The organism is Streptomyces sp. NPDC045778, from assembly GCF_056431945.1.
In genome coordinates, this window is the sequence record NZ_JBWKJZ010000021.1 from 1 (window position 1) to 169577 (window position 169577).

The window sequence follows — 169577 nt, forward strand, 5'->3', positions numbered from 1 at the left end:
CCCCCCTCCTCCCCCTCCCCCCCCCCCCCCCCCCCCCCCCCCCCCCCCCCCCCCCCCCCCCCCCCCCCCCCCCCCCCCCCCCACGGCGACGACGGCCTGCGCCAAGGGCACGTCGCCGGGCCCGGCGAAGATGCGGTTCACGCACGCCGGGTAGTAGACGGCGGCGGCGCCGACGCGCGCGGTGCGGGGCAGCCGCCGGGCGGCCGCGCCCGGAAGGCCGGGCAGCCACTCGGGCACCAGGTCGGGGCGTACGGCCCTGCGGGCGGCGCGGGTCACGGCGGTCAGGAGCCGGTCGCCGGTCCGCTCGCCTGCCACCGCGCGGACCGTCGCCGCGGCGGCGAGCGCGAGCCGCGCGGAGGCCTCGACCTGCTTGAAGCGGCGCGCGGTGAACGCCGCGACGCGCTCCTCGCGCGGTGAGTGCCGGGCGTGGCGGAACGACTTCATCAGGGCCCCCGTGTCGATGCCGACGGGGCAGGCCAGCTTGCACGTCGAGTCGCCCGCGCAGGTGTCGACCGCGTCGTACCCGTACGCGGCGACGAGGGCGTCCTCGACGCCGGAGCCCGGGGCCTGGCGCAGCATCTCCCGGCGCAGCACGATCCGCTGGCGCGGCGTGGTCGTCAGGCCCCCGCTCGGGCAGGTCGGTTCGCAGAAGCCGCACTCGATGCACGGGTCGGCGATCGGCTCCACCGCGGGGATCGTCTTGAGGCCCCGCAGATGGGCCTTGGGGTCACGGTCCAGGACGACGCGCGGCGCGAGCACGCCGTCCGGGTCGATGACCTGCTTGGTGCGCCACATCAACTCCGTGGCCTTCGGGCCCCATTCGAGTTCCAGGAACGGCGCGATGTTGCGGCCCGTGGCGTGCTCGGCCTTCAGGGAGCCGTCGAAGCGCTCCACGGTGAGGCGGCAGAAGTCGTCCATGAACGCGGCGTACCGCTCCACGTCCGCGGGCTCGGCCGCGTCGAAGGCGAGCAGGAAGTGCAGATTGCCGTGCGCGGCGTGTCCGGCGACGGCCGCGTCGAAGCCGTGCCGCGTCTGGAGGGCGAGCAGCGCCTCGCAGGCCTCGGCGAGACGCGCGGGCGGCACCGCGAAGTCCTCGGTGATCAGCGTGGTCCCGGTGGGCCGTGAGCTGCCGACGGCCGTCACGAAGGCCTTGCGGGCCGTCCAGTAGCCGGCGATCATCCCCGGGTCCCGCGTGAAGGCGTTCGTCACCGACGCGACCGGGGCGACGAGTTCGAGCCCCGCGGTCACCGCGGCGGCCACCTCCTCGTACGCCTCCTGGCCCGCCTCGTCCGGCGCGCGGAACTCCACCAGAAGCGCCGCCGTCCTGCTGTCCAGGTCGGCCCAGTCCGCCGGGACTCCGGGCACGCGCACGGAGGCGCGCAGCGTGTTGCCGTCCATCAGCTCCACGGCCCGCGCCCCGGCGTCGGTGAACAGCGGCACGGCGGCGGCAGCGGCGGGCAGCGTGGGGAAGAACAGCAGCGCGCTCGACACGCACCAGTCGAGGGGCAGCGTCTCGAAGACGACCTCGGAGATGAACCCGAAGGTGCCCTCGGAGCCCACCATGAGGCCGCGCAGGATCCGCACGGGCGTCGCCCCGTCGAGGAACGCGTCCAGGCGGTAGCCGTTGGTGTTCTTGATCTCGTACTTGGCCCGGATGCGGGCCGTGAGCGCGGGGTCCGTCTCGATCTCGCGCTTGATGTCGAGCAGGCCCGCGCACAGGGCCGGTTCGGCGTGCGCGAGCAGCGTGTCGGCGTCCGGATCGGCCGTGTCGACGACCGTGCCGGACGGCAGCACGAAGGTCAGGGACGCCACCGTGCGGTACGAGTTGCGGGTGGTGCCCGCCGTCATGCCGGAGGCGTTGTTCGCCACCACGCCGCCGATGGTGCAGGCGATCGCGCTCGCCGGGTCCGGGCCGAGGACGCGCCCGTGGCGCGCGAGCGCGGCGTTCGCACGCATCACCGTCGTGCCGGGCGCGATCCGGGCCCGCGCCCCGCCGTCAAGGACCTCGACGCCCGCCCAGTGCTCGCGCACGTCGACGAGGATGTCCTCGCCCTGCGCCTGCCCGTTGAGCGAGGTGCCCGCCGCGCGGAAGACGACCTCGCGGCCCTTGCCGTGGGCGTACGACAGGACGGTGGACACGTCGTCGATGTCCTCGGCGACGACCACCACGCGCGGCAGGAAGCGGTAAGGGCTCGCGTCCGACGCGTACCGGACGAGGTCGGAGACGTGCGTGAGGACCTTGTCGGCGCCCAGGAGCGCGACGAGGTCGCCGCGCAGCGGCTCCGGGGTGCCGCTCGCCCGCTCCTGCGGGACCCGGTCGGGTGACGGCGCGCGGCCGTCCGGGGCGGGGCGCAGTGCTTCGGGATCAGGCTCCAGCAGGGGCACGGCCACTCCTCGGCGTCGTCGGCGGCGGCCCGCACCGGCCGTGGCCGGTCAGTGGCGGCGCACCGGCCCGGATGTCAGCAAGGGCTCTCCGGCGCCTCGAACAGCGCGTCGAGCAGCCCGCCCAGCTGGGTGCGCTGGGCGGCGTCCAGTGGAGCCAGGATGTCCTCGGCGGCGGCACGGCGCGCGCCGTGCAGCTCCCGCAGGGCCTCGTGCCCGCCGTCGGTCAGCTCGATGCGGATGACCCGGCGGTTGGTCGGGTCCGGGGCGCGGCGCACGCGTCCGCTCGCCTCCAGGGCGTCGACCAGGCTGGTGACGGCGCGCGGCACCACTTCGAGGCGTTGGGCGAGGTCGGCCATGCGCGGCGGCGTCTCGTAGTGCGCGAGGGTGCGCAGCAGGCGGGACTGCGCGGGCGTGATGCCGATGGGCTCCAGGTGGCGCTTCTGGATGCGGTGCAGCCGACGGGTCAGCCGCAGCAGCTGCTCGGCGAGGAGTCCGTCGCTGTCCGGTGTGCTCATGCCGAAACAGTACAGGACCTAGTGCATTGTGAGTATAGGTAACAGTGAGCTATGCTCCCAAGGTCGCCCTCGTCGGCGCGTCACCCGCGTCCGGCGGTCCCGCCGGGCGCCATCCGCGCCCGGCGTACTCGTCGACGCACCACCGGCGCCCCCGCCGCCGCGGCACGCCCTCGCTGGCGCGTACCGGCGTCCTGCCCCGCGGGGCGCGCCCCGTCCCGTCGGCGCACCGCCGCCGACGTCCCGCTACGTCCCGTAGGAGCCCATGCCTCACGAAGAGCCCTCCCGGACCCCTGGGTCCGGCGAGCCGGAAGAGCCCCACCAACTGCGCCGCATCCTGCGCCTCTTCCGCCCGTACCGCGCCCGCCTCGCCCTCGTCGGCCTGCTGGTGTGCGCCGCGTCCCTGGTCTCGGTGGTCGCCCCCTTCCTCCTCAAGGAGATCCTCGACACCGCGATCCCGCAGGGCCGCACCGGCCTGCTGAGCCTGCTCGCGCTCGGCATGATCCTCAGCGCGGTCGTCACCAGCGTCTTCGGCGTCCTCCAGACGCTGATCTCCACGACCGTCGGCCAACAGGTCATGCACGACCTGCGCACCGCCGTGTACGGCCGCCTCCAGCGCATGTCCCTGGCCTTCTTCACACGCACCCGCACCGGCGAGGTCCAGTCCCGCATCGCCAACGACATCGGCGGCATGCAGGCGACCGTCACCTCCACGGCGACCTCCCTCGTCTCCAACCTCACCAGCGTCATCGCGACGGTCGTCGCCATGCTCGCCCTCGACTGGCGCCTGACCCTCGTCTCCCTCCTGCTGCTCCCGCTGTTCGCGTGGATCAGCCGCCGCGTCGGCCGCGAGCGCAAGAAGATCGCCACCGAGCGGCAGAAGCAGATGGCCGCCATGGCCGCCACGGTCACCGAGTCCCTCTCGGTCAGCGGCATCCTGCTCGGGCGCACGATGGGCCGCGCCGACTCGCTCACCCGCTCCTTCGCCGACGAGTCCGCCGAACTGGTGAGCCTGGAGGTCCGCTCCAACATGGCCGGGCGCTGGCGCATGGCCGTGATCACGATCGTCATGGCCGCGATGCCCGCCGTCCTCTACTGGAGCGCGGGACTCGCCTTCCGGATGGGCGGGCCCACCGTCTCGATCGGCACGCTCGTCGCCTTCGTCTCGCTCCAGCAGGGCCTGTTCCGGCCGACGGTCAGCCTGCTGTCGACCGGCGTGCAGATCCAGACCTCGCTCGCGCTCTTCCAGCGCATCTTCGAGTACCTGGACCTGCCCGTCGACATCACCGAGCGCGACCACCCGGTGCGCCTGGACCGGGCCAAGGGCGAGGTCAGGTTCGAAGGCGTGGAGTTCCGCTACGACCCGCAGGGCGCGCCCGTCCTCGAAGGCATCGACATCACCGTGCCCGCGGGCGGCAGCCTCGCCGTCGTCGGCCCCACCGGCTCCGGCAAGTCCACGCTGAGCTACCTGGTGCCGCGCCTGTACGACGTGACCGGCGGCCGTGTCACGCTCGACGGCGTCGACGTGCGCGACCTGGACTTCGACACCCTCGCCCGCGCCATCGGCGTCGTCTCCCAGGAGACGTACCTCTTCCACGCCTCGGTCGCGGACAACCTCCGCTTCGCCAAGCCGGACGCCACCGACGAGGAACTGCACCAGGCGGCGCGGGCCGCCCAGATCCACGACCACATCGCCGCCCTGCCCGACGGGTACGACACGGTCGTCGGCGAGCGCGGCCACCGCTTCTCCGGCGGCGAGAAGCAGCGCCTCGCCATCGCCCGCACCATCCTGCGCGACCCGCCCGTGCTGATCCTGGACGAGGCCACCAGCGCCCTCGACACCCGTACGGAACACGCCGTGCAGCAGGCCATCGACGCCCTGTCGGCCAACAGGACGACCCTCACCATCGCCCACCGCCTGTCCACCGTGCGCGGCGCCGACCAGATCGTGGTGCTCGACGCCGGCCGGGCCGTGGAGCGCGGCACCCACGAGGAGCTGCTCGAACGGGACGGGCGTTACGCCGCCCTCGTCCGCAGGGACGCCCGGCTGGAGCCGGCGACGTAGAGATATGCCGGAAATATGACAAAAGGCGGGTTACCGTGCCCGCATGCACACCACCACCCCGCCACGGGGCACGAAACGAGGAGAGGTCCGGCTGACGCGCCGGGGCCGAATCGCCCTGATCACGACCGGAGCCGTCGCGGCGGCCACCGCCGTGGCGGTCCCGCTGCTCCTCCCTGACGACGACGAAGCAGCGCGGCCCAGGACCCTGACCATCCCCGAGGGCTGGCGCGCAGGCCAGGTGTACGAGGCCGTCGACGCGGCCCTGAAGGTCTCCAAGGGCACCACGAAGAAGGCCGTGGACCAGGCACGCCTCAAGCTGCCCGGCGACGCGGGCGGCAACCCCGAGGGCTATCTGTTCCCGGCCACGTACCCCATCAGCTCCCAGTCGACCCCGGCGTCCGTCCTGTCGTACATGGTGGACACGGCGAACAAGAAGTTCAGCGGCGGCCACGTCACCGCGGGCGCCGACCGGAACGCGGTGAACGTCTACCAGACCGTCACCATCGCGAGCATGATCGAGGCCGAGGCGGGCTCCAAGGAGGAGATGGGCAAGGTCGCCCGCGTCATCTACAACCGCCTCGACCGGGGCATGCCGCTCCAGATGGACTCCACGATCAACTACGCCCTCAACCGCTCCACACTCAAGACCACCACGCGCGACACCAAGCTCAAGAGCCCCTACAACACCTACGCCCGCATGGGCCTGCCGCCCACCCCGATCGGCAACCCCGGCGAGGCGGCGATGCGCGCCGCGACGAACCCGACGCCGGGGGACTGGCTGTACTTCGTGACCGTGAAGCCGGGGGACACGCGGTTCACCGCGAACTACGAGGAGCAACAGCGCAACGTGGCGGAGTTCAACAGGCAGCGATGACCGGCGGGGCAAGCGGGCTCCGGTAGGCCGGAAGTCGTCCGTGGAGCCCCGTGCCCCATTGATGGCTCGTCGCATCGTCGCTTCCATGGCTCTCCCGGCGGCCCCCACGCCGCCGGTCCGGCCGACGAGGCGGAGGGGCAGGATGCGACAGCGCGGCGCCCGCGTGGCGAGAGCCAGCAGATCCAGAGCACGGAGGGGTGGGTTATCCGGTGCGGCGGCGCTGATCAGCGCCGCCGCACTCGTCGTTTCGACGGCCCCCGCCGAGGCGGCGCCCGGCGGCAGGACACCGCCGCCGAGCCCCGGTGAGGTGCTTCCGGGCCAGGAGACGAAGACCCCGGCCCTGGTGGACGGCATCAGGGAGAAGGCGCCGAAGGCGGCAGGCGCGGCGGCCGCCGCCCGCGCGCACCTGGAGCAGAAGGAGAGCCGCTACCGGATCCCCGACCCCGACCGCGACCTGACGTCCGCGCGCACCACTACGGCGGCCGGCGGCCAGGAGACCGTACGACTCCAGCAGCGGCACCGCGGCGTGCCCGTCCTGGGCGGCCAGTACGTCGTACGCATGGAGCACAAGGGCGGCGAACGCGTCGTCACCGGCACCTCCGGCAAGTACTTCACCGCGCTGCGGACGCGCACCACCCCCGAGGTCAGCGCGGACGTCGCCGTCGAGCGCGCCGTCGACGGCGTCCTCACGGACCTGACCACGAAGAACTTCACCCGCGAGCCCGGGGCCGAGGACGAGGGCGACGGCGAGATACCCCTCACGGGCACCGCCCGCGGCCTCGTCGTGCTGCCGAAGGGGCAGGGCGTCCTCACCCATCACGTCACCGTACGCGGCACCGACCCCACGACCGGCGAACCCGTGCTGCGCGAGGTCTACGTCGACGCCCGCGCCGGGTACCCCGTCCTCCAGTACAGCAGTATCAAGACGTTCGCGGGCACGGCTCCGCGCGCTGCGGGCACGGCGCCCGCCGCCCGGCGGGGCGCACCCGCGGAGCCGCGCGAGAAGGGCTCCGGCGTCAAGCTGGACGGCAGGTCCGTCGCCCTGGACGTGGAGCGCGACCCCTGGCGCGAGCAGTACGTGCTGCGCGACACCACCCGCATCCCGGACGACGAGGGCTGGGGCCGCACCCTGTCCACCTGGGACGCGCGCGGCAAGTCCGTCGGCGAGGTGAGCGGCCAGTGGCCGCCCGGGATCCAGGAGTTCGGCTCGCCCACCCCGGCCTTCGGCGGCGAGGCGACCGAGGCGGGCGCGGTGGACGCGCACTGGGGCGGCGCGCAGGTCTTCGACTACTTCCGGAACAAGCACGGCCGCGTCAGCCTCGACGGGCACGGCATGACCGTCAACTCCCTGGTGGGCGTGACGAACGGCGGACAGCCGTACGTCAACGCCTTCTGGGACGGCACGAAGATGGTGTACGGCAACGGCGACGAGGAGTACCGGCCGCTGTCCGCGGGCCTCGACGTCGTCGGCCACGAGATGACCCACGGCGTCGTGGAGCACACCGCGGCCCTCGTCTACGCCGGCCAGTCCGGCGCCCTGAACGAGGCGATGGCCGACTACTTCGGCAACGCCATCGAGAACGAGGCCTACGGCGTCCCCACCGCCGACCCGGACTCGGGCCTGCTCGGCGACCGGCTGTGCCGCACCAAGTCCCCGCGCGAGTGCGCCTTCCGCGACCTGGGCGACGGCCGCAACACCGCCAAGCACTTCCTCGGCGTCGGCTTCGGCACCGACAACGGCGGCGTGCACCTGAACTCCACCCTCTTCGCCGGCGCGCTCTGGGACGCCCGCGAGGACCTCGGGGACGCCCTCGCCGACAAGATCGTGTATCGGGCGCTCACCCAGTACCTGACCCCGCTCGACGGCTTCACCGAGGGCCGGGCCGCGGTGCTCGCCGCCGCCAAGGACCTGCACACCGACCCGGGCCGGCTCAGGGCCCTGGAACGCGCCTTCAACGCCCACGGCATCGTGCCCGGCTGGGAGCTGGCCCTCGGCGTGGACTCCGACACGCTGCTCGACCGGGTCAACACCTATGACACCCGCCTCGGTTCGGGCGGCGGCTGGTGGGCCGCGTCCCGGTCCGACGAGGAGGGCTCGGAGCCCTACTCGGTGTGGGCCGGACGCACGGACGGCAGCGGCCCGGCCAAGCTGATGAGCCCCAACGACGGCCGCTACCACGTCAATCCCGCCACCGACGGCAAGACGGTGGTGTGGCAGGCGCACGGCCCCACCGGCGTGGAGATCCTCGCCCGGCCGCTCGCGGGCGGCCCGGTCAAGAAGCTCTGGAGCAACAGCCGGGGCGTCGCCGACGCCGTGGACGTCGACGGCGACGTCGTGACCTTCTCCTACTACAACCACGGCGGCCGCCAGGGCGTGAAGTACTTCAGCCTCAAGGACCCGCAGAACGGCGGCAGCATCGGCGGCGGCACCTACCACCGCGCCTCCTTCCCCTCCGTGAGCAACGGCAAGGTCACCTACCAGGAGCGCCGCCGGGTGCGCGCCGAGTACGCGTACACCACGCGGCTCATCGACGTCGCCACCGGCGAGAACAAGGTGGTCGAGCAGGTGCCGGGCAGCGTGGCCCTCGGCCCGACGGCCGTCACCGGCACGCACGTGTTCTGGCTGCGGGACGCCGTCCGGGGCGACGGGACGACCTCCCTGCGCCGCGCGGACATCGACGGCTCACACCCCGTCGACCTCAGCCCCGAGGCCGCCCCCGGCGCGCTGAACGCGTACGACCTGACGGCCTCCGGCGAGGCGGTGACGGTCGGCGCCCGGCTGCCCGACACGACGTGGCACAACGAGACGCTGGCCAAGCTCTGGCAGTTCGCCGCGAGCGGCGACCCGAAGGACCCGGCCACGCGCAAGGGACGCGTCTCCTGCAACCGCGGCGAGCAGCTGTCCGCCGCGGCCGGGCCCGGCAGCCAGGTGGTGTGGATCGACGCGACCACCGGCATCAGCGAGGTCGTGACCCGCACGCGGCCGACCGGTACGTGCTCCTGGCGTTGGCCCGCCGAGTTACCCGACCCGCTCCTCCCTGTCCCGCCCCCCCACTGAAAGGTTCAGGTGCACGACCATGAGGGGAACCACGCGCCGCCGTGCGGCGGCTGCCCTGTCAGCCCTGTCCGCCCTGACGCTCGCCGCCGGCCTCCAGACCGGCGCCGCGTCCGCCACCGTCCCGGGTGAGCTGCGGCTCGCCGGTCCCGGGGAGACCGCCGTGCCCGACGGCTGGATCGTGATCCTGAAGGACACGCGGGGAGGCGCCGTGCCCGGCATGGCGCGCGACCTCGTCGGGCGGGTCGGCGGCGCGCGGCTCGGGCACGTCTACCGGGCCGCCCTGCACGGCTTCTCCGCGACGATGAGCCGGGCCACGGCCGAGCGCGTGGCCGCCGACCCGAGGGTCGCGTACGTCCGCCAGGACACGCGCGTACGCCTCGACGCCACGGTCCTCGACGAGACCCAGCCCGACGCCCCCTGGGGCCTGGACCGGATCGACCAGCGCCGCCTTCCCCTGTCCGGCACGTACACCTACCGCACCACCGCTCCCGACGTCAGCGTGTACGTCATCGACACCGGCCTGCGCACCACGCACCAGGAGTTCGGCGGCCGGGCCTCGGTCGGCGTGGACACCGTGGGCGACGGCCAGAACGGCAACGACTGCCACGGCCACGGCACCCACGTCGGCGGCATCGCCGCCGGGCGGACCTACGGCGTCGCCAAGCAGGCACGGCTGGTGGCCGTGCGGGTCCTCAACTGCCAGGGCTCGGCCACCACCGCGGGCGTCGTCGCGGGCGTCGACTGGGTGACGGCCCGCAAGGCCAGGCCCGCCGTCGCGAACATGAGCCTCGGCGGCCAGGCCAGCGACGTCCTCGACACCGCCGTGCGCAACTCCGTCCGCTCCGGCGTCACCTACGCGGTGGCCGCGGGCAGCGCGGGCACCTCCAGCGGCGCCTGCTCCACCTCGCCCGCGCGGCTGCCCGAGGTGATCACCGTCGGCGCGAGCGACCGCGCGGACCGCCGTGCCTCCTCGTCCAACCACGGCCCGTGCGTGTCCCTGTTCGCGCCCGGCGTGCAGATCCCCTCGGCCTGGAAGGACGGCGACACCTCCACCAACACCATCAGCGGGACGTCCATGGCGACCGCCCACGTGGCGGGCGCGGCGGCCCTGCACCTCGCCTTCCGCCCCGCCGACACCCCGGCGCAGGTCAAGCGCGGCCTGGTCGACAACGCCACCACGGGCGTGCTCCAGGGCACCCCGCCGGTGGTGCCGAACAAGCTCCTGTACACCCTGTACCTGCCCGGCGACCCCCGACGCGCGTGAGGGGAACGTCAGCCGCCGGTAGCCGTGCGGAAGGCCGAGGTGATGGCGTCGATGGCGCTCTCGCCGGTGTGCGGGGTCTCCTGCATGTGCCGACTGGCCTCCACGATGCGGGTCGTCGCCGCGCGGCGCTCCGTCTCGTACGCGGCGAGGGCCGTGCGCGGGTCGTCGGCGCCGGCCAGCCGGTCGGCGAGGACACCGGCGTCGATGATGGCCTGCGTCGCGCCGTTGGCTCCCACGGGGTACATGGGGTGCGCCGCGTCCCCGAGCAGCGTCACCCTGCCCTCGCCCCAGTGCGGCAGCGGATCGCGGTCCACCATGGGGTAGCGCAGGATCACCTCGCTCCCGGTGATCAGATCGCGGACCTCACGGTCGCCGATCCGCCAGCCCTCGAAGTGGGGCAGGACGTCCTCGGGGCGGGCCGGGGCGTTCCAGTCGACCGCCGCCGGGTCCAGCGGCCCCGGCTCGGCCACGGTCACCAGGGCCACCCAGTTGAGCAGGGACCGGCCGCGGTCGTCGGCGGGGCGGGAGATCGGATACGCGAGGAACTGCGGGCCCTGACTCCCGTCGGGGCGCGGGTCGTCCGAGGCGATGACCGCCGAGCGGCCCGTGCCGAAGCGCTCGGTCTCCAGGACGCCCCGCCACAGCGACACCCCCGACCACAGCATCGGGCCCTGCTCCGGGTGGAGTTGGGCCCGCACCGTCGAGTGCAGCCCGTCCGCGCCGACCAGCAGCCCGGCGGTCAGGACCGAGGCGCCGCCCGTGGCGCGGTCGGTGACCCGGACGCGGACTTCGTCTTCGCTCTGGATAGAGCGTTCTACTCGGACGCCAGTTCGTACGGCGTCCGTGCCGAGCCGGTCGCGCACGGCGTGGAGCAGGGCCATCTGCAACGCGCCTCGATGCACGGAGTACTGCGGCCAGCGGTAGCCCCCCGCGAGCCCCCGCGGTTCCGTGAAGACCGACGCGCCCCGCCGATCGGCGTACCGGTGCTCGGCGGTCGGGATCCCGAGGGCCGCGAGGGCGTCCCCCAGGCCCAGTTCGGTGAGGACGCCCACGGCCTGCGGCTGGATGTTGAGGCCGACGCCGAGCGGCCGTATCTCGCGGACGCTGTCGACGACGGTGGCGTCGATCCCCGCGGCGTGCAGGGTCAGGGCGGCGGTGAGGCCGCCGATGCCCGCGCCCGCGATGAGGACATGGTTGTTCATGGGCTTGGCTCCCGTGAGGTGTGGTGCCGCTGACGCGTGTGCGGCTCAAGTCGTGTATCTCCACGGTCGACGGCGCCGGTCCAGAAGTCCAACAGCTGGATCTGATGCGAGCCAGCACTCCTGCTTATGGCGCGCTCGCCGTCCACGCCGCGGCTCGACGGCGCGGGCCAACCCAGGTTTAATGCAGGGGAGTTGCATTATCTTGCGCCTGTCGGGTATGCCATAGGCACCACCGCGCCGCCCGTGCACCCGGGGGCGCCAGCTCACCGCACAGACCGCACTCGATGTGGCTGGTCCTCGCTCCAGGCCGGTTCGTTCCGCATGACGGCCCGGAGGTCGAGGGGCACCACGCCCCGGATCCGCGCCCAAGGGCGCCACGAGGGGGAACGATGCACGACGACAGCCTTCCCTTCGGCCTCCGCTCCCATGTGCGGCGGGAGCGGCTGGTCATCGCGCTCTGGGGAGAGCTGGACATCCACGCGACCGAGCGGCTCACCGGCCCCCTCGCCGAGCTGACCCTCACCTGCCGCCAGGACGTGATCCTGGACCTGAGCGCCGTGACGTTCCTGGACTGCGGCGGCCTCTCGCTGCTCTGCCAGGCGCGGGCCGCGACGCGGCGCAGGGGGCTGCGGCTCACCGTCGTCCTGGAAGACCGCTTCCATCGCAAGGTGCTGCGCCTTGCGGGCGTGGCCGAATCGTTCGACGTGGCCCTGCGCCTGAGCGACGCCCTCGCCGTCCCGCCGGGCGACACGCACGGGCACCGGCCGCCGGCCCCCTCCCACGCCTGAGCGCGGCCCGGGCGTCAGGCCGGTACCGGCTCCTGCTCCAGCAGGCGCACGATGTCGCGCACCGCCGCGCGCCCCGCCCGGTTCGCCCCGATGGTGCTGGCCGACGGGCCGTACCCGACGAGGTGGACGCGCGGGTCGGCCACCGCCCGCGTGCCGTCCATGCGGATGCCGCCGCCGGGCTCCCGCAGCCTGAGCGGCGCCAGGTGGTCGACGGCCGCGCGAAAGCCCGTGGCCCACAGGATGACGTCGGCCTCCACGGTGCGCCCGTCGGCCCACTCCACGCCCGTGGGCGTGATCCGGTCGAACATCGGAAGGCGGTCGAGCACGCCGTTCGCGCGCGCCTCGCGGACCGCGTCGGTGACGGCGAGCCCGGTCACCGACACCACGCTCAGCGGCGGCAGGCCCTGCCGGACCCGCTCCTCGACCATGGCGACAGCGGCACGCCCGCGCCCCTCGTCGAAGGGGCCTTCGGCGAACACGGGCGGCCGCCGCGTCACCCACCAGGTGCGGGCGGCGTACGGGGCGATCTCCATCAGGTGCTGGGTGCCGGACGCGCCCCCGCCCACGACGACGACGCGCTTCCCGCGGAACGCCTCGGGCCCGGGGTAGACGGCCGTGTGCAGCTGCTGCCCGAGGAAGGTCTCCTGCCCGGGGTAGCGCGGCCAGAACGGCTTGTCCCAGGTGCCCGTGGCGTTGATGAGCGCGCGCGTCGACCAGGTCCCGGCCGAGGTCTCGACCAGGAGCCGGCCGCCCTCGCCCTCGCTGACGCGGCGCACGTCCACGGGGCGCCGCACCCGCAGGTCGAAGCGGTTCTCGTACGCGGTGAAGTACGCGCCGATGACCTCCGACGACGGGCGTGAGGGGTCCGCGCCGGTCAGCTCCATGCCCGGCAGCGCGTGCATCCCGTGCACCTTGCCGTACGTCAGCGAGGGCCACCGGAACTGCCAGGCGCCGCCCGGCCGGGGCGCGTGGTCGAGCACCACGAAGTCCCGCTCGGGCTCGAACCCCCGGTGCCGCAGGTGGTAGGCGCTGGACAGGCCCGCCTGGCCCGCGCCCACGACCACCACGTCGACCACGCCGTACGTCACCCTCGTGTCTTGCACCCCGATGTCGTTCACGCTTCTACTAACTCTGGTCGGGGCCCGGATCTTCCCGCGCCGCCGGGACGCCGGTCAGGGGCGAGGCGGGACGCGCGGGAGCAGGCCGCGGGCCGCCAGCTCGGGGATGACGCCCTCACCGAACCAGTACGCCTCCTCCAGATGCGGATAGCCGGACAACACGAAGTGTTCGACGCCGAGCGCGTGGTACTCCTCGACGCGGTCGGCGACCTCCGCGTGACTGCCCACGAGCGCGGTGCCCGCGCCGCCGCGCACCAGGCCGACGCCCGCCCACAGGTTGGGCGCGACCACCAGGTCGTCGCGGGAGCCGCCGTGCAGCGCGAGCATGCGCTGCTGGCCCACGGACTCGCTGCGGCCGAGCGCTTCCTGGGCGGCGGCGACGGTGTCCGCGTCGAGGTCGTCCAGGAGGCGGTGCGCGGTGGCCCACGCCTCCTTGGGCGAGTCGCGGGAGATGCTGTGAAGGCGGATGCCGAAGCGGACCGTGCGCCCCTGAGCCTCCGCGAGGTCACGGATCCAGTCGATCTTCTTCTTCACCTGCTCGGGCGGCTCGCCCCAGGTCAGATAGACATCGCTGTGGCGCGCCGCGACCGGGCCCGCCGCGGCCGACGAGCCGCCGAAGAAGATCTCCGGCAGCGGGTCGGGCGGCAGCGCGGTGAGCCCGCCCTCGACCTGGTAGTGCGTACCGTCGAAGTCGTACGGCTTGCCGCTCCACACCCCGCGCACCACCGTGAGGAACTCGTCGGTGCGGGCGTAGCGGCGGTCGTGGTCCAAGTGGTCGCCGAAGCGCCGCTGTTCGGTCGCGTCGCCGCCGGTCACCACGTTCAGGAGCAGCCGCCCGCGGGTGATGCGCTGGTACGTCGCCGCCATCTGCGCGGCGAGCACGGGGGAGAGGACCCCAGGCCGGAACGCCACCAGGAACTTCAGGCGCTCGGTGTCCTTGGCGAGCGCGATCGTCGTCAGCCAGGCGTCCTCGCACCAAGTGCCGGTCGGGGTGAGCACGGCCTCGAAGCCGAGCTGCTCGGCGGCCTTGGCGATCTGGGCCAGGTACTCGATGTCGGGGGCCCGCACGCCGCTCACCGGGGTGACGCGGGAGCGGGTGATGCCGCCGTCGGTGTAGGCGTGCCGGTCGACGAGGGTGCGGCCGTCGCCGCCGGTCGGCAGGAACCAGTGGAGGTGGACGGTCATGGTCAGGACTCCTTGTCCGTACGGGGTGCGGTGGCCGAGGGAGTCGGCGACGGCGGCGGCCTTCTTCGCCGAGGCGTTCCAGCGCGCAGCGGTGAACCGGGGGTCGGCGATGTCGCGCGGCCGGTCCAGGCCGATCGGCTGCTCGTGCGCGATGACGCCCTGGCCCATGACGAGGCGCTGGGCCGTGACCCGGGTCAGCGCGTCCAGGGCGCCGAACGGCCCGGGGCGGGGCGCGTCAGGGCGCGGCGGGGACGCGACACCCGGTCATGCGGTCGGACAGACGCGGCGACGGCGGACGGAGCGGGCGGTGAGGCGAGGTGAGAAGGCGTCAGCAGCCGCGGCGACACGCGGCGGAGGCCACCCGCAGCAGGTCGATGTGACCGCGCGAAGTGAGCAGAGCTGAACGAGCCATGCGGCTGAACGTAGCGATCTCGGCCGGACACGGTCAACGGCGTCTCGCGGACCGGACGTGCCGTATCACCTGACGGAGGTCCGTGTGGTGTCCGACGGGCCCCGGCCGGGTGCTGGTGCAGGATGGGAGACATGTCCGATGCCTTCACCACCCGCATCCTGCACGTCGCGACCGGCTCGGAGGAGACGGTCGTCGACCTCACCCACGAGTGCGCGGGCTTCCTGCGCGAGGCGGCCCGCGGCCGCGACGGCCTCCTGAATGTCTTCGTCCCGCACGCCACGGCTGGAATCGCCGTTCTGGAGACCGGGGCGGGCAGCGACCGGGACCTGCTCGCCGCGCTGCACACCCTGCTGCCGGCCGACGACCGCTGGCAGCACCGCCACGGCAGTCCGGGCCACGGCCGCGACCACGTCCTGCCCGCCCTGGTGGCCCCGCACGCCACGCTCCCCGTGATCGGCGGCAGCCTGGAGCTGGGCACCTGGCAGTCCGTGTGCCTGGTCGACACCAACAGGGACAACCCCGACCGGCAGGTGCGGCTGAGCTTCCTGGGGTAGCCGGCCGGCGGGGGCTCGCCCGGCCGCTCAGCGGCCCGGGGCCCCCGCGCGCAGGCCGTCCATGACGATGTCGAGGAGCTGGTCCGCACGCGCCTGCCAGTCGCTGTCCGGATCGAGGTGCCACACCCCCGCGATGGCGAGCAGGAAGTCGTCGGGGGTCAGGCCCGGACGGATCGTGCCCGCCGCGTCGTTGGCGTCGAGGAGCAGGGCGATGGCGGAGGTGAGCGGGCCGTGGCCGAGCGCGGCGAAGCTGCCGTAGGCGGTGGCCTTGCCCAGCGCCTGGGCCAGGCCCGCCTTCGTCATGGAGTACCGGGCGAGGCGGGTCATCCACTCCCGCAGGGCCTGGTCGGGAGGCCGGGTCTCGAGCAACTGGGCGGCGGTGGCGGCGACTTGCTCCACCTCGTAGCGGTACACCTCCAGGACGAGTGCCTCGCGGCTCGGGAAGTTGCGGTAGAAGGTGCCCTGGCCGACACCCGCCTTCTTCGCGATCGCGCTGAGCGGGGTGTCCGCCGCCCGGGTCAGCTCGGTGAGGGCCACCTCCAGGATGCGTGCGCGATTGCGCTGCGCGTCCGAGCGCAGTGGCGCGTTCTTCCTCTCGTGCACCCCTCGTCCTTCCGGGTTCGCGGCCGTCCGGCCTTGCTAAGCGGACAGCTGTCCGTTAGGTTCGGAGGCAGCGGACAGTTGTCCGCTTGTGCTCACCATAGCGGCAGAGTGGCTGAATGTATGCCCTCGCACCGCCCGCTGCCCGCGCCCGCCCTCCCGTTCCACCGGGCCGAGGACCGGCCCGGCGCCCACGCGCCACCCCTCCCGCAGGCTCCAGCCCACGTCACACAGGCCCCCTCAGCAGCTCACGTCACGCAGCCCCCGTCCGCTTCAGCACGTCCCGCAGGCCAGGGCAGGTCCCGGCCGCGAGCGCGCGCCACCACCGCGTACGCGAAAGAAGGCTTGACCATGGCTCCCCCGTCCTCGGCCTCCTCAGCACCCTCCGCGACGTCCAGCGTCATCACGCTCACCGTCAATGGCGAAAAGCACACGCTGCCCGTCGACCACCGCGCCACCCTGCTCGACGTCCTGCGCGAGCGCCTTGACCTGACCGGCACCAAGAAGGGCTGCGACCAGGGCCAGTGCGGTGCCTGCACCGTGCTTGTCGAGGGCCGCCGCACCGTCTCCTGTCTGCGGCTCGCGGTCGCCGCGGAAGGCCGCGAGATCACCACCATCGAAGGCGTGGCGCGGGACGGCCAACTGCACCCGGTGCAGCAGGCCTTCCTCGACCTCGACGGCTTCCAGTGCGGGTACTGCACGCCCGGGCAGATCTGTTCGGCCCTCGCGGTGCTCGACGAGCACGCGGCGGGCTGGCCGAGCGCCGCGACCGCCGACGTGCGCCCCGACGGCCCCGTGCCGCCGCTGACCCCGGAGGAGATCCGGGAGCGCATGAGTGGCAACCTCTGCCGGTGCGGCGCCTATGTGTCCATCGTGCGGGCCGTCGAGCGCGCCGCCGAGGCCACCGCCGCCCCCACCGGAACGGCCGAGACGGCCGAGGCTGACAAGGAGGCCGTGGCATGAGGGAGTTCGGCTATCTGCGCGCCCCGGACGTCCCGGGCGCCGTCGCCCTGCATGGCGCGGACACCGGCACGCGCTTCCTCGCGGGCGGCACCAACCTCGTCGACCTCATGAAGGCGGGCGTGGAGCGCCCCGAGCGCCTCGTCGACGTCACCGAACTGCCCCTGGGCGCCATCGAGGCGACCGCCGACGGCGGCCTGCGCATCGGCGCCACCGTCAGCAACAGCGACCTCGCCGCCCACCCCCAAGTGCGGCGCCAGTACCCGGCATTGAGCCAGGCCGTCCTCGCCGGCGCCTCCGGCCAGCTGCGGAACATGGCCACCGTCGGCGGCAACCTCCTCCAGCGCACCCGCTGCGCCTACTTCACCGACCTGGCGCAACCGTGCAACAAGCGGACGCCCGGCAGCGGCTGCCCCGCCGTCCGGGGCGAGCACCGCAATCACGCCATCCTCGGCGCCACCGAGCACTGCGTCGCGGTGCACCCCTCCGACATGGGCGTCGCCCTCGCGGCCTTCGGCGCCGTCGTCTCGTACGAAACCCTGGAAGGCCCCGGCGAGCTGCCGCTCACGGACTTCTACCTGCCGGTGGCGGACACGCCCCACGAGGAGACCGCCCTGCCGGCCGGTGCCCTGATCACCGGCGTCACGCTGCCGCCCGCCCCCGTCGCCGCGCGCTCCCGCTACCGCAAGGTGCGCGAACGCGCCTCGTACGCCTTCGCGATCGGCTCGCTGGCCGCCGCGCTCGACGTGCGGGACGGCCGCGTCCACGAGGCGCGGCTCGCCTTCGGCGCGGTCGCCTCCAGGCCCTGGCGGGCCCACGCCGCCGAGCGGGCCCTCACCGGCGGCCCGGCGAGCGCCGAGGCCTTCGCCGCCGCCGCGGACGCCGAACTCGCGGCCGCCGCGCCCCTGCCCCACAACGGATACAAGGTGACCTTGATGCGCAACCTCACCGTCGCCGTCCTGACCGAACTCGCCGAGGAGGCAGGTCGATGACCACCGCGACCCGCTCGACGGCCGCGCCGGGAGCCGTCGGTACCGGGCACACCCGCGTCGAGGGCCGCGACAAGGTCACCGGCGCCGCGCGCTACGCCGGTGAGCTGCCGTTCGACGAACTCGCCCACGGCTGGCTCGTGCTGGCGACCATCGCCCGGGGACGTGTCGTCGGCGTGGACGCCGAGCGGGCCCTGCGGCTGCCTGGCGTGCTCGCGGTCCTGCACCACGGCAACGCCCCGCGCGTCGACGCGGGCTACATGGGCACGCTCGGCCCGCCCGACCCCGTCGTCGGGCTCTTCCAGCACGACCGCGTGCCGTACGCGGGCTGGCCGGTCGCCCTGGTCGTCGCCGAGACCTCCGAGCAGGCGCGCGAGGCCGCGGAGACGCTTCAGGTGCGCTACGCCAAGGAGCCGCACGACATCGGCTTCCACGCGGAGCACGCGGGCGCCTACGCGCCGCAGAGCGTCCTCGGCGGGCCCAACGAGGCCGTCAAGGGCGACGTGGACGCCGAACTCGCCGCGTCCGCCGTGGTGGTGGACGAGCGGTACACCACCCCGGAAGAGCACCACAACCCGATGGAGCCGCACGCGGCGACCGCCCGCTGGGAGGGCGGCCGGCTGGAGGTCGTCGACTCCAACCAGGGCAGCCACTGGATCGCCGAGGAGCTGTCCCGCCTGTTCGCGCTCGACCCCGACTCCGTGCGGGTCCGGTCCGAGCACGTCGGGGGCGCCTTCGGCTGCAAGGGCCTGCGGCCGCACCAGGTGGCCGCAGCGATGGCGGCGACCACCCTCGACCGGCCCGTCCGCGTCGTCCTGACCCGGCGGCAGATGTTCTCGGTGGTCGGCTACCGCAGCGCTACGACCCAGCGCGTACGGCTCGGCGCCGACCCCGACGGACGGCTGCGGGCCCTCGGGCACGAGGGGCACAGTGCCACGTCGAAGCTGTTCGAGTTCGTCGAGTCCAGCGCCTCGTTCGGACGCACGATGTACGCGGCCGACGCCCACCACTCCGTCAACCGCGTGGTGCCCCTGGACGTGCCCACGCCCACGTTCATGCGCGCGCCCGGCGAGGCACCCGGCTCGTTCGCCCTGGAGTGCGCCCTCGACGAGCTGGCCGAGAGGTGCGGCGTCGACCCCATCGCGCTGCGCGAGCGCAACGAACCCGTCGTCGGCCCCGTCTCCGGCTTGCCCTTCGGCAGCCGCAACCTCGTCGCCTGCTTCCGCGAGGGCGCCCGGCGCTTCGGCTGGGCGGAGCGCGACCCGCGCCCGGGAATCCGCCGCGACGGCCGCTGGCTGATCGGCACCGGCACGGCCGCGGCCACGTTCTTCGCCGGGGCGTCCCCGTCCACGGCGGCCGTGACGGCGGAGGCCGACGGCAGCTTCACGGTGCGGATCACCGCGGCGGACGTGGGCACCGGCGCCCGGACCGCGCTGACCCAGATCGCCGCGGACGCCCTGGAGGTGCCCCTGGACCGGGTACGGGTGCGCATCGCGGACAGCGACTTCGGCCTGGCGTGGGTCGCGGGCGGCTCCATGGGCACGCGCTCCTGGAGCTGGGCCGTCTCCCTCGCGGCCCGCGAGCTGCGGGAACGCCTCGCCCTCGGCGGCGTCGTACCACCGGAGGGCATCACGGCCCGGTCCGACACCAGCGAGGCGCTCGCGGCCCTCGCCAAGAAGGAACGCCACTCCTACGGCGCCCAGTTCGCCGAGGTCGGCGTGGACGTCACCACCGGCGAGGTCCGCGTCCGCAGGATGCTCGGCATCTTCGCCGCGGGCCGGATCGTCAACCCGCTGACCGCGCGCAGCCAGCTGGTCGGCGGCATGACCTGGGGCCTGTCGATGGCGCTCCACGAGGAGGCCGCCCGGGACCTGGCGTCCGGCACCCACGTGGGCGCCGACCTGGCGGGCTACCACTACGCCGCGCACGCCGACGTACCGCCCATCGAGGCGGACTGGGTCGAGGACGTGGACGAGGACGACCCCGTCGACATCAAGGGCATCGGCGAGATCGGGATCGTGGGCGTGGCGGCGGCCGTCACCAACGCCGTCTGGCACGCGACCGGGGTGCGCCACCGGGACCTGCCGATCCGCCCGGACCGCGTCCTGCTCGCGGGAGCCGGGGCCGCGGGCGCCGCTCCCGGGAAGCCGGGACCCGCCGCCCCGGCGCCCGTGGCCGACGGGCACGGCCATGCTTGACATCGCCGGCGAGGTGCGGCGCCTGACCGACGAGGGCCGCGCCTTCGCCGTCGCCACCGTGGTGGCCGTCGGCGGCAGCGCCCCGCGCGGACCGGGCGCCGCCCTCGCCGTCGACAGCGAGGGCACCGCCGTCGGCTCGGTCTCCGGCGGCTGCGTCGAGGGCGCGGTGTACGACCTGTGCCTGCGCGCGCTCCAAGACGGCGCGCCGGTGGTGGAGGAGTTCGGCTACAGCGACGAGGACGCTTTCGCCGTCGGCCTCACCTGCGGCGGCACCCTCCAGATCCTGGTCACGCCGTACGCCGTGGAGTGGCCGGAGCGCGCGGTGGTCGCGGAGGCGCTCACCCGGGTCCGCGACGGCGAGCCGACGGCACTGGTCCGGGTGGCCCGGGGCCCTGCGGAGCTGCTCGGCGGTGCCCTGCTCGTCCGCGCCGACGGCACCTCCGCGGGCGGCCTCGGCGGCGCGGCGGCCCTCGACCGCACGGCGGTGGCGGAGGCGCGCGCCCTGCTCGACGCCGGGCGCACCGGCACCGTCGAGGTGTCCGACGACGGCTCGCGCTGCCCGGGCGGGGTGACGCTGCTCGTCGAGGTGAGCGTGCCGCCGCCCCGCATGATCGTGTTCGGCGCGGTGGACTTCGCCGCGGCCCTCGTCCGCACCGGCAAGCTGCTCGGCTACCGCGTGACGGTGTGCGACGCCCGGCCCGTCTTCGCCACCCCGGCGCGCTTCCCCGAGGCCGACGAGGTGGTCGTGGACTGGCCGCACCGCTATCTGCGGAGCACGGAGACGGACGCCCGCACGGTGGTGTGCGTGCTCACGCACGAGGCCAAGTTCGACGTGCCCGTCCTGGAGGTGGCCCTGCGCCTTCCCGTCGCGTTCGTGGGCGCGATGGGGTCGCGGCGCACCCACGAGGACCGCACGCGCCGGCTGCGCGCGGCGGGCGTCACGGAGGCCGAACTGGCGCTGCTCCACTCGCCGATCGGCCTCGACCTCGGCGCGCGCACGCCCGAGGAGACCGCCCTGTCCATCGCCGCCGAGATCGTGGCCACCCGGCGGGGCGGCACGGGCGTGTCGCTCACCGGCACGCGGACGCCGATCCACCGGGAGGGAGGGGACCGGCGGGTGCCGGCGGGCGCTTGAGAACGGCGCCGGCTTCAAGGTCGCGCGCCCGTGTCCTCGGGGGCCGGTGCCGCCTCCGGCGTTGCGGAGCGCCGCCCTCCGCCTCCTGGGCGCCGACGCTGCGCCGTCAGGAGCAGCGCCAGCGCGGCGACCGTCATCAGGCCGCCGACGAGGAACGTGCCCCGGACGCCGACGAGGGGCAGCAACAGGCTGCCCGCGAGGGCGCCCGCGGCCACCCCGGCGTTGAACGCGGCGCTGTTCGCCGCGACGGCCGTCTCGGTGCGCCCCGGCGCGACGTACATGACCTGGCTCTGCGTCGCCATGAAGATCGGGCCGAGCGACGCGCCGAGGAACACCATCATCGCGGTGGCGACCACCCGCGAGTCGCCCGCCGCGTACAGGCCGAGCAGCGCCACCGCCTGGGTGGCCACCGGCAGCGTGAGCGTCGCCCGCGGGAAGCGGTCCAGGAGCCGCCCGTACACCGCGACGCCGACGATCCCGGTGATGCCGAGGACGAGCAGCAGCGTGCTGACGGCGGACTCCGAGAACCCGCTCTCGTCCACGAGGAACTCGGAGATGTACGTGTACCCGGCGAACACCCCGGTGACCGTGAGGGCCGTGACGCCCAGGACGACCGCGAAGCGCCGCTTGTCGGGCGCCACGCCCCGGGCGGCGTGGCTCTCCTCGGGCTGCGTGGCCGGTAGGAGGACGGCGATGACAAGGAACGCGGGGACGGCGAGCGCGCCCACCACCAGGAACGGCGCCTGCCAGCCGGCGTGCTGCCCGAGCCAGGTCCCGCCGGGCACACCGAGCACCAGCGCGGCCGAACCGCCCACCGAGAGCACCCCGATGACGCGGCCCCGCACATGAGGCGGGAAGAGCCCCACTGCCACCGGCCCCATCACCGCCCAGAACAGCGCCTGCGCCACCGCCGTCACCAGGCGGCTGACCATCAGGACCCCGTACGAGGGGACAAGGGCGGCCACGACGCTCGCCAGGAGCAGCGCGGCGAGCAGGGCGCACAGGACCAGGCGGCGCGGCACGGAGCGGGTCACGTGGGCGATCGGCACCGAGACGAGGGCCACGGTCAGGCCGTACCCGGACACCAGCAGGCCGACGGAGGACAGCGACCGGTCCAGGTCGTCCGCCATCAGCTTGAGGACGCCGATGGGTAAGTTCTCGGTGGTGTTGAAGGCGAACGCGCCCAGCGCCAACGCGGCGACCACGGCCACGCCGCGCCGGTTCGTGGACTTCTCCGTCGTCATCCGTCCTCCACGGTCACGGGGCGCACAGTGCGTCGGGACACACCGAATTTGCGGGTGTGCACACGACAGTGCGGCCGGGCCGGGGATTTCTCAAGGGCGCAGTGCGACCGTGAAGCTGCGGCCGTACGCGTGCCGGGTGGTGACGTCGATCCTGGTGCCGCCCGGCACGGCACGCACGCGCACCCCGTCGTCGGCCTCGACGGCGCGCAGCGGGCGGCCGCGCAGCAGGACGCCGACGGTGTCCCTGCCCATGGTCGGGTCGGACACGGCGACGGCGGTGGACCCGGCGCCGGGCCCGCGCCGCACGAGGACCGAGGCGGGCCCGTCCACGCGCAGGCGCCCCACGTCGTGGCGGCCACCCGTGAACGAGTTGAGAGCCGTCAGGCCGAGCCCGGCGTGCGTGACCGCTTGCAGGCGCCGCGAGTTGGCGCGCACCTCGACCCCCTCGTACGACCGCAGCCGCGCCTCGGTCGCGTGCGGCAGCAACGCGTACGCGAGCCGCACGGGCGCCGCCCCGGCCTCCTGCTCGACCCGCACGGCGAACACGCGGCGGGTCACGGGCGTGTCCGGGTTCGCCGTCCTGACGACGCGGCGGCTGCGCGTCACGTCGTCCAGGGTCACGCGCACCGGGGGCGTGTCGAGGAAGGCGTAGCCGACCGCGCCGCCGCGCGAGGCGTCGGCCCAGCGCAGCCAGGCGAGGCGGCCGGCCCCGGTGCCGCTCCAGGGCCGCCCGTCGCGCAGCGCCCCGGTGAGCGTCACGCGGTCCTTTGGCGCGGAGATCCGCGTGTCGAGGGTCGTGGTCACCGCCCGCCCGGCCGTGTCCGCCACCCCGGCCGCGAGCACGACGACCTCCTCGTCGAACAGGAACCACGACTTGGTGGCACCGGCGTTGCGGTACGTCACGAAGTCGTCCGGCAGCAGCGCGCGGTCGCGGTGGGCGACGTCGCTCGACTGCACCATCCCGGCGGCACCGTACGCGCCGAGGACGGCACCGCCCGACAAGGGGTGGGTGCCGCGCGGGAAGTAGACGTAGGTGTTCTGCGACTCGGAGGACGACGTGAAGCGCAGGGGGTGGGTGGGGTTGTCGTAGTAAGGCTTGCCGTACAGCTCGGGCACGGAGCGGCGCGTCTGGACCGGGGCCGTGACCCCGGCGAGTCCGTAGGGCGGGACGGTGGTGAAGTAGTCGACCCCGAACGCGCTCGTCTGGTCCTGCCCCGACAGATACAGATAGTGCGCGCCGTCGCCCTGGAACCAGGGCAGCAGGTTCTCCCCGTTCATGTACTCGTACTTGCTGATCCGGTCCGAGCTGCGGGCGAGCGCGAACGCGTAGCCGGGGCGGCGGTGCACGGTCTTGTCCATGGCGTTGAAGGCCACGCACCGTGCGGCGGGGTTGAGGTCCGCGGCCGGGACGGAGGCGTCGTCGACGATGTCGGCGTACCGCACGACGCTGACGGGGGAGACGAACCGGCTCGGATCGGGGGCGACGCGGGACGTGTGCCGCACGTGCTTCACATAGCTCCGCAGGGCGCGCGCGTCCTCGCCGCGCGCGAGCGAGGCCAGGTCCACGACGGCCTCGACGACCACGCCCACGTCGGTGTACCCGCTGTCGGTGCGGGACACCGCCCGGCCCTTGACGATCTCCATCATCCAGCCCTCGAAGATCACCGGGGCGAATCCGTCGCGCACCCACCGCAGCACGACCGGTACCAGCTCCTCGCCGTGCGCGAACCCCGTCCCGTCGAGGAACTTCAGGGTCTGCACCACCCGCGTGAGGAGCCCCTTGCCGTACGAGCCGGTGTAGGCGACGGAGGAGTGCTGGAGGAACGAGCCGTCGGCGTAGTAGCCGTCCGTCACCCCGTGTTTGAGGTCGTACGGGTCGATGGTGGCGAACACCGTCAGCTGGTCGGTGAGCGCCTTGCGCACCCGCGCGTCGTCGGCGAGCAGGACGCCCTGGAGGACGCGGTTGGTGGTGATGTCGGCGAGGTTGGCCCCGGTGTGGAACCGGGAGTCCAGGTTCACGTCCCCGCCGACGCCGTTGCGCAGGTAGGCGTCCATGGAGGCGACGTACGTGCGGATCAGCTCGGGGCGGTACGCGCGGACCGCGTCGGCAAGGAGGACCAGCGTCTTGCTGACGTGCTGGGAGATGCCGATCTCCCAGTGGAACCAGTTGCCGTAGTAGCCCTTGGCCTGGTCGCCGTAGTACCGCTCGTGCAGCCACACGAGGCCGTCGACGGCGCGGCGCTGGACGGCGGTGTTCCCGTACAGGCCGGGGGCCGGGAGCCCGGGGGTCCGGGTGGCGAGGGCGATCTCGTAGAGCTTGCGGAAGGCGGTGTTGAGGTTGGCCTCGTCGCGGCCGAGCACGAGGCCGTCGAACAGTTCGTCCGGCCCGGCGGCGTCGAGCGCCTTCAGGTTCGCGCGCGCGGTGCGCTCGACGGCGTCGAGCTTGGGCCGTGTCTCGGGCCTGCCGTTGGACTCCGCGGTCCCGGCGAACACGGCCACCACGTTGGCGACGAGGCGGTCCCGGTCGGCGGCGCTCGCCTGTCGCGAGGGGAGGGCGCTCAGCAGCCCGGCGGCGGCGAGCGCGGAGAGCAGGCGTCTGCGGGTGAGGTCCATGGGGTCCTCCGCGAGTGGGGGTGGCCTGTCGGCGGGCGGAGTCAAGCAGAGGGGCGGGGCCCGGGCAAGAGGGTGGGCCCGGCGTGGGGCGATCCGGTCGGGCCCGGGCACGACGACGTCCCCCGGCCGGCGGATGGTGCCGCCGGCCGGGGGACGTCGATGGGGGGCCGTAGGAGGGGTGGGGCTCAACGCCCCTGGAGGCGCTTGACGTTGTCGCCGAAGGTCCAGTTCCGTGAGCCGTCCCAGTTGATCGACCAGGTCATCAGGCCCTTGAGGGCGCCGTTGTAGTGGTTCCAGGCCTGGGCGACCAGGCTCGGTGACATATGGCCGCCGCCCGCGCCGGGCTGGGCGGGGAGACCCGGCACCTGCTTGTCGTAGGGGACCTTGACGGTGGTGCCCTGGATGTTCAGGCCCTTGTTGAGGCAGTCGGTCTGGGCGACGAAGCCCTGGACGGTGCCCGCGGAGTAGGAGTCGCCGGAGCAGCCGTACATGCTGCCGTTGTAGTACTGCATGTTGAGCCACCACAGGCGGCCGTTGTCCGCGTACTTCTTGATGATCGGCAGGTACGCGCCCCAGATCGAGCCGTACACCACGCTGCCGCCCGTGACGTACGCGGTCTCCGGTGCCATCGTCAGGCCGAAGTTGGGCGGCATCTGGGCGAGCACGCCGTCGATGATGCGGATGAGGTTCGACTGGGACGGCGACAGCTGGTTGATGTTGCCGCTGCCGACGAGGCCGGTCTCGATGTCGATGTCGATCCCGTCGAAGTTGTACTTCTTCAGGATCGGCACGATCGTCTGCACGAAACGGTCGGCCACCGCGCTCGAACTCAGGTCGATCCCGGCCGCCGCGCCGCCGATCGACATGAGGATCGTGGCGCCGCTTGCCTTGGCCTGGCACATCTCCGCCGGGGTCGCCACCTTCACGGTGGCGTCCATGCCGTCCTCCCACAGCACCGTGCCGTCGGAGCGGATCACGGGGAAGGCGGCGTTGATCACGTTGTAGCCGTGGGCGCCCATGCGGGAGTCGGTGATCGGGGTCCAGCCGAACGGCGGGTGGACCCCGTTCGAGGCGCCGTCCCAGTTCTCCCAGTAGCCCTGGAGGACCTTGCCCGCGGGCTTGGACTTGACCGCGCAGGTCTCGTCCCGCGGTGCCGCCGGCGCGTCCGGCGCCGCCGCGGCGGGCAACTGCGCCGCGAAGGCCAGCGCCAGGGCCGCTCCCAACAGACGTACCGTCCGACCGATCATGGCGTGCTCCCTCGGGGAGGCCTTGCTGCGGATGGGATGTGATGCGGCAGACGGTAAGTAGGTATAGACCTGTCGTCAATAGGTCTGGTCCAATATGAAACTGTCGGGGCGTCAGACGCCGAGCCTCCAGCCGTCGCCCTCAGGCGTGACACGGCCCCCTGTCGGCGGGGCGAAGTGGGTGCCGAGCAGGAGCGCACCGGTGTCCGCGGCCGAGCCGAGCAGGGCGCGGCGGGTCCTGCGGGCGAGCGCGGGGTCGATGTCCACGCAGCTGTTGATCTCCGGGTGGGCCAGCTGGACGGGGTGGTGGACGGCGTCCCCGGTGATCAGGGCGGTGGCGTCGCCGTCGCTCAGCTCGACGGCGACCTGGCCGGGGGTGTGCCCGGGGGCCGGCAGGAGGCGCAGGCCCGGCGCGAGCGTGACGGGGCCCTGCGTGATGTCCGCGAAGTCGAGCAGGCCCGCCGCGTGGACCGGGTCCACGGAGTCCCGGAACATCTGGCGCCGGGACTCCTCCATGTCCGCCGCCGCCCAGTGGTCCCACTCCGTACGCGTGGTGAGATAGCGGGCGTTGCGGAAGGTCGGCACCCAACTACCGCCGTCCAGGCGGGTGTTCCAGCCGACGTGGTCGGCGTGCAGATGGGTGAGGATCACCAGGTCGACGGAGTCGGGCGGGAACCCGGCCGTGGTGAGCCGGTCGAGGTAGTCGGTGTCCAGGTCGTTCCAGGCGGGCAGCGCGCGCTCCTTGCCGTTGCCGATGCCCGTGTCCACGAGGATCCGCCGCCCGTCGACGGTGAACGCGAAGCTGTGGCTGGACGCGCGCAGCACGCCCTCGTCGTCGGCGAAGTCCGGGGTGAGCCAGGGGGCTTGGGCGACGGTGTCAGGAGTGGCGTCGGGGAGCAGCCAGGCGCCCGTCTCGGGCGGGAAGTCGATCTCGTCGACGCGGTGCACGGCGAGGTTCCCTACGGTCCAGGTGGGGCTGGGGATGGGCTGGTGGTTCATGGGGTGCTCCGTGGCTCGAAGGGGTGCTCTGGGGCTTGAGGGGGTGCTCTGGGGCTCGAAAGGGTGCTCTGGGGCCGCCGCAGGCCGCACGCGACCGCCCAGCCAGCTAAAAGCAATGCCTTTGCTTTTAGTGGAGGCTAGCCCCTAAGGTGACCTAAAGCAAACTCTTAGCTTTTGTTGTCCCGTCTGGAAGGACACGCCCCCATGACCCCTGCCGACCTCGACCGCCGCGAAGCGGCCCGCTGGGCCCAGCGGGCCGGGCTCCCGCTGGCCGACGAGCGACTCGACGCCGTGGCCGCCACCGCCGCGCACATCCACGCCGTCGTCGCGACCCTGCGCGAACTCGACCTCACCGGCGTGGCGCCCACGCCCGCCGGGGCGGAGGTGCGCGATGCGGCCGTATGAGCTGACCCTCGCCGCCGCTGCCGCCGCGATCGCCGCGCGCGAGCTGTCCCCGGTGGAGCTGACCGCGTCGGTCCTGGACCGCGCCGCCGAGGTGGAGCCGGGCCTCAACGCCTATGTGGAGGTACGGCCCGAGGCCGCCCGCCGCGCCGCCGAGGAGGCGGAGCGCGACCTCGCCGCAGGGCGCGCCCGCGGCCCCCTGCACGGCATACCGCTCGCCCTCAAGGACCTCATCGACGTCAAGGGGCAGCCCACGAGCGCCAGTTCACGCGTGCGCGACGGCCACGTGGCGGCGGCCGACAGCGCCGTCACCGCCCGGCTCGCCGCGGCGGGCGCCGTGCTCCTCGGCAAGGTCCACACGCACGAGTTCGCCTACGGCCTGACGACGCCGCAGACCCGCAACGCCTGGGACCCCGACCGGGTCGCGGGCGGGTCGAGCGGCGGTTCGGCCGTCGCCGTCGCGGCCGGAGCAGCGCTCTTCTCGATCGGCACCGACACCGGCGGCTCCATCAGGGTCCCCGCCGCGCTCAACGGCATGGTCGGTCTGAAGCCCACCTACGGCCTGGTCCCCACGCGCGGCGTGACCGCCCTTTCCTGGTCCCTCGACCACGTCGGCCCGATCACGCGCACGGTCCAGGACGCCGCCCTCGTGCTCCCGGCCCTGACCGGCGACACCCACCTCCCGCTCACCGAAGAGGACCTGACGGGCCTTCGGGTCGGCGTCCCCGCGAACTACTACTTCGACCGCGTCACCCCCGACGTCGAAGCCGCCGTACGGACCGCCGTCGAGCGGCTGCGCGACCTGGGCGCCGAACTCGTCGACGTACGGATCCCGATGACCCGCTACATCCAGGCGGTCCAGTGGGGCCTGATGGTCCCCGAGGCCAGCGCGAACCACGAGCGGACCCTGCGCGCGACGCCCGAGCTGTACGGGGACGACGTCCGGGTGCTCCTTGAGGCGGGCGAGCTGTTCCACGCGGGCGACTACCTGCGGGCCCAGCGCGCCCGCACCCTGATGCGCCAAAAGTGGGCGCGGCTCCTGGACGAGGTCGACGTCGTCGCCGCACCCGCCGTGCCGCTGACCGCCGCCCGCACCGGGCAGGACACCGTGGAGTGGCCGGACGGCACGACGGAGACCGTGCCGGACGCCTACGTACGCCTGTCCGCGCCCGCGAACATCACCGGACTGCCCGCGCTGACCGTGCCCGCCGGCCGGGACAGTGCGGGCCTGCCCCTCGGCATGCAGCTCATCGGGCGACCGCGCGAGGAGCGGACCCTGCTGCGGACCGGGCGCGCGTACGAACGGACGCGCCCGGACACGGGGGCCCTCGCGCCGGGGGTGCTCGCGCCGGGGGCGGGGCCGTGCCCCCGGCCCCGTCCCCGTAGAAGCTAGGAATTCGCGTTAAGGTGAACGGCATGAGTCCCAGGCCCATGGCCCGACCCGGGGGGCGCAGCGCCCGGGTGCAGGCGTCCGTGCACGCCGCCGTGCGCGAGCTGGAGGCGGAGCAGGGGCGCGCGGCCCTGACCGTCCCGCTGGTCGCGGCGCGGGCCGGGGTCACGCCGTCCACGGTCTACCGCCGCTGGGGCGACCTCCAGGAACTCCTGTCGGACGTCGCCGTCGAGCGGCTCAGGCCCGAGGCGGAGCCGGCGGACCACGGCAACTTCCGCGCCGACCTGATCGCCTGGGCCGAGCACTTCCTGGAGGAGATGTCGTCCGCGCCGGGCCGCGCCTATGTGCGCGACGCGCTCCTCGGCGACCCCGAGAGCGGCAACGCGAGCCGCTGCTCCGACTACTCCGCCGAGCAGATCGACCTGCTCCTCGCGCGCGCCGCCGAGCGGGGCGAGCGGTCGCTGCCGGAGCGCGACGCCGTCATGGACCACGTGGTCGCGCCGCTGCTCTTCCGCATCCTGTTCCGGCCGGACGGCCTGTCACCGGAGGTCGCGCGGGGCCTGGTCGAGGCGGTCCTGGAGGCGGGCGCCCGCTGAGCGGGGCCCGGTGGCCGGGGACGCCCCCGGCCACCGGGCCCCGCGCGTCAGGACTCCCGCGCCGCCAGCTCCGCCCGGACCTGGCGCGCGGCGGCGACCAGGTTCTCCAGGGACGCCCGGGTCTCCGGCCAGCCGCGCGTCTTCAGGCCGCAGTCCGGGTTGACCCAGAGGCGCTCGGCGGGGATGGCCTCAAGGCCCTTGCGCAGCAGGGCCGCCGCCTCGTCGGCGCTCGGCACCCGCGGCGAGTGGATGTCGTACACGCCGGGACCCACCTCGCGCGGATAGCCCGCGGCGGCCAGCTCGTCCGCGACCCGCATGTGCGAGCGGGCCGCCTCCAGACTGATGACGTCCGCGTCGAGGTCGTCGATGGCCTTCAGGACGTCGCCGAACTCCGCGTAGCACATGTGGGTGTGGATCTGCGTCTCGGGACGTACGCCGCTGGTGGTGAGCCGGAAGGACTCCGTCGCCCACTCCAGGTACGCGGCGTGGCCTGCCGCGCGCAGCGGCAGCGTCTCGCGCAGCGCGGGCTCGTCGACCTGGATCACCGACGTGCCCGCCGCCTCCAGGTCGTTCACCTCGTCGCGCAGGGCGAGCGCCACCTGGCGCGCGGTGTCGCCGAGCGGCTGGTCGTCGCGGACGAACGACCAGGCGAGCATCGTCACCGGGCCGGTCAGCATGCCCTTGACCGGCCGGTCGGTGAGCGCGTTGGCGTACGCGGTCCAGCGCACCGTCATCGGCTCCGGGCGCGAGATGTCACCGGCGAGCACCGGCGGCCGCACATAGCGCGTGCCGTACGACTGGACCCAGCCGTGCCGGGGCGCGAGGTAGCCCGTGAGCTGCTCGGCGAAGTACTGGACCATGTCGTTGCGCTCGGGCTCGCCGTGCACCAGGACGTCGATGCCCGCCTTCTCCTGGAAGGAGAGCACCGCTTGGATCTCGGACTCGATGCGCTGCTCGTACCGGGCCTCGTCGATCCGGCCCGCGCGCAGGTCGGCCCGGGCCGCGCGCAACTCGGTGGTCTGCGGGAACGAGCCGATGGTCGTCGTCGGGAGCAGCGGCAGGCCCAGGCTCGCGCGCTGCGCCGCGGCCCGCTCGGCGTACGGCTGCGCGCGCCGGGCGTCGGCGGCGCTCGCGGCGGCGGCGCGGGCGCGCACCGCCGGGTCGTGGGTGAGCGCGGAGCCCGCGCGCGAGGCCAGGTCGGCGCGGTTCGCGGCGAGTTCGGCGGCGATGGTGTCCGTGCCCCGGGACAGGCCCCGGGCCAGGGTGACCAGCTCGGCCGTCTTCTGCCGGGCGAAGGCGAGCCAGCGCGTGACCTGCGGGTCGATGTCGCGCTCGACGGCGGCGTCCAGCGGCACGTGCAGCAGGGAGCAGGAGGCGGCGACGTCCACGCGGTCGGCGAGCCCGAGCAGCGTGCCGAGGGTGCTGAGGGATTTCTCCAGGTTGTTGATCCAGATGTTGCGCCCGTCGACGACCCCCGCGACCAGGCGCTTGCCGGGCAGGCCGCCCACCCGCGCGAGGTCGTCGAGGTTGGCGGCTGCGGGGCCCGTGAAGTCGACGGCGAGACCCTCGACGGGCGCCTTGGCGAGCACCGGGAGGGCTTCGCCGAGCCGGTCGAAGTAGGAGGCGACGAGCAGCTTCGGCCGGTCGGCGAGCGCGCCCAGGTCGCGGTAGGCGCGGGCCGCCGCGTTCAGATCGGCGGGCGTGCGGTCCTGCACGAGCGCGGGCTCGTCCAGCTGCACCCAGGCGGCGCCCGCCGCCCGCAGGTCGGCGAGGACCTCCGCGTACACGGGAAGCAGCCGGTCCAGGAGCGTCAGCGGCTCGAAGCCGGGGTCGACGTCCGGCGCGGGCTTGGCGAGCAGCAGATAGGTGACCGGGCCGACGAGCACGGGGCGCGCGGCGAGCCCGAGCGCGAGTGCCTCCTTCACCTCGGCGACCTGCTTCGTCGCGTCCGCCGCGAAGACCGTGTCCGGGCCCAGCTCCGGCACCAGGTAGTGGTAGTTGGTGTCGAACCACTTGGTCATTTCGAGGGGCGCCACGTCCGCGGTGCCCCGGGCCATCGCGAAGTAGCCGTCCAGCGGGTCGGCCGCGACCGCGGCGCGGTGCCGGGCGGGGATCGCGCCGACCATCACGCTGGTGTCCAGGACGTGGTCGTAGTACGAGAAGTCGCCGGTCGGCACCTCGTGGACACCGGCGTCCGCGAGCTGCTCCCAGGTGGTGCGGCGCAGCAGGGCGGCGGTCTCCCGCAGGGCCCGGGCGTCGACGCGGCCCTTCCAGTAGCCCTCGACGGCCTTCTTCAGCTCCCGGTCTGCGCCCTGGCGGGGGTAGCCGTACACGGTGGCCCGTGCCGCCGCGGCTGCGGACGTGTCTGTCACAGAACTCTCCTTCGCGAGCAATGTCGTGTGAGTCCCGGGACGATCGGGAACGCGAAGGAAGACAGACCGGGACGACCGGCCACGGCCTTCGACGGCCGCGCGCCTGTGCCCGATGTGTACGCCGACCCGCCCACGAGGTCACCGGTGAGCCGCGCACGCCGAGGCGCGCACGGGCGACGGGCAGGTCTTCGGACTCGCGGGCGAGACCTCCGAGGAGGTCACCTACTGGCCGTCGCTTCCCGGGTCCGTGCCGGACCCAGTGCGTATGACGGCGGTCGTTCCCACTCACCGCTGCGGGGCAGTCCCGGATTCCCACCGGGTTCCCTCTTACGACGCCGCTGCCTGGCGGGCAGGGCGAACCAGTCGCGCCGCAAGCGTAGGTGATGAACCCCTGTCCGGGGGAGGGGGGAAGACGGAGGGCCCTGCTTATTGCACATAGATTGCAATTACTATGGAGAGGCAGTAGCCGGGCCGGTCGGCACGCCGAAGGAGCCGGTGGAGCCGGTCGGCAGGCCGAAGGAGCCGGTGGAGCCGGTCGGCAGGCCGAAGGAGCCGGTCGGCACGCCGAAGAAGCGGGAGTACACGCATGGCACCCCCTCGGATCGTTCTGGGGATCGAGTCTTCTTGCGACGAGACCGGTGCGGGTCTCGTCCGGGACGGACGCCTGCTCGGGCACGCCGTCGCGTCCAGCATGGACGAGCACGCCCGCTTCGGCGGCGTCGTGCCCGAGATCGCCGCCCGCGCCCACGTGCACGCGCTGAACCCGGTGGTCCGCCGCGCCCTCGACCAGGCGGGGCTGCGGTTCGGCGACATCGGCGCCGTCGCCGTGACCACCGGGCCCGGCCTCTCCGGCGCCCTCCAGGTCGGCCTCGCCGGAGCGAAGGGGCTCGCGTACGCGCTCGACGTGCCGCTGTACGGCGTGCACCACCTGGCCGGGCACGTCGCCGCCGACACCCTGGAGCACGGCCCGCTGCCCGACCCGTGCGTGGTCCTCATCGTCTCCGGCGGCCACACCTCGCTGCTGCTCGTGCGCGACCTCGCCCGCGACCCGATCACGCACCTGGGCGACACCCTGGACGACGCCGCGGGGGAGTGCTTCGACAAGGTGGCCCGCGTCTTCGGCCTGCCCTACCCGGGCGGCCCGGCCGTCGACCGCGCGGCCCGCGAGGGCTCGCCGGACGCGGTGGCCTTCCCGCGCCCGCTGACCGGGCCGCGCGACGACCCGTACGCCTTCTCGTTCTCCGGCCTGAAGACCGCCGCGGCCCGCTGGGCCGAGAGCCACCGGGGCGGCGACCTGCCGGTCGCCGACGGGGCCGCCGCGCTCCAGGAAGCCGTCGCCGACGTCCTGACCCGCAAGGCGGTCGCGGCCTGCGCCGCGCACGGCGTGGACACCCTCGTGGTCGTCGGCGGCGTCGCCGCGAACTCCCGCGTGCGGGCCCTCGCCGAGGAGCGCTGCCGGGCGGCCGGCGTCACCCTGCGCGTCCCGCCGCTCGGCCTGTGCACCGACAACGGCGCGATGATCGCAGCCGTCGGCGACCTCCTGGTGCGCGCGGGTGCCGAGCCCGCGCCCCTCGACGTGTCCATCGACCCGTCGGCTCCGCTGGAGTACGCCGCGCTGCACCCCGCCACGGCCTTCGCGCGGGCCGCCTGATGGCCGCCGTGGTGCACCGCGTCGCGGGCCCCGGCCTGCTCGCCCACCGCGACGGCGTCCGCGCGGTCTACGCCGCCGCGTTCGCCGAGCCGCCCTGGCACGCGGACCCCGCCGAGGCCGACGGCTATCTCACGCGCCTCGCGGACGACGCGGACCGCCCCGGCTTCGCGGGCGCCGTCGCCCTCGACGGCGACCGGGTCCTCGGCTTCGCCACGGCCTGGACGTCGAGCACCCCGCTGCCCGCCACCCGCTCCTACCCGCGCGTCACCGCGGCGCTCGGCGCCGAGCGCACCGCCGCGTGGCTGTGCGGCGGCCTGGAGGTCGACGAACTCGCCGTCACGCCCGGCGCGCACGGACGCGGACTTGGCCGCAGGCTCCTCCAGACGGTCACGCGTGACGCGCCCGAAGGCCGCTGCTGGCTGCTCACGTCCGTCAAGGCCGACGCCACCGTCCGCTTCTACGAGCGGCTCGGCTGGCGGCAGGTCACCCACCCCGCCCCCGACGGGCACGGCACCGCCGTCTTCCTCGGCCCCGGCCACCCGGCGCGCACCGCCGCCCTCCCGCCCCTGTAACTCCTCAGCCCCGCCCGGAGCACGCCTTGCGCACCGCCGACATCCGCACCCGCTTCCTCGACTTCTTCGCCGAGCGCGGCCACACCGTGGTCCCCAGCGCCCCGCTGCCCACGCCCGACCCGACGCTCCTGTTCGTCAACGCGGGCATGGTGCCGTTCAAGCCGTACCTGACCGGCGAGGTCGCGCCGCCCTGGCAGCGCGCCACCAGCGTGCAGAAGTGCGTACGCACCCTCGACATCGAGGAGGTCGGCAAGACGACGCGGCACGGCTCGTTCTTCCAGATGAACGGCAACTTCTCCTTCGGCGACTACTTCAAGGAAGAAGCCATCACCTTCGCCTGGGACCTGAGCACCCGCTCCGTCGCGGACGGCGGCTACGGCCTCGACCCGGCGAAGATCTGGGTGACCGTGCACCACTCCGACGACGAGTCGCGCGGCCTGTGGCGACGCGTCGCCGACCTGCCCGACGAGCGGATCGTGGCCCGCGGCGACGAGGACAACTTCTGGTCCATGGGCGTGCCGGGCCCCTGCGGCCCCTGCTCGGAGCTGTACTACGACCGGGGCCCCGCGCTCGGCCGCGCGGGCGGCCCCGCCGTCGACGAGGACCGGTACATGGAGTTCTGGAACCTCGTCTTCATGCAGTACGAGCGCGGCGAGGGCACCGGCAAGACCGGCTACCCCGTCCTCGGCGAACTGCCCCGCCGCAACATCGACACCGGCATGGGCCTGGAGCGCATGGCCACCCTCCTCCAGGGCGTGGACAACCTCTACGAGACCGACGAGACCCGGCCTGTCCTCGACCGCGCCGCCGAACTCGCCGGGGTCCGCTACGGCGCCGACGCCGCCGCCGACGTACGCCTGCGCGTCGTCGCCGACCACGTCCGCACCGCCCTGATGCTGCTCACCGACGGCACCGCGCCCGGCAACGAGGGCCGCGGCTACGTACTGCGCCGCATCCTGCGCCGCGCCGTGCGCTCCATGCGTCAGCTCGGCTACGGCGACCCCGCCCTCGCGGACCTCCTCGCCGTCGCCCGCGACCGGATGGCGCCGAGCTACCCCGAGGTCGCCGAGGCCTACGAGCGCGTCGCCGACCAGGCCCAGGGCGAGGAGGACGCCTTCCGCGCCACCCTCAAGCAGGGCACCACCGTCCTGGACACCGCCGTCACCCAGGTCAAGGCCGGCGGCGGCCGCCAGTTGCCCGGCGCCCAGGCCTTCCTGCTGCACGACACCTACGGCTTCCCCATCGACCTCACCCTGGAGATGGCCGCCGAGCAGGGCGTCGAGGTCGACCGGGAGGGCTTCACCGCGCTCATGCGCGAGCAGCGCGAGCGGGCCCGCGCCGACGCCCGCGCCCGCAAGTCCGGCTCCGCCCCCGACACCTCGGCCCTGCGTGCCGTCCTCGACGCGCACGGGCCGACCGACTGGCGCGCCTGGGACAGCCTGGCCACGGACTCCCGCGTCCTCGCGCTCGTGGGCCCGGCCGGTCCCGTACCCGTCGTCCGCGCCGGTGAGATCGTCACCGCCGTCCTCGACCGTACCCCGTTCTACGCCGAGTCCGGCGGCCAGGACAGCGACGCCGGACGGCTCTCGGGGGCCTCCCTCGAAGCCGATGTGCTCGACGTGCAGCGGCCGCTGCCCGGCCTGGTGGCCCATCAGATCCGCGTCACCGCGGGGGAGTTGGCCGTCGGCGACGCCGTGCACGCCGCCGTCGACCCGGAGTGGCGGCTCGGCGCGCGCCAGGCCCACTCGGGCACCCACGTCCTGCACGCCGCCCTGCGCGAGATCCTCGGCCCGACCGCCCTCCAGTCCGGCTCCTACAACCGCCCGGGCTATCTGCGCCTGGACTTCCCCTGGCGCGGCGGCCTCTCCGCCACCGTGCGCAGCGAGGTCGAGGAGGCCGCCAACCGCGCGCTCCGCCGTGACCTGCCCGTCGGGGTGCGCTGGATGACGCTGCCCGAGGCCAAGGAGCTGGGCGCGCTCGCCTTGTTCGACGAGACGTACGGCGAGCGGGTCCGGGTGGTCGAGATCGGCGGCGCCTGGTCGCGCGAGCTGTGCGGCGGCACCCACGTCGAGCACGCCTCACAGGTCGGCGTGGTCGCGCTGACCGGTGAGTCGTCGGTGGGCGCGGGCATGCGCCGCCTGGAGGCCGCGGTCGGCGTCGAGGGCTTCGGCTACCTCGCGCGCGAGCGCGACCTGGTGGCCCGGATCGCCGAGCAGGTGCAGGCGCCGCGCGCCGAACTCCCCGACCGGATCGCCGCGCTCCTCGACCGGCTCAAGGCCGCGGACCGGGAGAACGAGCGCCTGCGGCAGACGGCCCGCGCCGCCCGCGCCGCCGAACTCGCCGGGCAGGCCGTCGAGGTGGCCGGCGCGTCCGTGGCCACCGCCACGACGGACGGCGACGCGGGCGCCGCGCGGGCCCTGGCCCTCGAAGTGCGCGGGCGGCTGCGCGCGGAGCGGCCGGGCGTGGCCGCCGTGACCCTCTCCGGCGACAAGCCGGTCCTCGCCGTAGCGGTGAACAAGGCGGCACGCGCCGCCGGGTTGTCCGCGTCCGACTTGGTCAAGCGGCTGCTCGGCGGGCGCGGCGGCGGCTCCGACGAGGTCGCGCAGGGCGGCGGCGCGGACCGGGACGCGCTCGCGGCGGCCGTGGCCGGGCTCCCCGGCGTCGTACGCGAGGAACTCGGCGCCTGAGCACCGCGCGTCCAGCCGGGACGGCCGCCTTTCCCGCGGTCCGCCGTGGCCGGACGCGCGGCTCCCCGCGCTCCTTCGGGGGCGGCAGGGGTGCGGTAGGGGTAGGCCTCCATGGACTTACTAGGACGTCCAAGTATATCGTCGTGACCAAGGCCCGCGGTGCAGGGAAGCCGGTGTGAATCCGGCACGGTCCCGCCACTGTGACCGGGGAGTGCGCTCTCACGAAGACCTGAACGCCACTGACGGAGAACTCCGTCGGGAAGGCGGGGAGCGCGCGCTGATCCGGGAGTCAGGATACCGGCCGCGGGGTGTTCCGTGTTGTCCACGAGGATGGAGCAGACACGCATGGCCCCGGTGCGCACCCGCGACCCTGGAGACCCGGACCTGCGAGCGGTGACCCCCGCTGCCTGACGGCCGTTCGGCGTGCCCCGGCGGCACGCGGACCGGCCCCGCCATCCCCGGACCACACCTGACGAGAGAAGCAGGCCCCCATGGTCCGTGAACTGACCCACTTCATCGGCGGCGAGCACACCCCGGGAACATCGGGAACGCACGCCGACGTGTACGACCCCAACACCGGTGACGTACAGGCGCGCGTACCGCTCGCGCACCGCGCGGACACCGAGGCGGCGATCGCGAACGCCACCGAGGCACAACACGCCTGGGGCGAGTGGAACCCGCAGCGCCGCGCCCGCGTGCTGCTGCGCTTCCTCCAGCTCGTCGAAGGCGAACGCGACACCCTCGCGCGCCTGTTGTCGTCCGAGCACGGCAAGACCGTCGCCGACGCGCACGGCGACCTCCAGCGCGGCCTGGAGGTCGTGGAGTTCGCCGCGGGCATCCCGCACCTGCTCAAGGGCGAGTTCACCGACAACGCGGGCACCGGCATCGACGTGCACTCGCTGCGCCGCCCCCTCGGCGTCGTCGCCGGGATCACGCCCTTCAACTTCCCCGCGATGATCCCGCTGTGGAAGGCCGCGCCCGCGCTCGCCTGCGGCAACGCCTTCGTCCTCAAGCCCTCCGAGCGCGCCCCTTCCGTCCCGCTGCGCCTGGCCGAGCTGTTCCTCGAAGCGGGCCTGCCGCCGGGCGTCCTGAACGTCGTCAACGGCGGCAAGGAGTCCGTCGACACGCTCCTTTCGGACCCGCGCGTCAAGGCGCTCGGCTTCGTCGGCTCCACACCCGTCGCCGCGCACGTGTACGCCACCGCCGCCGCCCACGGCAAGCGCGCCCAGTGCTTCGGCGGCGCCAAGAACCACATGATCGTGATGCCGGACGCGGACCTCGACCAGGCCGTCGACGCGCTGCTCGGCGCGGGCTACGGCTCCGCGGGGGAGCGCTGCATGGCGATCTCCGTGGCCGTCCCGGTCGGCGAGGCCACCGCCGACGCCCTGGTGGCCCGCCTCAAGGAGCGCGTCGGCGCGCTGCGCATCGGCCGCTCCGACGACCCCGAGGCCGACTTCGGGCCGCTGGTCGGCCCCGACGCCGTCGACCGCGTCCGCTCCTACGTCGACCTCGGCGTCGAGGAGGGCGCCGAACTCGTCGTCGACGGCCGCGACTTCACCCTGGCGGGGCACGAGCGCGGCTTCTTCGCGGGCGCCTCGCTCTTCGACCGCGTCACCCCGGACATGCGGATCTACCAGGAGGAGATCTTCGGACCCGTCCTGTCCGTCGTCCGGGCCGCCGACTACGAAGAGGCTCTGCGGCTGCCCACCGAGCACCCCTACGGCAACGGCGTCGCGCTCTTCACCCGCGACGGCGGCACCGCCCGCGACTTCACCCGGCGCGTCGACACCGGCATGGTCGGCGTCAACGTACCCATCCCGGTCCCCGTCGCGTACCACACCTTCGGCGGCTGGAAGCGCTCCGGATTCGGCGACCTCAACCAGCACGGGCCCGACGCCATCCGCTTCTACACCCGCACCAAGACCGTCACCTCGCGCTGGCCCTCCGGGGCGAAGGAAGGCGCGAGCTTCACGATCCCGACGACGGCGTGAGCCCGATGACCACCACCACGCTGCTCACCGACGACCAGCTCGCCCTCGTCGAGACCACCCTGGACTTCGCCGCGGAACACCTCGCCCCGCACGCCGTCGCCTGGGACCAGGACAAGCACTTCCCGGTCGACGTGCTGCGCAAGGCCGCGGGCCTCGGGCTCGGCGGCGTCTACGTCGACGAGGCCGCGGGCGGCTCCGGCCTGAGCCGGTCCGACGGCGTCCTCGTCTTCGAGGCGCTCGCCTCCGGCTGCCCCTCCGTCGCCGGCTATCTGTCCATCCACAACATGGTCGCCTGGATGATCGACCACTACGGCGACCGCGCCCAGCGCGGTCGCTGGCTGGAGTCGCTGACCTCCATGGACCGGCTCGGCAGCTACTGCCTCACCGAGCCCGGGGCCGGCTCGGACGCCGCCGCCCTGAGCACCCGCGCCGAGCGCGACGGCGACGCGTACGTCCTCACCGGCGTCAAGCAGTTCATCTCCGGCGCGGGCGCCTCCCACCTGTACGTGGTGATGGCCCGCACCGGCGGCGGCGGACCCGGCGGCGTGTCCGCGTTCGTCGTCGAACGCGACGACCCCGGACTGTCCTTCGGCGCGAACGAGAAGAAGATGGGCTGGAACGCGCAGCCCACCCGGCAGGTCGTCCTCGACGGCGTGCGCGTCCCCGCCGACCGGCTGCTCGGCGCCGAGGGCGACGGCTTCCGCATCGCCATGAACGCCCTCAACGGCGGCCGTCTCGGCATCGCCGCCTGCTCCCTCGGCGGCGCCCGCAGCGCGCTCGACCGCAGCCTCGTCCACCTCGCGGACCGGGAGGCGTTCGGGGCCCCGCTGCTCGACGCGCAGGCGCTGCGCTTCCAGCTCGCCGACATGGCGACCGAGCTGGCCGCGGCCCGCGCCCTGGTCCGGCAGGCCGCGCAGGCCCTCGACCAGGGCGACCCGCAGGCGCCGCAGCTGTGCGCCATGGCCAAGCGGTTCGCCACCGACACCGGCCACTCCGTCGCCGACCGCGCCCTCCAACTCCACGGCGGCTACGGCTATCTGACGGAGTACGGCATCGAGAAGCTGGTCCGCGACCTGCGGGTGCACCGCATCCTGGAAGGAACCAACGAGATCATGCGTCTGATCGTGGCCCGCGGCCTCACGGGGGCGCTGCGATGACCGAGGAACCCGTCCTGATCCGCACCGAGGGGCGCGCGGGACACCTCACCCTCAACCGGCCGCGCGCCCTGAACGCCCTCACCCACACCATGGTCCGCGCCATCGACGAGGCCCTGACCGTCTGGGCGGCGGACCCGGCCGTGGAGACCGTCGTCCTCACCGGCGCCGGCGACCGCGGCCTGTGCGCGGGCGGCGACATCCGGCGGATCCATGAGGACGCGCGCGCGGGCGGCGGCGCGTCGGCGGACTTCTGGCGCGACGAGTACCGCCTGAACGCCCGCATCGCCCGCTACCCCAAGCCGTACGTCGCCGTCATGGACGGCATCGTGATGGGCGGCGGTGTCGGCGTCTCCGCGCACGGCAGCGTCCGGGTCGTCACCGAGCGCTCCCGCATCGCCATGCCGGAGACCGGCATCGGCTTCGTGCCCGACGTCGGCGGCACCTATCTGCTCGGCCTCGCGCCCGGCGAACTCGGCACCCACCTGGCCCTCACGGGCGAGCCGGTGGGCGCGCGGGACGCGCTCCTGTGCGGCCTCGCCGACCACTTCGTCCCGTCCGCCGACCTGCCGCGCCTCGTCGCGGACCTCGCGACCGAGCCGGTACGCGACGTCCTCGCCCGGTACGTGACCGAGGCACCGGCCGGGACGCTCGCCGGGCAGCGGGAGTGGATCGACGCCTGCTACCCGGCCGCCACCGTCGAGGACATCGTCGACCGCCTCCAGGCGCACGGCTCCCCGGCCGCCAAGGAGGCCGCCGAGACCCTGCTCGGCAAGTCGCCCACCGCCCTCAAGGTCACCCTCAGGGCGCTGCGCGAGGCCCGGCGGCTCGGCCCCCTGGAGCGGGTCCTGGAGCAGGAGTACCGCGTGTCGTGCGCGGCCCTCGGCTCCGCCGACCTCGTGGAGGGCATCCGCGCCCAGGTCATCGACAAGGACCGCGCCCCGCGCTGGTCACCGGCCACGCTCGCCGGGGTCACCGGCGCCCACGTGGACCGCTACTTCACGCCGCTCGGCGCGCGCGACCTCGCGCTCGGCGCCGACGGCCCGGCACAGGAGGAGCCGTGGTGAACCCCGCCGCACAGGACCGGGCGGGCGGCGTCGTCGCCTTCCTGGGCCTCGGTCACATGGGCGGCCCGATGGCCGCCAACCTCGTCAGGGCAGGACACCGAGTCGTGGGCTACGACCTGGTACCGGAGGCGCTCGCCGCCGCCGTCGCCGCGGGCGTTGAGGCCGCGCCGTCGGCGGTGGCCGCCGTGGCGGAGGCCGACGCCGTCCTCACCATGCTCCCCGCGGGCCGTCACGTCCTCGCCCTCTACGAAGACGAGGGGCTGCTCGGCGCGGCCCGGCCCGGCACGCTGTTCGTGGACTGCTCCACGATCGACGTCGCCGATGCCCGCGCCGCACACGCGGCGGCCGCCGCCGCCGGGCACGCCGCCGTCGACGCGCCGGTCTCCGGCGGCGTCGTGGGCGCGGAGGCGGGCACGCTCACCTTCATGGCCGGCGGCTTCGCGGCGGACGTCGCCCGCGCCGAGCCCCTGCTGTCCGCGATGGGCAGGAAGACCGTGCACTGCGGGGCGGCGGGCGCCGGGCAGGCCGCGAAGATCTGCAACAACATGATCCTCGGCATCTCGATGATCGCCGTGAGCGAGGCCTTCGTCCTCGGCGAGAGCCTCGGCCTGTCCCACCAGGCCCTGTACGACGTGGCGGCCACGGCGTCCGGCCAGTGCTGGGCGCTCACCACCAACTGCCCCGTGCCGGGCCCGGTCCCCGGCTCGCCCGCCAACCGCGACTACCGCCCCGGCTTCGCCGCACCCCTGATGGCCAAGGACCTGGGCCTCGCCGCCGCCGCGATCCGCGCGGGCGAGGTGCCGGCCGAACTCGGCCTGCGCGCAGCCGAGATGTACCAGAGCTTCGCCCAAGGACCCGGAGCGGAGAAGGACTTCTCCGGGATCGTCGAGACCCTCAGGGACCCGGAAGGACAGCCGCATGAGTGAGCCCACCGCCACCAAGGCCTACGACACCATCCTCGTCGACCGGGCGGCGGGCCCGCGCACGGCCCTGCTCACCCTCAACCGGCCCGAGGCGCTCAACGCCCTCAACCTCCAGGTCATGCGGGAGGTCGTCGAGGCGGCCGAGGAACTCGACCGGTCACCGGACGTCGGCTGCATCGTCCTGACCGGGTCCGCGAAGGCGTTCGCCGCGGGCGCCGACATCAAGGAGATGCGGCCGCACGGCTACCTGGACATGTACCTCAGCGACTGGTTCACCGCGTGGGACCGGCTCGCCCAGCTGCGCACGCCGACGGTCGCGGCCGTCTCCGGCTACGCCCTCGGCGGCGGCTGCGAACTCGCCATGCTCTGCGACATCCTGCTCGCCGCCGACACCGCCGTGTTCGGGCAGCCCGAGATCAAGCTCGGTGTGATCCCCGGCATCGGCGGCTCCCAGCGCCTCACCCGCGCCGTCGGCAAGGCCAAGGCCATGGAACTGTGCCTGACCGGCCGCACCATGGACGCCGCCGAGGCCGAGCGGGCCGGGCTCGTCTCCCGCGTCGTGCCTGCCGACGACCTGCTCACCGAGGCCCTGGCGGTCGCCGGGACCGTGGCGGGCATGTCGCTGCCGGTCGCGATGATGGCCAAGGAGGCGGTGAACCGCGCCTTCGAGACCACCCTCACGGAAGGCGTCCGCTTCGAACGCAGGCTGTTCCACGCCGTGTTCGCGACCGACGACCAGAAGGAGGGAATGGACGCCTTCGTGGAGAAGCGTCCGCCGGAGTTCCGGCACCGGTAGGGCTGCGCCGGGGGCGCCGCGACGGGCCGTCGTTCCGGCCGTCGGTCCGTCGCGGCTGTTCCCCGCGCCCGGCGGTGGCTAGCGCCCCGCCAGCCAGTCGACCACGGCCCGTGCCGAGAACTCCGCCTGCCCGCCCCGCACCAGGAACTCCGCCGCGGCGAACGCCGGATCACCGGCCTGCGCGGGGACGTAGGGGATCGCGACGCACCGCATGCCCGCGGCCTTGGCGGCCAGGGCCCCCGGCACGGCGTCCTCCAGGACCACACAGCGCGCGGGCTCGGCCCCGAGCAGCTCCGCGGCGGCCAGGAAGACATCCGGCGCGGGCTTGCCGCGCGCGACCTCGTCGGCCGACACATACGTCTTCAGCCACGCGTCGAGGCCCGTGCTCTCCAGGATCGCCCCGATCGCGGCGCGCGAGGAACCCGACGCCACGGCCATCGGCACCCCCGCCTCGTGCAGCAGCTCCACGAAGGCCGCCATCTGCGGATAGACCCGCGTGGAGGCGCGGGCCAGCTCCAGATAGCGCCGGTTCTTGTCCGCGAGCAGGTCGGGGAGCGGCGTGCTCAGACCGTAGAGCCGCTTCCAGCGGGCCAGGGTCTCCTGCGTGGAGATGCCCACGTACGTCTCGTGGTCCTGCCAGGTGAAGTCCGTGACGCCCTGCTCGGCGAGCAGCTGCCGTCCCGCCTCGAAGTAGTTGGGCTCGCTGTCCACGAGGGTGCCGTCGAGATCGAAGATGACCGAGGTGTCGTTCAAGGCGCTCATACCCGCAAGCATGCCAAGAGCGTGATCAAGCCGAAGTGGCCGCCGTCACCTTGCTGCGGTCTGCCAAGGCCGTCCGTTCTCCTGGGTGTCCTTGCCCGCGGCCCTGCCCACCGACTCGACGAGCGGCAGCAGCCGGTGCGGCACGCGTTCGCGCAGCGCCATCTCCGTCCGGGTGCGCACCACGCCCGGGAGCTGGATCAGCCGCTGGATGACGTCCTCCAGGTGTCCGTTGTCCCGGGCCGCCACCCGGGTCAGCAGGTCGCCGCCGCCGGTGATCGAGAAGGCCTCGATGATCTCCGGCACGGCGGCCAGCGCGTCCCCGACCTCGTCCAGATGCCCCTGCGTGACCTCGATGTGCACGAAGGCGAGGACCGGGTGGCCCAGCGCGGCGGGGGACAGCGAGGGCCCCGTGCCCGTGATCACCCCGTCGCGCTCCATGCGGTCCAGACGTGCCTGGAGCGTCCCGCGCGCGATGCCGAGCACGCGCGCGTACTCCCGCACGCTCGTACGCGGCTGCTCCAGGAGCAGCCGCAGGATGCGGGTGTCCAGCTCGTCGACGGCCATGGGCCCTTGGCCTCCCCGGTACGCGGATCGATCGCCGTTGACTGTACCAATGGCCCAGTGACAGGGCACCCCGGTCCCGGAGCCGTCATGGTGCTGCCGTACGCCGTGCCGGTACGCGGCAAACCTCGCTGACCTGCGAACACGCTGGCCCGATGGCCCGTCGACGGCGGAATATGAGACCCCCAAGTATGCCAATGGTCCAGTGGATCAAGCTCAGGTTGAGCCATCGGGCCCGTTGATGATGTGATGTACCCGTCGATGGCGCTGCGGATCCCGCGGCGCCTTTTTCATGCGGGCGTACCTGCGCGGCTGCGGGCAGGTGCGGGAAGGAGCAGACCCACTGGTGTTGAAGAGAGCGTTCGTCGCGCCCGACCCCGGACTGCTGCGCCTGCGCAGCGCGAGCCGGGCCGTGCTCGGCATCGGAGCGGCCGTCGCCCTGTGCGGCCTCGTCGGGCACTCACTCGTCGCGGCCATCATCGGCGGTCTCGCCGCGTTGCTCGCGCTCTTCACCGTCCTGGACCCGACCGTGCGGGGGCAGGCCGGCACCACGGCGCTGCTGCCCGTCGTCGGCCTCCCCGTGCTCGCGCTCGCGGCCACGCTGCACGACTACCCGCTGGTGCGGGACGCGGCGTTCCTCGCCGTCACGGGCCTCGGTGTGTACGCGCGCCGGTGGGGTCCCCGGGGACACTCGCTCGGCGTGTTCGCGTTCATGATGTTCTTCGCCGCGCAGTTCCTGCACGCGCGGACCGGCCAGCTGCCCGAGCTGTTCGCGGCCATCCTGCTGTCCGTGTGCGCGGCCGCCACCGTGCGGTTCGGCGTCTGGTGCTACGAACGCGGCCTCTCGCCCGCCGTGCCGCCCGCGCCCCTGGCGGCCACCGGGCTCGCCCGGACGACCACCCGGCAGGCGATCCAGGCCACCGCGGGCGCGGCCTTCGCGCTCGCCCTGGGGCAGATGCTGTCCCAGGAGCGCTGGTACTGGGCGGTCGGCGCCACCTGGTGGGTGTTCGTGAACACCACCTCGCGCGGCGAGACCCTGGTGCGCGGCTTCCGCCGGTTCCTCGGGACCGTGCTCGGGATCGCCCTCGGCTTCGTCCTCGCCGTGCCGCTGCACACGGAGCCGGTCGCCGCCGCCCTGATCGTCGCGGTCTGCGTCTTCGGGATCTTCTACACCGCCGCCGTCTCCTACACGTGGATGATGCTCGCGGTGACCGTGATGGCGAGCATGCTCTACGGGCTCCTCGGCGTGCTCGACCCGGCGCTGCTCGCCCTGCGGGTCGCCGAGACCGCCGTCGGTGCCCTCGGCGCGGCGCTCGCGGTCCTGCTGGTGCTGCCCGTCACCACCCACGCCGTCACCGACGGATGGATCCAGCGGGCGCTGCGCTGCGTCCACGCCTGCACCGCCGAGGCCGCCGCCCGGCTGCGCGGCACGGCCGGCGCCGACCCGGCCCCGCACGTCGCCGAGCTGGAGGCGCTGCTCGGCCGGGTGCGGCTCTCGCTCGCCCCGCTGCTGCACCCGCTCAACCCGCTGCTCGCCCGCAAGGAGCGGGCGCGCCGGGTCCTGGCCCTCCTGGACGACTGCGCGCGCGAGGTCCGCGGCCTCGCGACGGTCGCCGCCGACGCGGAGGCCTCGCACGACGACCGCCTCACCGCCGCCTGCTGGCGCGTGGAGGCCGCCGTGGAGGCCCTGACCGCGCCCGGGGCCGCGACGGGGCGCAGGCCCGACGCCGCGGCCCCGGCCCACACCGGGGTGGTCGAAGGCGCGCTCGCCCACGTGCACGGCTTGGAGCGGGCCCTGGCGCAGCTCGCGGAGCCGCTCCAGGCTCCTGGCCGGGCACGCCTGAGCGGCGGCTGAGCCCGCTCGCCCGGCGTCCCCGCGCCCCGGCGGCGGGGGGTGGATTCCCGGCGGCGGGTGCGGTCCGCCCCCTAGTGGTCCAGACCAGCTGCTACCGTCGGCGCCACACGCGCCCGTTCGGCGCGTGACGGCTTGGGGACGCCGCCCGGTGGGCACGATGTGCGGCACCGGCGCGGAGAGAGGGGCGAGCAGTGGGCGACAGGCAGGCACGGCGGGCGTACGTCGGGTCCTTCACGGCGGCGGGGGGACCCGGCGTCGTCAGCGCGGCGGTGGACCCCGAAAGCGGCGCGCTGACCGTGCTCGCGGCCACGGACACCGTCGCCGACCCCTCGTACCTCACGCTCGCGCCCGACACGGACACCCTGTACGCGGTGAGCGAGACCTCCGACGGCGCCCTCGCGGCCTTCCGTGTCGCCGGGGCGTCCGGCGACCGGCCCGAGCTGCTCGCCCGGCCCGTGCCCGTGCAGGGGGACGCGCCCACGCACCTCACGCTGCACGACGGCCACCTCGTCGCCGCCAACTACGGCTCCGGCAGCCTCACCGCCGTGCCCGTCAACACCGACGGCAGCCTCGCCACCGCCCCGGCGGCCGTCCTGCGCCACGAGGGCTCGGGGCCCCACCCGCAGCGCCAGCAGGCCCCGCACGCCCACCAGGTCCTCGCCGACCCGAGCGGGCGCTGGCTGGTGAGCGTCGACCTCGGCACCGACTCCGTGCGCGTGTGCGCCCTCGACGGCGGCGGCAAGCTCACCCTGCACCGGGAGGTGGCGCTCCGGCCCGGCTCGGGCCCGCGCCACCTGGCCTTCCACCCGGGCGGCGCGTACGCGTACGTCCTCAACGAGCTGGCGCCCACGCTCACCGTCTGCGCCTGGGACGCCGCCGACGGCGCCCTGAAGCCGCTGAGCGAGACCCCGGTCCTGACCGGGGCGCCGTCGGGCGACGCCTATCCCTCCGCGGTCGTCGTCGCCCCCGACGGCCGCTTCCTGTGGACGGCCACGCGCGGCGAGGACGTCCTGTCCGTCTTCGCCCTCGACCCGCGGGGCGGCACCGCGCGGCTCACGGCCACCGTGCCGTGCGACGGCCACTGGCCCCGCGACCTGGCCCTGGACCCCTCCGGGCGCTTCCTGTACGCGGCCAACGAGCGCTCCGGCGACGTCACCTGGTTCGCCGTCGACCAGGAATCCGGGCTGCCGCGCCGCGCGGGCGCTGTGGCCGTCCCCGCGGCCTCCTGCGTGGTCTTCGGCTGAGTCCCGCCGCGGGCCTTCCCGCGTACGCCGATGGGCCCGCCCCCTGGCATTCGCCGCCAGGGGGCGGGCCCATCGGCGTGACGGAGCGCCCGGGGGATCAGCGCACCGGCGCGCCCGACGGCTGCGGGGCGATGCCCAGCGCCGTCGTGTACTTCGACAGGGCCAGCTTGCCGATCGTGGGGTAGGCGCCGAGCGGCTGGGCCACGGCGCAGCCCGCGTCCCCGGCCGCCGCGTCGAGCAGGCTCGCGTCGACCTCGGGGCCGATCAGGTACGGGGCGAGGGCGAGCTGCGCCGAGCCCGCGCCGCGCAGCTGCTGGGCGGTCGCCGCGACGGAGCCCGGGACGTCCAGGGCCGCCGCCATCACCGGCACCGCGAGGCGGGCCGCGAGCAGCATGCCGGTGATCCCGGCCGCCTGCACGGCCTCGTCGCCGCCGACCGCGGCGAGGATGATGCCGTCCGCGGCGGTGGCCACCGTGAACAGGCGGGCGCGGTCGGCACGGGCGAGACCGGCCTCGGAGAGGCGCACGTGCAGGGCCTCGGCGAGCAGCGGGTGCGGGCCGAGCACATCGGTCAGCTCGGCGGCGGCGCGGCTGTCCACCACGGCCTGCTGGACGCGGCGCATCAGCGCGCCGTCGGGGCCCGCGAGCAGCGGTACGACGACGGCGTCGGGGCCCTCGGGCTCCTTGGCCTCGACGCCCGCGGCCAGCGCCTGCTCGTAGCGGGCGACACGCAGGGCGGCGGTGTGCGCGAGCACGGCCCGGAGCGTGGGGAACTCGGCGGAGTCGGTGTCCTCCCCGTCGACGTAGCCGATGCGCACGTCCAGGCCGGGCAGCTCGGAACGCGCGATGCTCGCGACCTCCTCGGAGAGGCCGCGCGCGGTGGTGCTGGGGACGCCCGGGACGGCGAGGACGAGCGCGGGCGCGCCCTCGGGAGCCGCGACGGGCTCCGGGCGTCGGTGCCGGCCCGGCTGGCGGGGGCGCGGCATTCGTACAGGCAGGCCGGATGCGGGCCCAGTGGGGGAGCTCATGGCGCCGCATGCTACTGGCTTGTGGGGCCTCCCCGTTCGGGGAGGGTGCAGGTCAGAGGCATTAGTCCGCTTTGTCGTACCGCTGTGGCGGACGGCGCGGACGTCACCCTTCCGGTTGACCCGCGCCGAGCGCACGGCACCTGCTCACTGTGACGCCCGCGGTGTCATGCGCCCGCCGTCACGTACGTGCTGTCACGTATCAGCCGTCACGCATGAGCGCGCGTACGCGCCGGTGCGTACGCGCCGGTATGCACGCGTCGTCACGTACGCATCGACAGGTACGCGCCGTCACGTATGCGCTGTCACGTACGAGTCCTCACGTACGAGTCCTCACGTACGAGTCCTCACGTACGAGTCCTCACGTACGAGTCCTCACGTGCGAGTCGTCACGTGCAACAGATGAGGATCGTGCGGCAGCTTGAGGGTGCCACGGGCGAGGTCGGCGGCGATGCGGACGGCGCCGTCGAGCGGGTCGCCCGCGGCGGGGACGCGGCGGGCGTGCGGAAGACGTGCCGTCAGTTCCGCTTCCAGGGGGGTCAGGAGGACGTCACCGAGCTTCAGCAGACCTCCCGTGAGAGCGACTTCGCACTCCCCGGAGGCCGGACACGCGGCGGCCGCCGCGTCGGCGATGTGCCCGGCCGCGGCCCGCAGGACGCCGGCGGCCACCGGGTCGCCGTCCGCCGCGCACCGGCCCACGTCGGGGGCGAACGAGGCGAGCACCGCGGGCCGGTCGGGCCGCGGATACAGCAGCCCCGGCAGACCCGACAGGGGCGTGCCGAACCTGGCCTCGGCGCGCGCCCGCAGCGCGGCCGAGCCTCCGCGCCGCCCGTCGAAGGACCGCAGGGCCGCTTCGAGTCCCGCCCGCCCGATCCACGCCCCGCCGCCGCAGTCGCCCAGCAGATGGCCCCAGCCGTCGGCGCGCCGCCACGCGGTCAGGTCGGTGCCCGTCGCGATCAGGCCTGTGCCCGCGGCGACGACCGCGCCGGGCCGCTGGCCGAGCGCGCCCGCGTAGGCGGTGACGGCGTCCGCGGCGAGCGCCACCCGGCGCACCCCGAACAGGTCCGCCAGCGCGGACGGCAGCCGGTCGCGCAGCTCGTCGCCGAGCGAGGCCATCCCGGCCGCGCCCACCGCGACGGCCGTCATGCGCGTCCCTTCGCCCGCGTCGACCAGCAACTTCCGTGCCATCGGCTCCAGTTGCTCCAGCAGATGCGCGGCGTCGATCCCGCGCGGCCCCGTCCGTACCGGCTCGTCGGAGCTTCTCGGCGCCGGGCCGCGCGACCCGCCCGCCACGGCGAGCGCCACGCGCAGGCCGGAGCCGCCCGAGTCCACGCCGAGGACGGCCGTCGCCCCCGTGGTCTCGCCCGGGGCGGAGGTCACGGCAGCCGCCAGTCCACCGGCTGCGCGCCCTGCCGCACCAGCAGGTCGTTGGCCCGGCTGAAGGGGCGCGAGCCGAAGAATCCGCGGTCCGCCGACATCGGCGACGGGTGCGAGGACTCCACCGAGGGCAGCTCGCCGAGCAGCGGCCGCAGATTGCGCGCGTCCCGGCCCCACAGGATCGACACCAGCGGACGGCCGCGCGCGGCGAGGGCCCGGATGGCCTGTTCGGTGACCTCTTCCCAGCCCTTGCCGCGGTGCGCGCCCGGCTTGCGCGGGGCCGTCGTCAGGGCCCTGTTGAGCAGCAGCACACCCTGCTGGGTCCACGGTGACAGGTCGCCGTTGGAGGGCTGGGGCAGGCCCAGGTCGGTGTGCAGCTCCCGGTAGATGTTGATCAGGCTGCCGGGCAGCGGTCTGACCTCGGGCGCCACGGAGAACGACAGGCCCACCGCGTGCCCGGGGGTGGGGTAGGGGTCCTGGCCGACGATCAACACGCGTACGTCGTCGAAGGGTTGCTGAAACGCCCGCAGGACGTTGCCCCCCGCCGGGAGATACGTCCGCCCCGCCGCCACTTCGGCGCGCAGGAAGTCCCCCATAGCCGCGACTCGGTCCGCCACCGGCTCCAGGGCCTTCGCCCAGCCGGCCTCAACAAGTTCACTCAACGGTCGTGGTGCCACGCCGAGTCACTCTAGTGGCCCCGCGCCCACCACGCGTACACGGGACAACCCTCCTGGGGTTGCGCACATGCCGGTGGAGCCCGCCCACGACCAGGTGTTCGGTCGGTGCCACCGGGGCCGGGGTGCCGAGGCCCTCGGTCACGAACCGCGCGAAGGCGTGGACGAGCCCCTCTCAAGCGACCACGGCGGCGCGCACGCACAGCACGTCCGGCAGGTGCGTGACCAGCTGCTGCCAGGTGTCGCCGTCGTCCGCCGACGCGTACACCTCGCCGTTGCGATTGCCGAAGTACAGGCCCGCCGGGTCCGCGCCGTCGGTGCACATGGCGTCCCGCAGGACCGTGCCGTAGTGGTCGCCCTGAGGCAGGCCCGCGCTCAGCGGCTCCCAGCTCTTGCCCGCGTCCTGGGTGCGGTAGACGCGACAGCGGTGGTCCGCCGGGACGCGGTCCGCGTCCGCGGTGATCGGGAAGACGTACACCGTGTCGGCGCGGTGCGGGTGCGCGACCGCGGCGAACCCGAAGTCCGAGGGCAGGCCCTCGCCGATGTCGGTCCAGTGGGCGCCCGCGTCGTCGCTGCGGAAGACGCCCCAGTGGTTCTGGAGATAGAGCCGGTCCGGGTCGGCCGCGTCCCTCGTGACCTTGTGCACGCACTGGCCGAACTCCGGGTTCGGCTCGGGCAGGAACACCGCGGAGACGCCCGCGTTCGACGGGGCCCAGGTCGCGCCGCCGTCCTGGGTGCGGAAGACGCCCGCCGCCGACACCGCGACCGTCACCGCGTCCTTGTCGCGGGCGTCCGTCAGGATCGTGTGCAGGCCCTCGCCGCCGCCTCCTGGCTGCCACTGCGAGCGCGTCGGATGCTCCCACAGCGGGCGGACCAGGGAGAAGCTCTCGCCGCGGTCCTCCGAGCGGTACAGCGCGGCGGGCTCCGTGCCCGCGTACACCACGTCCGGCTCGGCGGCGGCGGGGTGCAGCTGCCACACCCGCTCCAGGGACGCGCCGGTGTCCTGGGGAAACTTCACCGCGGGCCGTGACGGCTCGGTCCAGGTGCGCCCCAGGTCGTCGGAGTGGAAGACGGACGGGCCCCAGTGCGAGCTGTCGCCGCCGACCAGGAGGCGGGGCGTGGGGGCGCGGGTGTCGATGGCGATCGAATAGATCGCCTGGGCGTTGAAGTACGGGGCGTCGTCGAACCGCCACGTGCCGGCGGAGCGCCGGGCGATGAAGAGGCCTTTGCGGGTGCCGATGGTGAGCAGGACGTCAGCCATGCCTCGCACCTTTCCGGACGTCGTTGTCTCAGGTACGGCTCAGTCTGCACCCGGGCACTGACAATCTCCCCCGGACGGCGTGTCCGCCCTGGTCGCAGCGGGTCTGTCCGGCTCGGGCCGCGCTGCGGGCCGGGCCTCAGACGCCGGGCCGCCCGCGGGTCCCCGCAGCCGCCCCGCCACCTCCGCGATCGCCTCCGGGCCCACCCGGCAGCAGCCGCCGATGAGCCGCGCCCCCGCCTCGCGCCACGCCGACACCTGGGCGGCGGTGAAGCGGGAAGGGCCCTGCCAGGAGCGCGTCACGGCGTCCCAGGTCTCGCCGGAGTTGGGGTAGACCACCACCGGCTTGCCGGTGACACGCGCGGCCAGGGACACGGCGGCGTCCGCGTCACGCGGGTCGCAGCAGTTGACGCCCACGGCCAGGACCTCGTCGGCGTCCGCGGCCAGGGCGAAGGCCTCGGCCAGGGGCTGGCCCGCGCGCGTGCGGGTGCCGCGGACGCTGTAGGAGAGCCAGGCGGGCACGCCGAGGCCACGGACCGCGCGGAGCAGCGCGCGGGCCTCGTCGGTGTCCGGGACCGTCTCCAGGGCGAGGACGTCGGGCGCGGCGTCGCAGAGCACTTCCAGGCGGGGCCGGTGGAAGCGTTCGAGGGCGGCCACACTCAGGCCGTAGCCGCCGCGGTACTCCGAGCCGTCGGCGAGCATCGCCCCGTACGGCCCCGCCGACGCGGCGACCCACAGCGGGCGGCGCGCACCCGTGAGGGCCGCGGCCTCGCGGGCCAGCGTGACGCTCAGGCGGAGCAGCTCGGCGGTGCTGACGGCGTCGATCCCGTGCCGGGCGAAGCCCTCGAAGGTGGCCTGGTAACTCGCCGTGATCACGACGTCCGCGCCCGCCTCGTAGTACGCGCGGTGCGCCGCCCGCACCGCGTCCGGGCGCTCGGCGAGCAGCCGCGCCGACCACAGGTCGTCCGACAGGTCGTGCCCGGCGGCGGCCAGCTGGTTGGACAGGCCTCCGTCGAGCACCAGCGGGCCGCGCGCGAGGGCCGCCGCCAGGCCCGCCGCACCGCCGTCCCCCGCGCCCGCCCCCGTACTCAGTGCCTCGTTCATACCGCCGACGCTAGCCGAGGCGCGGTAAGAGGGAAGTGACAGGCGACCTGATGGTCCGCTCCGTTCGGCGTGGTGACCGGTGGCTCCGTGGTCGCGCAGACGTCCTGGGCGAGGGGGCAGCGGGTGCGGAAGCGGCAGCCGGACGGGGGCTTCGCCGCCGACGGGGTCTCGCCGGCCAGCAGGGAGCGGGCGGCGGTGGCGGCCAGGGGGTCGGGCACGGTCACGGTGTCGAGCAGGCCGCGGGTGTAGGGGTGCAGCGGATGCGCGTACACGCGCTCCGCGGGGCCCGACTCCACCAGCTTGCCCAGGTACATGACGCCGACGGTGTCGGCGAGGTGCCGGATCACCGCCAGGTCGTGGGAGATGAACAGGTATGTCAGGCCGCGCTCGCGCTGGAGGTCCCGCATCAGGTTGAGGATCTGCGCCTGCACGGAGACGTCGAGGGCCGAGACCGGTTCGTCGGCGACGACCAGGTCGGGGGACAGCGTCAGCGCCCGGGCCAGGCCGAGGCGCTGGCGCTGGCCGCCGGAGAACTCGTGCGGGTAGCGGCGCACGGCGCCGCGCGGCAGGCCGACCGCGTCGAGCAGCTCGCCCACCAGCTCCTCCTGGTCGGCGCGGCGGCCGACGCGCTGGATGACGAGCGGCTCGCGCAGGATCTCGCCGACGCGCGTGCGCGGGTCCATCGCGGCCGTCGAATCCTGGAACATCAGCTGGACGCGGCGCCGGTGCGCGCGCCGCTCGGCGCGGGACAGGGCGGCGAGGTCCCGGCCGTCGAAGCGGACCGTGCCCGCCGTCGGCTCCTCCAGGCCCGCGACGATCCGGCCGAGCGTCGTCTTGCCGCACCCGGACTCGCCGACCATGCCGTAGGTCTCGCCCTTGCGGAGGGTCAGCGAGACGCCGCCGACCGCGCTGACCGTGCCCCTGCGCCGGGCGAAGGGGCCGCCGGGGAGCGGGAACTCCTTGGTGAGCGCGTCGAGTTCGAGGAGGACGCCGCCCGGCTCCGCGGCCGCGGCCAGGGGCGGCACGACCAGCTCCGCCTCCGCCGCCTCCTCGTCGTGCGGTACGGGATGGAAGCAGGCGAACCGGTGCTCCGGGCCCTGGACCTCGTCGTCGGCCGGCTCCGGCTCGTGCTCGTGGCACGCGTCCGTCGCGAAGCCGCAGCGCGGTGCGAACCGGCAGCCCGTGGGGCGGGTCGTCAGGCTCGGTGGCAGGCCGGGGATGGTGTGCAGTTCCGTGCCGCTGCCGGCGGCCCGCTCGGGCAGGGCCGCGAACAGCGCCTCGGTGTAGCGGTGGCGGGGGCGGGCGAACAGGCCCCGCACGTCGGACTGTTCGACGACCTTGCCCGCGTACATCACCGCCACCCGGTCCACGCGGCTCGCGATGACGCCCAGGTCGTGGGTGACGAGGATCATCGCCATGCCGAGCGTCCTGCGCAGGTCGTCCACCAGCTCCAGGATCTGGGCCTGCGTCGTCACGTCGAGCGCCGTCGTCGGCTCGTCGGCGATCAGCAGCGCGGGCTCGCAGACGAGGGCCATGGCGATCGCCACGCGCTGGCGCATGCCGCCGGAGAGCTGGTGCGGATAGGCCTTCATGCGCTCACCGGGCTGGGGCATGCCGACGAGGCGCAGCATCTCCTCGGCGCGCGCCCACGCCTCGTTGCGGCCGATGCCGGGGCGGTGCAGGAGCAGCGGCTCCGCGACCTGCGCGCCGATCGTCATGGTGGGGTTGAGGGAGGTCAGCGGGTCCTGGAAGACCATCCCGATGCTGTCCCCGCGTACGTTCTGGAGCACCGGCGCGGGCGCGGCGGCCAGGTCGTCGCCCCCGAACAGGACGCGGCCGCCGGTGACGCGGCCCCCGGGCGGCAGCAGTCCGAGGACGCTCAGCGCGGTCATGGTCTTCCCGCAGCCCGACTCGCCGACGATGCCCAGGGATTCCCCGGGCGCCAGGTCGAGCGAGACGCCGTCGAGGGCGTGCACGGTGCGGTCGCGCGCGTCGATGTCCACGCGCAGGTCCTCGATGCGCAGCAGCGGCTCGGCCGCGGCCCCGGACGCGGAGGGGGCGGGGGGCTGATCGTGAGGCGTGTCGTGAACCATGTCGTGGAGTCCCTACTTCCGCAGCCGTACTTCGAAGGCGTCCCGCAGCCCGTCGCCGATGAAATTGAAGGCGGCGACGACCAGCACGATCGCGATGCCCGGCGGGAAGATCAGCCACCAGTAGCCGTTCTGCGTGTACGTGATCCCCGCGGACAGCATCGAGCCCCAGTCGGCCGACGGCGGCGGGATGCTCAGGCCGAGGAACGCCAGATAGCTGACGTAGAGGATGGCGTCGGCGATCTGGAACGTGCAGTTGACGATGACGGTGCCGATCGCGTTCGGCACGATGTGCTTGAAGACCGCCCGCGCGCCACCGCCGCCCATCATCCGCATGGCCTGGACGTACTCCCGGTCGCGCAGCGACAGCGCCTCGCCGCGCACCAGACGGGCCGGGGACAGCCAGGCGACCGCGGCGATGATGAGGACGAGCACGCCCTTGCTCGGCGTGATGATCGCGGCGACCACGACGAGCAGGAACATCGCGGGGATGGCGAGCGCCGCGTCGGTGATCCGCATCATTGCGGCGTCCACCCAGCCGCCGAAGTAGCCGGAGACCGCGCCGTACACGGTCCCGAAGAGCGTCGCGAGGAGCCCGGCCGCGAGGCCGATCTCCAGCGAGGTCTGCCCGGCGACCATCAGGCGGCCCACCATGTCGTAGCCGAGGTCGGTGGTGCCGAGCAGGTGTCCGTCGGTGCCGGGGGAGAGGTTGGCCCGTGACAGGTCGGTGTGGATCTGCTCGGTGTCGTACAGGAGCGGGCCGAGGTAGCTGAAGGCGAGGAGCAGGGCCAGCAGGACCACGCCCGTCAGGGCGAGTTTGTTGCCGGTGAAGACGCGCAGGGTGCGGCGGGCCAGCGAGGGTGTCGCGAGGGCGGCCTCCTCATGGCCCGGAGCGGCCCCGGGGGCCGGGACGGGGGCGGTCGTGGTGGTCATGCCACGCTCCGAATCCGGGGGTCGAGGACGGCGTACAGGATGTCGGTGAGCAGGGAGCCGACGACGGTCGCGATGCCGACGACCAGCGTCACGCCGAGCAGCACGGGGAAGTCCGAGCCTTGCGCGGCGTTCCAGAACAGCAGCCCCATACCGGGGTAGTTGAACATCGACTCGACGACGAGGGCGCCGCTGAACAGCGTCGGCAGATACAGGCCGAGGAGGGTGGCCAGCGGGATCAGCGCGTTGCGCAGGACGTGCCGGACGAGCACGCGGCGGCTCGACTGGCCCTTGGCCATGGCCGTGCGGACGTAGTCCTCGGAGAGGTTGTCGAGGACCGCCGAGCGCATGTAGCGGCTGAACATCGCCACGATGCCGAACGCCATCGTCACCACCGGGAGCACGAGCCCGGTGAAGTCGCCGAGCAGGTCGCCGATCGTCTCGCCCTGCGGCGCCTCCGCCGGGAGGACCGGCAGGACCTGCGCGAACACGATGATCATCACGAGGCCGAGGAAGAACACGGGCGTGGCGTACAGCAGGAACGCCAGGCCGGTGAGCGCGTAGTCGGACGCCTTGCCGCGCCGCACCGCCTGGAGCAGGCCCAGCGGGATCGCGATGACGACGGCGAGCGCGGTCGAGAGGACCGTCAGGAGCAGCGTCTTCGGCAGCCGCTGCTTGAGCAGGTCGAGGACGGGCGAGTTCAGCTTGTAGGAGTCGCCCAGGTCGCCGGTGAGCAGGCGCTTGAGGTACATGCCGTACTGCGTGGGCAGCGAACGGTCGTAGCCCTGCTGGTGGTTGAAGTCCTGGATCTGCTGGGGCGTGCCCTTGGGGCCGAGGATGGCGCGGGCGGGGCCGCCGGGCAGCTGGTGGAGGAGCACGAACACGATGACCGACACCAGGAAGAGCACGACGAGCGCCTGGAGGAAGCGCTTGAGCAGAAAGCCGGTCACTGGTCGGCCTCCTTCTTCTTGACGTAGTACCAGTCCTGCGGCGCGAACGTGACCGTCGGGTTCTGCTCGACGCCCCGCAGGTCGTTGCGGATCACCGACACCTGGTAGGCCGGGTTGGGCATCCACATCACCGGGAGCTGCTCGGCGAGGTACTCGCCGTAGGCGTGCACGGCCTTCATGTCCGGCGCGTACTGCACGGCGCGGATGATCCGGTCGGCCCTCTTGTCGCTGTAGTTGCCGAAGTTGGCGGACGCGCCGGTGGAGAACAGCTGCTCGCCGCTGGGATTGAGCGGGTAGTACCAGCTGCCCGCCGTGCCGAAGAACGACATGTCCCAGTCGCAGCCCGGGTCCTTCGCCGTGCACGGCACGGAGTTGCCGAGGACGGAGTTGAGCGGCTGCTGGCGCACCGTCAGGTCGATGCCCGCCTTGGACAGGGACGACTTCAGCTCCTGCATCATGTTCGTGGTCTCCGTGGAGCCCGACTGGGACAGGAGCGTCAGCTTCAGGGGCGTGTCCTTCGCGATGCCCGCGCCGCACTCGTCGGGGCCGGTGCCCGGGCGCTCGCAGCGCGCGGTGCCGTCATCGGTGCGCCAGCCGTGGGCTTCCAGAAGCGCCTTGGCCTTGGCCACGGAGAACGGATACCGGTCGCGCTCCATGGCGGGCGAGAGGTACTGGCTCTTCGGCGTCACCGGCACCGGGCCGAGCGTCGGTGTGGCGCTGCCCTGCCAGATGACCTCGCTCATCGCCTTCTGGTCGACGAGGTGCTGCATGGCCTGGCGCACGTAGAGCCGGCGCAGCAGCGGGCCCGCGTGCGTGGAGTTGAAGTTGTAGACGATGTACGTGGCCGCCCAGCCCTCCCACGGGTCGACGCGATAGCCCTTGTCCTCGAACTTCCCCTTCTGCGCCATCACCGACGGCGGGATGTAGCCGTAGTCGACGCCCCCGGAGCGCAGCACGTTGTACTCGGAGTCGGCCGTGGTGAAGGGCTTGAAGACGACTTTGTCCAGGTGCGGGCGCTGGGACCGCGGGCCGGTGAACCTCTCGTTCGGCACGATGGTGACCTGGCCGTTGTCCCGCCAGTCGGCCAGCTTCCAGGGCCCGTTGACGGTCTTCCACAGCGGGTCGTCACCGTACGAGCCGAGGCTCTTCGCGTGCCGGGTCAGACGGGCGAAGACGGCCTTGGCGCCCTTCGTCGTGCGGTCGAAGTCGCCGGCCCGGCCGCCGTCGGTCGCGCTGCCCCAGGCGTGCTGGGGCAGTGCCCGTATCAGCGTGAGCTGGTTGGCGGTGAACCAGTCCGGGTTGTACGCGCGGCTCAGGCGCAGCCGCACGGTGTGGTCGTCGAGCGTCTCGAACCGCTTCACGTTGTCGGGCATCGTGCCGACCGAGTAGTTGCCCCAGGAGGCCTTGTTGGCCTTGACGAGGTTGAACCAGAACTCCAGGTCGCGGGCCGTGACCGGCGTGCCGTCGGACCACTTCACCCCCCTGCGCAGCGGCACGGTGACGGTCTTGTTGCCGTCGCTGTACGCCGGTTCGAGGCCCAGGGTGCTCGGCCCGTGCGTGGTCAGCTCGCGCTTGTGCCGGTCCTGCACGGCGTCGTACACCGGCATGAAGAGCAGGCTCTGGATGCCGTAGTTGTACGAGGCGCCGTAGCCGGGCGCGCCGATCGGGAAGATCCAGTTGGGGGTCGCGGCCGGGGGCAGGGCCATGGTCGCGGTGCCGCCCTCGACCGGGGTGCCGCCGGTCGGGCCCATGTCGACGCGGCCGCCTTCGCGGGTGCAGCCGGTGAGGGCCGCGAGCGCGAGGCCCGCGGCCACGGCCGCCTTCAGTGCACGCATGGTTGGGAGGCCTCCAGGAGCTGCCGGGACCGGATCCGCACGTTTGAGCGGTGGGAGGGCCGCACGCTAGGCCTGGGGAGAAAAGCAAGTCAAGAGCATCGTTCGGCAAAGACTGCGAAAAGCCGTTCAGGGGCGGCCATTTCTTCGAAGGGGTGGTCAACTTCCTTTCCTGAGACCTACTGTTCAGTCGGCATGCGAATCAATTCGTCGAACGTACGGGGGCGATATGGCAAGCGGCGCACACGGCGAGCCCGGGTCGGCGCAGCACATCGTGCATCTGGTCTCGTCGGGCGTGGCCACGTCGCGGGCCGACCTCGTCCGGCAGCTGGGCCTCGCGCCGTCCACGGTCTCGCTGCGCGTGCAGGAGCTGGTGGCCGCCGGGGTGCTCACGGAGTCCGGCGAGGGAGCCTCCCGGGGCGGGCGCCGGCCGCGGCTCCTGCGGGTGCGCACCCAGGGCGGCGTCGCGCTCGCCGCCGACCTCGGCAGCCACCACGCCCGGCTCGGCGCCGTCGACCTCGGCGGCAACGTCCTCGACCCCATGGACCTGCCGCACGACATCACGGAGGGGCCCGAGCCCGTCGTCGACTGGCTGTGCGACCGCGTGGCGGCGCTCGCCGCCCGTGAGAGCGCGGCGGGCCGCACCGTGCGGGCCCTCGGCGTCGCCTTCCCCGGACCCGTCGGCCCCGGCGAGGGCTGTGTGCTCAGCCCCTCGCGGATGCCCGGCTGGCACCGCTACCCGCTGCGCGACGTGCTCGCCGAACGCCTCGACCTGCCCGTGACCGTCGAGAACGACGCCACGATGATGGCCGTCGGCGAGCACCGCGCGGCCCGGCCCGAACTCGACCACCTCGTCGTGGTCAAGGCGGGCCGCGGCATCGGCAGCGGCGTCATCGCCGCGGGCCGCCCCCACGACGGGGCGGGCGGCGCGGCCGGGGACATCAGCCACGTCCGCATCGAGGCCGCGGGCGAACGCCCGTGCAGCTGCGGCAACATCGGCTGCCTGGAGACCGTCGCCAGCGGCGCCGCGCTGATCCGCGAACTCGCCGCGCAGGGCGTCGACGTGGCCTCCACGAGCGAACTCCTGAGGCTCGTCGCCGACGGCGACCCCCGGGCCACGACGCTGGTGCGCACCGCGGGCCGCCACATCGGCACGGTCCTGTCCGTCGTCGTGAACTTCTTCAACCCCCAGGCCGTGGCGCTCGGCGGTGTGCTCGCCACCGCCGAGCCCCTGGTCGCCGCCGTGCGCGGGGTCCTGTACGAGCGCTGCCTGCCGCTCGCCACGGCCGACCTGGAGATCACCACCACGGTCACGGGCCCCGACGCGGGCCTGCTCGGCGCGGGCCTCACCGCCCTGCGCAGGCACCTGCCGACCGCACCGCCCCAGGAGCCTCGCACCCCCGCGCGCGAACAGTCCGCACCACGCCGGCGCGAGCAGTCCGCCCCCCGCCAGGAAGAGAGCGCCTGACCATGACCAGCACCCAGCCCGTCACCGGCCGCCCCCTGCGCATCGCCATAGGCGGCATCGGCATCGAGTCCTCCACGTTCTGCCCGCACCGCTCCACCACCGACGACTTCCGGCAGACCCGCGGCCAGGAGCTGCTCGACCGCTACACCTGGACCCGCCAGGACAGCGACCTCACCTGCCTCGGCGGCCCCGTCGAGTGGGTCCCGCTCCTGCACGCCGTGTCCCTGCCGGGCGGCCCCGTGGAAGCCGCGTCGTACCTCGCCCTCAAGGACGAACTCGTCACCCGCGTCCGCGAGGCGGGCCCGCTCGACGGGCTCGTGTACGACATCCACGGCGCCATGAGCGTCGTCGGTCTCACCGACGCCGAGGCCGACCTGACCGAGGCGGTGCGCGCGGCCCTCGACTTCGTGGGCACCCCGTACGGCACTCCGTACAGCGGCGGCCGCCCCATGATCTCCGCCGCCATGGACCTGCACGGCAACGTCTCGCGGCGCTTCGCCGAGCCCGTCGACCTGCTCACCGCGCACCGCCTGGCCCCGCACGAGGACGCCTGGGAGACCCGCGAGCGCGCCGCCCGCAACCTCGTGCGCTGCCTGCGCGAGGGCAGGCGGCCGCACCGCGCCTGGGTGCAGGTGCCGGTGCTGCTCCCGGGTGAGAAGACCAGCACGCGCCTGGAACCCGCCAGGTCCCTGTACGCCTCGCTCGCCGGCATCGAGCAGCTGCCCGGCATCCTCGACGCGGCCCTGTGGGTGGGCTACGCCTGGGCCGACGAGCCGCGCTGCCGGGCCGCCGTCGTCGTCACCGGCGACGACGCGGGGCGGGCCGCGGCCGAGGCCGAGGCGCTCGCCCGCCGCTACTGGGAGGCGCGCCGCGACTTCGTCTTCGTCGGGCCGACCGGCAGCGCCGACGCGTGCGTCGAGAAGGCGGTGGCCTCCGACCGGCGGCCCTTCCTCATCAGCGACTCCGGCGACAACCCCACCGCGGGCGGCGCGGGCGACCTCACGTACATGCTGGACCGGCTCCTGGCCCACGACGCGATCCGCTCCGGCCGGGTCACCGCCGTGCACCCCGGCATCACCGACCCCGTCGCGGTCGCCCAGTGCTTCGCGGCGGGCGTCGGCGCCGAGGTGACGCTGTCCGTCGGCGGCAAGGTCGACACGGGCCACGGCGGCCCGTACGAACTCACCGGCACCGTCGAGGCGTTGCAGCGCGCCACCGACCGGAAGGACCGGGCCGAGGGCGGCGCCTACGACCGGGGCGTCGACATGGCGGCGGTCCGCGTCGGCGGGCTCACGCTGATCCTCGTCGCGCGCCGCAAGCCCTTCCACACCCTCGCCGACTTCCTCGGCCCCGCCGATGGCGGCCTCGGCATCGACCCGAGGACGTACGACCTGGTCGTCGTGAAGATCGGCTACCTGGAGCCGGAGCTGTACGACATGGCCGCCGACTGGCTCCTCGCGCTGACCCCCGGCGGCGTCGACCAGGACCTCCCGCGCCTCGGCCACCACCGCGTGGAGCGGCCCCTCTACCCCTTCGACGAGGACGCGTACGACGACGGCCCGGGCCCCGATCTGACGGCGACCACGCTGCCGCCACTCGCCCGCTGAGAAGCCCCCTGCGCCCCCTACGAGAGGAGCCGCCCGCCATGAAGCGTGCCGCCACCTTGTCCGCCCTGGTCTGTCTGCTCGCCGTCACGGCGGCCGCGCCCGCCGCGCCCGGCGGCCACGGCACGGTCCGGGGCAAGGGCAGCCTCCTGGACTCCGTGCCGAAGCGGGGCGTGCTGCGCGTGTGCACGACCGGCGACTACCGCCCCTTCACACACCGCGAGGCCGGCGGCGGCTACCGCGGCATCGACATCGACATGGCCCGCGACCTGGCCGAGTCCCTCGACGCGAAGCCCCGGTTCACCGCCACCACCTGGAAGGAGATCGTCGACGACGTGGCCGGCCGTCGCTGCGACATCGCCATGGGCGGCCTCTCCGTCACCCTGCCGCGCGCCCGCAAGGCGTACTTCAGCGAGCCGACCCGCGAGGACGGCAAGACCCCGATCACACGCTGCGCCGACAAGGACAAGTACGCCACCCTCGACGAGATCGACAGGCCCGGCACCCGCGTGATCGTCAACCCCGGTGGCACGAACGAGCAGTTCGCCCGCGCGCACATCAAGCGGGCCGCCCTCACCGTCCACCCGGACAACACCACGATCTTCCAGGAGATCGTCGACGGCCGCGCGGACGTGATGATGACCGACGCGAGCGAGACCCGCTACCAGGCCAAGCTCCACCCCGAGCTGTGCTCGGTCCACCCGGACAAGCCCTTCACCTTCGCCGAGAAGGCCTACGCGCTGCCGCGCGGGGACGAGGAGTTCAAGGAATACGTCGACCAGTTCGTGCACCTGGCGACCCACGACGGGACGTACGCGGCGTACGAGGCGGAGTGGATGAAGTAACGGACAGGGAGCGACCCGGCCCGAACCCCTGACGGTATCTGCATGCACGCGCCAAACTGTGCGCATGTCCTTGGCAGAGCTGGCGAGTATGGCCGTGACGGCCATGACGACGGGGGTCGCCTCCGGCGCGGGAACCGCGGTGGTCGACGAGGTCAGAGAACTGGTCCGGGGCCGCCTCGAAGGGTCCGACGAAGGGCGCGGGGCGCTCAGCCGGCTCGACGCCGAACCGATGCCCGACGGCGCGGCCGACGACGTCCGCGCCCGCCTGACCGCGCTCCTCGAAGAGGACCCGGACCTCGCCCGCAGGCTCCAGGCCGCCCTTCTGCCGGGCGTGCCACCGCCGCCCGCCGCCGCGCCGACCGTCCACCAGCAGATCAACATCGGCGGCAGCGCGGACCACAGCACCATCGTCATCGGCCCCGTCGAACTGCCCCGCACCCGGGGCGTCCTCGTCGCCCTCACCGGCATCGGCGTCGTCCTGGCCGTGCTGCTAGTGCTCGGCTTCCGCAGCGTCCTGAACAGCCTCACGGACGACGAGGACGGCGGGGGCGCCCGGAGCGGCCAAGTGACCGCCCTGCGCCAGGAGCCCGACGTCCGGGCGGTCCTTCCGGACTCCGCGGGCGTCGCGCCGGGCTGGCAGACCACCCAGCCCGCCGACGTCAAGAAGGGCGCCCCGGAGTGCGAGAGCGACTGCGAGGGAGCCCTGTACACCGCCACCGTGCGCCACGAGAAGGAGAGCCCGCTCGCGGGGGTCTTCTTCCACGTCGAGGCGTACGACACCGCAGAACACGCGGCCGCGCGGTTCAAGAGCCTGCGGGCGGACAAAAACCGCAACACCGGCATGTTCGACCCGCTGTCGATCCAGCCCCTGGGCGACGAGAGCGTCGCGTACCGCAAGAACGTCGTGAACACGCGGATGGCCGAGGCGGGCGCGCGCGTGGGCACGGTCGTCACCTGGACCACGTACCGCACCGGTGAATCCCTGGACCCCGGCGCCCTCACCGCCCTCGCCCGGGCGGTCGTGGACCGCGCCCAACAGGCCCAGGACGGGCGGGAACCCACCGCACGGGCCGGACTCTGAGGGCCCGGCACCGGACGCCGCCGGAGACCCCGGGGTAATCCCCGGGGCCGTCCCCGATGCCGCGGCGCCGGCCGGCGGCCTACGGTGGCGAGCGCCGGGAGCTGAGGGGCGCCGCAGACGGCTGCGGTGAGTTCCGGGCGGGCCGGAGGATTTCGCGATGCACCCATCCCGCAGGCACTGTGTCCACAGCGGGACGAGCGGGCGGCTCGCCTCGACCACCACCGACGACGTCGACGCGCTCGTCGCGCGCCTGAAGGACCGGCCGCGCGTCGTCCTGCACGTCCACGGCGGGCTCGTCGACGACGCCCTGGGGTTCGCGACGGCCGAGCGGCTCGCCCCGGTGTACGAGGCCGCGGGCGCCGAGCCGGTGTTCTTCGTGTGGAGCAGCGGCCTCCTGGAGGTGCTGCGTGGCAATCTGCCGCAGATCCTCAGCGAGGGCGTCTTCCAGACCCTCCTGAACCGCGTCGTGCGCTTCGCCTCCGGCGCCGTCTTCCCGCAGCCCGGGCAGCGCGGGCTCGGCGGCCTCACCGTGCCGTCGACCCGGGCCGTGGCCCGTGAGATCGCCCTGCTGCGCACCGGCCAGGAGCCGTACGCGCGGCTCACGCCGCCCGCCGACGTGCCCCCGCTCAGCGAGGCCGAGCGGGTGCGCATCACCGCCGACCTCGCGGCGGACACCGAACTCGCCGAGCGCAACCGGGAGATCGTGGGCTCCGTCCTGCGCTCGGCTCCCGCGACGACCGCCGCGCGCGACATCGACGGGGGGCGCGCGGCGGTCGCCACCCTCATGTCACCGGACACGGTGGCCGAGCTGGCGGCGGAGACCGCCGAAGCGGAGAACCGCCGTGCCGTGGTCACCTCCGCGCTCCTGGTGCGCAAGACGGTGCGCGTGGTCTCCGCCGTCGTCGCCCGCTTCCGGCACCGCACCGACCACGGCCTGTACCCGACGGTCGTCGAAGAGATACTCCGCGAGTTCTACCTCGCCAACGTCGGCGCGGCCGTGTGGGACGCGATGAAGCGGCAGACCGCGGATACCTTCGCGGCCGACCCCGCCGGGGCCGCGGGCGAGCCCCGTGCCGGGCGCTACTTCCTCGACCGCTTCGGCCAGTTGCTCGCCTCCGGGAGCAGGCCCCGGCTCACCCTGGTCGGGCACAGCGCGGGCGCCGTCCTCCTCGGCAACCTCCTCACCGACCTGGTCCGCAGGCGCGCCGACGCCGACGATCCGCTGCCCGAGGACTTCCGCGTCCGCGACGTCGTCCTCCTCGCGCCCGCCTGCACGGTCGGCCACCTGGCCAAGGTGGTGCGCCGCCAGGGCGAACTCTTCGACCGGCTGCGGATGTTCACGATGACCGACGCGGCCGAGCGCGCCGACCATCTCGTGCCCTTCCTGTATCCGCGCTCCCTGCTGTACTTCGTCTCCGGCGTATTGGAGCGCGGGCCGGAGGGGGAGACCGCCGTGTCGCCCCTCGCGGGCATGCAGCGCTGGTACGCGTCCACCACCGACGCCACCGACGCCACCGACGCCACCGACGCCAGGGACCTGCGGGCCTTCCTGCGGGCGGACGCCGCACGGACGGTGTGGTCGCCGGTGGACGGCGGCCCGGGACTCACCTCCGGCGCCCGCAGCCACGCCGGATTCGACGACGACCCGGACGTCCTGGCCAGCCTGGCCCGGATGCTCGCCGACTGACGGCCGCGAGGAAAGCTCCATCAGGGGGAAACGCGATGAACGACCTGCACTACGCCGTGGTCGTCGGGATCAACCGCTATCCGGCGATCAGCGACCTGCGCGGCGCCCGCGGCGACGCGGGCCGCTTCCACGACTGGCTCGTGGATCCGGCCGGCGGCAACGTACCGGAGCGCAACGTCGCCCTGGTCACGGCCACCGAGCGCGACGAGCGCGAGGCCGACGTGATGACCGCCGTGCCGACCCGCGAGAGCGTCAACCGCGCCCTGTACGTGGCCCACCGCGCGGTCCGGAAGGCCGTCGACGAGGGCGGCAACTGGGCCGACACGCGCCTGTACCTGTTCCTCGCCGGCCACGGCATCGCGCCGTTCGGCGGCGACGCCGCGCTCCTCATGGCCAACGCCGCGATCGACCTGCTCGGCAACCACATCGCCGTACGCCCCTATCTGTCCTGGTACGAGTCGGCGTCGCCGTTCCGCGAGATCGTCTTCTTCGCCGACTGCTGCCGCACCCGCTTCGGCGGCGTCGCCGCCTTCGGCCCGCCGTTCACGGACACCACCGAGGCGCCCGACAAGGTCGAGTGCCTCGTCGGGTACGCCACGTCGCTCGGCGACCCGGCCTACGAACAGCAGGCGCCCGACCCGAACCAGGCCCGCGGACACTTCACCAGCGCGCTGATCGAGGGCCTGCGCGGCGCGGGCGGCGGCACCGTCACCTCCGAGGGCAAGGTCACCTCCGACAGCCTCACCGACTACGTACGCCGCCACGTACGGGACCGCACCGCGCGGCAGCTCGTCCCGCAGGAGGCCCGGTTCCTGCGGGAGACCGGCACGCCCATCGTCTTCGCGGAAGGCCTCCAAGGCATCGGTTCCTACCCGGTGACGCTGCGCTTCCCCGCGGGCTTCCACGGCTGGGTCGAGCTGCGCGGCCGCGGCGTCACGCCGCCGCGCAGGCTGTACGTCGAAGGGGCCGCGGGGGGCGGCGCCGACCACGTCGAGCCGCTCGTGCCGGGCCTGTACAAGGTCGTACCGGAGAGCCCTGCCGCGCCGGACTTCAGGGACGGCGGTTTCTTCGAGGTCGTCACCGGAGGTGGCCACGGTGTCCAGTTCTGAACAGGCCCGCCCCGAGGTGCCGTTCGTCGTCATCCCCGACACCGCGTCCGTCCTGGTCACCGTCACGGACGAGACGCTGCGCGAGGTCGCCTGCGGCATCGGCACCATCGAGACGACCGTGACGCCCGGGATCTACCGCATCGAGCAGCGCTTCGCCGGCGCGGTCGCCACCCGGTTCGTCGAGGTCGGCGATGAGGCGTTCACCCAGCGCCTGCCGCTGCCCCGGGTCCCGGCCTCCGCGCCCGTACGGCGGACCGCCACCACCTACGACGAGCACCGGGCCGCCGCGCGGCGCTGGAGCCGGGAGCCCACGCACCGGACGGGCGCGCCAAGCCTGATGGTGCTGCTCCGCAATCTGCGCCGCGGCTGGCGGCTCGACCCGTACGCCCTCCAGATCACCGCGGAGAGCGGCGAGCCCGTGGACGGCGGCGAGGTCGGCTGGCGCGTCGACGCACAGCAGGGCTGGTCGGCGTGGAGCGGCCCGCTGGCCCCCGGTGGCTACCGGCTGCGGCTGCGCAGGCCGTCCGGGGAGGGCCTGCCACTGGCCCAGGCGCTGTGGGTGTCCGAGGCCTGGACCACCCTCGTCTTCGTCAGCAACGGCCCGCGCGGCGCCCAGCCCCAGCACGCCTTTGTGGAGATGGCGCCGCTCGGCGCCGGCTGGAGCCCCGTCGACGAGGAGCTGAGCCTCGCCCGCGAGGCGGCGCTCTCCGGGCTTCGCCAGGGCATCGACCTCATCTCGGACCAGCAGCTGCTGCCGATGCTGGACTCGCGGCGCGCCGACCCGTTCCTCGGGGTCGTCGGCGCGCACGCGATGCTGCTCGACCACCGGCCCGACCTGCGGCGGCTCGACGAGGTCGTACGGCGGCTCACCCCGCACCTACCGGGCCATCCGGACGTCGCCGCGCTGCGCACCCTGACCGACGGGCCGCCCGCGCGGGTCGCGTCGCCGCCCATGCTGGCCGCCTCCTGCCGGCTGCTCGTCGAGGCGGACGCGGCCGACCCCGGCGTGATCGAGGACGGCTCCGTGGCGGAGGGCGTCGCCGAGCACCTGGTGGGGCGCGGCGTGTGGACGACCTGGCTGGAGCAGGAGCGCTGGCCCGGCCCGCTCACGGCCCGGGGCGGACCCGCGCCGCGCGGCGTGGGCGGCGCCCGGCCGCTGGCGTCCGACGCGGTCAGCCGCGTCAAGGCCTACGTCCAGGAGATCGCGGACCTGGAGGGCAGGCCGGTGGCGGACGTCCTGAGCGCCGTGCCGCGGGACGAGCTGTGCCGCAGGACGGGTCTGCCGCACCGGCCGGTGGAGCGCGCGATCGAGGGGCTGCGGGAGACCGGCGCCGGGTGAGGGGCGTGCCCGCCGGGCCGGCGGGTTCCGGGGGAGCGGGGGCTGAGCCACGCGGGGGGTGGTTCAGCCCTCCACCTGTGCGGACTCACCTGGTACCTGTCCGGACCCGTCCGGGCCGGCCCGGGGCGCGGGAAAGCCCCGTCCAGGGCGTGAGCGCACCAGGGCCGGTCGGCCGGCGAGCCGCTCAACCAGGGGAGTTCCCCCTTCTCCCCGCACCCTGGACGAGGCAGGTCCATCGTGACGCGCGGGCGTCACCGCCGCGTCACACCGTCGCGTGCCGCAGCATTTCCGCGAACTGCCCGGACGGCTCGACACCGAGTTCCCCGCGCAGCAGCCCGCGGAACGTCTCGTACTGCCGGACCGCCTCGGTGAGGTTGTGCTCCGCGAGGTGCACGGAGACCACCGCGCGATGAGCGCTCTCCCGCAGCGGGTCGATGCGCGTGCTCTCCAGGGCCGCCTCCAGGGCGGGTCCGTAGGCGCGCATCGCCACGAGCCGCGCCGACAGCGCCTCCAAGGCGTGCAGCCGCAGCTGGTGCAGCCGCTCCCGCTCGAAGGCCACCCAGTCCTGCTGCCAGCCGGGCAGCAACTCGCCGCCGCACAGCAGTACTTCGTACGCCGACCGCAGCCGCACCGGCGCCCCCGCGAGGACCTGCCGCGTGACCGACGTGAAGTCCTGGACGTCGACGCGCACCTTGCGGCTGAGCGTGAGGGCCCCGCCGCGCGCGTCCGACAGGGCCGAACCCGCCCCGTTCAGGCGCCACATGGCCGTGCGCAGACTGGCGCGGGCCCGCGCCTCGGTGGCGTCCGGCCACAGCGTGCCCGCGAGCGCCGAGCGCGTGGCCGTGCCGCACAGCGCGAGCCGGGCGAGGACCTGCTGCCCGCTGGCGGGCACCTCCACCGGCTCGCCGCCCCAGCCGCAACAGCACGCGTAGTCCCCGTCGGTCCCCTGGGTCTCCCCGCCTGCCGGGCCCTCACGGGTGAGGAGAAATCCGCCGAGCAGTCGCAGGCGCAGCGCGGGCCGTTCGGCACCGGCCGCCGCGCACGTGAACGAAGCCATCGAGCCACCTCCAGGGGGTCCCGCCGACGCCCTGCCGTCCGGCACGAACCTAGGGGCCGTGGCGCCCGCGCGCCTCCGGGAGCGTGCCGGGGTTTACCCCGGTGTGCGGCCGCGCGGCACGGTGGTCCCTCAGCCCGCCGGCGGCGACGACCGCTCCTGGGGACCGAGCCGCTGGACCAGGCCGATGCGCGAGGTGATGCCGAGCTTGGCGTACGTATGCCCCAGGTGGTACTCGATGGTCTTGACGCTCAGCGCGAGGGACGTGGCGATCTGCCGGTTGGTCAGGCCCTGCGCGGCGAGCCGCGCGACCGCCAGTTCCTGCGGGGTGAGCGCCCCGTCGAGACCGTCGCCCACGCCGCCCGGCCCCGGCTCGTCGGCCGCCAGCGGCGGGGCCGCCCGTCCACAGGCGCTGAGTTCGCGCGCGCAGCGGGCCCGGTAGGGCAGTGCCCCGAGCTTGGTCATGGCCGTGTACGCCGCCTGTAGCTGGGCGATGGCCAGGGACCTGCGGCCGACGCGGCGCAGGAACGCGCCGTGGTCGAGCGCCACCCGGGCCCGCAGATACGGCAGCGGGGCCTGCGCCGCGTGGTCCTGCGCCCGGGCGTACGCGGCCTGGGCGCGCTGGGGCTCGCGACGGGCGGCCAGCAGATTGCCGCGGATCCGCGCGGCCGCGGCGAGCGCCGAGTGCCGTCCGCGCGCCCGCGCCACCTCCTCGTAGGGGCCGAGCACGGCCTCCGCCTCGTCGAGTTCCCCGAGCTGTACGAGGGCGTCGACGAGCAGCGGCTGCCAGTCGACGACGCCGGGTTCGTTGACGCCGTCCTGTGCGGCGAAGTGCAGCAGCGGACGCAGTGCCTCCACGACGGCCCGGGGTTCGCCGCGCGCGTCCGCGCAGTGGCCCTGGGCAGACACCCCGTACGCGTACGCCACGGGTGTCTCGGCGCCGCCGGGGCCCTCGGCCGCCGTGCGCAGGTGCTCCGCCGCCCGGTCGAAGGCGCCGCGGGCGGCGAGGATCTGCGCGGCGACGCCGTGCGTGACCGGCTTGAGCCACCACTGGTCGGCGTCGTCGGCGATGGAGGCGGCGGACTCGGCGTGGATCAGGGCCTCGTCCCACTCGCCGAGCCGGTACAGGGTCTGGGCGAGCGCCGATGTGGAGAGCAGCCGCAACGGGACCGTGGTGGCACGGCAGTTGGCGACGGCGCCGCGCAGGTCCTGGCGCGCCCCGTGCAGATCGTCCGACCACAGCCGCAGCTCGCCCCGCGCGAGCAGCAGGTCGATGCTCTTGAGCGGCACGATCATCGGGTCCGGCAGGTCGGCGGCGAGGGCGATGCCCTCCTTGGCGCGGCCGCTGAGGCCGAGCGCGATGAGGTGGTTGAAGCGGAGCATCCGGCTCGGCCCCTGCGCGGTGGACAGGCGCTGGGCGCGCTCGGCCCACCGCGCCGCCGACGCGGCCTGGCCGCACATGACGGCGGCGTAGCTCAGCTGCTCGGCAGCGCGCGCCGCGAGCGCGGGCTCGCGCTCCTGGTCGCACTGCTCCCAGGCGTCGACGAGCAGCGTCCAGGCCGCCTGCGTGCGGCCCTGCACGCGGGCCACATAGCCGCGGACGTAGCCGCGCAGCGCCGGGTCCGCGCCCTCGGGCAGGCCGGTGGCCAGCTCGGCGGCCTCCTGGACGCGGCCGTCGAGCAGCAGCGCCTCGACAGCTTCGACGGCGAGCCGGTCCCGCTCCCGGGAACTCGTCGCGACCCGCGAGGCGTGCCGCAGATGGGTTCCGGCGACGGCCCACTGGCCGGTGGCCGCCTCCCGCCGGGCGCAGGCGGCGAGCGCGGCGGCGAGCTGCTCGTCGGGCCCGGTGGCGGCGAGCACGCGGTGGCGCAGCTTCGAGTACTCGTCGGCGACCAGGGCGGCGGCGCGGGTGTGCAGGGCGGCGCGCTGGGCGGGGCCGATGTCCTGGTAGACGGCCGCGTGCACCAGCGGGTGCGGGAAGGAGATCTCCGGCGCGGAGGCTCCGCCGTGCGACTCGCGAAGGAGGCCGGCCTTGACGGCCCGCTCCAGGGCGGGCAGCGGCTGGGCGACCTTGGCGAGCCGCGCGGCGATCTGTAATCGGCAGGAGAGCCCGAGCACGCTGACCGCCTGTACGAGCCGCTGGGCCTGGGCCCCGCACCCGGCGAGGTTGGCCAGCACCAGCATCGCGTACGAGCGCGGCGCGGGCAGCGGTGTCGTGACGTCGAGCAGCACGGCGGACGGCACCTGGTCGAGGAGCGCGCGGGCGTGCAGCGGGTTGCCGTGGGTGTGGGTGTGAAGGCGCAGGGACGCCGAGTGCGGGAGCCGCGCCACGCCCAACCGATCGCTGAGCGCGGCGAGTTCGTCCGGGCTGAGCCCGTCGAGGGCGAGCCGTCGCGTGCGCGGGTCGGTGAGCAGCCTGCGCAGCCCCTCCGGCAGCTCGGGCACGTGCGGGTCGCGCAGCGCGACGACGGCGAGGACCCGGTCGTGGCGCAGGCGGCGCAGCGCGAACGTGAGCGCGTTCAGGGACTCGGGGTCGGCCCAGTGCGCGTCGTCGACGACGAGGACGACGGGCCCTTTGCCCTGCACCTCGCTGAGCAGGTCGATGAGCCCGAAACCGGCGGACAGCGGCGGCAGGTTCGCGTGCAGCGACTGCGGGGTGCGCATGAGTCCGGCCAGGGTCTCCGGCACCGGCAGCGGGCTCTGCCCGACGAGCTGGGCGAGGACGCCGCACGGCAGCGCGCTCTCGTTCTCCTCGCCGCTCGCGTGCAGGACGCACGTGCCGTCGTCCACCGTGTCGAGGAAGCGGCGCACGAGGGCCGTCTTGCCGATGCCGCCGGGGCCTTCGAGCAGCACGAGGCGGGGCGTGCCCGCGACGACGGCCGCGAAGTCGGCGCGTAGCGCGTCGAGTTCGGGCGCGCGGCCGCAGAAGGCGTCGTCGGGCGGGGTGGTGTGGTGGAGGTCGTGCGCCGCGCCTTCGAGTGTCATCGCCGCCCCCGTGCACCGGCAGTGGCCACGGGGGGCCTGTGGGAGAGGGCGACCCGTGCCGAACACATGGCCATGGACTCCACGATGGTGGCCAACACACCCTGTGCACAAGCCAATGGCCCGGATCCGTGGCCATGGGGGGTGCCCGGCCGGGCGGTGGGCTACGGCGTGTCGTCGGGTGCCGCGTCCCCCAGCGCGTAGGCCTCCGGCTGCGGCGGTTCGAGCAGCGCGAGCAGTTCCAGCCAGCCATGGAACGGCCGCGGTGGGCTTTCGGGCTGCTCAGGGTTCTCCGCATTCGCCGAGTTCGCTGGATGCGCTGCATTCGCTGGATTCTCAGGGTTTGCGGGGGTCACAGGGGTCGCGCACACGACGTTCCCGCACACCCCTTCGTGCGACCGGTACACCTCGATGACGTAGCGCACAACGCCTCCCGGGCCCGCTGCGGGGCGTGAGCCATGACGCGTGACGACGGCGAAGGACGTGACGCGTGCACGGCTGCGACGCATGGCAAGGGCGACCAGAATAGGAGCCCGTGCACGGCCGCCGCGTCGGTGCGCCACCTAGGGAAGTCCCTAGGGCGGCAGGGGAGTTACGGCCGGGCCGCGTGTGTCGCGGGGGCGGAGCGGATGCCGCGGGGGCGGCCGGGCCCCGGGCTCACCCCTCCCAGGCGCGCGCCAGCTGGACCCGCAGCAGCGGCACCGGGCTGTCGTCGTCGCCGTACAGGCGGTCGGCGAGCCGGATCGCGGTGTCGCAGCGGGCCAGGAAGAGACCGCGTTCGGCCACCGCCGGCGCGTGCCCGGCCCTGGCGGCCACCCGCGCGGCAGCCGAGGCGCCCACGGACAGGGCGAGCCCCGCGACGTCCTCGGCGGGGTCGCCCACGGCGGCGTCCGCCCAGTCGAGCACGCCGCTCACCCGGCCCGACGCGCTCACCAGGAGGTGCTCGCCCTTGAGGTCGTTGTGCAGGACCACGGAGGCTGCGGGGGCGGGGCAGGCCGCCGCGTCCACGGCCCGGCCGCCGGGGACCTCGCCGTCGGCGGCGAGCCGGGCCAGGGCGCGTCCGGCCGCCGCCCCGAGCGCGTCCAGCGAACGCGGCCTCCGGCCGGGCAGCGGGGGAGCGGCCACCGTGCGCAGGACCCCGAGCAGCCGCGCCAGGTCCCGCTCGCCCTCCGGCCCGACCGGCCGGCGCTCCGCCGAGACTCCCGGCAGCCGTACGTCCACGGTGTACGCCGGCCCCGGCGGCCACGAACCCGACGCGACGCTCGCGGGTACGGCCACGGCCAACAGGGGGCGCAGCGCGTCCCGCAGGGCCAGCTCGCGCCGCTGCCGGACCGCCGCGTCGGCGTCACCGGGCGGGGCGATCCGCAGCACGTACCGGTCACCCACCCACCAGGTGGAGTGCTCGCCACCCTCGTCCACGGGTGCGACGGGCAGGTCGCGCTCACCCGGCAGCGCCGCACGCACGAGGCCGCGGACATCGGCGGGCGTGGGCCGACGGGGGAAGGTGCCGGAGTCCATGCCGCCGATCATGACAGGGCCGGCGCGCCACGCGAATCGAATATCGCCGCGCCGGCCACGCGCCTCCCACGGGCCGAGCCGCGCTGACCCGTATACGCCATGTCGGGTGACGGGGCGCCAGGCGGTGTTGCCCGGCCCTCTGGGGTGCGCGAGTGTGCTGTGTCATGGACCGTGACAGCCACACCGACTCGTCGTCTTCGTTGTCTTCGCCGTCTTCCTCCCCCCTCCTCCCGCTCTCCCTGACGCGCCGTCAACTCCTGGCGGCCGCAGGCGTGGCGGGCGTCGCCGCCACCGGCGCGGCGGGCGTCCTGGCCCCCGCGCCCGCCGTGGCGCGCCCCGCCGCCGGCGTGCCCCTGTCCTTCACCCGCGCCACCAACGGCTCGGCGACCCTCTCACCCGCAGGGGACCGGCTGATCGCCGAGGTGCAGCACGTCCTGTGGTCCGCCCCGCGCGACGGCGGCAAGGCTGTGCAGCTCACCCCGGCCGACCTCGAACCCAACCGGCCGGTCTACGCGCCGGACGGCGAGCACATCGCGTTCTGCGCCTACCGCGACGGCGGCTTCCACATCTGGACCGTGCGCGCCGACGGCACCGACCTGCGCCGGCGGACCGAAGGGCCGTGGGACGACCGGGGCCCGGCCTGGTCGCCCGACGGCACCAGGATCGCCTTCGCTTCCGAGCGGGGCGGCGACCCGGTGGCGGGCAGCGCGTACCGCGTCCACGTCCTCGACCTGCGCACCGGGAAGCTGACCCGGGTGACGGGCGTGCCGGGGCAGGACGGCCCCCTCCAGGACGGCCGCTGGGAGGACTTCGACCCGGCGTGGACCCCGGACGGCACCCGCATCCTCTTCGTCCGGGCCAAGGGCGTCACCACCCCCACGGGCATCACCCTCGAAGCGCGCACGGTCGCCGCCGTACCCGCCGGGGGCACGGGCCCGGTCGTCGTCGAGCACACCGAGACCGCCAGCGCCCAGGTGATGACACCGGCCCCGGCCCCGGACGGCCGCCGCCTCGCCTATCTGCGGACCACGGCGGCCCCGAACGGCTCCTGCGTGCTCGTCGTCGACGGCCGACCCGTCGACGTCCCCGGAGACATCGCGCCCGTGCCGCCCCGCTGGACCAAGGACGGCGAACTGCTCCTCACCGTCGACGGCCGCTTCACCCTCGTCCGCCCCGAAGCCCCCGGCACACCGCGGCCGATCCCCTTCGAAGGCGTCCTGCCCGTGGACCGGCCCCGCTACCGCGTCAAGGAGTACGACCTGGGCGAGGACCGGGTGCGCCCGGTGCGGGGCATCCACCTGCCGGCCCTCTCGCCGGACGGAAGGCACATCGCGTTCGCCGCCCTCAACTCGCTGTGGCTCGCGGGTACCTCGGGCGGCAAGGCACCGCGCCGTCTGCGCAAGGCGGAGCCCACCCGCTATCTGCTCGGCCCGTCCTGGGCGCGCGACGGCCGCTCCCTGGTGTACGCCGACGACCGCGACGGGCTGCTCGGCGTGTACCGCCACGACCTGGAGAGCGGCGCCGAGACCACGCTCGCCACCGGCGGCCGGGTGCACCCGGCGCTCTCGCCCGACGGCGAGCGCCTTGCCTGCCTCGACATGACCGGGCGGCTCGTGGTCCGCGACCTCGGCGCGGGCACCGAGCGGATCCTCGCCGAGCCGCTGGGCGGCGGCGGCCTTCCCGGCCGCCCCAGCTGGTCGCCCGACGGCCGCCACCTCGCGTTCTGCGACCGCAACCGCCTCAACCTGCGCTTCCGCGAGGGCTACAACCTCGTCCGCGTCGTCGACACCACCACCGGCACCGACCGCCTCCACCCCGTCGCGCCGCACACCTCCATCGCCGACCGCTACGACTCCGGGCCCGTCTGGTCCCCGGACGGGCGCTGGCTCGCCGTGATCGTCGAGTCCGCCCTGTGCCTGCTGCCCGTCACCGCCGACGGCACCCCGCGCGGCAAGCTCCGCACCCTCACCACCGAACCCGCCGACCACCCCACCTGGTCCGGCGACTCCACGACCCTGCTGTACCTCTCGGGCGCCCGGCTGCGCCTGATCGGCGTCGACGGCGGCCGGGCCCGCACGGTCCGGGTGCCACTCGACCAGCGCCGCCCCACCCCCGCGGACACGGTGGTGCACGCCGGGCGGCTGTGGGACGGCACCGGCACCGCCGTGCGCGAGGACGTCGACATCGTCGTACGCGGCGGCCGCGTCGCCGAGGTCGCGCCGCACCGGGCCGCACGCACGGCCCGGCGCAGGATCGACGCATCCGAGCGCACGGTGCTCCCCGGCCTGTGGGACACGCACACCCACCCCTGGCAGAGCACCTACGGCGGACGGCAGACGGTGGGCCAGCTCACCTACGGCATCACCACCGCCGTGTCCCTCGGCGGCTTCGCCCACGAGCAGGCCCGCGTCCGCGAGGCCGTGGCCACGGGCGCGCTCGCCGGGCCGCGCCTGCTGACCACGGGCGAGCTTCTCGACGGCGGCCGAGTCGCCTACAGCATGGGCCGCGCCCACCGCACCCGGGCCGGCCTCAGACGCTCCCTGGAGCGGGCCGAGCAACTCGACTGGGACTTCGTCAAGACGTACGTACGGGCGCCGAGCTGGGTCATGGAGGAGGCGGCGCGCTTCGCCCACGAGCGGCTCGGCGTGCGCAGCGGCAGCCACTTCCTGTCGCCCGGCATCCAGACGGGCCAGGACCTGACGACCCATCTGCAAGCCACCCAGCGGGCCGAGTTCGGGCACGCCATCACCGCGTCGGGCCGCGCCTACGACGACGTCACCGAGATCTACTCCGCGCGCGGCGCCCACTTCGCGCTCATCGCGACGCCGTTCACGTCCGTGCCGCTGATCGGGGCCGACCCCGCGCTGGCCGACGACCCCCGGGTCACGGCCGTCATGCCGCCCTGGGACGTGGAGAGCGTCCGCAAGTCGGCCGCGACGCCGCCGACCGCCGCCCAGCTCGCCACGCTGCGCACGGAGACCGACATCTACCGGCGGATCCTCGCGGCGGGCGGCCTCGTGGCCCTCGGCACGGACCAGCCCCTCGTGCCCGTCGGCCTGGCCCTGCACATGGGCCTGCGCGCGCTGCACCGGGGCGGGCTCTCCCCGGTCGAGGCGCTGCGCACCGCGACGGTCCTGCCCGCCCGCCTGTTCGGCGTCGAGAAGGACCTCGGCACCGTCGAGCGTGGGCGGCTCGCCGACCTGACGATCGTCGACGGCGACCCGTTCACCGACTTCACCTCCCTGGTGCGCACGGTCGGGGTGCTGCGCGGCGGCACGCCCTACGAGACCGAGGACCTCGTGGGCGCCTTCGCGTCGGCGGCCCGGCGTATCCCGCGCGACACGGACTGGCTGAAGGTGGGCCGCCTCATGCGCAAGGACGGCTGCTGCGACCTGGGCGTGTGATCGCGGGCGGCGGGCCCGGCCGGGCTCCGTCGGCATATCGGCCTCTGTTACACACCTGTGTCAATTCCCCCTACAACGAACCCGCGCCTCTCGCTGTCTACCAGGGGGAAATCGTCGTACGTACGAAACAAGGAGCACGCAGCTGTGGGGGACATAGGCAGACGAGGAGCCGTCGCACTGGGGATCGCCGGAATGGTGGCCCCGCTCGCGATCGCCATGGGGACCGGCACCGCACAGGCCGCGTCCTGCTCCACGCAGACCGGGCCGTACCAGAAGCAGGTCGAGAAGTTCCTCGGCCGACCCGTGGACGGCAAGCAGTCGGCCGCCGACTGCAAGGCCATCAAGGCCTTCCAGACCAAGCACAAGATCACCCCGAACGCGGGGTACGCGGGCGCCGTCACCTGGGGCGTGATGGACCTGATGAACAAGCAGAAGGCGGTGGGCGACAACCCGAACAAGGCGGGCAAGTGCCCGACCAACAAGGGCCGCATCGCCTGCGTCGACCTCACGCTCCAGCTCAGCTGGATCCAGGACGGCAAGCAGCTCAAGTACGGCCCGGTCCCGGTGCGCACCGGCCGTAACGGGCACGAGACCCGCACCGGCCTGAAGAAGGTCTACTGGCGGGACATCGACCACGTGTCGAGCCTGTACCACGTGCCCATGCCGTACAGCCAGTTCTTCGACGGCGGCCAGGCCTTCCACTCGGTGGGCATCAGCGTCTGGTCCCCGCCGGGCTCGCACGGCTGCGTCAACATGACGAAGAAGGACGCCGTGAAGTACTGGAACATGCTGCGCAAGGGCGACGACGTGTTCGTCTACGGCCGCAAGCCGGGCACCTGATCGGTCCGGGAGCCGTCGAGCGCCGCCGGGAGGACTCCTCCCGGCGGCGCTCTTTTGCGCGCGGCCCGTCCAAGGGCGCGGCTCAGACGGAGCGCAGGTACTGGTTCGGCACGTGCACGTCCGCGCCCAGCTCACGGGCGGCCTGACGGGCGAACGACGGGTTGCGCAGCAGCTCCCTGCCGAGCAGGATCGCGTCGGCCTCGCCGTTGGCCAGGATCTTCTCGGCCTGCGCGGCCTCGGTGATCAGACCGACGGCCGCGACGGGCAGCTCCGTCTCCGTCCGCACCCGGGTGGCGAAGGGGACCTGGTAGTTGGGTCCGCTGGGGATGCGCACGCCCGAGGCGTTGCCGCCGGTGGAGACGTCGAGGAGGTCCACGCCGTGCTCCTTGAGCAGCGGCGCGAGCCGGACGGTGTCGTCGGCGGTCCAGCCCGGAGCGCCGTCCTGGAGCCAGTCGGTGGCCGAGACGCGGAAGAACAGCGGCTTGTCCTCGGGCCACACCGCGCGCACGGCGTCGACGACCTCCAGGGCGAAGCGGGTGCGGCCCGCGAAGTCGCCGCCGTAGGAGTCGGTGCGCCGGTTGCTGTGCGGGGAGAGGAACTCGCCGATCAGATAGCCGTGGGCGCCGTGGATCTCGACGACGTCGAAGCCCGCGTCCAGGGCGCGCCGCGCCGCGTCCGCGAACTCGCCGACGATCCGGCGGATGCCGTCCCGGGTCAGCTCGGTGGGGACGGGGTGGCGCTCGTCGAAGGCCACCGCGCTCGGGGCGACCGGCTGCCAGCCGCCCGCGTCCGGGGCGAGGGGCGCGCCGCCGCGCCAGGTGGCGTCGGTGGCGGCCTTGCGGCCCGCGTGGGCGATCTGGACACCGACCGCCGCGCCCTGGCCCTTGACGAAGTCGGTGATCCGGCGCAGCGCCGCGACCTGGGTGTCGTTCCAGATGCCGAGGTCCCAGGGGCTGATGCGGCCCTCGGCGCTGACCGCGGTGGCCTCGGTGAGGAGCAGCCCCGTGCCGCCGGTGGCGCGCGCCGCGTAGTGGGCCAGGTGCCAGTCCGTGGCGACACCCGCCTCCGGCCCGGTGGCCTCGGCGGAGTACTGGCACATCGGCGCCATCCAGACGCGGTTGGGGATGGTCAGGTTCCGCAGGGTGTAGGGCTCGAACAGCGCGCTCACGGCGTGCTCCCTTCGGGGGCGGCGAGTGGTACGGGGCAGGGAGCGCCACAGGCCGCTCCGGACGCCCCCTGCCGCTCGTACGATAGGCATCGTAATACGGAGAAAGTCAAACTACGATGGCTCTCGTACAATGGAAACGTCCGGTACGCACCCCGTACACACACCGCGCGGCGCGCCCGCCGCGGCGCGTACGCCCCGTCCCCGTGGAGCCGCCATGACGACCGCCGCACCGAGTTCGCGGGTGCTCGCGCACCCGGCGCGTGACGAGATCCGTCTCGAAAGCGTGCTGCACGCCCTGTCCGACCCGCTGCGCCTGCTCGTGGTCTGCGAACTGGCGGGGGACGACGCCGGACTCACGTGTTCGCACTTCGAGCTGCCGGTCACCAAGTCCACCACCACGCACCACTTCCGCGTGCTGCGCGAGGCGGGCGTGATCCAGCAGATCTACCGCGGCACCGCCAAGCTCAACGCCCTGCGCCGCGCCGACCTGGACGCCCTGTTCCCCGGCCTGCTCGACAGCGTCCTCGCCGCGGCCGGGCGGCAGGCGGAGCGCCTTGCGGGCGAGGGCTGAGCCGCTGATCGAGCGCAGGGCGCGGGGCGATCAGGGCCGCACCCGAGGGTGCTCGCCGCCGCGGGCCGCCGCTTCGCGAAGGCCCGCCCAGTCCGGGATCTTCACCGAGCCGCCGCGCCCGAGCCGGCGCCCCTGCTCGGCCTCGGCCCGCTCGATCGCGAGCCACCCGGGCCACTCGACGGGCTCGGCGCCCGCCGCCCGCAGCGCGGCGAGGGGCTCGTCCGCCACCGCCCGGCGCGCGAGGGCGGGCGCGTCGTCGAGCAGGGAGAGGGCCGTCTCCTTGGCGCACGGCCGGTTCGTGCCGATCACTCCCGTGGGCCCGCGCTTGATCCAGCCCGCGACGTACTCGCCCGGCGACACCGCGCCGTCACGCAGGACCCGCCCCGCCGTGTGCGGCACCGTGCCGCTGGACGCGTCGAAGGGCAGCCCCTCGATGGGCACCCCGCGGTAGCCCACCGACCGCAGGACGAGCTGCGCCCCGATCTCCTCGTACGTGCCGGAGCCGGTCACGCCGCCGCGCCCGTCCGGCAGCGTCCGCTCGAACCGCACGCCGCCCACGCGGCCCGCTGCCTCGGTCAGCGCCACCGGCCGCAGGAAGAACCGCAGCCGGATGCGGCGCGCGAGCCCCCGCTCGGGCCGCTGCGCCCAGCCGCGCAGGACCTCCACGTTGCGCCGGCTCGCCGCGGACAGGCCCGAGGGGTCGGCGTAGCCGGGGTCGAGGGCCAACTCCTCGGGGTCCACGAGTACTTCGGTGTCCGGGAGCGAGCCGAGCTCCCGCAGCTCCTTCGTGGTGAAGCGCGCCTGCGAAGGGCCGCGCCGCCCCACCATGTGGACCTCGCGCACCCGGCTCGCGGTGAGGACGCCGAGCGCCTCGTGCGGCATGTCGGTGGGCAACAGCTCCGCGGCGCCGCGCGCGAGCATCCGCGCCACGTCCACCGCCACGTTCCCGACGCCGATGACGACGGCCGCGTCCACATCCCGTACGAAGCGGTCCTGCGCCCCCGAGCCGTTCACCGCCACGTCCGGGTGGGCGCTGTACCAGGACACGAACTCCGTCGCCGAGTGGCTCCCGGGCAGGTCCTCGCCGGGCACCCCGAGCCTGCGGTCGGTGGCGGCGCCCACGCAGTACACCACCGCGTGGTAGCAGTCGAGCAGCCGGGCCGGGGGCACCGCGCCGGGGCCGATCTCCACACCCCCGAGGAACCGCACGCGCTCGTGTTCGAGGACCGTGCGGAGCGTCTTCTGGAGGGACTTGATCTTCTCGTGGTCGGGCGCCACGCCGTAGCGCACGAGCCCGTACGGGCACGGCAGCCGGTCGAGCACGTCGACCCGCACACCGGGCACGTGGTCCTGCTGGACCAGGCTCTGCGCGGTGTAGACCCCACTCGGACCCGATCCCACGACGGCGACGTGCACGGCGGAGCTCCTTCCGCGAGGTGTCCCCGGGACGCCCTGATGCCTGGCTGACTTCAGCATCGCACCGGTGTGCGCAAAGGGGGAGGGGAGGGACGAGCCACCGGAGCCGCGGCGCGTGCCCCTGGCGAGCACCCGCCGGTCGTCTCCGCCCGTGCCGCTGTCAGGGTGCCCTGCCGCCCGTCGCGTGCGTGCCGCTCTGGCGGAGTGTGACTGTAGGGCTACCGTGCGACTGTGCTGGAAAGCTCATTTTTCGACGAGAGTGATCATTACCCACGTTCGGCCGGGGGGCCGCGGTGGCCCGGCGCGGACCCGCTGGACGAGTGGCCTCCGGCCCCGCAGGAACCGCTGGACCCCACGGCGTACGGCGAGGCACCGCGATGGGCGGCGGACCCCTCGGCCGACACGCTCCAGCTGTTCACCAGCGCCGACGGCGAGCTGTTCGCCGGCAAAGACGGTCAGTGCTTCGCCAGTGCCGACTTCCAGCGCTTCTCCAGCGCCGACGGCAGGCTCTTCAGTACCGCCGACGGCCGCCCGGACGGCCGCCGTCCGGGTGGCGAGCCCTCGTCCCTCCTCCACGTCCGCCTCGACCTCGACGGCGCCCACGTCGACGTGCTCGCCGCCGTCAGCGAAGGCCGTGTCGCGATCGAGGACCTCCGGGCGGAGCCGCCGCTGCCGCTGCCCGAGCTGGTCGCGCTCGCCGGCCGCATCGAGGGCCCGCTGGCGGACGTCTGCCGGGGCGTCGCCCAGCAGTACGGTCCCGCCGACGCCTCCTGCCGCGGCGGGCTCGCCGACGAGAGGGCGGCTGCCGCACGCCGGGCCGGTCCTTCCGGACAGCGCGCCGACACCGTGCGCCAGGCCGCCGTGGAGGCGTACCGCACGGCACGCGACGAGGGCCGCGACCCGGTGCTCGCGGTGATGTGCGCGACGGGGCACAGCCGCCGCAAATCCCTGCGCCTGATCGCGGGGGCCCGGGACGCGGGCCACCTGTCGCCGCGCCACCGCCGCCGCTAGGCACGGCCGTCGAGCGGCGGGCGGAGCGGGCCGGCCGGGCCTCAGCTCATCCCGCGCATCCGGTTGATCTCGGCCGTCTGCTGCGCCATGACGTCGTTGGCCATCTCCTCCACCAAGAGGTTGTTGCCCTCCGACAGCGCGTCCGTGGCCATGGTGACGGCCCCCGAGTGATGCGTGATCATCAGCTTCAGGAACAGCTCGTCGAAGGCCTCGCCCTTGGCCGCCCGCAACTGCTCGAGCTGCGCGGGCGTGGCCATCCCCGGCATCCCCGCGTGGTCGCGGTGAGCGCCGTGCCCGCGCTTCTCTGCCTTCTTGCCCTGGCTCTTGAGCCATCGCTCCATGGCGCCGATCTCCGGCTTCTGGGCCGCCGTGATGCGGTCGGCGAGCCGCTTCACCTTCGTAGACCTCGCCCGCTTCGGGACGAGCCGGGTCATCTCCAGGGCCTGGGCGTGGTGCGGGATCATCTTCTCGACGTAGTCGAAGTCCGCCGAGTTCGGGCTGTCGTCGTCGGTTCTCTGCCGCGCGGCCTCCTCGGCCGAGAGCGTCGCCGCCGTCTCGCCGGGCTCGCCCGGAGCGATCACCGAAGGCCCGGACGAGGAGCCGGATCCGGCCTTCGCGTCCGATCCCGGGCCGGAGTCGCAGGCGCCGAGCGCGAGGGCGGCGGTCACGGCGAGCGCGGTCACGGCGAAGGCGCGGACAACGGGCGTACGAGCGGCGGACGTACGGCGGTGGGGCACGGCAACCTCCTGGGACGCGCGGGGTGGTGGGGTCCGTCCTAGCACGCCGATGAGCATCAGCAACCGGAAGTGTTCATGACGGCCGTGTTTCCCCCTGTTGATTTGTACATGAGGAGCACGATACTGCGGGTGTCCGTGCACCGTTCACTCTCGAACGGCCACAAGGGAGGACGCAGTGACTCTGCTGAACGAACCCCGAACCCGGCGCAGACGCCTGGGAGTTGTCACGGCTGCCGCGGGTCTCCTCGCCGCGCTGCTCACCGCCGTCCCGGCGGCGGCGACCCCCGACCCCGGCGACAGCCCCAAGGCGCCGAAGAAGGTGTCGAAGTCGGACGCCGCCGACACCAAGCGGGCCATAGCGGACGGAAAGATCCCCGCGCCCGACGAGATAGTCCACTCCGACAACATCGAGCACCTCGGCAACATCCCCAAGGACGCGCTGCCGGGCACCAACTCGGACCTCGCCTTCCAGGGGAAGTACGCCTTCGCCGGGAACTACGACGGCTTCCGCATCTTCGACATCAGCAACCCGAAGAAGCCCGAGACCGTCGCGCAGGTCCTCTGCCCGGGCTCCCAGAACGACGTCTCGGTCTCCGGTGACCTGCTGTTCCTGTCGACCGACTCCTCGCGCAGCGACAGCTCCTGCTCCAGCACCACGCAGCCCGCCACGGAGAAGTCCTCCTGGGAGGGCATGAAGGTCTTCGACATCAGCGACAAGCGCAACCCGCGCTACGTCGCCGCCGTCGAGACCGCCTGCGGCTCGCACACGCACACGCTGGTGCCCGAGCGCCGCAACGTCTACGTCTACGTCTCCTCGTACGCGCCGAGCGCGGCGTTCCCCGACTGCCAGCCGCCGCACGACGGCATCTCCGTGATCAAGGTGCCGCGCAAGGCTCCGCAGAAGGCGGCGGTCGTCGGCTTCCCCGTCCTGTTCCCGGGCGAGGGCCCGGACGGCGGCGGCAACCCGGGCTCGCCCACCAACCCGGGCGTCTCCAAGACCACCGGCTGCCACGACATCACCGTGCTGCCTTCGGAGGACCTCGCCGCGGGCGCCTGCATGGGTGACGGGATCCTGTTCTCCATCAAGGACCCCGAACGCCCGAAGGTCATCGACCGCGTCCAGGACAACGTGAACTTCGCCTTCTGGCACTCGGCGACCTTCAACCAGGACGCCGACAAGGTCGTGTTCACCGATGAGCTGGGCGGGGGCGGTGGCGCCACCTGCAACGCCGAGATCGGCCCGAACCGCGGCGCCGACGGCATCTACGAGATCAAGGGCTGGGGCGACAAGCGCCAACTGGTCTTCAAGAGCTACTTCAAGATCCCGCGCCACCAGGCGGACACCGAGAACTGCGTGGCCCACAACGGCTCCCTGATCCCGGTCAAGGGCAAGGACCTCATGGTCCAGGCCTGGTACCAGGGCGGCGTCTCCGTGTGGGACTTCACCAACTCGGCCAAGCCCAAGGAGATCGCCTACTTCGAGCGCGGCCCGCTCTCCGCGGACCAGCTGGTCGGCGGCGGCTCGTGGTCGGCGTACTACTACAACGGCCACATCTACTCGAACGACATGGTCAAGGGCTTCGACGTACTGAAGCTCAACGACAAGCGCACGGACCCGGCCAAGCGCGTACGGCTGAGCGAGCTGAACGTGCAGACGCAACCGCAGTACTTCCGCGGGCACTGACCGGCACCGACTGGCCCTGACCGGCGCCGGCCAGTACGGAGCCGTCGCTCCCGCGCGCTCTAGGACGTCCCGTCGGGCGGCTCGTCGCCCGGCGGGACGCCGAGCTTCCAGTCGAGTCCGTAGCGCTGGAACAGCTCCGCGCGCAGTCGCTCGAAGGGCATCGGCGCGCCCGGGATCAGCAGGGCGAACACCGCGCCCATGAGCAGGGCGCGCAGCATCGGGTAGTCCGTCTCCACGTCCGGCGAGCCGTGCCGGACCATGGTGTCGCGCAGCAGGAACGCGAGCCGCTGCTGCTCGGGGCACTGCACGAAGCCGTCGGCCTGGAGGATGCCCGCCATGTGCGTGCGCATCAGGACGGGGCGGTCCCGGGCCAGGCCGAGGATCGCGTCGACGGCGCGGGCCAGCAGCTCGTCGCCGTCCTCGGTCCGCGGCTCCCGCTCCAGGGCCTCCTGGAGCGTCAGATGCATCAGGCGGTGCACGGCCGACTGCAGGAGCTGGCGCTTTCCCGGGAAGTAGTACGACACGAGGCCGCGCGCGGAGCCTGCGCGGTCGGCGATGTCCGCGAGCGTCGTCGCCTCGTAGCCGTGCTCGCCCACCAGGTCCACCGTGGCTTGCAGAAGCCGCTCGCGGGAACGCCTTCGCAACTCTTCATTGACCGATGGGCTACGCGGGGACATCCTGTAACTCCTGCGTTGACTGGCTCACAGCCAATATACTCAGGACATCCCGGCCCGGGCCGACGTGGGCCGGGGCTGCCTGGGGCAGGCAACACCGCGGGGGAGTGTTGCCTGCCTTCGGGCATGCCCGGCGTCGGCCGCCGCGCCCGCCCTCTTCCTCGGTGCTTTCGGTCCGGTTCTTCCTGATGGCCCCGTTCTTCCCCGCTCTCCTCGCCGATCCGGCTCTGTCTCCTTACAGTGGGGCCCGGGGGGTCGAGGAGGCGCTTGAACATGGACCAACAGCAGATTCTGGCGCGGATCACGGAGATGGTCGACGCCGAGAAGACCCTCAGGGAATCGCTCGCGTCCGGGGCGATCGACGAGACCACGGAGCGGGCTCGCCTGGGCGACCTGGAGCGGGAACTCGACCAGTGCTGGGACCTGCTGCGCAGGCGGCGGGCCAAGGAGGAGTTCGGCGGCGACCCGGACTCGGTACGGGCGCGGCCCGCCGCGCAGGTGGAGCACTACGAGTCGTGAGCGCCCGGCTCGCGCGCTCACGCTGATGCGGGTGTGCCGCCTCCGCCGGCCAGGGCCAGAACGGGGCGCAGGGCGTCGGGTCGCCGGTCCACCGGCAGATGGGGCACGAAGTGCACGGCGCAGCCGAGGACGGCCGCGCCGCCGTCCGCCCGGCGGTCGTCGCCCACCATCAGCGTGTCCGCGGGGTCGACGGCGAGGGCGTCGCAGGCGTGCGCGAAGAGGCGCGGGTCGGACTTCTGGACGCCGTGCTCGTAGGACAGCGTGTACGCGTCCACGTACGGGTCGAGGCCGTGCGCGCGGAAGACGGGGCGCGGGTCCCAGCCGATGTTGCTCACCACGCCGACGCGCACACCGCGTGCCCGCAGCCCGCTGAGGACGTCGAGCGCGTCGGGGTAGGGCCGCCAGGCCTCCGGTGTCATGTGCCGGTCGTAGAGGGCGTCGTAGAGGCCCGGATCGGGCAGGGGCACGGTCCGGGCGAGACCCGTGTACGCGGCGCGGTGCAGTTCCGCGCTCTCGTCCCGGCGCGCGACCAGGCCGGCGAGGTGCCCGGGAGCCTCCGGAGCCGGCGTGCCGCCCGGCAGGGCTCCCGCGCGGTCGAGGGCCCGGGCGAGCCGCGCCTCCTGGTCCGGCGGCAGGGCGACACCTCGCGCGGTGAGGGCGGCCCGCAGCCAGGCCGCGGTGGACTCGACGCGGAACAGCGTCCCGGAGAAGTCGAACAGCACGCCCTCGACCGCCATGCCGCGATCGTCCGGGACCGCCCGGCGCGGGGTCAAGCACCACCCGCCGGCCTCACTGGCGGCTGCCGGCCCGTCCCCTGGGCACCGTGGGCGGCACGGCGGGCGCGTAGCGGTCGTACAGCGCGATCGCGACGGCGACGGTCAGGGCGCCGAGCAGCCAGCCCGCCGCGACGTCCGAGGCCCAGTGGACCCCCAGCCACACACGGGTGAGACCGACGCCGACGACGGACACCACGGACACGGCGAGGGCGGTGCGCCACACGGCCGCCCCCACGCCGCAGCGGCGCAGCAGCCACAGGAGCAGTCCGCACACGACGGTCGCCGTCAGGGCGTGCCCGGACGGGAAGGCCGCGTAGTGCGCGGAGTCCACCGGGTCCGGCCACACCGGGCGCTCCCGGCCGACCGCCGCCTTCATGGCCTGCTGGACCAGCGTGCCCACCAGGCAGGTCGCCGCGAGCCACAGCGCGAGCCACCAGGCCCGCCGCGCGGCGAGCCACAGCACCACGGCCGTGCACAGGAGGCGCATCGTCCACGGGTCCCACACCCAGTCCGTGAGGACGCGGGCGGTCTGCGTGAGGTCCCGGTGGTCCACCGCCCAGCGGTGCGTGGTCCGCGCGATGTCGCCGTCCAGGGTGAGCAACGGCTGCCATTCTGCGGCGACCAGGACGAACAGCAGCAGCGAGGGGAGCGCGAGCAGTACCGCCGCACGGGAGGAGCGGGGCGGCGGGGGCGTCGTCGGGGGAGGCGCGGAATCCATGGTTCGATCCTGACCGATGCCCTGCGGCGAAACCTAACCGAGCACGCGCAGCGCCGGGACGAACGACACCAGGAGCGGTACGACCGGCACGAGCGCGGCGGCGGCGGTCAGCCGCAGCCGGCGCCCGGCGGTGAGCCGGGGGCGGGCGGCGAGCAGCCGGTGCACCCGGGCCGGCACGTGCGCCTGCGGGGTGGGGCAGGGGCCGAACACGCCCCGGTCCTCGTTGAGTTCGACGAGGGCGAGCGCGACGGTCAGGCGCCCGAAGCGGCGCGAGGCCACGTCGTCGGCGGCCAGCTCCACAAGGCGGTGCATCTCGTCGCGGAACGCGGCGAACACCGGCACCTGCGGAAAGCCCGTGGCGAGCGCCCCTGAGCAGTGCAGGAGCCAGTCGTGCCGGGCCTGCGCGTGCCCCTGCTCGTGCGCGAGCACCGCGTCGAGCTGACTTCCCTTCAGGCGGCGCAACGCGGCGGTGGTGATGACCAGTTGGGGCGCGGCGCCGGGCAGCCACCAGGCGTCGGGCCGCTCGCCCTCCAGGACGACGAGCCGGTCGGCGCCGGGCTCCTCGCCGGGCAACAGCGGTGCGCGCACCACCAGTTCGGCCCGTCGCTTGGCGCGCCTGGCCCGGGCGCGGGCGATCTCGCGCGTGAGCATCACGGCCGTCCACACGCCGCCGCAGGCGAGTGCCACCGCCGTCACCGTGGCCCAGGGCGTCGGGCCGAGCGCGTACGCCTCGACGACGCCGTGCGGCGCGGGCGCGAACAGCTGTCCCCGCACGGCCTGCCAGGCGGCGGCCGCGCTGAACGTCATCGACAGGGCGCAGCAGAGCAGCACGCCCGCCACCACGCACTGCCACACCCAGAGCGCGACCACCGGTTCGCGCTCCGGCCAGTCCGCTCGCGCGAGCATCCGGGGAGCGACGAGGGCGGTCAGCGCGCCCAGGAGCAACAGCGCGACGGGGACCATCATGGGTCAACCCTATGAGGGGCGTGCCTTGTGAGGATACGGGCCTTCGCCGTGAAGTGACGTACGCCACGGCTGGGGACGCGGGTTCAGGGGCGCCGTCGCGAGGTGCGGGCCGCGCAGCCAGGGCGGGGTCCCGCTCGCGGCTGAGGAGAGCCCCGCTCCGCTCACAGGGTCAGGAGCATCGCGATCATGCCCATGCTCATCGCAAGGCGGCACACCAGAGCCAGCTCCGGCCGGTCCCCCCAGCCGATGACGCCGGCCTCCGGCGTGACCACCGCCCCCACCGGCGCGAGCCGCGCTCCCGAGGCGAGCACGTGCGCGGTGAAGTACAGCAGGAGGGCGCCGGTCAGCGCCGGGACGCCCGTGTCGCCGTGGCCGCCGCCGGGGGCGGAGAGCATCGCCGCCGACATGTAGACCATCGCGGCGGCCCCCACCAGGTGGTGGACGTGGTGGGCGGAGCGCCGCGTCGTCCAGGCCGCGCGCAGACCGAGGGCGGCGAACACCGTCGCGTACGCGAGCCACGCGCCCCGGGGCGGGGACAGGGTGGCGGCGGGCACGGCCATCAGCGCCATGCCGAAGCCCATGAGCGCCTCGCCGCCCGCCGCGCGGCGCTGCTCCTCGACACGGCTGCGCATCCGCAGCAGGCAGTAGGTGCCGCTCGCCGCGCAGAGCGCCACGAGCAGCCAGCTCGCCGAACCGGGTCCGTGCACCGGGCACCTCCTCGATCGACGGTCGACGCCGATGACGAGTCGATGCCCGGCGTGAGGGCGGCGTACGGGAGCGCACGGGTGTACGACGGGAGCGCGACGGGGGAGCGAGTCAATTATTTTTCAGGTAAAACACTTGCTAACATTCTCTGTCATGAGCAGCTCCCCGCCCCCGACCCGCACCTCACCCCCGACCCGCACCCCGCCTACGGCCCGCACCCCGCCTACGGCCCGCACCTCGTCCCCGGCCCACGCCGCGCCCCGGTCCCGTCCCTCGCTGCGCGCGCACGTCCGGCGGCTTCCGCTCGTCGGCGTGCTGCGCCTCGGCAAGCCGTCGGACATCTGGTTCAAGCCCGCGACGAGCGTCCTCGTCGCCATGGCGATCCCCCATCTGACGCTGCTCGCCCTCGGCCGCCTGGACCTCGTGATGTACACGATGGCCGGGTCGCTCTGCGCCCTGTACGCCCACCAACTGCCGTACGCCGCGCGGGCCCGCGCCCTCGCCTGGGTCGTCGCCGGGATGGCCGCGGGCGTGGCGGTCGCCCTGACCGCCGCCGCGCTCGCGCCCGGCGCGGTGGTGCTCGTGACGCTGGGGGCGCTGCTCGCCGCCGCCCAGAAGGCGCTGTGCGACGCCACCCGCGTCGGCCCGCCCGGCCACCTGATCTTCACCTTCGTCAGCTCGGCGAGCCTGTTCGCACAGCAGCGCATCGGCGAGGTGCCCGGCCACCTCGCCCTGACGCTCGGCGCCGGGGCGGTGGCGTGGCTCGTCGGCATGGCGCCCGCGCCCCTGCGCCCGTACGGCCCCGAGCGGCGCGCCACCGCCCGGGCCCTGCGCGCGGCGGCCGCGTACGCCGACGCCGTGGCCGCCGACGCGAGCGAGCCCGCGGCCGCCGTGCGGGCCCGTGCCGCGGCTGCCGACGCCGTGCACGCCGCCTGGCAGTCCCTGCACGCCACCCGCAGCGATGCGACCAGGGCCGCGCTGCACCGGCTCGCGGCGACCGCGGAGGAGGCCCTCGCCGCGCCCGCCGCCGGTGACCCCGCGCGGCTACGGGACCTGGCGGAGGGGCTGCGCGGCACCGGAGCCGTCCCGGACGCCGGCACCGTGGACGCGCACCCTCCGCTGGAGCGGGCCGAGGCGGCCGAGGCCGCGCTGCCGCTGTGGCGGCGGCTCGCGCCCGGGTCGCCGCTGCTGCCCGTCGCGCTGCGCACCGCCGTCGGCTGCGCCCTCGCCGGATACGCGGCGCTCGCGCTCGGCGTGGGCCGCCCGTACTGGGCGCTGGTCACCGCCGCGTCCCTCTACCAGGCCAACGTCACCCTGACCTGGAGCCGCGGCGTGCAGCGCGTGGTCGGCAACGTCGTGGGCGTGGCCGCCTTCGCCGCGCTCGTGCCGCTCGCGCACCACGACCACGCCGCGCTGATCGTGTGCGGGCTGCTCTGCGCCTTCGGCGCGGAGGCGCTCATCTCCCGCAACTACTGGCTGGGCTGTGTGTGCGTGACGCCGATGGCGCTCCTCGTCACCGAGTTCGGGCGCTTCCAGGACCCCGGCGCCCTGATCGCCGACCGCGTCGTGGACACGCTGCTCGGCGCGCTGCTCGGCCTCGTCGCCGCCGTGGCCGTCACCAACCGGCGGGCCGCCGACCACATCGAGCACGCCCTCGCCGCGGCGGAGCGGGCCCGCGCCCACGCCGAACGCGCCCTGACCGGGCCCGCTCCCGACCTGCACCGGGCCCGGCGCCGCCTGACCGCGAGCCTCGTCGCGCTGCGCGCCGCCCACGACACGGCCGCGGGCGAGTGGTGGCAGCGCGAGCTTCCCGCGCGCCGGGTGGCCGACGCCGAGCGGGCCGGGCACCGTACGCTCGCGGCTACGGTACGTGGTGGACCGCTGCCCGCCGAGGGCGCGCGGCGGTGACACCGACAGCTTGAGCACGAGCACGAGGAGCGGGGCGCGGGGATGACGAGTGGGTACGGCCGGGCGGGTGCGGGCGACACGGTGGCCGCGGTGGTCCGCCAGTGGCGGCAGGTGCATCCGGGCGTGGACACCGCGCCGATGGAGGTCATCGGCCGCATCAACCGCTGCGCGGCCCTCCTCCAGCAGGCGGAGGACGCCCCGCTGCGCCGGGCGGGCCTGACCCGCCCGGAGTTCGACCTGCTCGGTGCCCTGCGCCGCACCGGTCACGAGCTGACCCCCGGCGAGCTGGCCCGCGAGACCTTCTCCTCGGGCGCGGCGGTCACCAAGCGCCTCAAGCAGCTCCAGGAGCGCGCCCTGATCGACCGCCGCCCCGACACGCGGGACCGCCGCGTCACGCACGTCCGTCTCACCGACGCGGGCCGTGACCTCGTCGACGCCGTCCTGCCCGACCAGCTGGCGTACGAGACGACGGTGCTCGCGGGCCTCGCGGGCGACGGCCAGGAGCGCCTCGGGACGCTCCTGGGCGAGCTGCTCGGCCAACTGGAGGGGCGACTCGGCGTCCCACGCGGGTGACGGCCTCGGACAGGCCCTAGGGGCGGTAGCGCAGCGGATGGTCCTCCGGCACCTCCACCACCGCGATGCGCACGCCGTCCGGGTCGGCGATCCACATCTCGACGAGACCCCAGGGCTCCTTGACCGGCGGGCGGAGGATCTCCACGCCGCGCGCGGCCAGGTCCTCGTGCGCGGCGTGCGCGTCCGCGACCTGGAGCCACAACTGGAGCGCGGGTGACGGCGGTTCCGCCGAGCGCCCGGAGACCTCGAGGAAGCCGCCGCCCAGGAAGTACACCGTGCCGCGTTCGGGCCCGGTGCCGAACTCGCGGTGGACGGCGAGACCGAGGTCCGTGCCGTAGAAGGTCCGGGTGCGCTCCGGGTCGGTGGGGCGCAGGAGGATTCTGCTGCTGAGTACGTGCACCATGCGGCCGCACCTTAGTCCCGGGTTACGCTCGGCGGTGCGTGCGGGGGCCCGTGGTTCCCCACGTGACGGCAGCGCACCAGCACAGATCGGAGACACGCTCACATGGCGACCGCCCCGCACCCGAGCACGCACGGCGACCTCACCTTCCGGGACGCCACCGAAGCCGACGTGGACGCGCTGGTCGGGCTGATCGAGTCGGCGTACCGCGGCGACGACAGCCGCGCCGGGTGGACCACAGAGGCGGACATCCTGGACGGTCAGCGCACCGACCCGGAGGGCGTCGTCCAGGTCATCTCCGCGCCCGACAGCAAGCTGCTCGTGGTGGAGCGGGAGGGCCGCATTGTCGCCTGCTGCCAGCTCGAACACCGCGGGGACCACGTGTACTTCGGGATGTTCGCCGTCAGCCCGGCGCTCCAGGGCGCGGGCCTCGGCAAGGTGATCATGGCGGAGGCGGAGCGGATCGCGCGGACGACGTGGTGCGCCCGGGAGATGCACATGACGGTGATCTCCGTCCGGGAGGAGCTGATCGCCTGGTACGAGCGGCGCGGCTACCGCCGTACGGGAAAGATGAGCCCCTTCCCGTACGGCGACGAGCGCTTCGGCATCCCCCAGCGCGACGACCTGGAGTTCGAGCTTCTGGTGAAGCAGATCGGCTGAGGCGCAGCGGCGGGGAGAGGGCCCTGAGGGGGCCCTCTCGCCGTGCCCCGAGGCCCTCACGCCGGGCCCCGAGGGCCCCTCACGCCGTGAAGCGCCCCGTCCGCTTGATGTCCGGGTAGTCCGTCGTCGCGCCGTCGAGCTGGAGCGCGCGTACCAGCCGCAGATCGTCCTGGGTGTTCACGACCCAGCCGATGATTCTGAGGTCCGCCTCGCGGGCGCGTTCGACGATCTCCAGGGTCAGTCTTCGGATGTTCAGGACCAGCGTGGCGGCGCCGGCCGCGGTGGCGCGCTCCACCACGTCCACGCCGTAGCGGCTGGCGACGAGCGCCGTGCGCACGCCGGGGACGAGCCGGGCGATCTCGGCGATCGCCTCGTCGTGGAAGGAGAGGACCTCCACCCGGCCGACCAGGTCCCGCGCGTGCATGACGTCGGCGAGGGCACGCGCGGCCGCCACGTCCTTGATCTCGGCCTGCAACGGCGTCCGGACGGCGTCGAGGACCTCCTCGAAGACGGGGACGCGCTCGCCCAGGCCCGCGTCCAGCTCGCGCAGCTCGGCGAGGGTCTTCTCGGCGATGGGGCCGGTGCCGTCGGTGGTGCGGCGCACGTCGGCGTCGTGCATGACGACGAGGGCGCCGTCCTTGCTGAGGTGCAGATCCAGTTCGATGACGTCCAGGCCCGCGGTTTGCGCGGCGACGAAGGACCGCAGGGTGTTCTCGGGTTCGATGCCCATGACACCGCGATGCCCGATGGTGAGGAAGTTCAAGATCACTCGCTTCCGTCGACGGCGGCTCGGCTCCGCGCGGTGCGGAGGCAGGGGACCGCGCGGCACGGCCGCAGCCTAATCGCCCGCCTCCGCGACGGGACCGCCCCCGCGGGGCGGCGTGGAATCGTCGGGTCTGGTGCCGACGATGCCCAGGATCAGTCCGGTGATGACGGCGGCGACAAGAACGGCGCGGGTGCTCAACGGTTCGGCGCTCCCTGCGGCGGGGACGGCTGACCCGGCCCGTCCTACCGCCGCGGGCGCCCGGACCGCGAGCTGTCTCACCCGTGGGTGGGCGCGTCGGCCGGGGGTTGACTCGGGCGCCTGCGGGTGCGGCGTGCCAGCTCCTGGGCCGCGGCCTTGGCCTTGGCGTCCACGGCGTACGTGTCGACGTACTCCTGGCCCGACAGCTCCAGGATCGCGTACATGATCTCGTCGGTCGCGGCCCGCAGGGCGGCGCGCTGGTCCTCCATGCCCGCGTACTTGGAGAAGTCGAGCGGCCTGCCGAAGCGCAGGGTGATCGGCACGACGCTGGGCACCCTGCGGCCCGCGGGCTGGGCCTCGAACGTGCCGATCATGGCGCACGGGATCACCGGCGCGCCGGACCGCAGGGCCATCGCCGCCACGCCCACCCTGCCCTTGTACAGGCGCCCGTCGTGCGAGCGCGTGCCCTCGGGGAAGATGCCGAGGACACCGCCCCGGCCGAGCACGTCGAGCCCGGCCTCGACGGCGGCCTGCCCCGCGCCGCCCCCCGAGCGGTCCACGGGGATCGCGCCGATGCCCCGGAAGAACGCGGCGGCGAGGCGTCCTCGCAGGCCCTTGCCCGTGAAGTACTCCTGCTTGGCCAGGAAGTTGATGCGCCGCCGCAGCGTCACGCCCAGCAGGAACTGGTCGCAGAACGACTGGTGGTTGCCCGCCACGATCGCCGCGCCCCGGGCCGGGACGTTGGCGAGCCCCTCGATCCGTGGCCGGAACAGCCACCGCAGCAGCGGTATCAGGACGACACACCTGAAAACGGCATAGAACATTCCGCTGATCCCCTCCTCGACTTCCCCCGCGCGGGGGCACGTTAGCCGCCTTTCGGGACGGGAGGGAGAAGGCGAATCGAGCCAGCCGAAGACACGATCGGAACGCGGCTGAAAAGCGTGTGAATCATGGTCTGCTGAACAATTGGGGAGCTGAAAGGTTGGGAGTCGTAGCGCCTGTATACGAGGCGAGGTGACGCCTCTGACCTGGAGTGATGCCAGCGGTGGGCGTGCTCGGTGGAATACGGGAGGCGCTGGCTCATTCCCTGTGGCGGGGGTGCCGCTCGGTCCGCCTCTCCCTTTCTGTTCGCATTCCCGGCGCGTTTTCCGGGGCGCGGGCCTTTCGCGTGTGGCCGTACTCGTGGAATGCGCCTCCGGGGCGACGTCGCGCTCTTGCGCGGGCGGGCTGCCTCGCCCCGTGGCCCGCGGGTGGGGGTGTCCGCCCGTCCGGAGCGGGAAACCGTGGGGGAGGACGGCCGCCCAGGCCCCGAGCGACAGGAAAAACAGCGGCCCAGTGGAGGGTGGGCAGGATAATTTCCCGGATCCCCTCTTGTGACGGAGAAGCTCACACACATACGCTGCTCAGACGCGAGGTTCTCCCGTGGAGGATGGGACATGACGGAAATTCTTGTGCGGACGGTGGCGGACAGCCCTGGGGCTTCCCGCGACGGGCGTGTGGTGGACCACCCGGCGTGGCCGGTGCTCAAGGGTGCCGTCGAGCGGATCAGGCCCTGGCAGTCCAAGGACGGCTCGATCGACTTCGAGCGCGAGGGCGCGCCCTCGAAGGCCGCCGCGGGGGAGGCGGTCGACGGCCTCATAGCCGCCGTCGAGGAGCTGGCCCCGCTGCTTCCGCACGACGCCGCGTATCTCACGGCGCTGGTGGGAGATCTGCGCAAGTGGGCCGACGGCGGCTTCCTGGTGCCGGACTTCCTCGACTCGCTGCTCGCCTTCCACCCGGCGGCCCGCCGCGAGGACGGCCTCCAGCACCTCGTGGTCTTCCCCATGTACACGCAGAACGGCAATCCGGACCGCAACTTCGAAGCGGTCGTGCTGCGCATGGTGTGGCCCGAGTGGCTCGCCGAGCTAGAGCGCACGCGCTACGACAACCCGCTGTTCTGCGGCATCACCTTCGAGGACTTCACCGCCGGGTACGACACGAACTCCGCGGTCCTCTTCCCCGAGACGATCGCCGTGCGCGAGGCCCCTGAGCGCTTCACCTGGGGCGGCATCTTCTGCGACCGCGAGGCCGCCCGCTTCCGCCGGGTCACGGAGGCCGCCGTGGACATCCTCGGCATCGAGCTGCCGGACGACATCCGCGCCATGGTCGCCGACCAGGCCCGCTGCCAGGAGGCGTTCGTCCTGTGGGACATGGTCCACGACCGCACCCACAGCCATGGCGACCTGCCCTTCGACCCCTTCATGATCAAGCAGCGCCAGCCGTTCTGGATGTACGGCCTCGAGGAGCTGCGGTGTGACCTCACCGCCTTCAAGGAGGCCGTGAAGCTGGAGGCCGAGGGCGTGCCGCAGGCCCGTGACGTGCAGTACGCGGTGCTCTTCGACCGGATGTTCCGCTTCCCCGTCACCGGCGACCGCGTGCGCAACTACGACGGCGTCGGCGGCCAGCTCCTCTTCGCGTACCTGCACAAGCACGACGTCGTCCGCTGGACCGACAACAAGCTGAAGATCGACTGGCAGCGCGCCCCGCAGATCACCAACCAGCTCTGCGCGGAGATCGAGAAGCTCTACCGCGACGGCATCGACCGGCCCAAGCTCGTGCACTGGCTCGCCGGCTACCAGCTGGTTTCCACCTACCTGGCACCGCACCCCGGCTCGCGCTGGGCCAAGGGCCCGGACGCCCTGGACACCTCGCTCCCGCCGCGCAAACTGGTAGACGACGTGCTTCCCGACGAATTTCCACTCAGCATGTTCTATGAGGCGCTCTCCAAGAAGCTCAAGCACGTGATCGCCTCCACCAAGGGGATCACTGCGGAGTCGGGCGCCGAGACGGTCGCCGCGTGAGCGGCCACACCAAGGAGGCGAGGGCCATGTCCGCACTCGACGGAGCCGTGATCGCGGTGGCGGGGGCCGCAGGTCCCGCGGGGCGGGCCACCCTGCTGCGCCTCGCGGAGGCGGGGGCGACCGTGGTCGCGTCCGACGCCGACGCCTCGCGCCTGGCGGAGGCCGTGGACGCGGCGCGCTACGCGCACGGCGGCGCCACGGTCACCGGCGACACGGTCGACCTGCTCGACCTGGACGCCGCCCGCGCCTGGGCCGACCGCACGGAGAAGGAGTTCGGCCGGATCGACGGCCTGGTCCACCTCGTCGGCGGCTGGCGCGGCAGCTCCTCCTTCGCCGACACCGACCTCGGCGACTGGGACCTCCTCGAGGACCTCCTGATCCGCACGGTGCAGCACACGTCGCTCGCCTTCCAGGGCGGCCTCCAGCGCGGGGGCAACGGCCGCTACCTGCTGATCAGCGCCGCGGGCGCCAGCAAGCCGACCGCCGGGAACGCGGCTTACGCGGCGGCGAAGGCCGCGGCCGAGGCCTGGACGCTCGCGCTCGCCGACGCCTTCCGCAAAGAGGGGGGCGAGGACGGCCCGCGCGCCGCGGCTGCCATCCTGATCGTCAAGGCGCTGGTGCACGACGCGATGCGCGCGGAGCGCCCCAACGCGAAGTTCGCGGGCTTCACCGACGTCAAGGAGCTGGCCGAGGCCGTCGCCGGCGTCTGGGAACGACCCGCATCGGATGTGAACGGGAAACGTCTGTGGCTGACCGAGAAGCCGTGAACCCTCCGAAGACCGACGCCAGGCGGCATCACGACCCCGCCTTCCGCGGTCTCGCGAGCGACAACTACGCGGGAGCGCACCCGGAGGTCATGGCGGCGCTCGCCCTCGCTAACGGCGGCCACCAGGTCGCCTACGGCGAGGACGTGTACACCGACCACCTCCAGCAGGTCATCCGCGGCCACTTCGGCGCGGGCGCCGAGGCGTTCCCGGTCTTCAACGGCACCGGGGCCAACATCGTCGCCCTCCAGGCGGTCACCGACCGCTGGGGCGCGGTGATCTGCGCGGAGAGCGCGCACATCCACGTGGACGAGGGCGGTGCCCCCGAGCGCATGGGCGGCCTGAAGCTGCTCACCGTGCCGACGCCCGACGGCAAGCTCACCCCCGAGCTGATCGACCGGCAGGCCTTCGGCTGGGACGACGAGCACCGGGCCATGCCGCAGGTGGTCTCCCTCGCGCAGAACACCGAGCTGGGCACCGTCTACACGGTCGACGAGATACGCGCGATCGTCGACCACGCCCACGGGCTCGGCATGCTGGTGCACCTCGACGGCGCCCGCCTGGCCAACGCGGCCGCCTCGCTCGACGTGCCGATGCGGGCGTTCACCAACGCCGTGGGCGTCGACATCCTCTCGCTGGGCGGCACGAAGAACGGCGCGCTGTTCGGCGAGGCCGTCGTCGTCCTCAACCGCGACGCGGTGCGCCACATGAAGCACCTGCGCAAGCTGTCCATGCAGCTCGCCTCCAAGATGCGCTTCGTCTCGGTGCAGTTCGAGGCGCTGCTCACCAAGGACCTGTGGCTGCGCAACGCCCGGCAGGCCAACGAGATGGCCCAGCGCCTCGCCGAGGGCGTCCGCGCGGTGCACGGCGTGGAGATCCTCTACCCGGTGCAGGCCAACGCCGTCTTCGCACGGCTGCCGCACGACGTCGCCGAGCGCCTCCTGAAGCGGTACCGCTTCTACTACTGGGACGAGGCCGCAGGAGACGTCCGCTGGATGTGCTCCTTCGACACCACGGAGGACGACGTCGACGGCTTCGTGGCGGCGCTGAAGGAGGAAATGGCGCGCTGAGCGGCCGAGGCACGCGCCGGGCCTTGAGACCGACGCGTGGGCTCAGCTATTGCGTATAGATATGCAGCCGATCGAAAAGTCATTGACTCTCGATCGGCCGCTTTCCTATGCTCGCGCCCCATGGAGCTGACCCAGGAGAATCCATATCTTTCCGCCTATCTCGCGGCGGACGAGGCCATCGACCATACGCACCCCCTGGTCCGGGAGACCGCGGCGCGCTTGGCCAAGAACAGCGCCGATTCATACGTATACGCTCGCGCGGCCTACGCGTTCGTCCGCGACACCATCCCGCACTCCGCGGACGCCGGGGATCCGCGCGTGACGTGGCGCGCATCCGACGTCCTGGAGCGGCGCACCGGCATCTGTCACGCCAAGGCGCACGCGCTCGCCGCGCTGCTGCGTGCCGAGGACATCCCCACGGCCCTGTGCTACCAGCGGCTCCTTCATGACGACGGCAGCGGCTTCGTGCTGCACGGCCTCGTCGCCGTGCGCTTCGACGGGGCCTGGCACCGCCAGGACCCGCGCGGCAACAAGCCGGGCGTGGACGCGCGGTTCTCGCTCACGGGCGAGCGCCTCGCCTTCCCGGTGGACACGGCCGCCGGAGAGGTCGACTACCCAAGCCTGTACGCCGAGCCGAACCCGGAGCTGCTGGAGGTCATGAAGGCGGCCCCGGACCGGCCCCGCCTCTGGGAGCGGCTGCCGGAGAAGCTGCCGAAGACGCAGGGCTGAAACATCGGATGTAGCGGACGGACATGCGGCGCCTGTGCCTTCATGGGGGGCGTGTGCGAGACGGTCGGCGTCGAGTCATCCGACCTATTCCTGTCGGAGTGCTTGACGCGGCACGGCGCGGCCCCGATGCTGCGTACGCCGACCCGCCCTGTCCGCACCGCTGTTGGAGAGGCCCACGCCATGACCCCCATCTCACGGCGCGCCTTCGTCGCAGGCGCCTCCGGAGCCCTCGTCGCTGCGGGCTCGCCCGTCGCCTGGGCCGCACCCGCGGCGGCGCCCCGCGCGGACACGCATGGCGCGCTCCTGCGGGACGCCGCCCTGGTGTGGAAGCGGCTCCCGCGCGGCTGGCAGGAAGGGCCGTTCCTCGGCAACGGCTTCCTCGCCGCGCACGTGTACGCCGCGCCCGGCGAGGGCAACGCCCTGCGGTTCATGGTCAACCACTCACACGTACAGGACCAGCGCGGTCAGTGGGAGGCCGCGATCGGCTACTCCCGGCTCGGCGTCGGCTTCCTGACGCTCACCTTCGCCGGAACGGTCACCGGCGTCGACTGGCGCCTGGACCTGGACGACGCCGAGCTGGCCGGCACCGTCACCACCACCCGAGGCAGCGTCGCCTTCTCCGCCGTGGTCCTCAGCCACGAGGACGTGCTCCTGGTCTCGACGGCGCCGAGCGCGGGCGAGGAGGCCACCGCCTGGGGGTTCACCGCGCTGCCCTCGCGCACCACCCGCACCGTCAGGGTCCCGCCCGACTACAGCGCCAACCCCGACCCCGCCACCGGCCCCGGCCACGTCGAGCAGCCCCTGCACGCGGGCGGCGGCTACACCACGGCCTGGCGCGAGCGGCGCTCCGGCACCAGGCGCCTCCTCGCGGCCACCCTCGCGTACGGCCACCCGGACTCCACCGGCCGGGAGCGGGCGCTCCGCACGGTCGAGAAGGCGCTCGACGGCTCGGCCGAGGAGGCCGTGGCCCGCCACCGCCGCTGGTGGCGCGCCTTCCACCGGCGCAGCTTCGTCTCCGTGCCCGACAAGAAGCTCCAGCGCTTCTACTGGATCCAGCTGTACAAGCTGGCATGCGCGACCCGCGCCGAAGGCCCCGTCACCCCGGTCTTCGGCCCGTGGTTCCCGGAGACGGGCAACAACTGGACGAGCATCTGGTGGAACACGAACGTCCAGGTGACGTATCCGCTCGCCGACGGCTCCAACCACCGCGAACTCGACGCCGTCACACCGACGTTCGCCCGCGACCACGCGCACCTGGAGACCAACATCCGCCCGGAGCTGCGCGACGGCGAGACCTACGCGCTGTGCCACCCCGGCGACTGGCGCCTGCGCTCAGGGCCGCGCTACGTGGGCGTGCCCGGAGTGAGCCCCAACGACCACACGGGCAATCTCGTCTGGGCCTTGCACACCGCGTGGGTCAGCTACCGCCACCACATGGACGACGACGTCCTGCGGCACGTCATCCGCCCGGTCCTGGCCAAGGCGGTCCGCTACTACGCCCGCCACCTCACCGAGGGCTCCGACGGCAAGCTGCACCTGCCCGAGACCCGCTCGCCCGAGTACGCCAACGCCGCCGACTGCACCTACGACCTGTCACTGCTGCGGTGGGGCGTCACCACCCTGCTCGACTCCGCGCGGCGGCTGCGCCTGCGGGACCCCGACGAGCGGCGGTGGCGGGACATCCGCGACCGTCTCGTCCCGTACCACCGCGACGAGAACGGCGTCATGATCGGCGCCGGGGTCCCGCTCGCCGACTCGCACCGCCACTTCTCCCACCTGCTGTGGCTCCACCCGCTCCAGGAAGGGCTCGACCGGCGCAGCTTCGACCACTGGGCCGGCCGGCAGGACCGCTGGCACGGCTACAGCTACGCGGCGGCCGCCTCCATGGAGACGCTGTTCGGCGAGCCGGAGCGGGCCCTGCGCCAGCTGCGGTTCTTCGTGGACGGCAACGTGACCGACAACTGCGCGCTCACCCCCAACACCATGTACCGCGAAGGCTCCAACTTCGCCCTGGAGAGCCCCGTCGCGGCGGCCCGGTCCCTGCTCGACATGCTGACGCAGAGCCACGGGGGAGTGGTGCGGGTCTTCCCCGCCGTGCCCGGCGCCTGGCGGGACGCGGGCCTCCAACAGGTGCGTACGCAGGGCGCGTTCCTCGTCGACGCCTCGCGGCGCGCCGGGCGCACGGAGTGGGTGCGGGTGCGCAGCGAGGCCGGGGAGCCGCTGCGCCTGCGGCACGGCATCGCCGGGGAGATCGACGTACGCGACGAGCGGGGGCGGCGGCTGCCGCACCGGGGGAGCGACGTGATCGAGATCCCGCTGCGGCGCGGGCAGACGGCCCTGGTCACCCCGAAGGGCACCCGCCCCACGCCGGGGCCGCGGGACGTGCCCGGCAACGCGAGCGAACCGGCCTGGGGGCTGCCGTGAACCTGCCGGGGGCGTGGCGCAGGCCTGACCCGAAAAGGGAGTACAGCGCGATGCACTGCATGGTGCTCTATGCTGTACTTCCGCTGATGATGTCCGCGACCCAAGGCAGATCATGACGCTCACGCTCACCGTGTCCGACGACGTGCGGACGCTCACGCCCGGCTTCACCCACCTCGCCATCGAGGCGTACGACCTCGTGAACGGCCCCAGTACGGACGGCACCTCCGCCCTCCTCGACGACGCCGCGCGACGCCTCGCCGCGCGCCTCGACGGCCGCGCCCCGCACGAGGACCCGCACATGGTGGACTGGCGCGCCGCCTACACGGCCTTCGGCGCCAAGCCCTCGCGCACCCGCAACTCCGCCGAGGCGCTGGCCAAGCGGGCCCTGACCGACGCGGGCCTGCCCCGGATCAACGCGCTGGTCGACGTCTACAACGCGATCAGCGTGGCCCATCTGATCCCCGTCGGCGGCGAGGACCTGGACCACATCGTGGGCGGCATGCGGCTCGTCCGCGCCACCGGGGACGAGGACTTCGTCACCATGGCCGGAGGGGAGGAGGCCGTCGAGCGCCCCGAGGCCGGTGAGGTCGTCTGGCGCGACGACGAGGGCGTGACCTGCCGCCGCTGGAACTGGCGGCAGGGCCCGCGCACCCGCCTCACCGAGCGGACCGTCAACGCGGTCTTCCTGCTCGAAGGCATGGGCCCGCACGCGGGCCTCGACGCGGCGGGCGCGGAACTCGCCGAGCTTCTGGAGAAGTTCAGCCCCGGCTCGCGGATCGTCGTCCACGAACCGGCGGCCTAGGGCCTGGCCGGCGGAAGCGCCGTCAGTGGGCCTCGGCCGCGCGGACCTCCGCCGCGGTCGGGGCCGTGCCGCCCAGGTGGGCGGGGAGCCACCAGGTGTCGTCCGCGCCCTTGGGGCGGCCGGGATAGGCGCGCTGCGCGGCTTCGAGAAGCTCGTGGCAGCACTCGCGCAGGCGCCGCGTGATCGCGCCCGCGTACTGGTCCTTCGGCGCCTCCACGCGCTCGCCGACCCGGATCGTCACCGGCAGGTGCTGGCGCTTGAAATTGCGCGGGTGCCCCTTCGTCCAGATCCGCTGCGTGCCCCAGACCGCCATCGGGACCAGCGGGACGCCCGCCTCCTGGGCCAGGCGCGCGGCGCCCGTCTTGAAGGACTTCAGGGTGAACGACTGAGAGATCGTCGCCTCGGGGAAGACGCCGATGATCTCGCCCGAGCGCAGCGAGTCCAGGGCGTGGGCATACGCCTGGTCGCCCTGCTTGCGGTCCACGGGAATGTGCTTCATGCCGCGCATCAGCGGACCGGAGATCTTGTGGCGGAACACCGACTCCTTCGCCATGAAGCGCACCAGGCGCTTCTGCGGAAGTGCCGCCAGACCGCTGAAGATGAAGTCGAGATAACTGATGTGGTTGCTGACGAGGACCGCGCCACCCGTGCGGGGAATGTTCTCGGAACCCTTGCAGTCGATCTTCAGGTCCAGTGCCTTGAAGAAGGTCTTGGCGACGCCGACGATCGGTCGGTACACGAGTTCTGCCATGGGTGGGGAGGCCCTTCATCACTGCCAGAGGAGAGGGCCTTTGGCAGGAAACCAAGTTACGGATCCGTAGGTATACGGCTCCGCAGATCGTGCCCCAAGAACGAGCGACTGGCCAGCGTTAGTGCCCGTAGTGCGGGAGATTCTCGTCACGTCGGAATCTTTGCGCACGCGCGCGGCTTGTAGGGAAAGAGGTATGTGCGCCCCCGGCCGGGGGCGGGCCGGTGCCCCGGCGGGCGACGGAGAAGGGCGGGAGACACGGGTGACGGTGGTGCGCGGACGCGAGAGCGAACGGCTGCTCGGTGCGGCGGACCTGGGCGGGCCGCTCGGCGAGCGGGCCACGCTCGTGCAGTTCTCCAGTGCCTTCTGCCAGCCCTGCCGGGCAACCCGCAGGGTCCTTTCCGACGTCGCCGCGATGGTGCCCGGAGTGGCGCACGTGGAGATCGACGCCGAGGCCGCCCTGGACCTCGTCCGGGAACTGCGCGTCGAGAAGACGCCCACGGTGCTCGTCCTCGACCGCGCCGGGCGCGTGGTGCGGCGTGCCGCGGGGCAGCCGCGCAAGGCCGACGTCATCGCGGCGCTCGGCGCGGCCGTATGAGGCGGGGGCCACGACCTCGGAAGGAGGGGCCCGTGCTCCTGAGTGATCTTCGCCGCGCCCGCGAGGGCTTGACTGCACCGGCCAGCTGTCGACAGCCTGCTGCCATGCCACCGGAGCTCCTTCTCTACGAGCGCGTCCACGTGGACCTCGCCCGTCATGCCAGTGCGCGCTGTTGGTCCCGCTGAGCAGCCACGGACCCGCTCGTACCTCCTGAAGAAGGACAACTCCATGACGGCTTCACCCGACCTCGACATCCCCCAGCTCGCCGCGCCCGACCTGCTGCGCTCCGTCTTCCGGCGGCACGCGGCCGGGGTCGCGGTGATCACCGCGCGGGGCGCAGGTCCCGTCGGCTTCACCGCCACCTCGCTGACCTCGGTCTCCGCCGAGCCGCCCATGATCTCGTTCGGCATCGGTACGGGCGCCTCCAGCTGGCCCGCGATATCCCGGGCCGAGTACGTCGGCGTCCACGTCCTCGGCGAGCATCAGGAAGAGCTGGCCGCGACGTTCGCGCGCAGCGGCGCCGACCGGTTCGGCCCCGCCACGCGCTGGTCCGACGGACCGCACGGCGTACCCGTGCTCGACGGCGTCCTCGCGTGGCTGGTGTGCCGCGTCGTGGCGCGGGTGCCCGCGGGCGACCACCGGATCGTGCTCGCGGAGGCGGTCACCGGCGACCCCGCGGGGGCGGGCCGCCCGCTGCTGTACCACCAGGGGCGCTTCAACGCGCTGCGTGACTGAGAGTTCCCGGAAGCGCGTGGTGCGCGCGATTACGGAGCGTTGCGAAGGTCACAGTTCAAAGCGCTTGCTTAGCGGGAAAGCACTGGGTGTACTCATGAGTAATATTCCGGTTGGAGCGGGGGCCGCCCCGATCGGGATCCGCCGCTTCAGGCGCCTATGCTGCCTGCAAGAAGGCAGTAGCCGCAGCCAAGGCAGCAGCCCAGTAATGACGATGCAGTAGGAGAGCCGGCGTGAGCTTGAGGATCGTTGTCTGTGTGAAGTACGTGCCCGACGCCACCGGCGATCGGCACTTCGCCGAGGACCTGACCGTCGACCGTGACGACGTGGACGGCCTCCTCTCGGAACTCGACGAGTACGCGGTCGAGCAGGCCCTCCAGATCAAGGAGGCGGCGGACGACGAGGCCGAGATCACGGTCCTGACCGTCGGCCCCGAGGACGCCAAGGACGCGCTGCGCAAGGCCCTGTCCATGGGCGCCGACAAGGCCGTCCACGTCGAGGACGACGACCTGCACGGCACGGACGTGATGGGCACCTCGCTGGTCCTCGCCAAGGCCATCGAGAAGACGGGCTACGACCTCGTCATCGCCGGTATGGCCTCGACGGACGGCACCATGGGCGTGCTCCCGGCGATCCTCTCCGAGCGCCTGGGCGTCCCGCAGGTCACGCTGCTCTCCGAGGTCTCCGTCGACGGCGGCGTCGTGAAGGGCCGCCGTGACGGCGACACCGCGTCCGAGCAGCTGGAGGCGTCCCTGCCGGCCGTCGTGTCCGTCACGGACCAGTCGGGCGAGGCCCGCTACCCCTCCTTCAAGGGCATCATGGCGGCCAAGAAGAAGCCGGTGGAGTCCCTGGACCTGGACGACCTGGACATCGACGCCGAAGAGGTCGGCCTCGAAGGCGCCTGGACCAAGGTCGACTCCGCCGCCGAGCGTCCCGCGCGCACCGCGGGCACGATCGTCAAGGACGAGGGCGAGGGCGGCAAGCAGCTCGCCGAGTTCCTCGCGGGCCAGAAGTTCATCTGAGCTTCAGTCACTCCCTCAACCGCCCCAGCTTCTTCGTAATCGCAGGAGATTGAAGTCCCATGGCTGAAGTTCTCGTCTACGTCGACCACGTCGACGGAGCCGTCCGCAAGCCCACCCTCGAGCTGCTGACCCTGGCCCGCCGCATCGGCGAGCCCGTCGCCGTCGCGCTCGGCGCCGGCGCCGAGGCCACCGCCGCCACGCTCGCCGAGCACGGCGCGGTCAAGGTCCTCACGGCCGACGCCCCCGAGTTCGCCGACTACCTCGTCGTGCCGAAGGTGGACGCGCTCCAGGCCGCGTACGACGCCGTGTCCCCGGCCGCGGTGCTCGTGCCGTCGTCCGCCGAGGGCAAGGAGATCGCGGCCCGCCTCGCGGTCCGCGTCAAGTCCGGCATCATCACCGACGCCGTCGACCTGGAGGCGGGCGACGAGGGCCCGGTGGCCACGCAGTCCGTGTTCGCGGCCGCGTTCACCACCAAGTCCCGCATCACCCACGGCACGCCGGTCATCACCGTCAAGCCGAACTCGGCGCCGGTGGAGGCCGCCCCGGCCGCGGGCACCGTCGAGGCCCTGTCCGTCACCTTCTCCGACCAGGCCACCGGCACCAAGGTCACCGCGCGCACCCCGCGCGAGTCGACGGGCCGCCCCGAGCTGACCGAGGCCGCGATCGTGGTCTCCGGCGGCCGCGGTGTCAACGGCGCCGAGAACTTCGCGATCATCGAGGCGCTCGCCGACTCGCTCGGCGCGGCTGTCGGCGCCTCGCGCGCCGCCGTCGACGCCGGCTGGTACCCGCACTCCAACCAGGTCGGCCAGACCGGCAAGTCCGTCTCGCCGCAGCTGTACATCGCCTCCGGCATCTCCGGCGCGATCCAGCACCGCGCGGGCATGCAGACGTCGAAGACCATCGTCGCCGTCAACAAGGACGCCGAGGCCCCGATCTTCGACCTCGTGGACTACGGCGTGGTCGGCGACCTCTTCGAGGTCGTCCCGCAGCTCACCGAAGAGGTCAAGTCCCGCAAGGGCTGAGCTGTTCGAAGGGCACGAGGCCCCCGGTTCCGCCGCGCGCGGGGCCGGGGGCCTCGTGCGTCACAGCGTCAGGCTCGCCTGCACCGGCAGGTGGTCGCTCGGGAACTGCCCGTCCAGGGAGAAGGTGTTGATGGCCGCCGCGTGCACCCGCGCGGCCGGTGTCGCCAGAATCCAGTCGATGCGGTCGCCGTCCGGCACGAGCGGCTTGTAGCCGTGGAACGTCGCGTACGGCTTGCTGCGTTCGGCGGCGGCGTCCCAGGTGTCGACGAGCCCCGCCTCGAGCAGCGTGTCGTAGACCGGGTTCTTGTGGGCCGCGACGTTGAAGTCGCCGGTGACGACCTTCGGCAGGGTGCGGTCGAGGGCGGAGAGGCGGTCGGAGATCAGACGCGCGGCCCGCGTGCGCGCGTACTGACTGTGGTTGTCCAGATGGGTGTTGAGGACGTACAGCTCGCGCTCCGTGCGCCGGTCGAGGAAGCGGACCCAGGTGACCATGCGGATGGAGCCGCCGCCCCAGCTGTTGGAGCCGACCACGTCCGGGGTGTCCGAGAGCCAGAAGTGGTCGTACTCGACGGGCGTCAGCCTGCGCGTGTCGTAGTAGACGGTCATGAACTCGTCGCGGCTGCCGCCCGCGCGGCCCGTGCCGATCCAGGCGTAGTGCGGGCCCAGGTCCTCGGCGATGTCCCGGACCTGCTGGTAGAGGCCCTCCTGGGTGCCGATGACGTGGGGCCGCGCGCGGCGCAGCAGCTCCCGGGTCACGGGGCGGCGCTCCGGCCAGGAGTTCGGCGGTGTGGGGCTCGCGTAGCGCAGGTTGAAGCTCATGACCTCCAGGCGGCGGCCCGGGCGCTCCACGGCGTGCGCGGGCGCGGCGGCGAGCGCCGTGGCGAGCAGGGGGACCGTGACGGCCGTCGCGGTGGCCACGGCCGTACGCAGGCCGGAGCGGCGGGTCACAGGTGTGTCGGTCGGCACGCGTTCTCCTTCGATCGGTCGCGGTGCGGCGCAGTGGGGCAGGGCGCGGACCCGGGCAGGGTGGAAGGGCCCACCGGAGTGTGGAAGCACCATCTGAGACAGGCGTGAACGGCCGGGGTCCGGTACGCGAGAAGGTGTTGACCAGGGGGAAGGTACACGGATAACTTCGCCATACGGATACCTGATTCCGTTAAGCGGAATAGTGGACAGGCGGTTCGCCGGCGTCCCCGCCATGGAACACCGTGAGCGCGGAACGCCGCACTATCAAGGTGGAGGGTGCACGGATGGGTCAGCAGGAAAAGGTGACGACGAGTCTCGCGGGCGCCGTGAGCGAGCGCGTCAGCGCCTCGCTCACGCCGGTGGACGAGGAGCTCGAGCGCCGCTACCCCGGAGACCCCGGCACCCGCCAGCCCGTCCACACCGTGTACGTGCCCGGCGAGCTGTTCGCCGCCGACACGATCCGCACCTGGGGGGACCGGGCACTCGCCGCCCTCGACGAGCACGCGCCGGACGCCGGCGCCTTCGCCGCCGTCCTCGGCCTCGCCGACGACCTCGCCGAGCCGGTCTACGCGCGCGTGCGGGCCAAGCTGGAGCGCGAGCCCGTGGAAGACATCCGGGTCGACTTCGAGGACGGCTACGGCGGGCGCACGGACGCCGACGAGGACACCCACGCGGCGCGCGCGGCCCGGCTGATCGCCGAGACGTACGCGCACGGCGCCCCGGGGCACACCGCCCCGTACATGGGCATCCGCATGAAGTGCATGGAAGCCGCCGTACGGGACCGCGGCATCCGCACCCTCGACGTCTTCCTCTCCGGCCTCATGGAGGCGGGCGGCCTGCCCGACGGACTCGTCCTGACGCTGCCCAAGGTGACGTATCCGCAGCAGGTCACCGCGATGGTGCGGCTCCTGGAGGAGTTCGAGAAGGCCCGCGGCCTCACCCCCGGCCGGATCGGCTTCGAGATCCAGATCGAGACCAGCCAGTCGATCCTCGCCGCCGACGGCACCGCGGCCGTCGCCCGCATGATCGACGCAGCCGAGGGCCGCGCCACCGGCCTGCACTACGGCACCTTCGACTACAGCGCCTGCCTCGGCGTGTCGGCCGCGTACCAGGCGAGCGACCACCCGGCCGCCGACCACGCCAAGGCGATCATGCAGGTCGCGGCGGCGGGTACGGGCGTACGCGTGTCCGACGGCTCCACGAACGTCCTGCCCGTCGGTCCCACGGCGAAGGTCCACGACGCCTGGCGCCTGCACTACGGCCTCACCCGGCGCGCCCTGGCCCGCGCCTACTACCAGGGCTGGGACATGCACCCCGGCCACATCCCGACCCGCTACGCCGCCGTGTTCGCGTTCTACCGCGAGGGCTTCGAGCAGGCCGCCGCCCGCCTGGCCGCGTACGCCAACCGGACCACGGGCGACATCGCGGACGAGCCCGCCACCGCCAAGGCCCTCGCCGGGTACCTGCTGCGCGGCCTGGACTGCGGCGCCCTCGACACCGCTGAGGTCACCCGGCTCACCGGACTCACCCTGGCCGGGCTCCAGACGTACGCGGGGCCGCGCCGGGGCGACCTCACGCCGTCGGCCAAGTAGCGCCCGCCCCGCTCAGTCCGCGGGCGCCAGCTCTCCCGACCCCCGGGTGATCAGGCGCGTCGGCAGCTCCACCCGCTCCGGCGGCCCCGCCGCGCCGTCCAGCTGCCGGAAGAGGCGCTCCGCCGCCGTGCGGCCGAGCTGGGCCGCGTCCTGGGCGACCACGGTGACACCCGGCCGGAGCAGGTCGGCCAGCTCGATGTCGTCGAAGCCGACCAGGGCCACGGGGCGGGACAGGCCCGCCAGGACGCGGACGACGGTGACCGTCACGCGGTTGTTGCCCGCGAAGACCGCGGTGACCGGGGCCGGGCCCGCCAGCATCGTCTCGGCGGCCCGGGCCACGCGCTCGGGGTGGGTGAGGCCGAGGGACACCCAGGACTCGTCGACCTCGATGCCAGCCTCCGCCATCGCCGCGCGGTAGCCCCGCAGGCGCTCTATGGCGGTGTGGATGCGCGGCTGGTCACCGATGAAGCCGATGCGGCGGTGACCGTGCGCGATGAGGTGCGCGACGCCGTCACGCGCCCCGCCGAAGCTGTCGGAGAGCACCACGTCCGCGTCGATACGCCCCGGCGGCCGGTCCACGAACACCGTGGCGACACCCGCGGCGATCTCCGGCTCCAGATAGCGGTGGTCGTCGCCCGCGGGGATCACCACGAGGCCGTCGACGCGCCGCGCGCACAGCGCGAGCACCAACTCCTGCTCGCGGTCCGGGTCCTCGGCGCTCGAACCGTTGATGAGCAGCGCCCCGTGCGCCCGCGCCACCTCCTCCACGGCACGGCTCAGCGGGCCGTAGAACGGGTCGGCCAGGTCCTCCAGGACGAGCCCGATGCTGGCCGTGCGGCCCTTGCGCAGCACCCGCGCGCTGTCGTTGCGCCTAAAGCCGAGGGCGTCGATGGCCTCCTGGACGCGCCGCTCGGTGTCGGGCGTGACCCCCGGCTCGCCGTTCACGACGCGGGAGACCGTCTTGAGGCCCACGCCCGCACGGGCGGCGACGTCCTTCATGGTCGGCCGGTTGCCGTAGCGGCTCCTGGGGTCCGCGGGGTCCGAACTGCCGTCGGGGCGGCGGCGGGAGACGGGGGTGCGGGCGGTCTCTGCCACGGTGCGCTGTCCTGTCTGTCGTCCACTACGGGGCTGTTCTGTCGTCCCCTACGGGGCTGTGCCGCGCGGGTCGCGGACCCAGTGTGCGTAACGGAGGCCGGTTCGCGTGCGGAAGTTCGGGTTTCCACGGTGTGCGGGGCTCATCTGACGTCCACTATGTATACGGGGGGTGGGATGTCCGGTGTTTACCCGGGGGTAGCGTCCGGCGCCGCCGTGGCCGGGGCCCCGATTCCGGCGGTGGGCGGGCGAGCCCACCGTGTGGCATCGGGCATAGCACCTGGACAACGTTGTCAGAAGCGCGAGAGACTGTCCCCCCGCACTCTCCGGCCTGCCCTTTCACCAGGAGATCTGACAGTGATGCCCACGGACCTCGTCGCCGCACTCGACATCGGCGGCACCAAGATCGCCGGAGCCCTGGTGGACGGCCGCGGCCGGATCCTGCTGCGCACCCAGCGGCCGACGCCCGCGCGCGAGGACGGGGACACCGTGATGGGGGCGGTCGAGGGCGTGCTCGGCGAGCTGGCGGCCGGGGAGCCGTGGGCCCAGGTGCGCGCCGTCGGCATCGGCAGCGCGGGCCCCGTGGACGCGTCGGCGGGCACGGTCAGCCCCGTCAACGTGCCCGGCTGGCGCGGCTACCCCCTGGTCGAGCGCGTGCGCGCCGCCACCCACGGCCTGCCCGTGGAGCTGGTGGGCGACGGCGTGGCGATGACGGCCGCCGAGCACTGGCTCGGCGCCGCCCAGGGCCACGACAACGCCCTGTGCATGGTGGTGTCCACCGGCGTCGGCGGCGGCCTGATCCTGGGCGGCTCGCTCCACCCCGGCCCCACGGGCAACGCGGGCCACATCGGCCACATCTGTGTCGACCTGGACGGCGACCCGTGTCCCTGCGGCGCCCGCGGCTGCGTCGAGCGGATCGCGAGCGGCCCGAACATCGCCCGGCGCGCCCTGGAGGCGGGCTGGCGGCCGGGCCCGGACGGCGACACATCGGCGGCGGCCGTGGCCGTGGCGGCCCGCGCGGGCGACCTGGTCGCCACGGCGTCCTTCGACCGGGCCGCCCAGGCGCTCGCGGCCGGCATCGCCGCCACCGCCACGCTCGTCGAGATCGACATCGCGGTGATCGGCGGGGGCGTGGCGATGGCGGGCGACGTCCTGTTCGCACCGCTGCGCCGCGCCCTGCGGGACTACGCCGCGCTGTCCTTCGTACGCCAACTGACGGTCGCCCCGGCCCTGATGGGCACGGACGCGGGCCTGGTGGGCGCCGCTGCGGCCGCGCTGCGGGCCTTCCCCGATCCGGCGGTGCCGCGGCTGCGGTCCACCGTCAACGGCTGAGCGGGCCCGCGGCTCCGGTGCGGCGCCACCGGGGAGTGGCGCCCGTCGGGTCGCTCAGCAGCTGAGCACCGGCTCCGCCCAGTCCGCGTGGTCGGAGTCGATGCCGTCGCCGCCGTCGGTGACGACGAGGCGCACCACCTCGGCGCCGCTGACGTCGGCGGAGAGGGTCTGGGCGGGCATCTGGTTCGTGAGGACGCCGGTCGACGCGGCCTTCTCGCCGTCGGCCCAGACCTCGAAGGCGACGGTGCCCTTGAGGAGCTTCTCGTCGTCGACGCCGACCCGCGCGGTCAGCCGTTCGCAGGCGCCGCCCGCGTAGTAGGCGACGTCGCTCTCCGCGTGGACGCCGAGGCCCTTGGCGTACACCGTGCCGTCGATGGTGAGCGGACTGCCGTCGCCCGCCCCGCTCTCGCCGTTGCTGGTGTCCTTCTCCACGGGGCCCCAGCCGTTGGTGGTGGAGATCCAGGGCAGGTCGCTCAGGGCGGAGCGGCCCGCGGGCGGCGCGAGGACCACCCGGGCCGTCAGGGGCAGCGCGCTCTCGACCTGACGGCCGCCCGGGCCGCGATAGGTCGCCTTGAGGTCGAGGGCGTACGCGCCGGTGGGCGTGCCCGGGGGTGGTGTCACGGTCCAGGAGGTGGTGAGGGCCTTGCCGGTGGGCAGGGCGGCCGTGTTCGTGGGTGCCGTGGCCTTGACCTGCCAGCCGGCGGGGCCGGTGAGGCGCGTGCTGACCTGGCGCGCGGGGGTGCGGCCGAGGTTGGTGACGCGGGTGGTGACCTTTTCGGGCCTGCCGCCTCGGCCAACGTGTCGCCGTCGAGGCCGAGTTCGACGGCCGGGGGCTTGTCGTTCCAGGCGCCGTCGGCGGCGACGCGGACCAGGACGGTGCCGTGCGCGGGCACGGTCGCGGAGATGGTGCCCGCGGTGTGGAAGCTCTCGTGCTTCCACAGGTCGCGCAGCGTGTAGCCGGGGGCCTGCGGCAGGCCGACGGCCTGCGCGGTCGTGGCGATGCGCTGCGGGCTGCCCGTCTCGTTGAAGAGCGCGACCGCGCGGCTGCCGTCCCTCATCTCCTTGGCGACGACCCACCGCCCGCCGGTGGACGAGACGACGGTGCCCTGCTTGCCGAGCGGGTCCTGGTCGACCGCGATGACTTCCTTGTTGCCGAGGATGTCGAAGGTCTGGGGCGAGACCTTGCGCAGGTCGGAGCCGATGAGCAGGGGTGCGGCCATGATCGACCACAGGGAGAAGTGCGTGCGGTACTCGGTGTCGGTCATGCCGCCGTTGCCGACTTCGAGCATGTCCGGGTCGTTCCAGTGGCCGGGGCCCGCGTAGCGCGCGAGCGGCAGGTTCCGCTTCATGATGGCGAGCATCGAGCCCCAGTTGTCGCTGATGTCGCCGGTCGTGCGCCACAGGTGGCCGACGTCGGACGCCCACTCCCAGGGCTTGTTCTCGCCCCACTCGCAGATGCTGTAGACGATGGGGCGCCCCGTGCTCCGTGCCGCGGCCTTGAGGGCGTCGCGCATGGCGGTGTACCGCTTCTTGGCGTCCACGCCCTGGTTGTTGCAGTTGTCGTACTTGAGGTAGTCGACGCCCCACTCCGCGAACTGCTGCGCGTCGCTGCGCTCGTGGCCGAGTGCCCCGGGGAAGCCCGCCTGGTTGCAGGTCTTGGTGCCCGCGCTGGTGTAGATGCCGAGCTTGAGGCCCTTGCCGTGCACGTAGTCGGCGACGGCCTTGATGCCGCCCGGGAACCGCTTGGGGTCGGGCACGAGCTTGCCGTTCGCGTCGCGCTGCGGCAGGGCCCAGCAGTCGTCGAGGTTGACGTACTGGTAGCCCGCGTCCTTGAGGCCCTTCGAGACGAAGATGTCGGCGATCCCCTTGACCATCGCCTCGTCGAACTCGGCGCGGCAGTGGGTGGCGTTCCAGTTGTTGAAGCCCATCGGCGGGGTCAGCGCGAGGCCGTCGGGGAGCCGGGGCCCGTCGACGGCCGGGGACCGGGAGCCCTCCGTGTTCCGTGCCTCGCCCGCCGCGGCGGGCGAGGCGAGCCCCGCCGCGCAGAGCAGTGCCGCGGTGAGGGATCCGACCACTCTTCGGCGGGATGTGCGGGTGAGAAGGTGACGCATCGTTACGTTCCTCCGTACTCGCGGAAGATGGGATGTCTCCGTGTACGTGTCACGTGTGCGCGCTTACGGTAGAGCGTGTTTAAGTCTGTTGGAAGAGGAGGGGTAACGGTTCGAACATCCGGTGTCAGAACCCTTGACGGCGGTAAGTCTTGGGAGTGAGATCCAATCCTCGCGTTCGGTTGTGTTGGGTTGCACCCCGAGGAGGGGGACATGACACCGTCAGATCTCGCCGGGCCCCACGGTCCGACCGTCCCGCGGAATGCGCAGGGACATCCGATGTCCCGCCGGAACCTCCTGCGCGGCACGGCCCTCGGCGCCGGCGCGGTCACGCTCCCGGCCCTGCTCACCGCCTGCGGCGACGGGCCCGGCGGCGACAAGAACGAGGTGACGGTGGGCTCCAACGCCTCGGACGCCGTGCCCAAGAAAGCGTTCGCGCGGGCCTTCGCGGCGTACGAGAAGGAGAGCGGCAAACGCGTCAAGGTCAACACCACGGAGCACAACGAATTCCAGCAGAACATCACGCGCTATCTGCAAGGGTCGCCTGACAACGTGTTCATGTGGTTCGCCGGATACCGCATGCAGTACTTCGCCGAGAAGGGCCTGCTCGTCGAGATCAGCGACGTGTGGAAGGGCTTCCAGGGCTTCTCGCGGGCCCTGAAGGAGCAGTCCACGCACGAAGGGAAGCAGTACTTCGTGCCGTACTACTACTACCCGTGGGCGGTCTTCCACCGGAAGAGCCTCTTCGACGAGCGGGGATACGCACCGGCACGGAACTGGGACCAGTTCATCGCGCTCGCCAAGAAGATGCACAAGGACGGCACTCCCGTCGCCTTCTGCGACAAGGACGGCTGGCCCGCGATGGGCACCTTCGACTACATCAACCTGCGGCTCAACGGATACGACTTCCACAAGAGCCTGATGGCGGGCGAGCAGGCGTGGACCGACCGGAAGGTCAAGAAGGTCTTCGACCTGTGGCGCGAACTCATGCCGTATTACCAGAAGGGCGCCCTCGGCCGGACCTGGGAGGAGGCCGGGCAGGGCCTCCAGCGCCGCAGGACCGGCATGGCCGTGTTCGGTATGCCGCATCCCGGCAGCCAGTTCCCCGAGAGCGAGCGCGACGACATCGACTTCTTCCCGTTCCCCGAGATCGACCCGCGGCACGGCCAGGACGCCGTCGAGGCGCCCATCGACGGATTCCTCATCCCGAAGAAGTCGAGGAACGTGGAAGGCGCCAAGGACTTCATGAAGTGGCTCGGCACGGCGGAGGCCGAGGACGCCTACCTCAAGGGCGATCCGAACAACGTCGCGGTCAACGAGGACGCGGAAACCAGCAAGTACACCCCGCTGCAGAAGAAATCCGCCGCACTGGTCGCCGAGGCCGAGCAGATCTCCCAGTTCCTGGACCGCGACACCCGGCCCGATTTCGCCCAGACCGTCATGATCAAGGCGTTGCAGGACTTCATCGACGACCCCAAGGACGTCGACGGCCTCTGCAACCGGATCGAACGGCAGAAGAAGGACATCTTCTCCATGTCCGCGAGCTGAATCAGGGGAGCGCACTCCGTGCCGCAGAACACCGCGCGGCGCGCCGGACGGCGTACGACACGGCGCTTCACGCGCCGCGACACCGCCGTTCTCGGCGCGCTCTTGGGGCTCACCGTCCTGCTGGACGTCGTCATCGTCTGGGGCCCCGCCCTCGCCTCCGTCGGCCTGTCCTTCACGTCCTGGGACGGCATCGGGGACATCCACTGGGTGGGCGCCGACAACTACGAGAACCTCGTCCAGGACTATCCCGCGTTCTGGCCCGCCGTCCGCCACAACCTGCTGTGGATCGCCTTCCTCGGGCTCGTCGCGACCCCCTTCGGGCTCTTCCTCGCGGTCCTCATCGACCGGGGCGTCCGCTTCAGCCGCTTCTACCAGTCCGTGCTCTACATGCCGGTCGTGCTCTCGCTCGCCGTCGTCGGCTTCATGGCGCAGCTGCTCCTCGGCACCGACCAGGGCGTCGTCAACACCCTCCTCGGCGACGAGCGGGACCCCGTCGACTGGCTCGGCGACTCCGACCTCAACCTGTGGATGATGATGCTCGCCGCGAGCTGGCGGCACACCGGCTACGTGATGATCCTGTACCTCGCCGGGCTGAAGTCCGTCGACCCCGAGCTGAAGGAGGCCGCGGCGATCGACGGGGCGAACGAACGCCAGACGTTCTTCCGCGTCACCTTCCCCACCCTGCGCCCCGTCCACGTCATCGTGGGCGTCATCACAGTCATCGAAGCGCTGCGCGCCTTCGACATCGTGTACGCGGTGAACAAGGGCCGCAACGGCCTCGAACTGCTCTCCGTCCTCATCACCGACAACATCATCGGCGAGGCCAGCCGCATCGGCTTCGGCTCGGCCATCGCGGTCGTGCTGCTCGGCGTCTCGCTGGGCTTCGTCGTGACGTTCCTGGTCCAGGAGCTGAGAGGAGCGCGCGAGAAATGACCGCGGACCTGAAGTCCTCGACGCGGGCCGACGAGGTGACACCGGCTCTCCGGGGCGCCGCCCCGCACCGCCGCCCGCGCCGGGGCCGCTACGGCGTCCACCTCTTCCTGGCCGCGGTGTGCCTGGCGTTCCTCGCCCCGCTGCTGCTCGCCGTCTACGCCAGCCTGCGCCCGTACGAGGAGACCGCCCGGGACGGCTACTTCTCCTGGCCGGACACGCTGTCCTTCTCCTACTACCGCGAGGCCTACACCGCCTCCGGCATGGGCAAGTACTTCACCAACACGCTGATCATCGCCGTGCCCGCGGTGATCGTCACGCTGTTCCTCGCGGCCTTCGTCGCCTTCGCGGTCTCCCGTCTGAACATCCGCGGGGGCCTCGCCCTCCTCATGTTCTTCACGGCGGGCAATCTGCTGCCTCCGCAGGTCCTGGTGACCCCGCTCTACGTCCTCTTCCTGAACGTCGACCTGCCCTGGTGGATGTCCGACTCGATGACCCTGTACGACTCCTACTGGGCGGTCATCCTCGTCAACATCGGCTTCCAGGTGGGCTTCTGCGTCTTCGTCCTCTCCCAGTTCATGCGCACCCTGCCCAAGGAGATCCTGGAGGCCGCGGTCGTCGACGGGGCCGGGGTGTGGACCCAGTTCTGGCGCATCACGCTCCCGCTGTGCCGCCCGGCCCTCGCGGCCCTCGCCACCCTCGAATTCACCTGGATCTACAACGACTTCCTCTGGGCCCTCATCTTCATCTCCAGCCCCGACAAGCTCCCCATCACCTCGTCCCTGAACAACCTCCGCGGCCAGTTCTTCACCGACTACAACTTGCTCGCGGCAGGCTCGGTCCTGGTGGCCCTCCCCACGCTCCTGGTGTTCCTGCTGCTGCAACGCCACTTCATCGCGGGGTTGACGTTGGGGTCCAGTAAGGGGTGAGCCGGCGCTTCAGGTCCCCTCGGACAGCCGGGCGCTGTTTTCGCGGCGGTCGAGGAGGGGCTCTGCGGGCGGCTTTCGGGGGGCACGGCTCCAGCGTCAGCTCGCGGCTGCTGTGGGGCGGGGCCCGGGGAGATTCAGTCCGGACGAGGTGGCCGCTTCCCCCTGGAACCACGCGCGCCCACGGCTTCACCGACTACAACTTGTTCGCGGCGGGCCCGGCCGTGGTGGCCCTCCCGACGCTCCTGGTGTTCCTGCTGCTGCAACGTCACTTCATCGCGGGGTTGACGTTGGGGTCCAGTAAGGGGTGAGCCGGCGGTCCGCGTCGGGCGGTGGGGTAGCCCCGAGGGTGACCGGTGTGTGCCGGGCGGGGTCAGGGCTCCGGGGGCGGCTCGGTCCTGGTGGGGGGCGCCGTCCAGAGCCGGGCCGCGACCGCGTCCACCTCGGCCTGCGGCAGGCCCGCCTTGACCGTGATCACGCCCTTCGTCCCGTCAGGGAACGTCGCCTCCCGCATCTCCACGCCCAACCGGCCAGGCACAGGCTCTTCAGCCATGACATCCCTCTCGACGACTGGACCTCCACGACTACCACGAGGATCCCGCCGGGCTGAGGAGGAGTTCCCCCGGGCGTGGCGGGCCCGCGGTGCCCGTCAGGGCGTGTGCGATGCCTGCTTGAAGACCTCGTAGACGGAGAAGTAGTTGCCGGCGCCGTGGCCCAGGGCGATCGCGCGTTCGGCCACCTCGTGCATGAGGCGGGGGAGTTCGGAGTGCACGCCCTGCTCCTCGGCGGCGCGCGCGATGTGCTCCAGGGCGTTCAGGTTCATCTCCAACGTGCCGAGCGTGCCCGGGTAGTCGCCCTCGTCCAGCTCCGCCGCCCGTGGCGCGAGGGACGCCGGGCTGAGGACCGCGGGCATGAACCAGTCGAGCGCGAGCTTCGAGAAGTCGGCCGCGGTCACCCCGGCGGAGCCGACCAGGGCGGAGGCCTGGAGGAAGCCGCCCAGGGTCGCGTACATCATGTGCAGCAGAGCCGTGTTGTACAGCACGGCCAGAGTCGGGTCCGTGCCGAGGAAGCGCGGGTCGCCCAGGCTCGCGAGCGTCGCCCGGTGCTCGTCGAGGACGGCGCGGTCGCCGCTGTAGAGGAACACCGCGTCGGGCCGCCCGACCAGCGGCGGCGGCACCATGATGGTGCCGTCCAGGTAGCGCGCGCCGAGACCGTCCGCCCAGGCGACGGCGGCGCGGACCTCCCGCGGCGTACCGGAGTTGAGGTTCACCAGGGCCCGGCCCCGCAGGGCGTGCCCGGCCGGGCCGAACACCTCGTACATCGTGTCGTAGGTGTTGAGGCATACGAGCGTGACGGGGCTCGCGGACACCGCGTCCGTGATGCTCCCGGCGAGCCGTGCGCCCTGGGCGACGAGGCCGGCGGCCCGCTCCGGAGTGCGGTTCCAGACGGTCGTGGGATGCCCCTCGGCCAGGAGGACCTCGGCGAGGACCAGGCCCATGGGGCCGAGGCCGACGACGGAGACGGGGGCCGGGGCGGTCGTCGTACCTGCTGATGCGTCGTGGTTCGTCATGCGGCCTAGACTGCTCTCTCACATCGATGTGAGAGTCAACGGGACGTGGCGGTGATCACATGCGCATGGGCGAGTTCGCCCGGCGGACCGGCGTCAGCCAGCGGCTGTTGCGCTACTACGAGGAGCAAGGGCTGCTCGCTCCCGCGCGGCGCCCCAGCGGATACCGCGAGTACACGGAGGAGGACGTGGTCACGGTGCGCGGCATCCGCGTCCTGCTGGCCGCGGGCCTCAACACCGCCACCATCGCGGAGCTGCTGCCCTGCATGATCGACGACGGCGGCACCCTCGCCCCCGCCTGCTCCGGCATGCTGCCGGACCTCACGAAGGAGCGCGACCGCATCGACGAGGCCGTGGCCGGCCTCCTCGCCGCCCGCGCCCGCCTCGACGAGATCATCGACGCGACGGTGCCGGGCGCGCTGACCGACCCGGACGCCTGCTACGCGAGCGCCGCGCCGGGAACGGTGTGACACGTGCGCCCACAGGGGTGCCAGGTGCCCGGGGGCGGCGAATCGCGGGTGGGGCGGGGATATGCCACGGTGGAGACACGACTCCGGCTCAGGCACAGGCCCCGACCAGCAGGGAGAGGAGCACGCATGTCCTCGAAGCGACGCCGTAAGAAGAAGGCCCGCCGCAAGCACGCGGCCAACCACGGGAAGCGTCCGCAGTCCTGACCCGGGCCCCGGCCGTGGCGGCTCCAGGTCGCCACGGCCGGACCGGTTTCTAGGGATCGTGTTCCGGCTGCCCCAGCGCCTCCCGCACCGAGGCCACCGGCGCGAGGACCACCCGCAGGCCGGTGATGCCCATGACGCGCAGCGCCATCGGGTCGCGGCACACCACCCGCAGCTCGGCGCCCCTCGACGCGAGGCGGCGCCGTGCCCGCATGAGCAGGGCGAGGCCGGAGCAGTCGATGAACGTCGCGTGGGTCAGGTCGATGACAACGGTCTCGGCGGAGCCCGCGGTGACCGGGTCGAGCACGGGCGCCGCCCGCTGGAAGCCCACGAGGTCGACCTCGCCGCGCAGTTCCACCACGACGCTGCCCTCGGACTCGTACACCCGAGGTGGTAAGGCCGGAATCTCGCACGCGAATTCGCGCAGTTCGTCCTGATGCACTAGTCCCCCCAGGGCGGGCCCCGGCCGGTCCGACGGGCCGGGGCGCATGCGGTGAAGCAACCGGAATGAGGAGGTCACCAGGGGCCGGGGTGCCTGGCGGATCACGCTAGCGGGCGGGGACCCGCCCCGCAGTGCGGGAACGATTCGTGGGGTGGCGGTGCCACTCGATGGGGCGAAGTTGTCGCGAGAGACTTGACATGATCTGGCGGCTTTTGGTCTGGCGGTGGCGGCCCTCATCAGGTGCTGGTTTCCGTGGCACCGTGTTGCGGGCAAGCCACTTGGGGCCAACAGAAGAGGGGGAAACGTGATCGTCTGGATCAATGGGGCGTTCGGTGCGGGAAAGACATCCGCCGCACGGGAACTGATCGAGCTGATCCCGAACAGCGCGCTCTTCGACCCTGAGGTCATCGGCGGCGCCCTGCCGCACCTGCTGCCCGCCAAGCGACTCGCCGAGGTGAGCGACTTCCAGGACCTGCCGATCTGGCGCCGCCTCGTGGTGGACACGGCGGCCGGGCTGCTCGCGGAGCTGGGCGGGGTCCTCGTGGTGCCGATGACGCTCCTGCGCCAGGAGTACCGGGACGAGATATTCGGCGGCCTCGCCTCACGGCGGATACCGATACGGCACGTACTGCTCGCTCCGGACGAAACGATCCTGCGCAAACGCATAGCCGGACGCGAAGTCCCCCCGGATATACCCGATGGCGAACTACGCATTCGCCAATGGTCGTTCGACCACATCGAGCCCTTCCACGCCGCGCTCGCCGCCTGGCTGCGGGCGGACGCCCACCGCGTGGACACCAGCGCCCTCACCCCGTACGAGACGGCCGAGCACATCGCCGAGGCGGTGCGCACCGGAGCCGTTCCCGCCTGCGAGATCGTGCAGACCCCCAAGCCCACCGCCGAGACCCTGGCCGCGGGCGTGCTGCTCTTCGACGAGCGGGGCCGGGTGCTGCTCGTCGACCCCACGTACAAGGCGGGCTGGGAGTTCCCCGGCGGGGTCGTCGAGCGCGGCGAGGCGCCCGCCCGCGCCGGCGTGCGCGAGGTCGCGGAGGAGACCGGCATCCGGCTCACCGGGACTCCCCGGCTCCTCGTCGCCGACTGGGAGCCGCCGCTGCCGCCCGGCTACGGCGGGATGCGCTTCCTCTTCGACGGCGGCACCCTCCACCGCGCCGACATCCAGCGGCTGCTCCTGCCCGGCTCCGAACTGCGCGACTGGCGCTTCGTCACCGAGGAGGAGGCCGCCCGGCTCCTTCCGCCGGTGCGGTACGAGCGGCTGCGCTGGGCCCTGCGCGCGCGGGAGCGCGGCCACCCGCTGTACCTGGAGGCGGGACAGCCGGTGGGCGACTGAGCCCGCGGGCGGCGCCGCCCGGGACGTCCGGCGACGCGAGACCCCCCGCCCTGGTCGGCCTGAACCGCCGTGAGCGGTACGGCCACGCCATCGCGACCGGGCAGCGGCCCCAGCCGGTGTCAGGCCCCGGCATAACGTGCCGCCGCCGCCCGCAGCACCGCCGACGCGTCCGCGCGGACCGGATCGCCGTGACCGAAACACGCCATGTCCGAGTCGAGCGCGGCGAGCCGGTGGAAGGAGGCGACGGCCCGCCCCGCGTCCTGGTTGAAGACGCCGAGGACGACACCTGTCCCGGGGCTGCTCGCGACGGCGTCTCCCGTGAACAGGACGCCGTGCTCCGGCAGGTGCAGGCCGATGCTGCCTTCGGTGTGCCCCGGCGCGCCGACCACGCGGGCGCCGCCGCCGAAGGGCAGGACGTCACCGTCCACCACCTCCCGCAGCTCGGCGGCGTACACCCGCCGCTCGGTCGGCTTCGGCACGCTCTTCGACACCTCCTCGAAGATCGGCACCTCCCAGTCCTCCAGGACCGGCGCCGGGCCCGGGACCGCCCCGCGCACCATGGGCGCGTCCAGGTGGTGCGCGAACACCGTGGCCCCGGTGAGGGCCGCGAACTCGCCCGCGCCGCCCGCGTGGTCGCCGTGGAAGTGCGTCAGGACGACGCGCCGTACGTCGCGGGGGCGCAGCCCGAGGCCCGCGATCGCCTCCGCGACGGCCGCTCCCGAACCGGGGGCACCCGCGTCCACGAGGGTCAGCTCGTCGCCGTCGCGCCACAGGTAGGCCTGACCGACGGGGAAGCGGAAGAGGTGGAGCCGGGGCCGGAGTTCGATGATCTCGATCGGGTTCATGCGGTGACCGTAGGGACGGCCCGCCCCGCGGAGCGAGTGCTCTTCGCCGGGGGCGTACGGGTTCTGCTCCCGGCAGAGCGCCCCGTGGAGGGAGCCGGGCCCGGGACTGCGGCGGCGCGGCCCCGGGCCCGGCGAGGGGTCAGGCCCCGGTCGCGTACCGCTGGAGGAACAGGGCCTCGGCGACCGACATGCGCTCCAGCTCGTCCGGCGACACGCTCTCGTTCACGGCGTGGATCTGCGCCTCGGGCTCGCTCAGGCCGATCAGGAGGATCTCCGCCTCCGGGTACAGCCCGCCCAGCGTGTTGCACAGCGGGATCGAGCCGCCCATGCCGGACGCCTGCATCTCCTGGCCGTCGTACGCCTCGCTCAGGGCGGCCCCCATGGCCTCGTACGCGGGGCTCGTGACGTCCGCGCGGAAGGCCTGGCCCTGGCCGACCTGCTCCGTGCGCACCCGGGCGCCCCACGGGGTGTGCGCCTCCAGGTGGGCGCGCAGCAGTTTGGTGGCCTCCGCGGCGTCCACGCCCGGCGGCACCCGCAGGCTGATCAGCGCCCGCGCGCCCGCGTGCACGGACGGGGTCGCGCCGACGACGGGCGGGCAGTCGATGCCGAGCACGGTGACGGCCGGACGCGCCCAGATGCGGTCGGCGACCGTGCCCTCGCCGATCAGGCCCACCCCGTCGAGGACCTTCGCGTCCCGGCGGAAGTCGTCCTCCGCGTACTGGAGGCCCTCCCAGACACCGGCGTTGTCGAGGCCGTCGACGGTCGTCGAGCCGTCGTCGGCGCGCAGCGAGTCCAGGACGCGCACCAGCGCCGCGAGCGCGTCGGGGGCGGCGCCGCCGAACTGCCCGGAGTGGAGGTTGCCTTCGAGGGTGTCGATCTCCACGCGTACGAGGGTCATGCCGCGCAGGGTCGCGGTGACCGTCGGCAGGCCGGCGCGGAAGTTGCCCGCGTCGCCGATCACGATGGTGTCGGCGCGCAGCAGGTCGGGGTGCGCCTCGGCGTAGCGCTCCAGGCCGCCCGTGCCCTGCTCCTCCGAGCCCTCCGCGATGAACTTCACGTGCGCGGGGATGCCGCCGTTGGCCTTCAGGGCGCGCAGCGCGAGCAGGTGCATGATCACGCCGCCCTTGCAGTCGGCGCTGCCGCGGCCGTACCACCGGCCGTCGCGCTCGGTCAGCTCGAAGGGGGGCGTGGCCCAGCCGGCCTCGTCGAGCGGGGGCTGCACGTCGTAGTGCGCGTACAGGAGGACCGTCGGGGCGCCCGCGGGGCCCGGCAGGTAGCCGTACACCGACTGCGTGCCGTCCGGGGTGTCAAGGAGCGCGACGTCCTCGAAGCCCTCCGCGCGCAGCGCGTCGGCCACCCAGTTCGCGGCGGCCTCGCTCTCGCTCCTCGGATACTGCTCGAAGTCCGCCACCGACTTGAAGGCCACCAGCTCGGTCAGCTCCGCCTTCGCCCGCGGCATGAGCGAAGCGACGGTCTCGGCGATCGGATTCGACGGCATGGGCACGCTCCTCGTAGGTGCGACGTTGTCCCTGGGGGACGGGTGACGCGGTTCGCGGTGATCACAGGTGCGCGCCGCGCGCGTGGCCGGTGGGCACGGGTGCGTGCGGTGTGCACGTTGCTGATCCTCCCACAGGAGGGTCGCGCGGGCGTGCGCCGTAGGATGCCTCCCAGAGTGCAAGGACAGCGCGGCCAAGACGGGGATCGGGAGCGGAAGACCAACGTGAGCAGCGAGAAGTCAGCGGACGACCCGCGGCAGGTGTGGGACGTCGTCGTGGTCGGCGCGGGCCCCGCGGGAGCCTCCGCGGCCTATGCGGCGGCCGTCGCGGGACGCAGCGTCCTGGTCCTGGAGAAGGCCGAACTGCCGCGGTACAAGACGTGCGGCGGAGGCATCATCGGCCCCTCGCGGGACGCCCTGCCCCCGGGCTTCGACCTGCCTCTGCGGGACCGTGTGCACGCGGTCACGTTCACCCTGGACGGCAAGTTCTCCCGCACCCGCCGCTCCCGGAAGACGCTCTTCGGGCTCATCAACCGGCCGGAGTTCGACCAGCGGCTCGTGGAGCACGCGCAGAAGGCGGGCGCCGAGGTGCGCACCGGCGTCACCGTGGCCCGCGTCGAGCAGCACGGCCCGGCCGTGCCGGACCGGCGCACGGTCGCGGTCGTCCTCCAGGGCGGCGAGACGGTCCTGGCCCGCGCGGTCGTGGGCGCCGACGGCAGCGCGAGCCGCATAGGAGCACACGTCGGGGTGAAGCTGGACCAGGTGGACCTCGGCCTGGAGGCGGAGATCCCCGTGCCCGCGACGGTCGCCGAGGACTGGGCGGGCCGGGTGCTCATCGACTGGGGCCCGATGCCGGGCAGTTACGGCTGGGTGTTCCCCAAGGGCGACACGCTGACGGTCGGCGTGATCTCCGCGCGCGGCGAAGGCGCCGCGACGAAGCGGTATTTGGAGGACTTCATCGCCCGGCTCGGCCTCTCGGGCTTCGAGCCGAGCATCTCCTCCGGCCACCTCACGCGCTGCCGCAGCGACGACTCGCCGCTCTCCCGCGGCCGGGTCCTGGTGTGCGGCGACGCGGCCGGCCTGCTCGAGCCGTGGACCCGCGAGGGCATCTCGTTCGCGCTGCGCTCGGGCCGCCTCGCGGGGGAGTGGGCGGTGCGCGTCGCGGAGGCGCACGACGCGGTGGACGCCCGCCGCCAGGCGCTGAACTACGCGTTCGCCGTCAAGGCCGGCCTCGGCGTGGAGATGAGCGTCGGCCGGCGCCTGCTCGCGATCTTCGAGCGGCGCCCCGGCCTGTTCCACACCGCGCTCACGAGCTTCCGCCCGGCGTGGAACGCGTTCACGAAGATCACCAGCGGCTCCACCACGCTCGCCGAGATCGTGCGCACGCACCCGATGGCAGGACGCGCGCTCAGCAAGCTCAACCGCTAGCCACGAGGCGCCGTCGGAGCGGGCGGGCCGCCCTCCCGCCGCCCGCTCCGACGGCCGCGCGGACTCGCCGGTGCCCCGTTCCGTATGCGCCCGGGAGGAAACTTGTGGAACCAGCGAGTTTCGTGATCCGCTTGTGAAGAATGAGAAGTCGTCTAGCGTTTCGGATGAAGGTTTCTCCAATTCGCCAGGGGCATAGGCTGGTTAGCTCGGATGAGGGGGCTCCACACATGCCGTCGCACTCGAAGGTCCTCGTCGTGGACGACCACGAGGATTACCTCTTCGCGTTGGAAAGCGCGCTGGCTCCGCTCGGCTACGAGACGACGTGCGCGACCAACGGGGACGATGCCCTCAAGGAAATACTCCGCGGCCACATCGCCGTAGCCCTGCTCGACGTGCGCATGCCCGGCGTCGACGGCCTGGACGTGGTGCGCTACGTGCGGGGCGTGGAGCAGACGCAGCTCCTGCCGATCATCCTCCTCACCGGCTTCGACGTGAGCCAGGAGCTGTCGGCGACGGCCCTGCGCCTGGGCGTGGCCGACATCGTCGTGAAGCCCGTCGACCCGTGGGCGCTGCGCACCAAGGTGCGCTACCTCTACGACACGTACCAGCGGCTGCGGGCGCTCAAGGCCGAGGTCGACGGCTACCGGTCCCGGAGCCTCGACGGCGTGCGCCCCGCCGCGGGCGGCCCGTCCCACACGGGCGTGCCCGCACCGCAGGCGAACCCCTCCGCCCCGCCGGACGCCGTACAGGTCCGCGTGCCCTCCCAGTCCACGGGCGCGGTCCGCCGCGGCCGCCTGCCGAAGGACTGACCGCCGGGCGCGCGGAGCGGCTACTCCCCAGGGAGTACGCCTGATCGCCACGCCTGGCGGACGCCCGGCGCCTGAGCCTCCGTCTAGCGTGGCCGCCATGGACGAACAGCGCGGACGCGGGTGCGGTGGCTCGCCCCGGGGCGGACCACCGGTGTGGCGGCGAGGGCCGTCGTGGTGGCGGTTGCCGGGCGTCGACGACACCACCGCGGCCGGGCGCCGCCTGCCCTGGCTGACGACCTTGCTCCTCACGGTGTTCATCCAGATCGGCACGGGCTTCGCCGGGCACGGCCAGCCCGGGCGCGAGGAAGCCGACGTCCTGGCGCGGGTGCTGCTCCTGCTCGCGTCGGGCTCCCTGCTGCTGCGCCACCGCCACCCCGTGGCCGTCGCCTACGTCACCGCCGGGACCACCGTGGTCTACCTCGGCGCGGGCTATCCGTACGGGCCCGTGTTCCTCACGGTCGCGGTCGGCTGCTTCGCGGCTCTCGTCGCGGGGCACCGGCGGGCGGCGTGGGGGGCCATCGGCGTGTGGTGGGCCGGGCAGACCCTGGTCACGCAGGTGCTGTACCGGTGGCTGCCGCCCGCGGGGGACGGCGCGCCCGGCTGGGGCGAGGCGCTGGTCTCCGCCGTGTGGGTGGTGGCGGTCGTCGCGGTCTCGGAGCTGGCCCGCACCCGACGCGAGCAGTGGGCCAAGGAGCGCGCCGAGCGTGCCCTCGCGGCCCGGCGGCGCGCCGACGAGGAGCGGCTGCGGATGGCCCGTGAGCTGCACGACGTCCTCGCGCACAGCATCTCCGTCATCAATGTGCAGGCCGGTGTGGGCCTCGCCCTGCTCGACTCCGACCCCGAGCAGGCCAGGACCGCCCTGACCACCATCAAGGCCGCGAGCAAGGAGGCGCTCGGCGAGGTCCGCCAGGTCCTCGACACCCTGCGGGCCCCGGGCGCGGCCCCGCGCGCGCCGGCCCCGGGCCTCGACCGGCTCCCGGAACTCGTCGAGCAGGCCGGCAGCACGGGCCTGACGGTGACCGTCACCACGGAGGGCCGCCGCGGTCCGCTGCCGCCCGGCGCGGACCTGGCCGCCTTCCGCATCGTCCAGGAGGCGCTCACCAACGTCGTACGCCACTCCGGCTCGCGGCGGGCACGCGTCCTGGTGCGGTACGCCCCCGGCTCCGTGACGCTGCGTGTCGACGACGACGGACCCGCCACCGGCGCCGACGCGGGCGGCAGCGGCAACGGCCTCGCCGGAATGCGGGAGCGGGCCGCCGCGCTCAAGGGCACCATTGAGGCGGGCCCGCGCCCCGGCGGCGGCTTCCGCGTGACGGCGGTGCTGCCCACCAGCACCGCCGCGCGGCCGGGCCGAGAGCGGCACGACGACCAGTGAGCACCCCACCTCAGGAGGCCCCCGTGATCCGCGTACTGCTCGCCGACGACCAGTCGTTGGTCCGCGCGGGGTTCAAGGCGCTGCTCGACGCCCAGGCGGACATCGAGGTGGCGGGCGAGGCCGCGGACGGCGACGAGGCGGTGCGCAAGGTGCGACAGCTGCGGCCCGACGTCGTCCTGATGGACATCCGCATGCCGCTGCTCGACGGCTTGGAGGCCACCCGCCGGATCACCGGCGAGCCGGACCTCGACGGCGTACGGGTGGTCATGCTCACCACCTTCGAGCTGGACGAGTACGTCTTCGAGGCGATCCGCTCCGGCGCCTCGGGCTTCCTGGTGAAGGACACCGAGCCCGACGAACTGCTGCGCGCGGTGCGGGCGGTGGTCGCCGGTGACGCGCTGCTCTCGCCCGGGGTGACGCGCCGCCTCATCGGGGAGTTCGCCGCGCGCTCCAAGGAACCGGCGGCCGCGGGGGCGCTCGCCCACCTCACCGAACGGGAGCGGGAGGTGATGGCCCTGGTCGGCATCGGCCTGTCGAACGAGGAGATCGCGCGCCGCCTCGTCGTCAGCCCGCTCACCGCCAAGACGCATGTGAGCCGCACGATGGTGAAGCTGGGCGCCCGCGACCGCGCCCAACTGGTCGTCCTGGCCTACGAGTCGGGCCTGGTCCGCCCCGGCTGGCTGGGCTGAGCCGGTACGCCGGGCAGGGCCGCGCGCCGCTCCCGCCACCGCTCGGCGAACCGCCAGAGGACGGCGACGAGGCGGACGAGGAAGGCGGTGCCGGCGAAGGCTCCGCCCACGGCCGTGAGCGTCGTGGCGGTGCCGCCCGACAGGCCGAACACGAGGATGGGCCCGCCGGCCAGGGCCATGAAGACGAGTGCCGCGTACGCCACCGCACTCACGAGCGCGTAGCCGATCTCCACCGTGATCGCGTCCCGCTCGGCCTGGCTCCGTCGGCCTTGTCCCACCGTGTCCCCCATGTCATTCATGCGGGAAGTGTCACAGGCCGGGGGCCCGGCGGGCAAGGAATTGCCCGCCGGGCCCCCGGCTGTGACGTGCCGTCGCGTCTTTCAGTCGCCGATGGTGACCCGCTCGCGCGGGGTGTCCGTCAGCGGCTGCGACGTGGCGACCGTGATCGTCCGCTGCCTGCGCCGGGCACGCAGTCCTGTGAGGTTGATGAGCAGCCCGGCCACGGCGAAGGCCGTCACGAGGACCAGGCCGGGGCGGTAGCTGTCCAGGACGGCACCGGGTGACGCGCCGACCTCGGGCGAGCCCTCGCCGGAGGCCGTGATGACCGCGGTGGTGATCGCGAGGATGACCGCGCCGCCCACCTGGATCGAGGTGTTGAGCAGGCCCGAGACCATGCCCTGCTCGTGGTCGGCCACGCCGTTGGTGGCCTGGATGTTGAGCGAGGGGAAGACCAGGGCGCACGCGATGCCGAGCAGCACCATCGACGGCAGGATGACCGTGACGTACGTCGGCGTCAGGTCGATGCGCAGGAACAGCGCGTACGACGCCACGAGCAGCGCGAAGCCGGTCACGATGACCCGGGTGGTGCCGAACCGGTCGACGACGCCGGCGATCTTCGTGGCGGACAGGGCCACGATCACCCCCGCGGGCAGGAAGGCGAGCGCCGTCTCCAGGGCCGACCAGCCGAGCAGCGACTGGAGGTACTGGGTGGCGATGAACTGGAACGACACATAGCCGCCGAAGAACGTGACCGCGCCGAGCTGGGCGCGGACCTGCGCTCCCGAGCGCAGGACGCCGAGGCGGATCAGCGGGCTCGCGGTGCGCAGCTCGATGGCGACGAAGGCGGCGAGGAGCACCGCCACGGCCAGGAACGACAGCAGCGTGCGGGCGGAGGCCCAGCCGACCTCGGGGGCCTGCACGACGGTGAAGACGAGCAGCAGCATCGACGCCGTGCCGGTGACGGCGCCCGGCACGTCGTAGCCGCCGCGGTTCGCCTCGCGGGCGGAGCGCGGGATGAGCTTGAGCCCGGCGACGAGCGCGATGACGGCGATCGGCGCGGGCAGCAGCATGGTCAGCCGCCAGCTGACCTCGGTGAGCACGCCGGACAGGACGAGGCCGAGCGAGAAGCCGGTGGCGGCGCAGGTGGTGTAGATGGACAGGGCGCGGTTGCGGACCGGGCCCTCGGCGAAGGTCGTGGTGATGATCGACAGGCCGGCGGGCGCGGTGAACGCGGCGCTCAGGCCCTTCACGAAGCGGCTGGCGATGAGCAGCGGCCCGGAGTCGACGAGCCCGCCGAAGAGGGAGGTCACGGCGAAGACACCCAGGGCGATGAGGAAGACCTCACGGCGTCCGAGCAGGTCGGCGGCGCGGCCGCCGAGCAGCAGCAGACCGCCGTAGCCCAGGATGTATCCGCTGACGACCCATTGGAGGGACGAGGTGGAGAGGTCCAGGTCGGAGCCGATGGACGGCAGGGCGACGCCGACCATCGAGACGTCGAGGGCGTCCAGGAACATCGCGGCGCACAGCACGAGCAGCGTGCCCCACAGGCGTGGGGTCCAGCGCTCCGCCGAAGGGGAGGCAGGGGGGACGGGGGAGACCGGTGAAGTCATGCGGAGCAGAGTACATGCATGTGCATTGACTGCAAGTGCATTTAATTCCGATGCAATAATCGCGCGAATTCTGCTACGGTGCCGCCATGGCGGCGACGAAGGCCGAGCCCGCGGCTGAGGCCGAGCAAGGGCTCGTGAACCAGTGGCGGGAGATCCTCGCGGTGCACGCGCGCACCCTCTGCGAGCTGGACCGGGAGCTGCACCCGCACGGTCTGGGCGCGAGTGACTTCGAGGTCCTCGACGTGCTCGCCGAGGGCGGCTCCGCGGACGGCGACGGCGGCTTCCGGGTCCAGGACATCGCCTGCCAGGTCCACTTGAGCCAGAGCGCCCTGTCCCGCCTCATCGGCCGCCTGGAGAAGGACGGCCTGGTCGAGCGCGGCATGTGCAGCGAGGACCGCCGCGGCGTGCGGGTCTGCCTGACCGCCAAGGGACGTCGACGGCACGCCGAGGTCAGGCCGGTGCAGCGCGCCGTGCTCACCCGCATGCTGACGGCCCCGGACGCCTGACGGCAGGTCAGGGGCGGGCGCGCGCGGCCCGCGCCGGGCGCCCGGCAGGCCCGGCGGTCAGCCGACCCCCGACGTCTCGCGCCACAGCGTCGCGAGCGCGGTGTCGCCCGTGATCTGCGGGAACGGCAGGCGGTTCCACAGGGCCAGATACAGATACGCCGCCTGGCCCGCCACCTCGCAGTCGGCGGTCAGCGTGTCGCCGTGCTCGGTGACGGGAACCTCCGCGGACAGATGGACCGTCCACGCCTCCTTCGCGTCGGTGGCGCGGATCCGCAGCACGCGCGGCTCCGGAGTCCGCACCCGGCTCTTGGTCCGGGCGTGGAAGCCGCGCAGCAACTCGTCGATGCCGTCCACCGCGAAGTCCGTGCCCACGGTCGCGGGCGTACCACCGCGCGCGGCCTCGGCGTCCACGCGGTGCACGGCGGTCTCGTGCGCCTGCCGCCGCGCCCAGAAGGCGAGGGGGGACCGGGACGGCAGGAACGTCCAGCACCGCAGGTCGGACGGGGCGGCGGTGAGCGTGGTGACGAGCGCGGCGTGTCCCTCGCGGAACCACGCCACGAGGTCGGCGCCGTCCAGGCCCGGCTCCTGTTCCCAGGGGCGGAACGAGGGATGCGCGTCGGCGACGAAGGCGGCGGCCCAGCGGTGCACCACGCCCGTGTGCCGCAGCAGGTCGCGCACCTGCCAGCCGGGGCAGGTGGGCACGGCGGCACCGGTGCCCGCCTGCTCGGCGGCGTGGGCGAGCGACCGGCCTTCCCGGTCGAGTATCTCGATGTGCTCGGCAATCTCCATGCGGGGATTGTGCAGGACGATCCGGCCGCCGCGTGGGCGAAGCGTGGACCGCGCCGGGGCAGGGACGAAAGGCGTCCGCGGCCGGGTGCGGGCACGGCCGCGGCGCGTGCCGCGAGGCCTCAGCCGGTGGCGCGCGCCCGGGGCGTGCGCCCCGTCGCTCCCGCGATGCACGCGGCGACGGCCGCGAGTACGGCCACGCTGGTCAGGGCCACCGGCAGGGAGAACCAGTCCGCCATGAACCCGATGGCGGGAGGTCCCATCAGCATCCCGCCGTAGCCGAGCGTGGACGCGGCCGCCACCCCGCTCGGCCCGGCGAGCGCGCCGGCGCGCTCGATCGCCACGGGAAAGATGTTCGCGAGGCCGAGGCCCGTGATCGCGAACCCGGCGAGTGCCGCGCCCGTGGACGGCGCGAGCGCGCCCAGGAGCATGCCCGCCGCGGCGAGCAGGCCGCCGCCGACGACCGTGCGCGTGCCCCCGAGGCGTTCGAGGAGCGCCGTACCGGACAGGCGGCCGATCGTCATCGCGAGCGCGAAGCACGAGTAGCCCGCCGCGGCGACGCCGGGGTGCGCGTCGAGGTCCTGCTCCAGGTGCAGCGCGCCCCAGTCGGCCAGCGCCCCTTCGCCGTACGCCGTGCACAGCGCGACGAGCCCGAAGACCAGCACGAGGCCGCTTGGCCCCCGCACGCCGCCGCCGTAACCGCGTGGGGCGGAGGGGCGCGCGCCGTCGGCGTCCGGGGCGCCCGGCACCTCGTACCGCAGCAGCGTCGGCGCCGTCACCACCGCGACGAGGAGGCCGATCAGGGCGAGCGCGAGCAGGTGCCGGGTGGGGGAGAGGTGCCCCGCGACCAGACCGCCGATGCCCGCGCCGATCATGCCGCCGAGGCTGAACGCCGCGTGGAAACTGGGCATGACCGGACGCCGGAGCGCCCGTACGAGATCGACGGCCGCGCTGTTCATGGCCACGTTGATGCCGCCGTACGCCGCGCCGAAGACCAGCAGGACCAGGCCGAGCGCCAGGGCCGAGTGCGTCAGCGGCGGCAGCGCCACGCTCAGCGGCATCAGGACGCCGCACGCCACGGTCACCGGATGGCTGCCGAAGCGCGTGCACAGCCGCCCCGTCAGCGTCATCGTCACCACGGCTCCCGCCGAGACCCCGAGCAGCGCGAGCCCGAGCGCGCTCGCCGAGGCCCCGGTCTGCTCCTTGATGGCCGGGATGCGCACGACCCATCCGGCGAAGACGAAGCCGTCGAGCGCGAAGAAGACGGTGAGGGCGGCACGGAGCCGGCTGAAGTCGCGGGAAGGGGCCTCGGGCGCCTCTGACGTGGGTTTGTTTAGTAGCGGCACAAAGTCAGCGTAGAGGCGCACCCCGGTCGCGGACAAGGCGAATGTTCGGGGCGCATGATGCGGGGCCGCACCGGGCCGGGTGAGCCGGGAGCGGCGGCGACCGCGCCGGGCGGGGCGGAGTCGGGCGGGGCGGCCGTACCGGGTCGGGCGGGCCTGGCCGTGGCGGTCGTGCCGGGTCGGGCGGGGCCGGGTGTTGCGGCCGTACCGGGTCGTGGTGCGAAGCCGCGGCGCCGCACTTCGGAAATAGACGTACGAAACCGTGGATCACGGACAGGCGAAGGGCGCGGGACGGCCGCATGGCGACGAAGGAACGGCGAGGTGGCGTACGGATCATGGGAGACTCGCCCTCATGAACGGGAAGGCTGCCACCGGGGGCGAGGCGCGCACGCGCCTGGAGCGAGGGCGTACCGCGCTCGGCCCCGCACTCGAACTCGTCCACACCGGGCGCGCCCCCACCCGAGCCGTCCTCACCGCCGAGTTGGGCGTCACGCGTGCCACGGCGGGTGCCGTCGCGGCCGAGCTGGAGGCGCTCGGCCTGATCAGCGTCGACGCCAGGCCGAGTGCGGCCGCCGGGTCGCAGGGCCGCCCCTCGCACCGCCTTTCCGTGTCCGGGACCGGCCCTGTCGCGCTCGCCGCGCAGGTGCACGCCGACGGCTTCCGCGCGGCGCTCGTCGGCCTCGGCGGCGAGATCGTCGCCACGACGCCCGGCTGCGAGACGATCGACGCGGATCCGGCGCAGGTGCTCGGCACGGTCGTCGAGGAGGGCGCGCGCCTGCTGCGCGAGACCGGGAGGCGGTGCGTCGGCGCCGGGCTCGCGGTGCCGTCGGCCGTCGCGGAGCCGGAAGGCACCGCCCTCAATCCGCTGCACCTGGCCTGGCCCGCGGGCGCGCCCGTGCGGGAGATCTTCGCGGACCGCGTACGGGCGGCGGGCGTCACGGGCCCCGCGTTCACCGGCAACGACGTGAATCTCGCGGCGCTCGCCGAACACCGGCACGGCGCGGGGCGCGGCGCCCGCGACCTGCTGTGCGTGGCGACCGGACACCGGGGCGTCGGCGGGGCGCTCGTCCTCGACGGCCGTCTGCACACCGGAAGTTCGGGTCTGGCTCTCGAAGTCGGGCATCTCACGGTGCACTCGGAGGGGCGCCCCTGCCACTGTGGCAGCCGCGGCTGTCTGGACGTGGAGACCGACCCGCTCGCCTTCCTGACGGAGGCCGGGGTGAGGCCGGGGCCCGAGGGCCTGCTCAACCAGGCCCGCACGCTGCTGGCCGAGCACTACGCGGATCCTGCGGTACGGGTGGCCGCCGAAGCCCTGATCGACCGTCTGGGCCTCGGTCTCGCGGGCCTGGTGAACATCCTGAACCCCGACCGCATCATCCTCGGCGGACTGCACCGCGCGCTCCTCGACGCGGACCCGGAGCGGCTGCGCGCGGTCGTCGCCGACCGGAGCCTGTGGGGCCGCAGCGGCGGCGTGCCGATCCTGGCCTGTACCCTCGACCACAACAGCCTGGTGGGGGCCGCCGAGCTGGCCTGGCAGCCGGTGCTCGACGACCCCCTGGGGGCGCTGGGTTAGCGGTCAGGGCCGCGTCAGCCGACCCGCGCGGGCTCCCGTACGGGGGCCGCGACGTCGGCGGCCGGGGCGGCGGTTCCGCGCCGGCGCAGGTCCGGGATCAGCGACAGCAGGCCGAGCACCGCGAGTCCGGCGCCGATCCACAGGGGGGCGCGCAGCCCGTAGGTGTCGATGGCGGGGCCGCCGACGGAGGTCGCGATGATGATGCCGCCGGTGATGAACGACGAGTGCACGCTGTTGACCAAGGGGCCGGTGTTGCCCGCGCGCTGTACGCGGGTGACCATCGCCGGGTTCATGGTGACGCCCACCAGGCCGATGCCCAGCATCATCGCCACGGCGGCGACCGGCACGTCGGCGACGAGGGCGAAGCCGGCGAGGAAGCCGAAGTTCAGCAGCAGGCCCGTGACCAGGACCGGCAGGGTGTACCGGTCGGCGAGACGGCCGACGACGGTGTTGCCGATGAGCGTGGCGGCGCCGTAGGCGATGAGCAGCAGCGGCACGGTGCCGGTGGCGAAGCCGGTGATCTCGGTGAGGATCGGGTTGAGGTAGCTGAAGGCGGAGAACGTCGCGCCGATCACGAACGTGCTGGTGATCAGGACCAGCCAGAGCCGCGGGCTCCTGAACGCGCCCAGTTCCCCGCGCAGGGCGCCGCCGCCCTCGATGCGCTCGACGTGCGGCACCCCGACGAGCGTGGCGACCGCGGCCAGCGTGGTGAGCACGGTGATGGCCCAGAACGCGGCACGCCAGCCCAGGTGCTCCCCGACCACGGTGGCCAGCGGAAGCCCGAGGAGCGTGCCCAGCATCAGGCCGTTGAGCGCCACGGCGACGGCGCGGCCCCGGATCTCGGGGCGGGTCAGCTGCGTGGCCATGGAGATGCCGACCCCGAAGAAGGCCTGCGAGGCGACGCCGGTGACCACGCGCGCCACGAGCATGGTCCGGTAGTCGGGGGCGAGGGCGGCCAGGACGTTGCCCGCGAGGAAGACGGCGAAGATGACCATCAGGGCCCGCTTCTGCTCCAGCTTGAGCAGGGCGGCCGTCAGGAACGGCCCGCCGAAGGCCATGGCCATCGCGAAGGCCGTGATCAAGTAACCGATCTCGGGGATCGTGACGCCGAGCCCTTCGGCCATCTGCGGCATGAGTCCGGCGACGACGAACTCGCTGGTCACCATGGCGAAGATGCCTAGGGCCAGGACGTAAACGGCGCGGGGCATGGGTGCTCCTCGGAAATGAGCGGCAAGTATTGGACGGGTCAGTACAAAATTAGGGCGGAGAGCGGCGCGTCGAAGCTCCAGGAGAGTTCAACGCGCCCTTACGGCGGGGAAGTTCAGGAGCGCAGCGCGTCCAGTGCGGTCTCGGCGATGGCTTCGAGCACGGTGCGGTCGGCGCCCGCCTGGGCGGAGACCCGCATGCCACCGATGGTGGCGTTGACGAACCGGGCGAGGGACTCCGTGTCCCGCCGGTCGGTGATGGTGCCGTCGCGCTTGCCCGCGTCGATCGCGATCCGCAGCAGCCGCAGCCGGAGGCCGAGGTCGCGCTCGATCAGCGCGGCCGCGTCGGCGTCGCGCCGGGCCAGCTCCACCACCGTGTTGACGGTGAGACATCCCATGCTGCGCTCCGCGTCCTCGCGGTACTCGAACTCGCTGTCGACGACCCGGGTGTACAGCGCGCGGATGCGGTCGAACCCCGGGCGCTCGCTGTCCTCCAGGATGTCCGCCTGCGGGGCGCTCATCATGTCGATGTAGCGATTCAGCGACCTGCGGAACAGGTCGTGCTTGCTGGTGAAGGTGTTGTAGATGCTGCTGCGGCCCAGTCCGGTGGCGTCGCACAGGTCCTGGGTCGAAGTGGCTTCGTAGCCCTTCGCCCAGAAGGCGCGCATCGCCGCGTCCAGGGCCCGCTCCTCGTCGAACGTCCTCGGTCGGGCCATGAAGGAACCGTACCCGTTTTGGAACGTGCGATGCAATACGAGGGTGCGTGTGAGCGCCCCCCCGCGGGGTGGGCGCTCACCTGGGGTGTCAGACGGGCCACTCCACGGCGAAGGCGTCAGCGGCGTTCACCGTGAGCATCCGGTCCACCAGGTCCTTGCCGACGGCCCGCTCCAGGCGCGGCCGGACCCCGCGCAGCAGATGGGGCATGCCCGGGCCCCCGTGCACGGAGCGCGCGGCGGAGGTCGTGGTGTCGCCGCCCAGGAGCAGCCGGGAGCCGTGGCCCGCGTCGGCGAGGGCCCGCACGGCCTCCGGCATGCGCCAGTCCGTGGCGTGGTGGGCGCGGGAGGGCCCGTCGAAGGCCAGATAGACGCCCGTGGCGGCGGCCCGGAGGTGGGCGTCGAGGTCGGGGAAGCGATTGAGGTGGCCGAGGATCACCTTGCCGGGCGGGACCTCCAGGTCCGCGCAGAGCAGGTCGAGCACGTCCTGGGTGCCGGTGCCCAGCTCCAGGTGGACGGCGATGGGCGCGCCCGTCGCGTGGTGGGCCTCGGCCGCCGCCGTCATCGTCCAGCGGGCGTGCGCGTCCAGGGTGTGGAAGCCGCCCGCGACCTTGATCAGGCCGGCTCGTACGCCGCTGTCGGCGATGCCGGAGGTCAACTCCCGTACGAACAGCGCGGCCAGGCCTTCTGCGCGCAGCGCGGCGAGGTCGTCCTGGTCGTAGTGCACGGCCTGGTGCAGGCCCGTCGCGGCCACGATCACCGTGTCCGTCGCACGCGCGAGGGCGGGCAGGTCGGCCGCGTGGCGGCCCATGCCGTGCGGGGTCCACTGGATGACGCTCCGGCCGCCCGCCTCGTGGAAGGCGGTCAGCTCCGCGGCCGCGGCCCGTGCCGAGTCCAGCTCCTGGCCCGGGAGTTGAGGGCTGCGCAGGAAGAGGTGGTCGTGGGCGTCGCACACGCCGAGGGCGGACGGCGCGACGTCCCCCGTGACGGTACGGACCGCGGGACCGGCCCCGCTCACCACGCCCGGCCCTTGACGAGCCGGTCCCGCTCGGGAGTCGAGCAGTGCAGGACCTGGAAGACCTCACCCGAGGCCTCGGGCGCCTCGTCGGCCCAGAGCGAGAACGTGACCGCCTCCCAGTGCCGGGGGTCCACGGCCACGACCGAGCCGACCGCCCCGCCGGCGCGGGAGAGGGCCGCGGCGTCATCGAGGAGCCCGGTGGCGAGGTCCGCGATCCGCGCGCCCTCCGGCAGCGGCCTGCGGTGACGGAGGGCGGCCGTCGGCCGGGCGCCGACAGCGGGCCCGGCCTCGTAGGCGAGGGCCATCCAGTGCTGCACCACCGGTCGCCCGAAGTCGTCGCTGAGCCCCTGGAAACCGGGCCCCCAGAGGAAGGAGTTCATGCCCTCGGCGGTGTTCCAGAGGTAGAAGGGCGCGTACTGGTTCACCGGCGAGCCGTCGACGCCGCGCTCGCGCATGAGGTAGGCCTTGAAGCCGAGGCCGGGGAACGCGTCGAGGAGATGGCCCTTGGCCGCCACGCGCTCGCGGATGACGCCCATGTCGTAGTCGGCGGGCAGGGGGATCTCGTACTGCAAAGCGTGCATGGTGTGCGGTACCTGCTGTTTCTGTCGGAGTGGCGGGCTCAGGCCGGGTACTCGTCGGCAGCGACGTGTTCGTCCCAGTGGGCGGTGGTGCCGTCCTCGGCGGCCTCGACCACGGCGAGGTGCGTCATGAAGGTGCGCGGCGCGGCCCCGTGCCAGTGCCGCTCGCCGGGCGCGATCCACACGGTGTCGCCGGCCCGGATCGGCTCCACGGGCCCGCCCTCGCGCTGCACCAGGCCTTCGCCCTCGGTGACGTGCAGGACCTGGCCGTGGGGATGGCGGTGCCAGGCGGTGTGCGCGCCCGGGGTGAAGTGGACGCTGAACATCCGGAGCCGGGACGGGGCTTCGGGGCTCGCGATCTCGTCGAGCCGGACGCTTCCGGTGAAGTGCTCGGCGGGACCGCGAAGGCTCTGGGGGCGGGTGCGGGTGATGTGCACGGCAGTCCTCTGCGCGTAGTACCGGGGGAGGGGGTGACCCCTCGGGGACGACCCCTCGGTGAGGGAGGTGAGGTGGGGTGAGGGCTCAGCGCGGGGCGAGCAGCGCAAGGAGGCCGCGGACGCCCGCGTCGAAGGCGTCCGGCGAGCCCGTGGAGCGGGCCAGGACATAGCCGCCCTGGACCGTCGCCACGAGGGTCGACGCGATGTCCTGGGCGTCGAGCGACGGGCTGAACTCGCCCCGGTCCAGGCCTTCCTGGATGATCGCGGCGAGCCGCCCGCGCAGCCACTCCAGGGTCTCGGTCACCGGCGCGCGCAGCGTGTCGCTCGCGATGACGTCCGGGTCCATGGTCAGCCGACCGACGGGACAGCCGCGCAGTACGTCACGCTCGCGCAGCAAATACCCGGCGACGCGCTCGTACGCCGACCCGTCGCCGCTCAGCGACGCCTCGGCGGTGGCGCGCATCTCCTGGGCCGTGCGCCGGATCGCGGCGAGCGCGAGGTCGGGCTTGCCCGAGAAGTGGTGGTACATGCTGCCCTGCCCGGCGCCCGCGTGCTGCTGGATGGCCTTGGGGCTCGTGCCCACATAGCCCCGCTCCCACAGCAGCTCACGGGTGGACTCGATCAGACGCTCCGGAGTGCTCATGACCACACTGTACATACTAATAGGTACAGAGTGCCAGGTGAGGAGCGCTTGGCCGCGGGGATGAGGCCCGCGGCCCGTTCGTACTCCCGGGGAGGTACGCGCACGGCCGCTGGCCGTACGACGACTTCGACGGGCGCCCGGACCAGGCTCGGAAGGGACGGAAAGCATCGCTCCGCACCCCTTCGAGGAGATGGACATCATGCACACCCTGGCGTTCGACGGCGGGCCCGGCCCGTGGATCCTGTTCTTCCCGCTGATCTGGGCGGCCGTGGTGTTCGGCGTCGTCACGGTCCTGCGCCGCACGGGGTGGCGCGGCAGGGGCGGGCCCTGGCAGCGAGGTGCCGCTGGTGTCGACCAGAAGTCACCCATCGCCGCGCTCGGCCATCGCTTCGCCTCCGGCGAGATCGACGAGGACGAGTACTGGCGCCGCCTCAGCGTCCTGAACGAGGAGTTCGGCCACGCGGGCGGCGCATCGAGCGGGTCCGGCGGGTCCGGCGCGTCCGGCGTGTTCAAGGGAGGCCGCTCGTGAGCACCACCGCCGCCCCGCAGCCGGCCGGGATCCGCTACGCCGCCCGGGTCGAACGGGCCGTCAAGGTCTACGGCTCGACCGGGACCGCCAGGTCCGCCGAGACCGCGGTGACCGCCCTGGACGACGTCAGCGTCGGCTTCCCCGCGGGGCGCTTCACCGCGATCATGGGCCCGTCCGGCTCGGGCAAATCCACCCTGATGCACTGCGCCGCGGGCCTGGACACCCTCACGTCGGGCTCCGCCCACATCGGCGGGACGGACCTCGGCTCCCTCGACGACCGGCGCCTGACCTTGCTGCGCCGCGACCGGATCGGCTTCGTCTTCCAGGCCTTCAACCTGGTGCCGACGCTGACCGTCGCGGAGAACATCACCCTGCCGATGGACCTCGCAGGGCGGCGCCGCGACCGCGCGCGGCAGGAGTGGACGGACGCGCTCATCGACATCGTCGGCCTGCGCGACCGCCTGCACCACCGGCCCGCCGAACTCTCCGGCGGACAGCAGCAACGCGTCGCCGTGGCACGGGCGTTCGCCGCCCGCCCCGACGTCGTCTTCGCCGACGAGCCCACCGGCAACCTCGACTCGCGCTCGGGCGAGGAGGTCCTCGGGCTGCTCGGCCGCACGGTGCGCCAGATGGACCGCACCGTCGTCATGGTCACCCACGACCCGGTGGCCGCCGCCCACGCCGACGAGGTCGTCTTCCTCGCCGACGGCCGCCTGGTGGACCGCATGCGGGACCCCACGGCCGACAAGGTCCTCGACCGCATGAAGGCCTTCGAGGCCACCGGCGCGGCCCGGTCCGGCGTGGCCTCCTACGACGCGTACGGCGAAGCGGCGTACGACACCACCGGCGCCTGCGGCCCCACGAGGGGGGCGGCGTCATGACATCGCTCGCCCCCGCCGCGCGCCTCGGTCTCACCTCCCTGCGCGGCCACAAGCGCCGCTTCGCCGGTACGTTCGTCGCGGTGCTGCTCGGCGTCGCGTTCCTGGCGGGCACCCTCGTCATGGGCGACACGCTCCGCGCCGGCTTCGACACGATGTTCGGCGACGCGACCCGCGGCACCGACGCGGTCGTACGCGCCGAGAACACCATCACCACGCCCGGCGAGACCCAGGGCGTCCGCCAGGCCGTCGACTCCGGCCTCGCCGAGCGGATCGCGCGCGTACCGGGCGTCGCGGCCGCCGAGCCCAGCATCCAGGGCGCGGGCCAGCTCGTCGGCAAGGACGGCGACCCGGTCGGCGGCCAGGGACCGCCCACCCTCGCGGGCAACTGGATCGCCGACACCGCGCTCAACCCCTACCGGCTCGCCGAGGGCCGCGCCCCGGCGAAGCCCGGCGAGGTCGTCGTCAACCGCGGCGCCGCCGAGAGCGGCGACCTGAGGATCGGCGACACCACCACCCTGCGCACGCCCGACCCGGTTGAGGTGACCCTCGTCGGCCTCGCCACGTTCGCCGGCGAGGACGGCATGGCGCAGACGACCTTCACCGGCATGACCCGCGCCGACGCGGAGAAGTACCTGACGCCGAAGCCGGGCCAGGCCTCCTCCATCCAGGTCCGGGCCGGGCCCGGGACCGGACAGGCGGAACTGGTCGACGCGCTGGCCCCCGTCCTGCCCCGGGGCGTCGAGGCCGTCACGGGACAGGAGGCGGCGCGGGAGAACTCCGAGATGATCTCCGGCCAGTTCCTGACGCTGTTCACGACGTTCCTGCTCGTCTTCTCCGGCATCGCGCTCCTGGTGGCGACCTTCTCGATCCACAACACCTTCGCGATCGTCGTCGCCCAGCGCACGCGCGAGAACGCGCTGCTGCGCGCCCTCGGCGCCTCCCGCCGCCAGGTCACCGGAGCGACCCTGCTCGAAGCGGGCGCCGTCGCCGTGGCCGCGTCGCTCGCGGGCCTCGCGGGCGGCGTCGCCGTCGCGGCCGGGCTCCAGGCGCTGTTCCCCGCCATCGGATTCCCCTTCCCTGAGGGCGACTTGGTGATCAGCGGCACCTCGATGCTGCTGCCCTTCGCCGTCGGCGTGGTCGTGTGCGCGGCCTCCGCGCTGCTGCCCTCCGTCAGGGCCGGGCGGACCGCGCCGCTCGCCGCGCTGCGCGAGACGGCCGTCGACCACTCCGGCGCCTCGCGGGCGCGGGCCGTGACGGGCACCGTGCTCGGCCTCGCCGCCGTGGCCCTCGCCCTGCTCGGCGTCCTCGCCGACCCGTCGCTGTGGCTGGCCGGGACCGGGGCCGTGCTCGCGCTCGTCTCGTTCGTGGTGCTCGGGCCGGTCGCCGCCGCCCGCGCGGTACGCGTCATCGGCGGGCCGCTCGACCGGCTGCGCGGCGTCACCGGAGCCCTCGCCCGGCGCAACGCCCTGCGCAGCCCCAAGCGCACGGCGGCCACCGCGAGCGCCCTGATGATCGGCGTCGCCGTCGTCTCCCTGTTCACCGTCTTCGGCGCGTCCCTGAAGGCGACCATGGACCAGACGGTGTCCCGGTCCTTCGCCGGCGACATCGCGGTCAGCACCCCCGCCTTCGGTGGCGGCGGCAGCGGCCTGAGCCCCCGCCTCGCCCCCGCGCTCGCCGCACGCCCGGAGGTCGCCACGGCCGTCGGCCTCGGCAGGGGAGTGGCCGAGGTCAACGGCAAGGGCCGGGCCCTGACCGTCACCGACCCGCGGGCCCTCGCCAGGTCCTTCGACCTCGGCCGCGTCCAGGGCTCGCTGACCGGCCTCGGCGACGACGGCATCGCTCTCACCCGCGCCGAGGCCGACAAGCAGCGCCTGAAGGTGGGCGACCGCGCCGAACTCGCCTTCACCGACGGCAAGACCGACGGCAAGAAGGACACCTTCACCGTGCGCGCCGTGTACGGCAGGTCGGAACTCGTGGGCGACTACGTCGTCACCCGCGAGGCCTGGGCCCCGCACCGCGCGCAGGACTCCGACACGCTGGTCTCCGTCACCTTCAAGGACGGCGTGAGCACCGCCGAAGGCAAGGCCGCGGTGTCCGCCGTGGCCGCGGAGTACGGCAACCCCGAGGTGCAGACCCGCGAGGAGTACGCGCGGTCGTCGGCCGGAGGCATCGACATGATGCTCACCCTCGTCTACGCGCTGCTGGCCCTCGCCGTCCTCATCGCGCTGCTCGGCATCGCCAACACCCTGACCCTGGCCCTGCACGAACGCACCCGGGAACTGGGCCTGTTGCGGGCCGTCGGCCAGACCCGCGCCCAGCTGCGCGCCATGGTCCGCTGGGAGTCCGTCCTGGTCGCCGCGTTCGGCACCGCGGGCGGCCTGGCGCTCGGCGGCTTCCTCGGCTGGATCCTGGTCAAGGCGTCCGACGGGGCGTCCGACAGCGCCTTCGCGTTCGCCCTGCCGCCGCTGCCGCTCACCGTGGTCGCCCTGGTGGGCGTGGCCGCGGGCGCCCTCGCGGGCCTGCGCCCGGCGCGGCGCGCGGCACGCCTCGACGTCCTGCGCGCGATCGCGACGGAGTGAGAGGAACCCGGCGAGGAACGAGAACGAGAACCGAAGCAATGGACACGGTCGAGAGCGAAGGAGCAAGCGAAGAAGCAAGGGAACAGGACGAGAACAGTCACCGCCCGGTCAGCCAGGAACGGCCGACCGGGCGGGAGTATGCGCGCCGACGGGCGACGGGGCGACGAAGGAGCGGGTGCTCTCGGCGTCGTACGCGGGATACGTCGGCAGGTCCACGGTGGGCGACGGCGCGGCGAGCGTGAACCAGACGACCTTGCCGTGCTCGCCCTCCGGCCTCACCCCCCAGCTCTCGCTGACCGCGGCGACCATGGCGAGCCCGCGGCCGCAGGTCTCGAACGGCTCCGCGTCCCGCACCTCCGGCAGCCGGGGGTCGTGGTCATGGACGGAGACCATGAGACGCCCGAGCATCAGCTCGATGTCCACGGTGCATCCCTTGTCCCCCTCCGCGTGCCGGTGGACGTTGGTGAGCAACTCGGTCACACCGAGCGCGGCCCGGTCTATCAACGGATCGAGATGCCAGTAGCGCAACTGCGCCGATACGATTCTGCGGACTTGACCGATCCGCGACGGCAGGGCTTGGAGCTCTACCGTGCACTGCCTGCTCGGCTGGCTGATCACGGTGCGACTCCCCGAAGTGAGGTCCGGAAGAAGACGGCGTTCCGATCCAGCAGGGGCCGCGCGCTGTCCGCCGCCTGCTGGGGGCCCGGCGGCTGGTTCGCAGCGTTATCGCCGGTAAACCCAGAGTGATGTGACACCAGAGTGACGCAGGGGGTGCGGGCGTGCAACTCGCGCCCGTCTCTGCCCCGTCAGACGCGCTGTCGCCCGCCCGCGCTGCGCAGCGCCTCCAGGAAGGCGCGGACGGAGGGTGGCCCCGGCTCCCCGGGCACCGGATCGTGGTCGCCGAGCGTGAGCCGGTAGCGCGTGCCGTTGACGTCGGCGAGCGCGCGGTCCTGCGGGGCGAACCAGGGTTTGCCCGCGCGCACCGCCTGCACCGGTGCGCTGTCGATCTCCGTGCCGTAACTGGTGAGCAGTTCCAGTCTGCCGTCGTTGATCCGGACCTGTCCCGCGCGGGTCAGGGAGCGCAGCCGCTTCCCGATCCGCACGCCCGTGGCCGTGAACTCCGGCTCTGCCATGAGGCTCCGCCCCCTCGCGCGCGGTGGCGTCCCGCGCATGGTGTGCCGCGGCGTCCGGCGTGCCGCGGGCCGTGGTCTGGCGCTGTCCGGGCGCCGCCCGATGGCGCCCGTCCGGGACCCTACCCCTGCCCCGTGCGGTGCAGTGTGCACGGGGCAGGGGCCGAACACTAGGGCGTACGGCGACGTCGCACATGCCACTTCCGTGCGGGGCCACGGCAGCGGGCCGGGAGGGCCAGATGGCCGTGACAGCTGCGCCTTTGAGGTACCAAAAGGAGTGTTTATGCAGGTGAGGGCGGTGTTGTAGGTGTTTATCATCGAGGGGTCCGGCCGGATCGAACCGCGTCCGGCATGAGCGCGAGGAGCCACGCGGTGAGCACCGTCCAGCACGACCCGACCGGCGAGCCCGCCGTCACTCTCGATGTCGACCGGAGCGACGCGGACTACCGTTCCTGGCTGAAAGAAGCCGTACGCAAGGTCCAGGCCGACGCGAACCGCTCGGCCGACACGCATCTGCTGCGCTTCCCGCTGCCCGAGCACTGGGGCATCGACCTGTACCTCAAGGACGAGTCGACCCATCCGACCGGCAGCCTCAAGCACCGGCTCGCCCGCTCACTGTTCCTGTACGGCCTGTGCAATGGCTGGATCCGCCCGGGACGCCCCGTGATCGAGGCCTCCAGCGGCTCGACGGCCGTGTCCGAGGCCTACTTCGCCAAGCTGATCGGCGTGCCCTTCATCGCGGTGATGCCGCGCACGACCAGCGCCGAGAAGTGCCGCCTCATCGAATTCCACGGCGGCCAGTGCCACTTCGTGGACGACTCGCGCACGATGTACGCGGAGGCGGCCGCCCTCGCCGTCGACACCGGCGGCCACTACATGGACCAGTTCACCTACGCGGAACGGGCCACGGACTGGCGCGGCAACAACAACATCGCCGAGTCGATGTACCAGCAGCTGCGCCTGGAACGCTACCCGGAGCCCGCGTGGATCGTGGCGACGGCCGGGACCGGTGGCACCTCGGCGACCATCGCCCGCTACGTGCACTACATGCAGCACGACACCCGCATCTGCGTCGCCGACCCGGACAACTCCTGCTTCTTCGACGGCTGGACCCACAACGACCCGGCCGCCACCAGCGACTGCGGCTCCCGCATCGAGGGCATCGGCCGCCCCCGCATGGAGCCGAGCTTCGTGCCCGGCGCCATCGACCGCATGATGAAGGTCCCGGACGCGGCGAGCGTCGCCGCCGTCCGCGCCCTGGAGCGGGTCATCGGCCGCAAGGCGGGCGGCTCGACCGGCACCGGCTTGTGGAGCGCCCTGAAGATCGTCGCCGAGATGGTGGCGGCGGGCCGCACCGGCAGCGTCGTGACCCTCCTGTGCGACCCCGGCGACCGCTACCTCGACAAGTACTACTCCGACGCGTGGCTGGCCGAGCAGGGCCTGGACATCCGGCCGTACGCGGCGGCCATAGAGACACTCCTCGCCACGGGCCGGTGGACGGAGGCCTGAGCCGACGGCCCGCCGCCTAGGCCTTCGTCCCCGAGAGGCGGCGCTCCAGGTTCCCGAGCGAGGCGGCGAAGGTCTTGCCCAGGCCCCTGCGCCCGTGCCGGAACAGGAAGCGCGCCAGGCCGCTGGGCTCGACCGCGAAGGTCCAGCGCACCCGCGTACCGGTGCCGGCGGGCGTCAGGTGCCACTCCTCGACCAGGGCACGGACCCCGGGCGCGTTGGTGACGTCGACGCGGTAGACGTACCGCGTCGGCGCGTCCGCGGCGAGGATCGACTCCAGGAGCCGGACGCGGCCCTGGAGATGGACCACGCGGCCCGCGCCGCCCCGCACGGGCCGGGCGCGGGTGACCGACGTGAACCACACGGGCCACTGCGCCACGTCCACGGCGAGGGCCTGGAAGACCGCCTCGGGCGGAGCGGCCACGTCACGGGTGAAGACGTGCCGCACCGGTGCGGTGGCGAGGAAGTCGAGCCCCACGGGCCTCAGATGGCGTGGCATCGCACTCAGCCCCCAGCGGACGGCGGTGGTGGAACGCGTACGGTCACCTTAGACGAGCACGCCCACCAAGGGCAGGGCCGTGACCGGTGGACGCCGCGTGCCCCTCAGGCCTCCGCGGAGACCTCCGGCTCGCCCGCCACGATGAGCCGCAGCCGCTCGGAGACCTCCGCGCGGGCCTCGGCGGGCAGGCCCGCGTCGGTCACCAGCGTGTCCACCTGCTCCAGCGTGGCGAAGGAACTCAGGCCCACCGTGCCCCACTTGGTGTGGTCGGCGACCACCACGACGCGGCGCGCGGACCGCACCAGACGCCGGTTGGTCTCCGCCTCCGCGAGGTTGGGCGTGGACAGACCCGCGCCCGCCGCTATGCCGTGCACCCCGAGGAACAGCACGTCGAAGTGGAGCGCCGCGATCGCCTGGTCGGCGACCGGGCCGACAAGCGAGTCCGACGGCGTGCGCACCCCGCCGGTGAGGACCACCGTGGCGGCCCCCTGCCGCTGGCCCGAGCTGCGCTGCGCGGCGTGGAAGACGTCCGCGACCCGCACCGAGTTCGTCACCACCGTCAGGTCCGGCACGTCCAGGAGCTGATGCGCGAGCGCGTAGGTCGTCGTACCGCCGGAGAGCGCGATCGCCGTGCCCGGGGCCACCAGGGCCGCCGCGGCGCGCGCGATGTCCTCCTTGGCGCTGAGTTCGAGGCCCGACTTGGCCTCGAAGCCGGGCTCGTGCGTGCTCGCCTCCGCCACCGGCACCGCGCCGCCGTGGACCTTCTCCAGGACCCCCTGGCGCGCGAGCGCGTCCAGGTCACGGCGGACGGTCATGTCCGAAACGCCCAGCTTCCGGGTGAGTTCGTTGACCCGGACACCGCCACGGCGGCGGACCTCGTCCAGGATCAGGGCGCGGCGCTGCTCCGCGAGGAGGTGCTGATTCTCACTCACCTCAGGTCCGGCCCTTTCGCCCAGTCAAGCCCGTCATCAGGTCGCCTCATCCTCGCATGCGCCACCGGTGGATAACGAAGGGGGAGATTACGTGACGGCGGGTGCGCGCGGAGCCCCGAGCCGCGATCCTTGGTACTCGCAGTCAGCAGCGCACACCTCGGGGGAAGCGGAACAGTGGAGCGCGCCACGGCGGGGCAGCCCGCCCATGCGAAGGAACCGGGGCCCGGCACACCCGCCCCGGCGGAGCAGATCGCCCTGGAACTCCTCGTGCACGGCGTCGGCGGCGCCACGCCGCAGGAGATGCTCGACGACCCCAGGACCGTCCGCGTCGCCGGCGACGGCACCGCGGCCGTCCACCGCCGCGCCGACGACGTGACGGCCGAGTCCCGCCCGCAGGACTACCGCGGCCGCCCCGTCCCGGAGGCGTACGTCTGGTCCGACCTCACCTCCGGCAACGGCTCGCGCGCCCTGTGGCTCCTGCTCCTGCCGTTCATGGTGGTCAACCTGGCGCACTGGATGCGCCCCGCCGCGCGCCGCATGAAGCGCGCCGTCCGGGCGTACGGCCTCCTGGTCCGCCTCGTCGCCCTGACCCTCACCGTGCTGCTCGTGGCCGCGGCCTGCGAGATAGCGGTCGACCTGGTGGCCTGGCAGTGCGCGGGCACGCGCGCGTGCGTGGCCGACCACTCCTGGCTCGGCTTCCTCGCCCCCGACGCGGCCGGGGGCGGCGGCTGGTGGTCGCAGCCCGGGCGCCGCCTCGCGCTCGCCGCGGCCCTGCCCGCCGCGCTCACCGGCCTGCTCTGGTACCTCTCCCACCGCACCTGGAGCGCGTACGAGTCCCAGCAGCCGCTGCCCCACCAACCGGACCCCGAGGAGGCCGCCCGCAACGCCCTCGGCAGGCCCGGCTTCTGGTACGGGCGCAGGATCGTCGCCCGGCTGCGCGCCGCCCACACCGCCGCCGGCCTGCTCACGGTCGCCGCCGCCGTGGGCGCCTCCGCCGCCCGGTACGACCGCCGCCCCGGCGGATCCGTGCTCCTGGACGTCCTCGGCTGGACCCTGATGTCCGCCCTCGCCGGATGCGGGGCCCTCGTGGTGGGAGTGGTGTGCCGCAGGGGCCGTAGCGAACACCGGCTCGACCGGCGGCTCGACCGCACCCTGGTGCGCGGGCTGCCGCTCGCCGCCCTCGCCCTGCTCGCCCTCGCGGTCCTGTACGCCGGGTGGTCGCGGCCCGACTGGACCTCCACGGGCCGGCTTCCGGGCAACACGACCTTCGGCGGCATCGCCCTCGTCCAGGGCGCCCTGGTGCTCGCCCTCGCGGCCGTCGCCACCGCGCTCCACCGCGGGGCGCCCGACGCCCGCGCCGCCATGCGCGGCCTCGGCGGCCCCGCCGTCGCCATGCTGGCCTGCGCGCTCGGCGGCGTCATGTCCGGCGGCGGCTCCCAGCGCGTCGCCGACTGGCTGGACGGCAGGCGCGGCACGATCGACGGGCCGCCCGCCCTGCTGACCTGGCAGGCCTCCGTCATCCCGCCGCTGCTCGTGGTCGTCGCCGTCCTGTGCGCGGGGCTCGCCGTCCGCACCGCCCGGCACCTGCGCATCGAGCGCGCCCGCGTGCCGCGCGAGTACCCCGGCGAGCGCCCCGACACCGCCCGCACCCGCCGCATCGCCGCCAAGCGCGTGAGCGCCGCCCTCACCGACCGCGTGCCCCTCGTCGTCGGCGTCACCTCGGCCACCACGCTGCTGCTCGGCGCCGCCGCGCTCGTCGGGGCCTGGGCGAGCGACGAGGTGCCCGGCGAGGCCGCCGACGGCGCGCCCGCGTTCGTCGAGGGCACCGCGCAGACCGCGCAGGCCCTCGGCTCCTGGCTGATCGGCCTCGGCTTCATACTCTTCGTCACCTGGGGCCGCCGCGCCTACCGCGACGCCTCCGCGCGCCGCACCATCGGCATCCTGTGGGACGTCGGCACGTTCTGGCCGCGCGCCGCCCACCCGTTCGCGCCGCCCTGCTACGCCGAGCGCGCCGTGCCCGACCTGACCTGGCGCATGCACACCTGGACCCGCGCCACGGGCGGCCGCCTCGTGCTGTCCGGCCACTCCCAGGGCAGCGTCCTCGCCGCCGCCGCGGCCTGGCAACTGCTGCCGTCCGTACGCAAACGGGTCGCGCTGCTCACCTACGGCTCCCCCCTTGAGCGCCTGTACGGCCGCTGGTTCCCCGCGCACTTCGGGCCCGCCGCGCTCAGCTCCCTGCACCGCGAGGTCGACTGCTGGCGCAACCTGTATCGCGCCACCGACCCCATCGGCGGCCCGGTGCGGCTGCACGGCGACTGCGGCCCCCAGGTCGACCGCGCCGCGCTCAAGGACCCGCTCGCCTACGGCCGCACCGCCGAGCACCCGCTGCCCGCGCCGCTCCTCGGCCACGGCGACTACCAGGCCGACCCCGCGTTCGCCGAGGAGCGCGCCCGGCTGCTCGCCCGGCTCAGGCCCCCGGTGCCGCGCCCGAAGTCCCCGGACACGGCGGGGGCGACCCCCGCGGCCGCTCCCCCGGCGAGCCCTACACCAGTTCCGGAAGGTCCTCCGGGTACAGCAGGGTGAGATCGTCCGTACTCGGCTCCGCGAGCTGCGCGACACGGCCCGCGTGCCGCTCCACCATCGCCTCGAACGTCTGGCGCGCGGTACGGCCGTTGCCGAACGTGGGCCCCTTCGGCAGGGCGGTGAAGTACTTCAGGAGCGCCTCGGATGTGCCGGTGCCGAGCGTGTACTCGTGCTCCTCCGCCTGCTGCTCGACGATGCGGAGGAGTTCCTCGGCGTCGTAGTCGCCGAACGTGATGGTGCGCGAGAAGCGGGACGCCACCCCGGGGTTGACCGACAGGAAGCGGTTCATCTCCTGCGTATAGCCCGCGACGATCACCACGACGGCCTCGCGGTGGTCCTCCATCAGCTTCACGAGCGTGTCGATCGCCTCCCGGCCGAAGTCGCGCCCGGAGTCCTCCGGTGAGAGCGCGTACGCCTCGTCGATGAACAGGACGCCGCCCCGGGCCTTTTCGAACGCCTCCTGGGTGCGGATCGCCGTCGAGCCGATGTGCTCGCCCACCAGGTCCACGCGCGACACCTCGACGAGGTGGCCGCGCTCCAGGACGCCGAGCGAGGCCAGGATCTCGCCGTAGAGCCGGGCCACGGTCGTCTTGCCCGTGCCGGGGGAGCCGGTGAACACCAGGTGGCGGCGGACCGAGGCCGCCTTGAGGCCCGCCTCCTGGCGGCGCCGCCCCACCTCGATCATGTCGGTGAGGGCCCGCACCTCGCGCTTGACGCTCTCCAGGCCCACCAGCGTGTCGAGTTCGCCGAGCACGGCCTTGGAGGTGCGCGACGGCGGCGGGGCGGGCTGCGCGGGCGGCTGCCCGGCGCCGCGCGGCTCGGGAAGGGCGCCGAGCAGCCCCACGGACTGTCCGGCCGTCTGCGTGGCCGCCTCGGGCGCGGCGGGTCGTACGCCGGCGCTCTCGTCGCTGGTGCAGTCCTCGACGAGCGGGCCGTCCTCCGCGAACTCGAAGCCGCCGCGCGCGCACCGCTCCGTGCGGCACCGCTTGAGCGTCGTACGACAGCCGTCGATGACGTGGAAGCCGTAGCCGCCGCTGCCGACGACCGTGCAGCGCTGGAAGCTGCCGCGCCCGCCCGCCGAGACGTAGAAGCCCGCCTCGGCGGGGGAGGTGACCGTGCAGCGCTCGATGCTGGGATCGGCGCCCTTGGTGACGATCACGCCCGTCTGCGTGGCGTCCACGGTGCAGTCCGCGAGGACGCCGCCGCTGCCGTGGTCGCGGAACCACGCGCCGGTCCCCGCCTCCCGGATGCGCACGTCGTCCAGCTGGGCGGTCGCGCCGTCGCTCACCGACACCGCCGTGTTGCGCACCTGCGTCAGATCACTGTCTATGACGTCGACGCGCGACCCCCGGTCGAGGACGAACAGCGCGTCCGGCACGTCGTGCACCCGGCACGACTCCAGGACGGCCGTCGCACCGTCGCTGACCCACACCGCCGGGTAGTCACCCGTGCTGTCGTGGATCTCGCACTGGTTGGCGTCCACGCGCGTCCCCGGGTCCCATACCGACAGGCCGTTGCGGCCGAACTCGCGCACCGTACTCCGCGTCAGGGTGAGGACCGAGCGCGAGCGCAGGTCGACCGCGTTCTCCGGGATGTCGTGGATGCGGCAGTCGGCGAGGGTGAGCACCGCGTCCGTGTCGAGCGTGACGCCGTCGGACGTCGTGCGGTGCACCGCGCAGTCCGTCAGGTGCGCCGTGGCGCGCGCGGTGATCTGCACGCCCGCGCCCTTGACCTCGTACACCTCGCAGCCGACGGCCTCCAGGCCGCTGAACTCGCCGGTGACCGACAGGCCCGCGCCCGAGGTGTGGTGCACCCGGCAGCGCTCCAGGCGGGGATGGCCGCCGCCGCGCACCGCGACCCCGGACTGGCCCGCCGCGACGACCTCGCACTCCTCGAACACGCCGCCACCGCCGTCGAGTACGGCGATGCCGACGCCGCCCGCGTTGTCGACCGTGCAGCGGCGCAGGGTGGGGCGGGCGCCGCCGCGGACCTCGATGCCGGCCGCCGAGCGCGTCAGCACCCGGATGTCCGCCAGCTCCGGCGTGCCGTCCTCGACGAGCAGCGCGGGCGCGGCCGAGTCCTGCCCCTCGACGTGCAGGTCCTGCACGACGGCGGAGGCCCGCACCGTCAGGGGCACGCCGTCGACGGGCGCGATGCGCACGGAGCCGGGGGAGCCCTCGGGGCCGCGCAGCGTCACCGCCCGCTGGACGACGAGGTTCTCGCGGTACGTCCCCGGGGCGACTGTCAGGACGTCCCCGTCGCCCGCGGCCTCCAGGGCGGCGGTCAGCGATGCGTACTCTCCCGTGCGGCGCCGCCACCGCGACGTACCGGTGTGCGTCACCTGGACCGTGCCCTGTGCCATGGAGTTGCTCTGCCCCCACCTCGACATACGCGGGACCCCGCGCCCGCGCGCGAGGAGGCCGAGGAGTCGGCCCGCTCCACCGTAGCGCGCGCGGCACGGGGGAGTTGACCTGATGGGCAGGCTCCCCCCAGCTCAGGCGCCGGTGCCGGTCCTGCCCCAGTCCGGTCCCGCCTGCTGCCAGGCCTGGTCCCAGCGGGCGTAGCGGCGCTGGAGGACGCGCCACAGGAGCAGCCGCCGGGCGCCCTCGACGAGGCCGGCGCTCGCGAGGGCGGCGCCGAATCCGGCGAGGGCCGCGTGGGTCGTGGCGGTGGCCGGGTCGAGCGGGCGGCCGACCACCCGGCCGTGGCGGTCGGTCCAGACCGTGAACCGGTCGCCCGGCCGTGGCGACTTGAGGACGGACGCGACCGTGCCCGCGTGCCCGGAGCCGTCCGGTCCCGTCCACCTGGCGAGCACGCGGCGGTGCGCGTCCCGCGCGGTGGAGGTCTCCGGGTCGGGGTCGAGGGGCGACTCGTCGAGTTTCTCAAGGACAGTGGCCGTCACGACGTGGCGGGCCGCGCGCTGTGTTTCCACCGAGCGCAACAGCGCGTCGTGCGTGAGGCTGCCCGTCACCGCGCCGGTCACCGGGGCCGCGACGACGATGAGTACGAGGGCGACCAGGGCCACCCAGGCCTCGGCGAGGTCCGTCCCGCGCCGCAGTGGATTGCGGCGCCAGCGCCAGAGTCCGGCGATCGCTCGCACGGTCCCGCACCCCCTTCCGCGTCCGTCCTCACGGTCTTCCGCGTCCGTCCCCACGGTCCTGACCGCGAACGGCACGGCTCACGCGTGGGCGACGAGAACTGAGGATGACAGCACCCTCCCTCTCGTCGCTTTCCGGACTCGTCCGAAGAGGCCCGGCGAGGCTCCCGCCGGTGCTTCGCGGGAGACCGGGGCGAGCACCTTCGAACCTCAACGACCTTGTCCTGTCGTCGAGTTCCCCGCGCCCGTCCTGTTCATTCGAGGATCTTCGGCGGGTCACCGATACGGATGGCGGGTGTTGTCGACGGGGCGGAGCCGGCCCGGAGGCGGTGAGCGCGGGCCCCGCACATTCGGCCGGAAACGATGCATGGGCGGCGGGGCCTTCGCTGAGCGCGGCGTTGCGCGAATCACGCGAATCAGGGGACCCGGCTGAGTGCGCGCACGCCGAAGTCGCCGTCGGCCCTTGGCTCGACGGCGACTGCCAGGCGTGCCCCCCCGGACGCCTTCAGCGGATGAACATGGATCCCAGTGAGCGACGCGCGGCCCTGCTGTCGGCGGTCACCGGCGGCGCGGGCCGCGGTCGGTCAGTAGCCCCGGTACTGCTGCCGGTTGTACGGGTCCTCGTGGGGCGCGGGCGCCGGGCGAGGCGCCGCGGGACGCATCGCCTCATAGCCCGTCGTGGTCCCCATGGGCCGCTGCTGCTGCGGGCCCGGGTAGCCGCGGGGCGGTCCTGCCTGCTGCGGGATGTACGGCGCGGGGGCCTGCTGCAGCGGTGCGGGCTGCGGCGCGGGCGCGTAGCCGTAGTTCGGCGGAGCCGCCGCCGCGGGCCCGGAGGGCCCCGACGGCAGGGCGGGCAACGCGGCGGGAAGGGCCGGGAGGTGACTGCCCGTGTCGTAAGGAGACGGGTTCACCCGGATCGGGGCGATCTGCGGGGTGCCCCGCTCGGCGACCAGAGAGTCGTAGATCGGAGTGTCCGGGAAGGACGGCGCGGAGTAGTAACCGCCGCCATAGGTGGAGCGGGGGGAGGTCATGCTCCATAAGTTAAGCCCTTGATGTGCTGGTTGGGGAGACCGATAAGAGGGTTGTTTGTCGTGTTGCCTGCGCCTTCGGATCCTCAATGCGAGCGAACCTGGGAAAATCGGTCGCGCGGTGCCGTAGGGAACCTGTAAAGGCGGGGTTCTCCTGGGTTACCGGCGGTCGACCGGCGGTTGACGCGGAGCGATGGCCGGGTGGGTCCGTGCGCGTCCGCGAATCCCAGGTAATAGGTTGGGCGGGAACGGAACGGCGGTCCTGCCGGGCCCGGCACTGGTGATGGGGGCAGACATGTCTATGGCCAAAGGTTCGAATGTTCCCGTGGGGGCAACCGCCGTACGGGTCGAATTGGGCTGGGGTTCCGGACCCGGAGTTCCGGACGCCGACGCGTCCGCGCTGTTGCTCGCGCAGTCCGGGAAGGTGCGCTCGGACGCGGACTTCGTCTTCTACAACCAGGCGACGCACGCTTCGGGCGCCGTGCGCCACGAGGGCAAGCGGACCGCGGGCGGCACCGTGACGGACGCGCTCGTCGTCGACCTCGCGCGCGTGGAGCCCGCTGTCGAGACGGTGGTCCTCGCCGCGTCGTCCGACGGCGGCTCGTTCGGCAAGGTGCCCGGTCTGCACATCCGGGTCCTCGACGCCGCGACCGGCGCGGAGATCGCGCGGTACGACAGCGCCGACGCGAGCGTGGAGACGGCGTTCGTCCTCGGCGAGCTGTACCGGCGCCAGGGCGCCTGGAAGTTCCGCGCCGTCGGCCAGGGCTACAGCAGCGGTCTGGAAGGCCTGGCGACGGACTACGGCATCACGGTGGACGAGCCCCAGCAGGCGGCCGCGCCCACCCCGCCCCCGGCGCCCACCCCGCCCCCGGCGCCCGCTCCGCCCGTGGCGGCTCCCGCGCCCGCCCCCGCCCCGCCCGTGGCCGCGCCCGCTCCCGCCTCGCCGCCTCCGCCGCCCGCCGCGCCCGCACAGCCCGTGCGCCTGACCAAGGTCACGCTCACCAAGGAGTCGCCCTCGGTCTCCCTGACCAAGCAGGGCGGCACGTCGGGCGCGCTGCGCGTGAACCTCAACTGGGAGGTGCGCAAGCAGTTCAAGGGCTGGGCCAGCAAGCTCGGGCGCGCCGTGGCGATGCACGGCGACCTCGACCTCGACCTGTGCGCGCTGTTCGAACTGGCCGACGGCCGCAAGGGAGTCGTCCAGGCCCTCGGCAACGCCTTCGGGGCCCTGAACCAGCCTCCGTACATCCTCCTGGACGGCGACGACCGCACCGGAGCCGTGTCGACCGGCGAGAACCTCACCGTCAACCTCGACCACACGCGGGACTTCAAGCGCATGGTCATCTTCGTGACCATCTACGAGGGCGCGCGCAGCTTCGCCGACCTGAACGCGACGGTCACGCTGACGCCGCAGCACGGCGCGCCGATCGAGTTCTCCCTGGACGAGTGCACGGTGCCGTCGACGGTGTGCGCCCTCGCGCTCATCACGAACCAGGGCGGCGAGCTGGTCGTCCAGCGCGAGGCCCGCTATCTGGTGCCCGAGCGCGGCGTGAGCCCGCAGCGCACGATCGACTACGCCTACGGCTGGGGCATGAACTGGACGCCCGGCAGGAAGTGATGCCCCGCGCCGGCGCCTCCCAGCACGTGGGGGGCGCCGGTCAGGGCCGCGAGTCGGGGGCCGGCTCAGGGGCGGCCCCATAGGTCCGGCCCTTCCACGCCGCGCCGCGTCCCCGGTAGTGCCGCACCGCCGAGTCCACCGTCATCAGCAGGTACAGGAAGGCCGTGGCGGGCAGCGTGAGCGCGAGCCACAGCGGCTGGCGGTAGTAGCGCAGCATCGGCAGATACGTCCCCGTCATCACGAGCCACGCGAGGCCCCCGAGGACCGCGGCGGCAGTGTCGCCCGCCGCCAGGCCCGCGGCCAGGGCGACGGGCGGCGCCAGGTAGATCACCGCGAGCCCCGCCACCGTCCCGGCGAGCACCGCCGGGTTGTGGCGCAGCTGGGCGTACGCGCTGCGCGCCACCATCCGCCACAGGTCCGCGAGGTGCGGATAGGGGCGCACGCTGTCGACACGGTCGGCGAGGCCCAGCCAGACGTGCCCGCCGCCGCGCTTGACCGCCCGGGCGAGGGCCACGTCGTCGATCACGGCGTGCCGGATGGCGTCCGGCACCCGCGCCCGTACGGCGGCGTCCGCGCGCAGCAGCACGCAGCCACCGGCCGCGGCGGCGGTGCGCCCGCCCTTGCGCGCGATCCAGCGGAACGGATACAGCTGTGCGAAGAAGTAGACGAACGCCGGGACGACCAGGCGCTCCCACACGCTGGCCACGCGCAGCCGCGCCATCTGTGACACCAGGTCGAAGCCGCCGGTCTCCGCGGCGGCCACCAACTCCCGCAGGCTGTCGGGTTCATGGGCGATGTCCGCGTCCGTGAGCAGCAGGTACTCCGGCTCACGCGCGCGTGCCAGGCCGATGCCGTGCCGCACCGCCCACAGCTTGCCCGTCCAGCCCGCGGGCGGCTCGCCCGGCGAGGTGACGGTCAGGGGAAGCCCGCCGTGCCGCGCGGACAGCTCCCGCGCGAGAGCCCCGGTGCCGTCGGTGCTGCCGTCGTCGACGAGGAACACCTCGGCCCGCCCCGGGTAGTCCTGCGCGAGCAGTGACGGCAGACTGGCGGGCAGCACCTCGGCCTCGTCCCGCGCGGGGACGACGACGCACACCGGCGGCCAGCGCTCCGGCTCGCGCCGGGGTGGCAGGCGCAGGTCCGTGCGCCAGAAGAAGCCCTGTCCTACCAGCAGCCACAGCCACGCGGCGAGCGAGGCGGCGGAGATCCACGCAACGGCACTCATCCGCCGCAGTCTGCCCCACGGTGCCCGGGTTGTGAGGCCCATCGTCTAAGGTGACCGGGTGAAGATCGCGCTCATGGACTCCGGAATCGGACTGCTCGCCGCGGCGGCCGCGGTACGGCGCCTGGCCCCCGGCACCGATCTCGTGCTCTCCTCGGACCCGGACGGCATGCCCTGGGGCCCCCGCGACACGGCGGACCTCACGGAGCGGTCCCTCGCGGTTGCCGGGGCCGCCGCCGCGCACCGCCCGGACGCGCTCATCGTGGCGTGCAACACCGCGACCGTGCACACGCTGCCCGCCCTGCGCGCCCGCTTCGAGCCGGACCTGCCGGTCATCGGCACCGTTCCCGCGATCAAGCCCGCCGCGGCCGGTGGCGGGCCGATCGCGATCTGGGCGACCCCCGCGACCACCGGCAGCCCCTACCAGCGCGGCCTCATCGAGGAGTTCGCCGCGGGCGTCGACGTCACGGAGGTGCCCTGCCCGGGCCTTGCCGACGCCGTGCAGTGGGCCGACGAGGACGCCATCGACCGGACGATCGCGGCGGCCGCCGCCCTCACCCCGCCCGAGGTAAGGGCCGTCGTCCTGGGCTGCACCCATTACGAGCTGGTCGCGGAGCGCATCCGCGCCGCCGTCCAGCGTGCGGACCGGGCGCCGCTCGTCCTGCACGGCTCGGCCGGAGCCGTCGCCGCCCAGACGCTGCGCCGCATCGGCGAGGTGCCGGGCGACCGTGCGACGGCCGACGACCGCCACGGCGGCGTCCGCGTGCTCCTCAGCGGGCGCGAGGCCGCGCTGCCGCCCGAGGCCCTGGCCTACGCCGAAGGACGCCTCCTGGCGTCGGCGAGCCCGGCCCTGAAGAGCTGACGGGGGCCTGGTCGGCGCCCCCGTGCGGCCCAGCGGCGGGAACGCGCCCCACCGGGGCCCTGCCCCCGGGAAGCCTGGTGTTCGGAGCGTCCGGCCGGAGAGGTATCTCTCCGCGACGCGGTGCCTTCGCGGCGGATCGTGAGTAACCTCGACTCCATGACGGACCACGCCCACGGCGAGCGGGCTGCCGCCGAGGATGAGCCCGAGATCTGGACCGGACGCGCGTCGAACCGCGTCCAGTGGCTGCTGGCCTGCGCCGGCGCCGCCTGCCTCGCGCTGGGCATCGACCTGGCCGTGGAGACCCTGTGGCCCTCCGGCATCCTGCCGCTGGTCATGTCCATCGTCGGCTGCATCGCGGTCGGCCTGCTGATCCTCTTCGGCACCCTGGCCTTCGTCCACGTCGCCGTGAAGGTCGACAAGGAGTGCCTGGAAGTGCGCTGCGGCCACATCGGCCTGCCGCGCCGCCGCATCCCGCTCTCGCACGTCGTCGGCGCCGACTTCGCGCCCGCCGTCACCCCGCGGCACTGGGGCGGCTGGGGCTACCGCTGGCGGCCCGAGCAGGGCACCGCCGTCATCGTGCGGCGCGGCGAGGGCGTCGTCCTGGAACTGGGCGACGGCCACAAGTTCACCGTCACCGTGGACAACGCCGAGAGCGCGGTCCGCGTCATCCGCGAGCACCTGCGGCCGACCCGCCCCGCGCCCACGCTCTGACCACCCTGCCCGCGCGGCCAAGGGCCGGCCCGGCGCTAGCCGCCGTCGGCGCCCCTGGTCTCCGGTATCGGCCGGGCCGTCGCGATGCCCGCGAGCAGGCCCGCGCCCGCCGTCACGGACGTCACGCTCAGCGCGTTGCCGAGCGTGGCCACCGCCGCGACGGCGGTCAGGGCCGCGCCCGCCGTCAGGACGACCGCGGTGCAGCGCGCCGAGCGCCACAGCGCGAACAGGACCCACCCGAAAGCAGCCGTGAGCAGTACGACTCCGGTGAGGCCCTGCTCGGCGGCCTGCTGGAGCAGCGCCGAGTGCGGCTTGCCGTCCGGCAGCAGGCCCTCCGTCACGGTCGGTGACGCGTCGCCGAACCGCCCCGGGCCCACCCCGAACGCCGGATGCGCGCCCACCAGATCCCCGGCGTCCCGCCACAGCCGCACCCGGTGCGGCCCGAGCCGGCCCTCCAGGGAGTCGGTCAGGCCACGCGGAAGCAGGTCCTCGGCGACGGCCCAGGACGCCCCGGCCACCAGCACGGCGGCGAGGGCGAACCCCGCGAGGCCGAGCGCCCGGCGGGTCAGGGCCCCTGCGAGCGAGCACAGCAGGATCCCGGCGCAGGCGAGGAAGCCCGCCGTGGAGCCGAGCGCCGCCGCGCAGCCCACCACAGCGACCGCGGCCAGGCGCAGACACAGCCGCAGCGCGGGCCCGCGCGCCGCCCACGCCGCGCAGCAGACCGCGCCCGCCGACAGGCTCAGCAGCGCCGCGGTGGCGCCGATGGGGCCGAGCGGCGAGGCACTGGCCGGGCCGGGCGTGACGTGGGGGGCCGCGACGGCGAGACAGACCCCCGCGAGCGCCCCGGCGCACGGGGCCGCCACCGGCAGGAGTGCTCCGGCGATGCGCCCGCCCGCGTACCCGGCGGCGACCGCGAGGACCGCGAGCAGCACGCCGTCCGGCCGCCCGCCGCCGACCGCCGAAGTGATCAGCGCCCAGGCCGCGCACACCGCGAGGAGCACCAGACCGCTCGCGTCGGTCACCCCGTGCCGCTCCCCGGCCCGCTCGGCCGTCGCCGCCCCCGTCGCCCCCAACCCGCCCCCCGAGTGTCCGCCGCCCCCGCCCCGCGGCAGCGCGTTCCAGCCGCGTGTCGGGGACTGCGGCACACCGTAGCGGCTGCTGACACGAGTTGTGGATGTCTTGCGCAGAAACGATCTAGCAAATGTGTGGGAGGGGCACGTGGCGCCCCCGCGCGCGGGGGCCGACCGCGCTGTCCGCGCCCAGGTGGCGAGCCGTAGACTCCCCGGGTGACCGCCACCACCGCTCCCACCGAGACGTCGGAGCAGACCGAACCGCAGCCCGGACAGGAAACCCGCGCGGAGCGGGTACGGCGACGGCTGATTCCGGCCGTCGCCGCGGTGCTCTCCGGCGTCCTGCTCTACCTCAGCTTCGCGCCGCGTGAGCTGTGGTGGCTCGCCCCCTTCGCGTTCGCGCTGCTCGGCTTCGTGCTGCACGGCCGGCGGCCCGGCTCCGGGTTCCGTCTCGGCCTGCTCATGGGTCTCGGCTACTTCGTGCCGCTGCTCTCCTGGACGGGCGTCGACGTGGGGCCGCTGCCGTGGCTCGCCCTCGCCGTCGCCGAAGCGCTGTTCATCGGCCTGGCGGGCCTGGGCATCGCCTCGGTGTCCCGCCTTCCGGCGTGGCCGGTGTGGGCGTCCGGGGTGTGGCTCGTCGCGGAGGCCGCGCGGGCGCGCTTCCCCTTCGAGGGCTTCCCGTGGGGCAAGGTCGCCTTCGGCCAGCCCACCGGCGTGTTCCTGCCGCTCGCCGCGCTCGGCGGGACCCCGCTGCTCGGCTTCGCGGTGGTCCTGAGCGGCTTCGGGCTCGCCGACGTCGTGCGCCGCCTGAGGGCCGCGCCCCGCGCCCGGGACCGCGCCGTGCTGACCGCCGCCGCGCTCACCGTCGCGCCCGTGGTCGCCGGGGCGGCCGCGACACCGCTGGTGTCCACGCAGGCGGAGCACGGCACCGCCACGGTCGCGGTCATCCAGGGCAACGTGCCGCGCATGGGTCTGGACTTCAACGCCCAGCGCCGGGCCGTGCTCGACCACCACGTCCGGGAAACGCTGCGCCTCGCCGCCGAGGTCAAGGCGGGCAGGGCCGAGCAGCCGGACCTGGTCCTGTGGCCGGAGAACTCCTCCGACATCGACCCGTTCACCAACGCCGACGCGTACGCGGAGATCGACAAGGCGGCGAAGGCCATCGGCGCCCCCGTCTCCGTCGGCGCCGTCGTCGAGGCGAAGGACGGCAAGCCCCGCAACCGGCAGATCCTCTGGGACCCCGAGGCGGGCCCCGGCGCCTCGTACGACAAGCGGCACCTCCAGCCGTTCGGCGAGTACATGCCCTACCGGAGCTTCTTCCGGCTCTTCAGCTCCGACGTAGACCGCGCGGGCGTCTTCAAGCCGGGCACGAAGCCGGTCGTGTTCGACATGGCGGGCACCGAGGTCGGGCCCGTGACGTGCTACGAGGCGGCCTTCGACGACGTGGTCCGGGACCAGGTGAACAAGGGCGCGCAGATCCTGTCCGTGCCGAGCAACAACGCCACGTTCGAGCGCAGCCAGATGACGTACCAGCAACTGGCCATCGACCGGGTGCGGGCCGTCGAGCACGGCAGGGCCGTCATGGTCCCGGTGACCAGCGGGGTGAGCGCCGTGATCCGCCCGGACGGGACGGTCGCCGAGCGCACGGGCATGTTCACGGCGGAGTCGCTGGTCGCGGAGGTGCCCAAGCGCAGCTCCAAGACGCCCGCGACGCGGCTCGGGGTGTGGCCCGAGGTGTTTCTGGCCGGTCTGGGAGTGGCCGGAATCGGCTGGGTGATCGCGCGCAGGCGGGCCGGCACCGGCGGTTAGGGTGCTGATCATGGCTACTCCAGAGTTCATCAAGACCCTGCGCGCCGACGTGGGCCACCAGCTCCTGTGGCTCCCCGGAGTCACCGCGATCGTCTTCGACGACGAGGGCCGGGTGCTGCTCGGTCGGCGCGCCGACAACGGCAAGTGGTCGGTGATCGGCGGCATCCCGGAGCCGGGGGAGCAGCCCGCCGAGTGCGCCGAGCGGGAGGTCTTCGAGGAGACCGCCGTGCGCTGCGTCGCCGAGCGGGTGGTCCTCGTGGAGACCCTGGAGCCCGTCACCTACCCCAACCACGACGTCTGCCAGTTCATGGACATCACCATCCGCTGCCGGGCCGTGGGCGGCGAGCCCCGCGTCAACGACGACGAGTCCCTCGAGGTGGCCTGGTTCCCGCTGGACCGGCTTCCCGAGCTGCACGAGACCGGCCTGTTCCGCATCAAGCAGGCCATGGCGGACGGGCCCACCTGGTTCGCCCGTGGCTGAGCGCGCTCCGTGGTGGCCGCACGGGACAGCGTGTAGCCTGCACGGACATTGACGGATGCTGTCCGCGCGGCGCCCCCGAGGCGCCGCCGAACCACTGAGGCAGGGACGGGAGTTGCGCGGGAAGACCTACGGCGTCGTGCTGCGGGGGCTCGCCTGCGCGCTCCTCGTCTGGCAGGTCTGGCTCGTGTGGCACCTGAGCACGTACGACGCCACGAGCGTCGAGTGGTCCTGCTACGACGACCGGGGCTGCGGCAGCGACCAGCTGGTGGCCGTCGCGCCGGAGCTGGGCATCGGTCTGGACGTGCTGCTCGGCGTCGTCGCCGCCCGGTTCCTGCACCGCGCGACGGCGGGCGTGGTGATCGCGCTCAGCGCGTTCGCCGCCCTCACGGGCTGGTACGACGCGATGGCCGACGGCCGCGTCTCGTACGGCACGCTCACCGACTTCATGCTGCTCGCGCCGATAGGGCGGCACTCCGTGACGACCTGGCTCACGTTCCTGTGGTCGGTGGCGGCCGTGGGCGGCGTCGCCGCGGTGTGGGGCGCCGCCGTGAGCCTGCGCAGGACCGCCGCGCTGCGCCGGGTGCGCGCCGGGTTCACCACGGCCGAGGCCCAGTTGGAGGGCTGGCGTCCGGTGCGCGGCAGGCGCGGCGAGGTCACCGTCGTCTTCCACGACCGGCGGGGCGCCCGGCACGCCGTGCCGGTGGTCGTCGACCGCGCGGCCCTCGACCGGCCCGTCCTCGCGGTGTACGACCCCGAACGCCCGGCCGACCCCGACCGCACCCGCGTCGCCGTGCCCCGACAGCGACGGCTGCGTTCCCGGTGAGGTAGGGGCCCTGCCGCGCCTCGCGAGCCGACCTGGGGCCGCGGCCCGATCGCCGCTACCAGTAGCCTGAAGGCACGATGAACCGTTTGAGCACGTCATGGGGTGCGTACGACCTCACCCGTTTTCCGGAGGACCCGCGCGATCAGCTGCGGGCCTGGTCCGCGGCCGACGCCTATCTGCTGCGGCATCTGGCGGGGGAGGAGGGTGACGCGCCGGTCGCCCTCGACGGCACCGTGGCCGTGATCGGCGACCGGTGGGGCGCGCTGACCACGGCGCTCGCCGCGCACCGGCCCGTGCAGATCACCGACTCCTTCCTCGCCCGGCAGGCGACCCTCGCCAATCTGGAGCGGGCCGGGCACGCGCCCGACCCGGCGCGTCTGCTGACGACGCGGGACACGCCGCCCGAGCGGGTCGACGTGCTCCTGGTCCGGGTGCCCAAGAGCCTCGCGCTCCTGGAGGACCAGCTGCACCGGATCGCGCCCGCCCTGCACGCGGGCACCGTCGTCGTCGGCACCGGCATGGTCACCGAGATCCACACCTCGACGCTCGAACTCTTCGAGCGCATCGTCGGCCCGACGCGCACCTCGCCGGCCCGGCAGAAGGCCCGCCTGATCTTCGCCGCACCGGACCCGGAGCGGGCCCGCGAGCCCAGCCCCTGGCCGCGGCGGTACGTCCTGCCCGCCGACGCGGGGGCGGGCGCGGGCCTGACCGCCGTCAACCACGCGGGCATCTTCTGCGCCGAGCGCCTGGACATCGGCACGCGCTTCTTCCTCCAGCACCTGCCCGCGAGCCACGGCGACGCCCACGTCGTGGACCTGGGCTGCGGCAACGGCGTGCTCGGCACGGCCGCGGCGCTCGCCAACGCCGAGGCGCGGGTCACCTTCGTCGACGAGTCGTACCAGGCGGTCGCCTCGGCGGAGGCCACGTTCCAGGCCAACGCGGCCGCCGCGAAGGCGGAGTTCTTTGCCGGGGACGCGCTCACGGCGACGCCCGCCGCGTCCGTGGACCTCGTCCTGAACAACCCGCCCTTCCACAGCCACCAGGCCATGACCGGCGCGGCGGCCCTGCGGATGTTCCGCGGCGCCCGCGCCGCGCTGCGGCCCGGCGGCGAGCTGTGGGTCGTCGGCAACCGCCACCTCGGCTACCACGTCCGGCTCAAGCGCCTGTTCGGCAACGTCGAAGTGGCCGCGAGCAACCGCAAGTTCGTGATCCTGCGGGCCGTCAAGCGCTGATGAGCGACGAGCTGTTCCCGCGCGAGCGCGGCGAGGTGGCCCCGGGCGCGGTGCACGTGCCCGGCTGGCTCGGCCCCGGCCGGCAGCGGGAGCTGCTCGCCGCCTGCCGCGACTGGGCCCGCCCGCCCGCGGGCCTGCGCACCGTCCACCTGCCCGGCGGCGGCACGATGACCGCCCGGCAGGTGTGCCTCGGCTGGCACTGGTACCCGTACGGCTACGCGCGCACCGTCGTCGACGGCGACGGCGCCCCGGTGAAGCCGCTGCCCGCGTGGCTCGCGGAGCTGGGGCGCGCGGCGGTGCGGGAGGCGTACGGGGACCGCGGCGACGGGCCGCCCGCGTACGACATCGCGCTCATCAACTACTACGACGCCGACGCCCGCATGGGCATGCACCGCGACAGCGACGAGCGGTCCACCGCGCCGGTGGTCTCGCTGAGCATCGGGGACGCGTGCGTCTTCCGGTTCGGCAACACCGAGACGCGCGCGCGTCCGTACACGGACGTCGAGCTGCGCAGCGGCGACCTGATGGTCTTCGGCGGCCCGTCGCGCCTCGCGTACCACGGCGTACCGAGGATCCACGCGGGTACGGCGCCACCGGGACTCGGCCTGTCCGGGCGCGTGAACATCACGCTGCGGGTGAGCGGGCTCGGCTGACGCCCCGCTAGTCGGCCAGTTCGTCGGCGGCGTCCTTGATCCGCACGGTGAGTTCGGTGATCTGGTTGTAGAGGGAGCGACGCTCCGCCATGAGCGCCCGGATCTTGCGGTCCGCGTGGTCCACGGTGCCCGGGTCGTGCCGCTGGAACAGCTCGCGGATCTTCGGCCGTGGCAGGTCGGTCAGTTCACAGCACAGGTACATGGCGATCTGGCGCGCGGTCACCAGGACCCGGCTGCGGGACGTGCCGCACAGCTCCTCCGCCGTCAGGTTGAAGTGGTCGCAGGTCACGGCGATGATCAGCTGCCCGACCCGCTCACCGCGCGACGGCCCGCGGTCGGGGACCAGATCCTTGAGGACGATCTCCGTCAGGCCGAGGTCCACCGGCTGCCGGTTGAGGCGGGCGAACGCCGTCACCCGGTTCAGCGCGCCCTCCAGCTCGCGGATGGTGCGCGAGGTGCGCGCGGCGATGAATTCGAGCACTTCCGGAGGCGTGTCGAGCCCGTCCGCGACCGACTTGCGGTGCAGGAGGGCGACGCGCGTCTCCAGCTCGGGCGGCTGGATGTGGGTGATCAGGCCCCACTCCAGACGGCTGCGCAGCCCTTCCTCAAGGTTCGTCAGCTGCTTGGGCGGCCGGTCCGAGGACAGCACGAGCTGCTTCCCGGCCTCGTGGAGCGCGTTGAAGGTGTGGAGGAACTCCTCCTGCGTCGCCCTGGTGTGCGCCAGGAAGTGGAGGTCGTCGACCAGCAGGACGTCGGCTTCCCGGCACTTCCCCAGGGACCTGGAGAAGTCCTCGGCGTGTACGTACCGGACGTGGAGGTCGGGATGGAGGCCGCGTGCGGAGTGCGCGACGGCGTGCAGCAGGTGTGTCTTGCCGATCCCTGACGTCCCGTAGAGGAAAAGGGGGTTGTACGCCCGGCCGGGCCGCGTGGCGGCGGCGAGGGCGGCGGCGTTCGCGAAGCGGTTGGACTCGCCGACGATGAAGGTGTCGAAGGCGTAGCCGGGGTTCAGCCCTCCCGGGTACGTGTTCCCGACGGGCGGTCGGGGGCGTTTGCGGGGCGGCGGCGGGGGAGGGGCAGGTGTCGCGGGGGCGGAGTCCCGCGGGCCCTCGCCGGACTCCCGGGGCCGGGGTACGGCCTCGTCGTCCCGCCGGTGCTCCTCGGCCGCGATCAACTGCCGCTCCAGCTCCTCGCAGCGTCCCTCCGCCTCGGCGCGGCGGGCGTGGGCGTCGCGGAGTTCCTCGCCGAGCGCCTCCACCTGCCGCACGAGGGACTGCCGTTCCCTGCGGAGCCCGGCCAACTGGTCCTCGTACAGCTGGAGCACCTTGTCTGCGTCGGCGTGCTCGCGCCCTTGGTGCGCGCGCAGCTGTCCGATCTGTACCTCGAGGTCCGCCGCGCGGTGTTGCGCGTCGACCAACGCCCCTTCGAGCGCGCGGACCAGCGCCGCCGAGCGGGTGGACTGCCGGTCGGCCTCGGCCAGTTGGTCCTCGAGGAGCTGGACCCGGTGGAGCGGGGAGCCGCTGCGGGCCAGTGCCTCGCGGTGCAGCCGGCGGATCAGCTCCATGGCCTCGGGGGTGGGCGTCCTGCCCTGGTGCTCGGCCACGTCGTGGACGAGGGCGTTGACGAACTCCCAGGTGGGGACGCGGGTGCCGTTGAGGAAGCGGGACAGGGACCCGGCGTCCCAGCTCCGGCGGGCCGCGTACCGGCGGACGCTGAGCCCGAGCCCGTCGAAGAGGCCGCGCAGCGCCTCGGCGAGCGCCCGTGACTCGTCCGGAAGCTCCCCGCCCAGCGGCACCAGGCTGCCCATGCCCACTCCCTGTCTGCTGCTGCCGCCGGTGTTGCGACACGTGGCAACTGTGCCGCCTACCGCAACACCTCGCACCCCCAACAGCCTGATTGCCGCCTGACAGGACATCAGGCGGCAGACCGGGCAAGAGATCAAGAAATTCAGAGAGGCTGAACGATGCACTTTCCACGGCGGCGAACCGACCTCGCCGTATTCCTCGCGGTCCTGGCGACCGGGATCGTCCTCATCCGGTGCGGGGTCAAGGCAGAGGCGGTGTCCACCGTCGCGGTCGGGCTCTCCACCTTGTACGCGGCCTGGCAGCGCCAGGACGGGGCGCCGCGGCCCCCGGACGCGCGGGACGCCTCCGGCCCCCGCGCACCCGGGCGCCGCGAGTAGGCGCGGCCGGGGCTACGCGTCGTGGAACACCAGGCCCAGGGTGCGCCGCAGGCCCGAGCGGACGGTGCTCACGCCGTGCCGGACCGGGGCCGCCGACCAGCCGCGCGCGGAGCGCACCGGCCGGTCGCGCGTGGTGAAGACCAGGCCGTGTCCCTGCGGCAGCACGGTGACGGTGCCACGGGACTGGGCGCGCGGGCGCTGTTCCACGAGCAGGAACTCGCCGCCGGTGTAGTCGGCGCCGTGGACGTCGAGGCCGATGACGACCTGGAGCGGGAAGACCAGGTCGCCGAAGAGGTCGCGGTGCAGCGCGTTCCAGTCGCCGGCCTCGTAGCGCAGCAGGATCTGTGAGGCCTGCGACTGGCCCGCCGCGTGGCACCTGTCGAGCCACTCGTCGAGGCTGTCGGGCCACGGGGCGGGGCGGCCGAGGCGGGCCGCCCAGTCCCGGGCGATCGGCAGGAGCCGGGGGTAGAGGGCGGCTCGCAGCTCGGCGACCGGGCCCGGCAGGTCCGGGCCGAAGTACCGGTACCGGCCGGATCCGAAGCGGTGCCGGGCCATGTCGACCGTCTTCCGGAACAGGTCCGCCTCGTCGTACAGGGCGGCGACCGACCGGCACGCGTCGGGGTCGAGGAGCGCGGGCGTCAGGGCACAGCCGTGGACGTCCAGCTCGGCGGCGATCCCGGCCCAGTCGGCGGCGGCGACCGCGGCGGGGGGTCCGGCGGTGGCGGGCTCAGCGGGTCCGGCGGCGGGCTCAGCGGGTCCGGCGGCGGTGGGCGCGGCCCTGGTCACGACGCCTCCAGGTCCAGGAGCCGCCGCTTGCGGTCCAGGCCGCCCGCGTAACCGGTCAGCGAGCCGTCCGCGCCGATCACACGGTGGCAGGGGCGCACCACGAGCAGCGGATTGCGGCCGATGGCGGTGCCCAGGGCGCGGACGGCGGCGCGCGAAAGGCCGAGCCGCGCGGCGAGCGCCCCGTACGTGGTGGTGGTGCCGTACGGCACGGAGTCGAGCGCGTCCCAGACCCTGCGCTGGAAGTCCGTGCCGGACCCGGCGGCGTACTCGACCTCGAACCGCGTCAGGGCGCCCGCGAAGTACGCGCGCAGCTGGTCGGCGATCACGGTGAACGCCTCGTCGTCGCGGACCCAGCCGTCCAGGACGACCGCGGCGCCCTTCTGGCCCGGCATCGAGAGCGACGCGAGCGCCGTGCCGCCCTTGGCGGTGGCCGAGGGCTCGCCGACGAGCAGCAGCTCACCCAGCGGGCTGTCCAGGGTGGTGTAGACGGTCATCGCGCCTGTCCTCTCGTGCGGTCCAGCGGTTCTCACGACCGGTGTCTTCCTGATCAGTCTGCGGCGCGCGCACGGCCGCGGCTGGCGGTTTTCGGACACGGCGCTCACCGGGTCCCGCGCACGTCGGCGAGGGGGCGTCCGGACGCGGCGCCGCGGACCCGCCCGGCGCGGGCGGCGGCGGGCGCCGCGAGGGGGCCCGGCGGCGGCGAGAAGTCATCGGTCACGCGTGCGCCCGTGGATAACCTGCCGCTCCGGCCGGTAGTGATCAAGTGGGGAAAGGTCACAGAGGCAGCTCGTTCCAGCCTTGTGCCGACCGAAGGGTGGGGAAGATGGACGTACCGAACGTCGTCGGGGACTGGCAGGAGTACCAGTCCGACGAACTGGCAGGGCTGCGCGTGCGGGTGCACGGCCTCAAGCGGGCCACTCCCAAGCGCGGCCGGGACGAGGACGCCAAGGGCCTGACCTACGTCGCCTTCGACGTCACCTTCGAGAACCGCGGCTCCGAGTTCGTCACCATCGACCTGCACGACCATCCATGGCACTTCGACGTGCGCGTGGGCCGGGACGGACACGGCGCGTTCGTCGACGAGTACGGCTCGGTCGTCATCCGGGACTTCAACCTCTACCCGCAGCGCCGCGTCACGGCGACCCTCTACGCGGCCGCGCCCGTGGCCAAGCTCAGGCAGGTGGACGTCCAGGTCAGCCCGCGGATCGACGGCGAACCGTCGTTCGGCTACGTGTGGGTGGGCGGCCTCGGGGTGCACGAGGCGTCGACCCGCGTGGACGCCAGGGCGTCGACGGCGAAGGCGGGCGTGGCCAGCGAGGTGGAGCGGTTCCTCCAGGAGAACGCGCCGGGGGAGTGAGGTCCGGCGGGGGCGGCCCGCGGAGGTGAGCCGCGCCGCACCTGCGGCAGAGGCCATCGGGGGTGAGCCGCGCCGCACCAGCGGCAGAGGCCGTCGGGATGTGAGCTACGTCCCGCCCATTGTGCAACTAGTTGCATAAGGGATGGGGCTGGCCTACAACTGTCCTGACGACTTCGCGCCCCGCGTACGAAAGAGGCCGCATGGACTCCACGAGCCGCTACCCGCACCTGCTCAGCCCGCTCGACCTGGGCTTCACGACGCTGCCCAACCGGGTCCTCATGGGCTCCATGCACGTGGGCCTCGAAGAGGCGCCGGGCGGGTTCGCGCGCATGGCCGAGTTCTACGCGACCCGGGCGCGCGGCGGCGTCGGCCTCATCGTCACCGGCGGCATCGCGCCGAACGAGGAGGGGCGCCCCTGGGAGGGCGGCGCCAAGCTGACCACCGAGGCGGAGGCCGAGCAGCACGCGCCGATCACCGCGGCCGTGCACCGCGAGGGCGGCAGGATCGCGATGCAGATCCTCCACTTCGGGCGGTACGCCTACCACGCGGACCTGGTCGCGCCGAGCGCGCTCCAGGCGCCGATCAGCCCGTTCGAGCCCCGCGCGCTGACCGGGGACGAGGTCGAGCGGACCATCGAGGACTTCGTCCGCGCCGCCGAACTCGCCCGGCACGCGGGCTACGACGGCGTCGAGATCATGGGCTCCGAGGGCTATCTGATCAACGAGTTCATCGCGGCCCCCACCAACCGGCGGACCGACCGCTGGGGCGGCGCCTACGAGAACCGCGTCCGCTTCCCCGTCGAGATCGTGCGGCGCACGCGCGAGCGCCTCGGGGACGACTTCATCATCGTCTACCGCCTGTCCATGCTGGACCTCGTGCCCGGCGGCTCCACGCTCGACGAGGTCGTCCACCTGGCCAAAAAGATCGAGGCCGCGGGCGCCAGCATCATCAACACCGGCATCGGCTGGCACGAGGCCCGCGTGCCCACCATCGCGACGTCCGTGCCGCGCGGCGCCTACACCTTCGTCACCAAGAAGGTCATGGGCGAGGTGTCCGTGCCGCTGGTGACGACCAATCGCATCAACACCCCCGAACTCGCCGAGCAGCTGCTCGCGGACGGCGCCGCCGACATGGTCTCCCTGGCCCGCCCGCTGCTCGCCGACCCCGACTTCGTGGCCAAGGCGCGGCAGGGGCAGCCCGACGCCATCAACACCTGCATCGGCTGCAACCAGGCCTGCCTCGACCACACCTTCAACCTCCAGATCACCTCCTGTCTGGTGAACCCGCGCGCCTGCCACGAGACGGAGCTGGTCCTCACGCCCACCCGCCGCAAGAAGCGCGTCGCCGTGGTCGGCGCGGGACCCGCGGGACTCGCCTGCGCCGTCTCCGCGGCCGAGCGCGGCCACGACGTCACGCTGTACGACGCGGCCGCCGAGATCGGCGGCCAGCTGAACGTGGCCCGCAAGGTCCCCGGCAAGCAGGAGTTCGACGAGACGCTGCGCTACTACCGCACGCAGCTCGAACTGCGCGGCGTGGACGTGCGGTTGAACACCCACGTGACGGTCGGCCTGCTCGCCGGCGCCGGGTACGACGACGTGGTGGTCGCCACCGGCGTCACGCCCCGCACCCCGGACATCCCCGGCGTCGACCACCCGAGCGTCGTCGGCTACCTGGAAGTGCTGCGCGACGGCGCCCCCGTCGGCGACCGGGTCGCGATCGTCGGCGCGGGCGGCATCGGCTTCGACGTCGCCGAGTACCTCACCGACAGCGGCGACAAGGCCAGCCTCGACCCGGCGACGTACTTCAAGCACTGGGGCGTCGACATGGACTACCGCGAGCGCGGCGGGCTCACCGCGCCCGAGCGGCCCCTGTCGCCGCGCACCGTCCACCTCGTCCAGCGCAAGACGTCCAAGGTCGGCAGCGGCCTCGGCAAGACCACCGGCTGGATCCACCGCGCCGAACTGCGCCACCGGGGGGTCGAGATGGTCGCCGGCGCCCGCTACGACCGCATCGACGACGAGGGCCTGCACCTCACGGTCGACGGCGCCGCCCGCACCCTCCCCGTCGACACGGTGGTGCTGTGCACCGGCCAGGAACCCCGGCGCGACCTGTACGAGGGCCTGCTCGCCGCCGGTATGGCCGCGCACCTCATCGGCGGCGCCGACGTCGCGGCCGAGCTGGACGCCAAGCGCGCCATCAAGCAGGGCACGGAAGTGGCCGCCGCGCTGTGAGCGCCCGCGGGGGGGGGGGGGGGGCGGCCCCCCCCCCCCCCCCCCACACCCCCCCCCCCCCCCCCCCCCCTACCCCCCCCCCCCCCCCCCCGAAAACCCCATCTGGCCCCGGGTTCCACCCTCCACTTTCCCCCTTGC

General features: G+C 73.6%; 148 protein-coding genes, 3 pseudogenes and 2 riboswitches. Of the genes and pseudogenes, 80 read left to right on the top strand and 71 right to left on the bottom strand.

Translation table 11 applies throughout. The features are described from left to right. Together AC07GB_RS25190 and AC07GB_RS25195 are read right to left on the bottom strand one after the other, a co-directional pair. Positions 1–2385, bottom strand: a 2385-nt coding sequence (locus AC07GB_RS25190) for an FAD-binding and (Fe-S)-binding domain-containing protein (RefSeq protein WP_478849107.1), incomplete at its 3' end; no start/stop codon positions are given. Between the two features lie 74 nt (positions 2386–2459). Next, positions 2460–2900 (bottom strand): MarR family winged helix-turn-helix transcriptional regulator, encoded by a 441-nt coding sequence (locus tag AC07GB_RS25195; protein WP_478849109.1) that lies wholly within the window; start codon positions 2898–2900, stop codon positions 2460–2462. A gap of 262 nt (positions 2901–3162) precedes the next feature. Between AC07GB_RS25195 and AC07GB_RS25200 the strand changes: the two genes are divergently transcribed. From AC07GB_RS25200 to AC07GB_RS25215, 4 genes are all read left to right on the top strand, one after another. Beyond that, entirely contained in the window at positions 3163–4962 is a 1800-nt protein-coding gene (locus AC07GB_RS25200) for an ABC transporter ATP-binding protein (RefSeq protein WP_478849111.1), read from the top strand. A 43-nt stretch (positions 4963–5005) separates the two neighbouring features. Then, the gene (gene mltG, locus AC07GB_RS25205) at positions 5006–5836 is read left to right on the top strand and encodes an endolytic transglycosylase MltG (RefSeq protein WP_478849113.1); all 831 of its coding nucleotides are present in this window, start codon (positions 5006–5008) and stop codon (positions 5834–5836) included. A 307-nt stretch (positions 5837–6143) separates the two neighbouring features. Beyond that, the gene (locus AC07GB_RS25210) at positions 6144–8894 is read left to right on the top strand and encodes a M4 family metallopeptidase (protein ID WP_478849115.1); all 2751 of its coding nucleotides are present in this window, start codon (positions 6144–6146) and stop codon (positions 8892–8894) included. Between the two features lie 19 nt (positions 8895–8913). Further along, entirely contained in the window at positions 8914–10158 is a 1245-nt protein-coding gene (locus tag AC07GB_RS25215; RefSeq protein WP_478849117.1) for a S8 family peptidase, read from the top strand. An 8-nt stretch (positions 10159–10166) separates the two neighbouring features. On the opposite strand, the gene AC07GB_RS25220 is transcribed toward AC07GB_RS25215, so the two are convergent. Further along, positions 10167–11360, bottom strand: coding sequence for an FAD-dependent monooxygenase (locus AC07GB_RS25220; RefSeq protein ID WP_478849119.1), 1194 nt, complete (start codon positions 11358–11360; stop codon positions 10167–10169). 389 nt (positions 11361–11749) lie between these two features. Here AC07GB_RS25220 and AC07GB_RS25225 point away from each other — a divergent pair, with 389 nt between their 5' ends. Beyond that, complete coding sequence (locus AC07GB_RS25225; RefSeq protein ID WP_478849121.1) at positions 11750–12148, top strand: STAS domain-containing protein; 399 nt, start codon at positions 11750–11752, stop codon at positions 12146–12148. Positions 12149–12162: 14 nt separating this feature from the next. Here the strand turns inward: AC07GB_RS25225 and AC07GB_RS25230 are convergent, their stop codons facing one another. From AC07GB_RS25230 to AC07GB_RS25240, 3 genes are all read right to left on the bottom strand, one after another. After that, a complete protein-coding gene (locus AC07GB_RS25230; RefSeq protein ID WP_478849123.1) occupies positions 12163–13266 on the bottom strand; it encodes an NAD(P)-binding domain-containing protein in 1104 nt (367 codons plus the stop codon). A 54-nt stretch (positions 13267–13320) separates the two neighbouring features. Next, positions 13321–14451: an LLM class flavin-dependent oxidoreductase gene (locus AC07GB_RS25235; RefSeq protein ID WP_478849380.1), complete on the bottom strand. Its 1131-nt coding sequence runs from the start codon at positions 14449–14451 to the stop codon at positions 13321–13323. A 328-nt stretch (positions 14452–14779) separates the two neighbouring features. Next, positions 14780–14863: a putative leader peptide gene (locus tag AC07GB_RS25240; protein WP_478849382.1), complete on the bottom strand. Its 84-nt coding sequence runs from the start codon at positions 14861–14863 to the stop codon at positions 14780–14782. A gap of 131 nt (positions 14864–14994) precedes the next feature. Here AC07GB_RS25240 and AC07GB_RS25245 point away from each other — a divergent pair, with 131 nt between their 5' ends. After that, a complete protein-coding gene (locus AC07GB_RS25245; protein ID WP_478849125.1) occupies positions 14995–15417 on the top strand; it encodes a secondary thiamine-phosphate synthase enzyme YjbQ in 423 nt (140 codons plus the stop codon). Between the two features lie 27 nt (positions 15418–15444). Here AC07GB_RS25245 and AC07GB_RS25250 read toward each other — a convergent pair whose 3' ends face one another. Beyond that, the gene (locus AC07GB_RS25250; protein ID WP_478849127.1) at positions 15445–16020 is read right to left on the bottom strand and encodes a TetR/AcrR family transcriptional regulator; all 576 of its coding nucleotides are present in this window, start codon (positions 16018–16020) and stop codon (positions 15445–15447) included. 348 nt (positions 16021–16368) lie between these two features. Here AC07GB_RS25250 and AC07GB_RS25255 point away from each other — a divergent pair, with 348 nt between their 5' ends. From AC07GB_RS25255 to AC07GB_RS25270, 4 genes are read left to right on the top strand one after another with little or no spacing between them, the layout of a single operon-like run. Further along, positions 16369–16980, top strand: a complete 612-nt coding sequence (locus tag AC07GB_RS25255; RefSeq protein WP_478849129.1) for a (2Fe-2S)-binding protein — start codon at positions 16369–16371, stop codon at positions 16978–16980. Next, entirely contained in the window at positions 16977–17969 is a 993-nt protein-coding gene (locus tag AC07GB_RS25260; RefSeq protein WP_478849131.1) for an FAD binding domain-containing protein, read from the top strand. Before AC07GB_RS25255 ends, AC07GB_RS25260 begins: the two co-directional genes overlap by 4 nt. Continuing rightward, on the top strand, positions 17966–20164 hold the full coding sequence (locus tag AC07GB_RS25265; protein ID WP_478849133.1) for a xanthine dehydrogenase family protein molybdopterin-binding subunit: 2199 nt from the start codon (positions 17966–17968) through the stop codon (positions 20162–20164). Before AC07GB_RS25260 ends, AC07GB_RS25265 begins: the two co-directional genes overlap by 4 nt. Next, positions 20157–21299, top strand: coding sequence for an XdhC family protein (locus AC07GB_RS25270; protein WP_478849135.1), 1143 nt, complete (start codon positions 20157–20159; stop codon positions 21297–21299). Before AC07GB_RS25265 ends, AC07GB_RS25270 begins: the two co-directional genes overlap by 8 nt. A gap of 14 nt (positions 21300–21313) precedes the next feature. Here the strand turns inward: AC07GB_RS25270 and AC07GB_RS25275 are convergent, their stop codons facing one another. From AC07GB_RS25275 to AC07GB_RS25290, 4 genes are all read right to left on the bottom strand, one after another. Next, positions 21314–22543, bottom strand: a complete 1230-nt coding sequence (locus tag AC07GB_RS25275; protein WP_478849137.1) for an MFS transporter — start codon at positions 22541–22543, stop codon at positions 21314–21316. Between the two features lie 90 nt (positions 22544–22633). After that, a complete protein-coding gene (locus AC07GB_RS25280) occupies positions 22634–25156 on the bottom strand; it encodes a polysaccharide lyase family 8 super-sandwich domain-containing protein (RefSeq protein WP_478849139.1) in 2523 nt (840 codons plus the stop codon). Between the two features lie 185 nt (positions 25157–25341). Continuing rightward, on the bottom strand, positions 25342–26403 hold the full coding sequence (locus AC07GB_RS25285; protein WP_478849141.1) for a chitinase: 1062 nt from the start codon (positions 26401–26403) through the stop codon (positions 25342–25344). A 111-nt stretch (positions 26404–26514) separates the two neighbouring features. Next, positions 26515–27399, bottom strand: a complete 885-nt coding sequence (locus AC07GB_RS25290; RefSeq protein WP_478849142.1) for an MBL fold metallo-hydrolase — start codon at positions 27397–27399, stop codon at positions 26515–26517. Between the two features lie 204 nt (positions 27400–27603). On the opposite strand from AC07GB_RS25290, the gene AC07GB_RS25295 reads away from it, so the two are divergent. The 3 genes from AC07GB_RS25295 to AC07GB_RS25305 are packed head-to-tail and all read left to right on the top strand — an operon-like array spanning position 27604 to position 29787. Continuing rightward, the gene (locus AC07GB_RS25295) at positions 27604–27804 is read left to right on the top strand and encodes a hypothetical protein (RefSeq protein ID WP_478849143.1); all 201 of its coding nucleotides are present in this window, start codon (positions 27604–27606) and stop codon (positions 27802–27804) included. Then, the gene (locus tag AC07GB_RS25300) at positions 27791–29194 is read left to right on the top strand and encodes an amidase (protein WP_478849144.1); all 1404 of its coding nucleotides are present in this window, start codon (positions 27791–27793) and stop codon (positions 29192–29194) included. The genes AC07GB_RS25295 and AC07GB_RS25300 overlap by 14 nt, the downstream gene beginning before the upstream one ends. A gap of 23 nt (positions 29195–29217) precedes the next feature. Next, positions 29218–29787 carry a TetR/AcrR family transcriptional regulator gene (locus AC07GB_RS25305; protein ID WP_478849145.1) on the top strand — a complete coding sequence of 190 codons (570 nt, stop codon included), beginning with the start codon at positions 29218–29220 and terminating at the stop codon, positions 29785–29787. A 47-nt stretch (positions 29788–29834) separates the two neighbouring features. On the opposite strand, the gene metE is transcribed toward AC07GB_RS25305, so the two are convergent. Then, complete coding sequence (metE, locus tag AC07GB_RS25310) at positions 29835–32159, bottom strand: 5-methyltetrahydropteroyltriglutamate--homocysteine S-methyltransferase (RefSeq protein WP_478849147.1); 2325 nt, start codon at positions 32157–32159, stop codon at positions 29835–29837. Positions 32160–32321: 162 nt separating this feature from the next. Continuing rightward, positions 32322–32538, bottom strand: a riboswitch (cobalamin riboswitch). 70 nt (positions 32539–32608) lie between these two features. Next, positions 32609–32743: a hypothetical protein gene (locus tag AC07GB_RS25315; RefSeq protein WP_478849149.1), complete on the bottom strand. Its 135-nt coding sequence runs from the start codon at positions 32741–32743 to the stop codon at positions 32609–32611. 2 nt (positions 32744–32745) lie between these two features. On the opposite strand from AC07GB_RS25315, the gene tsaD reads away from it, so the two are divergent. From tsaD to AC07GB_RS25355, 8 genes and pseudogenes are all read left to right on the top strand, one after another. Further along, positions 32746–33810 (top strand): tRNA (adenosine(37)-N6)-threonylcarbamoyltransferase complex transferase subunit TsaD, encoded by a 1065-nt coding sequence (gene tsaD / locus AC07GB_RS25320; RefSeq protein WP_478849151.1) that lies wholly within the window; start codon positions 32746–32748, stop codon positions 33808–33810. Further along, a complete protein-coding gene (locus AC07GB_RS25325; RefSeq protein ID WP_478849153.1) occupies positions 33810–34382 on the top strand; it encodes an N-acetyltransferase family protein in 573 nt (190 codons plus the stop codon). The genes tsaD and AC07GB_RS25325 overlap by 1 nt, the downstream gene beginning before the upstream one ends. 26 nt (positions 34383–34408) lie before the next feature. Further along, positions 34409–37069, top strand: a complete 2661-nt coding sequence (alaS, locus tag AC07GB_RS25330; protein ID WP_478849155.1) for an alanine--tRNA ligase — start codon at positions 34409–34411, stop codon at positions 37067–37069. 140 nt (positions 37070–37209) lie between these two features. Further along, positions 37210–37389: riboswitch (cobalamin riboswitch) on the top strand. Between the two features lie 171 nt (positions 37390–37560). Beyond that, positions 37561–39060: a CoA-acylating methylmalonate-semialdehyde dehydrogenase gene (locus tag AC07GB_RS25335; RefSeq protein ID WP_478849157.1), complete on the top strand. Its 1500-nt coding sequence runs from the start codon at positions 37561–37563 to the stop codon at positions 39058–39060. A 5-nt stretch (positions 39061–39065) separates the two neighbouring features. Beyond that, positions 39066–40217 (top strand): acyl-CoA dehydrogenase family protein, encoded by a 1152-nt coding sequence (locus AC07GB_RS25340; RefSeq protein ID WP_478849159.1) that lies wholly within the window; start codon positions 39066–39068, stop codon positions 40215–40217. Then, a pseudogene (locus tag AC07GB_RS25345) lies at positions 40214–41203 on the top strand (enoyl-CoA hydratase/isomerase family protein); the annotation flags it as partial. The gene AC07GB_RS25340 and the pseudogene AC07GB_RS25345, both read left to right, overlap by 4 nt. After that, positions 41086–42207 (top strand): 3-hydroxyisobutyrate dehydrogenase, encoded by a 1122-nt coding sequence (gene mmsB / locus AC07GB_RS25350; protein WP_478849161.1) that lies wholly within the window; start codon positions 41086–41088, stop codon positions 42205–42207. The pseudogene AC07GB_RS25345 and the gene mmsB, both read left to right, overlap by 118 nt. Next, positions 42200–43000 (top strand): enoyl-CoA hydratase, encoded by an 801-nt coding sequence (locus tag AC07GB_RS25355; protein WP_478849163.1) that lies wholly within the window; start codon positions 42200–42202, stop codon positions 42998–43000. Before mmsB ends, AC07GB_RS25355 begins: the two co-directional genes overlap by 8 nt. Positions 43001–43078: 78 nt before the next feature. Here the strand turns inward: AC07GB_RS25355 and AC07GB_RS25360 are convergent, their stop codons facing one another. Further along, on the bottom strand, positions 43079–43762 hold the full coding sequence (locus AC07GB_RS25360; RefSeq protein WP_478849165.1) for an HAD family hydrolase: 684 nt from the start codon (positions 43760–43762) through the stop codon (positions 43079–43081). Between the two features lie 45 nt (positions 43763–43807). Then, a complete protein-coding gene (locus AC07GB_RS25365) occupies positions 43808–44326 on the bottom strand; it encodes an Lrp/AsnC family transcriptional regulator (protein WP_478849167.1) in 519 nt (172 codons plus the stop codon). A 343-nt stretch (positions 44327–44669) separates the two neighbouring features. Here AC07GB_RS25365 and AC07GB_RS25370 point away from each other — a divergent pair, with 343 nt between their 5' ends. After that, on the top strand, positions 44670–46178 hold the full coding sequence (locus tag AC07GB_RS25370; protein ID WP_478849169.1) for an FUSC family protein: 1509 nt from the start codon (positions 44670–44672) through the stop codon (positions 46176–46178). Between the two features lie 191 nt (positions 46179–46369). After that, positions 46370–47422 carry a lactonase family protein gene (locus tag AC07GB_RS25375; protein ID WP_478849171.1) on the top strand — a complete coding sequence of 351 codons (1053 nt, stop codon included), beginning with the start codon at positions 46370–46372 and terminating at the stop codon, positions 47420–47422. 97 nt (positions 47423–47519) lie between these two features. Here AC07GB_RS25375 and AC07GB_RS25380 read toward each other — a convergent pair whose 3' ends face one another. The 9 genes from AC07GB_RS25380 to AC07GB_RS25420 form a co-directional block, all read right to left on the bottom strand. Continuing rightward, the gene (locus AC07GB_RS25380; RefSeq protein ID WP_478849173.1) at positions 47520–48449 is read right to left on the bottom strand and encodes a sirohydrochlorin chelatase; all 930 of its coding nucleotides are present in this window, start codon (positions 48447–48449) and stop codon (positions 47520–47522) included. Between the two features lie 372 nt (positions 48450–48821). Beyond that, on the bottom strand, positions 48822–49826 hold the full coding sequence (locus AC07GB_RS25385) for an N-acetylglucosamine kinase (protein ID WP_478849175.1): 1005 nt from the start codon (positions 49824–49826) through the stop codon (positions 48822–48824). Beyond that, complete coding sequence (locus AC07GB_RS25390) at positions 49823–50500, bottom strand: uracil-DNA glycosylase (protein ID WP_478849177.1); 678 nt, start codon at positions 50498–50500, stop codon at positions 49823–49825. The genes AC07GB_RS25385 and AC07GB_RS25390 overlap by 4 nt, the downstream gene beginning before the upstream one ends. Positions 50501–50672: 172 nt before the next feature. Beyond that, positions 50673–51758: a WD40/YVTN/BNR-like repeat-containing protein gene (locus AC07GB_RS25395; RefSeq protein WP_478849179.1), complete on the bottom strand. Its 1086-nt coding sequence runs from the start codon at positions 51756–51758 to the stop codon at positions 50673–50675. Positions 51759–51797: 39 nt separating this feature from the next. Beyond that, complete coding sequence (gene mmuM / locus AC07GB_RS25400) at positions 51798–52859, bottom strand: homocysteine S-methyltransferase (protein WP_478849181.1); 1062 nt, start codon at positions 52857–52859, stop codon at positions 51798–51800. Next, the gene (locus AC07GB_RS25405) at positions 52856–54952 is read right to left on the bottom strand and encodes an ABC transporter ATP-binding protein (RefSeq protein ID WP_478849182.1); all 2097 of its coding nucleotides are present in this window, start codon (positions 54950–54952) and stop codon (positions 52856–52858) included. The genes mmuM and AC07GB_RS25405 overlap by 4 nt, the downstream gene beginning before the upstream one ends. A gap of 12 nt (positions 54953–54964) precedes the next feature. Continuing rightward, entirely contained in the window at positions 54965–55882 is a 918-nt protein-coding gene (locus tag AC07GB_RS25410; RefSeq protein ID WP_478849184.1) for an ABC transporter permease, read from the bottom strand. Continuing rightward, positions 55879–56829, bottom strand: a complete 951-nt coding sequence (locus AC07GB_RS25415; RefSeq protein ID WP_478849186.1) for an ABC transporter permease — start codon at positions 56827–56829, stop codon at positions 55879–55881. Before AC07GB_RS25415 ends, AC07GB_RS25410 begins: the two co-directional genes overlap by 4 nt. Continuing rightward, positions 56826–58664 carry a peptide ABC transporter substrate-binding protein gene (locus AC07GB_RS25420; protein WP_478849188.1) on the bottom strand — a complete coding sequence of 613 codons (1839 nt, stop codon included), beginning with the start codon at positions 58662–58664 and terminating at the stop codon, positions 56826–56828. Before AC07GB_RS25420 ends, AC07GB_RS25415 begins: the two co-directional genes overlap by 4 nt. A 226-nt stretch (positions 58665–58890) precedes the next feature. On the opposite strand from AC07GB_RS25420, the gene AC07GB_RS25425 reads away from it, so the two are divergent. The 7 genes from AC07GB_RS25425 to AC07GB_RS25455 all read left to right on the top strand — a co-directional run bounded on the left by AC07GB_RS25425 (position 58891) and on the right by AC07GB_RS25455 (position 67794). Next, complete coding sequence (locus tag AC07GB_RS25425; protein WP_478849190.1) at positions 58891–60129, top strand: ROK family protein; 1239 nt, start codon at positions 58891–58893, stop codon at positions 60127–60129. A gap of 2 nt (positions 60130–60131) precedes the next feature. Further along, positions 60132–61736: a M81 family metallopeptidase gene (locus AC07GB_RS25430; protein WP_478849192.1), complete on the top strand. Its 1605-nt coding sequence runs from the start codon at positions 60132–60134 to the stop codon at positions 61734–61736. A gap of 38 nt (positions 61737–61774) precedes the next feature. After that, positions 61775–62578, top strand: coding sequence for a transporter substrate-binding domain-containing protein (locus tag AC07GB_RS25435; protein ID WP_478849193.1), 804 nt, complete (start codon positions 61775–61777; stop codon positions 62576–62578). A 64-nt stretch (positions 62579–62642) separates the two neighbouring features. Beyond that, positions 62643–63659, top strand: coding sequence for a hypothetical protein (locus tag AC07GB_RS25440; protein ID WP_478849195.1), 1017 nt, complete (start codon positions 62643–62645; stop codon positions 63657–63659). A gap of 157 nt (positions 63660–63816) precedes the next feature. Then, the gene (locus AC07GB_RS25445) at positions 63817–65346 is read left to right on the top strand and encodes a hypothetical protein (protein WP_478849197.1); all 1530 of its coding nucleotides are present in this window, start codon (positions 63817–63819) and stop codon (positions 65344–65346) included. Between the two features lie 35 nt (positions 65347–65381). After that, the gene (locus AC07GB_RS25450; protein WP_478849199.1) at positions 65382–66455 is read left to right on the top strand and encodes a caspase family protein; all 1074 of its coding nucleotides are present in this window, start codon (positions 65382–65384) and stop codon (positions 66453–66455) included. Beyond that, positions 66442–67794 (top strand): hypothetical protein, encoded by a 1353-nt coding sequence (locus AC07GB_RS25455; RefSeq protein ID WP_478849201.1) that lies wholly within the window; start codon positions 66442–66444, stop codon positions 67792–67794. Before AC07GB_RS25450 ends, AC07GB_RS25455 begins: the two co-directional genes overlap by 14 nt. Positions 67795–68056: 262 nt before the next feature. Here AC07GB_RS25455 and AC07GB_RS25460 read toward each other — a convergent pair whose 3' ends face one another. The 4 genes from AC07GB_RS25460 to AC07GB_RS25475 form a co-directional block, all read right to left on the bottom strand. Then, the gene (locus AC07GB_RS25460) at positions 68057–68851 is read right to left on the bottom strand and encodes an AfsR/SARP family transcriptional regulator (protein ID WP_478849203.1); all 795 of its coding nucleotides are present in this window, start codon (positions 68849–68851) and stop codon (positions 68057–68059) included. 129 nt (positions 68852–68980) lie between these two features. Then, the gene (locus tag AC07GB_RS25465) at positions 68981–71833 is read right to left on the bottom strand and encodes a helix-turn-helix transcriptional regulator (RefSeq protein WP_478849205.1); all 2853 of its coding nucleotides are present in this window, start codon (positions 71831–71833) and stop codon (positions 68981–68983) included. A gap of 161 nt (positions 71834–71994) precedes the next feature. Beyond that, a complete protein-coding gene (locus AC07GB_RS25470) occupies positions 71995–72255 on the bottom strand; it encodes a hypothetical protein (RefSeq protein ID WP_478849207.1) in 261 nt (86 codons plus the stop codon). Positions 72256–72487: 232 nt separating this feature from the next. Further along, the gene (locus AC07GB_RS25475) at positions 72488–73348 is read right to left on the bottom strand and encodes a phosphotransferase family protein (RefSeq protein WP_478849209.1); all 861 of its coding nucleotides are present in this window, start codon (positions 73346–73348) and stop codon (positions 72488–72490) included. 164 nt (positions 73349–73512) lie between these two features. Between AC07GB_RS25475 and AC07GB_RS25480 the strand changes: the two genes are divergently transcribed. Both AC07GB_RS25480 and AC07GB_RS25485 read left to right on the top strand, forming a co-directional pair. Continuing rightward, complete coding sequence (locus AC07GB_RS25480; protein WP_478849211.1) at positions 73513–76752, top strand: amidohydrolase family protein; 3240 nt, start codon at positions 73513–73515, stop codon at positions 76750–76752. Positions 76753–76896: 144 nt separating this feature from the next. Next, positions 76897–77592 carry a L,D-transpeptidase family protein gene (locus AC07GB_RS25485; RefSeq protein WP_478849213.1) on the top strand — a complete coding sequence of 232 codons (696 nt, stop codon included), beginning with the start codon at positions 76897–76899 and terminating at the stop codon, positions 77590–77592. A gap of 82 nt (positions 77593–77674) precedes the next feature. Here AC07GB_RS25485 and AC07GB_RS25490 read toward each other — a convergent pair whose 3' ends face one another. Beyond that, positions 77675–78760, bottom strand: coding sequence for an NADH:flavin oxidoreductase/NADH oxidase (locus tag AC07GB_RS25490; protein WP_478849215.1), 1086 nt, complete (start codon positions 78758–78760; stop codon positions 77675–77677). A 214-nt stretch (positions 78761–78974) separates the two neighbouring features. Between AC07GB_RS25490 and AC07GB_RS25495 the strand changes: the two genes are divergently transcribed. Further along, positions 78975–79331, top strand: coding sequence for an ArsR/SmtB family transcription factor (locus AC07GB_RS25495; RefSeq protein ID WP_478849217.1), 357 nt, complete (start codon positions 78975–78977; stop codon positions 79329–79331). A 30-nt stretch (positions 79332–79361) separates the two neighbouring features. Here AC07GB_RS25495 and AC07GB_RS25500 read toward each other — a convergent pair whose 3' ends face one another. Then, entirely contained in the window at positions 79362–80807 is a 1446-nt protein-coding gene (locus tag AC07GB_RS25500) for an FAD-dependent oxidoreductase (RefSeq protein ID WP_478849219.1), read from the bottom strand. A 171-nt stretch (positions 80808–80978) separates the two neighbouring features. Here AC07GB_RS25500 and AC07GB_RS25505 point away from each other — a divergent pair, with 171 nt between their 5' ends. Continuing rightward, entirely contained in the window at positions 80979–81758 is a 780-nt protein-coding gene (locus AC07GB_RS25505) for a DUF6214 family protein (protein WP_478849221.1), read from the top strand. A gap of 41 nt (positions 81759–81799) precedes the next feature. On the opposite strand, the gene AC07GB_RS25510 is transcribed toward AC07GB_RS25505, so the two are convergent. After that, the gene (locus AC07GB_RS25510) at positions 81800–82495 is read right to left on the bottom strand and encodes a DUF305 domain-containing protein (protein ID WP_478849223.1); all 696 of its coding nucleotides are present in this window, start codon (positions 82493–82495) and stop codon (positions 81800–81802) included. Between the two features lie 175 nt (positions 82496–82670). On the opposite strand from AC07GB_RS25510, the gene AC07GB_RS25515 reads away from it, so the two are divergent. After that, positions 82671–84179 (top strand): LVIVD repeat-containing protein, encoded by a 1509-nt coding sequence (locus AC07GB_RS25515; protein ID WP_478849225.1) that lies wholly within the window; start codon positions 82671–82673, stop codon positions 84177–84179. 59 nt (positions 84180–84238) lie between these two features. On the opposite strand, the gene AC07GB_RS25520 is transcribed toward AC07GB_RS25515, so the two are convergent. After that, on the bottom strand, positions 84239–84856 hold the full coding sequence (locus AC07GB_RS25520) for a TetR/AcrR family transcriptional regulator (RefSeq protein ID WP_478849227.1): 618 nt from the start codon (positions 84854–84856) through the stop codon (positions 84239–84241). 270 nt (positions 84857–85126) lie between these two features. On the opposite strand from AC07GB_RS25520, the gene AC07GB_RS25525 reads away from it, so the two are divergent. Continuing rightward, the gene (locus AC07GB_RS25525; protein WP_478849229.1) at positions 85127–85372 is read left to right on the top strand and encodes a DUF2630 family protein; all 246 of its coding nucleotides are present in this window, start codon (positions 85127–85129) and stop codon (positions 85370–85372) included. 17 nt (positions 85373–85389) lie between these two features. On the opposite strand, the gene AC07GB_RS25530 is transcribed toward AC07GB_RS25525, so the two are convergent. The 4 genes from AC07GB_RS25530 to AC07GB_RS25545 form a co-directional block, all read right to left on the bottom strand. Further along, entirely contained in the window at positions 85390–86109 is a 720-nt protein-coding gene (locus tag AC07GB_RS25530) for an HAD family hydrolase (RefSeq protein ID WP_478849231.1), read from the bottom strand. Between the two features lie 52 nt (positions 86110–86161). Then, entirely contained in the window at positions 86162–86866 is a 705-nt protein-coding gene (locus AC07GB_RS25535) for a phosphatase PAP2 family protein (protein WP_478849233.1), read from the bottom strand. Positions 86867–86899: 33 nt separating this feature from the next. After that, positions 86900–87832, bottom strand: a complete 933-nt coding sequence (locus AC07GB_RS25540) for a M56 family metallopeptidase (protein ID WP_478849235.1) — start codon at positions 87830–87832, stop codon at positions 86900–86902. A gap of 161 nt (positions 87833–87993) precedes the next feature. After that, positions 87994–88539 (bottom strand): DUF5134 domain-containing protein, encoded by a 546-nt coding sequence (locus AC07GB_RS25545; protein ID WP_478849237.1) that lies wholly within the window; start codon positions 88537–88539, stop codon positions 87994–87996. Between the two features lie 310 nt (positions 88540–88849). Between AC07GB_RS25545 and AC07GB_RS25550 the strand changes: the two genes are divergently transcribed. Together AC07GB_RS25550 and AC07GB_RS25555 are read left to right on the top strand one after the other, a co-directional pair. Beyond that, positions 88850–90445 (top strand): FUSC family protein, encoded by a 1596-nt coding sequence (locus AC07GB_RS25550; protein WP_478849384.1) that lies wholly within the window; start codon positions 88850–88852, stop codon positions 90443–90445. A 42-nt stretch (positions 90446–90487) separates the two neighbouring features. Next, positions 90488–91018 (top strand): MarR family winged helix-turn-helix transcriptional regulator, encoded by a 531-nt coding sequence (locus AC07GB_RS25555; protein ID WP_478849239.1) that lies wholly within the window; start codon positions 90488–90490, stop codon positions 91016–91018. Positions 91019–91034: 16 nt separating this feature from the next. Here AC07GB_RS25555 and AC07GB_RS25560 read toward each other — a convergent pair whose 3' ends face one another. Further along, entirely contained in the window at positions 91035–91421 is a 387-nt protein-coding gene (locus tag AC07GB_RS25560) for a VOC family protein (RefSeq protein WP_478849241.1), read from the bottom strand. Between the two features lie 102 nt (positions 91422–91523). Between AC07GB_RS25560 and AC07GB_RS25565 the strand changes: the two genes are divergently transcribed. Next, the gene (locus tag AC07GB_RS25565; RefSeq protein ID WP_478849243.1) at positions 91524–92078 is read left to right on the top strand and encodes a GNAT family N-acetyltransferase; all 555 of its coding nucleotides are present in this window, start codon (positions 91524–91526) and stop codon (positions 92076–92078) included. A gap of 79 nt (positions 92079–92157) precedes the next feature. On the opposite strand, the gene AC07GB_RS25570 is transcribed toward AC07GB_RS25565, so the two are convergent. From AC07GB_RS25570 to AC07GB_RS25580, 3 genes are all read right to left on the bottom strand, one after another. Next, positions 92158–92841 carry a glycerophosphodiester phosphodiesterase gene (locus tag AC07GB_RS25570; RefSeq protein WP_478849245.1) on the bottom strand — a complete coding sequence of 228 codons (684 nt, stop codon included), beginning with the start codon at positions 92839–92841 and terminating at the stop codon, positions 92158–92160. A gap of 75 nt (positions 92842–92916) precedes the next feature. Further along, positions 92917–93042 carry a hypothetical protein gene (locus AC07GB_RS25575; RefSeq protein WP_478849247.1) on the bottom strand — a complete coding sequence of 42 codons (126 nt, stop codon included), beginning with the start codon at positions 93040–93042 and terminating at the stop codon, positions 92917–92919. A 77-nt stretch (positions 93043–93119) separates the two neighbouring features. Beyond that, positions 93120–93866, bottom strand: a complete 747-nt coding sequence (locus AC07GB_RS25580; protein ID WP_478849249.1) for a lysophospholipid acyltransferase family protein — start codon at positions 93864–93866, stop codon at positions 93120–93122. Positions 93867–94478: 612 nt separating this feature from the next. Between AC07GB_RS25580 and AC07GB_RS25585 the strand changes: the two genes are divergently transcribed. The 6 genes from AC07GB_RS25585 to AC07GB_RS25610 all read left to right on the top strand — a co-directional run bounded on the left by AC07GB_RS25585 (position 94479) and on the right by AC07GB_RS25610 (position 101671). After that, entirely contained in the window at positions 94479–95882 is a 1404-nt protein-coding gene (locus AC07GB_RS25585) for a DUF6421 family protein (RefSeq protein WP_478849250.1), read from the top strand. A 26-nt stretch (positions 95883–95908) separates the two neighbouring features. Further along, entirely contained in the window at positions 95909–96649 is a 741-nt protein-coding gene (locus tag AC07GB_RS25590) for an SDR family NAD(P)-dependent oxidoreductase (protein WP_478849252.1), read from the top strand. Further along, the gene (locus AC07GB_RS25595; RefSeq protein WP_478849254.1) at positions 96646–97716 is read left to right on the top strand and encodes a threonine aldolase family protein; all 1071 of its coding nucleotides are present in this window, start codon (positions 96646–96648) and stop codon (positions 97714–97716) included. The genes AC07GB_RS25590 and AC07GB_RS25595 overlap by 4 nt, the downstream gene beginning before the upstream one ends. Positions 97717–97836: 120 nt before the next feature. Continuing rightward, complete coding sequence (locus AC07GB_RS25600; protein ID WP_478849256.1) at positions 97837–98445, top strand: transglutaminase domain-containing protein; 609 nt, start codon at positions 97837–97839, stop codon at positions 98443–98445. A 180-nt stretch (positions 98446–98625) separates the two neighbouring features. Next, positions 98626–100869 (top strand): glycosyl hydrolase family 95 catalytic domain-containing protein, encoded by a 2244-nt coding sequence (locus AC07GB_RS25605; RefSeq protein WP_478849258.1) that lies wholly within the window; start codon positions 98626–98628, stop codon positions 100867–100869. 112 nt (positions 100870–100981) lie between these two features. Beyond that, on the top strand, positions 100982–101671 hold the full coding sequence (locus tag AC07GB_RS25610; protein ID WP_478849260.1) for a B3/B4 domain-containing protein: 690 nt from the start codon (positions 100982–100984) through the stop codon (positions 101669–101671). Between the two features lie 22 nt (positions 101672–101693). Here the strand turns inward: AC07GB_RS25610 and AC07GB_RS25615 are convergent, their stop codons facing one another. Then, complete coding sequence (locus tag AC07GB_RS25615) at positions 101694–102422, bottom strand: lysophospholipid acyltransferase family protein (protein ID WP_478849262.1); 729 nt, start codon at positions 102420–102422, stop codon at positions 101694–101696. A gap of 259 nt (positions 102423–102681) precedes the next feature. On the opposite strand from AC07GB_RS25615, the gene AC07GB_RS25620 reads away from it, so the two are divergent. The 4 genes from AC07GB_RS25620 (at position 102682) to AC07GB_RS25635 (ending at position 105793) form a co-directional block, all read left to right on the top strand. Next, on the top strand, positions 102682–103017 hold the full coding sequence (locus AC07GB_RS25620) for a thioredoxin family protein (RefSeq protein ID WP_478849264.1): 336 nt from the start codon (positions 102682–102684) through the stop codon (positions 103015–103017). 228 nt (positions 103018–103245) lie between these two features. Continuing rightward, positions 103246–103752 carry a flavin reductase family protein gene (locus tag AC07GB_RS25625; protein ID WP_478849266.1) on the top strand — a complete coding sequence of 169 codons (507 nt, stop codon included), beginning with the start codon at positions 103246–103248 and terminating at the stop codon, positions 103750–103752. Positions 103753–103982: 230 nt separating this feature from the next. After that, complete coding sequence (locus tag AC07GB_RS25630; RefSeq protein ID WP_478849268.1) at positions 103983–104771, top strand: electron transfer flavoprotein subunit beta/FixA family protein; 789 nt, start codon at positions 103983–103985, stop codon at positions 104769–104771. 59 nt (positions 104772–104830) lie between these two features. Continuing rightward, positions 104831–105793: an electron transfer flavoprotein subunit alpha/FixB family protein gene (locus tag AC07GB_RS25635; RefSeq protein ID WP_478849269.1), complete on the top strand. Its 963-nt coding sequence runs from the start codon at positions 104831–104833 to the stop codon at positions 105791–105793. Between the two features lie 60 nt (positions 105794–105853). Here AC07GB_RS25635 and AC07GB_RS25640 read toward each other — a convergent pair whose 3' ends face one another. Beyond that, a complete protein-coding gene (locus AC07GB_RS25640) occupies positions 105854–106759 on the bottom strand; it encodes an endonuclease/exonuclease/phosphatase family protein (RefSeq protein WP_478849271.1) in 906 nt (301 codons plus the stop codon). 284 nt (positions 106760–107043) lie between these two features. On the opposite strand from AC07GB_RS25640, the gene AC07GB_RS25645 reads away from it, so the two are divergent. Next, entirely contained in the window at positions 107044–108351 is a 1308-nt protein-coding gene (locus AC07GB_RS25645; protein ID WP_478849273.1) for a DUF6986 family protein, read from the top strand. Between the two features lie 12 nt (positions 108352–108363). On the opposite strand, the gene AC07GB_RS25650 is transcribed toward AC07GB_RS25645, so the two are convergent. Further along, positions 108364–109350, bottom strand: coding sequence for a LacI family DNA-binding transcriptional regulator (locus AC07GB_RS25650; protein ID WP_478849386.1), 987 nt, complete (start codon positions 109348–109350; stop codon positions 108364–108366). Positions 109351–109803: 453 nt separating this feature from the next. Here AC07GB_RS25650 and AC07GB_RS25655 point away from each other — a divergent pair, with 453 nt between their 5' ends. Then, entirely contained in the window at positions 109804–110775 is a 972-nt protein-coding gene (locus AC07GB_RS25655; RefSeq protein ID WP_478849275.1) for an ROK family protein, read from the top strand. A 54-nt stretch (positions 110776–110829) separates the two neighbouring features. Here AC07GB_RS25655 and AC07GB_RS25660 read toward each other — a convergent pair. Further along, positions 110830–112886 (bottom strand): annotated as a pseudogene (locus AC07GB_RS25660) (NPCBM/NEW2 domain-containing protein). Between the two features lie 276 nt (positions 112887–113162). Between AC07GB_RS25660 and AC07GB_RS25665 the strand changes: the two are divergent. From AC07GB_RS25665 to AC07GB_RS25680, 4 genes and pseudogenes are all read left to right on the top strand, one after another. Beyond that, positions 113163–114431: an ABC transporter substrate-binding protein gene (locus tag AC07GB_RS25665; RefSeq protein ID WP_478849277.1), complete on the top strand. Its 1269-nt coding sequence runs from the start codon at positions 113163–113165 to the stop codon at positions 114429–114431. A gap of 18 nt (positions 114432–114449) precedes the next feature. Beyond that, positions 114450–115364, top strand: coding sequence for a carbohydrate ABC transporter permease (locus tag AC07GB_RS25670; protein WP_478849279.1), 915 nt, complete (start codon positions 114450–114452; stop codon positions 115362–115364). Continuing rightward, entirely contained in the window at positions 115361–116290 is a 930-nt protein-coding gene (locus AC07GB_RS25675; protein ID WP_478849281.1) for a carbohydrate ABC transporter permease, read from the top strand. The genes AC07GB_RS25670 and AC07GB_RS25675 overlap by 4 nt, the downstream gene beginning before the upstream one ends. Before the next feature lie 173 nt (positions 116291–116463). Continuing rightward, positions 116464–116598, top strand: a pseudogene (locus AC07GB_RS25680) (carbohydrate ABC transporter permease); the annotation flags it as partial. A 62-nt stretch (positions 116599–116660) separates the two neighbouring features. Here AC07GB_RS25680 and AC07GB_RS25685 read toward each other — a convergent pair. Then, positions 116661–116840, bottom strand: a complete 180-nt coding sequence (locus AC07GB_RS25685) for a hypothetical protein (RefSeq protein ID WP_478849283.1) — start codon at positions 116838–116840, stop codon at positions 116661–116663. 96 nt (positions 116841–116936) lie between these two features. Next, on the bottom strand, positions 116937–117857 hold the full coding sequence (locus AC07GB_RS25690) for an NAD(P)-dependent oxidoreductase (protein WP_478849285.1): 921 nt from the start codon (positions 117855–117857) through the stop codon (positions 116937–116939). 59 nt (positions 117858–117916) lie between these two features. Between AC07GB_RS25690 and AC07GB_RS25695 the strand changes: the two genes are divergently transcribed. Both AC07GB_RS25695 and AC07GB_RS25700 read left to right on the top strand, forming a co-directional pair. Further along, a complete protein-coding gene (locus AC07GB_RS25695) occupies positions 117917–118324 on the top strand; it encodes a MerR family transcriptional regulator (RefSeq protein ID WP_478849287.1) in 408 nt (135 codons plus the stop codon). 126 nt (positions 118325–118450) lie between these two features. Beyond that, entirely contained in the window at positions 118451–118528 is a 78-nt protein-coding gene (locus AC07GB_RS25700; RefSeq protein WP_375256634.1) for a 50S ribosomal protein bL37, read from the top strand. 49 nt (positions 118529–118577) lie between these two features. Here AC07GB_RS25700 and AC07GB_RS25705 read toward each other — a convergent pair whose 3' ends face one another. Further along, the gene (locus AC07GB_RS25705; RefSeq protein ID WP_478849289.1) at positions 118578–118910 is read right to left on the bottom strand and encodes an STAS domain-containing protein; all 333 of its coding nucleotides are present in this window, start codon (positions 118908–118910) and stop codon (positions 118578–118580) included. A gap of 361 nt (positions 118911–119271) precedes the next feature. Between AC07GB_RS25705 and AC07GB_RS25710 the strand changes: the two genes are divergently transcribed. Then, complete coding sequence (locus tag AC07GB_RS25710) at positions 119272–120315, top strand: NUDIX hydrolase (RefSeq protein WP_478849291.1); 1044 nt, start codon at positions 119272–119274, stop codon at positions 120313–120315. 119 nt (positions 120316–120434) lie between these two features. Here the strand turns inward: AC07GB_RS25710 and AC07GB_RS25715 are convergent, their stop codons facing one another. Beyond that, positions 120435–121151: an MBL fold metallo-hydrolase gene (locus tag AC07GB_RS25715; protein ID WP_478849388.1), complete on the bottom strand. Its 717-nt coding sequence runs from the start codon at positions 121149–121151 to the stop codon at positions 120435–120437. Between the two features lie 148 nt (positions 121152–121299). After that, on the bottom strand, positions 121300–122658 hold the full coding sequence (locus AC07GB_RS25720; RefSeq protein ID WP_478849293.1) for a M20/M25/M40 family metallo-hydrolase: 1359 nt from the start codon (positions 122656–122658) through the stop codon (positions 121300–121302). Positions 122659–122880: 222 nt separating this feature from the next. On the opposite strand from AC07GB_RS25720, the gene AC07GB_RS25725 reads away from it, so the two are divergent. The 4 genes from AC07GB_RS25725 (at position 122881) to AC07GB_RS25740 (ending at position 126956) form a co-directional block, all read left to right on the top strand. Continuing rightward, complete coding sequence (locus AC07GB_RS25725; protein WP_478849295.1) at positions 122881–124083, top strand: geranylgeranyl reductase family protein; 1203 nt, start codon at positions 122881–122883, stop codon at positions 124081–124083. A 227-nt stretch (positions 124084–124310) separates the two neighbouring features. Beyond that, a complete protein-coding gene (locus AC07GB_RS25730) occupies positions 124311–124892 on the top strand; it encodes a response regulator (RefSeq protein WP_478849297.1) in 582 nt (193 codons plus the stop codon). Positions 124893–124989: 97 nt separating this feature from the next. After that, entirely contained in the window at positions 124990–126267 is a 1278-nt protein-coding gene (locus tag AC07GB_RS25735) for a sensor histidine kinase (RefSeq protein ID WP_478849299.1), read from the top strand. A 23-nt stretch (positions 126268–126290) separates the two neighbouring features. Further along, the gene (locus AC07GB_RS25740) at positions 126291–126956 is read left to right on the top strand and encodes a response regulator (protein WP_478849301.1); all 666 of its coding nucleotides are present in this window, start codon (positions 126291–126293) and stop codon (positions 126954–126956) included. Here AC07GB_RS25740 and AC07GB_RS25745 read toward each other — a convergent pair. Then, the gene (locus AC07GB_RS25745; protein ID WP_478849303.1) at positions 126917–127255 is read right to left on the bottom strand and encodes a DUF6332 family protein; all 339 of its coding nucleotides are present in this window, start codon (positions 127253–127255) and stop codon (positions 126917–126919) included. The two genes, AC07GB_RS25740 and AC07GB_RS25745, sit on opposite strands and share 40 nt — an antisense overlap. An 81-nt stretch (positions 127256–127336) precedes the next feature. Next, the gene (locus AC07GB_RS25750; RefSeq protein WP_478849305.1) at positions 127337–128845 is read right to left on the bottom strand and encodes an MFS transporter; all 1509 of its coding nucleotides are present in this window, start codon (positions 128843–128845) and stop codon (positions 127337–127339) included. 86 nt (positions 128846–128931) lie between these two features. Between AC07GB_RS25750 and AC07GB_RS25755 the strand changes: the two genes are divergently transcribed. Continuing rightward, complete coding sequence (locus tag AC07GB_RS25755; RefSeq protein ID WP_478849307.1) at positions 128932–129351, top strand: MarR family winged helix-turn-helix transcriptional regulator; 420 nt, start codon at positions 128932–128934, stop codon at positions 129349–129351. A gap of 57 nt (positions 129352–129408) precedes the next feature. Here AC07GB_RS25755 and AC07GB_RS25760 read toward each other — a convergent pair whose 3' ends face one another. Together AC07GB_RS25760 and AC07GB_RS25765 are read right to left on the bottom strand one after the other, a co-directional pair. Next, on the bottom strand, positions 129409–130140 hold the full coding sequence (locus tag AC07GB_RS25760) for a maleylpyruvate isomerase family mycothiol-dependent enzyme (protein ID WP_478849309.1): 732 nt from the start codon (positions 130138–130140) through the stop codon (positions 129409–129411). Between the two features lie 119 nt (positions 130141–130259). Then, positions 130260–131483 carry an MFS transporter gene (locus tag AC07GB_RS25765; protein WP_478849311.1) on the bottom strand — a complete coding sequence of 408 codons (1224 nt, stop codon included), beginning with the start codon at positions 131481–131483 and terminating at the stop codon, positions 130260–130262. A 349-nt stretch (positions 131484–131832) separates the two neighbouring features. Here AC07GB_RS25765 and AC07GB_RS25770 point away from each other — a divergent pair, with 349 nt between their 5' ends. Next, positions 131833–133053: an ROK family protein gene (locus AC07GB_RS25770; RefSeq protein WP_478849313.1), complete on the top strand. Its 1221-nt coding sequence runs from the start codon at positions 131833–131835 to the stop codon at positions 133051–133053. Positions 133054–133067: 14 nt separating this feature from the next. Here AC07GB_RS25770 and AC07GB_RS25775 read toward each other — a convergent pair whose 3' ends face one another. The 6 genes from AC07GB_RS25775 to AC07GB_RS25800 all read right to left on the bottom strand — a co-directional run bounded on the left by AC07GB_RS25775 (position 133068) and on the right by AC07GB_RS25800 (position 137662). Beyond that, a complete protein-coding gene (locus AC07GB_RS25775) occupies positions 133068–134261 on the bottom strand; it encodes an MFS transporter (protein WP_478849315.1) in 1194 nt (397 codons plus the stop codon). A gap of 113 nt (positions 134262–134374) precedes the next feature. Further along, positions 134375–134974, bottom strand: a complete 600-nt coding sequence (locus AC07GB_RS25780; protein ID WP_478849317.1) for a TetR/AcrR family transcriptional regulator — start codon at positions 134972–134974, stop codon at positions 134375–134377. Positions 134975–135062: 88 nt separating this feature from the next. Next, positions 135063–135992, bottom strand: a complete 930-nt coding sequence (locus tag AC07GB_RS25785; protein ID WP_478849319.1) for a phosphotriesterase family protein — start codon at positions 135990–135992, stop codon at positions 135063–135065. Further along, positions 135986–136570: a DUF4865 family protein gene (locus AC07GB_RS25790; protein WP_478849321.1), complete on the bottom strand. Its 585-nt coding sequence runs from the start codon at positions 136568–136570 to the stop codon at positions 135986–135988. Before AC07GB_RS25790 ends, AC07GB_RS25785 begins: the two co-directional genes overlap by 7 nt. 38 nt (positions 136571–136608) lie before the next feature. Next, entirely contained in the window at positions 136609–137004 is a 396-nt protein-coding gene (locus AC07GB_RS25795) for a (R)-mandelonitrile lyase (RefSeq protein WP_478849323.1), read from the bottom strand. 85 nt (positions 137005–137089) lie between these two features. Continuing rightward, positions 137090–137662 (bottom strand): TetR/AcrR family transcriptional regulator, encoded by a 573-nt coding sequence (locus AC07GB_RS25800; protein WP_478849325.1) that lies wholly within the window; start codon positions 137660–137662, stop codon positions 137090–137092. Positions 137663–137846: 184 nt separating this feature from the next. Between AC07GB_RS25800 and AC07GB_RS25805 the strand changes: the two genes are divergently transcribed. The 3 genes from AC07GB_RS25805 to AC07GB_RS25815 are packed head-to-tail and all read left to right on the top strand — an operon-like array spanning position 137847 to position 141636. Continuing rightward, complete coding sequence (locus tag AC07GB_RS25805) at positions 137847–138176, top strand: SHOCT domain-containing protein (protein WP_478849327.1); 330 nt, start codon at positions 137847–137849, stop codon at positions 138174–138176. Beyond that, the gene (locus tag AC07GB_RS25810) at positions 138173–139057 is read left to right on the top strand and encodes an ABC transporter ATP-binding protein (protein WP_478849329.1); all 885 of its coding nucleotides are present in this window, start codon (positions 138173–138175) and stop codon (positions 139055–139057) included. The genes AC07GB_RS25805 and AC07GB_RS25810 overlap by 4 nt, the downstream gene beginning before the upstream one ends. Beyond that, positions 139054–141636, top strand: coding sequence for an ABC transporter permease (locus AC07GB_RS25815; RefSeq protein ID WP_478849331.1), 2583 nt, complete (start codon positions 139054–139056; stop codon positions 141634–141636). The genes AC07GB_RS25810 and AC07GB_RS25815 overlap by 4 nt, the downstream gene beginning before the upstream one ends. A 108-nt stretch (positions 141637–141744) precedes the next feature. Here AC07GB_RS25815 and AC07GB_RS25820 read toward each other — a convergent pair whose 3' ends face one another. Both AC07GB_RS25820 and AC07GB_RS25825 read right to left on the bottom strand, forming a co-directional pair. After that, on the bottom strand, positions 141745–142254 hold the full coding sequence (locus AC07GB_RS25820) for an ATP-binding protein (RefSeq protein WP_478849333.1): 510 nt from the start codon (positions 142252–142254) through the stop codon (positions 141745–141747). Between the two features lie 188 nt (positions 142255–142442). After that, a complete protein-coding gene (locus AC07GB_RS25825; RefSeq protein WP_478849335.1) occupies positions 142443–142769 on the bottom strand; it encodes a hypothetical protein in 327 nt (108 codons plus the stop codon). Between the two features lie 369 nt (positions 142770–143138). Between AC07GB_RS25825 and cds1 the strand changes: the two genes are divergently transcribed. Next, positions 143139–144275 (top strand): L-cysteine desulfhydrase Cds1, encoded by a 1137-nt coding sequence (gene cds1, locus AC07GB_RS25830; RefSeq protein ID WP_478849337.1) that lies wholly within the window; start codon positions 143139–143141, stop codon positions 144273–144275. Positions 144276–144291: 16 nt separating this feature from the next. On the opposite strand, the gene AC07GB_RS25835 is transcribed toward cds1, so the two are convergent. Together AC07GB_RS25835 and AC07GB_RS25840 are read right to left on the bottom strand one after the other, a co-directional pair. Next, positions 144292–144771 (bottom strand): SRPBCC family protein, encoded by a 480-nt coding sequence (locus tag AC07GB_RS25835; protein WP_478849339.1) that lies wholly within the window; start codon positions 144769–144771, stop codon positions 144292–144294. Between the two features lie 104 nt (positions 144772–144875). Beyond that, positions 144876–145703: a DeoR/GlpR family DNA-binding transcription regulator gene (locus AC07GB_RS25840; RefSeq protein WP_478849341.1), complete on the bottom strand. Its 828-nt coding sequence runs from the start codon at positions 145701–145703 to the stop codon at positions 144876–144878. A gap of 174 nt (positions 145704–145877) precedes the next feature. On the opposite strand from AC07GB_RS25840, the gene AC07GB_RS25845 reads away from it, so the two are divergent. Further along, the gene (locus AC07GB_RS25845) at positions 145878–148286 is read left to right on the top strand and encodes a hypothetical protein (RefSeq protein ID WP_478849343.1); all 2409 of its coding nucleotides are present in this window, start codon (positions 145878–145880) and stop codon (positions 148284–148286) included. Here AC07GB_RS25845 and AC07GB_RS25850 read toward each other — a convergent pair. From AC07GB_RS25850 to AC07GB_RS25860, 3 genes are all read right to left on the bottom strand, one after another. Further along, positions 148246–150648 carry a right-handed parallel beta-helix repeat-containing protein gene (locus tag AC07GB_RS25850; protein WP_478849345.1) on the bottom strand — a complete coding sequence of 801 codons (2403 nt, stop codon included), beginning with the start codon at positions 150646–150648 and terminating at the stop codon, positions 148246–148248. The genes AC07GB_RS25845 and AC07GB_RS25850 overlap by 41 nt on opposite strands. A 132-nt stretch (positions 150649–150780) precedes the next feature. Then, complete coding sequence (locus AC07GB_RS25855; protein WP_478849347.1) at positions 150781–151386, bottom strand: Rv1733c family protein; 606 nt, start codon at positions 151384–151386, stop codon at positions 150781–150783. Positions 151387–151967: 581 nt separating this feature from the next. Beyond that, positions 151968–152414, bottom strand: coding sequence for a DUF6643 family protein (locus tag AC07GB_RS25860; protein WP_478849349.1), 447 nt, complete (start codon positions 152412–152414; stop codon positions 151968–151970). A 292-nt stretch (positions 152415–152706) separates the two neighbouring features. Here AC07GB_RS25860 and AC07GB_RS25865 point away from each other — a divergent pair, with 292 nt between their 5' ends. After that, positions 152707–154026: a TerD family protein gene (locus AC07GB_RS25865; protein ID WP_478849351.1), complete on the top strand. Its 1320-nt coding sequence runs from the start codon at positions 152707–152709 to the stop codon at positions 154024–154026. A 40-nt stretch (positions 154027–154066) separates the two neighbouring features. Here the strand turns inward: AC07GB_RS25865 and AC07GB_RS25870 are convergent, their stop codons facing one another. Then, a complete protein-coding gene (locus AC07GB_RS25870) occupies positions 154067–155248 on the bottom strand; it encodes a glycosyltransferase (protein ID WP_478849353.1) in 1182 nt (393 codons plus the stop codon). 58 nt (positions 155249–155306) lie between these two features. Between AC07GB_RS25870 and AC07GB_RS25875 the strand changes: the two genes are divergently transcribed. After that, positions 155307–156107 (top strand): glutamate racemase, encoded by an 801-nt coding sequence (locus tag AC07GB_RS25875; RefSeq protein WP_478849355.1) that lies wholly within the window; start codon positions 155307–155309, stop codon positions 156105–156107. 156 nt (positions 156108–156263) lie between these two features. Continuing rightward, complete coding sequence (locus AC07GB_RS25880; protein WP_478849357.1) at positions 156264–156818, top strand: hypothetical protein; 555 nt, start codon at positions 156264–156266, stop codon at positions 156816–156818. Between the two features lie 35 nt (positions 156819–156853). Here AC07GB_RS25880 and AC07GB_RS25885 read toward each other — a convergent pair whose 3' ends face one another. Next, positions 156854–157840: an O-antigen ligase family protein gene (locus AC07GB_RS25885; RefSeq protein WP_478849358.1), complete on the bottom strand. Its 987-nt coding sequence runs from the start codon at positions 157838–157840 to the stop codon at positions 156854–156856. A 264-nt stretch (positions 157841–158104) separates the two neighbouring features. Here AC07GB_RS25885 and lnt point away from each other — a divergent pair, with 264 nt between their 5' ends. The 5 genes from lnt (at position 158105) to AC07GB_RS25910 (ending at position 162886) form a co-directional block, all read left to right on the top strand. Then, positions 158105–159697, top strand: coding sequence for an apolipoprotein N-acyltransferase (gene lnt / locus AC07GB_RS25890; protein WP_478849360.1), 1593 nt, complete (start codon positions 158105–158107; stop codon positions 159695–159697). Positions 159698–159707: 10 nt separating this feature from the next. Then, positions 159708–160178 (top strand): NUDIX hydrolase, encoded by a 471-nt coding sequence (locus AC07GB_RS25895; RefSeq protein WP_478849362.1) that lies wholly within the window; start codon positions 159708–159710, stop codon positions 160176–160178. Positions 160179–160290: 112 nt separating this feature from the next. Next, positions 160291–161001 (top strand): hypothetical protein, encoded by a 711-nt coding sequence (locus tag AC07GB_RS25900; RefSeq protein WP_478849364.1) that lies wholly within the window; start codon positions 160291–160293, stop codon positions 160999–161001. 77 nt (positions 161002–161078) lie between these two features. Next, positions 161079–162233 carry a methyltransferase gene (locus AC07GB_RS25905; RefSeq protein WP_478849366.1) on the top strand — a complete coding sequence of 385 codons (1155 nt, stop codon included), beginning with the start codon at positions 161079–161081 and terminating at the stop codon, positions 162231–162233. Then, on the top strand, positions 162233–162886 hold the full coding sequence (locus tag AC07GB_RS25910) for an alpha-ketoglutarate-dependent dioxygenase AlkB family protein (RefSeq protein ID WP_478849368.1): 654 nt from the start codon (positions 162233–162235) through the stop codon (positions 162884–162886). The genes AC07GB_RS25905 and AC07GB_RS25910 overlap by 1 nt, the downstream gene beginning before the upstream one ends. 7 nt (positions 162887–162893) lie before the next feature. Here AC07GB_RS25910 and dnaA read toward each other — a convergent pair whose 3' ends face one another. Continuing rightward, complete coding sequence (gene dnaA / locus AC07GB_RS25915; RefSeq protein WP_478849370.1) at positions 162894–164690, bottom strand: chromosomal replication initiator protein DnaA; 1797 nt, start codon at positions 164688–164690, stop codon at positions 162894–162896. Positions 164691–164846: 156 nt separating this feature from the next. Between dnaA and AC07GB_RS25920 the strand changes: the two genes are divergently transcribed. Continuing rightward, on the top strand, positions 164847–165065 hold the full coding sequence (locus tag AC07GB_RS25920) for a hypothetical protein (RefSeq protein WP_478849372.1): 219 nt from the start codon (positions 164847–164849) through the stop codon (positions 165063–165065). Positions 165066–165077: 12 nt separating this feature from the next. On the opposite strand, the gene AC07GB_RS25925 is transcribed toward AC07GB_RS25920, so the two are convergent. Then, complete coding sequence (locus AC07GB_RS25925; protein WP_478849390.1) at positions 165078–165740, bottom strand: 2OG-Fe(II) oxygenase; 663 nt, start codon at positions 165738–165740, stop codon at positions 165078–165080. A 107-nt stretch (positions 165741–165847) separates the two neighbouring features. Then, positions 165848–166345: a methylated-DNA--[protein]-cysteine S-methyltransferase gene (locus AC07GB_RS25930; RefSeq protein WP_478849374.1), complete on the bottom strand. Its 498-nt coding sequence runs from the start codon at positions 166343–166345 to the stop codon at positions 165848–165850. A gap of 329 nt (positions 166346–166674) precedes the next feature. Here AC07GB_RS25930 and AC07GB_RS25935 point away from each other — a divergent pair, with 329 nt between their 5' ends. Together AC07GB_RS25935 and AC07GB_RS25940 are read left to right on the top strand one after the other, a co-directional pair. Continuing rightward, the gene (locus AC07GB_RS25935; RefSeq protein ID WP_478849376.1) at positions 166675–167208 is read left to right on the top strand and encodes a hypothetical protein; all 534 of its coding nucleotides are present in this window, start codon (positions 166675–166677) and stop codon (positions 167206–167208) included. A 200-nt stretch (positions 167209–167408) separates the two neighbouring features. Beyond that, the gene (locus AC07GB_RS25940) at positions 167409–169439 is read left to right on the top strand and encodes an NADPH-dependent 2,4-dienoyl-CoA reductase (RefSeq protein ID WP_478849378.1); all 2031 of its coding nucleotides are present in this window, start codon (positions 167409–167411) and stop codon (positions 169437–169439) included. The last annotated feature ends 138 nt before the right edge of the window (positions 169440–169577 follow it).

Coding starts and splice junctions, on each gene's coding strand:
- mltG (WP_478849113.1), top strand. CDS start 5,006: ATGCACACCACCACCCCGCCACGGGGCACGAAACGAGGAGAGGTCCGG.
- AC07GB_RS25325 (WP_478849153.1), top strand. CDS start 33,810: ATGGCCGCCGTGGTGCACCGCGTCGCGGGCCCCGGCCTGCTCGCCCAC.
- AC07GB_RS25450 (WP_478849199.1), top strand. CDS start 65,382: ATGAACGACCTGCACTACGCCGTGGTCGTCGGGATCAACCGCTATCCG.
- AC07GB_RS25235 (WP_478849380.1), bottom strand. CDS start 14,451: ATGACCGTCCACCTCCACTGGTTCCTGCCGACCGGCGGCGACGGCCGC.
- AC07GB_RS25730 (WP_478849297.1), top strand. CDS start 124,311: ATGCCGTCGCACTCGAAGGTCCTCGTCGTGGACGACCACGAGGATTAC.
- AC07GB_RS25425 (WP_478849190.1), top strand. CDS start 58,891: ATGGCAAGCGGCGCACACGGCGAGCCCGGGTCGGCGCAGCACATCGTG.
- AC07GB_RS25270 (WP_478849135.1), top strand. CDS start 20,157: ATGCTTGACATCGCCGGCGAGGTGCGGCGCCTGACCGACGAGGGCCGC.
- AC07GB_RS25745 (WP_478849303.1), bottom strand. CDS start 127,255: ATGAATGACATGGGGGACACGGTGGGACAAGGCCGACGGAGCCAGGCC.
- AC07GB_RS25240 (WP_478849382.1), bottom strand. CDS start 14,863: ATGGCTCGTTCAGCTCTGCTCACTTCGCGCGGTCACATCGACCTGCTG.
- AC07GB_RS25645 (WP_478849273.1), top strand. CDS start 107,044: ATGGGTCAGCAGGAAAAGGTGACGACGAGTCTCGCGGGCGCCGTGAGC.
- AC07GB_RS25940 (WP_478849378.1), top strand. CDS start 167,409: ATGGACTCCACGAGCCGCTACCCGCACCTGCTCAGCCCGCTCGACCTG.
- AC07GB_RS25295 (WP_478849143.1), top strand. CDS start 27,604: ATGACCCCTGCCGACCTCGACCGCCGCGAAGCGGCCCGCTGGGCCCAG.
- AC07GB_RS25380 (WP_478849173.1), bottom strand. CDS start 48,449: ATGAGCTCCCCCACTGGGCCCGCATCCGGCCTGCCTGTACGAATGCCG.
- AC07GB_RS25225 (WP_478849121.1), top strand. CDS start 11,750: ATGCACGACGACAGCCTTCCCTTCGGCCTCCGCTCCCATGTGCGGCGG.
- dnaA (WP_478849370.1), bottom strand. CDS start 164,690: ATGGGCAGCCTGGTGCCGCTGGGCGGGGAGCTTCCGGACGAGTCACGG.
- AC07GB_RS25360 (WP_478849165.1), bottom strand. CDS start 43,762: ATGAGCGCCTTGAACGACACCTCGGTCATCTTCGATCTCGACGGCACC.
- AC07GB_RS25735 (WP_478849299.1), top strand. CDS start 124,990: ATGGACGAACAGCGCGGACGCGGGTGCGGTGGCTCGCCCCGGGGCGGA.
- AC07GB_RS25465 (WP_478849205.1), bottom strand. CDS start 71,833: ATGACACTCGAAGGCGCGGCGCACGACCTCCACCACACCACCCCGCCC.
- AC07GB_RS25530 (WP_478849231.1), bottom strand. CDS start 86,109: ATGGCGGTCGAGGGCGTGCTGTTCGACTTCTCCGGGACGCTGTTCCGC.
- AC07GB_RS25590 (WP_478849252.1), top strand. CDS start 95,909: ATGTCCGCACTCGACGGAGCCGTGATCGCGGTGGCGGGGGCCGCAGGT.
- AC07GB_RS25540 (WP_478849235.1), bottom strand. CDS start 87,832: ATGATGGTCCCCGTCGCGCTGTTGCTCCTGGGCGCGCTGACCGCCCTC.
- AC07GB_RS25495 (WP_478849217.1), top strand. CDS start 78,975: ATGACGACCGCCGCACCGAGTTCGCGGGTGCTCGCGCACCCGGCGCGT.
- AC07GB_RS25440 (WP_478849195.1), top strand. CDS start 62,643: ATGTCCTTGGCAGAGCTGGCGAGTATGGCCGTGACGGCCATGACGACG.
- AC07GB_RS25305 (WP_478849145.1), top strand. CDS start 29,218: ATGAGTCCCAGGCCCATGGCCCGACCCGGGGGGCGCAGCGCCCGGGTG.
- AC07GB_RS25585 (WP_478849250.1), top strand. CDS start 94,479: ATGACGGAAATTCTTGTGCGGACGGTGGCGGACAGCCCTGGGGCTTCC.
- AC07GB_RS25685 (WP_478849283.1), bottom strand. CDS start 116,840: ATGGCTGAAGAGCCTGTGCCTGGCCGGTTGGGCGTGGAGATGCGGGAG.
- AC07GB_RS25200 (WP_478849111.1), top strand. CDS start 3,163: ATGCCTCACGAAGAGCCCTCCCGGACCCCTGGGTCCGGCGAGCCGGAA.
- AC07GB_RS25255 (WP_478849129.1), top strand. CDS start 16,369: ATGGCTCCCCCGTCCTCGGCCTCCTCAGCACCCTCCGCGACGTCCAGC.
- AC07GB_RS25580 (WP_478849249.1), bottom strand. CDS start 93,866: ATGTTCTATGCCGTTTTCAGGTGTGTCGTCCTGATACCGCTGCTGCGG.
- AC07GB_RS25605 (WP_478849258.1), top strand. CDS start 98,626: ATGACCCCCATCTCACGGCGCGCCTTCGTCGCAGGCGCCTCCGGAGCC.
- AC07GB_RS25720 (WP_478849293.1), bottom strand. CDS start 122,658: ATGCCGTCGAATCCGATCGCCGAGACCGTCGCTTCGCTCATGCCGCGG.
- AC07GB_RS25460 (WP_478849203.1), bottom strand. CDS start 68,851: ATGGCTTCGTTCACGTGCGCGGCGGCCGGTGCCGAACGGCCCGCGCTG.
- AC07GB_RS25760 (WP_478849309.1), bottom strand. CDS start 130,140: ATGGAGATTGCCGAGCACATCGAGATACTCGACCGGGAAGGCCGGTCG.
- AC07GB_RS25300 (WP_478849144.1), top strand. CDS start 27,791: ATGCGGCCGTATGAGCTGACCCTCGCCGCCGCTGCCGCCGCGATCGCC.
- AC07GB_RS25850 (WP_478849345.1), bottom strand. CDS start 150,648: ATGGCACAGGGCACGGTCCAGGTGACGCACACCGGTACGTCGCGGTGG.
- AC07GB_RS25410 (WP_478849184.1), bottom strand. CDS start 55,882: ATGACCACCACGACCGCCCCCGTCCCGGCCCCCGGGGCCGCTCCGGGC.
- AC07GB_RS25525 (WP_478849229.1), top strand. CDS start 85,127: ATGGACCAACAGCAGATTCTGGCGCGGATCACGGAGATGGTCGACGCC.
- mmuM (WP_478849181.1), bottom strand. CDS start 52,859: ATGAACGAGGCACTGAGTACGGGGGCGGGCGCGGGGGACGGCGGTGCG.
- AC07GB_RS25880 (WP_478849357.1), top strand. CDS start 156,264: ATGACGGACCACGCCCACGGCGAGCGGGCTGCCGCCGAGGATGAGCCC.
- AC07GB_RS25340 (WP_478849159.1), top strand. CDS start 39,066: ATGACCACCACCACGCTGCTCACCGACGACCAGCTCGCCCTCGTCGAG.
- AC07GB_RS25625 (WP_478849266.1), top strand. CDS start 103,246: ATGACGGCTTCACCCGACCTCGACATCCCCCAGCTCGCCGCGCCCGAC.
- AC07GB_RS25895 (WP_478849362.1), top strand. CDS start 159,708: ATGGCTACTCCAGAGTTCATCAAGACCCTGCGCGCCGACGTGGGCCAC.
- AC07GB_RS25245 (WP_478849125.1), top strand. CDS start 14,995: ATGTCCGATGCCTTCACCACCCGCATCCTGCACGTCGCGACCGGCTCG.
- AC07GB_RS25750 (WP_478849305.1), bottom strand. CDS start 128,845: ATGACTTCACCGGTCTCCCCCGTCCCCCCTGCCTCCCCTTCGGCGGAG.
- AC07GB_RS25870 (WP_478849353.1), bottom strand. CDS start 155,248: ATGAGTGCCGTTGCGTGGATCTCCGCCGCCTCGCTCGCCGCGTGGCTG.
- AC07GB_RS25865 (WP_478849351.1), top strand. CDS start 152,707: ATGTCTATGGCCAAAGGTTCGAATGTTCCCGTGGGGGCAACCGCCGTA.
- AC07GB_RS25480 (WP_478849211.1), top strand. CDS start 73,513: ATGGACCGTGACAGCCACACCGACTCGTCGTCTTCGTTGTCTTCGCCG.
- AC07GB_RS25560 (WP_478849241.1), bottom strand. CDS start 91,421: ATGGTGCACGTACTCAGCAGCAGAATCCTCCTGCGCCCCACCGACCCG.
- AC07GB_RS25445 (WP_478849197.1), top strand. CDS start 63,817: ATGCACCCATCCCGCAGGCACTGTGTCCACAGCGGGACGAGCGGGCGG.
- AC07GB_RS25335 (WP_478849157.1), top strand. CDS start 37,561: ATGGTCCGTGAACTGACCCACTTCATCGGCGGCGAGCACACCCCGGGA.
- AC07GB_RS25825 (WP_478849335.1), bottom strand. CDS start 142,769: ATGGCAGAGCCGGAGTTCACGGCCACGGGCGTGCGGATCGGGAAGCGG.
- AC07GB_RS25435 (WP_478849193.1), top strand. CDS start 61,775: ATGAAGCGTGCCGCCACCTTGTCCGCCCTGGTCTGTCTGCTCGCCGTC.
- AC07GB_RS25565 (WP_478849243.1), top strand. CDS start 91,524: ATGGCGACCGCCCCGCACCCGAGCACGCACGGCGACCTCACCTTCCGG.
- AC07GB_RS25280 (WP_478849139.1), bottom strand. CDS start 25,156: ATGGACCTCACCCGCAGACGCCTGCTCTCCGCGCTCGCCGCCGCCGGG.
- AC07GB_RS25220 (WP_478849119.1), bottom strand. CDS start 11,360: ATGAACAACCATGTCCTCATCGCGGGCGCGGGCATCGGCGGCCTCACC.
- AC07GB_RS25805 (WP_478849327.1), top strand. CDS start 137,847: ATGCACACCCTGGCGTTCGACGGCGGGCCCGGCCCGTGGATCCTGTTC.
- AC07GB_RS25355 (WP_478849163.1), top strand. CDS start 42,200: ATGAGTGAGCCCACCGCCACCAAGGCCTACGACACCATCCTCGTCGAC.
- AC07GB_RS25475 (WP_478849209.1), bottom strand. CDS start 73,348: ATGGACTCCGGCACCTTCCCCCGTCGGCCCACGCCCGCCGATGTCCGC.
- AC07GB_RS25790 (WP_478849321.1), bottom strand. CDS start 136,570: ATGCACGCTTTGCAGTACGAGATCCCCCTGCCCGCCGACTACGACATG.
- AC07GB_RS25905 (WP_478849366.1), top strand. CDS start 161,079: ATGAACCGTTTGAGCACGTCATGGGGTGCGTACGACCTCACCCGTTTT.
- AC07GB_RS25610 (WP_478849260.1), top strand. CDS start 100,982: ATGACGCTCACGCTCACCGTGTCCGACGACGTGCGGACGCTCACGCCC.
- AC07GB_RS25195 (WP_478849109.1), bottom strand. CDS start 2,900: ATGAGCACACCGGACAGCGACGGACTCCTCGCCGAGCAGCTGCTGCGG.
- AC07GB_RS25690 (WP_478849285.1), bottom strand. CDS start 117,857: ATGACGAACCACGACGCATCAGCAGGTACGACGACCGCCCCGGCCCCC.
- AC07GB_RS25520 (WP_478849227.1), bottom strand. CDS start 84,856: ATGTCCCCGCGTAGCCCATCGGTCAATGAAGAGTTGCGAAGGCGTTCC.
- tsaD (WP_478849151.1), top strand. CDS start 32,746: ATGGCACCCCCTCGGATCGTTCTGGGGATCGAGTCTTCTTGCGACGAG.
- AC07GB_RS25215 (WP_478849117.1), top strand. CDS start 8,914: ATGAGGGGAACCACGCGCCGCCGTGCGGCGGCTGCCCTGTCAGCCCTG.
- AC07GB_RS25780 (WP_478849317.1), bottom strand. CDS start 134,974: ATGGCCCGACCGAGGACGTTCGACGAGGAGCGGGCCCTGGACGCGGCG.
- AC07GB_RS25835 (WP_478849339.1), bottom strand. CDS start 144,771: ATGCCACGCCATCTGAGGCCCGTGGGGCTCGACTTCCTCGCCACCGCA.
- AC07GB_RS25665 (WP_478849277.1), top strand. CDS start 113,163: ATGTCCCGCCGGAACCTCCTGCGCGGCACGGCCCTCGGCGCCGGCGCG.
- AC07GB_RS25910 (WP_478849368.1), top strand. CDS start 162,233: ATGAGCGACGAGCTGTTCCCGCGCGAGCGCGGCGAGGTGGCCCCGGGC.
- AC07GB_RS25420 (WP_478849188.1), bottom strand. CDS start 58,664: ATGCGTGCACTGAAGGCGGCCGTGGCCGCGGGCCTCGCGCTCGCGGCC.
- AC07GB_RS25655 (WP_478849275.1), top strand. CDS start 109,804: ATGCCCACGGACCTCGTCGCCGCACTCGACATCGGCGGCACCAAGATC.
- AC07GB_RS25265 (WP_478849133.1), top strand. CDS start 17,966: ATGACCACCGCGACCCGCTCGACGGCCGCGCCGGGAGCCGTCGGTACC.
- AC07GB_RS25815 (WP_478849331.1), top strand. CDS start 139,054: ATGACATCGCTCGCCCCCGCCGCGCGCCTCGGTCTCACCTCCCTGCGC.
- AC07GB_RS25365 (WP_478849167.1), bottom strand. CDS start 44,326: ATGGCCGTCGACGAGCTGGACACCCGCATCCTGCGGCTGCTCCTGGAG.
- AC07GB_RS25600 (WP_478849256.1), top strand. CDS start 97,837: ATGGAGCTGACCCAGGAGAATCCATATCTTTCCGCCTATCTCGCGGCG.
- AC07GB_RS25635 (WP_478849269.1), top strand. CDS start 104,831: ATGGCTGAAGTTCTCGTCTACGTCGACCACGTCGACGGAGCCGTCCGC.
- AC07GB_RS25935 (WP_478849376.1), top strand. CDS start 166,675: ATGGACGTACCGAACGTCGTCGGGGACTGGCAGGAGTACCAGTCCGAC.
- AC07GB_RS25535 (WP_478849233.1), bottom strand. CDS start 86,866: ATGGATTCCGCGCCTCCCCCGACGACGCCCCCGCCGCCCCGCTCCTCC.
- AC07GB_RS25290 (WP_478849142.1), bottom strand. CDS start 27,399: ATGAACCACCAGCCCATCCCCAGCCCCACCTGGACCGTAGGGAACCTC.
- AC07GB_RS25695 (WP_478849287.1), top strand. CDS start 117,917: ATGCGCATGGGCGAGTTCGCCCGGCGGACCGGCGTCAGCCAGCGGCTG.
- AC07GB_RS25615 (WP_478849262.1), bottom strand. CDS start 102,422: ATGGCAGAACTCGTGTACCGACCGATCGTCGGCGTCGCCAAGACCTTC.
- AC07GB_RS25755 (WP_478849307.1), top strand. CDS start 128,932: ATGGCGGCGACGAAGGCCGAGCCCGCGGCTGAGGCCGAGCAAGGGCTC.
- AC07GB_RS25650 (WP_478849386.1), bottom strand. CDS start 109,350: ATGAAGGACGTCGCCGCCCGTGCGGGCGTGGGCCTCAAGACGGTCTCC.
- AC07GB_RS25920 (WP_478849372.1), top strand. CDS start 164,847: ATGCACTTTCCACGGCGGCGAACCGACCTCGCCGTATTCCTCGCGGTC.
- AC07GB_RS25395 (WP_478849179.1), bottom strand. CDS start 51,758: ATGGCTGACGTCCTGCTCACCATCGGCACCCGCAAAGGCCTCTTCATC.
- AC07GB_RS25275 (WP_478849137.1), bottom strand. CDS start 22,543: ATGACGACGGAGAAGTCCACGAACCGGCGCGGCGTGGCCGTGGTCGCC.
- AC07GB_RS25500 (WP_478849219.1), bottom strand. CDS start 80,807: ATGCTGAAGTCAGCCAGGCATCAGGGCGTCCCGGGGACACCTCGCGGA.
- AC07GB_RS25770 (WP_478849313.1), top strand. CDS start 131,833: ATGAACGGGAAGGCTGCCACCGGGGGCGAGGCGCGCACGCGCCTGGAG.
- AC07GB_RS25775 (WP_478849315.1), bottom strand. CDS start 134,261: ATGCCCCGCGCCGTTTACGTCCTGGCCCTAGGCATCTTCGCCATGGTG.
- AC07GB_RS25930 (WP_478849374.1), bottom strand. CDS start 166,345: ATGACCGTCTACACCACCCTGGACAGCCCGCTGGGTGAGCTGCTGCTC.
- AC07GB_RS25800 (WP_478849325.1), bottom strand. CDS start 137,662: ATGTACAGTGTGGTCATGAGCACTCCGGAGCGTCTGATCGAGTCCACC.
- AC07GB_RS25430 (WP_478849192.1), top strand. CDS start 60,132: ATGACCAGCACCCAGCCCGTCACCGGCCGCCCCCTGCGCATCGCCATA.
- AC07GB_RS25555 (WP_478849239.1), top strand. CDS start 90,488: ATGACGAGTGGGTACGGCCGGGCGGGTGCGGGCGACACGGTGGCCGCG.
- AC07GB_RS25675 (WP_478849281.1), top strand. CDS start 115,361: ATGACCGCGGACCTGAAGTCCTCGACGCGGGCCGACGAGGTGACACCG.
- AC07GB_RS25700 (WP_375256634.1), top strand. CDS start 118,451: ATGTCCTCGAAGCGACGCCGTAAGAAGAAGGCCCGCCGCAAGCACGCG.
- AC07GB_RS25285 (WP_478849141.1), bottom strand. CDS start 26,403: ATGATCGGTCGGACGGTACGTCTGTTGGGAGCGGCCCTGGCGCTGGCC.
- AC07GB_RS25405 (WP_478849182.1), bottom strand. CDS start 54,952: ATGGTTCACGACACGCCTCACGATCAGCCCCCCGCCCCCTCCGCGTCC.
- AC07GB_RS25260 (WP_478849131.1), top strand. CDS start 16,977: ATGAGGGAGTTCGGCTATCTGCGCGCCCCGGACGTCCCGGGCGCCGTC.
- AC07GB_RS25860 (WP_478849349.1), bottom strand. CDS start 152,414: ATGACCTCCCCCCGCTCCACCTATGGCGGCGGTTACTACTCCGCGCCG.